We start from the raw sequence: 171,975 nt of genomic DNA on the forward strand, positions 1-171,975 counted from the left end.
ATACCGACACGCCACGCGGCGCGTCCAACGCCGTAAAGCTGCTTTATTCGCTGGCGCACAACGCCAAGCCGATCATCGCCGCCGTCGACGGCGTCGCGATCGGCATCGGCACTACCATGCTGTTCCATTGCGACTATGTGCTGGCCAGCACGACCGCGACTTTTTCTACGCCGTTCATCAATCTCGGACTGGTGCCCGAGGGCGCCTCCAGCCTGTTGATGCCGCGCACCATGGGCCACCAGCGCGCCTTCGCCATGCTGGTAATGGGCCGCAAGTTTTCCGCCGACGAGGCGCGCGATGCGGGCTTCGTCAATGTGGTGGTTGCGCCCGGACATACCGAAGCGGAGGCGCGCAAGGTCGCGCGCGAGATTTGCGCGTTGCCGGCGGAAGCCGTCGCGATCACGCGCAAACTGCTCAAACTGCCGCCGGAGGACATGACGCGCCGGATCGACCAGGAAGGCCATCTGTTCGGCGAGCGGTTACGCTCCAAGGAGGCGGTGACGGCTTTCAAGGCGTTCTTCGAGCGGAAGAAGGGGTAAGGCCCGCCGTCATTGCGAGCGAAGCGAAGTAATCCACCGCGCCGCATCAAGAAAGAATGGATTGCTTCGTCGCTGCGCTCCTCGCAATGACGTGGAAACATCAAAGCCATGAAATTTCTTTTCCGCCCTATCCTCGCTTCTGCAATCACGTTGACGCTTGCCGCGCCCTCTCTCGCCCAAACCCCGGCGCCGGTCGACCTGCGCATTCTCGCGATCAACGATTTTCACGGCTATCTCCGCCCGCCGCCGGGCGGGATCACGATTGCCGATCCCGAGGACAGGGCGAAGAAAGTCGCCGTCGCGGCCGGCGGTGCCGAGCATATGGCGACGCTGGTCGGTCAGCTTCGCGAACGACAGAAGAACTCGATCTTCGTCGCGGCCGGCGATCTGATCGGCGCCAGCCCGTTTTTGTCTGCGATGTTCCATGACGAGCCGACGATCGAAGCGCTGTCGATGATGGGGCTGGCGCTTTCCTCCGTCGGCAATCACGAATTCGATGAGGGCAAGGACGAACTCTTGCGCATGCAGAATGGCGGCTGCCATCCGGTCGACAAATGCCAGGGACCGCACCCGTTTGCGGGCGCGAAATTTCGCTATCTCGCCGCCAGCACCATCGAGAAGAGCAGCGGCAAAACAGTGTTTCCTGCTTACGAAATTCGTGCGTTCGACGGCATTCCGGTCGCCTTCATCGGCCTGACGTTGAAGGGCACCTCGGGCCTCGTTTCACCTGTTGGCATTGCCGACCTCGAATTCCGCGACGAGGCCGATACCGTGAACGCGCTGATCCCCGAACTGAAGGGGCGCGGCGTCGAGGCCATCGTCGTGCTGGTCCATGAAGGCGGGTTGCCGACCGGGGACTACAACGAATGCCCTGGCATTTCCGGGCCGATTGTCGACATCGTCAAGAAATTCGACAAGGCGGTGGATGTCGTGGTTACCGGCCACACCCATCGAGCCTATGTCTGCGAGATCGACGGGCGGCTCGTCACTTCCGGCGACAAATATGGCACGCTCGTCACCACGATCGACCTGAAGCTTGATCCGACAACCCGCGACATCGTCAGCGCCAAAGCAAACAACAACATCGTCCGCACCGCTGCTCTTGCAAAAGACCCGCAACAGACCGCGCTGCTGGACGCCTATGACCGGCTTGCCGCACCAATCGCCAACCGCCCGGCCGGCGCGGTTACAGCAACGCTCTCGCGCACGCCGAACGCCGCCGGCGAAAGCCCGCTCGGCGACATCATCGCCGATGCGCAGCTCGCAGCGACCAGCAGCGAGGCGAAAGGTGGCGCAGTCATCGCCTTTACCAACCCCGGCGGCGTGCGCGCCGATGTTACGCGCCGGGAAGATGGCGCGGTGACCTATGCCGACCTGTTCGCCAGCCAGCCGTTCCGCAACCAACTGGTGACGCTGACGCTGACCGGCAAGCAGATCAAGGACATGCTGGAGCAGCAATGGCTCGATCCGAAGCGGCCGCGGATTCTGCAGGTCTCCAAGGGTTTTTCCTATGCATGGGACAACAACCGGCCTGACGGCGAGCGCATATTGCCCGAGCGGATATTGCTGAACGGACAGCCGGTCGATCCCGCCACGAGCTATCGCGTCACCGTCAACAATTTCCTGTCGGTCGGCGGCGACGGTTTCACCGTGCTCACCAAGGGAACCGCACCGCTGGTCGGCGTCTACGACATCGACGCGCTGCATGAGTACTTCCAAACCAACAGCCCGGTTGGTCCGACCGCAGTGGATCGCATTGCCAGGATCAACTGAGCTGAATGCCGCGGGCCTTTCCGAGCGGCCCCTAACCGCCTAGATTAGCCGCTCCTTGCCGGCGCGCTCCTTTACGCCAGGATTTCGCATGACGCTGCTTCTGACCCATACCGCCTGTCTCGACCATGTCACGCCACCGGGGCATCCGGAACGCCCCGACCGGCTGCGCGCGGTCGCCGAGGTGCTGGCGGACCAACGCTTCAAGCCGCTGACGCGCAGTGAGGCTCCGGAAGGCAGTCTCGATTCCGTCACGCTGTGCCATGGCGAGCATTATGTCGGCGAGCTCCGCCACATCGCCCCGCAGAGCGGCATGATCTATATCGACGGCGACACCTCGATGTCGCCGGGCACCTGGGAAGCGGTGATGCGCGGCGTCGGTGGCGCGGTGGCGGCAACCGATGCTGTCATGTCCGGCTCCCATCAGAACGCTTTCGTCGCGGTGCGTCCGCCCGGCCATCACGCCGAGGTCTCGAAGCCGATGGGCTTCTGCTTCTTCGATAATGTCGCGATCGCCGCGCGCCACGCCCAGCGCAAATACGGCATCGGCCGCGCCGCGATCGTCGATTTCGACGTCCACCACGGCAATGGCACGCAGGATATTTTCTGGCACGATCCGACCGTGATGTATTGCTCGACGCACCAGATGCCGCTGTTTCCGGGCACCGGCGCCAGCGGCGAGCGCGGCGAGCACGACACCATCGTCAATGCGCCGCTGGCCTCCGAGGACGGCAGCGCCAAATTCCGCGCCGCCTTCGAAAACCTGATCCTGCCGCAATTGCAGAAGTTCTCGCCGGAACTGGTCATCATCTCCGCCGGCTTTGACGCGCACTACCGCGATCCGCTGGCTTCGCTCAACCTCAAGGCGGATGATTTCGGCTGGGTCACGCGCAAGCTGATGGATGTGGCTGATGCGAGCGCCGGCGGCCGGGTTGTCTCGGTGCTGGAAGGCGGCTACGACCTGCAGGGGCTGAAAGAGTCGGTTGCGGCGCACGTCACGGCGTTGATGGGCACGTAAATCGCCACCACAATAGGCCCGCAAAAGCCTTTGTTTTGACGCGTTTTCTTGGCGCGGACCGGTATCCATGCCGCCTGAAAACGTTATAGTTTGATTCTGCGCTCTTATGATGCGCATTCGGGAACTCGATATGGCCGAAAATGCTCAAGTAAACGCCCAGATGGACGTCAAGAAACTCTCCTTCGAGCGCGCGATGGAGGAGCTCGAATCGATCGTGAAGCGGCTCGAGGACGGCAAGGTGCCGCTTGAGGAATCGGTCGCGATCTACGAACGCGGCGAAGCCTTGAAGCGCCGCTGCGAAGAGCTGCTACGGCAGGCGGAAGCCCGCGTTGACAAGATCACCACCGATGCCAGCGGCCAGGCCGCCGGCATCGAGCCGCTCGACGTGCAGTAAGCCATCGACTGGTTCTTCGAGATTCGGCGCAAGAATTGGGAATATTGGGCGAATTTCCGCCCTCCTCACATGGCAGGTGAACCAGCCGAATTAGTTCCTCCGGCTCGGCGCAGGCTGATATAGTCCGCCGACATTTGGGGACAGTACGTGCGCGTCCAGCACCGCCATATCATCTATATTCAGGGCTACGATCCGCGCGGGCTGGCACAATATTACCGCATGTTCCGGACCGAGCTGCGCAAGTTCGGCCGGCTTTATCAGCTCCAGGCCACCATCAGCCGGCCCAAGGTCGCCGCCGATGACGAGATCGCGTCCTGGACCATCGATACCAAGGCCGAGGACTGGCAGACCCGCACAAGCTACGATTTCCTCCGGTTCGAGGATTTCATTCAGCAGGACCTAGCGTCGCCGATCTGGCGCACCGTGTTCAACGCGGTCTGGATCTACTGGCGCCTGGTTTTCGCCGGCACCATCGCCCGTTTCGGCAAGGCGAACTGGCGTTTCGCGACCTTCATCACCTATCCCCATCTGATGCTACTGCTCGAGGCCGCGTGTGTCGCGGGCATCGCCTTCGTGTTCGAGAAAGGCCTAAACGCGATCGGCATTCCCGACGCCTTCAGCATCGCGATCGCGGTCGCCATCTTCGTGGCACTGCTCGGGGCCGTGCTGAAATACACGGAAAACGCCACTTACGTGCTCTATCTGCTATGCGACACGATCTGGACCTGGGCGTTCTCGCATCGCGAGCGGCCGGAATGGGATCAGCGGATCGACCGCTTCGCACAGCATCTCGTCAATGTCGCCAAGAGCACCGATGCCGACGAAATCGTCATCGTGGGCCACAGCTCCGGATCGTTCCTGAGCACGGAAATGCTGGCGCGCGCGCTGAAGCTCGATCCGGCGCTCGGCCGTTACGGCCCGCGGATCGTGCTTCTGACCATCGGCGGCAATTTCCCGATCGTCGGCTATCACGCCGTGTCGAAGCAGTTCCGCGATCATCTGCGGATGCTGGCGGTCGAGCCGTCGATCGACTGGATCGACTGTCAGGCCCGCAAGGATGTGATGAATTTCTACCAGTTCGATCCGATCGCAAGCCACGGCATCGACGTCGGCGCCGCAAGGCGCAACCCGACGATCGTGCCGGTCCGCTTCCGCGACATCATCCGGCCTGAGCACTACGAGAAGTTTCGCTGGCAATTCTTCCGTGTGCATTTCCAGTTTGTGATGGCCAATGAGCGGCCCAATTTCTACGACTTCTTCATGATCGTCTGCGGTCCGGTCTCCCTCAGCGCCCGGATGGCCGTCCCCGATGCCGCGCTTGAGATCGCGACCGGCGATTCCGCCGCTCGCGATCGGGCCTGGAAAAGGCTCGAGGCGGGCACAATGGGGGCCGCAAGTGCCGCCGATTTCAGCAAACTGGAACCATCCACTCGCCGCAGCGGTTGAAAAGCCGGGATTTTTTGCCCCGGGGCGGTCCGGAACCGATTCGGCTGTCCGGGTTGGCTTTGGCGACGGCTTTAGTGTAAAGCTTGCGGTTCTATGGGCTGGGGAGAGCAGCTTGCGGCTGACTTCGGACGGCTGCAAACACTTCAAATAGCTGAAGAAATGAACCGGGAAGGGTTAGAAGCTACTAACGTGATGCATATCACAGGGGTCTAACTGGAGTGCATCTAAGCTTTCAAATCAGCTACCGGCCTGCCGGGTGGCAGGCGGGCGCGGATTTTCACGGCGCGGTTAACGCGCTTCCCGTCTCGCGTCGGGACTTCATCCCGACATGCAAAATTGGAATATCGCTGTGACCACATTTAGTAAAACGCCGCTTCTCGACACCATTCGCACGCCCGACGACCTTCGCAAGCTCAAGATTGAGCAGGTGCGGCAGGTCGCGGACGAGCTCCGCCAGGAAACCATCGACGCGGTGTCGGTGACCGGCGGCCACTTCGGCGCCGGCCTCGGCGTCGTGGAACTGACCACCGCGATCCACTACATTTTCGATACGCCGCGCGACCGCCTGATCTGGGACGTCGGCCACCAGGCCTACCCGCACAAGATCCTGACCGGCCGCCGCGACCGCATCCGCACGCTGCGCACCGGCGGCGGCCTCTCCGGCTTCACCAAGCGCACCGAGAGCGACTACGATCCGTTCGGCGCGGCGCACTCCTCGACCTCAATTTCGGCCGGCCTCGGCATGGCGGTGGCACGCGATCTCTCCGGCGGCAAGAACAACGTGATCGCCGTGATCGGCGACGGCGCGATGTCGGCCGGCATGGCCTATGAAGCCATGAACAATGCGGGTGCGATGAATTCCCGGCTGATCGTCATCCTCAACGACAATGACATGTCGATTGCGCCGCCGGTCGGCGCGATGAGCGCCTATCTCTCTCGCCTCTATTCCGGCAAGACCTACCGCACGCTGCGCGATGCCGCCAAGCAGATCAATAAGCGCCTGCCGAAGATCATCGCCAATCGCGCCAACCGCGTCGAGGAATATTCCCGCGGCTTCATGATGGACGGCGGCACGCTGTTCGAGGAACTCGGCTTCTATTATGTCGGCCCGATCGACGGCCATAACCTCGACCATCTGCTGCCGGTGCTCAAGAACGTCCGTGACATGGAAACCGGCCCGACCCTGGTTCATGTCGTGACGCAAAAGGGCAAGGGCTACGCGCCTGCGGAAGCCTCCGCCGACAAGTACCACGCCGTCGTCAAGTTCGACGTCGCGACCGGCGCCCAGGCGAAAGCCAAGCCGAACGCGCCGGCCTACCAGAATGTGTTCGGCCAGAGCCTGGTCAAGGAAGCCGAGAAGGACGACAAGATCGTCGCCATCACCGCCGCGATGCCGTCCGGCACCGGCGTCGACATCTTCAACAAGTCCTTCCCCCAGCGCACCTTCGACGTCGGCATCGCCGAGCAGCACGCGGTGACGTTTGCCGCTGGCCTTGCCACCGAAGGCTACAAGCCGTTCTGCGCGATCTACTCGACCTTCCTGCAGCGCGGCTATGATCAGGTGGTCCATGACGTCGCGATCCAGAGCCTCCCGGTCCGCTTCGCAATCGACCGCGCCGGCCTGGTCGGCGCCGACGGCGCGACCCACGCCGGCTCCTTCGACAACGCCTATCTCGGCTGCCTGCCGAACTTCGTCATCATGGCCGCTTCCGACGAGGCCGAGCTGGTGCACATGGTCGCGACCCAGGTCGCGATCAACGACCGGCCGAGTGCGGTGCGCTATCCGCGCGGCGAAGGCCGCGGCGTCGAAATGCCCGAAGTCGGCATTCCCCTCGAAATCGGCAAGGGTCGCATCGTCCGCCAGGGCAACAAGATCGCCCTGCTCTCGTTCGGCACGCGCCTGGCCGAGTGCGAAAAGGCGGCCGAGGAACTCGCCGCCCATGGCCTCTCCACCACGATCGCCGACGCGCGCTTCATGAAGCCGCTCGACGTCGATCTGGTACTGAAGCTGGCGCGCGACCATGAAGTGCTGCTCACCATCGAGGAAGGCTCGATCGGTGGCTTCGGCTCGCATGTCATGCAGACGCTGTCCGACTACGGCATGCTCGACGGCGGCCTGCGGATGCGCGCGATGATTCTCCCTGACGAGTTCCTCGACCACGATACGCCGAACGCGATGTATGCCCGCGCCGGGCTCGACGCCAAGGGCATCGTCGCTAAGGTGTTCGATGCGCTCGGCAAGGATTACAAGACCGAGAGCGTGAAGCTCGCCTAAGCTTGAGGCTATCCGCGGACACGCTTGACCTCTCCCGCTTGCGGGGGAGGTCGGAGGGAACGCAGTCCCGCCGTGGATCCTAATCGTTTCTTAGCGCCGGTAATCCCATGAAGATCTATCTGGCAGGTCCCGATGTGTTCCTGCCGGATGCGATCGAGATCGGACGCCGCAAGACCGCGATCTGCGCCCGCTATGGCGTGACCGGCCTCTATCCGCTCGACAACGCCATTGACCTTGCCGCCGCCGACGCCTCGCTCGCCATTTTCAAGGGCAATGAGGCGATGATGGACGCGGCGGACGCGATCATTGCCAATTTGACGCCGTTTCGCGGCCCCAGTGCCGACGCCGGCACCATCTATGAACTCGGCTACATGGCCGGCCGCGGCAAGCTCTGTTTCGCCTACAGTAACGATCCCGCCATCTATGCCGAGCGGGTCGCGCGATCCTTTGCGGTCAGCAAAGCCGCCGGCGGCCATCTGGTCGACGATGACGGACTGACGGTCGAGGATTTCGGCCTGCCGGACAATCTCATGATGATTCACACGCTGGACCTGCATGGTGCTAGACTGGTGACGCCGCGAGAACGGCCTCAAGACATCTGGCACGATCTCACCTCGTTCGAGGCCTGCGTCGCGCTCGCGGCGGATGCGGATCGCGCCACCGGCAAATCGGACTGACATTGGCTGAGAGGAACGACAGCGAGACTTCCGCCCGCAAGCGCGTGGACGTGCTTCTGGTCGAGCGCGGCCTATTCGACAGCCGCGCCCGCGCCCGCGCGGCGATCGATGCCGGCGGCGTGACGGCCGACGGCCGGCCCGTATTGAAGGCGTCGGAGATGATTTCGGCCAACGCCGAATTGTCGGCGCAGCCCGCCCACCCCTACGTTTCGCGCGGCGGCATCAAGCTCGCCGGCGCGCTGGAGCAGTATCCGATCGAAATCGAGGGCCATGTCTGCCTCGACGTCGGCGCCTCCACCGGCGGCTTCACCGAGGTGCTGCTGGCGAACGGTGCGAACCTCGTTTTCGCGATCGATGTCGGCCACGGCCAGTTGCATCCCTCGCTGCGCATCCATCCCCGGGTCGTGTCGATGGAAGAAACCGATATTCGCAAGCTCGAGGGCACGCGGCTGCCGGTGCGGCCCGATATCGTCGTCATCGATGTCAGCTTCATTTCCTTGAAGGCGGTGCTGCCGGCGGCGCTGTCACTCGCCGCGGCACCGATGCACCTGCTCGCGCTGATCAAGCCGCAATTCGAGGCGGAGCGGAAGCACTCCAAGCACGGCATCATCCGCAATGCGATGGTGCATCAGGAAATCTGCGACGACATCTCGGCCTTTGCGGCCTCGCTCGGCTGCACCGGTATCGAGGTGTTTCCGTCCTCGATCAAGGGCGGCGACGGCAATATCGAATTCTTCATGGGCGCCCGCCGTGGCTGAGACCGAGCGCCTCGTCATCGACCATGTTGGCCATCACGGCGACGGGGTCGCGATATCAGGCGGCGGCAAGATTTACGTGCCGTATGCGCTCGGCGGCGAAACCATCGAAGCCGGTCCGGCTCCCGGCCACCATCCCGACCGCCGGCGATTGCTCAAGGTCGAGACCGCCAGCCCGGCGCGGATCGCGCCGTTCTGTCCGCATTTCGGCGTCTGCGGCGGTTGCGCGATCCAGCACTGGGACGCCGAGCCGTATCGCGCCTGGAAGCGCGAACTGGTGGTGACGGCGCTGGCGCAGGCCGGAATCGATTGCGACGTGGCGCCTCTGGTCGATGCCCATGGCGCGGGCCGCCGGCGTATCACCCTGCACGCGCGGGTGGGAACGCACGACGTGCTCAAGGTCGGCTACGCGGCGGCCGGCTCGCACAACATCATCCCGATCGACCGTTGCCCGATCCTTGATCCGCAATTGAACGGCGCGATCGAGGCGGCCTGGGCCGTCGCCGAGCCGCTGATCGCGATGGGCAAGCCGCTGGATATCCAGATCACCGCGACCGATAGCGGATTGGATATTGATGTGCGCGGCTCCGGCCCGTTGTCGACGGCCTTGATCACGCGGCTGTCGCGCATAGCAGGGCAGCACCGGCTGGCGCGGCTGACGCGCCATGGCGAACTGGTCTTGATGCGAACGCCGCCGGTTATCTCGATCGGCACCGCACAGGTCGTGCTGCCGCCCGGCTCGTTCCTGCAGGCCACGGTGGCGGGCGAGGAAACGCTGGCAGCGCTGGCATCTGAGCATTGCAAACGCGCCAAATCTATCGCTGACCTGTTCTGCGGCGTGGGCCCCTTCGCGCTGCGGCTAGCTGCGAAGTCGCGCGTCACCGCCTTCGACAGCGACGCCGGCGCGGTCGGGGCGTTGCAGAAGGCAGCGACCACTACCTCCGGACTGAAGCCGATCAAGGCGGAGGCGCGCGATCTGTTCCGCCGCCCACTGATGCCGCAGGAATTGCGCGACTACGACACCGTCGTATTCGATCCGCCACGCCAGGGCGCCCAGGCGCAGGCGACGCAGCTTGCCGCGAGCAAGGTGCCGACGGTGGTCGCAGTGTCCTGCAACGTCGCAACGTTCACGCGCGATGCAAAGATTCTGATCGACGGCGGCTACCGGATCGAAGGCATCACGCCGGTCGACCAGTTCCGCCACACGCCGCATGTGGAATTGGTGGCAAGGCTTAAGAGGTAAGTATCCTGTCTTCACCCTCCCCTGGAGGGTGAGAACAGCTACCTTCCCCACCTGTCCTGCCAGATCTTTTCTCCGATCATGCAATTGACGCGTGGCTCGCGGCCTGCGGCGGGCACCACGGGGCGTTCGGGCGTGCGGCCGGCGACCTCCAACAGCAGCTTGGTGCGGATCGCTTCCTTGAACTTGTCGCGGTCCTTGATCGTGACGACGAAGGATCCAGGACCGCCGATGACGCAGTCCTCGTAGTAGAAATCGAGATTGTCGATATCCATGGTGGAGTAAGACGGCTCCTTCACCATGATCGGCAGGCCGTTGATGATGATACCCTTTTCCACGGCGGCATCGCGCGCGACCGTCACGGGCATGCCGTTGTTGTTGGGACCGTCGCCGGAAATATCGATCACACGCCGCAGGCCGCGGTGCGGGCTTTCGTCGAACAGCGGCAAGGCGAAGTTGATCGCACCGGAGATCGAGGTGCGCGAGGCGCGGCGGATCGGGGTCTTGACGATCTCATTGGCGACGGCGTCCGCCGTCTCCGGCCCGTCGATCAGGCGCCACGGGATGATGATCTTCTGATCGGTGGAGGCCGCCCACTCGAAATAGGTGACCGCGATCCGGCCATTCGGGCCGCTCTTCAGCGCCTGCAAGAATTCCTTGGAGACGATCGCCTGTGCATAGCCTTCCCGCTGCAGCGCGAGTTCATCCATGTCCATTGAATAGGAGACATCGACGGCCAGGACGAGTTCGACGTCGACGGTCGGATTGGCGTCCTTGTCGGCAAGTGGACGGCCCTCCGTGTTCGCCTGCTGGCCCGGCCAGTTCGTTGGGTTCGGTGCAGCAACACCTGCCACGTCGCCGCCGGCGAGTACGCCGGCCACAAGCACGACCCCGATCGAGACATACCAGCGCATTGCGGCCCTCCCGTCGAACGTCAGTGATGGTGACATGCAAAACGGCCGGCGCAAAGCGCTGAAATCATTTGTCCTTCACATTCGGGTTAGGATCAGGTTCGTCCACAGCCGGCCCTGCCCGGCGGGTTCCACAGCGCAATTCACCCAGGGCCCTGCTCGCGGAATCCCGCCGTGCTAATTCCGGTGGCGCGATCGTTCGGAACTCTCGGCAAACCCCAGTTTCAGGACCGGGCCGGAGCCTGTAAACTGATCGAGACGGCCATCAGCCGCGGCGATCAGACCATGGCGCAGCGTCTGGCGGATTGCCGCGCCAACTGAGCGCGTGCCGTCTGACTCATTTGCTTCGGGACGCTGGAAATGGCCGATACCGCCGTCACGCCCAAAACCAAGGTCAAAACCAAGACGGAGCGGCCGCGGCTGCACAAGGTCATCCTGCTCAACGACGACTACACGCCGCGCGAATTCGTCGTCACGGTGCTGAAGGCCGAATTCCGCATGACCGAGGACCAGGCTCACAAGGTGATGATCACCGCGCACCGGCGCGGCGTTTGCGTGGTCGCCGTATTCACCAGGGACGTCGCCGAAACCAAGGCGACCCGCGCCACCGACGCCGGCCGCGCCAAGGGCTATCCGCTGCTGTTCACCACCGAGCCGGAAGAATGATTTTTCCAGTGCTCGGCTCTGGTTCAATCCGAACGCGGATCTACTAGCCTAGAGCATGATGAGATCAGGTCCGGCCTGATGCTTCGTTGAACGCCCAAACAAAATATCGAAAACAACCCCATGCAAAGTAGCCGGCGACGACCGACGTAGCTCGCCGATTTCCCGAAACCATTTGACGCGTCGGGCAAATCATCGGCACAGTGGCATCATGGCCGCGGCTGGGTTGGCCCGGGCGCGGACTCATTAACGCGCAGCCACAGCCTGATTGATGCAAGTTGAACGAACGCGAGGTAGCGGCTCGCGATGCGCCCGAAAGCGGACGCATTATGCTCACTTTGAGTTTTGTCGAGTTTGACCCTGGCCGGACCTCCCGCGATTTCCGCATTTCCGCCGCCCGTGAGAGCTCAGCAGACATCGCTCAGAAATTGCAGAACGGTCGCGATTTGTGAGTACGCGCCATCCGCTAATTCAGTTTTCCCTTTTGGGCATCGGACGATGGATGCGTGGCCTTCGCCGAATTGCGCGCCTCCACCCGGTCTGCCAGCATCCGAAGCTCATCCGCAAGCACGGTCCCTCTCGGAACCAGATAATCATGGGAAATGCGATCATTCATATAAACGCGGAAAACCACTTCTTCCGCAGTCTCAACGATCCGCACTCGTTCAATGCCGGGAAGGGCCATGCTGTCTGCGGCCGGACTTCCAATCGCCTCCTCTAACGAGGTCCTCAACGCACCGATAAGGTCCGCCGCCTCTACTGTGCTTATAGCGATTTCGTGTTTACCGTGCTGATCGGTGAATCCAATAATCACCCTTCCATCCCGTGAATCCGTATAGGTTAATTTCATAACCTTGTCTCTCGTTACGTACTTAGCAGCAGCGCGATCCGCCTAAGCTCTCATGAGTGTTCAAGCGCTCGAAATCAGTGGGATGACGGTGCGGCACTTTCCGGCGGAAGATGGAACTGGCGGTTCGGCGGCCAACTCAACAGACACGTGACCAAGCCCATGCTCATTCAACAGCTTGGTCAATTTGGAATGCACCGCTCGCCAAATCCGGTTTGGATCAGCGTCGGTTGCGGGATGTAGGCGAATGCGCAATTGTGTTGGCGCAGTCTGCACTATCTGAAACAACTCCACACCGGGTACATGATCGATCTCAAGCGCGAGCGGCGGCACTGCGACTTTCTCTCCGCATTCGGTTGGAAAGGTGAGGATGTCGGCAGCGCGGCCCCGCACGCTGATCGCCGGAAGCGGGTTGCCGCAAGGACAAGGATCAGGTCGTTGCAGGATGCGGCCGCCTAGATCGTAGCGGAGGATCGGCTGCACGCGATTGGCGAGGTTGCTTACGAGGACCGTATGCGATTCCTCGCCGGGCGGAACCGGCTGATAGCTCGCATCGACGGGTTCGAGAATCACCCAATCGCTGTTGACATGATACCAACCGTGATCACAGCCGATAGCCATGAACAGGCATTCCGTCGCGGCGTAAACGGTCCGGACGTTTGCGTGGAATGCCCTTGCGATCCGGTCGTATCCGTCCTGCGAAAGCCCTTCCGAAGTCGGAAGAACCAGCACCGGCTGAATATGCAGGCGACCGGCATCCTGCTCGGCGGCCAATAGTGCCATGACGCTGGCGTATCCGATGAGCAGAGCTGGGCGGTACCGATTGAGTTCGGCGACCAGATTGCGCAACGGTGCCTGCGCCGGAAGCGCCCGTAATCGTCGGGACCGTTTTGTGCGGATTGCAGAAAAGCTGGTTGCGCCGATGTAATGGCCGCCCATCGCCAGCACCGACGCCGTGCGGCCGCCGCGGACGAGGAGACGAAACATGTCGCTGGCGTCAAGCCAGCCCATTATCATACGCAGCGAAAAAGCGAGAGTGACCGTCCAATTATGTGTGTCCAACAGAAATATTCCAGGTGTCCCGGTGCTGCCCGACGTGGTTGCCACGGAATACTTGCCAAGGAGCCGTTGCCCGATCAGATCAGGGTCATCGACGAACGCTCGCATTGCCGCGAAATTAACTTCGCGATCGGTGACCCAGTCGTCAAAATGGCGCATTAGCTCTTGCTTATTAGCCACCGGCAGCACGGACGAACTCTCAATCCGCTCCGGTAAACCCTGATAGAGTTCGCGATAATAGGGCGAGTTGGCGCGAGCGAAGGCGACGGCCTCGCCAAGCCGAGCGCGTTGTCGCTGCGCGATGGCGTTGAGGCCTTGCCTTCTTGCCCGGTGCGCATCGAGCAATATCGATGAGATGCTTTCACTCATGACAAGTGAACCGACAGCAGGCGAGCGCACGGCGATGACTTCACGTCGCACCACCGCGCAAGAGGCTCGCGAAGGCTTACAGGATCATCAGAAGAACGACCTATAACTAACCAGCCGCGCCCAACTCGCGGCGCAAGCGCTTGCGCCGCGTGGGGCGCGGAGGTTGATGCCCGCTTTCTCTGGCCGCTAGGACGCTGGCACTATCGGCGCTGGCCCCGTCGGGCACTGGCACTGTCGACTCAGGTCCTATGGCGCTCGTGGCGCGAGAGACCGTCTCGATCAACCCGCCCTTGATGTAGACCCGCACAGGCAGCGGACCCAACTCACGACTAGGTGAAAGCCGAGATCCGGTTAGGGCCTGATCCGCCCGACCGGACCACGGGCGTCGCGCCCTATTGCATCCGGATGGACGAGACGCCACGCGGCTGCTCGAATGACGCCAACGTGCATTCCTTGATGCGCGTGCGGAGCGGGTCCGGCAGAATGTCCGGTTTGCGCCAACAAGCCGCCCTCCCCGTCGAGTCGCATTTTGACCCACAGCCGAAGTGATCAACGGGCGTGCATCCGCTTTGCACACCATTAGCGAATCGCGAAAGTCCAGATTGCGTTTCGACGCCCAACTTCAAACCATCGGGCGCGGAACGATGCGATCCGAACAACTCAAAATCGCCAAGTAGGATCAAAAGAGCCGTGCATCGCGAGCGCAAGCAGCGCACTCGAGCAAATTAGTTCGACCCTCTCGTTGCAAGCTCAAATGTCAGCGATGTTGACAGGAAACCGCAGTCCAACGCAGCAGGTCGCCGATCGGATGCTGTGCTAAGATGTAGGCACGCCTCGTCAGATCGGGGGACGATCCGTGCGATGTCCGAGCTGCAAGGCTGATATTCCCGGAGGCAGCAAATTCTGCCTGGAGTGCGGTGCGGCTCTTCTCGGACGCTGCCGGTCGTGCGGCAACACGAATCCGGCGAGCGCCAAATTTTGCTTGGAATGCGGTCAGAAACTGCCCGCAACTGGAGCCGAAGCAGCAGGCAGGCCGGCTACGGATACCGCCGCTCCGCAGCATTCGCCGACTGGATCGGCTGAACGCCGCCAGCTCACAGTCATGTTCTGCGACCTTGTGGGTTCGACCGCGCTTTCGGCTCGGCTCGACCCTGAGGACATGCGAGAGATCATGAGTGCCTATCATCATCGCTGCGCGGAGGTGATCGGCACGTCCGGCGGGTTTGTCGCCAAGTATATGGGTGATGGCGTGCTCGCCTACTTCGGCTATCCGCAAGCCCACGAGGACGACACTGAACGCGCGGTACGTTGCGGCCTCGCGTTGGTCGACGCGGCGTGCCGACTTCAAACGAGCGATAGCGCCGCTCTTCAGGTGCGCATCGGCATCGCGACCGGCGTAGTGGTGGTTGGCGACCTAATTGGAGAGGGTGCAGCGCAGGAGCAAGGCGTGGTGGGCGAGACCCCGAACCTGGCCGCCCGTCTACAGACGCTTGCGGAGCCCGGTCAAGTGGTGATCGCGCCGAGCACACGACGACTGACTGGCGGGCTCTTCGAATACCGCGATCTGGGAAAAGTGGTGCTCAAGGGCTTGGCCGATCCGATCCAGGCCTGGCAAGTACTTGCCGCGAGCGCGGTGCAAAGCCGGTTCGAGGCGCAGCACGAGACGAGCCTTGCTCCGCTGGTAGGCCGTGAAGAGGAACTTGAGCTGCTCTTGCGCCGCTGGAACCAAGCTTCGCAGGGTGAAGGCCGCGTGGTCCTGCTTACAGGCGAGCCCGGCGTCGGCAAGTCGCGATTGATAGCCGCACTGCAGGAGCGGCTCCAATCTCAGCCGCATGTACGAATACGCTATTTCTGCTCGCCACAATACAGCGACAGCGCCCTTTACCCGATCGTTAATCAGCTCGAGCGCGCCGCTCGGTTTGAACGTCGCGATGAACCCGCGCAGAAGCTCATCAAGCTCCAAGACCTGTTTGCGCCAGTAGTCCCTCAGCGAGACTCGGACGTAGCGCTTGTCGCTGACCTCCTCTCAATCCCAACAACTGGGCAGCGCGAATTCTTGATGGACCCTCAGAAGCGCAAGGAGAAGACCTTCGACGCGCTTTTCGCACAGCTTCGGTTTCTCCAGCAGAAGCCGGTGCTGATAATTTATGAGGATGTTCAATGGATTGACAAGACGACATTAGAGCTGCTCGCGCTTACAGTGGAACGAGCGCAGCATATGCGGGTGTTGCTAGTCATCAGTGCGAGGCCGGAGTTTACGCCGCCCTGGCCGAGTTACGCTCACGTGACAACGGTCTCTCTGACGCGATTGGGCCGACGCGAGGGGACAATGCTGATAACGGAGGTCGCCCAGGGAAGAGCCCTGCCCGACGAAGTGACAAACCAGATCCTTGTTCGCACCGACGGCGTGCCACTCTTTATCGAAGAGCTGACCAAGACCGTGCTCGAAAGCGGCCTGCTGCGGAAACGGGACCATGACTATGTGCTTGACGGTCCTTTGGCACCGGTAGCCATCCCCGCGACACTCCATGCCTCGCTCATGGCACGGCTCGACCGATTAACTTCGGTGCGACAGGTGGCTCAGGTCGGCGCCGCACTGGGCCGCCAATTCTCGCACGAGCTGCTGCGGGCTGCGGCTGAGATGCCAGAGCGTCAATTGAATGACGCGTTGGAGCAACTTGTTCGCGCTGAGTTGCTCTTTCGGCACGGTGCGCCACCAAATGCACAATATATCTTTAAACATGCGTTAGTGCAGGACGTTGCGTATGCCAGTCTGCTTCGCGCCAACCGCCAGCAACTACATGCTCGGATCGCAAGAGCGTACGAGACCCATTTTCCTGAAGTCGTACATGCCCAGCCCGAACTTATCGCGCACCACTTCACGGAGGCCGGGCTAACTGATGCCGCGATCGAGTATTGGCGACGGGCGGGGGATTTGGCGATGGCGCGTTCGGGCCACGCCGAGGCTATTCATCACTTTTCCGTCGCACTGGACCTCTTGGCCAAGCTTGATGAGAAACCTGATCGTGCAGCGAAAGAGCTGGAGTTATGTGTCAAGCTCGGGCCGGTTCTTATGATGGTGAAGGGCCCCGGGTCACGAGACGTTGAAGCGATCTATCGTCGCGCCGTGGCCCTCGAGGCGGGCGAAGACAGCTCAACGCGGTTTAAGGCGCTGTGGGGCCTCTACTATTATTCGATGACCTCCGGAAGCTTGCGTGCGGCGGCCGCTCATGCAGACGAGCTTCTCGGGCTCGCGCAGCGCTTGGGCACTGACGACCTCGTCCTTGAGGGGCATCACGCGAAGTGGGCGACGTCGTTTTGGTGCGGCAAATTGGCCGCTGCTGAGGCGCATTCTCAAGAAGGCATCTCACGATACGACTGCGCCCGGCATCATGCCCTTGCCTTCACCTTCAGCGGTCATGATCCCGGAGTGTGCGCTCGCGGCGTTAGGCCCATGAGCATGGCACTTTTGGGCTTCCCTCAACAAGCAATGAAACACGCTGGTGAGGCCGTCACGTTGGCTCGGAGCTTGTCCCATCCGTACAGCCTCGCCTTGGCAATGTGGCACCATGCGATCGTCCTCCAGGTCGGTCGCCAGAGGCAAAGATGTCGCGATGTTGCAATGGAACTACTCGAACTGTCGCAGGAGCACGACTTTCCGATGATGCGCGGGGCTGGAATGTTCTTCTCAGGGTGGGCGACCGCGGATGGCGGCGAACTCGAGCAGGGAATCGCTTTAATGGAAGAGGGGCTTGCGCTCTTTTCGGCTGTGCGCCAGGTCACCAGACCTTACATGCTCGCAGTTTTGGCAAGCGCCAAAGCGGAGCTCGGCAAGTCCGGGGAAGCCCTCGAATTGTTGAACGATGCGCTCGCCTCGGCAGAGGTGAGCGGTGAGCGTTGGTGGCTGGCCGAACTGCACCGCCTGAGGGGTTGGCTGCTTGCGGCCCGCGGGCAGCATGATGAGAGCGAAGCTTGTTTTCGATCGGCAATTGAGGTTAGCAGCGGGCAGAGCGCGAAGACGCTTGAGCTTCGTGCTGCCACAAGCCTCGCGCGGCTTTGGAGCGAGCGAGGCAGGAACGCCGAAGCCCATGATCTGCTCGCCCCGATCTACGGCTGGTTCACGGAGGGCTTCGGCACACTCGACTTGCAGGAGGCCAAAATCTTACTCAACGCGCTGGCTGCAACTCACGGTCGCGAGGATCGGTAAGGAAATGTCGGGTCTTGGCTCTTCAGAGACCTGCCAACAGCCCGTCCCAACGTCTGCTGCTCAGGGCAGACCGGAAGCGGCAGCTTGGCCGCCAAAACGGCGCTCATGACCCGGAACGGACCTCAGATGTGATGTGGTCACCCCTGCTTCGCCGTTCGCGTGAGCGGAGTATCGGGCGGCAACGAGACCCAGGGATGGCGTGACTCCTCCCACACCGAGACGGTCGGCGCCGGGAAACTCGGGTCGGCGAAGTTTCCGATGGCAACAATGACGCGTCCAGGAAAACTTTCGCTCTCCCAATAGACCGTGGAGCCGCATGTCGAACAGAAGTTAAAAGTCACCACGCTCGCGCTTTCGGCTGTCCGACTCCACGTCGTAGCCTTACCGGTGAAGGTGACCTGCTCGCGCCGGAAGCTCGCTTGGTTGCTAAATACTGCACCAGTACGGCGCTGGCACGCCAGACAGTGACACGTGGAGATACGCACCGATTCGCCTTCGATCGTGAGGTGAAGCTGCCCACAGCTGCAGGCCGCGTGTCGGGTGGTCATGGCTGAGCTCCTAGGCTGTTGATAGTAGCAGAGTGTAGGCTGGACTTGAGAACAACGCACCAGACGCAGTGGGGCCGCGCCCGTTCTCCTGGTGCTTCGGGTTACTCCGCGCAGCCGAAGAGGTGCTGCGACGACAGCATCGCGCGAAGTCCGAGTTCGAGGGCGAATCGGACCTCATTGTCACAAGCGCCGATTTCGGTTGATGACCCCATTTCGGACCATCCGCTGACGTGCCTACAGCAGCAATCCGCCGCTGTAGCGCAGCTCGTATAGCGTCTCGCCGCGCTGCGTGATTTCTTCTACACCATGAAAGCGTGCCAAGGTGCCATTGACGTTATTGCGATAACTCATGTCATCGACTTCGAATGAAGCGGGGCCGCGATATGGCATATCAATGCGCCCCGCGAGCAAGGCCCGACGAAGGAACTTGTAGATCACTAGAAGACTCTCTCGATCCACGATATCCGGATCGGCGCCACCACTGTAACACATTGACCAAACGACTTTGCCATCCTTCGATACTGTCTCCTGTCCAACGAAGAACCCCATACCGAAATAAATGTCTCGATATGCATACGGACTTGCTTGGTGCTCAAGCTGCTTAGAACCATCGAGCAATGCTGCTGTCACAGTCGCGTCATCGTCCAAACCGGCGTAGGTGCGCCGCTTGGCCTCCAACAGAAAAGCAGCAAGGTCGTTCAACTCGATCCTCATGGCTCCGCCCCCTGGGGTAGTGGCCTGTTTAACTGGGAGCGCCCAATTTCTCAATGTCCCTTACTGGCCCATCACCGAAGTGGCGAGACCTCACATGGAGGTCCGCTTAGTGGGACCTAGCGGACTAGATTTCGCTCACGCTGAGCTTTTCGCGCTTTGACCCATAGCCGAAGTGGCAGACCTCACCAATGGGCTTTTCTAGGCCAACTCAGCAAGCAGCGCGGCGGCTTCTTTGAGGTCGCAAGTATCGAATCCTTCAGTGAAGCCGCCGTAGATCGGCGCGAGCAGGTCGCGCGCGTCGGCGCCCTTGCCTCGATCGCGCCAGAGGCGGGCCATGCTGGTGGCGGCGCGCAATTCCCAAAACCTCGCGCCCTGTTTCTGCGCTGTTTCAAGTGCGCGGCGCAGCCAGCCTTCGGCATAGAGCCCATCCGACTTGGTGATCAGCGCCTCGGCCATGAGCCGACACAGCTCCGCCTCGTACCAGCGCTCGTCGGTGCGCTCGACCAGCGCCAGCGCGTCATTCACAGGCTGATCCCCTCGGCGATCCGGTTCGCTCGCCTGTGCGCCTCCGCCAGAAGACCAAGATAGTAAGGCACCTTGATCTCGGCACCCGTCGCCCGCTTCGTCGCCAGCCTCCACCGCATCCTGCTGATGGCCTCCTCGATGGATCCTCCCATCGCGAGCATGGCCCATCCTTGGAAACACGTACCCGATCCAACGAAATGAGGAAATTCTTGCTCGCTGGCGAGTGCCACCAGTTCCTCGGCTCGTTCCTTAAGGATTGCCCCATTGCCGCACAGTTGGTGAAAGACACAGCTGATGTGCAAGGCGAAGGCCAATGTATAAGGCTGCGACAGCCCGCGTGCCCAAGCCAGCGCGCTTCGGTTTTGCGCGAGTGCGTGATCCTGTTGTCCTAACAGCAGAAGTGTCCAGCCAACGAAGCTCTCGCAAGCAACGCGCTGATCGTGGGGGGTCAACTTCGGAGGTCGGTGCTCAGCCGGATCATAGAAGTTGAGTGCCTGCTGCAGATGCTGGAGCGCACGGCTGAATTCACCGAGAAACAAATGGCTGACGCCCAAGCACTTGTGCGTTATCAGCTTGGTGTCGCGGTCGTTTCGGCCGTGCGAAAGCGCGGCAAACTCTTCCGCGACCTGATGAGCGGCGCGGATCTCGGCGTGATTGTGCAAGACCGAGTGAGCGCCGTTCAGGGCAATCGCAGCCTGGGCGCCCGTCAGGGCCTCGCTGCACAGCTCGCGGGCGCGGGCATACGCTTCACGGGCCTCGGGCGATGCCCATCCCTTGGCCGCTGTCAGGGCCCCACCGAGGGCGAGCCGAAGCGAAAGTTCGTCGGACTGCCGCTCCGGACTTTTCGGCAGGCTGACGAGCAGCTTGATTGCCTTTCCAAAATGCGCAGCGGCTTCGGCCATCGTCGAACGTTGGACGGCCAGGCGCCCAGCCCGACCCCAGTACTCGATTGCCTTCTCAACGAGACCAGCCGCGGCACAATGCTGTGCGAGAAGTTCGGGCTGGGCCGCTGCAATCTCTGGAAACTGGCGTTCCAGCGTGGTGGCGATGCGGCCATGCAGTTGCTGCCGTTGCGGGCGTAGCAAGGTGCTGTAGGCGGCGTCCTGCACCAGCGCGTGCTTAAAGGTGTACGTAGCATCCGGCGGCGTCCCGCGTCGGAACACCAGCTCGGCCTGTATGAGCTGTTCCAAAGCGCTCTCTAGCCTCGGTTGCGACATCTTGGCTACGGCACTGATCAGCTCGTGGGAAAACTGACGACCTAGGATCGCCGCGATCTGCGCTACTTCTCGCGTTGGCGCCAATCGATCGAGCCGGGCTAGAAGTGAGGCCTGAAGCGTCGTGGGAATCGCTAAAGGAAGCACCGGCCCAGCAATAGAGTAATGGTCTCCGGCATTGGTCATCGATCCGCTCTCGACGACGGACTTGGTCAGTTCCTCGATGAATAGCGGCACGCCATCGGTGCGATCAATAATCTGATCGGCAATTTCCCTCGGCAATGTCTTGCCTCCGGTGACGTGCGCGATCATCTCGGCGCGGTGCCGAGGGGGCAAGCGGTTGAGGCTGAGCAATGTCACATGCGGACGGCCGACCCAGGGCGGCGTGAACTCCGGTCGAAAGGTGAGAATGACCAGGACCCGCAATGTCGCGGCCCGGTCGATCAATAGATCCAGCGATTCCAGCGTGGTGGGATCGCTCCAGTGGATGTCTTCCCATAGCATCAGCAGCGGCTGCTGCGCCGCAAGCCCCTCGACCTGCGCCACCTGCACCTGAAGTGTTTTCTCCTTGCGCTTCTGCGGCGTGAGATTAAGCGGCGGGTAGCGGTCGTCCGTTGGTATCGACAGCAAGTCCGCCAATAGAGGAACAGCTTCGCCCAGCTCCTGGTTGGCCAGAGCCAGCACCGCCACAAGCTTGTCCAAGCGGGTCGCGGCCGTATCCTCGCGTCGAAATCCGGCCGCCTGCTCGAGCTGGGTGATGCTGGGATAAAGCGCACTGTGCTGATGATGTGGCGAACAGAAATAACGCAACCGCGTGTGCCGCTCGTTAGCCACCTGTTCCAGTAGGGTTTGGGCGATGCGCGACTTGCCGATGCCCGGCTCACCGACGATCAAGACGACGGATCCGTCGCCGGCCTTGGCTCGCTCCCAGCGCCGCGTCAACAATGCGATCTCTTCCTCGCGACCGATCAGCGGCGTGCTGGCGGCGCGTAGGGCCTCGAATCGACTGCCGACCTGGCCCGCGCCCAGGACCCGCCAGACCTGCACTGGATGGTCCATACCCGCGATCGCCAATGGACCGAGATCGCGATAGTCGAACAGGCCGCCCAGCAGGCGGCGCGTGTCATCTGCGATGACAACCGTGTCGGGTTTGGCAAGTCCCTGAAGTCGTGACGCGAGGTTAGGGGTTCCACCAATGACCGCTTGTTCCTGGGCCGCGCCCTCACCGAGCAGATCGCCGACGACGACAAGGCCGGTGGCGATACCGACGCGCACCTGCAGCGAGGACGACCCACCAGCATTGAGCCTGGTCACGGCCTCGATCAGAGCAAGGCCGGCGCGAACAGCCCTTTCGGCATCCTCCTCGTGCGCCTTCGGGTAACCGAAATAGGCCATCACCCCGTCACCGAGATATTTTGCAACAAAGCCACCCGAGCTGGTGATCACCTCGGCGCACCGGCGGTGATAGGCGCCAATGATGTCGCGCAACTCCTCTGGGTCAAGCCGCCCGGACAAGGCGGTGGAGCCGACAAGGTCGACGAACATGACCGTGAGCTGGCGGCGTTCTGCGCCGTCCGAGGCTTTTGACGGCATTGAGGCAGCAGAGGGCTCGAATGCGGCCTGCGCCGCGGACGTGGGCTCGCGGATGGCTGCAAGAATTTTCCGCCGGTGCCCGAGCGGAATACCGATGTCCTTGAGGTCTTGGTCAGTCAGATGGGGGAGTACCGAGACATCGATTTCATTTTCGGCAAAACGCTGCGCGTATTGCTCGAAACCGAGTGCATGGAGCCAGTGCGCAATCGACTGCATTGCGGCCACCATTCGTTCGGTGTGGCCTTAAGCAACCAGCACTATATCCCGATATTTTCTCGATGGCACGTCATCTGCCCGGTCATTTGGTTGACCTTCCGGCCCTAATACCGCCGTGCGAGTTCGACCCAACCCGTGAAATACAGCGACGTTATGCCCCGCGGAGCGTTCACGGCGGCAATGTCGGGTCCTGTCCCCAAGCCGACCAACTGCGAAGGCGCGGCTTAGTCACCTCTTTGAGGAGGAGCGGACGAGAGTTCGCGCTGCCAGATACTTCCCAGTCGGACCCGAAGCTGTCCTGCTGATTCTTGTCTTACTCGTTTGTTGCCGGCGTGGTAACGTGTGGCATTGCTCGATCAACGCTATCAGTCTTCTCTTGAGAGAGGCCATGATTTTGCGAGTGATTCTTGCCGCATGCACAATCGCGGTTTTTGGATCGTCCATCATGACATTCGAAGCGCTCGGCCAGAAGCAATCGCTCAAGGACCAACTGGTGGGTACTTGGATGCTGCTCTCATGGCAGCAGCAAAAAAGCGATGGCAGCAGCGTCGAGCGCTATGGGGCCAGCCCGAAGGGTATCGCCTTCTTTGATGCAGGTGGGCGATACATCATCACAGTGATGCGATCAGACCGCTCCAAATACGCGAGCAATGCCCTTTGGCAGGGCACGCCTCAGGAAAACAAAGAAACAGCGGACGGCACGATAACCTATTTCGGAACATACTCAATAAACGAGGCAGATAGCAGCATCGCAATTCACGTTGAAGGCAGTTCCTTTCCAAACTGGAATGGCACAGATCAGAAGCGCTTTGTGACGATAGCAGGAGACCAATTGACGTTGACCGTTCGTCCGCCGACTGGAGATGTAGTCGATGTGATTTGGAAGCGAGCGAATTAGTTTGAGGCGGTCAACTCAGCTTCTGGCCCATCGCTTCACTTGGTGCGATGCAGCGGCATGTCCGGAGTTAAGGGTAGACCGGAAGTGACCGGCAGAGGGCCAAACCGACGCGAATGACCCAAAACAGAAATGACGCCGTTAAGCTTACGTTTACGCTGTGAGTTTGGGCTTCCTGATTAGCCCGGCCTTTGACGCGGCGCTTCCATCGATGTGTTAGTCTAGGCGCTAGTCCGCTTGCTGGGGACGAGAGGTCACCCGATATGCGGTTGCGGATTGGCTGGAGGCGTAGGTGATTTTCTTAGACTTCATTCTTGACGTTGTAGGGTACACGACAGCGCGATTATTGCTTCCAACCTTGACCTTTCAGAAAGTCAAAGTTGACGTTCTTTCTTCAGACGAAGTCGGCTTCAACTGGTTAGGCTTTAAACGCTTGCCCAACGGCGCATTGCTGTGCGATGCGGATTCGGCCGGATGGATAGGCGCACTTTCTTGGCTGATCGTCCTCGCCATAGCAATCACCGTCGCCGCGCGATAGATCGCCTCGTTTGGTTATCACGTCGGCTGTTGGCCAAAACCGACGAAAACCTGCATTCATGCAAATGTCGGCTATTAGGAGGCAGACCGGAATGTCCGACGTTTGGCCAACGACGTGGATGACCCAAAGCGAAGCGAGTAGCCTCAGGTTGAATCCTTCGCGACGTAGTTTTCCCAGAAGTGTTCAATGGCGCCGTCAATTTGAACCCAGTAATGTTTCGATTGCTCAAAAACCGATATGACTGGCGCAGGATATTTTGGATTGGCCATCGTGCCCACCGCAACGCCTATCAGCGCAGGCAAATTGGTTACTTTCCAATAGACTGTTGTGCCGCACTCTGGACAAAAATAGTTATGCATTTCCCCACCGCTTGCGGCGGCGTGCGTAAACTTCTTTGAGGTTCCCGAGATGGTGACAACCTCTTCGGGGTAGTATGCGCCGACACCGAACGGCGCGCCGGTTCGGCGTTGACAGTCGAGGCAGTGACAAGCAACGACTATCTTGGATGGCTCTTCCGGAAGCGAGAGCGTGACTGCACCGCAGCTGCATCGAGCGTCAGCCATCTAAAATCCTCCAAGTGATCCGAACGACGTACCAACATTAACTGGGGAATTACGCTGGGCATCAAAATACCCGAGAGGCCAAAGCGGCTCACGGTTACTTTGGTATCCAGGCCGAGGCCGTCGATACGATAGCCAAGTTCATCAACAGCAACAGCGAATGACCGGATTATTGCCTGTGAAAGCCCACTTCGGCTTTTGGCCCTCAGCCGAACTACTTATGGCGGCCCGCAAAGGCCGCTCTCGAGGGAGAACCAGACCGAACGACGTGAGCGGCCGGACCGCTGCTCGTGACCCCTTTGAGACATCAAGCCGGCTTGCTTTCCTCTGAAGTTTCGTCAATATCGGCCGCATGACTGTCGTCGTGATCACGCTCGCGAACTTGTGGTGGCGCTCCATTTAGGAGCGGCACGGTTTTGTCATTCACCCAACCGTCGCCGCCGTTCATCGGCTTGCGAGGTTGCTTGCATCAAAAGTCCCATTGAACGGCGGCTCCTAATCTGGAGAACCGCAATGCAAGATTCGTCAGCCACCCTCCCTGTTATCTTGACCGGCGACAGAACAACCGGACCGTTGCACCTAGGGCACTACGTCGGTTCGTTGAAGAACCGCGTCGCTCTACAGACAACGCACCGGCAGTACCTGCTGCTGGCGGACACCCAGGCACTCACTGACAACGCGCACAATCCCGGTCGGGTGCGTGACAATGTCATTGAGATCGCGACAGACTACCTGGCTGTCGGGATCGACCCGAACCAGAGCACGATCTGCCTTCAATCGCATCTTCCGGCACTGGCCGATTTGACCCTGCTGTACATGAACTTTGTCACGGTGGCGCGGCTTGAGCGCAACCCAACCATCAAGGACGAAATTCAGGCGCGAGGTTTCGGCAGAGATATTCCTGCAGGCTTTCTCTGCTATCCCGTCGCCCAGGCGGCAGACATAACCGGCTTCAAAGCAACGATTGTCCCGGTTGGAGAAGATCAAGCTCCATTGATTGAGCAAACCAATGAGGTTGTTCGCCGCATCAATCGCCAAGCTGGTGTTGACGTGTTGCCAGAAGCCCACGCGCTTATTCCTCGCGTCGGACGTCTTCCGGGCATCAACGGCAAAGCCAAAATGAGCAAGTCGCAGGGCAATACTATCCAGCTATCAGCAACGGCCGATGAAATACGTGAGGCTGTCCGGCGTATGTTCACTGATCCAAACCATCTAAAGGCGTCCGATCCGGGTTGCGTCGAAGGCAACGTGGTCTTTACGTACTTGGATGCGTTCGACGAAGATCACATCACGGTTGAGGATTTGAAGGCACGCTATATCCGCGGCGGTTTGGGCGACAGCATTGTCAAGAAACGTCTAGATGACGTGCTGCAGGCACTTCTCGCGCCAATCCGAGACCGTCGCTGCGCACTCGCTCGTGATCCCGGCTATGTGCTGCAAGTCGTTAAGCGTGGCACTGCGCGAGCGCGGGAGATAACTGATGCCACTTTGCGCGATGTTCGCGCCGCGCTTGGTCTATTCACACTGAATTAGTCGCATGGGGGCCAAGCCGAGCTTGTGTCTGGATTTGGCCCCAAGCCGACCAACTTCGTCGCCTGCGGCTGGTCTGGTATTGAGGGCAGTCCGTACTTCGCATCAGCGATCCTTCGACCGCCGCTTGTGACCCTTTTTGGAGCCCAGCGTGCAGGCTGACGATGTTCGTTTACGAGGGCACATCACACTCAGTTTTCGAGCGCGTCTAAGCCCGTTTGCTGGCCCTCAAGAAAGCCGTGCGGGCTCCCGCAAACAGACACAAGCTAAAGCACCTCAGCGCGAACCTGGGCCACACCACGGTCCGTCATCCTCAAAGTGCGCGCAGCGCCGAGCGAGAGGTCGAGGACGCGACCGCGAACCCAAGGGCCCCGGTCCGTGATACGAACTACTACAGACTTGTAGCTCGCAAGATCAGTTACACGAACTCTTGTGCCGAACGGCAGGCTGCGGTGGGCAGCGGTGAGTGAATCCCGATTGAACGAGGAACCACTCGCTGTTTTTCCTGTGGGATACGAATAGTAAGAGGCTTTTCCGGAGAATATCCGGTTTGAAGATCGAGAGGCTGAGCGCTCTTCCGAACGACGTGTCGGCTCTACTCTAGTCGGAGGTCGCTCTAGCGGGTTTTGCTTCGCCTCGTCGGGTGTCTCGGGAGCCGGTTCTGCGTGCGCCTTTGGGATGATAGACCATCTATCGTTGAAGGTCTGTGCTGCCGCAGAATTTCCGTGTACGCCCAACCAAGCCGGGACTGTCGCAATCGCGACTATTCCAAAAAGAAAACGCATCATCGGCCTCACAAACAAATGGAAGAACAATAAACAACGCAAATCCATGGAGCCATGTTCCTGCAAATGCAGAATTCTGCTGGCGCCAAGAGGTGAAGAAATACCGATGCTTCTCGACTATGACATAGCTTGATGCATATGCGCACCGCAGCAAAAAGCTATCTCGCGCTGGATATTGCTTAGTTGAGAGTTTGTTGTTTCTGATCCGACAAGACAGCCGTCTCGATGCAGCACATCGCACTCACAACGGAAGCGCAGATACACACCACGACAAGGCACAGCGCGACTAAATGGCGATCGCTATTCGTTGCGCCTGCCTTCACTGCACGCGCGATATCTGCTGTTGGCCCATCGCTTCATTTGGTGCGATGCAGCGGCATGTCCGGAGTTAAGGGTAGACCGGAAGTGACCGGCAGAGGGCCAAACCGACGCGAATGACCCAATCTGCGACATAGTGCTTTCTTGTCTCGCGTTGCTTTGTCCGCTTCAATCATACGATGCTGCGTATCGCCCACGCACACCATCAGCACTGCTCGCTATCGCCGGCGAGGTGATCGATGAAGCCGCGAGACTTCGTTGCTGGGCTAATGATTGCGTCTACGATGCGGCATGCTGTGGCGCAGCAGCCGGAAAAGACGAAACGCGTCACATTGGCAGCCTTCGTAATTAAGGTCAGCAATATGAGGGCTGATGAGGCTTGGTTTTACCGCGCTTTTTTGAGGAGTTGAACCGGCAATAAGCAGAACCGAAAGAGACTGGTTCACAACACCAGGAGAGTCATATGCAATCGCGAACGCTCGTCCTGAAATGCCTCGTCCTCGTATCGGTAGCAGCCACGTTTTTCGTCGCGAGTCCGCCACTCGCGCAGCAGAAAGGCGCATCCTCTTCTGAGATGCAAACAAGAGAGGTGCAAATTAACGGCCTTACATTGCATTACATTGAACTCGGGCAAGGAACTCCAGTGCTGTTGGTGCACGGCACACTGGAGGATTACCGCACGTGGGATGGACAGCTTGAGGCGTTGTCGAAGGGATATCGACTAATCTCGTACAGTCGTCGGTATCACTATCCAAATCAATGGCCCAAAGATTCAACAGATTTTTCTGTCACCATACATGCTCGAGACCTGGCTGCCTTCATCAAGGCACTTAATCTAACCTCGGTTCATCTCATTGGTCATTCGTATGGGGCGTTTATCGCGTTCCTGGTCGCACGAGATCACCCGGAGGTCATTCGCAGTCTGACGCTGGGCGAACCGCCCATAATGCCGTTACTAAAAACTACACCTGAAGGAGATGCTGTTCTTGCCGCCGCTATCACGAGATCAATCGCTACCAGCGAAGCATTCAAGCAGGGGAATGACGAAGAAGGAGTGCGTCGATTTGTGAACGGCGTGTTGGGCGAAGGTTCGTACGAGAAACTCCCAGCTCCCGTTCTGAAGCGCCTCATGGACAATACCCAAGAGCTAAAAGGCGAGGCCTCATCGCGAAACCTCCACCCACCCACCACATGCGAGGATGTGCAGAAAGTGAAAGCGCCAACATTGCTCATCGACGGGGAGCGCAGTCCTAAGATGTTCCGTCTCATCAACGACAGACTGGAGCACTGCTTACCGAGCGTAGAACGCGCAACGATTCCGGCGGCATCTCATCAGATGGAGGTTGAGAACCCCCAAGCCTTCAATGAAACGGTGCTTGCATTCATTGCAAAGCACTGAACTGCTGCGGTGCATGAGTCAGCCTCTGGCCCATCGCGACATATTGAACCGCCGCGCGATCTCGGTCGCTAATGGGGTGAAGCGGAAGTCGCGGGGTAGGTAGGACTGGCCCGACCGGTCGCGTTTGACCCACTTCAGACTAAAGCCGCCTCGCGATATGGTTCGAGAGAAGCCCCCCGTTCGGCGACAGCGGCATAGGAGGTGCGCGTGAAGGCAAAGAAAGCCTACAAATCTTTTCGCTATAAGGCCAACACCGCCTGGAGTTCCGCGCGACGGGGTACGCTTTCTGCGTCGGGAAAGCCAAACATCGCGGTTGGCAGCCCACCTGAGTTCAAAGGCGAGCCAGACATCTGGGCGCCTGAAGAGCTACTCGTGGGCTCACTCAATACATGCATGATGCTGACTTTTCTCACGCTCGCCCAAGCGAAAGGTCTGACGCCGGTGCGATATGAAAGTGAAGCCGAAGGCCTGCTCGAAAATGTCGGACGAAAGTACCGGATCACGGAAGTCATGGTTCGACCTCGAGTAAGCCTCAAAGACGGAGGGGAACTCGAACGTGCCCGCGAAATCATGGAAAGTGTCGAAGCACAGTGCTTCATCTCGAACTCCATAAAATCGAAGGTCACGCTCACTGCGGAGCTTGTCGTTGCGCCAAGGTGAATCGGCATTCTCCCGCATGCAGATGGCCGGTTAAGTCAGCTTGTGGCCCGCCGACGTGCTTTGGCCGCCGACGTCGGTTTTCGGGTGGAAAGCTGACTAGGCGACGCTGTGCGATATCGCCTTTCGAGCCACTGCAGCCGTCCACCATCTACTTGCGCGCAAGAAAAACATTGGAGGGTTCAACCTCGATCAGAAACGCATCATTGGCGAGACTCGGCACCCCGCGAATGACCCAACTCGGACTTGACAGGCTTCCTTACACATCTGCTCCGTCGATCTCAGATATTTGCATCCGCCCATGTGAGCCGGTTCACATCCGCCGCGCACGTTTGGTCCCACCGTCAGCTAGGCACTTTGAACGTGTGCCTCAGGGGAAAATTGCACACACTAGGAGGGAATGCCATGAGATCAAATTACAGAATCGCAGTGGCAGTGACCGCAGGTGTCGCGATTGGCGCTCTCGCGGTTCAAGGTCTTCACGCTCAGGCAAAGCCACCGGTCTATTTCGTGGCAGAAATCGACGTGACCAACCCGGATGCGTATGCAAAGGAGTACGCTCCGAAGGCTCAGGCCATCATCAAGGCAGCCGGCGGTCGCTTCCTGGCTATCGGCGGATCCGCCGCAACTACAGGAACGGTGACAGCATTTGATGGGGACGCGCCGAAGCGCGTGGTCGTTCAGGTCTGGGATAGTATGGAGAAAATTCGGGCCTGGCGGGCCAATCCAGAATATGTCGAGCTTCGCAAGGTTGGCGAAAAATACGCGAAGTTCCGCTCGTTTGCTGTTGATGGTCTGCGAGAGTAGATTGAATACCTGAGCCAGAGGCCGCCTTTTGCTGGCGGCCTCTTCACGATCTTTTTTTAACCGATCGCGCCTGCGCGGACGATCATCCCCATCGTTCACGGACATTGGAAAAGGGGCTCAGTTCGATCATCGAGGGGCCGCGGAGCAGGTGACGCTTGGTCTCGCACGCAGTGCATGAGTCCGAGTCTGGCCCTTTTGCGACCTCAGGAGATGTCTGCTTTTCCGCTGCTGTTGGAGGTGGAGCTGACATCAGACGGCCAGCCGCCAAGTACACGGCCCAGAACTTGACGCACAGAACTGGGTTACAGTCTCACTTAGCGCCGCGACCCTCACCCGGATTGCACTGGACGATGCTTCGTATCCCCCGGCGCAATCCTCCTCTCCGCGCCGGTAGGACTGTCGCATGTGACCTGCTGCGCAAACGTATCCACATCGTCATGGCCGGGCGTGTCCCGGCCATCCACGACCTTTCCAGCGGCACAAAGAACGTGGATGCCCGGGACAAGCCCGGGCATGACGAGTTTGTGGCAGCCAGGGGATGAAAGCAATCCGCATATGCGATTGTCCTATCCTCCGCGCCTGGGAGACTCCAGGCGATCGAGACTGAACCTAATCTCATCAGACTCTCTAAGCCGCCGACGTCTCATCGGCCAGCCCATAGACACGCGCGGCCTTGGCAAAACCGGCGACCGGAAACTCGCCGAGATCGCTCCACCCTTCCCGGCAGATGCCGGCGAAACCTTCCGACGCCACGACCGTGCGCTTGAGCTGACTGGCGATCTTTTCCAGCCGCGCCGCCAGATTCACGGCGGGGCCGATGCAGGTGAAGTCGAGCCGGTTGCCGCCGCCGATATTGCCGTAGAGAATTCGCCCGACATGCAGCGCGAGGCCGAAACGAAAACGTTCGACCGCGTCCCCGACCTGATAGTTCAGGTTTGCTACGCTGGCGCGGGATTCGTGGGCAGCCTCCAGCACATGCGAGCAAACCTTTTGCTCGTCGCCGACATATTCGTCGATCGGAAACACTGCGAGCAGCCCGTCGCCCATATACTTCAGCACGTCGCCGCCGTGCTTCTTGATCGCGGCGACCTGACAATCGAAATACTGGTTCAGAATGTCGACGACGGTCTCGGCCGGCAGCCGGTCCGACAGCGCCGTGAAGCCGCGCAGATCCGACAGCCAGATCGCGGCATTCATCGTCTCGGTGTGGCCGCGCCTGATCTGTCCACCCATGATCCGCTCGCCGGCGCTGTTGCCGACATAGGTGTCGAGCAGGCTCGCGGCCATGCGATTCAGACTGAGGATCTCGACCACCCGCGCCAGTGGCTTTGCGAGACTCCGCAGCGCCGCCAACTGTTCCTCTGTGAAGCCGCCCGGCTGCTTGGTGGTCCAGCTCGATGCGTTCACTGTGCCGCCGATGAAGGGCAGCGGCAGCGCGACATAATCGGTGACGGCTTCGGCGCAAAGGTCCTCGATGATTGGAAAACGCCTGCTCCGGGGATCATCCACGCGCGCTCGGACTTCAATCCCCTGCTGGAACACGATGATCAGCGGGCTGCTGTGAAAATCCGGTGACTGCAGGATGTTGTAGTCGACCGAGCCCATCTCGACCTCGGCGCCCGGCTTCCAGATGAAACTGCGTCCGTAGATTTCGGGATGCAGGGTGCGGACGAAGACGCCAACGCGCCAGAGCGGCAACCCGGCCGCCACCATCCGCTCGCAGCATTCGGCCATAAAGCGGGTGGGGCTGGTCGCGGTTCGCCCGCCGTCGATCAGCCAGTCGGTCAGCTTTTGCAGTTCTGAGACGTTCATGACACCAGCATTTGCCGCGCAAGTACAGCGCGCGTCAAGGCAACAGCAACGCTTGACGTTGCGATACGGACCGCTAGCCGACCTGCCCGCGGTGGCGCAGGAAATGATCGGCCAGCACGCAGGCCATCATGGCCTCGCCGACCGGCACGGCGCGGATGCCGACGCAGGGGTCGTGGCGGCCCTTGGTCATGATGTCGGTGTCGGCGCCTGCGCGGTCAACCGTCTTGCGCGGCGAGAGGATCGACGACGTCGGCTTCACCGCAAAGCGCACCACCACCGGCTGGCCAGTCGAGATGCCGCCGAGCACGCCGCCGGCATTATTCGACAGGAAGCGGGTACCCTCGTTGCCGGTGCGCATCTCGTCGGCGTTTTCCTCGCCCGACAATTCGGCCGCCGCGAAGCCGGCGCCGATCTCGACGCCCTTTACCGCATTGATGCTCATCATGGCCGCTGCCAGTTCGCCGTCGAGCTTGGCATAGATCGGCGCGCCCCACCCGGCCGGCACGCCTTCGGCCACCACCTCGATGACGGCACCGATCGAGGAGCCGGCCTTGCGGATGCCGTCGAGATATTTTTCGAAGAACGCCGCCTTGTCCTTGTCCGGGCAGAAGAATGGATTGCGCGCGACTTCGTCCCAGTCCCATTTGTCGCGGTCGATCCTGTGCGGGCCCATCTGCACCAGCGCGCCGCGCACTTTAACGTCGGGCAGGATTTTGCGCGCGATGGCGCCGGCGGCGACGCGGGTAGCGGTCTCGCGCGCCGACGAACGGCCGCCGCCGCGGTAGTCGCGCAGGCCGTATTTGGCTTCATAGGTGAAGTCGGCGTGACCGGGACGAAACTTGTCCTTGATCTCGGAATAGTCCTTGGAACGTTGATCGGTGTTCTCGATCAGCAGCGCGATCGGCGTTCCCGTCGTCACCTGCACGCCGGTCTCGGGATGCGCCATCACGCCCGACAGGATTTTTACCGCATCCGGCTCCTGGCGCTGGGTGGTGAAGCGCGACTGTCCGGGCCGGCGGCGGTCGAGATCGTGCTGGATGTCGTCGTTGGTCAGCGGGATCAGCGGCGGGCAGCCGTCGACCACGCAGCCGATCGCGACCCCATGGCTTTCGCCGAAGGTCGTGACGCGGAACAGATGGCCGAAGGTGTTGTGGGACATGGCGTGTCGTAACGCGGGGCTGCACGGCGGTCAAATCCGTACACCGTCATTCCGGGCGATGCGAAGCATCGAACTATGGGGCGCCCCTTGCGCCCCTGAAATCTCGAGATTCCGGGTTCGGTCCTGCGGACCGCCCCGGAATGACAGCGTTTCCAGCTGGCGTCTTAACTATACTTCCTAAGTCCCCCGTCGCGGAACACATAAACAGCGCCCTGCTCGATCAGGAGGTCGGAGGCGCTCTGCGGCGTCTCGATGCCGAGCGCCACCATCAGCGCCCGCGCGGTGCCGCCATGGGCCACCGCGACAGTGTCCGCGCGCAAGGAATCGTACCAGTCGCGCATCCGCGCCTGCACCTGGGCATAGGTCTCGCCGCCTTCCGGCGCCATCGTCCATTTCGCGGTCAGCCGCTTGGCATAGAGCACGGGATCGGCCGCCTGCATCTCGGCCAGCGTCGAGCCTTCCCAGACGCCATAGCCGATCTCGCGCAGGCGATCGTCGAGCGCATATCCTTCCGGCGGAAGCTTCAGGGCGCCGCGCACCAACTCCATGGTCACCCGCGCGCGCCCCAGCGGACTTGCAACGAACGGCAGCGAAGACTTGTCGCGGCTATCGCGCGCGAAGATATCGGCGAGGACATTGCCGGCATGGGCCGCCTGCCGGCGGCCGAGATCGTTGAGCGGAATATCCTGCGCGCCTTGCAGCCTGCCTTCCGCATTCCACGACGTCTCGCCATGGCGGATGTAGTAGATCACGGGCGCGGGCATCGGACTATCAGGCTATTCCTTCGCTACTGAATTGGAGAGCGAGCTTAGCTTGGAGGTACACCAGCACTCCGGCGCGGTCGAGCCCCAATCGGCTTTCCGATTAACGCTGTTTCGGATACGCCTCAATGGCCGGAATAGATGCGGCAATTGGGTGTTATGCTGGATGAGGCGTTCGCGCCTGATAACTTTTGCAAGCTGGTATCGATGAGCGCGTTTCGCCAAAGTGTCGAAGCCATGATTCCGGCGCTCCGCCGCTATGCACGCGCGCTCGCGCGCGACGCCGACATCGCCGACGATCTGGTGCAGGATACGCTGGTGCGTGCGTTGCGGTCGGAGCGGCTGTTTCTCGGCGGCGACGTCAGGAGCTGGCTCTATACGATCCTGACCAATTTGAACAAGAACCGGCGGCGCTCGCTGGCGCGCCGTCCGCAATTCATGCCGCTGCTCGACAACAACCCGGACGCCAGCGGCACCGAGGCGGAAGGCCGCGATATTGCGCGCGCGCTGTCAACGCTGGTGGAAGAGCAGCGCTCGGTGCTGCTGCTGGTGATGCTCGAAGGACTAAGCTACCGCGAGGTCGCCGACATCCAGGGCGTGCCGATCGGCACCGTAATGTCCCGGCTTGCCCGTGCACGCGCTCACGTCAAAGCTTCGCTCGAGGGCGAGCGCGCGCCGCTGCGGCGGGTGAAATGAAGGCGTACGAGAAAGCGGATGAACCCCGTTACGCATAGGCTGATCAGGAATAGGCAGAGACGATCACAATGACCGACCGCAACATTCCCGTCACCGAAGACGAGCTGCATGCTTACGTCGACGAGGAGCTGCCGGCGGAACGCCGCGGCGACGTCGAGGCGTGGCTCGCCGCGCATCCCGACGACGCGGCGCGGGTGCAGTCGTGGCGCACGATGGCGGAAGCGCTGCATGCCAGGTACGACGCGGTCATCGATGAAGCGGTGCCGAAGCGGCTCGAGATCGAGCGGCTGGTGCAACAGCCGCGCAAATGGGTGTACGGCGCGGTCGCGGCCACGCTGGCGGCCTTCATCGTCGGCGGCGGCGTCGGCTGGCTCGCGCATGGCGCGACGGCGGCGCCCTCGGGTCTCCAGACCTTCACGGTGCATGCGATCGAAGCGCACCGGCTTTACGTGGTGGAAGTGCGCCATCCCGTCGAGGTGCCGGGCAGCGAACGCAGCCATCTCCAGCAATGGCTGACCAAGCGCTGCGGCTGGGTCGTGCGCGCGCCCGAACTGACGGGAGCCGGATTGAAACTGGTTGGCGGGCGGCTGCTGCCGAGTTCCGCAGGCCCGGCATCCTTCATGATGTATGAGAGCGCCTCGGGCGAACGTTTCACGATCTACACGGCCAAGTCGGACGCCGGAGCGATGCAGATGCGATTCGCGGCAGAAGGCAGGGAAAGCACGCTGTTCTGGGCCGATGATGGCGTCGTTTATGCGGTGGTATCTACCAGCGCCGACCGGGGGCGGCTGACCCAGGTCGCCCAGGCGATCTACGATCAGATGGAGAAGAAGAGCTAGCCGCGGAACCAGAATGAAACCCGGGGCGGTGTGACCGTAGGGCGCGTTCCGGACTGCGCGGAGCCTTCATCGGGCCTGGATTTGTGCAACCCGTTGGCTCCATCCAAGCCGCGGCAAAAAAGCTACGCGGCAGCACAAAGTGCGGCGGATCGGCAACAACACGCCGCTTGTCCCAATTCTGACATCGAAAATCTGGAATGAAACCACCAGTGCGTCTCATTAATGCACCGGGTGATCACGCGAAAATGAGTAGCGCTCGATCCGCCGATCGGCGCAAGCGGCCTCGATCGGGGTTTGGTACCGCGCTGGTCCCCCTTTCGAGGCCGCCCTCTTTCCGGAAAACCCTTTGTTTTCCAAGAAAGAAGTGCGCTTTTTGGGAAACTCCTGCTCGGAACCCCGCTATCTCATTCCACACAAGATCTGCGCCGCGAACCCGGCCGAATCAGCCGAAATCGCTGCGCGGATTGTATGGGTGGCTTTCGCGCCACTTTTCCATCAATGCCTCCAGCTCGCTATCGTTCCCGTCCGGCAAAATAATTCGGGTGGTGATGAACAGGTCGCCGGTTCCGCCGGGCTTCGGCAGGCCCTTGCCCTTGAGACGGAAGATGCGACCGCTGGAGGTATTTTTCGGGATCGACAGTTCCACCGCACTGCCGAGGGTCGGCACGCGGACCTTGCCGCCCAGCACCGCCTCATACAGCGTTACCGGCAGGTCCAGCCGCAGATCGCTGCCGTCGACCTTGAAGAAAGGATGCGGCGCGATGCTGACGGTGATCAGGAGATCGCCCGGCGGATGACCCGGCGCGGTTTCGCCCTGCCCCTTCAAGCGGATCTGCTGCCCGGCGGTGACGCCCGCGGGAATCCTGACGTTGAGCTCCTTGCCGGTCGGCAGGCGGACGCGCTTCTCCCCACCCTTGACCGACTCTTCCAGCGACACCGTCATGGCGACGCTGAGATCGAGGTCGAGGCCGATTCCGCCGGTGTCGAATTCAAAGGTCCGGCCGCCGCCGGGACGCGCGCCCCGGGTCGCGCCACCGAACATGCTGTTGAGAATGTCCTCGAAGCCTGCGCCGCCCACGCCAGGGCCGCCGCCGGTTCGGAAGGTGTAGGATTCAAAGCCACCGGGCCCGCCGGCGCGGCCGCGCTGGTTGCCGCCGGGAAAGCCGCCACCAGGAAAGCCTTGGAAACGCGGCTTGCCCTCGGCGTCGATCTCGCCGCGGTCGAACTGCTTGCGCTTGTCCTCGTCGCCGATGATCTCGTTGGCCGAATTGATCTCGGCAAAGCGGGCAGCCGCCTTCGGATCATTCTTGTTGTTGTCTGGGTGATGCTTCTTGGCGAGCTTGCGATAGGCGCTCTTGATCGCCGCAGCGCTGGCGCCCCGCGGCACCCCCAAGACCTCATAGGGGTCGCGCATCCGTCACGTCTCCTTCACGGGAATTCGGTTAGTCGAAGCTTAGGGCAATTCGCCCGCTTTGGCTTCATCTGGTGAGTCAGTTGCATTTTTGCAACTACCGCTTCGCTGGAAAACGCCTTGAGGCGCTATCCCCGCGTCCACGGCTTGATCGTTTGAATTTCCCATCGGCCCTGGCTGGCCTTGCAGGCGGCACCCTGCAGCCAGCTTTCCGAGCGGCCATTGACGTAGCTCGCCAGAAAATCCCGACAGGTGCGGCCATCTTCTGAAGAATAGGCCTGGGACAGCGGCGTCACCGAGCCGCGGGCGCCCGTCTCCGGATTTTCCCAAGGCTGGCTGGAATCCTTGTCGCCCTTGGTCAGCACATCGGACGCCGCGGTGCGGGCAAAGGCGAGATCGCTCTCGGTCGGCACCGGCGGGGTAGCCGCCTGCCTGCCCAGCGCGCCGGTGAAGTCGGCAGCATTCATTTTGGCAAAGGCATCGGGGCGCGACAGGCTGCAGCCGCCCGAGCCGAGGCCGATCAAAATCAACGTCATCGCCGCGCGAGTCGACCCGATCGCCGATAGGCCAACGCGTCCCCATGCCCTATATAGGGCGTGCCCGTAGCCGGGCTGCAACGCGCTCTGGGACGCGAGGGTACGCAACTGGGACTCCTGCTATGACGGACACGACCTCCATCAAACACCCGACACCGTTAACATCGGGTGATTTTACCGCGGCTGAGGAACCGTTCGCGCTGTTCGCCGAGTGGTTTGCGGAAGCCGTGAAGTCCGAGCCGAACGATCCCAACGCGATGGCGCTGGCGACCGTCGATTCCGACGGGCTGCCGGATGTCCGGATGGTGCTGATGAAGGGCTATGACGCGGATGGTTTCGTGTTCTACAGCCACATCGCCAGCCAAAAGGGCCGCGAACTCGCCGCAAATCCTAAGGCGGCTTTACTATTTCACTGGAAGTCGCTGCGCCGACAGGTCCGCATCCGCGGCACTGTGACGCCGGTGACCGACGAGGAAGCTGACGCCTATTTCGCGACGCGACCGAAGCAGGCGCAGATCGGCGCCTGGGCCAGCAAGCAGTCGCAGCCGCTGGAGAGTCGCTTCGCTTTCGAGCAGGCGATCGCGCTGGTCGCCGCCAAATATGCGATCGGCACCGTGCCGCGGCCGCCCGGTTGGAGCGGCTGGCGCATCACGCCGCAGCGTTTCGAGTTCTGGCACGACCGCCCGTTCCGCCTGCACGATCGTATCGAATTCCGCCGCGATGCGCCTGGGCAAACCTGGAGCAAGGTGCGGCTCTATCCCTGAACTCAGAACGTCATGGCCGGGCCAAACCGCGAAGCGCGTCTTCGTGTAGGAAGTGTGTCTTCGTGTAGAATGCGCCGGCCATCGGCGTCGAGGTTCGCCGAATGAAGACGTGGATGCCCGGCACAAGGCCGGGCATGACGCCAACCGAAAGAATTGCGTATGCCTTCCTCATCCAACGCGCCGCGGCGCACGCTGCTTCTGACCGGCGCCAGCCGTGGCATCGGCCACGCCACCGCGATCCGGTTCTCCTCGGCCGGCTGGCGCGTCATCACCTGCTCGCGGCACGCCTTTCCGGAAGTCTGCCCGTGGGGCGCGGGGCCGGAAGACCACATCGAGGTCGACCTCGGCAGCCACGATGACACCGTGCGCGCGATTTCAGAAATCCGCCGGCGGCTCGAGAACGACGAGTTGCACGCGCTGGTCAACAACGCCGCGATCTCGCCGAAGGCGCCGGGCGGCGGGCGGCTCGGCACCATGGACACCGATGTCGAAACCTGGAACCAGGTCTTTCACGTCAACTTCTTCGCGCCGATCATGATCGCGCGCGGACTGATCGAGGAGTTGAAACACGCCAGGGGCGCGGTGGTGAACGTCACTTCGATCGCGGGCTCGCGCGTGCACCCGTTCGCGGGCGCGGCCTATGCGACGTCGAAGGCGGCGCTTGCCGCGCTGACGCGCGAGATGGCGTTCGATTTCGGCCGCGTCGGCGTCCGCGTCAACGCGATCGCACCGGGCGAGATCGACACCTCGATCCTGTCGCCGGGCACCGAGAAGATCGTCGAGCAGCAGATTCCAATGCACCGGCTCGGCACGCCGGACGAGGTCGCCAAGATCATCTACGTGCTGTGTACGGAAACGAGCTCGTATGTTAACGGCGCCGAGATCCATATCAACGGCGGCCAGCATGTGTAGGACGTGACGTGATCGCGTAGGCTGGGCTGAGCCAGCGAGCCCAGGGCGCGCTCCTCAGGATGAGGTCGTGATTGCGGAGGCAACACTCACTCGGCGTAAAACTTCCGCTGCGCCGTGCGCAGATTGGTCGCTGCGGCAACGTTGAACGTGCTCGAGCACTCGTCCTCGTTCTCGCCGTCCGCCAGCGCCGCGCCACAGTGCCGGCACAGCCGCGTCGAGAGCGCCGGCGCCTTGCCAACAAGGCGGCCCTGCTGATAGCGCGCCAGATCGATGACGTTGCGTGGCGACATTATGGGTTTCTCAACCATGGGATCCTCGCGGCCTGAGACGCACGTTATCGCAGACAAGTTTCGACCATTCGTTCAGCGCACCGCTCAAATTTTAGCGGTGAGGTTGAGTCGATCTTTCGTACGTCGGGAACTGCAGGGGAACCATTTTCCTACAGCCACTTTTTCCATTTGAAGAGAAAGTAGGGCAGCACGGCTGCCATGAGCATCATGATGAGCGCCATCGGATAGCCGTGCGGCCATTCGAGTTCCGGCATCGCCTTGAAATTCATGCCGTAGATCGAGGCGATCAAGGTCGGCGGCATCAGGACGACCGCCATCACCGAGAACAGCTTGATGATGTTGTTCTGCTCGAGATTGACGACGCCGAGCATCGCATCAAGCGTGAAGGTGATCTTGTTGGAGAGATAGGACGCGTGATCGGTCAGGGAACCGACGTCGCGCTGCATGGTCTTGAGCTGCTCGCGCATGTCCTTGGACCATTTGACGCCTTCCACCACCGCCGACAGAAAGGTGACGACGCGGCCGATCGAGACCAGGCTCTCGCGGATCTTCGAGACCAGGTCTCCCTTGCGTCCGATCGCAATCAAGATCTGCGAGTATCGCTTGGCCTGGCCATGGCGCGCGCTTTCCGGCTCGAAGATGTCGTGCGAGACCTGGTCGACCTCGGCGCCAGCGCGCTCCAAAATGTCGGCGCAGCGGTCGATCACCGCATCGAGCAATTCCATCAGCACCATCTCGCCCGAGATCCCCGGCAGGCATGAACGCGCGAGCTTGTGCTCGATCAAGGCAAACGGCTTCGGCTCGTCGTAGCGGACGGTGACCAGGCGGTGACCGGCCAGGATGAAGGTCACAGCCGTGGTCTTCGGCATGTCGGTGTCGGAATTGCACATCAGCGTCGCGGTCATGTAGCGGGCGCCATTCTCGATATAGAGGCGGCTGGAAATCTCGATCTCCTGCATGTCCTCCCGGGTCGGGATCGCGATCCCGGCGAGCCGCTCGACCGCGCGGTCCTCCTCCATCGTCGGGTTCAACAGGTCGATCCAGACCGCATTGTCCGGCAGCCCCGCCGGGTCTGTAGCGGGGAGCTTCTTGAGGGCGGCTCCGGCAGGAACAAACACCGAAAACATGGAAAACTCCGGAACTGGGCGGCCCGTTGTTCTGACGCGCGCTCTTGCGCGCGCCGGGACCCCACTTCATTTCAAAACGCTATTGCTACCAGCGGCACTAAACCCGATTCTGGCAAGCGCTTGATGACCGGCGCATTAACCGCCGATCCATATTTGCGGCGACGGGATGGCGCCGGAGCGGCTGCAATTCGGCCTGAACGCACCCTCTGCCTGGAAATCAACCGGAAGTCGCAAAATTTGCGGCATAAAAGCCACAGCTAGCCTTCCGCAGCGCCGAACAGGGCTGCAAATGCTGGCCTGTGACCCGGTTTTTACGGATAATGCGATTAATGGAATCGTCGCGTTTCGGGCGCAAGATTGGCGCTGCGAATGCCAGACTTTCGATTGGAAGTACGCCATGTCGTCGCTGAAAGTAATCCTGGGGCTGCTCGCCGCCGGCCTTGCGCTGTCCGGTTGTATGCCGGCAACCACCTATCAGGCCGCCCCTGAAGCCACCCTCAAGCCGAACGACAAGGCTCAGCTTGCGAAAGCGCGCTACGCCGCCGTTCCGCCGCCGGAGCCGTTCCGGCGCGCGATCGTCGATTATCACCGCAAGGAACTGCCTGGCACGATCGTCGTCGATTCCGACAACCACTATCTCTATCTGGTCCAGGACGGCGGCAAGGCGATCCGCTACGGCGTGACCGTGGGCGAGGAAGCGCTCGCCTTCTCCGGCATCGCGCGCGTCGGCAACATGGCCGAATGGCCGAAATGGACGCCCACCGCTGATATTCACAAACGTATCGAAGGCCTGCCCGCCTCGGTGCCCGGCGGCGTCGACAATCCGCTCGGCGCCCGTGCGCTCTATCTCTATCAAGGCAACCGCGACACGCTGTTCCGCATCCACGGCACCAACCAGCCGGAATATATCGGCGCCTCGATCTCGTCGGGCTGCATCCGCATGACCAACGAGGACGTCATCGACCTCTACAGCCGGGTCAAGCCGGGCACCGTCGTCGTCGTGCTCGATCCCAAGCAGGGCGACTCGCCCTACAATTCCAAGATGGCGCTGCAGGGCGGCGGCCAAAGCGGCTCGATGGCCCAGTAACCGACGCTGGTTACGCCGCAATCAGAGATCAAGAGCGCCGGTTTTGCCGGCGCTTTTTCTTTGCAGGCTTCTGCTCGCGCGGCGGCTCTGCCTCTTCTTTATCGGCATTCGATTTTTCGGCTTCGGGCTCGGCCTCATGGGCCTTGAAAGCTTCAGATTTGGCAGCTTCAGATTTGGCAGCATCCTGCTTGCGCTCCGCTTTGACATCTTCAGGTTTCGCGGCGACCTCACGCGGTGGCGCTTCCTCGGGCCGCTCGGCCGGCAACAGGGGGGCCTTCTGCGGCAGCGGGTCCCACACATCCCACTGGCAGATCCGGTAATTGCCGCGCCGCTCCATCAGGTCGAGATGGATATGGTCCTCATGGTACCAATCCGACCCCGGGCCGAGTACGGTCGAAAACCGCGCGCAGGCGGAACGCAGCACGGTCTCGCGCAACTCCCGCGGTACCGTGCGATCGGTCAGCGAGATCATTGGGGCGTCGGTGAGCTTGAAGCCGCGAACGTCGAGCGCATTGGCGCGGCCGTGCTCGGAGAGCTTGGCGCCGGCGATGCGGTTGCGGCCGCGGCACTCGAACGAATCGAAATTATCGAGATCGGAGATGGTGCTGCCGAGACGCTCCGCCAACGGGGCGATGTCGTTTCGAATCCAGTCGGCAACTGCCGACGCCATGGGACAGCGCAGGATCGCTGCCGGCTTCACCGAAACCCGCCGCTTGTCCGGCAGCACGATTGCCTCCAGCCGCACCAGGTCTTCGCCCCCGCAACCGTTGGCGCCGTGGATGTCGGGGATACTCGGCGCAATGGCGACTTCGTCCGTCAGCGCCAGCCGGCAGGCGGACGGTTGCGGCGTGGGCTGCGGTGCGGGCGCGGCCTGCTCGTCGGGCTTGCCATTCCGGGGAGCCGCCTGCTCCTTCTCGGCTGGCTTCTCAGGCTTGGCCGAAGGCGCCTCCGCCGGTCGCGGCTTCGGCAGCGGCACCGCAGCGCGGCGTACCTTCTCTCGCGCGCGCGGCTGGGATTGCCTGAACAAGTCGGCCCATGGCGAGGCACGCGACGCTTTCGCCGCAGCGGCCGGCTCGACTGGCATGCCAATCAGGATCGCCGCCGCGGCAACGGTAACCATTGCCGCTGCAATGCGGCCAAAGGCGCCACTAGGCCATTTTCGGATTGCTTTCTGCGCGGTAAAGTTCATTTCAATTCCATGAACTTAACCCCGATCCGCCAATAACGTTCGCGGGTCGTGCGGCAATAAACAAAACCATCGGAGGGAAGTGCGTATGCTCGGATTGATGCAAGACTGGCCTTTGCTTTGCCATCGGATTATCGAACACGCGGCGAAGTATCACGGCACGCAAGAGGTCGTCACGCGGTCGGTCGAAGGTCCCATTCATCGCACCAATTACGCCGAAATTCATGCACGCGCCCTGAAAGTATCGCAACGGCTCGACCGCGACGGCATCAAGCTCGGTGACCGTGTCGCCACCATCGCCTGGAACACCTGGCGCCATCTCGAGTGCTGGTACGGCATCATGGGAATCGGGGCGATCTGCCACACCGTCAATCCGCGGCTTTTCCCCGACCAGATCGCCTGGATCATCAACCATGCGCAGGACCGCGTGGTAATGACCGACATCACCTTCGTGCCGATCCTGGAAAAGCTCGCCGACAACCTGCCGAGCGTCGAGCGCTACATCGTGCTGACCGACAAGGCGCACATGCCGCAGACCACGCTGAAGAACGCGGTCGCCTATGAGGACTGGATCGGCGAAGCCGACGGCAAGTTCACGTGGAGGGATTTTGACGAAAACACCGCCGCCGCGATGTGCTACACCTCGGGCACGACAGGCGATCCCAAAGGCGTGCTGTATTCGCATCGCTCCAACGTGCTGCACGGCCTGATGGCCAACAATGTCGACGCCCTCGGCACCAGCGCCGCCGAAACAATGCTGCCGGTGGTGCCGTTGTTTCACGCCAATAGCTGGGGCATCGCGTTCTCCGCCCCTTCGATGGGCACCAAGCTCGTGATGCCGGGCCCCAAGCTCGACGGCGCTTCGGTCTATGAACTTCTCGACACTGAGAAGGTCACCCATACCGCCGGCGTGCCCACGGTGTGGCTGATGCTGCTCAACCACATGTCGGCCAACAATCTGAAGCTGCCGCACCTGAAGAGCGTGGTGTGCGGCGGCTCGGCGATGCCGCGCTCGATGATCAAGTCATTCGTCGACATGGGTGTTCGCGTGCGTCACGCCTGGGGCATGACCGAGATGAGCCCGATCGGCACGGTTGCGGCGCTGAAGCCGCCGTTTGCCGAACTCACCGGCGAAGAGCGGCTCGACATCCTGCAGACCCAAGGCTACCCGCCGTTCGGCGTCGAGATGAAGATCACCGACGATGCCGGCAAGGAGCTGCCGTGGGACGGCAAGACCTTCGGCCGCCTCAAGGTCGCCGGCCCCGCGGTCGCCAAGGCCTATTTCAAGCTCGACAGCAGTATCCTCGACGAGCAAGGCTTCTTCGACACCGGCGACGTCGCCACCATCGATCAGCACGGCTACATGCGGATCACCGACCGCTCCAAGGACGTCATCAAGTCCGGCGGCGAATGGATTTCGTCGATCGACCTTGAAAACCTCGCGGTCGGCCATCCGGCGGTCGCGGAAGCCGCTGTCATCGGCGTCTATCATCCCAAATGGGACGAGCGTCCGCTTCTGATCGTCCAGCTCAAGGCCGGCCAGAACGCGACGAGCGAGGACATCCTGAAATTCATGGAGGGCAAGATCGCCAAATGGTGGATGCCCGACGACGTCGCCTTCGTCGAGGCCATTCCCCACACCGCGACCGGCAAGATCCTGAAGACGGCGCTGCGCGAGCAGTTCAAGAGCTACCGCTTCCCGAACGCGGCGGCGTGAGGCGATCCTGTCGCTGCCGGCTCGGCAGGGACAGCCGACACAATCAGCCGGCGTGATTGAGATCTCGCGCCGGCTCTTTAGTAGAACGCTCGCAAGTTTCGTGCAGCGTCACGGCGGGTTTCCTCGTAGGCCCGCCGTTCATCTCCTGATACCAGCCCGTTGAAAAGATCAGCGCGAGAGCGCCAGCGCGTCGAGCCGCCGTTGCGCGTCGGGTTCGCCCCATTCCTTGGCCCGCTGATACCAGAGCCGGGCCTGCGCGACGTCCGCCAGCGGACCATCGGCGCCCATCTGCCGGAGCCGCGCCGGATCATAGGTCGTGCCGACAAGCAGCGCCGCGCGCGCGTCCTGCGCCTCGGCGCCGCGCAATAGCACCAGCCGCGCCGACTGGATGTCGCCGGCGGCAAGCAGGTCCTGTCCGCGCCTGAGCAGGGCAGCGATTTCCTTGGGATCGAGGCTGCGCACCACCTCCGCCTGCGGCGCAGCGGCCAGCGCGGGCACCGACGGTGTGGCCGTGGCTATGGCGACCGGCGTGGACACTGGTGTGGCGACCGGCGGGGCAACGACCGGCGCCGGGGCGATGACAGGCGCCGCAGCGACCGGCACGGGCGCCCAGGTCAGCCGCGTCGAGGTACCGGTAAGCGCCACGCCGGTGCCGTCACGCAGTTCTGCCGTCACCAGCATCTGGCCGGCGAAGCCATCGGGCGGGATGACCGAAACGCCGGAAATCTCCGTCGCCGACACGCGCCATTCGCTCGCGCCGACACGTTTGCCGGATGTGAGCCGCGCGCCGGCAGCAAGTCCACTGATGGATACGTAGGCGTCGGGCGGCGGAGAACCGACGTGGATCCCGAGCGGCACCGGATCGTTGGTGAACCCGCTCCCGTCCTGCACGGCCAGGGTCGCCGTACGCCGCGCTGGTTGCGGCTGCGGCGCCGGAAGCACCGACGATTTCACCGACTGCCAGGCGGCCGACAGCGATGCACTATCCTGGCCTGCGGGGCGTTGCGGAGACGGAATGGCCATCACGAGAAGCATCGCGATGCTGGCTGCAATCGCCACCGCGATCGAGAAGCGGACCACCTGCTGAAGCAGTGCGCGCCGTCCCGACAGGTCGCGAAGCACGGATGGCGCTTCAACAGGCACGTTATCCCTCGCCTCCTGCATGGCCTGGGCGACGGCTTTGCTGAACATCTCGGAATCCTGGCGGCGTGCAGGCTTGTTGAATGGCTGCAAGGGCGGTCCTTCCGTCGTCACGCGCGGACGCCAGCCGTCATCGTTCTGCATGAGCATCGGGTTCGGCTGCTCACCGCTCGTCCGTTCCCTCAGATCACGCGGCGCATAGTATGCCGGATCGTTCGGGCCGACATATCCTTCGCGCTTTGCATCACTCATATTGAACACTCGCCCCCATGGGGCCTTCCGACAGCCCCGCGGACGTATGCCGATTGCGCCCTATACGATCCTAGAACTCCGGAGGCGCGACCGCAATTTTTTTGCGACTCTGCCCGCAACAAGGACCAAGAGTTGAGATCATCCTGCAGCGCTTCCGGCTGACGCCCGCCATTTCCCCATTGGTTGGCGTTAGCCGGCGTCCCGTGCAGGACAGTCCCGTGTAGCGGCAAATACGACAACCCGGCGGCGAGAGGTAGACAAAAGTGCGACCGACTTCAATCTACAACTAATAATTAATTTACAAGGATAGTTAACCGGTGAAGTTGCCGCCGTGTGTCGATTCGCCGGACCGTGCCGTCTGCAAAACCTTGAAATTCGCGCCCCGCCGTGGTCTCAAACTGCGGGTTTGCAGCCCGGCCCGTCCGCCGGCCAGACAGACTCCAACACGGTAGATTTTCACCGATGGCCCGAAGGTTTTCCGCTCCCTATCAGTCGGAGCCCGTGTCCAGCCTCGCCACCTGGTCGCGCAACCTGGCCATCTTCGCCGTCGTTGCCGTGGTGGTCTCGATCATCATCGTCCGCTTCGGCTTTCTGGAGGTAAAACCCGCGCTGGCGACGTTCTTCGGCGCGCTCGGTTTGGCCGTGCTTTCCATTCTGGTCGGGCTCGCCGCCTTTGCCGCGATCTGGCAGAACGGATCGCGCGGCATGGGCCGGATCCTGCTGGCATTCCTGATCAATGCCCTCCTGCTCGCCTACCCCGCCTATCTCGCCCTGCAATACCGCAAGCTGCCGCCGATCCACGACATCACCACCGACCCGATCGATCCGCCGCGGTTCGAGGCCCTGGCGCGGCTGCGCAGCGGCGAAGGCGCCAACTCCGCGGTCTATGCCGGGCTCTATTCGGCCGAACAGCAGCGGATCGCCTATCCCGACATCGAGACCGTCGAGCTCGAAGTGCCGCCACAGCGCGCCTATGACGTCACGCTGGCGCTGGTCAACAGGCGCAAATGGCTCGTGATCGACGAACGGCCGCCGCAGCCGCCGCGTCGCATCGGCCGCATCGAGGCGGTGGCGCGGACGCCGATCATGGGCTTCCGCGAGGACGTCTCGATCCGCATCACGCCCGACGGCGACGATTCCCGCGTCGATATCCGCTCCTCCTCGCGCTATTTCGATAGCGACCTCGGCAGCAACGCCGCGCGCGTCTCCAAGCTGATCGAGGACATCAACACGGCGGTCGACAACGCCAAACCGGCAGCCCCGAAGAAGCCGCAAGCGCCGGCCAAGACGCAGGCGAAAACGGTGAAAAAGTGACGTCAGTCATTCCGGGATGGTGCGTTAGCACCAGACCCGGAATCTCGAGATTCTCAGGTGCGCAAGTGCGCACCGTAGTTTGGTTCGTGCTTCGCACGCCCCGGAATGACGACGAGATATCACGTCAACCGATATGTCCCGCCGATCACCGGATCGCCGTCGGTCGCCACGATGCCGCGGGCGACCAGGTCTTCGAGATGCGCCAGCACCGAATAGCCGGCGGCATTCGTCAGTCGCGGATCGATACCGATATAGATCGCGCGCACCATGGTCGGGATGTCGGCCTCGCCCTTGGCAAGGCGATGCAGGATCGAGGCTTCGCGGGCCTGCCGGTGCCGGGTCAGGAAGCGGACGTAACGCGGCCCTTCCGGAATTTCCGGTCCGTGCCCCGAGAAATAAAGATCCTCCTCACGGGCTTCCAGCCGCGCCAGCGAGGCCATATAGTCGATCATCGATCCGTCCGGCGGCGCCACGATCGAGGTCGACCAGCCCATCACGTGATCGCCGACGAAATTGATCTTTCGCTCCGGCCACGCGAACGCCAGGTGATTGGCGGTGTGGCCGGGAGTTGCCACCGCTTCCAGCGCCCAGCCCTGCCCTTCGATGACGTCGCCGTTCTTGACCTGGATATCGGGCCTGAAATCGCGGTCGGCGCCGGATTCCGGATTATGCTTCTCGCTCTCGAAGCGCGGGCGCGAGGCGCGGTGCGGCCCCTCGGCATAGACGGGCGCGCTGGTAGCGGCCTTGATCCGCGCGGTGTTCGGCGAGTGGTCGCGATGGGTATGGGTGACGAGAATATGCGTCACCGTCTCGCCGCGCACGGCATCGAGCAGCGCCTTCGCATGCGCCTCGTCGTCAGGACCGGGATCGATGATCGCGACATTGCCCTTGCCCACGATGTAGCTCACCGTGCCGGTGAAGGTGAACGGGCTCGGATTGTTGCAGAGGACACGCCGTACGCCAGGCCGCGGCTCATCGACAACGCCGGGCACAAGCGGAAAGTCGCGATTGAACGGGATGTCGTCGTTGTCGGCCATGTTTTTTCTTGGCGTCATTCCGGGGCATCGCGCAGCGATGAACCCGGAATCCCGAGATGGGGGAAAGGAATACGGCCCGAGATTCCGGGTTCGCGCTTTGCGCGCCCCGGAATGACGGTGCGAGGATTTACGAAAACGCCTGTATCCCCGTGATCGCCCGGCCCAGGATCAGGGCGTGGACGTCATGGGTGCCTTCATAGGTGTTCACGGTTTCCAAATTCGCGGTGTGGCGCATCACGTGGTACTCGATCTGGATGCCGTTGCCGCCGTGCATGTCGCGGGACACACGCGCAATGTCGAGCGCCTTGCCGCAATTGTTGCGCTTGACGATCGAGATCATTTCGGGGGCCATCTTGCCCTCGTCCATCAGGCGACCGACGCGGAGCGACGCCTGCAGGCCGAGCGCGATCTCGGTCTCCATGTCGGCGAGCTTCTTCTGCACGAGTTGCGTGGCCGCGAGCGGGCGGTTGAACTGCTTGCGGTCGAGCGTGTATTGCCGCGCGCGGTGCATGCAATCTTCGGCCGCACCCATCGCGCCCCAGGAGATGCCGTAGCGGGCGCGGTTGAGGCAGCCGAACGGCCCCTTCAGGCCCGACACGTTGGGCAGCAGCGCGCTCTCCGGCACCACCACGCCGTCCATCACGATCTCGCCGGTGATGGAAGCGCGCAACGACAGCTTGCCGCCGACCTTCGGCGCCGACAGGCCCTTCATGCCCTTTTCGAGGATGAAGCCGCGGATCTGGTTGTCATGCGCGGCCGACTTGGCCCAGACCACGAAGACGTCGGCGATCGGCGCGTTCGAGATCCACATCTTGCTGCCGGTCAGCCGGTAGCCGTCGGATACTTTCTCGGCGCGGGTCTTCATGCCGCCGGGGTCCGAACCGGCGTCCGGCTCGGTCAGGCCGAAGCAGCCGACCCACTCGCCGGTGGCGAGCTTCGGCAGGTATTTCTTGCGCTGGTTCTCGTCGCCATAGGCGTAGATCGGGTACATCACCAGCGACGACTGCACCGAGTTCATCGAGCGATAGCCGGAATCGACGCGCTCGATCTCGCGCGCCACCAGGCCATAGGCAACGTAGCTGGCATTGGCGCAGCCATACTCCTCCGGCAGCGTGACGCCGATCAGGCCGAGCTCGCCCATTTCGTTGAAGATCTCGCGGTCGGTCTTCTCCTCCAGATACGCGTTGATGACGCGCGGCAGAAGCTTGTCCTGCGCATAGGCGCGCGCAGTGTCGCGGATCATGCGCTCATCTTCGGTGAGCTGGTCGTCGAGCAGGAACGGATCGTCCCACTGGAAGGAAGCCGCCGCCGGCTTGTCCTTGGCTTGAGGGCGCACGCTCATGAAAATCCCTTTCGCATCACTGTCCTGTTGGAAATTGTCGACAAATTAATGCGCTATCGGCGGAAGCGCAAATGTTTCACCCTGTCATTCCGGGGCGCGCGATAGCGCGAAACCCGGAAGCTCGAGATTCCGGGTTCGATGCTGGGCATCGCCCCGGAAATGATGGTGGTCATCAGTCCAACTTTTCGTTCGCGACGATCTCGATGCCGAAACCCGATAGTCCCTTGTAGTCGTGTACCGAGGACGTGAGATTGATAATCGAAGTGATGCCGAGATCGCGCAGGATCTGGGCACCGACGCCGACCTCGCGCCATTGCCGATGGCGGTCGGCCTCCGCGGTTTTCTGTTCGCCGACCGGCTCGACGGGAACCCCGGCCGCGCCGTCGCGCAAATAGACCAGCACGCCGCGGCCGGCCTTCTTGAAATGGTCCAGCACGATCTGCATGCGCGCCTGACCGGTGAAGAGATCCTTGACGATGTTCGGCTTGTGCAGCCGCGTCAGCACGTTCTTGCCGTCGCCGATGCCGTTATAGACGAAGGCGGCATGGGCGATCTCATCGAAGGGCGAACGATAGGCATAGCCCTGCAACGGCCCGATCGGGCTGTCGGTAGTGAAGGTTGCGACCCGCTCGATCAGCTTCTCGCGCGCCTGGCGATAGGCGATCATGTCAGCGATCGTGACGTGCTTGAGCTTGTGGGTGGCGGCGAAGCGCGCGACCTGCTCGCCCTTCATCACGGTGCCGTCGTCGTTCATCAACTCCGAGATGACGCCGACCGGCGGCAGCCCGGAGAGCTTGCAGAGATCGACCGCCGCTTCGGTATGTCCGGAACGCAACAGCACGCCGCCGTCGCGGGCGATCAGCGGAAAGATGTGGCCGGGCCGGGCAAAGTCGTTGGCGCCGGCGTTGGGATTGGCGAGTGCGCGGCAGCAGGAGGCGCGCTCCTCCGCCGATATGCCGGTGCCGCCATCGGGCTTGTAGTCGATCGAGACGGTGAAGGCGGTGGTGTGGTTGGACTCGTTGTGCGCCACCATCGGATCGAGCCGCAGCCGGCGGGCGTCGTCGGTGGTGATCGGCGCGCAGACGATGCCGGAGGTATGGCGAATTATGAATGCCATCTTCTCCGCGGTGCAGAGCGAGGCCGCGACGATCAGATCGCCCTCGCCCTCGCGGTCGTCGTCGTCGGTCACGACGACGAGTTCGCCCTTGGCAAAAGCCTGCAGAACTTCCTGGATCGTGTCGGCCATCTTCCAAAAATCTCGCCAAATCTCGCTGGATGCTGCCAGTGCATTAGCCGGACTCCATCGCCAGCGCCAGCATCAATACGCCGGGCAGAACCGCTGCCGGCGGGCGCGAAACGGCCATGCTGCGACCGGTGCCAAACGGGAAACAGCATTGTCGTCCCGGCTAGCCCTAGATATGCACAGCTCCCGGCGAAGTCAGTAGCCTCTGTTACGGCAGCACCTCGCGGCGCTCGCTGAGCAGCGCGTCGGTCTCGGCGCGCTTGTCCTCCAAAAGCCCGGCCTGGGCGGCCTCGATGACCTTATAGAGCTCGTGGGCGTCGCTGAGCCTGGTTACCGTGACGTAATCGGCCCCGGCCTCGTAAAGATCGTTGACATTGGCCAGGATCTCCGCGGTCGCGACGATCTTGGCGGTCGGGTTGAGCGAGCGGACATGGCGGACCAGCTTTTCGTTGTCGGCCCCCTTCAAGAGCGAGTCCGGGATGCTGAGGATGATCAGCTCGGCATTGCCGACGCCGGCGTGCACCAGCGTATCGACGTTGCTGATATCGCCATAGACCACGTGCATGCCGCGCTCGGTCAGGGTGCGGAACACCAGCGGATTGAAATCGATCACGGTGATCTGCTCCAGCACCGCCGGATTGCCGCGCTCGATCTCGGCGAGCAGCGCGCTGGCAGCGCGGAAAAAACCGAGAATGACGATCCGCCGCGCCTCCCCGTGGCCGCCACCATGCCCGGCCTCGGCTTCATGCTTGTGATCGAGATCGCGCAGGCCGATCCGTTTCAACGGGCCGATCAGGCCGCGCGTGACCTGGTCGCTGCGGCCCATGACGAAGGTGCTCAGGACCGCCAGCACCACGAAGGCGAAGGATGCGGCGCTCGCCGTTTCCGGGCTGATATGACGTGCCAGCACGCCGGTCTGGATCACCACCAGCGAGAACTCCGAGATCTGCGCCAGGTTGATCGCCGGCAACAGGCTCGCGCGCAGGCCCTGCTTCATCAGATAGAGCGGCGTAAACGTCGTCACCAGACGGCTGATGACGGTGAAGGCCGCGATCGCGAGCGCCAGCCCGATCACCGACGCGCCGGGGATCGGGATGGTCATGCCAAGCGAGACGAAAAACAGCGTGATGAAGAAATCGCGCAGCGTCGTCACCTTGGCGGTGACGTCGAGCGCATAGGGGAAAGTCGACAGCGAAACACCGGCCACCAGCGAGCCCATCTCGCGCGACAAATGCAGCCTTTCCGCGATCTCGCCGATCAGGAAGCACCAGGCGAGGGCGCCGAGCAGGATCAGTTCCGGCCGCCGCGCGATCTGGTGGAATAGCCACGGCAGCACGTAACGGCTGAGCACGAGCGCTGTCGCCACCAGCGCGCCGACCCGAACGATCGAGAGCAAAATCACGCTCACTTGCAGATTGTCGAGGCTCGGCTGCACCGCCAGGAACAGGATCGCAAAAATGTCTTGCAGCACCAGCACGCCGAGCGTGATCCGCCCGGGCAGCGTGTCGAGTTCGCGCTTCTCGTACAGCACCTTGACGATGATCACCGTGCTCGATAACGCGCAGGCGACGCAGAGATAGAGCGCGTCGAAATGGCCGCTGCCCATCGACAGGCCGATCGCGATGAAGAACAATATCCCGAGCAGGCAGCCGCCGATCAACTGCCCGCCGGCGGCAAACAGGATGACCTTGCCGGCGCGCACGATCTTCTTCAGGTCGATTTCCAGCCCGATCATGAACAGCATGAAGATCAGGCCGAGTTCGGAGATGACGGTGATCGAATCCTGGGACTTGACCCAACCCACGCCGAATGGACCAATGAAGAACCCGGCGATAAGGTAGGCGAGGATCAGGGGCTGCCGGGAGAAATGCGCCAACAGGCCGAGCACCCAGGCGAACAGGATGCATAAGGTGATATCGCGAATAAGCTCGTGCATGGTTCCGGAATTCCCCCTGCCCCAACCTAGAGGTCCCAGCGCGGGGGTCAAACAAGCAATGTGTCACAGCCGTGGAAGGAGCCTTCTTTTCGCGATTCTGGCTGCGCTGTCGATCCTGAACTGCCCGGCAGCCTTCGCGCAGGCCGGCGCCATCGAGCAGAATTTCGCGCCTTCCCTTACCGCGCTGCCGGCGGAAAATCTCGCCATATCGGGCGCATTTTACGTGCCGGTCTATTCCAGCGTCTCGATGAGCCAGGGCAAGTTGCGAGCAGATTTTTCGGTCACGCTGAGCATTCACAATGCATCCGAAACCCGCCCGCTGGTCCTGAAGCGGATCGCCTATTTCGACACATCGGGCAAGCTGGTGGAGAGCTACCTCAAGTCTCCGGTTGCGCTAAAAGCGTTCGCAACCGTCGAAGTCTTCATCGCCGCGAATGACGTGCGCGGCGGCACGGGCGCGAATTTCGTGGTCGACTGGGCGGCCACGGGCGACATCGCCGAGCCCGCGGTCGAAGCCCTGATGGTCGGCGGCGTCGGCGCCGGACATTATGCCTTCATCAGTCAGGGTCGGCCGATCAGGATCATCAAGAACTAGCCTGCCGGAAGGCCGCAAGCCGCCTTCTCAATAAACAACAAAATGGGAGTGACCATCCATGTCTGCCGCAACCCCCTTCGATTTTTCAGCCCTGCTGCCCGCCGGATTGCCGGCCCCGGCGGCACGGTGGACGGGACTGGCCAAATACAGCTTCGTCGGCGGCAACAACGATCCCGAGCAGGTGCCGGTCGACGGCCTGATCGAAGCCGTCAATGTCGTGCTCCGGCGCGAGGGCAAGACGCTCGCCACCTATGGGCTTGCCCACGGCCCGCAGGGCTACCGTCCCTTGCGCGAATTCCTCACCGCAAAACTCAAGCGCGATGCCGGCATCGCCTGCACGGCCGACGACATCCTGATCGTTTCGGGTTCGCTGCAGGCGCTCGACCTTGTCAACCAAACCCTGTTGGCACGCGGCGACACCGTGCTGGTCGAGCGGGAAACCTATCAGGGCGCGCTGACCCGGTTGACGCGGCTCGGCGTCAAGGCGGTCGGCATCCCGCTCGATGATCAGGGCATGCGGATGGATGCGCTGGCGGCCGCGCTCGCCGAACACAAAAGCCGCGGCATTACGCCGAAATACATCTACACCATCCCGACCGTGCAGAATCCGACCGGCAGCATCCTGCCAGAGACGCGGCGCGCGGAGATGCTGAAGCTGTCGCGGCAATACGGCGTGCCGATTTTCGAGGATGATTGCTACGCCGATCTGATCTGGAAAGGCGAGCGGCCGCCGGCGATCTACGCGATGAGCCAGCATGGCGGCGTGATCCACATCGGCTCGTTCTCGAAGTCGATCGCCCCCGCCCTGCGCGTCGGCTTCATCGTCGCGCCCTGGGAAATGATGTCGCGGATGCTGGCGCTGAAAACCGACGCCGGCAGCGGCGCGCTGGAGCAGATGGTGCTCGCGGAATATTGCGCGCCGCATTTTGCAACCCATGTGCCGAAGCTGACGCGTGGCCTGCGCGCCAAGCTCGACACGCTGATGGAAGCACTCAACGAACAGTTCGGCACGTCGGCGGAATTCGAGGCGCCCGAGGGCGGCATCTTCCTGTGGGTGAAGCTGCCCGACAATGTCGATACGCTAAAGCTCTATCAGGCCGCGCTCGCCGCCGGCGTCGCCATCAATCCCGGACCGGAATGGTCGACCGATAAGGCCTTTGCCGGCAGCCGCCTGCGGCTGTGCTTTGCCAGCCCCTCGCACGAACAGATCCGCGAGGGCGTTGCCGTGCTCGCCGAAGTCTGCCGCAAGGAGTTCGGCGTACCCGCCCGAATCGCGAATGTGGAGAAGCGGGCGCGGAGCTGAGCCGACGCGAGGCTGGTCCATATTGATTGAGATCAAATGGCGCTGGGCCGCCACCCAATTTTATTTTGATCGACCGGACCAAGGCCCGACAGCTGACGTTCTATTCAGCCTTGATGCCGGCCTCGGAAATCAGCTTCCCCCACTTGGCGCTTTCGCTTTGGATGAACCTTGCGAAGGCATCGGGCGAGCTCGGCACCGGCTCGGCGCCGAGCGTGCGGATTTTCTCGACCGCGGCCGGATCGCTCAATGCTTTCACAAAGGCCGCATTCAGCTTGGTGACGATTTCGGACGGCGTGCCGGCGGGCGCGACGATGCCGAACCAGCCGACGGATTCGAATCCGGAGAGGCCCTGCTCCGCCAGCGTCGGAACATCGTTCAGGAAGACCACGCGCTTGGCAGCGGAGACGCCCAGCGCCTTCAACTTGCCGTCGCGGATCAATTGCTTCGATGCCGGGATATCCAGCACTGCCAGCGGGATGTGTCCGGCCAGAACGTCGGTGGCCGCCGGCGCGGTGCCGCGATAGGCGATCAGTTGAATGCCGACGCCGGCCTTTTGCGCAAACAGGGCCGAGGTCAGGTGCATCGCTGTGCCGTTGCCGCCATGGCCGATCGACAGGCCCTGCGGCTGAGCCCTGGCCTTGGCAATGAGATCGGCGACCGAGGCAACGGCCGATTGTTGCGACGACACCAGCACGAACGGGATTTCCGCCAGCATCGTCACCGGCGCGAGATCCTTGATCGGATCGAACGACATCGCGGCACGGTTGAGGTGTGGGTTGACGGTCAGCACGCCGGCGGCGGCGACACCGAGCGTATAGCCATCCGGCGCGGCCTGCGCCACGACCCCGATCCCGATATTGCCGCCCGCGCCTGCCCGGTTCTCGATCACGATCGGCTGGTTCAGAGATTCCGACAGCGCGGGCTGCAGCGCGCGGATCACGATATCGGCACTGCCGCCGGGCGGAAAGGTCACGATGATCTTGATGGGTTGATCAGGATAGGCGTTTGCTGCTTCAATCGCCGATAACGACAGCGACAGAACCACAAGAGCGCGCATCATGCCTTGCCGGATCGACGGAAACATTGAGATCCCCCCGATGATTTTTGTGGCCGACACTTATGCATGATCGTCCCCATGCAGCAAGCGGCAAGGCAGTGAGCGACGTGGTGAAGAGCCGCGTTCTGGTGGTCGGCGCCGGTCCGGTCGGACTGACGCTCGCGATGGACCTCGCGCTACGGGGGATATCGGTGACGACAGTGGAAACGCGCGCCGCCGGCGAGCCGCCAAGCGTGAAGTGCAACCATGTCTCGTCGCGCTCGATGGAGATTTTCCGTCGATTGGGACTGGCCGAGATGCTGCGCGACACCGGCCTGCCGGCCGATTACCCGAACGATTGCTCCTACCGCACCACGGCAACCGGCATCGAGCTCTCGCGCATTCTCATTCCCTGCCGGCGCGATCGCTACACCGCAACGAACGGGCCGGACACCGGCTGGCCGACCGCCGAGCCGCCGCATCGCATCAATCAAATTTACATGGAACCCGTGCTGTTCGCCCACGCCACCGGCATCGACGGGCTCCAGATCCTGAACCGCACCGCGTTCGAGGATTTCAGCGAAAGCAATGACGGCATCGTCGCCATCGTTCGCAATCTCGATACCGGATCCACCTCGCAGATCCATGCCGAGTTCATCGTGGGCTGCGACGGCGCGCGTTCGCTGGTTCGCAAGGCCATCGGCGCCAACCTGCAGGGAACGCCGATCATCCAGCGCGTACAATCGACCTACATTCACGCGCCCGCCCTGCTCGGCCTGATGGACCGACCCGCCTGGATGACGCTGTCGCTCAATCCGCGGCGCTGCGGCACGGTGGTTGCGATCGACGGCCGCGAGAAATGGCTGATCCACAACCATCTCAATCGCGAGGACGAGACCTTCGAATCCGTCGATCGCGACGCCTCGATCCGCGCCATTCTCGGCGTCGGACCCGATTTCGAATACGAGGTTCTGAGCAAGGAGGACTGGGTCGGCCGGCGCCTGGTCGCCGACCGGTTTCGCAAGGGCCGCGCCTTTATCTGCGGCGACGCGGCACATTTGTGGATGCCCTATGCCGGCTACGGCATGAATGCCGGCATCGCGGATGCAACCAACCTCGCATGGCTGCTCGCGGCCTATCTGCAGGGATGGGCCGACATCAATATCCTCGACGCCTATGAGGCCGAACGCCTTCCCATCACCGAGCAGGTGTCGCGCTTTGCGATGGAGATGGCCGGCAAGGTGTTGAGCCAGCGCCGCACCGTGCCTGAGGAAATCGAGCAGCCGGGGCCTGAGGGCGATGCCGTCCGCAAGCAGGTCGGGCAAGCAGCCTATGACCTGAACGTGCAGCAATATTGCTGCGCCGGCCTCAACTTCGGTTATTTCTACGATCGCTCTCCGATCATCGCCTATGACGGCGCCGAGCATCCGGGTTTTACGATGGCGGATTTCACGCCGTCCTCGACGCCGGGCTGCCGGCTTCCGTTCGCGAAACTGTCGGACGGAAGGCCGGTCTATGATGCGCTCGGGCCGGGCTACACGCTTTTGCGGTACGATCCAGGCGTTGCAATTGCGCCTTTGGCCGATGCGATGCGCGCCAATGGCGTCCCGTTTGAAATCGTCGATGTACCCGGCGACCAAGCGCCGCCGCCCGGCGGCCACAAACTCATCCTTGCGCGCACCGACCAGCATGTCGCCTGGCGGGGCAACGCGATTCCCGACGATCCCGCGCCGCTCGTCAGCAAGCTGATCGGCCGAAGCTCCAGCCTCAGCCCGGGTTGATTCCCGTATGGCTGAGATACGCTCCCAGCAACGCTTGGGCATCGCGCTCGTGGTCGCCGCGGCCATTGCCTGGAGCACGGCGCCGTTCTTCACGCGGCTGCTTCCCTACGACTCCTGGACCATCCTGTTCTGGCGCGGATTGTTCGGCGGCGGCCTGATCGTTCTCTTGATGGTGCTGTTGCAAGGCCGTGCGGGCCTGCGGGATCTGACCAGGATGGACAAAAACGGCTGGCTGGTCGCGTCGTTTTCGACATTGGCGATGATCGCCTTCATCCCTTCGCTGCAGCTCACGAATGTATCCAATGTAGCCATCATCATCGCGACCGGTCCCTTCCTCGCGGCTGCGCTGGCCTGGATATGGCTGCGGGAAATCCCCCAACTGCGAACCATGCTGGCGAGCATCGTGGCGCTCTGCGGCGTCATGATCATCGTCGGCAACGCTCGCATCGGTTCGGATATCCTTGGGATAGCCCTCGCCTGCTTCATGGCGCTGGCGATCGCTGCGATGACAGTCATGGTACGGCGGCACAAGAATACATCGATGATCGCCGCCGCAGCGATGTCGAACATTCTGGGCAGCGTTATCAGCATTCCCTTCGCCCACGGAATAGCAGGGATAACCGGCTTCGACCTGCTCATTCTCGCGATGTTTGGATGCTTTCAGGTCGCCATCGGCCTCACGCTATTCTTCCTCGGCTCGCGCCTGCTACCGTCAGGCCAGGCGGCCCTGATCTCTACGCTGGAGACGCCGCTGATGCCGTTCTGGGTATGGGTGGGATTTGGCGAGGTGCCCACACTACGGGTCCTCGCCGGTGGCGCCCTGGTGATGGGCGCCGTCATTGCCGACATCGTCGGCGATATCCGCGCGCAGCGGCGGTCAGGCTGACTAGGACACATACCCACAAATCCGGATTCGCAAGCGTGTCTCATGTCCGCTTCGGTCCGAAAGCGACGGAAGTGCTGCATCGCCGCGAAATGACGCGATGGGCACAACAGGCGACATTCCCGGCTTGGCCTGATATGAACTTGGCCTGATATGAAAGAGGCCGCCAACTGAGGCGGCCACGAGGAATTAAATGACAGACGCACCGTTCAATGTAGGCGACCGAGTAAAGAAGCGATCAGGTTACGAATATCCGGGTTTCATCGTTTCTGTTTTTACGAATCGGGCGGGCGCAGTCCGCTATGTCGTTGAAGCGGATCATCCTGCCTTCTCGGGCATGTTGCACATTTTCAATGGCGATCAGCTAGAGCCCCGCTGAGCTGAAGCAGGCCAGCACCCTACCGCCCATAGGAACAGATCAGGAAAGACGAACATTTCCAGACCTATCGTTACGGTATCGTCTCTGGTCAGATGTCCGTTCGGGGTCATCTTCGACCGATTCAACGGGTTTTGCTTATCGGTTCATGCCTGCGTCGCTCCGAAAGCGGACCTGATGCTGGAGTGACAAGCCCGCAGCCAACTACCCGGCCTTCATCCAGCTCGCATGAATACGGCTATGACTTCGCCTTAACGAGGCCACGCCCCTCCTCACCGCACCGCGAACGGCGCCTGGTAGGGCCGGCCGAACGGGACGCCGTTGATCACGGTCTGCACGGGTTTGAGCAGCAGCTTGCCGTCGCGCTTGTTGTTGCGGGTGTCGACGAACGAGGTCTGCCCCTCGACCAGCTCCATGATCGCGACGTCGCCGGGGGCGCCGATCTGCAGCGTGCCGATCTTGGGCGCGCGGTTGATGATCCTCGCCGGCGCCATGGTCGCCATCGCTACCACCTGCTCCACCGTATATCCCATCACGATGAACTTGCTCATGACGTTCGGCAGATAAGGCATGCCCGGCGTATTGCCCGAGAAGACGTGAATGTCGGAAGAGATCGTGTCCGGCCCGCAGCCGCTGGGAATCGCCACTTCGGCCACCGTGAAATCAAAACTGCCGCCGCCATGGCCGACATCGAACATCACGCCGCGCTGCTTGGCCGAGAGCGCCGCCGGCAACAGCTTGCCGTCCTGGACGATGTTGGTGAAGGCGCCCGCGATATTAGGCGCCCCGGAGTAGGCATGCGTCAGCACGTCACCCGGCCGCATCAGGTCGAGGATCTCCGACATCAGCTCCTTGGTCTCGACGCCGCCGATATGCACCATCATCTTGGCCGGCCAGCCGCACATTTCGCAGGCCTTGATCGAGCGCTTGAGCGGCTCCAGCCCGTGCTTGGCGATGACGTTCTCCGACATACGGACCTTCACGCCGAGCAGGAAATCCGGATTTTCGGCCAGCGCCATCGCGCAAGCCTCCACCTGCGCGTAGTCGATATTGTAGAGTTCGGCGATCGGGAATCCGGACAGGCCGTTATTGGCGATGTGGACGAATGCGTAAATCCGCGCCCGCGATTGCGCCACGATGTAGCGCCGCAGCGCCGCGAGATTGTTGACGCCGGCATCGCCCGCCGACACCACCGTGGTGGTGGCCTGCGCCTGCACCAATTCGTCGGCGGGAATGCCGATCGCCGAGCCGTAGGGGTAGACGTGGGAATGCAGGTCAATCAGGCCGGGCGTCACAAGTCTGCCCGAGGCGTCGATGGTCTTGGCGGCACGCGCGGCCGGGATTTCGTTCTCGACCGCCTCGATCACGCCCCAGCGAATACCGATATCGCGCTTGCCCCTGAGCGACTGGCTGGGATCGAGCACATCGCCGCCCTTGATCACGAGATCGAACTTGTCGTTCGGTCCCATCGCGGCGGCGGCAGGGCCGGACATGGCGGCGATGGCCGCCGTCCCCGTCAAGCCCAGAAAATCACGGCGTGAAAACCCCGTCATCGCAGCGCTCCCCCTGACATTGTTTTGTCCGCTGATGATGCGCCGTGCCCCGGGATTCCGCAAGCAGGGCCTGTATCGCCCACGCGCAGCTCACACGGTGGCGCGGGCGATCCCCTGAGTGGGCGGGCGTGCGCCGCACGCCGGGCTCACCTGGCACGCCCGCTGGACAGCGGGCCTCATCCAAAGTTCTACAGAGTAAAGTGCGCGGCCGCCCACCTGAACAAGCGTTCAGAATTCTCCTGAGATTCTGCGGGAACGTTCCTCGCCATGTGATGTTTTACGTCAGCTCAATTGGAGGAGACTTGGAATGAAGCGTTTTGCATACATCGTCGCTGCACTCGGTGCGCTCGCGATAGCGGCGCCGTCGATTGCAAGCGCTGAGACGGTCATCATCAAGAAGCGCGGCTACCATCATCACCACCACCCCCACTACGGCGCGCGTGCTGAATTCCGGCACGACCGCGGCTGGCATCGTGGATGGCGGCATGGTCATCGCGACAGGACCGTGGTGATCAAGAAGTATCGCTACTGAGGCCGACACCTGGAACGGAAAATGGCTCCTCGCGGAGCCATTTTCTTTGCTCGATGATAGACCCTCATGGTGAGGAGCGCCACCGGGTCCGCGCGTAGCACGGCCCGATGACAGGCTCCGCGCGTCTCCGGACGATGCTTCGCATCGCCGGGAGAACCATGAAGGCGCCGTCTGTGGCCCGCATCCTTCGAGGCGCCCGCTTCTCGCGGGCTCCTCAGGATGAAGTATAAGGAGCTATGACGTAGGGCCGTTCTTCTCAGCTGTAGATCTCAAACAAGCCCGCGCCGCCCTGGCCGCCGCCGATGCACATCGTGACGACGCCCCACTTGGCCTTGCGCCGGCGGCCTTCCTGCAGGATGTGGCCGGTGAGACGCGCACCGGTCATGCCGAAGGGGTGACCGATCGCGATCGAGCCGCCGTTGACGTTGTACTTCTCTGGGTCGATGCCGAGCTTATCGCGCGAATAGAGGCACTGGCTGGCGAAGGCTTCGTTTAGCTCCCAGAGATCGATGTCGTCGATCTTCAGGCCATGGCGCTTCAGCAGCTTCGGCACGGCGTAGATCGGGCCAATGCCCATCTCGTCCGGTTCGCAGCCTGCGGAGGCCCAGGCGACGAAGCGGCCCATCGGGTTGAGACCCCGCTTCTCGGCGTCCTTGGCTTCCATCAACACCACGGCCGCCGCTCCATCGGAGAGCTGGCTGGCATTGCCGGCAGTGACGTATTTGCCGGGACCCTTGACGGGCTCGAGCTTGGAAAGACCTTCCATGGTCGTGTCGGGCCGGTTACATTCGTCGCGGTCGACGACGTAATCGACGATGCTCTCCGCCTTGGTCTGCTTGTCCACCACCTTCATCTTGGTCTTCATCGGGACGATTTCGTCCTTGAACTTGTTTGCCTGCTGCGCCGCGGCCATGCGGCGCTGCGACTCCAGCGAATATTCGTCCTGATACTCGCGGCTGACATTGTAGCGCTCGGCAACGATATCGGCGGTGTCGATCATCGCCATGAAGATGTCAGGCGCGACCTTGAGCAGGTCCGGATCGATCGATTCCTTCGGCGAGCCGCCGCCAGGAATCGAGATGCTCTCGACGCCGCCGGCCACGATGCAGTCGGTGCCGTCGGAGCGGATCGAGTTGGCGGCCATCGCAATGGTCTGCAGGCCCGACGAGCAGAAGCGATTCACCGAGACGCCGGCGGTTGACTTCGGCAGGCCGGCGAGCAGCGCGGCCTGGCGGCCGATATTGGGCGCACCGTGCGCGCAATTGCCGAGATAGCAGTCCTCGACATATTCCTTCTCGACGCCGGCGCGGTCGACGGCATGCTTGATGGCATGGGCCGCCAGCGACATCGGCGGGGTGATGTTGAACCCGCCGCGGCCGGACTTCGCCAGTCCCGTACGTGCATAGGAAACGATGACAGCTTCACGCATTTGAAAGACCTCCCTTTGATGCGATCCAGTATGGACTGGTGCCGCGCCCGTGTGTAGCGAAAACCCGAATTCCGGCCGGCGGAACAGATTGAATCCGCAAACCGGGCTCAAGACCGGGATTTGCACAACGCCTGCGCCTCGGCAAGGCCGCATCTGATCTGCCGACCTCTGTACTTGGCGCACGACCAAAGGCGCATGGCCCGGCTATTTCACTTAGCGAAAGTGGCAGCTATTGAGATTGCCGACATGCGAACTGCGACACAATTAGAACCGAGACAGGGGTGTGATGGTAAGGGCGTTGCGACAATGGCTGGATAGTCACGAACTGCCCGCGATCATCGCCGCGGTGCTTGGAGTGATCATTGCCCTCTCCGTGCTGATCGTGGTCGGCGGCTATCTCGTGGTGACACCCTGAGGCCCCGTCTCAGATGTGCTGCGCCATAAGCCGGCCAGGGCGTGCATCCGGACGTGGTTCGATATTGACCGACCAGAGGCTGCTGTTGCCGACGTCCTTCAACGTCACCGTCATGATTTCGGTCTTGCCGTCGATGTCGACGCGGCCGAAGAACTGCAGGCCGAAGCACGGCGCGAGATTTTCGCCGCTGCACCCCTTCTGGAACACCGCCTTCGGGCCGAACGTGTTGTCGAGCGGGGCCGGCGCCCAGGTGCCCGCGTGCAAGGGGCCTGAGACGAACTCCCAGAACGGCTCGAAATCCTGGAACGCGGCGCGGTTCGGGTCGTAATGGTGCGCGGCGGTGTAATGCATGTCGGCGGTCAGCCACACCGTGTTACGTATGCCGGCACGCTTCATGAACGACAGCAAATCGGCGATCTCATGCTCGCGGCGCTCCGGCGGGCCGTCGCCGAGCGCAATCGCGTCCTCGCTGATCAACCCGATCGGCATGTCGGCGGCGATCACCTTCCAGGTGGCGTCGGACGCCACGAGTTCGCGCTTCAGCCAGGCCAGTTGCGCCGCGCCGAGGATGCAGGTGTCGCTACGGTCGTCGCGCTTGTTGAAGGTGGAATCGCGGTAGCTGCGCATGTCGATCATGAAGACGTCGAGCAGCGGACCGTAGGCGATCTTGCGATAGATGCGGCTGTCCTCCTGTGCTGCTACCGCGCGCATCGGCATGAATTCATGGAACGCGCGGCGCGCCCGCGCCACCAGGAGCGAAGAGCCGTCCTCGGCATAGCCGCTGGCGTCGGCCGTGCCGATCGGCGCCCAGTCATTGGTGACCTCGTGATCGTCCCATTGCGCGAACAGGGGGACCGCGGCATGGAAGGCGCGGAAGCTCGGGTCGAGCCAGTTGTACTTGTAGTTGCCGCGGAACTGCGCCAGCGTTTGGGCGACGACGGATTTTTCCTCGGTAACGAGGTTCCGCCAGAGCCCGCCGTCAGGCAGCTTCAATTCGCGCTCTATCGGGCAATCCGCATAGATGTGGTCACCGGAATGGATGAAGAAGTCCGGACGGTTGTCGAGCATCGTGCGGTAAGTCCGCATGCCGCCACGGCTTTCGTCGATACCCCAGCCCTGCCCCGTGGTATCGCCCGACCAGGCGAACGATACCGAACTGCGCGCCGTGGGCGCGGTGCGGAAGTGCCCGACTTGAGCTTCGCCGGCGATTCCCCGCTCATCGATACTTTCAAACCGGACGCGATAGAAAATGTCCTGTCCTGGCGGCAGGCCATCGAGCAGCACCTTCGAGGTGAAATCGCTACCCGGCAATGCATCGGCGGCAGCCGTGCCGATGATGGTCTTGAAATCTTCGCTGGCCGAACACTCGACCTGCATGCGGGCGGCACGGTCGGCGCGCGCCCAGATCACCGCGGAATCGGCCGACACATCGCCCGATTGAATGCCGCTGGTGATAAGCGGCCGATCCGCGGCGCGGCTGAGGTAAGGCCTGGCGAGGCTGCCGAGACCACCGACGGCCAATGTTGCGGCGGAGCGGACCAGCAATTGGCGCCGGTTCAGACTTTGCCCGGCGCATATCGCAATCGGCATCGAAGCACCCTCGTCGAATCACGACGAAGGTGTGCCCGAGCAATTTGAATGCTGGCCGAAGGTTTTACGACAGGTGGATGACGCGGAAGATCAGTAACGTACTAGTTCTGCCACTCGCAGATGCCGCCGGATTTGCACGGCCAGGTTTGGATCCGCGTGTCGCGGGCCTGGGCGTCGAGCGGGTTCGAGTCGCGGCGCGCCAGCTTGGTGCGGATAGCACTGCGCGGCTTCTCGACGCGCGGCTGCGCGACATGTGCCTTACGTTCCGGAGTTTGCGCCACATGCGCCTTGCGCTCCGGTGTTTTACGGACGACCACGCGTTCCGTCTTCACCGGCTTGCGATCGGATCTCGCTTCGATCCGGACCGGTGCGAATTGCGTCTCGGGGCCGAGCCGCTTCGGTGAGAGCAGAGCTTGGGAAGGATCAAGGCTGAACAGCTCGCCTGCGCGATACTCGTCGGCCAGCGCGGCACCGCCCGACATCAGAAGCCCCGTGCAAAGTGCTGCGGCCATAACGTTTTTCAGGACCATTGCAGGCCTCCTGAAATCAACCAAAAACTGAAGAACAGCGATCATGTAGGAGGCCGCCAGCACAATTCCAGCGGGTTCCACGCTCGGCGAATGGTGTGTGACTCCGGCCGTGAAAAGTTCACGCGCCGGCTGAACAGCGTTCTACTCTGCCGCCTGCACCATGGGCTGGCGGATCGCAGCTTGTAGCCGCGCGCACTCCGCGCGGTATTTTGCGACATTAGCTTCCTTTATGTGGCCATAGCCGCGAACGAGTTCCGCGGATTTCGCCAGCGCGACGAGATGCGGCCAATCATGCGGCTTCGCCTTGCCGAGATGGCCAAGGATCATCGCGGAATATTCGTCCGGCAATGCCCGCTCCATCCGCCGCTCGGCCGTATAGCCGAACGGATCGAACGCGGTGCCGCGCAGGAACCTGAACCGGGTGAGGATATCGAAGGCCCGGAAAATCCAGGGGCCGAACTCGCGCTTGCGCAAGTGGCCGGTGACCTTGTCGCGCCTGGCCAATAGCGGCGGCGCCAGGCTGACCTTGACGCCAGGCTGGCCGTCGAATTGTTCCTTCAACGCTTTTGCGAACTCGCCATCGGAATAGAGCCGGGCGACTTCATATTCGTCCTTGTAGGCCATCAGCTTGAACAGGCCCTTGGCGAAGGCTTCGGTCAACTCATGCGAGCCGGGCGCGGCCACGGCTTCCGCGGCGCGCACACGCTCGACTTCGTCGAGGTAGCGCTTCGAATAGGCCTCGTCCTGGTAACCGGCCAGGAATTTGGCGCGCAACGCGATGCTCTCCGCAAGCGTCCGCTTTACCGGCGCTGCGCCCGAACTCCTGAAGCGCGCCGCGCTGACGACGCGTTGCAGATCATGGGCGGCGAGCCGGCCCCATGAGAATGCCAGTCTGTTCATCTCGATCGCCGCGCCGTTGAGGTCGATCGCCTTCATGATCGCCTCCAGCGACAGCGGAATCGCGCCGCGCTGGAACGCAAAGCCGAGCATGAAGGCATTGGTGGCGATGCTGTCGCCCATCAGCGCGGTTGCCAGTCCCGTGGCATCGAGGATGTCCAGATCGGAGGCGCTCACGGCCTCGTTCAGCGAATCCCGCATCGCCCCGGCCTCGAAATCGATGTCGGGATTGATGACGAAGCTCGCGGTCGGCAACAGGTCGGCGTTGACGATCGCCCGCGTCACGCCGCGCTCAGCCCGGCTCAGCGCCGGGATGCTGGTGGCGACGACGATATCGCAGCCGAGGATGAGGTTGGCGCCGCCGGGCGCGATGCGGACGGTCGAGAGATCGTCTGCAACAGGCGCAATGCGGACATGGCTCATGACGGCGCCGTTCTTCTGCGACAGGCCGGTGAAATCCAGCGTCGAGCACGCCTTGCCGTCGACATGGGCGGCCATGCCGAGCAGCGCGCCGATGGTGATGACGCCGGTGCCGCCGATGCCGGTGACGAGGATGTTGTAGGCACCATCGAGCGCCAGTGGTGCCGGCGTCGGCAAATCGGCGAACAGCGCCGACGGATCGGCGGCCGCACGGTCGGCCTTGCGCAGCTTACCGCCATGCACGGTGACAAAGCTCGGGCAAAAACCCTCGATGCAGGAAAAGTCCTTGTTGCAATTCGACTGATCGATCCGCCGCTTGCGGCCAAACTCGGTCTCCAGCGGCTGCACCGAGACGCAGTTCGAGACCTGTGAACAGTCGCCGCAGCCTTCGCAGACGCGCTCGTTGATGAAGACGCGCTTCGGCGGATCCGGATAGAGTCCGCGCTTGCGGCGGCGGCGCTTTTCCGCAGCACAGGTTTGGTCATAGATCAGGACCGTGAGGCCCTTGACCTCGCGCAGCTCCCGCTGCACCGCATCGAGCTCGCGGCGATGATGAACCGTCGCGCCTGGGGGGAAGTAATTCGAGGGATATTTTTCCGGATCGTCGGAGACGATGGCAAGTCGCCTGGCGCCTTCCGCCGCAACCTGATGCGCGATCTGCGCGACTGTCAGACCGCCTTCGGCCGGCTGGCCGCCGGTCATCGCCACCGCGTCGTTATAGAGAATCTTGTAGGTGATATTGACGCCGGACGCCGCCGCGGCGCGGATCGCCAGCAGGCCGGAATGGGTATAGGTGCCGTCGCCGAGATTCTGGAACACGTGCTGTTCGCTGGTGAACGGCGCCTGCCCGATCCAGGCGACACCTTCCGCGCCCATATGCGAGATCGTCTGCGTTCGCCGGTTCGGCACCGACAGCGCCATGCCGTGACAGCCGATGCCGGCCATCGCGCGGCTGCCTTCGGGAATTTTTGTCGAGGTGTTGTGCGGGCAGCCCGAACAGAAATACGGCGTTCGCTGCAGCTTGGCCGCGCCGATACCTTCCGCCGGCCGGTCGAACGCTTCGAGCTTGGCCAGCCGCTGCTCCAGCGCCGGGCTGCGATGGCCGAGTCGGCGCAGCCGCGCGACCACCGCCGCCGCGACCATGGTCGGCGTCAACTCGCCCTCGCTCGGCAGCAGCATGGCGCCGGTCTCGTCGCGCTTGCCGACCACCGAGGGACGCTTCGAGGCGTCCATATTGTAGAGAATGCGGACGAGCTGGTCCTCGATGAAGCCGCGCTTTTCCTCCACCACCAGAACATCCTGCAGACCTTCGGCAAACGAGCGCGCGCCGGTTTCTTCAAGCGGCCAGGTCAGCGCGAGCTTGTAGATGCGTAGGCCGAGCGCCTGTGCCTCGGCATCGGTAATGCCGAGATCGGCCAGCGCCTGCCGCAGATCGAGATAGGCCTTGCCGGTCGCCATGATGCCGAGCCGCGCCGGCTTCGAATCCAGCACGATGCGGTCGAAGCGATTGACGCGCGTGAATGCCGCGACGGCCTGCATCTTCGGCCCGTGCAGCCGGCGTTCCTGCTCCAGCGGCGCATCCGGCCAGCGGATCGAAAGCCCGCCCGGCGGCATCTCGAAATCATCCGGCGTGATGATCCTAATGCGATCGGGATCGCTGACGATCGAGGCCGAGCTTTCGACAGTCTCGGAAATCGCCTTGAAGCCGACCCAGCAGCCGGAATAGCGCGACAGCGCAAAGCCCAAAATGCCGAGATCCAGATAGTCCTGTAGCGTCGCCGGGTTGACCACCGGCATCAGCGCCGCGGCGAACACCTGCTCGCTCTGATGGGCGAGCGTCGAGGATTGGCAACCATGATCGTCGCCCGCTAGCGCGATCACGCCGCCGTTTGGCGAGGTGCCGGCGGAGTTCGCGTGCTTGAGCGCATCGACGGAGCGGTCGACGCCGGGCCCCTTGCCGTACCAGATGCCGAACACGCCATCGACCTGGGCGCCGGGGAACATGCCGACCTGCTGGCTGCCCCACACGGCGGTTGCCGCCAGGTCCTCGTTGAGGCCGGGGGAGAATTCGATGTCATGCTGCTTGAGGAAGGATTTCGCGCGCCATAGCGCGTGATCGTACATGCCGAGCGGAGAGCCGCGGTAACCCGAGATGAAGCCGGCGGTATTGAGTCCTGCTGCGCGATCGCGTTCGCGCTGCAACATCGGCAACCGGACCAACGCCTGCGTGCCGGACAGAAAAATCCGTTTCGCGTCCAGACGGTACTTATCGTCCAGACCCACTTCCATCAACGCCATGTCGTCCGCTCCCCGTCGTGCGTTCCGCCGGTTATTTGAACCGGTCTAATTGCGAGCAGGATGCACCGATTTTGCTATGCGTGCCCAGCGTGAATTCATGGCCTTAAGGCATATCTCGCCTGCTTGTGGATCGTCCCGCCTCTTGCCGAAACCCGCCTTCTTTGAAACCCTCTTCTTTGAAACCCTTGGCGGCAAAAGGAGACACCAGGGATGACAGAGCCGGCGTTCAGGATCGAGATATTGGAGCAAGGCAATCTTCTCGTCGGGCCGTGGCGAAGCCCCAGGCAGATGCTCCACGCGCAGGTCTACGATTCCCACGCCTCGATCCATGATGAGGCGACCGCGCAGAAACTCGGGTTTCAGGGCGGCACCATCGAAGGCCCGACCCATTTCAGCCAGTTCGCCCCCTTGTGCGAACGGATCTGGGGCCAGGCCTGGTTCGAGACCGGCTGCCTCTCCGCGCACTACCGCAACCCCGCCTTCGAGGGCGAGGAGGTGCAGGCCAATATCGAAAAGCCCAATCCAGGCCAGACCATCTGTGCGATCGGCATGACCAAGCGCGACGGCACCGAGATCTTGCGCGGCACCGCATCCGTCGGCGATGTGGCGGAAACGGCGCTTTCCCGACGGCTCGGCGAATTGAAGCCGCTCGCCGATCCCGTCATCCTCGCCGACCTCAAGGTCGGCATGAAGGTCGCACGACAGACGGTCCGAATGGATTTCGACCAGCACATGGGCGATCTCTATCCGTTTTCGCTCGCCGAGAAGCTGAAGGTCATCACCGAACCGTCGGCGTATTATTCGCAAGAGCTCAATCCCTGGGGCCGCGCGATCATCCCCTTCGAGATGCTGAGCGTATTGTTTCAGTACCGCGCCCGCGAGGACAAGCTGCCGGTGCGCGGGCCGGCAGTCGGCCTGTTCGCGGATCAGGAAATCCGCCTGCTGCGCGGCCCGCTGTTCGTCGGCGAGACCTATTTCACCGAACGCGAGGTCGTCGCGCTGAGCGGCAGCCGGCGCACCGAAAGCGTTTGGGTGCGCACGACCGTGTTCGCAAAGGACGATACGCCGGTCGCCACCATGCTGTTGAATATGGCGAGCATCAAGGATTCATACGCGAACTACGAGCGGGAGCACGAAGCGCTCTATGGCTAGGTGAGGAGTGCAATGAGATGCGCCTGAAAGATCGTGTCGCCATCGTCGTCGGGGCCGGCCAGAGCCCCGGCGAAGGCATCGGCAACGGCCGCGCCACCGCGCTGACTTTTGCGCGTGAAGGCGCCAAGGTGTTGTGCGTCGATCACAATCTGGCTTCGGCGCAGGAGACGGTCGACATGATTGCCGAAAGCGGCGGCGCCGCGGCAGCGTTCAGGGCCGATGTCACCAAAAATGCCGAGCTCAAGGCGATGGTGATGGATGCGCAAGCACGGTGGGGCCGCATCGACGTGCTGCACAATAATGTCGGCGTCAGCCTCGCCGGCGACGATGCCGAACTGCTCGACATATCGGAGGAAGCGTTCGACCGCTGCGTCGCAATCAACCTGAAGAGCTGCGTGTGGGCCGCAAAGCACGTGATCCCGATCATGCGCCAGCAAAGAAGCGGCGCGATCATCAACATTTCTTCGATGGCTGCGATCACGACCTATCCTTACGTGGCATACAAGGCGACCAAGTCGGCGATGATCGCGTTTACCGAACAGCTCGCCTATCAGAACGCGCAATACGGTATCCGCGCCAACGTCATCCTGCCCGGCCTGATGAACACGCCGATGGCCGTCGACACCCGCGCGCGCGAATTCAACAAGAGCCGCGCCGAAGTCGAGGCCGAGCGCGATGCCAAGGTGCCGCTGCGCCAGAAGATGGGCACTGGGTGGGACGTCGCCAACGCCGCGCTGTTTCTGGCGTCGGATGAAGCGAGCTTTATCACCGGCGTGACCCTGCCGGTCGATGGTGGTGCGAGCGTGCGGCGGGGATAGAATCGTAGGGTGGGCAAGGGAGCGTCAGCGATGTGCGCACGATTCCCTCGGCGCAAAAGATAGTGGGCACGCTTCGCTTTGCCCACCTTGCATCCTCGCACGCCGCTATCAGACCTCATCCTGCCCGCATGTTTACCTTTGGTTAGTAACTTTCTCTTAACGGTTGCGGCGATTGGGCGGCCCTTTTTGACGCGCCCCCGTTCGCGCGACTTGGCACCGGCGTTGTTTGTTTTTGGGCCCGCGTGATTCGACAATATCGATCAATTCCAATGACACGATGATGTGACAGCGCATCGTCGCTTGTCGAAATCCAGACTCGTTGCGGTCGCACGAATTTCATGTGCGCTCGCTATGAGGCGCCACAAGAATTGTGGGAAGCCGAGGCACCATGAACGACGAATTCGACTACGACCTGACGCCGGCCCAGTGGGAAACGTTGAAGGCATTGCGAACGCCGGCGGCCAGGCTGCCGCGGATGAGCCGCACCACGATCGACGGCCTGATCGCGCTGGAACTTGCCGCGATGCACGGCGACACGCCACTTCTCACCGCGAAGGGACGCAAGGTCCTGATTCGCGGCTCGTCGCTGCTGCTGCAGGATCTGGCGGCGTGATTCGCCGCAGTGCGATCGGATCAGGTACAACTGCAGCCGCGAGGAGACTGCGCTCCCTCTCCCGCTTGCGGGGGAGGGCTGGCGTGGGGGTATCGCCGCGAGTCACACTGTTCGTGTGGAGAGGCCCCACCCGGATCACATCTGACGATGTGATCCGACCTCCCCCACAAAAGGGGAGAGGTGGCAATCCTCGAGTGGCTTATTCACCCACACGTCATCTGACAACCTCACACCGGCCTCTCCTCGTCCGTCACCGGCGAGGTGATCACCAGGAACACCAGATCAACCAGTCCGGAATTCGAAATCGCGTGCTCGACGCCGGGTGGCAGGAAGATGAAGTCGTGCTTGCGTACGACATGGTTCTTGCCGGCAATTTCCATCAGCCCTCGCCTTCGAGCACGTGGTAGATCTGCTCCTGCACGAGATGCTTGTGGCGCGCGACATGCGCCATCGGCTGGTACATCGAGATGCGGTAGTCGATGTGGCGGGAGCCTGCCGTCTCCGGCATCACCAGCGGTTTTGACAGCGCGCCGCCGAAATGATTGGGAAATTCGCGCCACGGCACTTCGGCGATATTGCGGATGAACGCGCCGTTATTTTCTGAAGCCATGATGGCCTCCATTGTCAGATCACCAGCGCCCCACCATCGATATAGACGATCGATCCCGTCGCAAAACCGTTCGCCAGAAAGCTGAGGATCTGCCGCGCAATGTCCTCACCCGCGCCGACCCGGCCGACCGGCAGCGCGGCCGCCGTCTTCGCCAGCATGTCGCGCCGCGCCTTTTCCGGCATCGCGGCGCGGATCGGCGTGTCGATGACGCCGGGCGAGACCGCGTTGACGCGCACCGGCGCCAGTTCCAGCGCCAGCGCCCGCGAAAGCGACTCCAGCGCGCCGTTGGCGGCGCTGACGATCGCCGAATTCGGCCGCGGCCGGACGCTCAGGAAACCCGAAACCAGCGTCAGCGATCCGTCGGCGCGGATGTCCGCGCGTTGCGCCACCCGCCACGCGCCCCAGAACTTACCTTCCATCGTCGCACGGACGTCCTCCATCGCGACCGTCTTGAACGGGCCGGTGCGAAGCTGTGCCGCGGTGACCACGACATGGTCGACCGGCCCGCACCGCCGGAACAGGCTTGCCACGCTCTCATCGTCGGTAACGTCGGCGGGAATCGCAATCGCATTCAGCTTCTCCGCCACCCTGTCGAGCCGGTCGACGTTGCGGGAGGCAACGATGACATCGGCGCCTTCGCGCTTCGCCATCTCCGCGGTCGCAAGACCGATGCCGGAAGAACCACCGACGACGACAACTTTCTTGCCTGCAAGCAGCATGAGAATTCCTTATCGCGTGAGATCAGACGGGCTGGTATCGCGTGCCGATGCCGGCCTTGCTTTGGCCGAGCCCGGGCAATTCCCAGACGCCCGCACCGGCCGGATTGATGTCGGCGGCGATATCGACGTCGATCAGATAGGGCTTGTTGGCGACGATGCCCTTGCGGATGGCCTCACCGATGTCGCCGGCACGATCGACCCGCACACCCTCGACGCCGCAGGCGCGCGCCATCGCGGCGAAGTCCGGATTGTAGCGCTCGCCGGTGTTGGGATCGTGGAAGTCGGTCGCGAGCTCGCGGCCACCGAGATAGCCGCGCTGCAGCCCGCGGATCGAGGCATAGGCGTAGTTGTTCCAGACCACCCAGACCACCGGCAGGTTATATTCCACCGCCGTGCCCAGCACATTGGCGTGCATAAAGAACGCGCCGTCGCCGCACACCGAGACGCAGGGGCGATCGGGCGCGGCAAATTTCGCGCCCATCACGCCGGCCACGCCAAAGCCCATCGGGCCGAAACCCATCGAGCCGATCAGCGAATCCGGCCGCCGCGGCTTGCAGAAGCCGAGCAGCCAGTTGTGGTGCACGCCGATGTCGCTGACGAGGATCGCATCCTCCGGCAGCGCCTTGTCGATTTCGAGCGCGGCGCGCTGCGGATTGATCGGCGTGGTGTCGTCGGAAAAGCCGGGGGCGACGAACTTGTCCCATTCCTTGCGATAGCCGTCGATCTGCAAGAGCCATTTCTTGCGCGCGTCCAGCTTCTTCGAGAGATCGCCGCGGCGATCGAGTTCGGCATGCACCTGCCGCAGGAAGGTACGCACGTCGGCCATCAAGCCGAGCGCTACAGGATAGTTGCGGCCGATCTCCTCGGGATCGATGTCGATATGAATCAGCCGCGTCGGCGGTATGGTGAAGGAGTAACCCGGGATCCACGAGCTCGAGGTGCGATCGTCGAACCGCATGCCCATGGCCAATAGCACGTCGGCCTGCCGGGTCGCATGATTGGCCTGATAGTGCCCGGCGCGCGCGACGAGGCCCAGCGCCAGCGGATGGTTGCAGTCGATCGCGCCGAGACCGCTGGCCGACGCCGCCACCGGAATCGGCAGCCGTTCGGCGAGCTTTAAAAGTTCCTCGGCCGCGCCGCCATAGCGCACGCCCTGACCGACGATGATCGCCGGCCGCTCGGCGGAAAGCAGCATATCGACGGCTTTCACCACGCCGTCCGGATCGGCGCCGCAGCGGCTCGAGATATTGGCATTCCATTCGATCGCGTTCGGCGCCTGCTCGGCCGCCGATTCCATGAACACGTCGAAGGGCACATCGAGCACGACAGGACCGGGCCGGCCGGTCGTCATGGTCTTCCAGGCCTGCCGCACCGCCAGCGGCACCATCTCGCCGCGCGTCGGCTGGAACACCTTCTTGCAGATCGTGCGCACGGTGGAAGGGAAATCGGCCTGATGATGCCGGTACATCTCCTGGAACGCGCCGCGGTTGAACTGGCTGGTCGGCACGTTGCCGGTCACCGCCATGAACGGTACGGAATCGAGAAAGGCATTCGCAAGCGAGATCGGCAGGTTCGCCGAGCCGGGGCCGCAAGAGGTGAACGTCGCCGTCGGCCGTCCCGACACGCGGTAATAAACGTCGGCCATGAAGCCGGCGACACTCTCGTGATGCACCGAGATGGTCTTGATGTCGTGGGAGCGCTCGTACAGCGCGTCGATGAACTGGATGTTGCCGTGGCCGCACAGGCCGAATACCTGCGGCACCTTCTCCTGGATCAGATAGTCGACAATGACCTGGGCGCCGTTGAGCATGTTACGCGACATCGATCACTCTCTCCCTGCAGCCCAATTCGCCCCCGCGTCTTCGCGCGCGGTGCGGCCAGCGAACCGGACCCTATTTCTCATATTACTGTACGTCAATTGCTATTGTGGTATGTTTCTAGTGCGTCCTCGCTCGCTGCCCAGCGCTGTTGCCGGGCGAGGCCCGCCTGCTAGAGTTCGTCTCGCCCATCTGGAGAACTGATTCCCGTGAAACCGCGCGCCAAGTCGAAGACGAGCGACAAGGAGGCAACCCCTCGCAAGATCTCGATCGCAAGGCTGATGCCGTCGAGCGAACCCAACATCGACGACGAAGCCGAGGAGCGCGCGCGCGGCGGCGTGCAGTCGCTCGGCCGCGCATTTTCCATCCTTGAAGAGGTCGCGCGTCACCGCGAGGGCATTGGCCTTGCCGATCTCAGCAAGCTGGTCGGCCTGCACAATTCCACCACCTTCCATCTCGCCAAGACGCTGGTCTCGCTCGGCTATCTCCGGCAGGAGCGCGATTCCAAACGCTACCGCGTCGGCCGGCCGTTGTTTGCGCTGGCGGCGAGCGCCCTCGACGAAATCGAGATGGTCAATTTGGCTACGCCGATCCTCGAAGACCTCTCCCGCGAGACTGGCGAAAGCGGGCATTTCGCCGTGCGCATGGGCGATGCGGTTGTTGTCATCGCCCGCACCAGCGGGGCCGGCGCGTTCCAACTCACCGACCGCGTCGGCGTGGTGCGCCCGGCGCACTGCACTGCGCTCGGCAAGATCATGCTGGCCTCGCTGCGCCCCGATCAGTTGAAGCGCTTTCTCGAACGGGTCGAGCTGAAGCCGTCGACGAAAAAGTCGATCACCGATCCCGCCGTGTTGTTGCGCGAGATCGCGGAAATCCGCCGCAGTGCGATCGCCTTCGACGACGGCGAATACAATGCGGAAGTGCGCTGCGTTGCCGTGCCGGTCTATCATTTCACCGGCGAGGTGATCGGCGCGCTCGGCATTTCCGGTCCGATCTGGCGCATGACCGACCAGGTGATGCAGAGCCGCGCCAAACTGGTGCAATCGGCTGCCAGCCGGCTGTCGATCGAATTCGGCGCCCGCGATCTCGCCAAATCCTCCTGATTTCCTCGTTCTGAATTGCCTCTGTGCGCGCTTCTGCGCGGCCACGACGCATTTGGCGTTGACAGGACGGACTGCGTCCGGAAATATCCTACAATAATAAAAGAACGTCTCTCACATTGTCGCATATGCGGGCGGAAGAGAGAACGTCGCGATGTGCTTTCGGGGAGGAGATCAGCAAATGACCCGCTACAGCCGACGTACTCTGTTGAAGAGCGGAGCCGCCTTCGCCGCCGCCTCGACACTCGGATTTCCATCCGTCGTCAGCGCGCAGGCCGCGCGGATAAAAATTGGACATCTGGTGCCGCTGACCGGCTTTCTCGGCGCGATCGGCAGCTACGCGCAGCTCGGCGTCAAGATGGCAGCGGAAGAAATCAACGCCTCCGGCGGCATCATGGGCAGGCAGATCGACCTGATGTCGGAAGACTCGGTCAATCCTGCCACCGCCTCCACCAAGGCCCAGCGCATGATCGAGCAGGACGGCGCGGCGCTCTTGCTCGGCGAAATCTCCTCCGCCTCGTCGCTGACCATCATGCAGGTCGCCGAACGCAACAAGAAAGTGTTCTTCTCGACCGGCGCGCGCTCGGACGCGCTGCGCGGCAAGGACTGCAACCGCTATTCCTTCCACTGCGACATCCCGAACACGGTGATGGTCAACGCGGTCGGCACCGCGCTTCTGCAGAAGGGCCTGGTGAAGGGCAAGAAGTTCGTGACGCTGACGGCCGACTACATTTTCGGCCACGACCTCTTGAAGGCCGCCAAAGCCTTCTTCAGCGCCAACGACGCCACGCTGATCGGCGACGAGCTGATCGCGACAGATGTCACCGACTTCAGCCCATATCTGCTGAAGGTGCGGCAGGCCAAGCCCGACGTCGTGTGCTGCAACCTCGCCGGCAACCAGGTCACCAACCTCGTCAAGCAATACGCCGAGTTCGGCTTCCCCTATCCGCTGGTCGGATTCAACCTCAACACCGGCGACGCCTGGGCGATGGGCGAAGGCAATCTTTCCGGCACCTGGCCAACGGTCTGGTATCACACGCTCGACAATCCGGCCTCAAAAGCCTTCGTCGAGGCCTTCAGCAAGAAATACGGCAAGCCGCCGGAGAACCATGCCTGGATCGAATACATCACGCTGAAAATGATCGCGCAGGCGATCAACGAGACCAAGTCGACCGAGAGCGACGCGCTGATCGGCCATTTCGAGAAGCAGACGCAGTTCGACATCATGAAGGCGCGCAAGGCCTATTTCCGCTCGTGGGACCATCAGCTCGTCCAGGAGGCCTATCCGTTCACAGTGAAGCCGAAGGGCGAGATGAAGGACAAGTGGGACATGCTGGTGCTCGGCGAGGCCGTTCCGGCCGCCGGCGCTGACCTTGAATCGATCTACCCGACGAAGACGCAAAATCCCTGCAACATGAAGGCGTAGAAGCTCGATTTGGGCGTCGGGCACACTGGCGTTGCGGCGCCGGCATGGATCGGCCGGCGCCGTCTCTTTTTCAAGGCACGTGTTGAGATCGCGGATCGCAGATGCAGTTCGGATTCCTGCTTGAACAGGTGGTGAATGGCCTGGTGCTCGGGGGCTATTACCTCCTGATCGCGCTCGGGCTATCGCTGATCTTCAGCGTCGGCGGCATCGTCAATCTCGCGCATGGCGCGTTCTATGCGCTCGGCGCCTATATCTCCGTCGAGATCACGAAATATCTCGGCTTCGGTTCGGCCGTGGTGCTGTCGCCGGTCGCCGTCGCGCTGCTCGGCATTCTCTTTGAGCGGTTCGTCCTGCGAAGGTTCTACAGCGCCGATCCGATCCTGAGCCTGCTCGTGACATTCGCCCTCGCGATGGTGACCGAGCAGGCGATCCGCATCATCTGGGGCGCGCCGCCGATCTCGGCCGCGATCCCGCAGGTCTTTCGCGGCTCGGTGTTTCTCGGCGACTTCCTGTTCTCGCGCTATCGCCTGCTGATCCTCGCTGTCGTCGCCGCCGTCCTGCTCGGCGTCTGGCTCTTGCTGCACAAGACCTCGTTCGGCCGCGTGGTGCGCGCCGGCATCCAGCGGCCGGACATGGTGGCAGCGCTCGGCATCCGCCTGCAGCCCTACATGACCGCGATCGTGATGCTCGGCGTCGGCATGGCAGCCCTCGGCGGCGCGTTCTTTGCGCCGATCACGATCGTGCATCCGGCGATGGGCGCGGAGATCATCACGGTTGCCTTTGTCGTCGTGGTGATCGGCGGTCTCGGCAGCTTCTGGGGCGTCGTGATATCAGCCCTGCTCGTCGGTGTCGTCAGAGGCATCACCATCCATTTCGCGCCGGCCGCCGGCGAAGCCTCGATCTACGTGCTGATGTTCCTGGTGCTAATGGTGCGGCCGCGCGGCCTGCTCGGCGAACGGATCGAGAAGTTCGAATGAAAACCACGTTCGCCAAATATCGCCCGCTGCTAACAGCCACCCTCGCCGTCATCGCGTTGCCGTTCGGCCTTTACCTGCTCGGTCTTTCGCTGAACACCGGCACCACGGTGGTGGCGCTCGCGATTGCCGCGATGGGGCTCAACCTCTGCATCGGCTATACCGGCCTGGTCTCGTTCGGCCACGGTGCCTGGTTTGGCATCGGCGCCTATGCGGCGGGTCTGATCCAGCGCAACTGGTTCGGTGGCGATATCTTTCTGCCGCTCGCGCTGGCGGCGATCGCGGTCGCGGTGATCGCGACCTTCGTCGGTTTCGTCATCCTGCGCCGGCGCGGCGTCTATTTCTCGCTGCTGACGCTGGCGCTGTCGGCGCTGACCTACACCATTGCCTTCCGCTGGACGGCAGTGACCGGCGGCGAGGACGGCCTCGGTGGCCTAAAGCGCGGCAGCATCGGTCCATTCAGCCTCGACCATGCGCTGAACTATTACATCGCCGTCTCGGTACTCTGTCTCGGCGTGCTCTATCTCCTGCTGCGGCTCGTGCGCTCGCCGTTCGGCCACGTGCTGATGGCGATCCGCGAAAACCAGTTGCGCGCCACATTCCAGGGCTATCCGGTCGAACGCTACAAGCTCGGCGTCTTCGTGATTTCGGCAGTCGTGACCGGCTTTGCCGGCGGGTTGATCGGCTTTCAGAACTATCTCGTATCGGCCGAAGCGGTTTCGGTGCCGTTCTCCGGCGAGCTGCTCGCGATCGTCGTGATCGGCGGCATGCGCAGCATGCTGGGGCCGGCGATCGGCGCGCTGTTCTTCATCCTGTTCCGCGAATTGTTCTCGATCTGGACGGCGAACTGGCTGCTCTGGTTCGGCCTCGTCTTCGTGGCCTTCGTGTTGTATTCGCCGGGCGGCCTCGTCGGCATCTGGGCGACACTGGTAAAGCGCTGGCGGCCGCCGCCGGAAGAGGCCGCCGCCATGAGCAGGCGAAAAATCTACCAAGGCCCGCCGTTGCCGGCTTTCCTGCAGCCGAAGGCACTCAAGGGCACCGTGCTCGACGTGCGCGGCGTTTCAAAAACATTCGGCGGCATTCGCGCCGTGACCGATGCAAGCGTGACCGTCGGCGCCGGTGAAATCCATGCGCTGATCGGGCCAAACGGCGCGGGAAAGACCACGCTGTTCAATCTGGTCTCCGGCCTCTACCCAACGGACAGCGGCACCATCAGGCTGAACGGCCGCGAGATCCAGGGCGTGCCGTCGGAGGCGATCTGCCATCGGGGGCTGGCGCGCTCGTTCCAGATCACCAATTTGTTCAAGGGTCTTTCGATCTACGAAAACCTGCGCCTGTCGCTGCAGGCGCAGAGCCAAGGCCGCTTCAACCTCTGGCGCGACATCGACCACTACAGGGATATCCACGCCGAGACCGCGGAGCTCATAAAGTTCCTCGGGCTGCAAGGTATCGAGACCATCGAAGGCGGCGAGCTCTCCTATGGCGGGCAGCGGCTGGTCGACCTCGGCATCGCGCTCGGCTCCAAGCCGCAGGTGTTGTTGCTCGATGAGCCGCTGGCCGGCCTTGCTGCCGCCGAGCGCGAGCGCGTCGCAAACCTCGTCAAGAACATCGCAATCAATATTCCGGTCCTGATCGTCGAGCACGACATCGACCGCGTGCTCGGCTTCTCCCGAACGGTCACCGTGATGAACCAGGGCGAAGTGCTGATGACCGATACGCCCGAGGCGGTGCGCGCCGACCGCAGGGTGCAAGAGATCTATACCGGCACCGGCGTCCCCGAGGTGGAGCACATCGCGGGCGAGCATGCCCGCGCGAGCGCCGTCCCAATCCTGCGCTTCGATCGCGTCAACACGTTCTACGGCAAGAGCCATATCCTGCACGACGCCACGCTCGATGTGCGCGAGGGCGAGATCGTCGCCCTGCTCGGCCGCAACGGCGCCGGCAAGTCAACACTATTGAAGACGCTCGCCGGCCTCGTGCCGCTGTCATCGGGCACCATCGAATATGCCGGCGCCGACATTTCCCGCCTGCCGGCGCCAGAGATTGCGCGCGCCGGCATCGGCTATGTGCCGCAGGGCCGCGGCCTGTTCGCCGGCATGACGGTCAAGGAAAATCTCGCGCTCGGGCGTCTCGCCCGCAAGACCGACGGCAGCAGCGGCGTGGTGTGGGACGAGGCGCAGGTCTTCGACTATTTCCCGCGGCTGAAGGAGCGCATGGAGGTTGCCGCCGACTATCTCTCCGGCGGCGAGCAGCAGATGGTGGCCGTGGCGCGCGCGATGTCGGGTAACGTCAAGCTCCTGCTGCTCGACGAGCCGTTCGAGGGGCTGGCGCCCGCCGTGATCCTAGAGCTGTTCAAGGTCTTCGATCGACTCCGGCAACACATCTCGATCGTGATCGTCGAGCACAATCTCGATCTGGTGCTGGCGCTCGCCGACCGCGTCTTCGCCCTGGAGCGCGGCGCGGTGTTCCATCAGGGGCCGGCGCAGCCGCTGCTGACCGATCTCGAATACCGCAAGAAGATTTTGTGGCTATAATCTCACCGCGTCATCGCTTGGGGGCGCGATATCACCCCCTCACGATATCTGCCCCCTCACGAAAGCAGCGAATCTTCCTCGGGTCTGGTCCGCCCGATAATCTCGGCGGCACCCTTCTCGAGCAGCTCAAGCCCGACCGCGCGGCCGAGTTCGCGGGGGCGATCTGCCGCGCCAGTCCGCGATGCCTCGATGAAGCTGTCGCCGGCTTCATCGAGCACGGCCGCCGTCAGCGTCATGTCGCGGCCCGAAAGCGTGGCGTGGCCGGCGATCGGCGAGTTGCAGTGGCCGTTCAACACCCACAGCACCTCGCGCTCGGCCTCGGCGCAGAGCCGCGACGAAGCGTCTTCGATCCTCGCGAGGCGGCCGCGCGTGGCCCAGTCCTTCTCGACGCATTCGACCGCGACGATACCCTGCCCCACCGCCGGCAGCATCTCGCGTGCCGAAAAATCATGGATGATACGTGAGGCCATGCCGATACGCTCGAGCCCCGACCTTGCCATGACTAGCGCGTCGGCCGGACCGACCTCTCCGCCATCGGGCAGCCGCTGCTTGTCGCCGCGATCGAGCTTGGCGACGCGGGTGTCGGCCGCACCGCGGAAATGAATCACGGTGGCCTCCGGAAACAGCCGGCGCAGATAGGCGCCGCGGCGCACCGCGTTGGTGCCGATCTTGAAGCCCTTGCCATGCGAAGCGCGAAATACATCGAGCGAAAGCCCCGGCCGCAGCACCAGCGCGTCATTGGCCGCGTCGCGCGGCAGCGTCGCGGCGATGACGAGGCCCGGCGTCTCCTCATTGCCGGGAACATCCTTCAGCGAATGCATCGCCGCCTGCAGCTCTCCGCGTCGCATCGCCTCGCGAATTTCGGCGACGAAGGCGCCGCCCTTGCCGCCATGGCGCAGCAGCTTGCTGGCCTGATCCTGGTCGCCGCGGGTTTCGAACTTGACGATCTCGACGCCGAGCGCGGGATCGGACGCGCGCAACAACCGCGCGATCGCTTCGGTCTGCGCCAGCGCCATCGCGCTCTTGCGCGTGCCGATCTTCAAGGTCTGTCCCGACACGAGGTCTCCGTTCGAAGGCGGTCACTGCCAATGTTTGGAGCCTAGGGGATAGAGCAAGCGGCCAGTCAGAACAACGGCTTTGGCCATCGGTCAGCGTGAACCGGCCACTGTCGAACAAAGCCGCTTCAAGGTCCCCGCAGACGGGCAGCCATTCCCAAAACGCGGATTGTGCAACGCACCAAAATCAATAGAGTGCCCGCCTGCAAGAGGGTTTTTCCAGTTTGTCCGACACCAGTGCCAATGTCGTGGCCGCTTCCGGCCACCGCCCGATGGGCTTTCCCGAATTCGTGATCGTGATCGCGTCGATCATGGCGCTGAATCCGATTGCGATGGACATGATGCTGCCGGCGCTGCCGGACATCGCGTCCGCCTTCCACATCACTTCAGTCAACCGGCCGCAGATGGTGCTGTCGATCTTTCTGGTCGGTTTCGGCGTCGGCCAATTTGTGATGGGCCCACTGTCCGACCGGTTCGGGCGACGGCCGGTCCTGCTCGGCGGCATGGCCGTCTATTGCGCCGCCAGCCTGCTCGCGATTGCGGCTCCCTCGTTCGAGACGCTGCTGCTGGCGCGCGCGTTGCAAGGCCTCAGCACCTCGGCCACGCGCGTCATCGCTACCTCGATCGTTCGCGATTGCTACGCCGGGCGGCGCATGGCGAGCGTGATGTCGCTGGCGATGATGGTGTTCATCGCCGTGCCGGTCGTAGCCCCGGCATTCGGCCAGGCCGTGCTGCTGCTGACGCAATGGCGCGGCATCTTCATCGTGCTGATGCTCTATGGCGTGGTGGCGCTGGTCTGGAGCGCGCTTCGCATGCCGGAGACGTTGCCGGTGGCCAGTCGCAGATCGCTCGCGGTCGGCGAGGTGCTTGATGCCTTCCGCCAGACCGTCACCAACCGGCAAACGCTGGGTTACGCGCTGGTTGCCGGCGGCACATTGGGTTCGCTGTTCGCCTTCGTGTTCATCTCGCAGCAGGTGTTCACCGGCATCTACCAGCTCGGGCATTACTTCCCTCTGGCGTTTGCCGGCGTTGCCGTCGGAACAGCCATCGCCGGCTTCGTCAATTCCCGCCTTGTCGGCCGCCTCGGCATGCGCGTGATCTCCCACGCAGCGCTGATCGGCTTCGTGGTGATCGCCGCGACCATGCTGGCGGCGGCGAAACTGCAGATGCTGCCCCTACCGCTGTTCATGGTGCTCTCGGTATCGATGATGTTTGCGTTCGGGCTGATGATCGCCAATTTCACCGCGCTCGCCATGGAGCCGCAGGGCCATATCGCCGGCACCGCCGCGTCGCTGTATGGCTCGATCACCACTCTGCTCGGCATCGGTGTCGGCGCCACCATCGGCCAGGACTACGACGGCACGCTGGTGCCGTTCGCAACCGGCTTCCTGCTCTGCACGCTGGCCGCGCTTGCGGTGGTGCTGGTGGTGGAGAAGGGCCGGCTGTTCAGGCCCCACGGCATCAAGATGTGATGGTCCGATTGCGTGTGCTGACATAACAGCGCCGCCTTCGTTCCGTCACGACCGCATGGCTGATCTCCGCTGACGGCTGGGCGTGGTCCGGCGAAGCTGATAACAATTCCGCAACTCACGTCGCGTTTGGGAAATCGGAAGATGGATAACCGCAGCAACATCTGGCGTGGCGTCGATACGATCAAGCCGCGATTCACCGCCTTGAGCGACCGGGTCTGGGCGATACCCGAGGTCTGCTACACCGAGGCGCGATCGTGCGCCGAACATCTCGCCGAGCTGCGCCATCAGGGTTTCCGCGTCACCGAAAGAGTCGCCGGCATTCCGACCGCGCTGATGGGGGAATGGGGCGATGGCGGGCCCGTGATCGCGTTCCTGGGCGAATATGACGCGCTGCCCGGTCTCAGCCAGGAAGCTGGCGTGGCCGAACCGCGCCCGTTGGAGGCTGGCGGCCACGGCCATGGCTGCGGCCACAACCTGCTCGGTTCGGCCGCCCTGCTTGCCGCCACCGCGGTGAAGGATTGGCTTGCCGAGCACAAAGTGCCGGGGCGCGTGCGCTATTACGGCTGTCCCGCCGAGGAAGGCGGCGCCGCGAAGACCTTCATGGTGCGCGATGGCGCCTTCGACGACGCCGATATCGCCATTACCTGGCACCCCCATAGTTTCTGGGAGGTGGTGGTCACCCCTTCGCTCGCCAACACGCGCGCCGATTTCATCTTCACCGGGCGCACCTCGCATGCGGCGGCCTCGCCGCATCTCGGCCGCAGCGCGCTCGATGCGGTCGAATTGATGAATGTCGGCGTGAATTACATGCGCGAACACATGCCGAGCGATGCCCGCGTTCATTACGCCCTGCTCGACGCCGGCGGCATCGCGCCCAACGTGGTGCAGGCCCATGCGCGCGTGCGCTATTCGATCCGCGCCCGCGACCTGCCTGGCATGAACGAGCTGGTCGAACGCGTGCACAAGATCGCGCAAGGCGCGGCGTTGATGACCGAGACGCGCGTGGAGATGCGGATCATTTCCGCCGTTTCCAACCTGTTGCCCAACACGCCGCTCGAACAGGCGCTCCATGCCATCATGGAAGAGCTCGGCCCGCCGCATTTCGACGACGCCGACAAGGATTTCGCGCAGAAAATCCGCTCGACGCTGACCGAGAAGGACATCGCCACCATCTATCATACGATCGGCATGGAGCCGACCGACCGGCCGCTGGCCGATTTCATCGTGCCGCTGGAGGCCAAGCGCAACCCGCTGATCGGATCGACCGATGTTGGCGACGTGAGCTGGGTGGTGCCGACCGTTCAGGTTCACGCCCCGACCATTGCCATCGGCACCCCCTTGCACACCTGGCAGGTGGTGGCGCAGGGCAAGAGCCCGCATGCCCACAAGGCCATGGTGCAGGCCGCCAAGGCGATGGCGGGGCTCGGCGTCAGGGCGCTGACGGAACCGGAGCTGATCGCCGCCGCCAAGGCTGACCTGAAGCGGCGCACGTCCCGCACCCCCTATGTCAGCCCGCTGCCGGACAGCGTTGCGCCGCCGCTGGACATGTCGCTGACCTGACCCTGATCTGATCCTGTCCTGACCCTGTCCTGACTTGGCCCGGCCGATCCGGCGAACAAATTTTTTGCAGTGCAAAGCGCAATTTTGCGCGCTTTGACGCGGCAGGACCGCCGGAATGCCAACGCGATGTGCGCCGCAACGCGGTTTCTGCCCAAGCAGAAATCATTGGCCACTTCCATGCTGCCAATTGTTGACAGGTGGACATTGACCTCCGGAGCATTTGGTGTGCCATCTTATCCCGGGACACCTGACGCTGCCGCCCGGCGGCGCGCCGCACAACGCCAAAACCAGACGGGGACAACGATGCTGGACACCGAACTGCGGACCATGATCAATGAGGTGAAGGACGGCCGCATGGATCGCCGCGCCTTCGTTCAGCGGATGCTTGCCTTCGGTCTCACCGCGCCGATGGCGACGCAGATCCTCGCGGTCGGCGGTGTGGCCATGGCGCAGAGCCCCGCGCCCTACAAGCCGACCAAGCGCGGCGGCGGCGGTCCGCTGAAGCTCTTGTGGTGGCAGGGAGCGACCTTGCTCAATCCGCATTTTGCCACCGGCACCAAGGACCAGGACGGTTCGCGCCTGTTCTACGAGCCGCTCGCGAGTTGGGACGCCGACGGCAACCTCTGCCCGATTCTCGCTGCGGAAATCCCGTCGATTCAAAACGGCGGTCTCGCTGCCGACGGCAAGTCGGTGACCTGGAAGCTCAAGCCCGGCGTCAAATGGCACGATGGCAAGCCTTTCACCGCCGACGACGTCGTGTTCAACTGGGAATACGCCCGCGACCCCGCCACCGCGGCGCTGACCATCGGCGTCTACCAGGACATCACCGTCGAAAAAATCGATGACCTCACCGTCCGCGTCCTGTTCAAGAATCCGACCCCGTTCTGGGCCGATGCCTTCGTCGCCGTGGTCGGCTGCATCCTGCCCAAGCATCTGTTTGCCGAATACAAGGGCGCCAAATCCCGCGAGGCGCCGAACAATCTGAAGCCGGTCGGCACCGGTCCCTACAAGTTCGTCGAGTTCAAGCCGGGCGACCTGGTGCGCGGCGAAATCAATCCCGACTACCACATGCCGAACCGTCCCTACTTCGATACGATCGAGATCAAGGGCGGCGGCGATGCCGTCTCGGCGGCGCGCGCGGTGATCCAGACCGGCGAGTATGACTATGCCTGGAACATGCAGGTGGAGGACGAGGTCCTGCTGCGCCTGGAGAAGGGCGGCAAGGGCAAGACCGTCTATTCGACCGGCGGCGACATCGAATTCATTGCGCTGAACTTCACCGATCCCAACACCGAGATCGACGGCGAACGTTCGTCGATCAAGACCAAGCATCCGCTGCTGTCCGATCCGGCCGTTCGCAAGGCGCTGGCGCTGCTCGTCGATCGCGATGGCATTCAAAAGCACATCTACGGTCGCGCCGGACGCACCACGGCCAACTTCCTCAACGGTCCCGAACAATTCGTCTCCAAGAACACGAAATGGGAGTTCAGCGTCGAGAAAGCGGTTCAGGTGCTGGAGGAAGCTGGATGGAAGGCTGGGGCTGACGGAATTCGTGAGAAGGACGGCAAGAAGCTGAAACTCCTGTACCAGACCTCGATCAACGGCCCGCGGCAGAAAACCCAGGCGATCGTCAAGCAGGCCTGCCGGAAGGCCGGCATCGACATCGAACTGAAATCGGTGGTGGCCTCGGTGTTCTTCTCCTCCGACGTCGCCAATCCCGACACCTATTCCAAGTTCTACGCCGACATCGAGATGTTCCAGATTCCGATGACGCAGCCCGACCCGGCGCAGCACATGCGGCGCTTTCATTCGCGCTTCGTGGCCACCAAGGAAAACAAGTGGCAGGGCCGGAATTTCCCGCGCTGGGTCAACCAGGAGTTCGACGCGGCGATCGATGCGGCCGAGGCTGAAACCGATCCGGTCAAGCGTGCGGCACTCTATATCAAGGCCAACGACATCATGTGGCAGGACACGGTGACGATCGCCGTGCAGCACCGCCTTAAGGTCGGCGCGGCAGTCAACTCGCTGCGCCCGGTGCTCAGCGGCTGGACCAACGACACCGACAATATCCAGGACTGGTATCGAGAGGCCTGAAAGCCGGCATAGGCGGGGTCGTCCCTCATGCGGCAGTATATCCTGCGTCGCCTGCTGATCGCAGTGCCGAGCCTGCTCGGCATTTCGCTCGTGCTGTTCACGGTGCTTGCGCTGGCGCCCGGCGATCCGTTCGCGGAGCTCGTGACCAATCCAAACGTGCCGCCCGAAGTGGCAGCGGCGCTTCGGACCAAGTTCGGCCTCGACGATCCGGTCTATGTCCGCTACCTGCGCTGGCTCGCGGCGATGGCGCAGGGCGACTGGGGCTTTTCCTTTGTCAGCCGGATGAACGTCGATACGCTGATCCTGCAGCGCCTGCCGACCACGCTTTACGTGATCGGCTCGGCGCAAATACTGGCGCTGCTGATCGCCATACCGGTCGGCGTCTTCGCCGCCACCCGGCCCTATTCGATCTTCGACCAGATCGCCAACACGCTCGCTTTCATCGGCTTTTCGTTGCCGACCTTCTTTACCGGCCTTTTGTTCATCCTGGTGTTTTCGATCACGCTGGACTGGCTGCCGTTCGTCTATACCACCGACATCAAGGCGACCGGCTTCCGTTGGGTAATCGAACAAGTGCGGCAGGCCATCATGCCGGTGATGGTGCTCGGCCTGTTCCAGGCGGCCTCCATGACACGCTTCGTGCGCTCCGCCATGCTGGATGTGATCCGTCTCGACTACGTCACCACCGCCCGCGCCAAAGGTCTCGGGCAAGCAAGGGTGATCGTCAAGCACGCGATGCGCAACGCGATGATCCCGGTCGTCACCCTGGTCGCGCTGCAGATGCCGGCCGTATTCGGCGGCGCCATCGTCACCGAGCAGATTTTTCGCATTCCCGGCATCGGCTCGCTGCTGATCTCATCGATTCTCTCCAACGACACGCCGGTCGTAATGGCCGTGACCTTCGTGTTCGCCTGTCTTGTGGTGCTGTTCAACCTGATCGCGGATGTCCTGTATGGCTGGCTTGACCCTCGCATCTCCTTCCGTTGAGCGGCGCACCTATTCGCCGTGGCGGGAGACTTGGCGGCGCTATCGCCGCCACCGGCTCGCCGTGGTCAGCGCATTCCTGCTGCTCGCCCTGATCGCGGCGGTGGTGTTCGGCCCCTTCGTCTGGCGCGTCAGCATCAACGACATCGACTTCACCTCCCGCCTCGAAGGCCCCTCGCTCGCCCATCCCTTCGGCACCGACGACCTCGGGCAGGACATTCTCGCCCGCATGATCTACGGCGGACGGATATCGCTCGCGGTCGGCCTTGCCGCCATGGCGGTCGCCGTCCTCGTCGGCACGCTGATCGGGGCGCTTGCCGGCATGTCGCGCGGCGCGCTGGGCCATGCGCTGATGTGGCTCACCGACCTGTTCCTTTCGCTGCCGCAACTGCCGCTGCTGCTGCTTCTCATCTATCTGTTCCGCGACGGGCTGAAGGCCGTGTTCGGCCCCGAGGGCGGTATTTTCATTCTCATCGTGCTCGTCATCGGCGGGCTACGCTGGATGCCGGTCGCCCGCCTGGTGCGCGCGCAATTCCTGTCGCTGCGCGAGAAGGAATTCGTCGAGGCCGCGCGCGCGCTCGGCGCCAGCCCGTTGCGGCAGGTCGTGCGGCACATCCTGCCCAACGCCGTCGGACCGGTGATCATCGCGGGCACCATCGACGTGGCGGCGGCGATCATCGCGGAATCGACCCTGTCGTTTCTCGGCCTTGGCTTCCCGCCTGATACCCCGACCTGGGGACGGCTATTGTTCGACGCCAAGGACTATCTCGACATCGCAGCGCACTGGGCGATGTTTCCGGGCGGCGCCATCTTCATCGCGGTCGTCGCGATCAATTTCATCGGCGACGGCCTGCGCGATGCGCTCGACGCGCGGCGGGTGATCTGATGGCCCCATTGCTCGAAATCAAGGGCCTCAAGACCCACTTCGCCACCGACGACGGCATGGTCCAGGCGGTCGACGGCGTCGACATCACGCTTCAAAAGGGCGAGACGCTGTGCGTAGTCGGCGAGTCCGGCTGCGGCAAGACTGTCACCGCGATGTCGATCCTGAAGCTCATCGCGATGCCGCCGGGCCGTATCGTCGCAGGCCAGATCATGTTCGAGGGCCGCGATCTCGTGCCACTGACCAGCCGCGAGCTCGACGATGTCAGGGCCAAGGACATCGGCTTTATCTTCCAGGAGCCGATGACCTCGCTCAACCCGGTGCTGACGGTCGGCGAGCAGATCGCCGAAAGCCTGCGCCGCCACGAAGGTCTCTCGCACAAGCACGCGCTGGCCCGCACCGTGGAAATGCTGAAGCTGGTGCAGATTCCCAACGCGGCAGCGCGCGTGCATGACTATCCGCACCAGTTCTCGGGCGGCATGCGCCAGCGCGTCATGATCGCGATGGCGCTGGCCTGCAAGCCCAAGCTTGTCATCGCCGACGAGCCGACCACCGCGCTCGACGTGACCATACAGGCCCAGATCCTCGACCTGCTGCAGGATATGAAGGACCGCTTCGGCATGGCCGTCATGCTGATCACCCACGCGATGGGCGTGGTAGCGGAAACCGCGCAGCGCGTCGTGGTGATGTATGCCGGCAAGGTGGTGGAAGAGGCCGATGTCGAAAGCCTGTTCGACAGCCCGCGCCATCCCTATACGCAGGGCCTGATCCGCTCGATCCCGCGCATCGACCTCGATGCCGCGCACAAGACCCGGCTGGAGGCGATCGGCGGCTCGGTGCCGATCCTGATCAATCCCGCCCCCGGCTGCCGCTTCGCGCCGCGCTGCCGCTTCGCCTTTGGTCGTTGCGCCGAACAGGAACCGGTTCTGCGCGAGGTCGCACCGGGCCATCGCATGGCCTGCCACCTTGGCGACACGCAAGGAGGGACACCGTGAGCGAACCCCTGCTGAGCGTCAGCGGCCTGAAAAAGCATTTTCCGGTCAAGGGTGGGTTATTGTCGCGCGAGGTCGCGCGCGTTCACGCGGTGGACGGCGTATCTTTCGTGGTCAATCGCGGCGAAACGCTCGGACTGGTCGGCGAGTCCGGTTGCGGCAAGTCCACCACCGCGCGCTGCGTGCTGCGCCTCGTCGAACCCAGCGAAGGCGAGATCGTCTTCGACGGACGCGATGTGCGCGGCCTTTCCGGCGGCGACCTGCGCGCCATGCGGCGCAACATGCAGATCGTCTTCCAGGACCCCTTTGCCTCGCTCAATCCGCGCATGACGGTCGGCGCGATCCTGGGCGAACCCTTCACCATCCATGACCTCGCCGGCTCGGCCAGCGAGCGCGAGGACCGCGTGGCGAGCCTGCTCGTCAAGGTCGGACTGAAGGCCGAGCACATGCGTCGCTACCCGCATGAATTTTCCGGTGGCCAGCGCCAGCGCATCGTGATCGCGCGGGCGCTTGCGGTAGAGCCCAAGTTCATCGTCTGCGACGAGCCGGTTTCCGCGCTCGACGTGTCCATCCAGGCGCAGGTGATCAACCTGTTGGAGGATCTGCAGGCCGAGCTCAACCTGACTTATCTGTTCGTCGCCCACGATCTCTCGGTGGTCGAGCATATTTCCGACCGCGTGGCGGTGATGTATCTCGGCCGCATCGTCGAGCTGGCGAGCGCGAGCGACCTCTACCGGCATCCCCGGCATCCCTATACCCAGGCGCTGCTCTCCGCGGTGCCGGTGCCGGATCCGAAGATCAAGCGCAAGCGGATCCGCCTTCAGGGCGACGTGCCAAGCCCGATGAACCCGCCGCGCGGCTGTCACTTTCATACCCGTTGTCCGATCGCCGAGCCGCGTTGCCGGGAGAGCGCCCCTGAACTGAAACAGGGCAGCGACGGACATTTCGTGGCATGCCACCTGGCCTGACGCAGCGCCTATTTGCGGCAGCGCCACCACAGGCCCGGCGCGTTAGCGCTCACGAACTCATGACAATGTGGAGATTCAAATACGGCCCCGCCCCGGCAGCGGTTGAACCGTTCTGCCGGGGCGGAGCCGAAAATCGGATCGTGGCGTTAGCGCGAAACGCCGTTTTTGCGGATCAGGTCCGAAAGCTGGGACAACAGCTCCCGAAGCCGGGCATTCTCCTCGATCAGCGCGTTGACTTCGTCGGCATGTTCGTCGCGGCGCAGGGCCGGCTCATCCCCGCTAAGAGCATTCTCGAGCAGTGAAAAGGCGTCGTCGGTCGGTTCTGCAACCCAAAATGAAGGTTCTGCGCGGCGATCTCGCTGATTAAGCTGCGGATGGTCTACTCGCATGATTGATACTCCAATTTAAAAAGCGGAACGGCCCCCAGTCGCTGTCGCGCGCGGAGAATGATGTGAGTCGGCCGGCAAATTTGCGACTAAAATTGGAATCGCGCGAAGACGACCCCGGCGCTAAAGCGGCGTGATTGCGGCAAGTCGTAAAGCCCGGCGCGGGACGAAACTGCAGCCTGCGCGTGCGATTTAAAGGAATGTAACCAATTGATAGAGCGCATAAAGGACTTCCAGGCCCATGAGAACGAGCGCTGCGATCATCAGATAATAACCAAAATGCATTGCGGGTCTTGCAACCAATACCTCTTGCGGCCCGTGCGGAATCGCGCCAGGCCGTAAACCAAACTCGAAACGCGCGCAGAAGGGACGAGCTTCCGGCGAAACCAGACGTCGGCAACTAGAAATGAAAAGGCCTCCGCCGCCGCGGAAGTGTGCTCTTGTCGCGAACCTCTCTTGACCGGAGGTCTCTAGTTCGACGCCAGCTCGCCTGTTCACACACCGTGGAAAATCTTGATTCCCCACAGCACGATGACGATGGCCAACACCAGCGTAGCCGCCGTCAATACACTCTCTAAGGAAGCGACTCTCATACTAACTCTCCGCTTCCCAGCCCCGCTCACGGTCTAGGCGATTCGTTGATTCCCCTGCAATCGCACGATCACAATGCCTTGAACGTTGCTTGGCGGTTGTGTTTTACAGGTCACACATCTGGCTACGGGGGCGCATTTTCCGGCCCGGCAACATCATGCTGCCGGCCGAAATGGAAATGCGCGCTCTTTCAGCGTTTTCGCTTCAAGCGGGGTTATTCGGGCTGGCTTGCCGGAACGTAGGAACCGGTTGCGACCGGCGTGCTTCGCCGCCCTTCGGCTAGCGCCGCCAGGCGATCGTACTCTTCCGCTACTTTGAGCAGACGCCCTTGATCCTTGGCGGCGGTTGCAGCTAGTGCCCTCGTCCGCTCCGCGCGCCGGCGCCAGTGATCCGCATTGGTCAGGAAATCCGTCATCAATCGCCCCTAAAATGTTGGCTCCCCAGCCCGCGCAGACGTTCAGAAAGGCCGGCCATACGTCAAAAATTTGGCCCAATCCGATCTGCCGTGTGACGTGAGCGAAGTGTGGCTTCTCCGCCAGCCACTTCGTCGTTGCCTTTCCGACGCAAATTTGCCCTCGACTCAATGGAATGCTCGTCATTGAGCCCACGACCGGGCCACCTTGTGATCAGGAACTTGTCATGGGTATCGAACATCCGCCGCATCACGGACAGGCCCGCGTCATCCCGTATCGAAACCTCGAACGGGCCAATAACGTCGTACCGCTGCATGAAGCCGGTCACCTGCGTCAGGCGGAAGACACGTCGGATCGGGATGAAAAGCTGCTTGCGGCCTTGTCGCCCCTGCTCGACGAGGTCGACGGACTTCGCGACAGTCAGGCGCAGGTTCAGGACGCCAGCAATATGCGGCGCCTGCTCGAAGAGAATGCCCGGCTTCGAAAGCTTGCCGTCAAGCTGTCGAATCTCCTTGGCGATCTTCCCAAGCAGGGCCGCTCCTCCGATCACGCGTAGGTCGCGCTGACGCTTCCGAACGGACCGAAATCCGCGACGTAGGTCTCCCCTCGCTTCGGCCGCAGCATGCCCGTCAGCGTCCCCGTGCTGATCGTCTGACCCGCCTTCATTCCGATGCCGGTGCGCGAGAGTTCATTGGCGAGCCAGGTCAGCGGCACCATCGGATGATCGAGCGCTTCGCCGGCCGTGCCCTTGCGGCGCAGCGTACCGTTGCAGGTCAACAAAACTTCCTGTGCGGCGATATCGCGCGTCTTCCAGTCGGGAATCGCGGCGCCACAGACGATCATGCCGCTTCCCGCGCCGTCGGCGAGGATCGCCGGCAGCGGCGGAAACGCGGCATCATGGACGAAGCGGCATTCGGCGAGTTCAATTCCCGGATGCAGCGAGACCACCGCCTCGGTGACCTCCGCCACCGTATAGGGCTTCTCGCGCGGCGGCAGATCGACCCCGAGCCGCGCCTGATACTCGACCTCGGGAATTGGGCTGCAGAGTTTGGCGTGCTGGACGCTGACAGGCGATTCCACAATCGGCGCGAACACGCGGCCATAGATCGGCGAGTCCGTGCGCAGCTGGCGCTGCAGCCCCTCTTTCATCGCGGCGATCTTCCAGCCGACGACTTCCCAGCCCAGTTCGTCCGCGACGATGGCGGCGACGCCATAGGCCGTCGCCTTGTCCGGCGGCACCAGCCGTTGATCGAGGCCGCTCTGCGGGCGCCCTTCCCGGCGCAGCGTCGCGAGCAGGCGGGCGAGTTCGCGTTGAAGCGCAATCTCCATGGCCTACCCCTGCACCAGCGCGGCCGCCCGCTGCAACGAAACCGGCGCATCGCCGAGCAAGAGATCGATCGCTTCATTCTCCCATTGCTGCGCCTCAAGATTGGTGGAGGAATGTTCGGCCAGGCGATGCTCGAGCACGAAGCGCGAGAGCAAGAGGCGGCGCGCATCGCCCGCTTCCCTGCCGATGCGCGTGCCTTCGGATGCCAATAGTGCGGCCGTGGTCGCGTGGTAGAGTTTTCCGGCAGCGATCCTGCAGAAGCGCTCATTCTCCGGATCGGCGGCAACCCGTTCGGCGAACCGCATCGCGTCCGCCAGCGCGCCGGAAAGCCGCGTGCGGAACTGACCCGGCATGTCAGCCACGTTCTCCAACTGGCGACCGAGATCGTCACGCAACGCTTCGTGGCCGCGCGCCTTCCCGACCGCGCGCTGGACCGCATCGAGCGCGTTGATGTTGCTGGTGCCTTCCCAGAGCAGCCCGAGATGGGCATCGCGAACGAGCCGTGCGTTTGGCCAGTCTTCGATGTAGCCGTTGCCGCCGCGCGCTTCCATCGCACCCGTGGCGACCGTGACATTGTCCCGGCACGCGCGATATTTTGCGATCGGCGTCAGTAGCCGCAGCACCTTGTCGGACGCCGTCGCCGAGTAGAGCAGCGCCGACAGCGCCTGCTCCGTGGGCACCATCAGCTTGAGCAACTGCCGGCGCATCAGCGGATGGTCGATCACGGCGCGCCCAAACGCGTTGCGATGCCGCGCGGCGACCAACGCCTCGTTGAGGCATCGCCGCATCATGCCGGCCGCGCGCGCCAGATGCGACACCCGGCTCGAATTCACCATCACCAGCATCTGCTTGAGACCCTGATCCAGCTCGCCAAGCTGGTAGGCCGCGGCGCCCTCGAACACGATCTCGCCGCTGGCCATGGTGCGGCTGCCGAGCTTATCCTTCAGGCGCAGGATCCGGTACGAATTCCGCCGTCCGTCGGGAAGAATTTTTGGCATCAGAAACAGGCCGAGGCCGCGCCCACCGGCCACCGCGCCCTCGGGCCGCGCGAGCAGCACCGCCAGTTCGGCGTCAACGTTGGAGCAGAACCACTTTTCGCCCCACAGCTTCCAGTCCTTTCCGTCACGCACCGCCACAAGCTCGCCGGCGCCGACATCGGAGCCGCCGGTCTTCTCCGTCATGAATTGCGCGCACTTCAGCAGCGTTAGGGGATCCTGGCTCCACATCCGCGCAAGATATCGCTCGCGCAGTTCATCCGTCCCGAAGCGGCGCACCAGCTCCGAAGAGCTGTCGGTGAGATTAACGGGGCAAAGCAGGCCGAACTCGGCTTGCGCAAACAGATAGTGAAAGACGTATTTTGCGATTGGCGGCATCGGCGAAGGCCAGCCCAGCACGCCGCCGCGGTTGCACATCGCGTGCATGCCGAACTTTCCAAACGCGATGCTTTCCATCTCCCGATAGGCGGGATGATATTCGACCCACTCCTCGTCGCGGCCATAGCCGTCGCGCGGATGCAGCACCGGCTGATGGCGCTCGGCCTGGTCCGAGAGGTCATGCAGCCGGCCTCCGGCGAGTTCGCCGAGTTCGGCCAGATGCGGCGCAAGATGCGCCAGCAGCGGCGCCTCCATGTAATGGGGCAAGAGATCGCGCAGGCTGCGGTCGGCCGAATAATAGTTCAGCCCGCGACAGGTGGGCGCCAACGCTCCGGAACGGCGGGCCGCCGCGTCGCGGCCGGTCAGATCGGTGTGAATGGTCATGGGCATCTCCATCGGCTCCGCCGGCCTGGTGGACCAGGCCCGGCGGCGATTACCGGCGTATGACCCGGAAAGCGCCCGCGCAAACGACTTCTTGGGTCGGCGGCTTGAGCCAGACTCAACGCCCCCGTTTGCCGCCCGATCCTTTTCCATTAAGCTTTGCGCCATGGCATCACGACGACTTCCTCCACTGCATGCGGTGCGGGCGTTCGAGGCCGCGGCACGGCACTTGTCGATCACCCGGGCAGCCGATGAGCTCAACGTGACGGTCGGCGCGGTGAGCCGGCACGTCCGCGCGCTGGAAGCACGCATGGGGACCGCCCTGTTCCTGCGCGGCTCGCGCGGCCTGGTTCTCACCTCCGCGGGGAAGACTTTTGCAGACTCCGCCCGCGAGGCCCTGGACCGGATTGCCGATGCCGCCGACGGATTGCGGTTGCGGCGTTTCCGGCGCCTCTCGGTCGGGGTCTATGGTTTCTTCGTCTCGCGCTTCCTGCTGCCGATCTGGCCCACGCTGAACGCGGCCTATCCCGAGCTCGAAATCGACCTGCACACCAGCTCCAATCCGCTCGACCTTCTGGCCAGCCGCTTCGACGCGGTGATCGCCGTCTCGGACGGACAGCCGCGCGCCGGGCTCGTCACCCACTCCTTGATGCCGATCGCGACCGTGCCGGTCTGCGCGCCGGCGTTCATGAAGAACGGCCCGGTGGATTTCGCGTCCGTTCCGCTTCTGCATGCGCGGCCGCGCCCAGACGATTGGCGGCGCTGGCTTGATCACGCGCAATTCGCCGATGTGCCCGTGCAGGGCGGCAGCAGCTTCGAAAGCCTCGGCCTGACTATCGAGGCCGCGGCCACCGGCATGGGCGTCGCCATCGCTATCGACGGCCTTCTCGCGCCCGATCTCGCCCGCGGCACTCTGGTCAAGGCCCATCCGGCGGTTCGTCCGACGCGCCGGCAATTCGTGCTCGAATACGAGCAGCGCATGGCGGATGATCCCGCGGTGACCGCTTTCGTCGCCTGGCTGAACGACGCACGCACCGGGCCGTCAAGTCATGCCTCCGCGACCCGGAGCGACGGCGCGCCGGCGTCTGGTGTCCGCCGGAAGTTGCTGACGTGACCGAAGCCCTCACCGGCACGGATCGAGCCGGAAAATCCGAGTTGCGTCCGTAGGTCACTACGCCACACCGCGCGCCAGGAGCCAAGGTGATCTGGTTCACAGATTTTACCGCCCATTAAGCAAGAATGGAGCATGGCAGGAACGAAGTGATTTGCCTCAAATTATCTGAGGCAATGAGGGTTGGGTCATGAGCAAGTTCGAACAACTGCTGCAGCAGGCTGCCCGCGCCGAACGGCTGTCGAAGCGCATTCTCGATACGCTGACGGTAAGCCGGCTTGAGGCCTTCGCGGCCGAATGCCGCGCGCAAGCCGAGGCGTTAACGATTGAGCCGTTAACGATTGAGCCGCAACCATCGCAACAAGTCAGGCCCGCCGCTTGATGGCCGGCGGCGAGGCCGCAACGTGCAATAACTCCGTAGTATATTACGGAGAGGTGATTCGCCTGACGTCTTGCTGAGGAGATTTCAGGAGCGACCATGCTCGAAACCGTTCTTCTGATGGCGACCATTACGATCATCGCTTGCGCCGCGGTGATCCTGGTTTCCGAATTGATCACCCGTGCGCGGCCCCCGGAAGCCGGTGCGCCGCCGCGACGCTGGATGTTCTGAACGGGCAGCGCGCGGCATCACGTCTCCCGCCTCAGAGGCTGCGGGCCTTTCGCCTCAAGGTCAGGGCGCGCACGGCGACCGGGTTGCAGCGGCCACTTGGCCCTGGTGCGCCGGCCACCACTGGGCGATCGCCGCCACAAGGTCATCCCAGATTGCAGAGGGAAGATCGGGCACCGCAATGCGCACGCTATAACGGTGCGTTGTGGGGTTATGGAACCACTCTGTCGCGGCAAAATCGAAGCCGAAGCTTCCCGCATGCTGGATCGGCAGGCCCGCCCGTGCCAGATCGCGGCTCATTTCCGCAGCCGCGCGTTTCGCTGTCGCCTCATCAAGCGGCTGCTGACTGCTGACCGTGACATAGAGGCCGTGAACGAAATGGAGTTCGGCCGTTAGCCCGGAGAGCGCCGTCGCGAAATAGCGACTGGCGCGGCGGCTGTTGCGCAAAATGGCCGCGATCCGCTTGTTCGTCAGCGCGCGATATAGCGGAGTGCCGATGTACGGAGGAAAGTGCGCCGGCACGGCGGCGCCGCCAAGTAGCCGAACGGCATTTCGCGTCTCAGCCGGAAGCTCTCTGATCTTTGATCCGCCGCGAACGTTCTTTGCCCAATCGACGAAAACCACGGAGCCAAGCCGACCGTATTCTGCCCCGAGCGAATCCAGCTTGGTATGGCTACGCACCATGACAACGGGAATAGCCAGCTTGCGAGCATGTCCCAGGACGCGTCGGATACGGCCCGAGCCGCTGGAGAAGCAGGTGGTATCGAAGATCAAGAGATCAGGCACCGCATCCAGCCGGCGCAGCCCCGCTTCAAACGCCGGCGCAGATGCGGACGAATCCAGCAGCAGTTGTGATGGAGCTGATCGCCGGCTGGCCGTCCCGTCTGTGGAGGGGTTCAGCGTGATCATGCGCAAGCGATCGGCATAGCCCTCGATGAACTCCTGTGTCTCACCATAGGAGCCGGGCAGCACCAGAATGTCCGCTGTTCCGATCACGCGGGCAGACGCCAACAGCAGCGCCGAGATCGCGGCCATGCCGGAAGCCGTATAGACCGTCTCGATTGCGCTGCGCTCGAGTTCGTAAAAGGAGGGGCCGCGCACATCGAGATCGGCGCGCTGGTAGTCGTATCTGAATTCGAATGGACCGATGCGCCGCTGGCTGGGGTGGGCCCACGCCGTTTCGGTGACGTTCCAATCATGCAGGGCCTGCTCAGCCTTGAGCGCGGCGGTGAGCTGAAACTTGTGCCTGATGACTTCGCTGACCGACCGCGGACAGGTCAATGGCAGGGGATGTCTCAGGCAGTCGTTAATCAACCTGAGCTCCGTGTGCTTCCGATCCAGGTACGCTTCAACGGTCTCCACGTAAATCTTCGCCGATTAGCCACCGGATCTAAACGCTTCAAGACAGCAACGGGTCCATCAGGAGAGAACCTCGATCGACCTCAACCGGACCTTCCGTCCGCCGGGCACTCCCCTGACACGGCAGATTTCATTTTTGCGACGAACGCACCGACCAGCTCGGAACGGGATCGAGCGGCGTGCGATAGATTTCAGTGCTGTTCTCGTCCACGACGCGGACGAAGCAATTCTTCGAACGAAGCTCTGGCTTGAGAGTGCGGAGCTCGCTCGCCAACGCGTCGGCTCGATCGGATGCGACCGCAAGATCCTCCAGGATCATGCCGCCCTGATTGTTCGGCTGGCCGTCAACCAGAAGGTCGAAGTAATAGAACGGCATCAGTGGTGGCCCGAACGGCTCGTCAGAGCAATAGGCGCCTGATAGAAGGCGTCTCCGCCTTCCTCTCGCACCGCAATTTGATTTCCAGGTTTCACGAAGTGAGGGTGCTCGTTTCCGATCCGGTGAGCGATAAAGCTGGCATGCTCTCTCGCCTCCATTTCCGATGAGCATTCGTGCCCCAGGAAGTCTCTGGCAGGGACCTCCCCGATCAGGTCGAAATAATATCTCGTCATGGCCTTCAAACGCCGGCCACGGGCGCGAGTTCCTAATCCCAATGATCGCGGTTCTGCCTCCTTTGGCTTAAGGAAAGATCCAGGCTGCGAGCTACCGTGGTCGTAGAATCGTCGGCAAGCTCGGGTCTTTCAACCAATCATGTCGCCTTGATGCCACATCGGCGCTGTTCCTAATCCGGAACAGCAATTATGACTCCACTATCCCCATTGCCTGGATCAGTATCCAAGCATCTGGCGGATCGAGCGTTTTCATTACTGAATATTTGCACCGGCAAGGTCGCAGTGCGAAAATGCCTGCGACCTTTTTCATTCGCTCGCAGACGAAAAACAGAAATCCGAAATGACCTTTTTCATTTTTGCCCGCGATGGCGCCAGCCGCATCGTTTTGAAGCGGGAAAGCCGGGAAGCGGCCGAAAAGAAAGCACGCGAGCTAACCGATCTGGGCTGGTTCGAAGTTCAGATTGAAGAAGACGTGCAGATTGATGAAGCGGTGCGCTCGGAGACGTAGCTTCGCGAACAACGCGCCATGACTACAACCAAAGATAGCCTACCTGTATGCTCGTGTGCATTTGCTTTCCGCATACCGGCACACGAGAGCGCGGGGTGCTAGCCGGCACACCCGGCATTCCCTGCTCTCTCCGATTTGGAGGGTGAAGCTGGCAAGGCCCGGACGCCATGCGCCGCGGGAACGTAGGGCTGCGTTCGGCTTTTGGAAGGGGAATCGGCGGTTGACTTGGGAACCGCCAGCAATCACAAAAAGCCCTGATAAATGAATGGCAAGCATAATGGTCGGAGTGGCAGGATTCGAACCTGCGACCCCTGCGTCCCGAACGCAGTGCTCTACCGGGCTGAGCCACACTCCGACTTGGAAGGCGGCTTATAGCCTTGGGTTTCGGCGACCGCAAGCAGCCCATTTAAGGAAATTAATCACAGTGGATGCTGGCCTGAACACCCAGATTTTGCCTGCCGGCGAGGCCGCCGTGGCGGCGGCCGCGCGTGCGCTTTCGAAAGGAGGGCTGGTCGCGTTCCCGACCGAGACCGTCTACGGCCTCGGCGCCGATGCCACCAACCCGGCCGCGATCGCCCGCCTCTACCAGGCCAAGGGCCGGCCGGCCTTCAACCCGCTGATCGCCCATGTCGGCGATATCGCCGCCGCACGCCGGATCGCCCGTTTTGACACCGCTGCAACCGCGCTTGCCGAAGCGTTCTGGCCCGGCCCGCTGACGCTGGTACTGCCGAAGACGCACGACTGCCCTGTCGCCGACCTCGCGACCGCGGGCCTCGACACGGTCGCGGTCCGCATTCCCGCGCACAGGATCGCGCGCGACATCCTGCGCGTGTTCGGCGGCCCGGTGGTGGCGCCATCGGCGAACATCTCTGGCCACGTCTCGCCCACCAAGGCCGCCCACGTGCAGAGCGACCTCGCAGGACGGATCGACCTGATCGTCGACGGCGGCGCGGTCGAGGTCGGCGTTGAATCAACGATTGTCGGCTGCTTTGACGCGCCGATGCTGCTGCGCCCCGGCGGCCTGCCGCGCGCCGATATTGAGCGCGTCCTGGGCCGCGCGCTCGCGCAACCGCCGGCGGATGCTGAAAGCGACAACGGGCAGCCGCTGGCGCCGGGCATGCTGGCCTCTCATTACGCGCCGCGCGCGCGCGTGCGGCTCAATGCCGTCGCGCTGGAGCCGGGCGAAGCATTGCTCGCCTTTGGCCTCGGAGCAATTTCGGGAATTGACGCCGCCTCCGCCGTGATGAATCTGTCGGAGCGTGGCGATCTCGACGAAGCCGCCGCCAATCTGTTCGGCCACCTTCGCGCGCTCGATGGCAAGAGCGTGCGCACCATCGCGGTGATGTCGATTCCGAACGAGGGATTGGGCGAAGCCATCAACGACCGGCTGCGCCGCGCAGCAGTTGGACGAGAATGAACGGGCGGGAATGAAAGAGAACAAGAAAATGAATGTCGTCCAAGGATCTGTGCAAGCTTCCGTGCCGCCGCTTCCCGCCGAGTTGATCGCAAAATTCCGCGCGATCGTCGGCGACAAATATGCGGTGACCGATGCCGCCGACATTGCGCCCTATGTAACGGAAGAGCGCGACCTGTTCCACGGCCGCTCACCGCTGGTGCTGCGGCCAGGCTCGACGGCGGAAGTGTCCGCAATCTGCAAGCTCGCCAGCGAGCACAGAATCGCGCTGGTGCCGCAGGGCGGCAACACCGGTCTCGTCGGCGGACAGACCCCGCACAATGGCGAAGTCGTCGTCTCGATGCGTCGGCTGGACAAAATTCGCGAGATCGATCCCGCCTCCAACACCATGACCTGCGAGGCCGGCGTGGTGCTGCAGGTCGCGCAGCAGCGCGCGGCCGAAGTCGATCGCCTGTTCCCGCTGTCGCTCGGCGCGGAAGGCAGTTGCACCATCGGCGGCAATCTCTCGACCAATGCCGGCGGCACCGCGGCGTTGGCGTATGGCGTGGCGCGCGAGATGGCGCTGGGACTCGAGGTCGTGCTCGCCGACGGGCGGATCCTGAATGGGCTATCGAAGCTGAAGAAGGACAACACCGGCTACGACCTGCGCAACCTCTTCATCGGCGCCGAGGGCACGCTCGGCATCATCACCGCAGCTACACTAAAGCTGTTTCCGAAGCCGCATGCGGTGGAGACCGCCTATGTCGGCCTCGCATCGCCGGCGCAGGCGCTAAAACTGCTCTCGATTGCGCAGAACGAGGCCGCCGGCAGTCTCACCAGCTTCGAATTGCTGGCCGACATCGCCGTCGACTTCAGCCTGCGCCATGGCATCGACATCCGCGATCCCTTGACGTCAAAGCATCCCTGGTACGTGCTGATGGAATTGTCGTCGCCACGTGACGACGCCCGTGCCGCGCTGGAATCCATTCTCGCCAAAGGCATGGAGGAAGGTATCGTCGACGACGCGGTGATCGCGGCAAATCTCTCGCAGCGCGCCGCGTTCTGGAAGCTCCGCGACGAAATGTCGGCCGCGCAGAAACCGGAAGGCGGCTCGATCAAGCACGATATCTCGGTGCCGGTCGCAGCCGTCCCCGCTTTCATCGAAGAGGCCAACGCGGCGGTGGAAAAGCTGATTCCGGGCTCGCGGCCGGTACCGTTCGGCCATCTCGGCGACGGCAACATCCACTACAATGTCAGCCAGCCGATCGGCGGCGACACCGCCGACTTCATGTCGCGCTGGCACGAGGTGAATGAAGTCGTGTTCGAAATCGTGCAGCGGATGGGTGGATCAATCTCCGCCGAGCACGGCATCGGCGTGCTCAAGCGCGACGAACTGCCCGACGTGAAGGACAAAGTCGCGATCGAACTGATGCGCGGCATCAAGGCGATGCTCGACCCGCTCGGCATCATGAATCCCGGCAAGGTGCTGTGACCATATCCGCCGAGAAGCCCGCCCCCGCGCTCGCCATCGCCGATATCGCGGATGCCGACGTCGCAACCGTGATCGCGCTGTGGCAGACCTGCGGCCTGACGCGACCGTGGAACGATCCGGCCAGCGATATTGCCCTCGCCCGGCGCGGCCCGAACTCGACCGTGCTGGTCGGCCGCGACCGCGGCGCGATCGTGGCGACCGCGATGGTCGGCCATGACGGCCATCGCGGCTGGGTCTATTACGTCGCCACCGATCCTGATCTTCGCGCCAAAGGCTACGGCCGCGCCATCATGAACGCGGCCGAGGATTGGCTGCGCGCGGCCGGCATTCCGAAACTGCAATTGCTGGTGCGGCCGGAAAATTCGGGCGTCGCCGCATTCTACCAGTCGATCGGCTTCGGCGAGCAGCAGATCCTGTTCTTCACCAAATGGCTCGACGGCCGCGAGCCGCCGCGGGTAGGCTGAAGGATTGCCATGACCGTCTCCGATCGTGTCCGCGTCAAGAACGTCAACGTGCTCTCCGACCGGCATTACCGGTTGAATGAAGTCGAGTTCGAGTATCGCCGCGGCAACGGCGAATGGCAGACGCAGAAGCGGGAAGTTTTCGACCGCGGTCATGCCGCGACGCTGCTGCCGTACAACCTTGCCAACGGCACCGTCGTGCTGACGCGCCAGTTCCGACTGCCGCCCTATCTTGCCGGCCATGACGATTTCATGATCGAGGCCGCCGCCGGCATGCTCGACGACGAAACGCCCGAGAACCGGATTCGCGCGGAAGCGGAAGAGGAAATCGGATACCGATTGCACGACGTGCGCAAGGTGTTCGAGGCCTTCATGAGCCCTGGCTCGGTCACCGAGAAGCTGCATTTTTTCGTCGCCGAATACGAAGCCGCGATGCGCATCAGTGACGGCGGCGGCATCGTCGAGGAAGGCGAGGATATCGAAGTGTTAGAGCTATCGATCGACCAGGCGCTCGCGATGATATCGGACGGGCGCATCGTCGATGCCAAGACCATCATGCTGCTGCAGCACGCGGCGCTGAATATTTTTCGGTGAACGACTCTATTTGTTCGTCGTCCCTGCGAACGCAGGGACCCATAACCCCTGATCTTACTGTTGAGAGTATCGCGCTCAAAACAACGAGCCCTGCCCGTCATCCTCAGGCACCGGTGCCGCCTTGCGCGGGGCTACGCGCTTGCCGGGCTTCGGCTCCTCCGCCGCGCGCTGTTCGTCGGTGATAGGCAGCAGCAATTGCGCATCGTCATTGACGACGCGATTGACGCGCGTGGAAATCTCGTGCCAGGCGAACTCGCCCTCAGCCGGTCCGCGCAGCAGCGGCATCACGTTGTCGGCATCGTGGCTGCGGCCATCCAGCCAGCGCGCGAATTCCTCCGGCGCGATCGTCACGGGCACGCGGTGATGCAGCACGGCAAGATCGCGGCTGGCTGGCGCGGTGACGATGGCGACGCCGTCGGTCTCCTCGCCGTTCGGCCCCATCCACGTCTCGGCGAGCGCGGCAAGGCCTATGGGCTGACCGTCGCGGCGATGGATGAAGAACGGCCGCTTGCGGCCGCCGGCATCCTGCCATTCGTAGTAGCCATCCGCCGGAATCAAACAGCGCCGCCGCTTGATGGCATTTTTGAACGCCGGCTTGTCGAGCACCGTCTCGGCGCGGGCGTTGATCAGGAGCGCAAATTTACGGGGGTCCTTCACCCACGACGGCACCAGGCCCCAACGCATCAATCGAAAATGGCGGCCGCCATTTTCCAGAATGACAACGGGAACAGGTTGAGTCGGCGCAATATTATACCGAGGCGGGAAATTGGGTTGCTCGATATAGCCGAAAATCTGCCGAAGCGCCTCCGGCGGCGAGGTAATAACGAAGCGTCCGCACATTATCTGACCAACATAAGCCTCTGTTTAATGCGTGTTAACCCAAGCTGCTAACAGTGGGGCAGATGACCTCCATGGCCGCCACAGATGTACGATCCGACCGCCCGATGCCGCCACCGACGGGCCCTATCGACGAGGCCCGCGCGGAGCAATTGCGCGCCGCCAACATCAATCCCCGCACCGGGCTCGCCACCGACTACCTGAATCATTTCAACGAAGCCATCATGCTGCTCGAAATGGTTCCGGACATGCCCGAATGCGCGGAGGATTTCCTCACCTGGACGCCATTGTCCTACGCCGAGCATTTCTGGGCCTCCAATTTCAAGGCCCGCGACCTCGCGATCGAGGCCTATGAATGCGCCGATCCCAAGGTCCGTGCCGACTTCGACAATCTCACCGCGACCATGACCTCGATCCTGACCGCGGTCGGCAAGGCGATGCGCGAAGCCCAGCAGGACAAGACGCGCGCCACGCTGGCCGAGCAGGCCACCGCCTGGGTCAAGCCGCTGGTGGCACTGGCCGGCGGCGTCATCAACGGCAACGCCGATTCCAATGTCGAAGCGGTAATGTCGAACTAGCCGCCTTCGCGCTTCGCCGCTATCGCGCATTAGACCTGCGCGAACCGATCGGGCATGATCAACTCCCACAGCGAGTTCCCTGCTTACCGGATCATCCCGTGGCTTCCCTCCTCCAGCCGACCCGCCCCCAGCTCGCCGTCAGTGGCGCGATTTTCCGTGACGGCAAGGTCCTCTTGGTCCGCCGCGCCCGCTCGCCGGGCAGGGGCTTTTACTCGCTCCCCGGCGGCCGGGTCGAATTCGGCGAATCCCTGCATACCGCCCTCCACCGCGAGGTGGATGAGGAAACGGGTTTAAGAATCGAGATTTTGGGCCTGGCCGGCTGGCGCGAGGTGCTGCCGGGAGCCTTCGGCGGCGGGCACTACGTGATCATGTCGTTCGCGGCCCGCTGGACGGCCCGGGAGCCGGTCCTGAACGACGAGCACGACGATTTCAAATGGCTGGCGCCGGATGGGCTCGGCGATCTCAAGGTCACTGGCGGCCTTCTGGAGGTCATTGAGGCTGCCCGGAAGCTGGTCTAGGGGGCGGCTCCGGCGCCTCACGCCTTGCCTCAGGCTCATTGAGGGGGCATATCGGCCCTCAAATGCTCAAGCACGCCCTCGCCGCCCTCATCCTCGTTTCGGCATGTCTCCTGGCCCCCGCGCGGGCCCAGGATGCTGCCGCGCCGTTTGACGGCGACCTGCAGCGGCTGGCCGAGATTCTCGGCACCCTGCATTACCTCCGGGGCATTTGCGGCGCCAATGAAGGGGCGAAATGGCGCAACGAGATGCAGGCGCTGATCGACGCCGAAACCCCGTCAGGCGAGCGCCGCGCCCGCATGATCGCCGGCTTCAACCGCGGCTATAACGGCTTTCAGCAGACCTACCGGACCTGCACGCCAGCGGCCTCCGTCGCAATCCGCAGATATATCGAGGAAGGCTCCAAGATCTCGCGCGATCTCACCGCGCGCTACGCGAATTGAAGGTTGTTGTTTGACGCATTTTCTCACCGCGAACCGGTCCCCATTCGCTCGAAAACACTATGATGGACGCAATCTATTTCGACCTCGACGGAACGCTGACCGACCCCAAGCCGGGCATCACCCGTTGCATCCAGTACGCGCTGCAACGGCTCGATCATCATACGATCCCGACCGCGGACGAACTGACCTGGTGCATCGGCCCGCCGTTGCGCTCGAGCTTTGTGATACTGCTCGGCGGCGATCACGCCGATCGTGCGGTGGCGCTCTATCGCGAGCGATTTTCCGATATTGGCCTCTACGAGAACGGCGTCTACGACGGGATCGACGAGGTCCTGACGGCACTCCGCGCCTCCGGTCATCGGCTGTTCGTTGCCACCAGCAAGGCGCATGTGTACGCCGAGCGCATCATCGACCATTTCGGACTTCGCCGTCACTTCGAGCGCGTGTTCGGCGCCGAACTCGACGGCACCCGCGCCGACAAGTCGCATTTGCTCGAATACGCGCTGAAACAAGTTGCGGTCGATCCGTCCAAAACCCTGATGATCGGCGACCGCAGCCACGACATGGTCGGTGCGAAGAACAACGGCATGAAAGGCATCGGCGTGCTGTAGGGCTACGGCAGCAGAGATGAGTTGCTCGGGGCCGGCGCGCACCATGTCTGCGCGACGCCGGGAGCGATCCTCGGCTGCATTCCCTGAAATTGATGGAGCTCGCGCCGGATCGCCCGAAATTTGGGCAGCGCCGTTAACCTTTCCTAAAGATGTGGCTAGGCGCTTCAGCGCCGCGTGCTACAGCTATCGCGTTAGGATGCGTTCCGCCCCGGTTCGCGCGCAGATTTCGTTGAGCTTCATGAGCCGCCCAGCCGCCTTCTCGATCGCCCACGACCCGCTTCCCGATCTCGAACAGAAGCAGACTGCCCTAAGCTACCTGAGCGAGGCCTGGGCCGAAGCGCGGCACGACGGTGTCGACGGCGACTGCCTGGCGCAGGCGAGCCTGTTCACCGCACTCGCCGAACTGGTCTCGACCTATGGCGAGGACGCGGTCGCGAAATTCGCCGAAGGCCTTTCGGCCCGCGTGCGCAACGGCGAGTTTTCGCTGACGCTGGCGAAGCAGTAGCGACAAACCCCGGGTGTCGTCACCCGCGAAGGCGAAGGCGGGTGCCCCAGTACGCCGCGGCTCCTCGATCAAATACGGACGTCTCTGGAATACTGGATCGCCCGGTCAAGTGTGGCGACGACAGTTGTGTTTCGGACGACCTCCAAGCTAAGCCCGCAGCGTCTCCAGAAACCGCACCGGTTCGCCAGTGGACGGCGTCGTTAACTCCCCCTGCCACATCACGCGCCTGCCGCGCACGAACGTGCCGACCGGCCAGCCGGTGACGCGGACGCCGTCGTAGGGCGTCCACCCCGCCCGTGAGGCCACCCATTTGTTGGTGATCGTCTCGCTTCGCTTGAGATCGACGATGGTGAAATCGGCGTCATAGCCTGCGGCAATGCGGCCCTTGCAGGCGATGTTGAACAGACGCGCCGGGCCGGCGCTCGTCAGATCGACGAAACGCGAAAGCGACAGCCGTCCGGCATTGACGTGATCTAGCATCAGGGGCACCAGCGTCTGCACCCCAGTCATGCCCGAGGGTGACGCCGGATAGGTCTTGGCCTTCTCCTCCAGCGTATGCGGCGCGTGGTCGGAGCCGAGCACATCGACGATACCCTGCTCGATACCATACCAGATCCCCTCGCGGTGATCGGCCGAGCGCACCGGCGGGTTCATCTGGGCAAGCGTGCCGAGCCGCTCGTAGCATTCGGGCGCGGCCATCGTGAGGTGATGCGGCGTCGCCTCGCAGGATGCGACATCCTTATGGTCGCGCAGATACTCGATTTCCTGCTTGGTCGAGATGTGCAGCACGTGGATGCGCTTGCCGGTCTCCCGCGCAAGATTGACCAGCCGCTGGGTCGCCATCAGCGCCGCGGTCTCGTCGCGCCATACCGGATGGGAGCGCGGGTCACCCTCGATGCGGACCGGCTTGCGGTCGTTGAGGCGATATTCGTCCTCCGCGTGAAAGGCGGCCCGGCGGCGGATCACCTGGAATATCCTGCGCAGGCTTTCGTCGTCCTCGACCAATAGCGCGCCGGTGGACGAGCCGATGAACACCTTGACGCCGGCACAGCCTTCCGCACGCTCCAGCTCAGGCAAATGATTCACGTTGTCGCGGGTGCCGCCGATGAAGAAAGCAAAATCGCAATGCATGCGATGGCGGCCGGCCTTGATCTTGGCGGTGAACGTCTCCTCGCTCACCGTGAGCGGATTGGTGTTCGGCATTTCGAACACCGCGGTGACGCCGCCCATCACGGCGCTGCGTGAACCGGTCTCCAGGTCTTCCTTGTGCGTCAGCCCCGGCTCGCGGAAATGCACCTGCGTGTCCATCACGCCGGGCAGGATGTGCAGGCCCTTGCAGTCGATCGTCTCGTCGGCGGAGGCACATCCGAGCCCCCCGATCGCGGCGATCCGGCCATTGGAAATACCGATATCGCGGACCCCCTCGCCATCCTGATTGACCACGGTGCCGGATTTTAGAATGGTATCAAATCGTTGATTCATCGGTCCTCGACGCCCGCTTCAAGCTTTCCCACAGGCCTTGTTGGCGGCACCTTAGCGCCTTAACTTCGTATCGGATATCCACCACCTGCGTTTCCCCAGGAACTTGAAGAAATACGTCAAAAGAGGTCCGATTCAGCTTATGAAAGCAGCGTTTCTTCCTGATAGGGGCGTGGTCAAGGTCAGCGGCGAGGATGCCCGCAACTTCCTCAACGGCCTCGTTACTACAGACATCACGCTGCTCGAACCTGGCCTCGGCCGGTTCGGCGCGCTGTTGACGCCGCAGGGCAAGATCACGGCCGACTTCCTGATCACCGAAGCCCCGGCTGGCCATGGCGGCGGCTTTCTGATCGATGCGCCGCGCGCGCTGGCGCAGAACCTCGCCGACAAGCTCGGCTTCTACAAGCTGCGCGCCAAGGTAACGGTAGAGAACATCTCGGACAGCATGGGCGTGCTGGCGGCCTGGGATGGCGAGCCCGTAATGAAACCCGATCTGGCCTTCGCCGATCCCCGGCATCAGGGGCTGGGCTGGCGCATCCTCGTATCAGAAGATCTCAAACAGAAGGTCGCCGATCTGATCGGGGCCGATCTCGTCGCCAGCGAGGACTACGAGGCCCATCGCATCGCTCTCGGCGTGCCGCGCGGTGGGCTTGATTTCATGTACAGCGACGCGTTCCCGCACGAGACCAACATGGATCGCCTGCACGGCGTCGATTTCGACAAGGGCTGCTATGTCGGCCAGGAGGTGGTGTCGCGGATGCAGCATCGCGGCACCGCGCGCACGCGGATCGTGCGGGTCACGCTCGAGGACTTTTCGCCGGAGACCGGCGTTGCCGTTCTCGGCGGCGACAAGCAGGTCGGCACCATGGGATCGACCGCCGATGGCCGCGGTCTCGCGCTGGTCCGGATCGACCGCGTGGCCGATGCGCTCGATGCCGGACTTTCGTTGACAGCTGGTGGCCTTGCGATCCGGCTGACCGACCCGAACGAGGTTCGCACCCCACCGAAGCAGACCGTCGCATGAGCAAATCTGCGCGCCTGCATCCCGACGGCAAGATGCGATGCCCGTGGCCGGGTGAAGACCCGTTCTACATGGCCTATCACGACACCGAATGGGGCGTGCCGGAGTATGATGACCGCGCCCTCTATGAGAAGCTGATCCTCGACGGCTTTCAGGCCGGGCTGTCGTGGATCACGATCCTGCGCAAGCGCGACAATTTCCGCAAAGCGTTCGATGATTTCCAACCGGAAAAGATCGCGCGCTACAACGCCAAGAAAATCCATGCGCTGATGAACGACGCCGGCATCGTGCGCAACCGCGCCAAGATCGAAGGAGCCGTCAACAGCGCCAAGGCCTATCTGAAGATCATGGAAGAAGGCCCGGGCTTCTCGAAGTTCCTGTGGGACTTCGTCGACGGCAAGCCAATCGTCAACCAGTTCAAGACCACAGCGAGCGTGCCGGCCTCGACGCCGGTCTCGGTCAAGATCTCGAAGGAGCTCGGCGCGCGGGGTTTCAAGTTCGTCGGCCCGACCATTGTCTATGCCTTCATGCAGGCCACGGGCATGGTCAACGACCACCTGGTCACCTGTTTCTGTCACGAGGCCTGTAGCGGCAAACTCCGCAAGCCCCGCCTCAAGGCCAGATGACGGCGCGAAGATCGTCCCATGTCGCTACCCGTGCCTGGCAGCGAATGCTGTCGGGACGGCGGCTCGATCTGCTTGACCCCTCCCCGCTCGATATCGAGATCGCCGATATCGCCCATGGGCTGGCGCGGGTCGCGCGCTGGAACGGGCAGACCAGCGGTGCGCACATTTTCTCGGTGGCACAGCACACGCTGCTGGTCGAAACCGTGATGCGCGAGCAGATGCCGCGCGTCGACGTCGGCTTCCGCCTCGCCGCAATGCTTCACGACGCGCCGGAATACGTCATTGGCGACATGATCTCGCCGTTCAAGGCGGTGCTTGGCGGCGACTACAAGGCGGTGGAGAAGCGCCTGCTGGCGGCGATTCACATGCGCTTCGGTTTGCCGCCGATTCTCGCCGATGACGTCACCAAAGTGATCAAGGCGGCCGATCGCGGCGCTGCCTATCTCGAAGCCACCCATCTCGCCGGTTTTTCGGAAGGTGAGGCGAAGCGTCTGTTCGGCAGGGATCCCGGCCTGCCCGAGGCCACGGTGCGCGATTATCTGACGCCATGGACCGCGGCCCGCGCCGAGAAGCAATTTTTGGCCCGATTCAAGCTGCTGCTTGGTTGAACGGCCCCCGGAAACCTGCTTTCACCGCCCCACCCGCGGGCCTATAATTGCGATAAAAGCCTGCCAGGAAACCGCCTCGAAGGATCACTATGCTTCACGTCTGTTCGCTTGCCGCGTTGCCGGAGACCGTGAAGGCCACCGGCGCCAGCCACATTCTCACTGTGATGGCCAATGTCGATCAGGTACAACGCCCGGCTTCGGTGCTGGAAGCCAACCATCTGAAAGTATCGATGGACGACATCATCGAGCAGATGGATGGCTTTGTCGCACCGTGCGACGAGCATATCGAAAAGGTCCTGAACTTCGTCCGGAGCTGGGACCGCAGCGCGCCGATGGTGGTGCATTGCTATGCCGGCATCAGTCGCTCGACGGCGAGCGCCTTCGCCGCCGCCTGCGCGCTCAATCCCCACCGAGACGAGATCGAAATCGCCCGGCAAATTCGCGCCCGCTCGCCGATCGCTTCCCCTAATCGGCTGATCGTCAGCCTGGCCGACAAGGCGCTGGGACGCGAGGGACGGATGTTGCGCGCGCTGGACGAAATGGGCCCGGGCAGCATGATCGTCGAAGGCCGGCCCTTCCAGCTCGATCTGGAATAACGCGGCGTCCCCGGATGCAGCGCAGCGTTTGCACGCTGCACCGCGTGCGGGACAGGGATGCGCCAAATCACGGCCGAACCGGTTTGAACTTTTAGCGGGCAAAACTGCACTCACCGATTGCAACCAGGCTGCCGACGTGGCCGGTTAACGCTCTGACGCGCCCGTCTGGAGGCCCGATGTTCGACGACCCCTTCGTTTTCTTCACGCTTGTGATTGCGATCGTCGCCCTGATCTTTGCGCGGAAGGCCATGAATCAGGTGGCCGAATTGCGCCAGCGCCTGGAAGCGATGCAGGCGACGCCGACGGCCGCTCCGGCTATGCCGCCGCCGCTCACGCCATTCGAGGCGTTCGAGCAGAGCCTGCCGCCGGCACCGGGCGCAACCCCACCGACGCCTCTGCCGATCGCTCCTGACACGGAATCCATCGCGCCCGCTGCCAGCCCGGAGGCGGCCGAACAAGCCGCCGGCGGGGCAGCGCCGCCACCTCCGCCACAGCCCGACCGCGGCTTCGAGGAAACCGTTGGCACGCGCTGGGTGGTGTGGATCGGAGGCCTGACGCTGGCGCTCGGTGGATTCTTCATGGTGCGCTATTCGATCGAGGCCGGTCTGCTCGGCCCCGGCGTGCGCACCATTCTCGGCGGCCTGTTCGCGCTCGCTTTGCTGCTGGCAGGCGAATGGACGCGGCGCAAGGAAAGCATTTCCACGATCGACGCGCTGCCGATCGCCAATATCCCGGCCATTCTCACCGCCGCCGGAACGGCAGTGGCGTTTGCCACTATCTATGCCGCCTACGCGCTGTATGAATTCCTGGTGCCTGCGACCGCCTTCATCCTGCTCGGGCTGGTGGCGCTCGGCACGCTGGCTGCGGCGCTTTTGCATGGGCCGGCGCTCGCCGGCCTCGGCATCGTCGGCGCCTTCGTGACGCCTGTGCTGGTCTCGTCCGGCAAGCCGGACTTCTGGGCGCTCTACATCTATCTTGCGATCGTTACCGCGGCGGCCTTTGGCCTGGCGCGCGTCAGGCTCTGGCGCTGGCTCGCGGTCACCACGACCGTGTTCGCGCTGCTATGGACGTTCCCCTGCCTGCAATGCGGCCCCTCGATGGTCGGCCCGCATGCGTTCCACGTCCTCGCCGGCTTCATCCTCGCCGCGCTGCTCGTGGTGTGCGGTTTCTTGTTCGGCCCGCCCGCCGACCAGGGCGAGCTCGAGCCGATTTCGTCGGGCTCGCTGGCGGCCTATCTGCTCGGCGCGACCCTGATCGTGCTGAACAGCTTTCATGCCGACACCGCGATGATCGTGTTTGGCCTGCTGGTCGCTGGCAGCATCGCGGTCGCCTGGCGCAGCGATGCCGCGGCCGGCGCGGTTGGGGCCGCCGCAGCACTGGTCTTCATCGTATTCGCCGAATGGGCGATTCGCGCCAACCCCGATATGCTGGTGCTGCCCGGCGGTCCGCTGCAAGGCATCGGGCCGAACGCCACGGACGAATCGGTGTCGCTGCACCTGATTTCGGCGGCGATCTTCGCGGCAGGCTTTGGTGTGGCGGGATTCCTCGCGCAAGGCCGCTCAACGGGCCCGGTGATACCGGTGATCTGGTCGGCCACCGCGGTCTTCACGCCGCTGGCGCTTCTGGTCGCGCTCTATGCGCGCATCGCGCATCTCGATCGCTCGATTCCGTTTGCGATTCTCGCGGTACTGCTCGCCGCAGCCTTTGCCGCCGCGACCGAGATCCTCTCCAAGCGCGAGGACCGTCCGGGATTGCAGGCCTCGATTGCGCTGTTTGCGACCGGCACCCTTGCAGCGCTGGCATTGGCGCTGACCTTTGCGCTGGAAAAAGGCTGGCTGACGATCGCGCTGGCGCTGATGTCGATGGGCACCGCCTGGATTTCGACGCAGCGGCCGATTCCGTTCCTGCGCACGCTCGCGGCCGTCCTCGCCGGCATCGTGGTGCTGCGCATCGGCTACGAGCCGCGCATTGTCGGCCAAGCCGTCGGCACCACGCCGATCTTTAACTGGCTGTTGTGGGGATACGGCATTCCGGCAGCATCGTTCTGGGTCGGCAGCATTTTGCTGCGCCGCGGCGGCGATGACGCGCCGCTGCGGACGGTGGAATCGGCAGCGATCCTGTTCACGGTGCTGCTGGCGTTCATGGAAATCCGCCACGCCGTGAACAATGGCGACGTCTTTCGCCAGAGCGCAGGCCTCACCGAGGTCGCGCTGCAGGTCTGTGTTGCTCTCGCGATGGCGATCGGGCTGGAGCGGCTGCGCGTTCGTACCGGCAGTGTCATTCACAATGCGGGTGCGATCCTGCTCACGGCGTTTGCCGGCGTCGCGACGCTGTTCGGGCTGCTATTGCTGGAGAACCCGATGCTGCGATGGATCGATGTCGGCGGCATCGTCATCAACCTGCTGCTGCTCGGCTACGCCCTGCCCGCGGTGCTCGCGCTGTTATTGTCCTATGCCGTCGCCGGGCGCCGCCCGGTCGCTTACGCCAACACGATTGCGGCGGCAGCGCTCATTCTCGCGCTTGCCTATGTGACGTTCGAGATCAGGAGAATCTATCACGGCCCGGCGATCGCGGTCGGCCCGACCACCGGCGCCGAACAGTACACCTATTCGATCGCGTATCTCGCGTTCGGCGTGGCGCTGCTCGGCATCGGCATTGTCTTCAACTCGCAGCGCGCACGGCTGGCTTCCGCTGTGGTCATTGGCCTCACGATCCTGAAAGCCTTCCTGATCGACATGTCGACGCTGACCGGCGTCTATCGCGCGCTGTCCTTTATGTGCCTCGGCCTGGTGCTGGTGGCGATCGGCTGGCTGTACCAGCGCATCCTGTTCCGCAGGCAAGCAGCCCCGCCGGTTGCGCCGGCGGGAAGCTGATCAGGCGGCGCGGACCGACTCGAGAAATTTGGCGACCTCGACCTTGAGCCGGTTGCTGTCGCCCGATAGCAACTGCGCCGCCGAGAGCACATGCGACGAGGCCGTCTCCGTTTCGGTCGCGCCGCGCTGCACGTCTGTGATGTTGGCGGATACCATCTGGGTGCCTTGCGCCGCCTGCTGCACGTTGCGGGAGATTTCCTGGGTGGCCGTGCCCTGCTCTTCCACCGCAGCGGCGATCGCCGCGGCGATTTCCGCAAGCTTTTCGATCGTGCCGGATATCTCCTTGATAGCGGAGACGGAGTCCTCGGTCGCCGCCTGGATGCCGGTGATCTGCTGACCGATCTCCCCGGTTGCCTTCGCAGTCTGTTCGGCCAGTGCTTTCACCTCCGAGGCAACGACTGCGAAGCCACGGCCGGCCTCACCGGCGCGCGCCGCCTCGATCGTCGCGTTGAGGGCAAGCAGGTTGGTCTGGCCGGCAATGGTGTTGATCAGCTCGATCACGTCGCCGATACGGGCGGCCGCTTTCGACAACTCGCCAACGCGATCGTTGGTCTTGCCGGCCTGAGCCACCGCATCGCTCGCCATCCGCGCGGATTCCTGCACCTGCCGGCTGATCTCGTTGACCGAGCATGCCATTTCCTCGGTGGCGGATGCAACCGACTGCACGTTGGTGGAAGCTTCTTCCGAAGCTGAAGCCACGGTGGTGGCCAGCTCCTGCGCGCGCTCGGCGGTCGAGGTCAGCGTATCAGCGGAAGCCTCGAGCTCGGTCGAGGCTGACGACACGGTTTCGACGATCTCGCCGATCATGGCTTCGAAGTCCCGCGTGATCTTGTCGACACGACGGCCGCGCTCGATCTTGGCCTCGGCATCGCGGGCTGCAGCCTCGTCGGCGGCCTTCTTGGCGATCAGCGCATCCTTGAACACCTGCAAGGCGTCCGCCATGGCGCCGATTTCGGTCTTCTCGCCGCGGCGTGTCACTTCGGCGGTCAGATCGCCACCGCCGAGCGCCTGCATCGGCTTCACGATGGAGGCAATTCCGCGCGAGAGGTCGCGGACGAGATAGATTCCCACGCCGACACCGCAGATGACGACGGCGGCGACAATGCCCAACACGACCCAGAGCGCAAAATTATAGCCGTCCGCGGCCTGCCGGGTCGCGGCATCCGCGCCCCTGTTGTTGAGATCGATAGACTTTTCCAGATATGAATCGGATTCGGCGGCGATGACCGCAACCTTCTTGGAAATTGCCTCGCTTGCCTCATGCGGAATGCGCCCGATGCTCTGGCGCGACAATTCGATCACTTCCTGCACGCCGGTCATGTATCTGTCCCAGGCACGCGTCCAGTTCTCGTAGATCGAGCGCTCTTCGGCAGTGGAGATCATCGGCTCGTAAGCCTTGCGATCTTTCGCGATCCGCTCGAGGATGCCTGCGAGCCGCTTGTCGTTGGCGGCCTTCGCCTCCAGTGTTTCCGCCATGACATGAGCACGGAGCGCTATCCGGAACAGGTTGATATCCGCGCGCAGTTCGCCAAGTACCCGGACGCTCGGCAGCCAGTTCGAGGCAATTTCCACCGTGTGGGCGTTGATCACCTGCATGCTGCGGACCGCCAGCAAGCCCATGCCGGACATCGCGATCAGCATGAATGCAATCACGGCGATGACCTTGGCGCGAATGGATAAAGCGGACATGGCGGGCCCCTTGGCTTGCTACGGGATAAGGATTGGCGCCGCTAAATCTGAGGAACTGCCGTCAATCTTCGATGCGCCGGGAATATTCGGCAACGGTACGCATCAGCTTCCAAACGATAGTTAATTTGCAGGTCCGTAAAATTACCCAGGCACGGGCATAGGCAGGTGAAGCGTTAACCTACTGACTCGGCGACAAGACGAATCCTGAAAACCGGCTTCTTGGCTTCGTCCAAGAGCTCCATCTGCCATTCGGTGTTCTGTTTCAGGCTGCGCGAAAGGCTGCCGAGGAGATTGCCGCAGACCTTTGTCATCTCGGCCCAGGCAGCCTCGCGGCTTTCAAATTCGGATCCCTGGTCGGACGCGCCCGCGTAGCGGCCGTGACTGATCCGGAAAAAATACAGCGGCATGATTGATCTCGTTTATCGGGCCGCCTCCCGGCCTTCCCTGCCGGTCCCCACTTGGAACGAGATTCGCTACCAGGACATGAATGCGCCAGCCCGTATGACTACGGGTTTGGCGTTCGCTGACAGGGGATGGCGGCTATGGCGCCGGCCGCGCTGTCGGACCGGCGGGGCGCCCAGTCTATGTCGGGTGGCAGCCTGCTTACCCGTTCAGACTTAGATGCCGTTTCCGCGATCAATCGGTCGAGCGGCGCAGCTCCGGGGCGCCCTCGGCCTTCGGTTCGGACTTGACCGGCTCAACCTTCGGCTCGGACTTCACCGGCTCGAGCTTGGCGCTTTCGACCGCAGGCGTCTCGACACGCGCCGTCACCTCGGCACGCGCATCAGCCGCCCCACGCGACTCTTCCTTGCGATGAAGCGATCGAGGCCGCGCCACGGAGCGCGCCATCAACATCTGCGAGGCACCCTGGTGACGGAAATCGCAATAGGCGAAGCCCATGCCCGACACCGAGCCGCGGAACGAGCGATCGTCGCGCTTGTCGAGATTGAAGCACGGCTCGAAGGGAAGACCCTTGATCGAGGCGCAAACGGCCTGGCCGCGAATTTGCAGCGTGTTGCCGGGCAGGCGCACATGGCGGATCGGGCCGGAGCCACTGAACTGGACAGAACCGGCTGCACCGAGATCATCGAGAATGCGGCCGGCGCCACGGGTGCCATCGAAACAGGTAAAGGCAAAAACCTTGCCGCTGACAAACCTGCGTGCCTCATCGGCGCTCATCATCCCGGCCATCGCAGGAACGATCGTTGCGACTGCCGTGACGGCCCCCAGAACCAAACGCGCAAGCATGCAGCTACTCCAACTTAACAAGAGCGCGGGCGCCCGCCTTGGCTTGAGCATGAGACCGGGACCCCAATGTACCGGACCATGCTGCAGGCCTTTACCCGCTGCTTACCATACCAACCGTGGCAACATTGGAGCAGGTTGGTTGGTAAAGTCTGAACGGCGTTAGACAATTTTTACCACGATTCGACCCCGCACCTGGCCAGCAAGGATCTTCGGGCCCGTTCCAACAACCTGATCGAGCGTGATTTCCTGAGTGATATCAGCAAGTTTCCGCCTGTCCAAGTCGCTGGCGAGCCGGCTCCAGGCAAGCTGGCGCCGGGGCAGCGGGCACATCACGGAATCGATGCCCAGAAGGCACACTCCGCGTAAAATGAACGGGGCGACCGAAGACGGCAGGTCCATGCCCGCGGCGAGGCCGCAGGCGGCGATGGCGCCGCCATACTTCGTCATCGACAGCAGATTGGCCAGCGTGGTCGATCCGACGCTGTCGACGCCGCCCGCCCAGCGCTCCTTCGCCAGCGGCTTGGCGGCGCCCGTGAGCTCGGCACGGTCGATGACCTCGGCGGCGCCGAGCCCCTTGAGATAATCGGCCTCCGACATCCGCCCGGTGGACGCGATGACCTGGTAGCCGAGTTTGGAAAGCACGGCGGTGGCGACCGAGCCGACGCCGCCGGCTGCGCCGGTCACCACGACGGGACCGCTCGCAGGCGTCAGGCCATGCTGCTCCAGCGCCAGCACCGACAGCATCGCAGTGTAGCCGGCGGTGCCGATCGCCATCGCTTCACGGGTCGACATTCCATCGGGCAAGCGCACCAGCCAGTCGCCCTTGACGCGCGCTTTTTCGGCATAGGCACCGAGATGCGTCTCACCCATGCCCCAGCCGTTGCAGACGACCTTATCGCCGACCTTCCAGTCCGGATGCGAGGATTGCGCGACGGTGCCAGCGAAATCGATGCCGGCAATCATCGGGAAGCGACGCACCACCGGGGCCTTGCCGGTGACGGCGAGACCATCCTTGTAGTTCAGCGTCGACCACTCGACCGCCACCGTAACGTCGCCCTCCATCAGCTCGGCTTCGTCGAACTGCGTCAGCGCGGCGGTGGTGCCCTTGTCCGCTTTGTCGATCCTGATGGCCTTGAACGTTCCCACGGCAAAACTCCCGGACTGTTCTATATCGGGGAGTGTTTACCGCATCAGGCGGGTTGTGCAACCGTCCGCGCGACCGGCCGTTCGACGATCGGCAGATTGATCAGCGCCGACAGCACGCCAAACAGGATCGAGAGCCACCAGATCGGCGTGTAGGAGCCGAACTGTTCGAACACGATACCGCCGAGCCAGACACCGAGGAAGCCGCCGACCTGATGGCTGACGAAGGCAAAGCCATAGAGCGTGGCGAACCATCGCGTGCCGAACATCAGCGCCACCAGCGCCGAGGTTGGCGGCACCGTCGAAAGCCAGGTCAGGCCGGTCGCGGCGCCGAATACGATCGCCGAGAAGGTGGTGATCGGAAACGAGATGAACGCCATGATCGATAGCGCGCGGGCGAAATAGATCAGCGACAGGATGTAGCGCTTCGGAAACTTGTTCTGCAGCCAACCGACGCCGAGCGAGCCGATGATGTTGAAGAGGCCGATGGCCGCAACCACCCAGCCGCCGGTCTGCGACGAGACGCCCCGATCGGCCAGATAGGCCGGCAGATGCACGGTGATAAAGGCAAGCTGGAAGCCGCAGGTGAAGAAGCCGAGCACCAGCAGGACATAGGAGCGATGCCCGAACGCTTCCGCAAGCGCGGTCTTGAATGATTGTTCGTCCGCGGCAGGGACGGCGGACGGTGTGGCCGACGGCGTCGCGATCGCAAGCGACAGCGGCACGATCAGAAGCATGAGAAGCGCAAACACTGTCAGCGCAGCCTGCCAGCCGAAATTGTCGATCATCGCAACGCCGAACGGCGCGAATAGGAACTGGCCGAACGAGCCGGCCGCGGTGCCGAAGCCGAGCGCAAGGCCGCGCCGCTCGGGCGGCAAGAGCTTGCTGAATGCGGACAGCACCAGGTTGAACGAACAGCCCGAAAGACCGAAGCCGATCAGGACGCCGGCGCCGAGATTGAGCGACAACGGCACCGTGGAATAACGCATCAAGAGCAGACCGCCGGCATAGAGCAGCGCACCGACGATCATTACCCGCAGGATGCCGAAGCGATCGGCGATGGCGCCGGCAATCGGCTGGCCCAGGCCCCACAGCAGGTTCTGCAGCGCCACCGCAAGGCCGAATACGTCGCGTCCCCAGGCGAACTCGCGGCTCATCGGCTGGACGAAAAAGCCGAGACTTGAGCGCGGTCCGAAACTCAACAAGGCGATCAGGCAGCCGCAGATCATGATCACCAGCGGGGTCCGCCAGGTGGCAAGTCCGGAGGCAAGTCCTGAAGATGGCCGAAGGTCGCCGTTCGCTACAACCATTTGTTTCCCTCGACAGTCCGCGCCCGGCAAGCCAGGCAAAAGGTTACGGTGAGTTAATGCAGTTGCATGAAATCCCCAAGGGGCGAACAAGAAAAATTTTCCGCTGCAGGGCAGATCTGCAAAATTGGCGAGGACAATGAGAGCAATCTCGGAGGCATGGCACCCTTGCGCGCAAGCCTCGGCGGAGGCAATCGAGCGCAACAAACTCCGCTGTCATCGGCCGGCTTGACCGGGCAACCCAGTACGCCGCGGCCTATCGGATGGATCTCAGCCTTCCGGGCGCACTGGATCCCCGCCTTCGCGGGGATGACGAGTTGTGGCGGGATGACGTGCGCACGCACTCTCCGCCGTCGTCCCTGCGAACGCAATGCGTTCGCGGGGACGACGGAGAGAGCTTACCGCTTCGCGCTCGCCTGCTCGGCCGAGCTTTGCGCGGCTTCCGCCAGCTTGGCGGAGATCGCCGCGGTCTCGGCGGCCGTGCCCCAGCTCGGCGCATCGCTGCCGTTGCCCCAGGCGCGCGGCCGGTAGAAGGTGTGTACGCCGGTCCTGTACGTCTTCTTCATTTCGTGGACCCAGGACGGGCGCACCCAATAGGCGTGGTAGTGCGTCGACTTGTCGACTTCCGGCAGCCAGAGCTGGCCCTCGAGCATCGCCTTGGCGATCTTCTTCGCCCGCTCCCACATGTCGGGCTCGCGGATCACATCCTTGTTGTTGTCGCAGGCGAAGGTGAACTGGCACGCCAGGTGGCGGTGCTTGTTCTGATAGACCACGCCGCACACCGTCTCAGGATATTTGCCGGAGAAGGCGCGGTTCAACACCACCTGTGCCACCGCGATCTGGCCCCGCACCGCCTCGCCACGGGCTTCGAAATAGACGGCTTCGGCGAGACATTTCTCCGATCTGGCGCGCGACTTCTCGTCAAACAGGCCGAGACGTTCGGCCGGCGTCTTGGCGCGCTGATTGTCGGCATTGACCTCGCCTTTCGGCGCGACGCTCTCGCCCATGTCACCGGCGCGCACCGGACCATCGGCATCGACCGGCAGCGAGGCCATCACCTTCATGTCGGGATCGGCAACTGCGCCAGGCATGACGATAACGGGCTCTTCGCCGGGCTGCCAGCGCTCGATGTTTTCGGGCGAGCCGAGCGACGAGCCGAAGAACAGGCTCGATGTCTTGAACGAGAAACCATCGCGCGATTGCGCGGACGTGGACGCATTCGGCGTGACCTTGACGTCATGCTTCGGTCTGCTTTCGAGCGACAGCGACATATCGAGCGGCGGCGCGCTCAGCGCGGCCTGCAGCTCGGGATCGAGCGGCGCCGTCTCGGCGGTCTTGGCGCCCCTCACCAATGCATTTGAATTCGCCGGATCCTCGACCGCTGGAGCGCGCTCCGCAGGGACGGTGGTTTCCGCCGGCACAGGCGGCTTCACGACCAGACGATCGCCCTTCAGCGTACGATCGACCTTGGGAAATTCGGCGGCATGATAACGCGGCGGCGGAGCTGCGAGCGGATTGCGCGTCACTGATCCTGTGACGTCGATGCCTTGATTGTCGAGGCGGGCGAGCCGGTAGGTTGCGGTTTGCGGCGAGGACGTACCGATCGGCCGGCCAAAGGAGAATGTCGCGACCTGGATGGCGGTGCCGGCGGACGAGAACACCCGCTTCTGCCAACGCTCGGCGACGCCGGGCTGGCGGGCCAGCAGCGAGGCGATATCCTGATATCCGATCTCGGTCGGCATCAATGCGAAGATGCAGAGACCGAAGCCGAAGAGCGCGAACCGCGCGCCCTTCGGCTGGTTACGCAACACAAACATTGTACGCTCACGCAACGCTTACACGATCGAACGTCAGTACATCCGTGCAATTCGATCTTTTTTGTTGGTATCGAATTTAGGTTGCCGGGGAGTTAATCGGCGTGGCGCGTGTGTTACACGCAACACATCGCGTGCTTTTCGTCGAATCCGTCAAAAGTGTTGGTAAACAGGCGCGCGACGAAAGTGGTAAACATCCCCTCAACGAGGATGGTGAAGAGAACATTACGCGTGCGAACATGGGAACTCATGTTCCCTCCGCGTCATTGCGAGCGAAGCGAAGCAATCCATCGTGCGGCATAACGGACAGATGGATTGCTTCGTCGCTTGCGCTCCTCGCAATGACGACTCTCACGTAGGCAGCAAACGAAAATGCCCGGGACAAAGCCCGGGCATCACGTCTAGTCGGTTATCGTATCGAAATTCTACGCCTGGCTCTCGATCTTCTTGCCGAGCGCGGCCTGCGCCGCGGCGAGGCGGGCAATCGGCACGCGATAGGGTGAGCAGGAGACGTAGTCGAGACCGATCTCGTGGCAGAACGCCACCGAAGCCGGATCGCCGCCATGCTCACCGCAAATGCCGACCTTGAGGCTGGGCCGCGTCTTGCGACCGCGGGCGACGCCGATCTTCACGAGCTCACCGACGCCATCGCGATCGACCGAGATAAACGGATCGATCTCCAGGATGCCCTTGCTGACATAGGTGCCGAGGAAGCTTGCGGCGTCGTCGCGGCTGATGCCGTAGGTGGTCTGGGTCAGGTCGTTGGTGCCGAAGGAGAAGAACTCCGCGGTCTGGGCGACGTCGCCGGCCATCAGGCACGCGCGCGGAAGCTCAATCATAGTACCAACTTGATAGGCCAGCTTCTTGCCGGTCTCCTTCATCACCGACTGAGCGGTGGCGTCGATCCGCGCCTTGACCAGATCGAATTCGGCCTTGGTCGCAATCAACGGCACCATCACCTCGAGACCGACGGCCCTGCCGGTGCGCTTCTCGGCTTCAACTGCCGCTTCGAAGATCGCGCGCGCCTGCATCTCGGCGATCTCCGGATAGGCAATCGCAAGACGGCAGCCGCGGAAGCCTAGCATCGGATTGAACTCGGCGAGATCACGGGCGCGATCGGCGAGCTTGCGCGGATCGGTGTTCATCGCACGCGCGACTTCCTCGATCTCGTGTTGGGTGTGCGGCAGGAACTCGTGCAGCGGCGGATCGAGCAGGCGGATCGTGACGGGCAGGCCCTTCATGATCTCGAACAGCTCGACAAAGTCGGCGCGCTGCATCGGCAACAGTTTTGACAATGCCGCGCGGCGCGACTGCTCGTCTTCGGAAAGAATCATCTCGCGCACGGTGCGGATGCGGGTCTCCTCAAAGAACATGTGCTCGGTGCGGCACAGGCCGATGCCCTCGGCGCCGAACTTGACCGCCGTGCGCGCATCATCGGGCGTGTCGCCGTTGACGCGGACGCCAAGCTTGCGGACGGCGTCGGCCCAGCCCATCAGGGTGCCGAATTCTCCTGACAGTTTCGGCTCGATCATCGGCATCTTGCCGGCCAGCACCTGCCCGAGTGAACCATCGATGGTGATGACGTCGCCGGTCTTGAAGGTACGGGAGCCGACACTCATGGTGCCGCGGCCGTAATCGACGCGAATGGCGCCGCAGCCGGAGACGCAGGGCTTGCCCATGCCGCGCGCGACCACCGCGGCATGCGAGGTCATGCCGCCGCGGGTGGTGAGAATGCCCTCTGCGGCGTGCATGCCGTGAATGTCTTCCGGACTGGTCTCGATGCGCACCAGAATGACGCTGCGGCCGTCGGCCTGAAGTTTGGCGGCTTCGTCGGACGAGAACACGATCTCGCCGGATGCCGCGCCGGGCGAGGCCGGCAGGCCAGTGGCAATCACGTCGCGCTTGGCAGCGGGATCGATGGTCGGGTGCAGCAACTGATCCAGCGAAGCCGGATCGATCCGCATCACTGCATCCTTCTTCGAGATCAGGCCTTCGTTGGCGAGCTCGACCGCGATACGCAGCGCCGCCTTTGCGGTGCGCTTGCCGCCGCGGGTCTGCAGCATCCACAACTTGCCCTGCTCGACCGTGAATTCCATGTCCTGCATGTCGCGGTAGTGCTTTTCGAGCATCGTGTAGATGCGCGTCAGCTCCTTGAACGCCTCCGGCATCGCCGTTTCCATTGACGGCTTGTCAGAGCCGGATTCCTGGCGCGCGGCTTCGGTGATGTCCTGCGGCGTGCGAATGCCCGCCACCACGTCCTCGCCCTGCGCGTTGATCAGGAATTCGCCGTAGAGCTTGCTCTCGCCGGTCGAAGGATTGCGCGTGAAGGCAACACCAGTGGCCGAGGTCTCGCCCATATTGCCGAACACCATGGCCTGCACGTTGACGGCAGTGCCCCAGGATTCCGGAATATCGTGCAGCCTGCGGTAGGTCACCGCGCGCGCGTTCATCCAGGATGAAAACACCGCGCCGATTGCGCCCCACAATTGCTCGTGCGGATCCTGCGGGAAATCCTTGCCGGTCTCGCGCGCCACCGCTTCCTTGTACTTGCCGACCAGGTCGACCCAGTCGTCGCCGGAGAGATCGGTGTCGAGCGTGTAGCCCTGGCTGTCCTTGAAGGTGTCGAGGATGTCCTCGAAGTGATGATGCTCGAAGCCGAGCACCACGTCCGAATACATCGTGATGAAGCGGCGATAGCTGTCATAGGCGAAGCGCCGGTCGCCGGAGAGTTCGGCAAGCGCCTCGACCGTTTTGTCGTTGAGGCCGAGATTGAGCACGGTGTCCATCATGCCCGGCATCGAGGCGCGGCCGCCGGAGCGGACCGACACCAGCAGCGGATTCTTGGAATCGCCGAACGCCTTGCCGGTCAGCTTGCCGACATACTCGAGCGCCTTCTCGACCTGCGGCTTCAGCGCCGGCGGATAGGATTTGTCGTGCGCATAGAAATAGGTGCAGACCGAGGTCGGAATGGTGAAGCCCGGAGGCACCGGCAGGCCGAGATTGGCCATTTCGGCGAGATTGGCACCCTTGCCGCCGAGCAGGTCGCGCAGCCCCGCTTTGCCCTCGGCCTTGCCGTCGCCAAAGGTATAGACCCACTTGCCGGATTTTACCGCCTCTGCGGCGGGCCTGGTAACCGCGGGCTTCTTGGCAGGCTTGGCCTTGTTGGCAGGCGCGGCCTTGGCAATCGGCTTGGCCGGCGCCTTCGTCAGCGCCTTGCGTGCGGAAGGAGCGGCAGCGGATTTTCGCGCCGATGGCTTTGATTTCGCTGCAGATTTCACTGCAGCCTTCTTGGACTTCGCGACGGCTTTGGCCATGGATTCCAGCTATCCGAAAAAGGGGAGAAAGATGCGCGCCTTACACCATTTTGAGGGGTTCCGCGCAAGCCGCGAAACCCCGCTTTCCTGCGCTAAAACCGGAACATCTTGAGCACGCCGAGACCGACCAGGCCTACGAAAATCAGGTAGATGGCTACGATATAATTCAGCAGCCGCGGCATGATCAAAATGAAGATACCCGCAACAAGAGCGACGATCGCAGGCACGTGCGCGGCGGTGATGGTCATTGAAGTCTCCGGCTGATGGGGGAATCGAATCGAGGGGAGCAACTTAACCGCTGGCGCGGTTTCCGGAATAGCAAGACGCTTACGGCTTCAATGGGTTCCAGCCTCCGCAACAATTCCCCAGAAATGCCTTGGATGAGGCCGCAGTTTTCCGGAACAATGCCGCACGCGATGAATTGGCCCGCATTGTGTGCGCCGGTGCAAAGCCGGCGCTGCTTCTCGCGAAGGAGTTGATCATGCGGAACAGACTGCTTGCCATTGCGGCGATTGCCGGCGCGGTGGCTGCCCCGATCGCGGCACAGGCGCAGACCACAATCACCACCGGTACAGTCGGCGGTAATACGGTTGTGATCGGTGAACATGAAGGGATCGCGGCCGACGTGCGTCCGGCCTTCCGCGAATATATCGTGCGCGAACGCGTGCCGAACTACACGATTCCCGAACGCGTGGTCGTCGGCGGGGTATTGCCGGAGACCGGTGTAACCTACTACGACGTGCCGCAAACGTTCGGCGTGACGCCGTATCGTTACACCGTCGTGAACGGCCAGACGATACTGGTTGAACCGCGTTCGCGTCGCATCGTTCAGGTGGTCGATTGACCTCAGTAGCCTGAACGATTAGTCCGGGCGCCGCGCAAGCGGATGTGCGCGAGATACGACCGGACTCAAACCCCGCCCGGCGTCCCCTCCGGGTGGGGTTTTGTTTTGCCGGTAAACAATCGTGTCCGGCACGCGGTGCCGTAGGATGGGCAAAGCGAAGCGTGCCCACCATTCAAAGCAACGTTTTGGAGAGATGGTGGGCACGGCGCAAGCGTGTCTTGGCCACCCTACTCGCGAATTTCCAATCCCGGCTTCTTCACCACGAGGCGATGAATCTTCTTGCCCGATGAGGCGCTGACGACCTCTTCGTCGAGCAACACGGCCGCGGATTTCAGCTCCGCCAGCACGACGGCCGGGTCGAACGCGGCATAAAGCCGTCCCTGCGCATCGCGCTGGTCGGCGCCCTCGGTGACGCGCCAACTCAGATAGAGAATGCCGCTGGGCTTGACAACGTCGAGCAGACGGCGAACCGACGCCGCAATCTCATCGTGGTCGAGATGCATGATCACGGTTTCACAGAGCACGTTGTCGAACGTACCGATGCCGTTCAGATCGGGCAACTCGGCACGCGCGAACTTGATCGAGGGATATCGCCGGCGCGCTTCGTTGAGCAGGCCTTCCGAGGCGTCGAAACCCACGGCCGAAAAGCCATGGGCATGAAGCCAGGCGGTCTCGCGGCCGCAGCCGCAACCGATATCGGCGGAATTGCCGCCACGCACGAAAAACCGCTCGACGATCTCCTGCAAGTCGACGGGAGCTGGCTGACCGAGCCAGTCCTGCGCGAACGCCGCCGCATGATCATCGTAAGCGGCGAGCGTCTGTCGATCCATGATTAGCCTTCGATCTTCGAAAAGTCCGCCACCGCGCGGGTCGCCGCGCGGATTTCATTCAGAAGTTTTAGTCGATTCTCGCGCACCTTGGGTTCATCGTCATTGACCTTGACCTTGTCAAAGAACGCGTCGACTGCCGGACGCAGCTTGGCCATCACACTCATCGCGGCGGCGAAGTCTTCCTTCTGCACCGCGGCGGAGGCCTCGCTCTTGACCTCGTCGATCGCCTTGGCGAGCGCTTTCTCCTCGGGCAGATTGTAGAGCCCCGCATCCGCCGCACCGTCGAACGTGCGCTTGTCCCGCTTCTCCTCGATCGAGAGGATGTTACTCGCACGCTTGGTCCCTGCAAGCAGGTTCTTGCCGTCGTCGCTGTCGAGGAACTTGCCGAGCGCCTCGACCCGGCGGACGACCAACAGGAGATCGTCCTGGCCGCCGAGCGAAAACACCGCGTCGACGAGATCGTGCCGCGCGCCCTGGTCGCGAAGCTGAACTTTTAAGCGGTCGGCGAAGAAGGAGAGGAGATCATCCGGAAGCTTTTGAGCGTCGCCTTTTTTCGGCAGACCAACCATGGCCGACTTCGCCGCATTCAAGATCGGCAGGCGGAGCGTGTTGTCAACGATCAGCCTGATGACACCGAGCGCTGCGCGACGCAGCGCGTACGGATCCTTGCTGCCCGTCGGCTTTTCATCGATCGCCCAAAATCCAGCCAGTGTATCAAGTTTGTCGGCCAGCGCGACCGCTACGCTCACCGGATCGGACGGCACGCGATCCGCCGGCCCTTGCGGCTTGTAGTGCTCTTCGCTTGCAGCGGCGACGACGTCGTCTTCACCCTGCGCCTGCGCGTAATACTTCCCCATCAGGCCCTGCAGCTCCGGGAATTCGCCGACGACTTCGGTCAACAGATCAGCCTTTGCCAGATGCGCGGCGCGCTTTGCCTTCTCCTCATCGGCGCCGACCAGCGGCGCGATCTCCGCCGCCAGCCGCTCGATACGCTTGATCCGCTCGGCCTGCGTGCCGAGCTTCTCGTGGAAAACAATCTGGTCGAACTTCGGCAGCCGGCTCTCGAGCTTGGTCTTCAGGTCCGTCTCGTAGAAGAATTTCGCATCGCTCAGCCGCGCGCGGATCACGCGCTCGTTGCCTGATACGATCACCTTGCCGCCGTCAGCGGCGTCGATGTTGGCGGTGAGGATGAACTTGTTGGCGAGCTTGCCCGTCTTGGGATCGCGCACCACAAAGCATTTCTGGTTATTGCGGATGGTGGCGCGGATCACTTCGTCCGGGATCGACAAGAATTCCGCATCGAACGATCCCATCAGCGCGACCGGCCATTCGACGAGGCCGGCGACCTCGTCCAGGAGCCCCTGGTCCTCGACCAGCTCAAAACCTTGCGCGAACGCCAGTTGCTGGGCGTCGCTGAGGATGGCGTCCTTGCGCGCCTGCGGATCGAGCACGACTTTGGCGGCCTTCAGCTTGGCCTCGTAGTCCTCGAAGCGGCGCACGGAGATCGCCGCGGGCGCCATGAAGCGGTGGCCAAACGTGGTTTGTCCGGCCTCGATGCCGTCGACCGTGAATTTCACCACGTCAGGCTCCTCGGTCTCCAGGCCGAAGGTCGCGATGATCGAATGCAGCGGGCGCACCCAGGAGAGCGAGCCCGATTTGGCCGATCGTGCGCCCCAGCGCATCGATTTCGGCCACGGGAAGGTTCTGATGATGACCGGCAGGATTTCAGCAAGCACGTCGATGGTGGCGCGGCCCGGCTTTTCGATCAGCGCGATGTAGAAATCGCCCTTCTTCGGATCGGTCTGGATCTTGGCGTCTTCGATCCGTGCAAGGCCGGTCGCTTTCAAAAACCCCTGGATCGCGGCATCAGGGCCGCCGACGCGCGGGCCGCGCCGCTCTTCCTTCAGGTCGGATTGCCGCGTGGGAATGCCGTGCACGGTAAGCGCCAGCCGGCGCGGCGTCGCGAAGGCTTTCGCACCTTCATAAACCAGGCCCTCGGCAACCAGCTTGTCAGTGACCATGCGGCGCAGGTCGTCCGCCGCCTTCGCCTGCATGCGGGCGGGGATCTCTTCGGAGAACAGTTCGAGGAGAAGATCAGGCATCAGGCCGCCCTGCCCGTTTCGGTGTGAATCCAGGCTTCGCCGCAGGCTTTCGCCAGCTCGCGCACGCGCATGATGTAGCTCTGCCGCTCCGTCACCGAGATCACGCCGCGGGCATCCAGCAGGTTGAAGACGTGGCTCGCCTTGATGCACTGGTCGTAGGCCGGCAGCGCCATCAGATGTTCCTTCTGGTTGCCACCCTCTCGCCAGCCGGCGGCGAGATATTTCCGGCAAGCCTCTTCCGCCATCCTGAACTGCTCGAACAGCATCGCGGTATCTGCGTGCTCGAAATTGTGCCGGGAATATTCCTGCTCAGCCTGCAGGAAGACGTCGCCATAGGTGACCTTCTCGGCTCCCTCGCGGCCGTTGAAGTTGAGATCGTAGACGCGGTCGACGCCCTGCACATACATTGCAAGGCGCTCGAGCCCGTAGGTGAGCTCGCCGGAGACGGGTGAGCATTCGACGCCCGCGACCTGCTGGAAATAGGTGAACTGGCTGACTTCCATGCCGTCGCACCAGCACTCCCAGCCAAGGCCCCACGCGCCGAGCGTCGGGCTTTCCCAATCGTCCTCGACGAAGCGGATGTCATGGACGCTGGAATCGATGCCGATCGCAGCGAGCGACTTCAGGTACAAATCCTGAAGGTTCGACGGTGATGGCTTCATGATCACCTGAAACTGATAGTAGTGCTGCAATCGGTTGGGGTTCTCGCCGTAACGGCCGTCCTTCGGCCGGCGCGAGGGCTGCACATAGGCGGCGTTCCAGCGCTTCGGCCCCAGCGCACGCAAGGTGGTGGCGGGATGAAAGGTGCCGGCCCCCATTTCCATGTCGTAAGGCTGCAGGATCACGCAGCCCTGCTCCGCCCAGAACCGCTGGAGAGCAAGGATGAAGCCCTGGAACGAACGTTCCGGGCGCATATGGGCAGGCAAAGCGTCCATCGGCAGAATCGGTCTCGCGAAGGGGGGTTTAAGCGCGCGGGACCGTATCGACGTAGGGACGGGGAATCAAGGCGATGGGCCCCTATGTTCCTCATGGTGAGGAGCGCGGCAGCGCCGCGCGTCTCCGGACGATGCTTCGCATCGCCGGGAGAACCATGAGCCCCCGATCATGCGGCCATCCTTCGAGACGCGGGCTTGCGCCCGCTCCTCAAGATGAGGGCCGGAGGCTAGCCCGGTCGGTAAGCCCCGGTGACCGGGTCGCGTCGCAATGTCGGAATATCGGCCGTCCGGGTGGACTCGGCGACGCGTGCCAGACGCGCCTCTTCCAGTTCCCGGTTGATGCGGACGGCGGTCTTGTAGGCCCATCGGACCACGGCAAGCCCACCCAGGGCACCCGCGAATGCGATCAGCGGCGGCATCGGTCGATCCTTGTCGTTCACGTGTCAGCCCCCAATGGCTGGCATTCTCGCCCAAGCCGGCCTGCGCCGCAATTGCGCTTTTGGGACTAAATGGCGCGGGCCATTCCGCTCTCAAAACCCGAATTTGGCCCAAATCGCCCTCGTCTCAAGGGCGGAAATCAGTTCATCCGGCCATGCCCCGATTCCGTCGAATGCGGCCAGCGAGCCCGCCCCCGGCGACCTCCGACCCAGGAGCCCGGACAGCAGCCCGGTTGACGGCGCGATGACCGGCGTCAGCACCTTCTCGCCAAAGCGCTCGCGCAGCGTCGAGCGAAGATCGCCGATCTTGTCGGCAAGGCCGAGCGACACCGACCGCTCGCCCGCCCAATATTCGCCCGTGAACAGGACGTCATCGGCACCCTTCAGCCGCGCGCCGCGGCTGCCCTTGACTAGCGCAATAAAGATGGCGTGGATCTCGCGCTGAAGCGCCTTGAGGCGCGCCACGTCATCGGGGTCCTCGGGCAGGAATGGATCGAGCATCGCCTTGTGGTCGCCCGCCGTATAGAGCCGCCGCTCGACGCCGATCCGCTTGATCAAGTCCTGAAAGCCGAAACTGCCGCCGATCACGCCGATCGAGCCCAGGATCGAGGACGGATCGCAAAATATCTCGTCGCCGGCGCAGGCGATCATGTAGCCGCCGGATGCCGCGACGTCCTCGACGAACACCAGCACCGGCAGCTTCTTTTCAGCGGCAAGCTGCCTGATCCGCAAATAGATCTGCCGCGATTGCACCGGCGAGCCGCCAGGCGAATTGATCACCAGCGCCACCGCCTTGGCATGCCGGGTGGCAAAGGCGCGTTCCAGTGTCCTGGCGGTGCCCGCCAGTGTCAGACCCGGCCGCAGCGGCGTCACCGCGCCGATGACTCCCGACAGGCGTACGACCGGGACGACAGGAATGTCGCGGCGGAATTTCGCCGGAATGAGTTGTTTCACCCAGTCAATGAGGCTCGGCAATCCCTTGCGATCACTTAATTGTTCACTCATGCCGTTACCTCGAATTAACCATTTTTTATCGCACCAGTGTCATTGCATAGGCCGAAACGCCCCTTTTGGGCCGGGAACGCCTTTTGCATTGCAGATCTTAAAGCTGCAATGGCGCAGCGGAGACTGACATGAAAATCTACCTGCTGATAATGCTCATCGGCAGCCTTCTGGCCGCGATTCACTTTACATCGGCGCCCAAACAACAGTCAGAGACGCTTCCGTAATAGCGTCCTGGTCCAGAATTTGGCGTTCGAGCCATTTTTACGGGTTCGCGAGCGGCAAGCTCCCCTTCCCTGACAGAACCTCCTGCATCCTTTCATTGGGAACGCCCTGCTCGTCATTGAGCATCAGGGCGGGATGGATTTGCGTCGGCGCGCGACCCCCCTTGGTGGCGCGAACCAGGATGCGATTGGCGGGTCCCCGGGCGTCGCCGTGAACCGGCAGCACCTGCAGGCTCCCGAAACCGTGATCTAGCGCGGAGAGCACCTCGGCAATTCCATCGGCGCGCCAGATCAGCGTCAGAACTCCCCTTGATTTGAGAATGCGGCGCGCCGCATGAATCCATTTCAGAAGGGTCGTTGCGGTGGCCATATGCGCGGTCCCGCGCGCCACATCCGGCGAGGCGCGATGCCGCGCCGGATCGTTGAAGGGCGGATTCATCAGCACCGCATCGACGCTGTCGGGCTTAAGTCCGGCGGCGGCAAAGGCTGTGGCATCCGCTTCGACGTCGAGCACAATCACTTCGGCTTGAATCGCATTCGCCTCCGCATTGACCCGCGCAAGGCCAGCCAGCGCTGCATCCATTTCAACCAGAACGAGATCAACACTGGTCACGCGCCTGGCAACCGCTAGCCCCGCAGCCCCGACGCCCGCGCCGAGATCGGCCACTCGGTCCCCGGCACGGGCCGCGGTCGCGGCCGCCAGCAGCACCGCATCGTGACCGGCGCGATGTCCTGATTTCAGTTGCTTCAGACGCAATTGCCCGCCGAGAAAGGCGTCCTCAGTGAGCTCGAGAACGGGGTCAGTCATCGGGGCGCAATTCATGAGCCAGGCCCGCCTCGGCCAGCAACTGGCGGGCCGCGCGGTTGTCGTCCTCATGCACCAGAATACGCCGCGGCAGGATGCCGAGCGATCCCTCGATGACGCTCATGTTCTGATCCAGCACCAGATGGTGGATATTGGCGCCGTCGAGCAGTGCGCCGATTGCGGACACCAGCACGATATCGTTGGTCCTGACCAATTCCCGCAACTGATGCTCTCCTTTTTGCCCCGTGCGACGTCGGCGCGGGGTCTGTCAACCGCTACGTGCCCTTGCCGCGATTGCCGGCACTTTCTATTGTAGAATAAGGATAGTGCGAATTGGCCAAAATTGGAGACCCGCGTGGCGGTTATTGTACCCTTCGAAAGCCCGTCGAACGCCTCGATAGATGCGCTGGTCGGGCTCGTTGCCGCCGATATGGAGCGGGTCAATGCCACGATCCTGTCGCGGACAGGGTCGGAAGTCACGATGATTCCGGAAGTGGCCAACCACCTGATCTCGTCCGGGGGAAAACGTCTGCGGCCGATGCTGACGCTGGCAATGGCCCAGCTCTCCAATTACTCCGGCGACGGCCATATCAAGCTCGCCGCCGCGGTCGAGTTTATGCACACCGCGACGCTGTTGCATGACGACGTAGTCGACGAGAGCGAATTGCGTCGCGGCAAGCTGTCGGCGCGGATGCTGTGGGGCAACGAGGCGAGCGTCCTGGTCGGCGACTTCCTGCTCGGCCAGGCCTTTCGCATGATGGTCGAGGTCGGCTCGCTGCGGGCGCTGGACATTCTCTCTTCCGCCGCGGCCACCATCGCCGAGGGCGAAGTGATGCAGCTTGCGGCCGCCAAGAACACCGCGACCACCGAGGACGAATACCTCGCGGTGATCAGAGGCAAGACCGCCGAACTGTTCGCCGCCGCCTGCGAGGTCGGACCCGTGATCGCCAACCGGCCTAAGGCCGAACAGACCGCCTGCCGATCGGTCGGCATGAATCTCGGCATCGCGTTCCAGCTCGTCGACGATGTGCTGGACTATGGCGGCAAGGCCGCGAAGCTCGGCAAGAACATCGGCGACGATTTCCGCGAGGGCAAGATCACGCTGCCGGTAGTGCTGGCCTTCCGCCGCGGCAATGACGGCGAGCGCAAGTTCTGGATCAAGGCGCTGGAGCGCGGCGAGATCGGCGACAGCGACCTCGACCATGCGATCGGCCTGATGACCAAGCACCGCGCGCTGGAAGACACAATCAGCCGCGCCCAGCATTACGGCGCAATGGCCGTCGACGCGCTGGCGCTGTTCCCGGCCTCGCCGATGAAGACCGCACTCGAACAGGTCGTGGCGTTCTGTCTGGCGAGGTCGCATTGAGCTCCGTAGGGTGCGCAAAGGCGCTCTTGCACCGTGCCCGCCAATTTCACCTATTTTGAAGAGATGCTTTGGTGGGCCCGCTCCGCTTTTGCCCACCCTGCGAGGCCGATTGAATGAACGGCACTAATTTCACATTGTTTCTCCTGGCCGCGCTTCTCGTCGCCGCCGTCCCCGGGCCTGGCATCTTTTACGTCGCCGCACGTACGCTGTCGGGCGGCAAGGGCGCCGGCATTGCGTCGACGTTCGGGACTGCGCTCGGCGGGCTCGTGCATGTGATCGCTGGCGGGCTCGGCGTCTCCGCCATCATTCTTGCCAGCGCCGAGCTCTTCACCGCACTCAAATTCGCGGGCGCGCTCTATTTGATCTGGCTCGGCATCAAGACATTTCGCGATGCGCGCGATCTGCTGCCGAAACAGGTCGTCGCGGTCAGCTCACGACGAGCGTTTCGGGAAGGCGTACTCGTCGAAGCGCTGAACCCGAAGACCGCGGCCTTCTTCCTGGCCTTCATCCCGCAATTCCTTGACCCGGCGGGCGGCTATCCGGCGCTCCAGTTCATGGCATTGGGCCTGATCTCGGTCGCGCTAAACACGCTTGTCGATATCATCGTGGTGATGATGGCCGCGACCGCGCGCGATAGTCTCACGCGCAGGCCGAACCTGCTTCAACAATTGCGGCAAGGCTCGGGAATGTTCATCGCAGGGCTTGGTATTTCGCTAGCGCTGGCGCGGCGGCCGGCAAGCTAACTCAGCGTGCCCGCATGCACCCACCATCCGGGGTGATCGCGCCGGATCTGCTCCGCCGCGCGGCCGGCTTCGGCGGTGTTCTCGTAGATCGCAAAGCAGGTGGCGCCCGATCCGGACATCCGCGCCAGCCACGCACCGTTGGTCGCGTTGAGCGCGGCGATGACTTCGCCGATCACCGGCTGGACGCGCATGGCGGGCGCTTCCAGGTCGTTGGAGCTGGCGGCCAGCGCTTCAACCCAATCTTCGAGCGATGCCCTCTCATCGGGCCAGCGGTCCTTCAGCAGCACGTCGGCGACGCCGACCAATAATTCGCCATTGCGCAAGCCGAGCGCGTTGAAAACGTCGCGGGTCGCAACGGCAACGCCGGGATTGACCATGACGCAGGGCATCTTGGGCAGATTAAGCGGCTGCAATGTTTCGCCGACGCCGGTCATAACGCAGCAGCGAGAGTTGACGCAGACCGGCACGTCCGCGCCGGTCAATTGCGCGACCTCGATGATGCGGGGATCGTCGAGTGCAAGCCGGTTCAACTGAGCAAGCAGCCGCAGCGCCGCCGCGGCATCGGCCGAGCCTCCGCCGATCCCGGCTGCCACCGGCAGGATCTTTTCGAGTGTAAAGCTGCCGGCCTTCATGCCGGGCAGACGCTCCGCCAGGAGGCGCGCGGCCTTGAGCACCAGATTGTCCGAGGTCTCGCCACAAGCCTGCGCCAGCGGTCCCAACATTTTCAAATCCAGATCCGACCCCGGCGTCAGGGTCAGCCGGTCGGCGCAATCGGCAAACGCCACCACGCTTTCGAGATCGTGATAGCCATCGGCACGACGGCCATTTACCTGCAAGGTCAGATTGACCTTGGCGCGTGCCTCGTCACTCAATGCCGGCATTGCCGAATAGCCCCAAGGTCCTTCCGTCAGCCACCTTTGCCGTCTTCTTTCTTCTTGTCAGCGGAAGCCGCGGAGGAAGTGTCATCGGGCAGACCGTTGGCAATCTTGGCTTCGATCTTCGGCAATTCTTCCGCCTCGGGCTTGAGGTCGCGGGCGTGGGCCCACTGGAATTTGGCTTCCAGCGTTCGCCCGACGCGCCAATAGGCATCGCCGAGATGGTCGTTGATGGTCGGATCCTCGGGCTTGAGATCGATCGCGCGCTCGAGATTCTTTACCGCGTCCTCAAAATTGCCGATCCGGTAAAACGCCCAGCCGAGCGAATCCACGATGTAGCCGTCGTCGGGGCGCTGGTCGACGGCGCGCCGGATCATCTTCATGCCTTCATCGAGATTGATGCCCTGATCGATCCAGGAATAGCCGAGATAGTTCAGGACGTGCGGCTGCTCGGGCTGCAGTTCCAGCGCCTTGCGCATGTCGGCCTCGGCCTTGCTCCACTGCTTGGAACGCTCCTCGCAAATGCCGCGATAATAATAGGTGACCCAGGTGTTCTTGTCCGTCACCCCGGGCATGGCGTCGATCGCGAGCGTATAGGTTGTGGCGCAATCGTTGAACTTCTTGCGGCCGCGCTCGATGTTGCCGAGCGCCATGATGGCTTCGATATCCTTCGGCGCTTCCGTGATGACGGCCTTGAGGATCTTGATCGCTTCTTCGCTGCGGTCCGCGGCGTCGAGATTGGTGGCGAGCTGGATCTGGGCGTTGCGCTTGAGCGGCGAACTGGCCGGCATACGCTCGTAGACCTTGATCGCCATCTGAGGCTTCTTCACGGACTCGTAGAGGTCGGCGAGCGACAACAGCGCCAGCGGATGATTGGGCTGCAGATAGAGCGCGAGCTGCAGATAGACCAGCGCCAGATCCTCACCGCCGCGGCGGGTCAACGTGGCGCCGATGCCGTAGAGCGCCTCCGCCGCGCCGGCTTGCGCCGAATCCACTAGCGGCGACATCTTCTTGCCGGCCTTCGTCTCGCGCAGGCCTTCCTGCACCAGCGGATGCCGCGGCACCTTCTTGTCGAACGTCTCGTAAATGGCGGCGGCCGCCGCCCCATCCTTGTTGCGCGACAGCCACCGCGCATAGGCGTCGGAAACGCGCAGCATCGAATCGTCGAGCTTGTAGGCGCGTTCGAACCGCGCGCCGGCATCCTTGTCCTTGCCCGAGATCTCCAGGATCATGCCGGTGTGGAGATCCTTGAAGATCGGATACCATTCCGGGCCGGTCAGCTTGTCGATATTGGCAACTGCCGCCTTGGCATCGCCCGCGCCGTAGCTCGCCCATCCCGACAGCAGCGTCGCCACGAGATCGGTGATCGGTCCGCGGATCGACTGGTTGATGTTGAGCTGGGCGGCCGCGTATTTCTTCTGCTTGAGATCGCGGACGCCGACCACCAGCCGCGCGACGCGGTTGGCCTTGTCCATGGTCAGGATGCGATCGGCGAGCTTGACCGCCTCATCGATATCGCCGTCGGCGAGCGAGGAGATGAAGGCACGGTCCAAAAGTTCGTTGTTCTTCGGATCGGTGCGCAGCGCGGAGCGATAGAATGCCGCAGCCGAGGCAGCGTCACGCTCAACGCTTGCATGCCGCGCGGCAAGATAGCTGCCCGCCGTCGTCAACGATTTCAGATCGGCCTTGGTGGGGAATTGCGCAGCGCTATCGGCTGGATGGTCCGGCGTCTGCGCCGAGACCGCAGCCGGTGCGGCCAGTGCAGCGAAGGTAATTGCAGCGAGGGTCCAACGATTCATACGAGTGAAAAGCATCACGGTTCGCCTAGCTCCAGGATGTACGGCGGGATCGTTACGATCGGTCTCTAATGCAAACCCAAGCGGCGGCATCTTGGGCAGCGACAATGCCGCTTTTGGCCCTCAACCGCAAGGATACGGGTTGGCGAATCGATTGGCAGATTAGGCCCTTAGGGCTCCGATTTAGCCAGCTCAACCCGGTAACGCTTTTACTGTGGCGGTATCGTGACCGGAGGCGGTATCACCCTCCTCCGGCTCACGCAATCGTGGTCTGTACCGCCTCGCTACATACCCTGGTAGTTCGGTCCGCCACCACCCTCCGGTGGAACCCAGGTGATATTGCCATTCGGGTCCTTCACGTCGCAGGTTTTGCAGTGGACGCAGTTCTGGGCGTTGATCTGGAAGCGCGGACCGGAGGCCTCCTCGACCCACTCATAAACGCCCGCCGGGCAGTAGCGGTTCGACGGACCGGCATAGACATCGTACTCCGATGTCTTCTGCAGGTTCATGTCGGCGACCTTGAGATGGACCGGCTGATCCTCTTCATGATTGGTATTCGAGAGGAACACCGAGGACAGCTTGTCGAAGGTGAGCTTGCCGTCCGGCTTGGGATAGACGATCGGGGTGTGCTGCTTCGCCGCATCCAGCGTCTTGCGGTCGGGCTTGCCGTGCGATTGGGTTCCGAACAGCGAGAAGCCGAGTGTGTTGCACCACATATCGAAGCCGCCGAGCGCCACGCCGATGATGGTGCCGAACTTCGACCATAGCGGCTTGACGTTGCGAACCTTGTGCAGGTCGCGGCCCACCGCGGAATGCCGCCACGCGTTTTCGTATTCGGCCAGTTCGTCATTGGCGCGGCCGGCGGCGAGCGCGGCGGCAACATGTTCGGCGGCGAGCATGCCGCTGCCCATCGCGTTGTGCACGCCCTTGATGCGCGGCACGTTGACGAAACCTGCCGCGCAGCCGATCAGCGCGCCGCCCGGGAAGCTCAGGCGCGGCACCGACTGATAGCCGCCCTCGGTAATCGCGCGCGCGCCATAGGAGATGCGCCTGCCGCCTTCGAACACGGTGCGGATGGCGGGATGCGTCTTGAAGCGCTGGAATTCGTCGAACGGCGACAGATACGGATCGTCGTAATTGAGATGCACGACGAAACCGACCGCCACCTTGTTGTCGTCATAGTGGTAGAGGAACGAGCCGCCGCCGGTCGAATTGTTGAGCGGCCAGCCGAACGAATGCTGGATCAGCCCTTTCTGATGCTTGGCAGGATCGATCTCCCAGACTTCCTTCAACCCGATGCCGAATTTCGACGGCTCGCTCTTGGCGTCGAGCGAGTATTTGGCGATCAACTGCTTGCTCAGGCTGCCGCGCGCGCCTTCGGCGAACAGCGTGTATTTGCCGAGCAGTTCCATGCCACGGGTGTAGGAGTCCTTGTGGCTGCCGTCCCGCGCAATGCCCATGTCGCCGGTCGCGATGCCGCGCACCGCGCCGTTGTCGTCGTACAGCACTTCGACTGCGGCAAAGCCGGGATAGATTTCGACGCCGAGCGCCTCGGCCTTCGGCGCCAGCCAGCGACACACGTTGCCGAGCGAGCCGATATAGCAGTGATGATTGTCCATCAGCGGCGGCATCATGAAGTTCGGCAGCCGGATCGCGCTGGTTGCAGTGGTCCAGTAGAAGCGGTCGTCCTTGACCTGCGTCTTCAGCGGGCAATCCGCGTCCTCGCGCCAGTCCGGAATCAGCCGATCGAGGGAAACCGGATCGATCACCGCGCCCGACAGGATGTGCGCGCCGACCTCGGACCCCTTCTCCACCACAACGATGCTGAGATCGGCATTGAGCTGCTTCAGCCGGATCGCCGCAGCGAGGCCAGACGGCCCGGCGCCGACGATCACGACGTCGAATTCCATGGATTCGCGAGGAGGAAGCTCTTCTGCACTCATGATCTGGTCTCAGCCCAATTGAGAACGGCTCTAAAGCGTCCTTGTTTACGATTTTTGCGGGGAGGACAACCACGGAAATGCAATGTAAGGCGTTTCGCATCCGCCCGATCCATCCTAGATTGGCATAATGGATTTCATCCCCGAACCTGCCCCTAATGTCCGGCAATTGCTGGCCTTTTATCTGGAGGCCGGGGTCGATTGCGCGTTGGCCGAGGAGCCGGTGGACCGCCTCGCCGAACCGGATGCGCCGCCCGCCGCGATCGTGGCGCGCGAGAGCGCACCACCTCGCCCAGCCCGGGACATGCCCGTGGCGGCACCTGCCGTTTCCCGCAGTGAAATCGCGCCCGCACCCGAAGTCGCGATCGCTTCCGCCCGCGAAGCGGCGCGAAGCGCGCCGACGCTGGAAGCGCTGCGCGCGCTCCTGGAAACTTTCGAGGGCTGTGCGCTGCGAAACACCGCGACGCGGCTGGTGTTTGCCGACGGCAATCCGCAGGCCCGCATCATGTTTGTCGGCGAAGCGCCCGGGCGCGACGAGGACATCGAGGGGCTGCCGTTCGTCGGCCGTTCCGGCAAGCTGCTCGACCGGATGATCGCGGCGATCGGGCTCGACCGCAGCAAGGCCTACATCGCCAACGTGATCCCCTGGCGGCCGCCCGGGAACCGGACCCCAACGCCGCAGGAGACGCAAATCTGCCTGCCGTTCATCCAGCGGCAGATCGAACTCGTGAACCCCGACGTGCTGGTGACGCTCGGCAACCCCTCCACGCAAACGCTGCTGTCGACCCGCGAAGGCATCATGAAGACGCGCGGCAGGTGGTTCGACTACGATACCGGCACCCGCACCATCCGCGCCATGGCGACGTTCCACCCGGCCTATTTGTTGCGCTCCCCGTCCTACAAGCGAATGTCCTGGCAAGACCTGCGCGCAATTGCGAAGGCGCTGGAGCAAGCGAATTAGTCTAAACTAGCTCGCGTCCGGGACACGGGATCCGACTACTGCGCCTTCGGCCGCACGATGGCCCAGCCGATGCGCAACAAGGGCTGCCGGCCGTTCACCATCCATTCGAAGACGCGCGGCACTTCCGGAACCAGGCCCGGAAAGCGTTGCGCGATGTCGGGCGGCGGCGCGCCTGATGTATCCGAGGCGCGCCAGACCACGACGCCGCCGGTCTCATTGAACTTCGCAACCGATAGCCAGGGGGTCCGTTCCGGCGTCGCATCAAGCAACAAATGCGGGCGCCCGCGGCTCATCGCGACGAAGCTCGCCAGTTGCGGATCGCCGGCCACCGCGCGCAGGCGCTGGTTGGTTCGGCGTTCGAAATTGTCGCCGAAGAACTGCGCGATGGCTTTCGCCGGCAGCGAGGTCGGCACTTCGTTCGCCCCGGTCCACGGCAGGAACAGGATCGTTGCAACCACTGCCACCGCAGGCGCGACAACCGCCCCCGCCCAGACCGTTCGCAACAGGCGCTGGCGCCGCAAATGGATCAAGTCGCCGCTCGCCACGATCACGGCGAGCCCCGACATCAGCAACGCAACACCCGCCCCGCCCGCGACATGATCGAGATTGAAGATGCCCGCAATCAGGCTTCCGAGCAGGGCCGGCGCCAGCGCGAAGAAGTAGACGAAGTCGCGCGCCAGCGGATCGACCGGCGGCCGATAGATGATCGGCGCGTCGTCAGCGTTGCGGGCGAACCAGCCCGAGTTGAGGATCGCCAGCAGCACGATGGCCGACATCGCCAGCACGAGGCCGACGAGCAGCCACCCCCACTGCAGGACGCGCGCGCCGAGATCGGAAATCGCGGGCCATGGCGGCATCGAAAGCGCGTCGGCGCGGAGCAGCCAGATCAGATAGGGCAACACCAGGACCACGATCACGAGCAGCGCATAGAGCGGATCGAGCGACATCAATACGCGCCGCCCGCGCGCGGTGGCAGCGGCAAATCCGACGAGCAGCAGCAACAATCCGGGCGCGGCCGGCGTCGTCAGCAGCAAAAGCCCGGCCTCGATCGACCAGGCGAACCATGCGTTGTGCCGGTTCTGGCCGATCAATTGCCAGGAATGCAGCAGAAGCAGCGCCCAAAGCGGGCGCGCCAGCACCAGCGGGCCGAACTCGACGCCGGGCGAAGAGAAGGCGACGACCGTCATCGAGAGCAGCACCGCGAGCACCGCCTGCTGCCCGCCGACGATGGCGCGAGCCAGTTGATAGTAGATCCAGAAGGTGCCGACGGCGCAGGCCTGCGCCAGGAGATAGACGCCGAACATGGTGTTGCCGGCGGCGCGGAAGGCGATGTCGGCGAGCCAGAACGCCAGCGGCGGCCCGAGCCAGGTTCCGACCTGGTATTCCCGGCCGAACGCCAGCGTGATCGCAAGATCGCCGGGTGGGCTGCGGTAGAGCAGCATCGGCAGGATCAGCCAAAGCGCGGCCTGGATCAGCACCACAAGCCAGACCACCAGCCGCGGCCGCGCGCGGATCAATTCGACAACGAGCGAGGTGAAGCGCATGAAACGTCCGAATGCCCGGGCCTGGCGGCCCTGTCCCCCAAGCTCTGTCCCCCGAGCCGTTTGATAGAGCGCAGGAAGCGCCGAAGCAACCGATCTCAGATCGTGGCCGGGATCTCGGATTCGATCTCTCCATCCACCGTGAAGAGGTCGGGCTCGACCTCGACTGTTTCAGGGAAATGTTTCTGCCGCGCGGCAATGACCGGTGCGAAAAACCGGCGGTGGTGGATGCTGGGACCGAGCCGGTCCAGCGCCTCGCGATGTTCCGGCACGGCGTAGCCCTTGTGGGTTTCGAAGCCGTAGCCCGGGCAATCCAGCGCCAGCGCGCTCATCAGGCGATCACGCGTCACCTTGGCGATGATCGAGGCGGCGGCGATCGACACCACAAGACCGTCACCACCGATCACCGCATCGCAATCGCACGGCGCATCGATCTTGTCGCGACCGTCGACGAACACATGTTTTGGCATTTCGGGCAACGCCCGCACGGCCCGCGCCAACGCCCAGAGCGAGGCGCGCAAGATATTGTCGCGGTCGATCCGCGCCGGTGATGCAAAGGCGACCGCAAAGGACGAGGTGGCGCAGATTTCCTCGAACAGTTCCTCGCGGCGCTCCGCGGTCAGCCGCTTGGAGTCGTCGATGCCTTTGGGGATTCGCTTGGGATCGAGGATGACAGCGGCGGCCACCACCGGCCCGGCCAAGGGACCGCGCCCGGCCTCGTCGCAGCCGGCCACCGGCCAGACGCCGCGCTTGATCAGCGCCCGCTCGCGGCGAAAGCTCGGTGGCGCGACCGCGATTACCCCCGTCGGCAGTTCGGCTTGCGCCTTGGCGGCCTTCTTGCCTGATTTCCCGTCAGATTTCTTGGCAGACTTGTCCCGAATCATGGCCGGGATTCGTGCGCCAGCGCGACGCCGCACGCAACCGGGAACTCGGCATAATTCCCGTTATTCAGTCTTGTCCTTGGGGGCTCAATTCAGTCTTGTCCTTGGGGCTCAACTCCCTGGGCTCAATCCGGCAAATGAACCCGCCGGTCGTCGCCGACCTCGATGCCGGGCGCGACCACGACTTCCCAAGCGTGATTGTCGGGATCACCGAAATAACCGGAGTAGCCGCCATAATCGGTCTTGTGCGCAGGCTTCAACAGCGACGCGCCGCAGGAGATTGCAAAATCCAGCACCGTGTCGACCTCCTCCACCGAGCTGCAATTCCAGGCGAGCGTCGAGCCCCGGAACGTCTTCGGTCGGGGCTGATCCGGCAGCGTGGCGTCACGCGCGAGTTGATCCCACGGGAAAAGCGCCAGCACCGTGCCGCCGGTATCGAAGAAGGCAACAGCCTCGCCGGTTGTGCGCATCTTCCTGACAAAGCCGAGCGCTTCATAAAACGCGATGCTGGCGCGCATATCGCCCACGCCGAGCGTGATGACCGTGAACCGGGGGACTGGCTTTGGCGATTTTTCGCTCATCTTACTCTCTCCCCGTCATGGCCATGACGACTACAACCATCGGTTCGCTTCAAAACAAACTCAGTTGCTGCCCGTTCCGCTTCGGCTTGATAAAATGATCCGTCGTCAGCTTCGACCTTCGCTTGTTGAGGCCCAGCTTCTCGCAGGCGATTTCGAAGCGGCGACCGATCATCCAGGCCATTGGGCCAGTGCCCTTCATCCGCGTTCCCCATTGCGAGTCGTAGTCGCGCCCCCCGCGCATGTCGCGGATCAGGGTGAAGACGTGCCGGTAGCGATCGGGATAGTTGGCCATCAGCCACTCGCGAAACAGGTCGCGCACTTCCAGCGGCAGGCGCAACAGCACATAGCTTGCCTCCTTGACGCCGGCATGCGCCGCGGCATCGAGAATGCGTTCGATCTCCGAATCATTCAGCGCGGGGATAATGGGCGCGACCATCACGGTCGCGGGAATGCCGGCCGCCGACAATTGCCTTAAGGCCTCCAGCCGCTTCGGTGGCGTCGAGGCACGCGGCTCCATTGTGCGCGCGAGCTTGGCATCCAGCGTCGTCACGGAAATGGCGACCTTGGCCAGGTTGCGCTTCGCCATCCGCTGCAGAATGTCGATGTCACGTGTCACCAGCGCCGACTTGGTGACGATGCCGACGGGATGGCCAGCCCGATCGAGCACTTCGAGAATGCCGCGCATGATTTTGTGCTCGCGCTCGATCGGCTGATAGGGATCGGTGTTGGTTCCGATCGCAATCATGCGCGGCTCGTAGCCGGGCGCTGCCAGCTCCTTCTCGAGCAATTCGGGCGCGTCCGGCTTGGCAAGCAGCTTGGATTCGAAATCAAGCCCGGGCGACAGCCCGAGAAAGGCGTGGGTCGGCCGCGCGAAGCAGTACACGCAGCCGTGCTCACAGCCGCGATAGGGATTGATCGAGCGGTCAAATCCGATGTCGGGCGAGTCGTTGCGGGTGATGACCTTGCGTGACGTATCCAGCGCTACCGTCGTCTTGAACGGCGGCAGGTCATCCAGGCTCTGCCAGCCGTCGTCGAAGGCGACCCGCGCTTCGGCCTCAAACCGGCCGCTTTGGTTGGATTGCGCGCCACGGCCGCGCCGCCGCTGGCGTTCGATTCCGACCGCGAGCTCAGGAAAGGGTGTCGCACCCGCCGGCTCGGAGGGCGCCGTGACCGGCGGGTGCTTGAGGGCATGAGAGGATGCTCGGCTCATGGGGCGAACATAGCACGCCGCTAGAACAAATCAAGAACATCATCGACGCCAATTCAAAAGAAGCGATGCACGCGCCAGCACCACGTGCCGCAAAAAACTGCACGCAAGCGGCTGTTTTGATTATGACAAGGTGATAACAGTGCAGCGGTTTTCGCTGCTTGAGCCATCGAAGTCTCTTTCATGTTGAGCGTGATCATTCCGACCAAAGGGGTAGAACAGCCCGCCGTCGCAACGCTGGCGGCGCTGGTGCCGGGAGCCGCAGCCGGGGTGATTGCCGAAGTGCTGCTGGTCGACAGGACCGGCAACGGCGTGATCGAACGGGTCGCCGACGTGGCTGGTTGCCGCTTTCTCAAGTTCGAGGGAACACGCGCCGCGGCGCTGGCCGCCGGCGCGCGGGCGGCGCGCTCACCCTGGCTGATGTTCCTGCATGCCGGCGCGGTCCTTGACAGCGGCTGGATCGATGAAACCACGCAGTTCATCCAGAACGTATCGCTCAGCGGCCGGCCGCGCGCCGGCGTCTTTCGCTATGCCCGCTCGCCCTACACCAACACGCGGATTCGCGATGCCTTCAAATTCGTGGGCCGGATGATCACAGGCCCGTCGGCGGAACAGGGCCTCCTGATCGCACGTGATCATTATGAGCGGCTTGGCGGCCACGGCGTGGACTCCCGGCGCCCCGAGACCCGGCTGTTGCGCCAGCTCGGCCGCGCCTCGCGGACCCAGCTGCGCAGCCGGATCATGGTGGTGGCCTAAAGCGGTCCACCGCAGGGCCCGGACACAAAATATCGAAAACAACCCCATGCAAAGTAGAAGCGGGCGCGAGCCGGCGCGCCTCGTCCTCGCGAATATACTTGTCAAAGTCAAATATATATTTGACAATGACAAATATCGAGGCACCCGAGGTCCCAGATGAATTCCGAACAAGAAGTCGCGGCCGTTCGCGCCTTCAACCGCTTCTACACCCGCAAGCTCGGCATCATCGAGCCGAAGCTGCTGCACAGCCCGTTCACGCTGCAGGAAGCGCGAATCATGTACGAGATCAGGCACCGCGCCGCCTGCACCGCCACCGATCTCACCCGCGAGCTTGGGCTCGATCCCGGATTCCTGAGCCGCACCTTGCAGGGACTACAGCGCCGCCAGATCGTGACGCGAAGGCCTTCAAAGGACGACGGCCGCGTCAACGAGCTCTCGCTCACTGCGAAGGGGCGCTCCGCCCAGGCCGAGCTCGAGCGCCGCGCGCGCGAGGAAGTTGGAAGCCTGCTCGCTGCGCTGGACGACGATCAGCGCGGCGCCGTCGTCCGAGCCATGACGACAATCGAGCAAACGCTGGAGCGCCCAATGGAGAAGCCCGCCGCTTTTCTCTTGCGCAGCCACCGGCCCGGCGACATCGGCTGGGTGATCTCAAGCCAGGCAAAAGCCTATGCTGAGGAGTATGGTTGGGACATCAGCTACGAGGCGCTGGTCGCCGAGATCTGCGCGCAGTTCATCAGAAACTATGACCCGTCGCGCGAGCATTGCTGGATCGCGGAAGCAGGCGGCGAGCCGCTCGGCTCGATCTTCCTGGTGAAGGGCAGCGATGAGGTCGCGAAGCTCCGGCTGCTCTTGGTGGAGAAAAAAGCGCGCGGGCTCGGCGTCGGCCGCGCGCTCGTCGAGCAATGCGTCCGCGCGGCGCGCGAGAAGGGCTACAAGAAAATGACGCTGTGGACCCAAAGCATCCTTGTCGCCGCGCGCGGCATCTATCAGGCTGCAGGCTTCCGTCGCGTCAAGGAAGAGCCGCACCGTAGCTTTGGCGTCGATCTCGTCGGCGAGACCTGGGAGATGGAGCTGTAGTTCTTCGTCATTCCGGAGCATCGCGCAGCGATGAACCCGGAATCTCACACCACATCTCGGGATGCGCTAACGCGCGCCGGAATGACGGAATGGAATGTTAAGCCGACGCGCCCTTGGCCTTCGGCCGGCGCAGGTGCTCGTCGAGCCGCGGCATGATCTCGACGAAATTGCAGGGCCGCGTTCGGTAATCGAGCTGGGCGCCGAGGATGCCGTCCCACGCATCGCGGCAGGCGCCCGGCGATCCCGGCAGGCAGAAGATGAAGGTCGCGCCCGCTACGCCAGCGGTAGCGCGGCTCTGCACCGTCGAGGCGCCAATCTTGGCGTGGCTCAGCATGTGGAAGGCGACGGAAAAACCATCCATCCGCTTTTCGAACAGCGGCTCGACCGCCTCCGGCGTGACGTCGCGGCCGGTGAATCCGGTGCCGCCGGTGGTGATGATCGCATCGACATCAGGATCGGCGATCCATCGCTTGACGATGATGCGGATCGCATCGATGTCGTCGACGATGATCTCGCGCGCGGCGAGATGATGCCCCGCCGCCGTCAGCCGGTCGGCCAGCGTGGCGCCGGATTTGTCATCGGCCAAAGTGCGCGTATCCGAGATCGTCAGCACCGCGATGTTGAGCGGCACGAATTGTTTGGTTTCGTCGATGGAGGACATTTGCGCTTTCCCCGTGTCCCGGACGCGGTGCAGCGCGTAGCGATGCGCCGCAGAGCTGGGACCTATTTGTGTCCGAGTAGCATGGCCCCGGATCAGCAGCGCATCACTTCGTGCTGCGCAGCATCCGGGGCACGAGACCGTCACAACGCTCCCGCCGCAAACGTGTTGCAGGCCTGCACCGTGCCCTGCTGATAGCCGGTCATGAACCATTGCTTGCGCTGCGCCGCGGAGCCGTGGGTGAAGCTGTCGGGCACCACCCTGCCCGTCGACTGCCGCTGCAGCGTGTCGTCGCCGATCGCGGTTGCCGTCTTCAGCGCCGCATCGATATCGCCGGGTTCGATGAAGCCCGGACGCTTCTTCTCTTCGCGGTTCACCCAGACGCCGGAAAGACAATCCGCCTGCAGCTCGACCTTGACCTGCAGCGCATTGGCTTCCGCCTTGCTGCCGGCCTGCTGCTGCAGCCGCGTCACGCGCGGCAGGATGCCGAGCAGGTTCTGGATGTGATGTCCCGCTTCGTGCGCGATGATGTAGGCAGCCGTGAACTTGCAAGCACTGCCCGAACAGCCACGAAAGCGGGTCTCGACCTCGCGGAAGAAGCCGGTGTCGAGGAAGATCTGCTTGTCCGGCGGGCAGTAGAACGGCCCCATTGCCGACTGCGCCATGCCACAGCGGCCGCCATTGGTGGCGTTGCGAAACAGCACGATGCGCGGGCCGGTGTAGTTCTGGCCGCTGGACTGAAAGATCTCGCTCCAGCGGTCGTCGATCTCACCCAGTATGCCCGCGATCATGCTGCCGACTTCGTCCTTCGGCGCGCCGGTCTTGCCCGATCCCGACCTGCGATCGGTCTGATACGTCGGTGCGTGGCCGCCGCCGGTGAGGATTTCGGCGCCGCCGATCAGGATGCGCGGGTCAATGCCGAAGGCATAGCCGACGAGGCCGAGCACGATGATGGTGCCGATGCCGAGCCCGCCGCCGCCCATCGGCAGGCCAAAACCGCCGCCGCCTCCCATTCCGCCGCCACCCTCGTCGCGACGGTCTTCAATGTCGTCGCTGCGGCGGAAATCATCGTAACGCATGGCGCTATTTCCTCATCCCCGGCTGTTTGCTCGAATGTCCAACGCGGCAATCACGTAAAATTTCCATTTCATTAATCAATAACCCGCCCGGCAAAAATTGCCTAGTGCGCAAGCCGTCGCAATCTCTGATGGCAATCTTGCCGGTGATAGCTCTTCGCATTCTCGTTCGATAATTTTCTTGGTTAAGTCGATTTTTACTTTGCCCGGTCAATGTATCGCCAGTCGGTTGTTTAGTCCCGCGTCGCCGACAGCGTCGCCTGAGTCAGAGTAATTGAGTCATGGTTGTGTCGCGTCGCGGGGCGTCTGCAAAGGCGCCCCGCACCAAATTTGAGTCTGACTCCAGCACTCGTATCGTCGTCGGCGATTGCGTCGCCGAGATGTCGAAGCTTCCGGCCGGTTCGGTCGATCTGGTGTTCGCAGACCCCCCGTATAATCTCCAGCTCAAGGGCGAACTCAAGCGCCCCGACGAATCCCATGTCGATGCCGTCAATGACGACTGGGACAAGTTTTCGTCGTTCGCCGCCTATGACGATTTCACCCGCGCCTGGCTGCTCGCCTGCCGCCGCGTGATGAAGCCGTCGGCGACGCTGTGGGTGATCGGTTCCTATCACAACATTTTCCGCGTCGGCGCGATCATGCAGGACCTCGGCTTCTGGGTCCTCAACGACATTGTCTGGCGCAAGACCAATCCGATGCCGAATTTCCGCGGCCGCCGCTTCACCAATGCCCATGAAACCATGATCTGGGCCGCGCGCGACGAGAAGGCCAAGGGCTATACGTTCAATTATGAAGCCTTGAAGGCCGCCAATGAGGATGTGCAGGCGCGATCCGACTGGCTGATCCCGCTCTGCACCGGCGAAGAGCGCCTCAAGGACGCCGGTGGCAAGAAAGTGCATCCGACCCAGAAGCCCGAGGGGCTCTTGGCGCGCGTGTTGCTGTCGTCGTCGAAGCCGGGCGATCTCGTGATCGATCCCTTCAACGGCACCGGAACCACCGGCGCCGTAGCAAAGCGCCTCGGCCGCCGCTACATCGGCTTCGAGCGCGACAAGACCTATGCGAAGGCGGCCGAAGCGCGCATCGCGGCGGTCGAACCGCTGCCGGAGGCGACACTGGCGCCGTTCATGACGGCGCGCGACGCTCCGCGCGTGGCATTTTCCGAGCTGATCGAGCGCGGCATGATTCCGCCCGGCACCAAACTCGTCGATTCCAAAAAGCGGCACGGCGCCCTGGTCCGTGCCGACGGCGCCATCATGCTCGGCGACAAGGTCGGCTCGATCCACCGGATCGGCGCCGTCGCGCAGGGCTCGCCTGCCTGCAACGGCTGGACCTTCTGGCACGTCGAGACCAAGAACGGCCTCAAGCTGATCGACGAGCTGCGCGCCGAAATCCGCTCGGAAATGGCGGCAGGCTAAGGCTCCGATTTCATCCCCAAGGGAATGTCCGGCGTAGCTCGACGGTCTGCCGCGCCAATGCGCCGCAGCGTGCATATGGTTTATGGCGCGTTATCGCGTGAAAGGTGGCTTACCCATACTTGGCGCAACCGGCCTGATCGGCTGGCATGGCAGCCGTGTGATGCATGCAGGTAGAAAAGTGCCCCTTTGCCGATATTTGGAGGCATACTGCTCGCATTCATTTTTCCACAAAGATTGCTCCCATGCGCACGCGAGGCTCCGAGTCCCTATTGTGCTGCCGTTGCTGCCGATCTTCCTGATCGGCTTGTTTCCCATGCTGCTGCTGAGCTTGCTCGGTCCTGCCGGGTTGGTCATCCTTGGCATCCTCGTCGCCTGTGCCGGTCTGACCGATATTCTGGACGCCAGCGGCACCTTCAGCGAGCAGATCATCGTCCATGGTTATGCGCGAGGATCGGAACGCGCAGGCCAACGCACCGCCCTGCATTCGGAAGTCCGCTTTGCGTCGACCATGATTGCTTGCGGCGGCGCCCTTGCGGTCGCCGGGATCGGCGGCCTGTTCATCTCGTAACGCGCGGCTGCTCACGAACTCGTCGCTTGCGTCTGCTGCAAAAATTTGAGCATGGACGTGGCGAACGGCGGCATTGCTGCCATATTCGAAATCCGCAACACGCGTTCCTGCAAGAAGCAATGGGGGAAAATTCCAGATGCTCAAATTCTATTTCAACGGCTCGCCCAACCCGACCAAGGTCGCGCTCTTCCTCGAGGAAGCCGGCATCGCCTATGAGCCCGTCCCGGTAGACACCCGCAAGGGCGATCAGTTCAAACCGGAATATCTCGCCATCAATCCGAATGCCAAGGTGCCGGCGATCGACGATGACGGCGTCAAGGTGTTCGACAGCAACGCCATCCTGCTCTATCTCGCCGAAAAGACCGGCAAGTTTCTGCCGCCGAACACGCCGTCCAACCGCGGCGAGTTGCTGTCATGGCTGATGTTCGCCGCCACCGGCGTCGGCCCCTTTTCCGGCCAGGCCGTGCACTTCAAGCATTTTGCGCCAGAGAAGATCGACTACGCCCACAACCGGTACCAGTACGAAGCGCAGCGGCATTACGGCATCCTCAACGACCATCTCGCCAAGCGCCGCTACATGGTCGGCGAGACCTATACCATCGTCGACATGGATGTCTGGGGCTGGGCCCGCATGATGGCCTTCGTCATAGGCGAAGACGCAGCCCCGAAATACCCCAACGTCAAGCGGCTGGTGGACGAGATCTCGGCCCGTCCCGCCGCGGCTAAGGCGATCGCGCTGAAGGATAAGTTCAAATTCAAGGCCGAGATGGACGACGAAGCCCGCAGCAACATGTTCAAGCACATGTCGGTGAAGGCCGCCTGATAAGGCTCACTCAAGCAAAACGGCGTCCTCGCGGGCGCCGCTTTCATTTGCGACCCAGCCGTCGCATGCGCGGCTTCAAACTACGGCGGCGAGCTTTCGCTCCGCCGGGAACGGCCCGAGCACGCGCTCGACCAGCGCCGAGTCACAATATTCCTTGATCTGCTTGATCTTGCCGTTTTCGATCCGCCAGACCATGCAGTACTGATTGTCGTAGCGCTCCCCCGCCTTGGTGACGTTGTCGCCGCGGGCTTCGACCACGACGTAATCACCTTCCGCGATGAAGTTGAACGCCAGCGTGCGCGGCCGTCCGGCGGCGAGCAGCGAGCGCAGATGACCCATCAGGCGGTTATTGATGGCATCACGGCCCTTGAACTCCCCCGACCAGGAATATTGGCCGGTGACAATCCAGGTGACATCCTCGGCGATGTTGTCGAGAAAGGTTGTTCCACTGCGGTTCGCTGAATCCGTGTAGATTTGGTGCACCAGTTTCTTGTTCGCTGCTGCGCTCATGGCGGCATCTCCTTATCCGATGTCGAAATCATCGCGCGCCGCGCAGCATTCTTCCAATCGATAGCGATTATGATATATATTCACACGATGAATTTGAATTCGCTTGACCTCAATCTCCTGGTCGCGCTCGACGCGCTGCTCCGCGAAGCCAATGTCAGCCGCGCCGCGATGCGGATCGGGCTGTCGCAGCCGGCGGCGAGCCACGCGCTGCAGCGGCTGCGCGATTTGATCGGCGATCCGCTGCTGGTGCGAACCGGCGCGCGGATGGAGTTGACACCACGGGCGCAGGCCTTGCGCGCGCCGCTGGCGCAAGCGCTTGACCAGGTGCGCGCGCTGTTCATCGCCGATGAGTTCGATGCCGCAAGAAGCGAACGCCAGTTTCGCCTGATGATGCCGGATCTGGCGGTCGAGCTTTTGATGCCGCCGCTGATGGAGAAGATCACCAAGGCCGCGCCAAACGTCCGGATCGACGTGGTACCATGGCGCGGGCCGGCGATCTTCACGGCGGAATTCGCCCGCACCATCGATCTCGTGATTTCGATCGGCAACGCCTTCTCCGGATTCCACCGGCAGCGGCTTTACACCGACAGCGACGCGCTCGCCATCCGGCGTGGCCACCCGGTCGGCGCGCGGCTGAAGCGGATCGAGACCTTTCTTGATGCGCGCCATGTCGCGGTCGTGATCCGTGGGCAGAGCGAGGACCTGATCGACATGTGGCTGCGCCCCAAGGGCATAGAGCGACGCATCGCACTGGTCGTATCAGGCTATCTCGAGGCGCTGCATGTGGCCGCGCGCACCGATCTCGTCGCCTTCGTGCCGCGTCGCCTGATCGGCGCACTGTCGAAGCAATTGTCGCTCGCGACCGTGACACCGCCGCTCGATCCCGGAATCGACGAGCAGTTCATGTTCTACCCGACCCGCGCCCAGATGGACCCCGGCTCGATCTGGCTGCGCAAGCTGATGCTGGAGACCGGCCGCGAGTTGGATACGCGCAAGACCCCGTCCAGGACAGCCGGATCCACGCGCTCGCAATCGTGGGCAGCAGCCAGCTAACGCGTCAGTAAAAAGCCCTGGATTTCTCCAGGGCTTTTAGGTGGCGATGGCCGCGATAGGTGCCGATTCTAGAAGCGATAGTTGATGCCACCCTTCGCGGTATGAAGATCGAAGTGCGATGTGTTGGCCGAATTGCCTGGGATCGCGAGCGTTGTACCGCCGCTACGCAGGCCAAGATAGAGATACTCTGCCTTGAGCGACCAATTGCGGTCAAATGCCCACTCAATGCCGCCGCCAGCTGAATAGCCGTAGTGAAAACCGGAACTGGATGCGCTGCTGTTCGACAGTGCGGCTTGTTGCGCCGGGGAATAGTTAGGAGCAAATGAAAATACGACGCTGTCCACGGCGAACCTGGTCTGCGCGTCAGCCCAGGCGAAGCCACCAGTTACGTACAGCAGCACCCTATCCGCGGCGTAGCCGACCCGGCCTCTAACCGTACCGAACGCATCGATGGTTTGCTGAAGCCGTGCAACGCCAGTGTAACGGCCATCGTCGCCGCCGATGCTTGCATTGACGAAGAACGGTTTGGCATCTTGGCCGCGCATGCGGCCGAAGCTAGCGTCGGCTTCGAGGCCGAAGACCCAGCTGCTGACTTGCCAGTTATAGCCAAGCTGGAAACCCCCGAAGCCGCCCTTCGGATCGGCCGACAGGCCGAACGGCGGCGTGGTGGGCGGGACGCCGCCGCCAAAGCCATTGATAATAGCGGCGGGGACAATTGCGGTGGTGTAGGCAGCGGGGCTGAATGTCGCCGTTGCAGGATCGTTAGCGTCAGCGTAACCGCCATGCGCGCCGATGTAGAAACCCGACCAATCGAAAGCAGGACTGACCGGAGGCGCTTTGGTGTAAGGCCTTGCAGCCAAGTCGGCGGCTGAGGCGGAAGCCGCTGACAAAATAATGAGGGCTGCGGCCAAGCAATGCTTTTTCATTTTGGTACCCTTAAATAAACGGCCTAAATCACCTTACCTTCTAAATTATCTTACCTTCGAATCGGGCCGCTGGCTGTCGCTTTCGTGCAACAGGGGAACCTTCAATTTGAACGTGAACCTGACCTGCAGGACGGGCTGGTCGTCGTCTCGGACCTGCTCGTCAGGATGAGGCTTGATATCGTAGATGGGGGTAACGGACCCGGTCCGCCTTCCGAGCAAGCCGCGCTTGCCAGCGGTCACGGCAACCGCACTCACAGGCCGGACATATGGATACAAGCGATTCGATCTCGGACCACGAGGCCGCGGTGCGGCCTTATCCATAGAGAGGTGCTTCGCAGTCGTTAGGGTGAGGTCTGACGTACAGTCTCAACCCTTCTCTTCCGCCAGCACCTTCTGCACGGCCGGGCGCTCCGACATCCGCTTGCGGTGAGCGGCCACCTTCGGCAGCGTCGCAACATCGACTCCGTCGCCTTCGAGCCAGAGCGCGATCGTAAACAGATAGGGGTCGCAGACCGTGTATTGATCGCCCATCACCCACGGTCCCTTCAACATGTCGCGCTCGATCAGCGCGAAGCCGGCGGCCATGGTTTCCGGCACCTTGCGCTTCATGTCGGCAAACGAGGATTCCTCGGTCGCCCAGCGATAACCGCGCATCTTGTGGGCGTGCGACACATGCACGGTGGAGCAGAGATAGCTGTTGAAGGATTGCGCCTGCGCGAACGCGAAGGGATCAGCGGGCGCCAGCTTCGCTTCTGGAAAGCTGCTCGCGATGTAGGCGAGGATCGCCGGCGTCTCGGTCAGCGTGCCGCGATCGGTCACCAGCGCGGGCACCCGCCCCTTCGGGTTGATCGCCAGATATTCTGCCGTGGTCTGCTGGCGGTTCTTGAAGTCGAGCCGTTCCGCCGTGTAGGCGGCGCCGGCCTCCTCCAAGGCGATATGCGAAGCGAGCGCGCAGGTACCAGGGGCGGTGTAAAGCTTGAACATGGCGGTCCTCATCGGGAAAGCCGGACGTTACCGGCAGGCCGCCGTGCCGTCCACCCCCGGCGGGTGGAGTTGCCCCTCGCGGTTCAACGCTGATGATCGTATCGTCGGCGGGATCATGAGCGCCATAGAGACCGAGGTTCAAGGACGGCATGCAATGGACACGCGCGCAATCACCAACACTGTGATGCAGTATATGGCAGCATGGAACGAGCCTGGTGATACCGCCAGGCGCGCCCTGCTCGCGCAATGCTGGAGCGAGGACGGCGTCTATGTCGATCCGACCGCTTCGCTCAATGCGCGCGACGCCCTCGCCGCCCACATCGCCGCGGTGCTGGCGAGCCGGCCCGGCGCACGGCTGGAATTCATGAGCGGTATCGATATCCATCACAACATGGTCCGCTTCCTCTGGCGCCTGGTGCGCGCGGATGGATCAACCGGCGATACCTCGATCGATTTCGGCGAGATCGGTCCCGACGGGCGGCTGGTGAAGATCGTCGGCTTCTTCGGCCCGGCCCCGCCGCTTCCGTAAATCGCCGGGTCCGCAAGTGACTCCACCGGCCCTTTGCAGTTGCCCCCTTCCCTCCCTCATGTCATGACGCCCCGGGAAGCAACAGGGGCGTATCATGACGGTTCTCATCGCGGGCGGCGGCATTGGCGGGCTGACGCTGGCGCTCAGCCTGCACCAGATCGGCGTTGCCGCAAAAGTCTTCGAGAGCGTGCCGGAATTGCGGCCGCTCGGCGTCGGCATCAACGTGCTGCCGCATGCGGTGCGCGAACTGATCGAGCTCGGCCTGCATGATGCGCTCGATGCGGCCGCCGTCCGCACCAAGGAGCTCGCCTATTTTTCCAAGCATGGCAAACCGATCTGGAGCGAGCCGCGCGGCATCGAGGCCGGTTACAAATGGCCGCAGTTTTCGATCCATCGCGGCACGCTGCAGCAGATTTTGCTCGAAACCGCGGTCGAGCGGCTGGGCAAAGAAAACATCCTGACCAGCCATCACCTCTCCGGCTGGACCGAAACCGCAAACGGCGTCCGCGCGGAATTCATCGACAAGGCAACCGGCCAATCAAAAGGCCATCACGACGGCGCGCTGCTGATCGCGGCCGACGGCATCCATTCGGCGGTTCGCGAAAAACTTTACCCCAAGGAAGGCCCGCCCATCTGGAACGGGCGCATCCTGTGGCGCGGCATCACCGACAGCGACGCCTTCCTGTCCGGCCGCACCATGATCATGGCCGGTCACGAAATCCTGAAATTCGTCTGCTACCCGATCTCGAAGCAGGCCGACAGCCGAGGCAAATTCCGGATCAACTGGGTGGCCGAGCGGCATATGCCGCCGACCTATCAGTGGCGGCGCGAGGACTATAACCGGACCGCAAAACTCGAAGAGTTTCTGCCCTGGTTCAAGGACTGGAAGTTCGACTGGCTCGACGTGCCCGGCCTGATCGCGGACTGCCCGCACGCCTATGAATACCCTCTCGTCGATCGCGATCCGATCCCGCAATGGACGTTCGGCCGCGTCACGCTGATGGGCGATGCGGCCCATCCGATGTACCCGATCGGCTCCAATGGCGCGTCGCAGGCGATCCTCGACGCGCGTGTCATTACCCGCGAAATTCTGGCGAAGGGGACGACCAACGCGGCGCTGGTCGCATATGAGGCCGAGCGGCGGCCCGCAACCACCGACCTCGTGATGCTCAACCGCCGCAACGGTCCCGAGCAGGTGATGCAGATGGTCGAAGAGCGCGCGCCCAATGGCTTTGGCGTCGTCACCGACGTGCTCTCGCAGCAGGAGTTGGAAGACATCGCTGCCAACTACAAGCGTGTCGCCGGCTTCCAGGTCGAGGGGCTCAACGCCAAGCCGCCGATCGTCCAGATCACGCGGGAAGCGCCGCGGGCAGCGAGCTAGCGGACGGCGCGATTGCCTTAGCCGTTTCGACCAGCCGCGCACTCGTTGAGGCGGTCGCAAGCACCGTGCCATCCTTGGCCATCAGCCGCCCCTCCACGAAGGCCACCGTCTTGCCGAGCTGGGTGACGTTGGCCTCGCCCGTGATCGGCCCTGGTCTGGCGGGGCTGAGAAAATTCACCGTCATGGTGATGGTCGCCGTGTAGAGTTTTCCCTCGGTCATCACAAACACCGCCGGCCCCATGGTGTCGTCGAGCATCGCCGAGAGAATGCCGCCCTGCACGAAGCCGGCCGGATTGCAGAAATCCCGCTTGCCGTCGAAGCCGATCCGGATCCAGCCGTCCTTCGGCCGCGCGTCGAGCAGGCGCCAGCCGAGCAGCTTTGAGGATGGCGGTGCGGTGAAATTATCGAAGACCGTGCTGACCATGGGAACCTCCGTCAGGCTCCCTCCTATCGCAGCCCTGCTGCCAGCATGGTGTCAGCAGCGAGCAGCCTCGCATCTTCAGATGTCCAGCCCGTGCGCGATCGCCTTGCGCATCACGTTGGGCAACGCCTCGTCGGCGAGCGTTGCGATCGGCACCCAGCGCATGCCGTCCGGCGGCCGCGTGCGCGCCGGCACTGTTGCGGCATAGACCACGAGCTCGAGCGGAAAATGCGTGAACACGTGGGTGACGACGCCTGTCTTGCGATGCCAGCGTGAGATGGCCGTAAGCGCAGGTGCCTGCTTCAGCGCCTCCTTGTCGTCCTGTCCCGCCAGCCATTCTGAACCCGGCACTTCCGTCATGCCGCCGAGCAAGCCTTTTTCCGGCCGCGTGCGCACCAGAAGCTCATCTCCGCGCGTGACGATGAAGGCGGCGCCGCGACGCAGGTCGCCCGACTTCTTCGGCGCTTTGCGCGGAAACGTCTCCTGGTCGCCCAGCAAGCGGGCGGCGCAATCCTCGTTCAGCGGACAGAGCGCGCAGGCCGGCTTCTTCGGCGTGCAGATCGAGGAGCCGATATCCATCAAGGCTTGCGCGCTGTCGCCGGCACGCGCGGGACCGAGCAACGTCGCCGCCAATTCCTGGATACGTGGCTTGGCCTGCGGCAATGGCTCCTCAACCGCGTAAAGCCGCGACACCACGCGCTCGATATTGCCGTCGACCGGCATGGTTCGGATGTCAAAGGCGATCGCTGCGATCGCCTTGGCCGTGTAAGGCCCGATCCCCGGCAATTGGCGCAGGCCTCCCTCGGTGTCGGGAAATATCCCGCCATGGTCGCGCAGCACGGCAACCGCGCAGGCATGCAGATTGCGCGCGCGCGAATAGTAGCCGAGCCCGGCCCACATCCGCAGCACGTCATCCACCGAGGCGCGGCCGAGCGCAGCGACATCCGGCCAACGCGCCACAAACTTCTCGAAATATGGCCCGACCGTTTTGACGCCGGTCTGCTGCAGCATGATCTCTGACAGCCAGACCCGGTACGGATCGGCCCGCTCGCCAGCCAGCGGCCGCCACGGCAACCGGCGGCGATGGCGGTCGTACCAGTCGAGCAGCAGCGCGGGGCGATCGGCGCTTTCAGCAGGTGCTGCCTGTCGTTTGATTTTGGCGGCCGCGGAAGCAGTCATCCGCCTACTTTAATGCCGGAACGCAAATCTCTCCACGTCATCCCCGGGGGCTTGTCCCGGGCATCCACGTCTTTCTTGCGCGTTGATTCGAGACGAAGCTGGCCGGTCAACCCGCTGACGACGAGCTTGCACTGGCGGTTTCTACTGTAATTGGCGCCGTGTTATAGAGCCCCATGTCCAAGCCCGGCCCGATCTCGGCAAAACCGCTTTCCGTTCTGCTCAGGGACGTATTCTCCGACGCCTACGCCAAGCAGGGGTTCGCCGCGCGCGAATTGGTGACGCGCTGGGCCGACATCGCGGGGCCGGAAATCGCCGCCTATTCCGAGCCGCTCAAGATGCAGTGGCCGCGGCCTGTGGAGGGCCAGCCGCAGGAACCGGCCACGCTGGTGTTGCGGGTGGAAGGTCCGATGGCGCTGGAGATCCAGCATTCGTCCGACGTCATCCTGCAGCGGGTCAACCGCTTCTTTGGCTGGAGCGCGGTCGGCCGGCTGGCGCTGCGGCAGGCGCCGCTATCGCGCCGGAAAGGCCCCGCGCGCCCCCGCGCCCCCGACCCGAAATCGGTGGCAAAGGTTGCCGAAACCCTCTCCGCGGTCGAGGACGAGGAACTGCGCGCCGCGCTGGCGCGCCTCGGCGCGGCGATCAAGCGAAATTGAGCCTTTTGCGCGGCTCGCCCCGCGCAAGGCGCCATTGCCACAACTGGCGTTTCAAGCTAGCGAAGGCTTCTTTTCGTAGGTTCTTTCGGGCGTGAACGCGCCAATCGGGAGCAGACTTTGATGATCACGCGCCGCGCCTTCACCGCAGCCCTCTCATTGACCGGGCTTGGCCTGCTTGCCGGCTTCTCGCCGCTGCGGCTGATCACGGATGCGATGGCGCAGGGTCCCGCCGATGTGGCCAAACCGGTGTCGCTGCCCGACATGGCGCTGGGCCCGGCGAATGCCACGGTCACCATCACCGAATTCGCCTCGATGACCTGCCCGCATTGCGCGGCGTTCACCGAAAAAGTGTTTCCGAAGATCAAGTCGGAATTCATCGACACCGGCAAGATCCGTTTCGTGTTCCGTGAATTCCCGCTCGACATCAAGGCCGCCGCCGGCTCGATGCTGGCGCGCTGCATCGCCAAGGACGATGCGCCGAAATATTTCGCCGTTGTCGATCTCCTGTTCAAACAGCAGAATGACTGGGTGGTGAAGAACACCACGGAGACGCTGACCCGGATCGGCAAGCAGGCCGGCCTCACCCAGACGCAGGTCGAGGATTGCCTGAAGGATCAGGCGCTGCTCGACAAGATCGCCGCCGACCAGAAATATGCCGCCGAGGTGCTCAAGGTGCAGTCGACGCCGACCTTCTTCATCAATGGCGAGATGCTCAAGGGCGAACAGAGCTTCGACGAGTTCGCAAAGCGTATCAATTCGATGCTGAAGAGCTGATTCGCGCGGGCCCCGATTCATCCGAGCCCACAAGTCCAGCAAAAGACGCCACACAAGCGCCTCAAATCCCTTGGGAAAAGCCCCGCGGGGCCGTTGCTCTCCGGTCTCCGCCTCGCCATTGTCGCGAGCCATAAGAGCCGCAGCCAGCGGTTCGTCCACACAACGACATTGCCTTCTATGGTATTGTCACGGCAGGGAGATTCGCGCCCGGCCAACAGAGAATCGTGTTCATGAAACTCACGCGCCTCCGCCTCCATGGTTTCAAGTCCTTCGTCGAACCCACTGACTTCGTGATCGAACCCGGCCTGACCGGCGTGGTCGGACCGAACGGCTGCGGCAAATCCAATCTGGTCGAGGCGCTGCGCTGGGCGATGGGCGAGACCTCGCATAAATCGCTGCGCGCCGCCGATATGGACGCGGTGATCTTCGCTGGTTCCGGCAACCGGCCCGCGCGCAACCACGCCGAAGTCACGATGACGATCGACAATGCCGACCGTACGGCGCCGGCCGCCGTCAACGACAGCCACATCCTGGAAATCTCCCGTCGCATCGAACGCGAGGCCGGTTCCGTCTATCGCATCAACGGCCGCGACGTCCGCGCCCGCGACGTTCAGATCCTGTTTGCCGACGCCGCCACCGGCGCGCGTTCGCCGGCGCTGGTTCACCAGGGCAAGATCGGCGAGATCATCCAGGCCAAGCCCGAACAGCGCCGCCGCGTGCTGGAGGACGCCGCCGGCGTCGCCGGCCTGCATGCGCGCCGCCACGAGGCCGAGCTGCGGCTGAAGGCCGCCGAAACCAACCTCACCCGCGTCGAGGACGTGATCGGGCAGCTCTCCGGCCAGATGGAGGGGCTGAAGAAGCAGGCTCGTCAGGCCATTCGTTTCCGCGAAGTCGCGGCCAAGGTGCGCAAGGCCGAGGCGACCTTGTTCCACCTGCGTTGGCTGGAAGCCAATGCCGACGTCGCCGAAGCCGCCCACACCCACGACATCAACGTGCGCGAAATGGCCGAGCGCACCCGCGAGCAGGCCGAAGCTGCGCGGATCCAGGCGATCCGCGCCTCCGAACTTCCTGCGTTGCGCGAGGGCGAAGCCCGCGCCGCGGCGGGGCTGCAGCGCCTCACCAATGCGCGTGAACAGCTCGATCGCGAGGAAGAGCGCGCCAAGGAACGCGTCGCCGAGCTCGACCGGCGGCTGAATCAGTTCACCGCCGACATCGCGCGCGAACAGCAGCAAACGTCGGACGCCGAGGTCGCGCTGCAGCGGCTCGACACCGAGGACGCCGAGTTAAAGGAAGAGATCAAGTCGCGTGTCGAAAAGCGCTCCGGCGTTGATGAACGCGTCTCGGAAGCGGAGGCGACGCTGGCCGCGGCCGAGCGCATGTTCGGCGAGCTGACCACCGCGCTGGCCGACCTCACCGCCAAGCGCAACCAGTTAGAGGCCGGCGTGCGGACTCATCGCGACCGGCTGGCCCGGCTCGATCAGGAAATCGCCACCGTCCAGGCCGACGAGCACAAGCTGAGCGAGGAGACTGGCAATCTCGGCGACATCGACGCGCTCGCCGCCGCCATGGAGACCGCGCAAGAAACGCTCGCCGCATCCGAAGCTGCAGCGCAAGCCAGCGAGACCGGTCATATCGCCGCGCGGCAGAAGCTCGAAGCCTCCCGCGCTCCGCTCACCGAGGCTGAAAAGCGTGTGCAGCGGCTGGAGACCGAAGCCCGCACGATTTCAAAACTCGTCAACGCCGAAACCAAGAACCTGTGGCCGCCAATCATCGATGGCGTCACCGTCGCCAAGGGTTATGAAAAGGCGCTGGGCGCTGTCCTCGGCGACGACCTCGACGCGCCGGTCGATCCCTCTGCACCGATGCGCTGGACCAACGCAGGCGCGAGCTTCGACGATCCGCCACTACCGGACGGCGTCGATTCCCTCGCCGCGCATGTCGAGGCGCCGTCCGAATTGAGGCGCCGGTTGGCCCAGATCGGCGTGGTGTCGAAGGAACGCGGCGCCGAGCTCGTCTCGCAATTGAAGACCGGCCAGCGGCTGGTGTCGCTGGAAGGCGACGTCTGGCGCTGGGACGGCTTTATCGCAGCCGCGCATGCACCGACCGGCGCCGCCCGGCGTCTTGCCGAACGCGCACGCCTCGTCGATATCGAGCACGAGCTGGAGCAGGCCCGTAGCGATGCCTCCGCCAAGCGGCGGGCGCTTGAAGACGCCGAGGCTGAGCTGAAGGCGGCGTCCGCCGCCGAGACCGCCGCCCGCGAGGCCTGGCGTGCCGCGCAGCGCGAGGCCGATGCGGCACGCGAACGCCATGCCACAACCGAACGCGAGATCAACCGCCATGCCGCGCGCAAATCGGCGCTGACCGAAGCCCACAGCCGCCTTGCCGCCGATCGCAGCGAGGCCGAGGCGGCGCATGAGAGCGCCAACGCTGCGCTGGCCGAATTGCCCCCGACGGACGAGACGGAAGCAAAACTTAGCGCCGTTCGCACCGAAATCGATGGGCACCGCCGCTTTGCCGCACAGGTGCGGGCCGAGGCGCAGGCGCTGGCGCGCGAAGCCGAACTGGCCGACAAGCGCGTGCAGGCAATCACAGCCGAACGCACCGAATGGCAGAACCGCAAGCAGAGTTCGGCATCCCAGGTTGCCACCGTCGAGGCGCGCATCACCGAAGTGACGGCTGAACGGGCCGAGTTGGAAAATGCCCCGGCTGTGTTTGCCGAAAAGCGCCGCGCGCTGATCAACGAGATCGAGTCCGCCGAAGGCGCCCGCCGCGTCGCTGCCGACGCGCTCGCCGCCGCCGAAAGCCTGATGGCGGAGACCGACCGCGCCGCCAAGGCTTCGCTCGAAGCCCTCTCCTCCTCCCGCGAGGCCAGCGCCCGCGCCGAGGAGCGCATGGAAGGGACCAAGCGCCGGCTCTCTGATATCGAGCGCGAGATCCACGACATGCTCGAAGTCGAGCCGCATGCGGTCGCCGGGCTCGCCGAGATCGAGCCGGGCGCGGAACTGCCGCCGCTCAACGAAATCGAGGAAAACCTCGAAAAGCTGCGCCGCGACCGCGAGCGCTTGGGGGCCGTCAACCTGCGCGCCGAGGAAGAGCTGCGCGAGGTCGAAACCCAGCACACTGCGCTCGCCACCGAGCGCGACGACCTCGTCGAGGCCATCAAGCGCCTGCGCCAGGGCATCCAGAGCCTCAACAAGGAGGCCCGCGAGCGGCTATTGACCTCGTTCGAGACCGTCAACGACCACTTCAAGCGGCTGTTCGTCGAGCTGTTCGGCGGCGGTGAAGCGGCGCTGCATCTGATCGAGAGCGACGATCCGCTGGAGGCCGGCCTCGAAATCATTGCAAAACCGCCCGGCAAGAAGCCGCAGACGCTGTCGCTGCTCTCGGGCGGCGAGCAGGCGCTGACGGCGCTGGCACTGATCTTCGCGGTGTTCCTCACCAATCCGTCGCCGATCTGCGTGCTGGACGAGGTCGATGCGCCGCTCGATGACCACAATGTGGAGCGCTTCTGCAACCTGCTGCACGAAATGACGTCGTCGACGGAGACCCGCTTCATCATCATCACCCACAATCCGATCACGATGGCGCGGATGAACCGGCTTTTCGGCGTCACCATGGCCGAGCGCGGCGTCTCGCAACTGGTCTCGGTCGGCCTGGATGATGCCGTGAAGATCCTCGATCAGAACGTGGCGTGAGGTTGTTAATCCCACCCTGTTGACGTCATCATCCGCGAAGGCGGATGATCCAGTACGCCGCGCTGTCTATGATCGTCAGAGCCGCCTCGGCGTATTGGATGCCCCACCCGGTGCGCAGTTGCGCACAAGGCGGGGCATGACGAGAATTATGACCTCACCCGATCTCCCCACTGAGCTGAAAGCCGCGCTCGACAGCAAGCTGCGCGGTTTTTCGCGCAGCGATGCCGCCGGCCGTGCCTCGGTGATTTCGCAAGCCTACCGGGGCGGCGGCGGCTCCGGCACCATCCGCACCGAGGCGGACGCGCTCGCTTATGCGCTGGCGCGAATGCCTGCGACCTATGCCGCGGTCACGGCCAGCCTGAACGCGCTCGCCGAGATCCGGCCGGACTTCGCTCCGAAACGCCTGCTCGATGTCGGTGCCGGACCGGGCACCGCCACATGGGCGGCAGCCGAAACATTCTCGTCACTAGCAAATTTCACCCTGCTGGATGCCAACGACGCGCTCCGCACACTGGCACAAAATCTGGTACGCGGCAGCATGCGCCTGCACGACATCGCCTACGAGCGCGGCGAAGCGCGCGCGGCGCTGGCGAAGACGGATGCCGCCGACCTCGTCATAGCGAGCTACATGATCGGCGAGATCGGTGATGCCGAACAACGCGCGATTGCCGAGCTGATGTGGGCAAAGACGGATGACACGCTGCTCGTCGTCGAACCGGGCACGCCCACCGGCTATGCGCGGATCATCGCACTGCGCGCGCACCTGATCGCGCTCGGCGCCCATGTCGCCGCGCCCTGCCCGCATGACGGCAAATGCCCGCTTCAGCCACCCGATTGGTGCCATTTCAGCCAGCGCCTGCAGCGCTCGCGTGCGCATATGCAGGTCAAGGGCGCGGAGGTGCCGTTCGAGGATGAGAGATTTTCCTATGTGGCGCTGACGCGCGTGCCGGTTGTTCAGCGCCCGTCCCGGCTGCTCGCGCAACCGATTGTCAACAAGGTCGAGATAACCGCCAAGCTCTGCACCCCGGAAGGTCTCGCTTTCACAAAGGTGCCTCGCCGCGCCAAAGCGGATTATGCCCGCGCACGTCGCTGGCGGTGGGGCGACCCGGTGATGGAAGAAAGCTGACCGGGACAGCCGTCTCGTACCCCGGACGCTGCGCAGTGCGCCGCACTTGCGGCGTGGTGCGCTGCAGATCCGGGGTCCATACCTCCCGGCAACGATGGGTCCCGGCTCTGCGGTGCATCGTCAAGGGACGCTGCACCGCGTCCGGGACACGAGCGAATGAACTTATCCGCCCCATTTCCGACTAACGCCATGCCCCAAGTCGCCTCCCACCTCGCGGGCGGGCTGCCGCGCGCTCGTTTTTCGTCTAGTTTCCCTCATCTTTCGTCCCTTCAGGAGTTGTCCGTCATGTCGACCGGCTGGATCGTTCTCGGCGTCATCGTAATCATCGTGCTGTTTGCCTTCGCCGCGTACAACCGGCTGGTCGCGCTCAGCCAGCGCGTCGGCCAGGCCTTTGCCGACATCGACGTCCAGCTCAAGCAGCGCCATGACCTGGTCCCGAACCTGGTCGAGACCGTGAAGGGCTACGCCGGCCACGAGCGCGGCACGCTCGACGACGTCATCAAGGCGCGCAATTCGGCGATATCGGCGCAGGGGCCGGCGCAGGTGTCGGCTGCCGAGAACCAGCTCTCCGGCGCGCTCGGCCGCCTGATCGCGCTGTCGGAGGCTTATCCGGACCTCAAGGCCAACGCCAATTTCCAGCAGCTCGCGAGCGAACTCTCCGACCTCGAAAACAAGATCGCGGCCAGCCGCCGCTTCTTCAACAACGCGGTCCAGGAATACAACACCGGCATCCAGCAGCTTCCCGCCGCGCTGTTTGCCGGCATGTTCGGCTTCACCCGCAAGGAATTCTTCGACCTCGGCGCCAGCCGCGGCGAAGTCGAGACGGTGCCGAGCGTGAAGTTCTAAGATTGTCCAATGCCTCGCTTTCGTCATTCCGGGGCGCGCCGGAGGCGCGAACCCGGAATCTCACTGCACCCAACCCTCTCGAGATTCCGGGTTCGTCGCTTTGCGACGCCCCGGAATGACCGTGGTTAGCGGAACGCAAATATGGCCGCATACGGTCTCTACACGCATATCGCATCGAACAAGTTTCGTTCGATGCTGCTGCTCGCCGGCCTGTTTCTACTGATCTATGTGCTGGTGTTTGCCGGCGCGCTGGTTGCGGAAGTGGTCCTCAATAGCGGTGCTTCCCTCAACTATTATCTGACGCATGCGTCGCGCGACCTGATCGCGGCCTTCCCCTACGCCACGATCGCTGCCGCGCTGTGGATCGTGATCGCCTATTTCTTTCACCAGAACATGATCGATGCTCTGACCGGCGGCGAGAACGTGACGCGGCAGCAACAGCCGCGGCTCTACAACCTGCTCGAAAACCTCTGCATCTCACGCGGCATCCCGATGCCGAAGCTGAAGGTGATGGACAGTCCGGCCCTAAACGCCTTCGCCACAGGCCTCAACCCGCGGCAATATTCCGTGACGGTGACGTCGGGCCTGCTGCGGGCGCTCAACGACCAGGAGATTGAGGCGGTGCTCGGCCACGAGCTGACGCATATCCGCAATGGCGATGTGCAGTTGATGGTGGTCGCCATGATCATTGCCGGCGTGGTGGGCTTTTTCGGTGAATTATTCTTTCGCATGTTCACTAACCTGTCGTGGAATTCGACCGGCAGCGACTGGTCTTCATCGTCCTCTTCGCCCTCGTCTTCGTCATCCGACCGCGACAGCAAGGGCGGTGGCGGCGCGATCATCGCGGTCATTATCGCGGTGGTGCTGATCCTGCTGGCCTGGCTGTTGTCGCAGGTCGTCAAGCTGGCGCTGTCGCGGTCGCGTGAACTATTGGCCGATGCCGGCTCGGTCGAACTGACCAAGAATCCCGACGCCATGATCACGGCGCTGCGCAAGATCGAGAATCGCGGCGAACTGCCCGGCGCGACGTCCGCGGTCATGGAGCTCTGTGTCGACAATCCGCGCGAAGGGTTTGCCGACCTGTTCGCCACCCATCCGTCGGTCGACGCCCGCGTCAAGGCGCTGGTGCAATTCGCCGGCGGTCACGATCCAGGCCCGCTGGCCTTGCCGCCGGGTACGGCGGACGAAACCGATGGGTCGGAGGAATCGGCGACCGAGCAACTCCCTCCACCCGCTTCCCGCGGCCCCTGGAGCGACGCCGGCGCCCCCGCCGGTATTCCGGGCGCGCGTCCCGGCCCCTTGGATGGTCCCTGGGGCCCGCACCGCTAAATTGCCGCCCGGCCGCCCCGGATTAACGAATTCCGTGCGAATAATGGCGATAGCCGTCTAAGGAATTGAATTCTCCCTTGTTTCTGCCATGTTCGCGCCCAAAGCAGGATTGGGGCATGCCGATCGCTCCCCGCGGTCGGAACTGCTATTCAAGGGAATTCCATGGCAAAGCCAGTCGTGATTGTGGTGGGCGCGGACAAGGGCGGAGTCGGCAAGACGACCGTGTCGCGGACGCTCCTGGATTACTTCAGTGCCAACAACGTGCCGACCCGGGCCTTCGACACCGAATCGCCGCGCGGCACGCTGAAGCGCTTCCACCCCGACATCACCGAGATCGTCGACATGACGACGACGTCGGATCAGATGAAGATCTTCGATACGCTGAGCGCCGGCCCCTCGGTCACCGTGATCGACGTCCGCGCCGGATTGCTGTCGCCGGCGCTGGCCTCCCTGCGGGATATCGGCTTTCTCGACGCGGCCAAGGCCGGCCAGATCACCTTTGCCGTGTTCCATATACTGGGCCCCTCGATCGCCTCACTGGACGAGATCGCCGAGACTGCGAATTTCATGCAGGGTGCCAAATATTTCCTGGTGAAGAACTTCATCAACGACACCCAGTTCTTCCAGTGGGATCAGTCGACCTACAACTCCTACTTCCACCGCATCAAGGACGCGACCGATCTCACGATCCCGAAGCTCAATGAAATGGCCTATGAGCAGGTCGAGGTTTCCTCCGTGCCGTTCCTCAAATTTGTCGCCAACAAGGGCAAGGACGACGAGGCCGCGAACTACTCGTTCGTGCTGCGCGGCTATGTCCGGCACTGGCTCGCCAACGTCTGGAGCGAATTCGATCGCATCAAGCTGACCGATCTGGTCGGCGCCAAGCCCGGCGTGCGCGGCGGCGAAAAATAGTCGCACAGCCGCCGCGACGGGGCTGGATTAGCCGAAAAATTCCTTTGATATAGCGGGTGATGAGCTCCACGCCTGTCTACATCATCTGCTCGCCCCGGCCGCTGGTCGGCAAGACGCTGCTCGCACGGCTCTTAAGCGAGTTCCTGCTGCTGAAAGACGGGGCGGTTGCCTCCTTCGATATTAACCTGAAGGAACCGTCGCTGCTCGAATATCTGCCGCGCCTCACCGAGACGGCCGACGTGATGGACACCTACGGCAAGATGCTGCTGATGGATCGCCTGATCGTCCACGACGGCATCGCCAAGGTGCTCGACCTCGGCTTTCATGCGTTCGACGAATTCTTCAAGATGACCAATGAAATCGGTTTCCTGAAAGAAGCCGTGCGGCGTCGCGTGGCGCCGGTCATCCTGTTCGTGGCCGACACCGATCGCATTTCCGCGCGCAGCTACCCGATGTTGCAGGAGCAGATTCCGCCGAAAGCGCTGATTACGGTCGACAACGAGTACGTCGTGCGCGGCGAACTGCCGCCGGCGATGGGTGTGGGACAGGTCCTGCGGATCCCGGCGCTGCCCTCGTTCCTGAAGACCTATATCGACCGCCTGAGCTTTTCCTTCACCGACTACCTGCGCAACGAGCGGGACTCCTCGACCGAGCTGCACCAGTGGATCCGCCGGAACTACACCAGCTTTCGCGAGCTCGAACTCAGCCTGCTCCCGCAGCGACCGTGACACCTCCGCAACGACAAATATTACCCCGGTAATATTGACTAGCCCCGGTGAGCGGAGCGGCACCCGGGACCTTCGCTCCTCGCATGTCGCGCAGCCTGCCATCGGGCGAGCATTCGCGCGACCCGTTGGCTCATGCGGGCTATAAATCATCACCGGACGCAATCCGCCGCGAGATCGCCGACCCACACTCAATTGTCATCGCCCGGCTTGACCGGGCGAGCCAGTATTCCAGAGACAGCAGTGATTGAATCGAGAAGCCGCAGCGTACTGGATCCCCGCATGCGCGGGGATGACAGTGGTGTGTGCGTCGTTATCTCCGCGTCATTGGGCGCGCAGCGACTTGTCCGTCGTAGCTCGAAGAACGAAAAACTCTAATGCCCCTCGAACGCCATCAGCGTACGCACCGGCACTTCCATCGCGCGCAGCTTGGCGGCGCCGCCGAGATCAGGCAGATCGATGATGAAACAGGCCGCGACCACGTTGGCGCCGATCTGGCGCAGCAATTTCACCGCGCCTTCCGCGGTACCGCCGGTGGCGATGAGATCATCGACCAGGATGACGCGCTCGCCGGGGTGGACCGCGTCGGCATGCATTTCCATCTCATCGAGGCCGTATTCCAGCGAATAGGCAATCCGCACCGTGGTGTGCGGCAGCTTGCCTTTTTTCCGGATCGGCACGAAGCCCGCGGAGACCTGATGCGCCACCGCGCCGCCGAGGATGAATCCCCTCGCCTCGATGCCGGCGACCTTGTCGATCTTCAACCCGGCCCAGGGCTGCACCAGTTCGTCGACCGCACGGCGGAACGCGCGCGCATCCGCCAATAGCGTCGTGATGTCGCGAAACAGGATGCCCTTCTTCGGGTAATCCGGAATGGTGCGAACGGTGGCCTTGATGTCGTGATCGAATGTCATCGGTGTCTCTTTCCAATGCGGGGCGATGCGCAGCATCGAACTATGGTGCGCAATTGCGCACCTGAGAATCTCGAGATTCCGAGTGTGGTGCTAACGCAACATCCCGGAATGACGTGCCGCAAATTTTGCATCAGTTCATACCGCCTTCAGCCGGAACGCATTCTCGACGATCCGCAATCCCACCTCGCCGCCAAGCGACATCAGCGATTCCGGATGAAACTGCACGCCGCCGACCGGCAGGGTCTTGTGTTCGATCGCCATCGCGACGCCGTCCTCCGTGGTCGCGGTGACTTCAAGTACATCGGGCACGCTGTCGCGCTCGACATAGAGCGAATGATAGCGGCCGATCACAATTTCATTGGGCAGGTTCTGCATCAGGCGCCCGCCGCGCACCTGGATCCGCGAGGGACGACCGTGCGCAGGCTGGCCGAGCTGGCCGAGCTGGCCGCCAAAATATTCGCCAATCGCCTGCACGCCGAGGCAGACGCCGAAGATCGGCAGCTTTTTGTCGAGCGCCCTGCCGATGGTTTTGGAAATCCCGAAGTCCTCGGGGCGCCCGGGACCTGGCGACAGCACCAGAAGATCCCAGCCCTTCTGCTTCAGCATCTCCTGCGCATGGATGTGACGGACCACCGTCACGCTGGCGCCGACCTGGCGGAAATAATCCGCCAGCATATGCACAAAGCTGTCGTCATGGTCGATCAGGAGCACCTTGCGGCCGGAACCGGTGGCGTCAGGTGCAAAGGCCGACAGCGGTTTTGGTGCGTCGCCCCGCAGCGCCTGGAATAGCGCGGCTGCCTTGACCTGGCATTCGCGGTCTTCGGCGGCGGGATCGGAATCGAACAGGCAGGTGGCGCCGACGCGCACTTCGGCCAAACCATCCTTCATGCGGATGGTGCGGATGGTGAGGCCAGTGTTGATGCTGCCGTCGAAATTCACCGCGCCGATCGCGCCGGCATACCAGCGCCGCGACGAGCGCTCATTGTCCTCGACGAACTGCATCGCCCACAATTTCGGTGCGCCCGTCACCGTGACCGCCCAGGCATGCGTCAGGAACGCATCGAGCGCATCGAAGCCCGGGCGCAGCATGCCTTCGACATGGTCGACGGTGTGGAACAGTTTCGAATAGGTCTCGATCTGCCGCCGCGCCAGCACCTTGATGGTGCCGGGAATGCAGACGCGCGCCTTGTCGTTGCGGTCGACATCGGTGCACATATTGAGCTCGAACTCGTCCTTTTCCGAATTCAGCAACTGCCGGATCTGCTCGGCATCGCCGATCGCATCGACACCGCGCGCGATCGTGCCCGAGATCGGGCAGGTCTCGACCCGCCGTCCGTCGGAGCGCACGAACATTTCCGGCGAAGCCGACACCAGGAATTCGCCGTCGCCGAGATTCATCAGCGCGCCATAGGGCGACGGGTTGATACGGCAGAGCCGCTGAAACACTTCGGCCGGCGAGCGCTCGCAGGGCTCGGCAAAGAGCTGCCCCGGCACTGCCTCGAACAGGTCGCCGCGCGCGAACGCCGCGCGCGCGACCTCGACGGTTGCCTGATATTCGCCGGGCGCGTGATCGGCAAAGCCCTGCCTCGGCATCTTGGCATAGACGCTCCCGGCCGTATCGCGCGGCAAGCCTTGCGTGGATTTGCCCTTCCACGCGAATTCATAGCTCAACGCCACGCCGCGGCCGGTGGCGCGATCGTAGGCCAGCAGGCGATCGGGCACATAGAGCACGATATCGCGCTGGTCGGCCTCGCGCGCGCGCTTCTGCACGAGATCTTCGATCTGGAACACGAGGTCGTAGGCGAAGGCGCCGTAGAGGCCGAGCAGCGGATCGTCATTGGCGGCAAGGGCGGCGATGAGATCGCGCACCAGCGACATCACGCTGGCGCGGCGGGTGCGCTGGTCTTCCTCGACCGGCGCGGCGCCGCGGATGATGTGGCCGGCCAGCCGCGTCGGGCTTTTTTCCGAAATGACCACGCAGGGCTCGCGCAGCACCTCGCCCAAAAACGCGATCAGTACCTCGCCGCGCGGGTTCAGCGCCGACAGCGAAAAGTTCGCGCCGACGGTTTCCAACACCAGCGGCGGATCGGCAAAGCCGAGGTCAAAGCTCTCGTAGCGGCCCGGCACCGTTGTGCCGGAGGACAGGACGACGCCGCGGCGGCGGTCGAGCAGTTCGATCAGATCGTCCAGGCGTTTGGCGTTGCCGGTGAACTGCTCGACGACGCGCGAAATCGCCAGGCCGCCGCTGCTGCGGTATTCGCTGTGCTCGGGCAGGGAGAAGACTGTCCTGTTCATGTGATCCTCTTACGAAACTTCGGAAGGACGCGCCACACAGGACAAACGAAGGGGACCGTCGCACTGCGATGGCGACCTTCGACGATTGAAAATGAAATCGCACCGGCCACCTCTTAGGAGGTGCGCCACCAGAGACGGCAGGGGGTAATAACGGTGCTCATGGCACCTAAACACCATCCGGCGCCAATGATGTCAAGGGAGAGGCCGGCCGGGATGCCCCTTCCCTGCCCTATGTTTGGGTGTCGGAAAACAGCAAACTTGCGTAGGATTTGAGCAAAGCAGCCGCGTTTCCGACGCGCAAAGACTGCGAATGACGGAGGCAAGGATGGCATTACTGGGTCTGGGTTATGCCGGGTTCGGATCGGCCGATCTCGAAGATTGGCGGCAGTTCGGGACGGGCCTCGTCGGCCTGCAGGCCGTGGAGCGTGGCAACTCCCTGCTGGCGTTCCGGATGGATGACCGTAAGCAGCGCATCGTGATCGATCGCGCCATGGGCGAAGGCGCGCGTTTCTTCGGCTGGGAGGTCGCCGACGGGGCTGCGCTGGACGCGCTGGCGGCGCGGCTGGAAAAAGCCGGCGTATCCGTTGTGGCCGAACCGCAAATGCTCGCTGATGCCCGGCGCGTCCGCAGCCTGATTTCGTTCCACGATCCCGCCGGCAACCGCCTGGAGGCGTTTTACGGCGCCGAGATCGACGAGACGCCGTTCTTGCCGGGACGATCGATCTCCGGTTTTCGCACCGGCCCGCTCGGCCTCGGGCATGCCGTACTGACGGTCGAGAACATCGAGCCGATGATGGAATTCTATGTCGACGTTCTTGGCTTCGGCCTCTCCGACTACATCACCAAGCCGTTCCGCGCCTATTTCTTCCACGTCAACGCCCGCCATCACAGCCTCGCGCTGATCGAGACCGGCAGGAACGGCATGCATCATCTGATGGTGGAGCTATTCTCGCTCGACGATGTCGGCCAGGCTTACGACGTCGCGCAGACGGAGGAAGGCCGTGTCAGCGTCACGCTCGGCCGCCACACCAATGATTTCATGACCTCGTTCTACGCGAAAACGCCGTCGTCCTTCATGATCGAATGCGGCTGGGGCGGCCGCGAGATCGATCCCGCGACGTGGCAACCGGTCGAGATGCACGACGGCCCGAGCCTGTGGGGTCATGAGCGCGTCTGGCTGCCGGCCGAAGACCGCGCGGTGGCGCGCGAACTGCGCCTGCGCGCCGCCGCGTCAGGACTGCGTGCGCCGGTTCAGGTGATGGAAGGCAATTACAAGCTGATGTCGGGGACGTGCGCGTGGTGGGACGGAGTGAAAGGCTAGCCGGCACCTCATCAAGACTGTCGTCCCGGCGAACGCCGGGACGACGGCGTGCTTGCTGCGCTATTCGCGGTAGCACCCCTGTTCGATCTCTTCCATCAGGCCGCGTGCCCGCGGCTGCCATCCGAGCTCTTGCCGCGCGCGCTTTGCCCGCACACGGCTGTTCGAAGCCATCGTGTCCTCGGCGGTGCCCTCGCCCCATTCGGCGACAGCTTCCTGCATCGGCATCGCCGTTGGCGGTCCGGCAAAGCCAAGCATGCGGTTGATCGCCTCGCAGGCCTCGCGCATCGAATTCTCGCCGTTCTCGGCGAAATAGAAGCTGCCTTCCGGCGCTTTCTCGATCGCAAGCGCGTAGAGCGGCACGAGATCGTCGATATGCACGTTCGACCAGATGTTCTCGCCCGGCCCGGCATGCGCCGCGTTGCCGCGCTTTTTGGCCAGCTTGATCAGCAGCGGCACCTGCACGCTGTCGCGACCTGCGCCATGGCCGACGCCATAGATCAGGCTCGGACAGATAATGACGGGACGACAGCCCTTCTCCTTGAAACCAAGGATGAACTCGTTCAGCGCGACCCGTGCCACGCGTGCAGGCGATGGCGTGATCGGCGTGTCTTCGTCGAAAATATTGTCGGAGCGCTCGCCGCGAGCGCGTGTGCCGACAATGCTCGAACCTGACGTATGGATGAAAGGTTTGCCGCTTCCCGCAAGCGC

158 protein-coding genes, 1 tRNA gene and 1 pseudogene (1 of these 160 only partly in view) are annotated in these 171,975 nt (G+C 63.1%); 85 read left to right on the forward strand and 75 right to left on the reverse strand.

The features are described 5' to 3' along the window. The 9 genes from HCN50_RS03780 to HCN50_RS03820 all read left to right on the forward strand — a co-directional run. Positions 1 to 539 carry the 3' portion of a crotonase/enoyl-CoA hydratase family protein gene (locus HCN50_RS03780; protein WP_171708246.1) on the forward strand. It extends 226 nt beyond the left edge of the window, so 539 of the gene's 765 nt are visible here — the last part of the coding sequence; the start codon falls outside the window, past its left edge; it ends in the stop codon at positions 537 to 539. Between the two features lie 108 nt (positions 540 to 647). After that, on the forward strand, positions 648 to 2,312 hold the full coding sequence (locus HCN50_RS03785) for a bifunctional metallophosphatase/5'-nucleotidase (RefSeq protein ID WP_171708247.1): 1,665 nt from the start codon (positions 648 to 650) through the stop codon (positions 2,310 to 2,312). Positions 2,313 to 2,400: 88 nt separating this feature from the next. Further along, on the forward strand, positions 2,401 to 3,327 hold the full coding sequence (locus tag HCN50_RS03790) for a histone deacetylase family protein (protein ID WP_171708248.1): 927 nt from the start codon (positions 2,401 to 2,403) through the stop codon (positions 3,325 to 3,327). A 130-nt stretch (positions 3,328 to 3,457) separates the two neighbouring features. Next, entirely contained in the window at positions 3,458 to 3,721 is a 264-nt protein-coding gene (locus tag HCN50_RS03795; RefSeq protein ID WP_171708249.1) for an exodeoxyribonuclease VII small subunit, read from the forward strand. A 147-nt stretch (positions 3,722 to 3,868) separates the two neighbouring features. Then, on the forward strand, positions 3,869 to 5,167 hold the full coding sequence (locus tag HCN50_RS03800) for a hypothetical protein (RefSeq protein ID WP_171708250.1): 1,299 nt from the start codon (positions 3,869 to 3,871) through the stop codon (positions 5,165 to 5,167). Between the two features lie 328 nt (positions 5,168 to 5,495). After that, on the forward strand, positions 5,496 to 7,442 hold the full coding sequence (gene dxs / locus HCN50_RS03805; protein WP_171708251.1) for a 1-deoxy-D-xylulose-5-phosphate synthase: 1,947 nt from the start codon (positions 5,496 to 5,498) through the stop codon (positions 7,440 to 7,442). Positions 7,443 to 7,549: 107 nt separating this feature from the next. Further along, positions 7,550 to 8,119, forward strand: a complete 570-nt coding sequence (locus HCN50_RS03810; RefSeq protein ID WP_171708252.1) for a nucleoside 2-deoxyribosyltransferase — start codon at positions 7,550 to 7,552, stop codon at positions 8,117 to 8,119. Positions 8,120 to 8,121: 2 nt separating this feature from the next. Continuing rightward, entirely contained in the window at positions 8,122 to 8,877 is a 756-nt protein-coding gene (locus tag HCN50_RS03815) for a TlyA family RNA methyltransferase (protein ID WP_171708253.1), read from the forward strand. Beyond that, positions 8,870 to 10,117 (forward strand): class I SAM-dependent RNA methyltransferase, encoded by a 1,248-nt coding sequence (locus tag HCN50_RS03820; protein ID WP_171708254.1) that lies wholly within the window; start codon positions 8,870 to 8,872, stop codon positions 10,115 to 10,117. The genes HCN50_RS03815 and HCN50_RS03820 overlap by 8 nt, the downstream gene beginning before the upstream one ends. Positions 10,118 to 10,155: 38 nt before the next feature. On the opposite strand, the gene HCN50_RS03825 is transcribed toward HCN50_RS03820, so the two are convergent. Further along, the gene (locus tag HCN50_RS03825) at positions 10,156 to 11,028 is read right to left on the reverse strand and encodes a DUF1194 domain-containing protein (RefSeq protein WP_171708255.1); all 873 of its coding nucleotides are present in this window, start codon (positions 11,026 to 11,028) and stop codon (positions 10,156 to 10,158) included. 357 nt (positions 11,029 to 11,385) lie between these two features. Here HCN50_RS03825 and clpS point away from each other — a divergent pair, with 357 nt between their 5' ends. After that, complete coding sequence (clpS, locus tag HCN50_RS03830; protein ID WP_171708256.1) at positions 11,386 to 11,691, forward strand: ATP-dependent Clp protease adapter ClpS; 306 nt, start codon at positions 11,386 to 11,388, stop codon at positions 11,689 to 11,691. 463 nt (positions 11,692 to 12,154) lie between these two features. On the opposite strand, the gene HCN50_RS03835 is transcribed toward clpS, so the two are convergent. Together HCN50_RS03835 and HCN50_RS03840 are read right to left on the reverse strand one after the other, a co-directional pair. Beyond that, complete coding sequence (locus HCN50_RS03835) at positions 12,155 to 12,538, reverse strand: hypothetical protein (protein ID WP_171708257.1); 384 nt, start codon at positions 12,536 to 12,538, stop codon at positions 12,155 to 12,157. Positions 12,539 to 12,598: 60 nt separating this feature from the next. Further along, on the reverse strand, positions 12,599 to 13,963 hold the full coding sequence (locus HCN50_RS03840) for a phenylacetate--CoA ligase family protein (protein WP_171708258.1): 1,365 nt from the start codon (positions 13,961 to 13,963) through the stop codon (positions 12,599 to 12,601). An 856-nt stretch (positions 13,964 to 14,819) separates the two neighbouring features. Here HCN50_RS03840 and HCN50_RS03845 point away from each other — a divergent pair. Continuing rightward, on the forward strand, positions 14,820 to 18,170 hold the full coding sequence (locus HCN50_RS03845) for an adenylate/guanylate cyclase domain-containing protein (RefSeq protein WP_171708259.1): 3,351 nt from the start codon (positions 14,820 to 14,822) through the stop codon (positions 18,168 to 18,170). 137 nt (positions 18,171 to 18,307) lie between these two features. On the opposite strand, the gene HCN50_RS03850 is transcribed toward HCN50_RS03845, so the two are convergent. The 4 genes from HCN50_RS03850 to HCN50_RS03865 form a co-directional block, all read right to left on the reverse strand. Beyond that, the gene (locus HCN50_RS03850) at positions 18,308 to 18,718 is read right to left on the reverse strand and encodes a GFA family protein (RefSeq protein WP_171708260.1); all 411 of its coding nucleotides are present in this window, start codon (positions 18,716 to 18,718) and stop codon (positions 18,308 to 18,310) included. A gap of 234 nt (positions 18,719 to 18,952) precedes the next feature. Further along, positions 18,953 to 19,432 (reverse strand): DUF5680 domain-containing protein, encoded by a 480-nt coding sequence (locus tag HCN50_RS03855; protein WP_171708261.1) that lies wholly within the window; start codon positions 19,430 to 19,432, stop codon positions 18,953 to 18,955. A 198-nt stretch (positions 19,433 to 19,630) separates the two neighbouring features. Continuing rightward, positions 19,631 to 19,957 (reverse strand): hypothetical protein, encoded by a 327-nt coding sequence (locus HCN50_RS03860; protein WP_171708262.1) that lies wholly within the window; start codon positions 19,955 to 19,957, stop codon positions 19,631 to 19,633. Beyond that, on the reverse strand, positions 19,954 to 22,980 hold the full coding sequence (locus HCN50_RS03865) for an adenylate/guanylate cyclase domain-containing protein (RefSeq protein WP_171708263.1): 3,027 nt from the start codon (positions 22,978 to 22,980) through the stop codon (positions 19,954 to 19,956). Before HCN50_RS03865 ends, HCN50_RS03860 begins: the two co-directional genes overlap by 4 nt. A gap of 388 nt (positions 22,981 to 23,368) precedes the next feature. Between HCN50_RS03865 and HCN50_RS03870 the strand changes: the two genes are divergently transcribed. Continuing rightward, positions 23,369 to 23,878, forward strand: a complete 510-nt coding sequence (locus tag HCN50_RS03870) for a lipocalin-like domain-containing protein (protein WP_210264752.1) — start codon at positions 23,369 to 23,371, stop codon at positions 23,876 to 23,878. A gap of 289 nt (positions 23,879 to 24,167) precedes the next feature. Next, entirely contained in the window at positions 24,168 to 24,413 is a 246-nt protein-coding gene (locus HCN50_RS03875) for a hypothetical protein (RefSeq protein WP_171708265.1), read from the forward strand. 143 nt (positions 24,414 to 24,556) lie between these two features. On the opposite strand, the gene HCN50_RS03880 is transcribed toward HCN50_RS03875, so the two are convergent. Then, the gene (locus HCN50_RS03880) at positions 24,557 to 24,976 is read right to left on the reverse strand and encodes a GFA family protein (protein ID WP_171708266.1); all 420 of its coding nucleotides are present in this window, start codon (positions 24,974 to 24,976) and stop codon (positions 24,557 to 24,559) included. 510 nt (positions 24,977 to 25,486) lie between these two features. On the opposite strand from HCN50_RS03880, the gene trpS reads away from it, so the two are divergent. Beyond that, positions 25,487 to 26,506 carry a tryptophan--tRNA ligase gene (gene trpS, locus HCN50_RS03885; RefSeq protein WP_171708267.1) on the forward strand — a complete coding sequence of 340 codons (1,020 nt, stop codon included), beginning with the start codon at positions 25,487 to 25,489 and terminating at the stop codon, positions 26,504 to 26,506. Between the two features lie 263 nt (positions 26,507 to 26,769). Here the strand turns inward: trpS and HCN50_RS34675 are convergent, their stop codons facing one another. Beyond that, positions 26,770 to 27,336, reverse strand: coding sequence for a septal ring lytic transglycosylase RlpA family protein (locus HCN50_RS34675; RefSeq protein ID WP_171708268.1), 567 nt, complete (start codon positions 27,334 to 27,336; stop codon positions 26,770 to 26,772). A gap of 733 nt (positions 27,337 to 28,069) precedes the next feature. Here HCN50_RS34675 and HCN50_RS03895 point away from each other — a divergent pair. The 3 genes from HCN50_RS03895 (at position 28,070) to HCN50_RS03905 (ending at position 30,469) form a co-directional block, all read left to right on the forward strand. Next, on the forward strand, positions 28,070 to 29,005 hold the full coding sequence (locus HCN50_RS03895) for an alpha/beta fold hydrolase (RefSeq protein ID WP_171708269.1): 936 nt from the start codon (positions 28,070 to 28,072) through the stop codon (positions 29,003 to 29,005). Positions 29,006 to 29,212: 207 nt separating this feature from the next. Then, complete coding sequence (locus HCN50_RS33390; RefSeq protein ID WP_171708270.1) at positions 29,213 to 29,665, forward strand: OsmC family protein; 453 nt, start codon at positions 29,213 to 29,215, stop codon at positions 29,663 to 29,665. A gap of 402 nt (positions 29,666 to 30,067) precedes the next feature. Continuing rightward, complete coding sequence (locus tag HCN50_RS03905) at positions 30,068 to 30,469, forward strand: DUF1330 domain-containing protein (RefSeq protein WP_171708271.1); 402 nt, start codon at positions 30,068 to 30,070, stop codon at positions 30,467 to 30,469. Between the two features lie 627 nt (positions 30,470 to 31,096). Here the strand turns inward: HCN50_RS03905 and HCN50_RS03910 are convergent. From HCN50_RS03910 to HCN50_RS03920, 3 genes are all read right to left on the reverse strand, one after another. Beyond that, complete coding sequence (locus tag HCN50_RS03910; protein ID WP_171708272.1) at positions 31,097 to 32,281, reverse strand: adenylate/guanylate cyclase domain-containing protein; 1,185 nt, start codon at positions 32,279 to 32,281, stop codon at positions 31,097 to 31,099. Positions 32,282 to 32,354: 73 nt separating this feature from the next. Next, a complete protein-coding gene (gene aroC, locus HCN50_RS03915) occupies positions 32,355 to 33,440 on the reverse strand; it encodes a chorismate synthase (RefSeq protein ID WP_171708273.1) in 1,086 nt (361 codons plus the stop codon). 164 nt (positions 33,441 to 33,604) lie between these two features. Continuing rightward, positions 33,605 to 34,204, reverse strand: coding sequence for a histidine phosphatase family protein (locus HCN50_RS03920; RefSeq protein WP_171708274.1), 600 nt, complete (start codon positions 34,202 to 34,204; stop codon positions 33,605 to 33,607). A gap of 204 nt (positions 34,205 to 34,408) precedes the next feature. On the opposite strand from HCN50_RS03920, the gene HCN50_RS03925 reads away from it, so the two are divergent. Together HCN50_RS03925 and HCN50_RS03930 are read left to right on the forward strand one after the other, a co-directional pair. Next, entirely contained in the window at positions 34,409 to 34,897 is a 489-nt protein-coding gene (locus HCN50_RS03925) for an RNA polymerase sigma factor (RefSeq protein ID WP_171708275.1), read from the forward strand. A gap of 68 nt (positions 34,898 to 34,965) precedes the next feature. Further along, positions 34,966 to 35,736, forward strand: a complete 771-nt coding sequence (locus HCN50_RS03930) for an anti-sigma factor family protein (RefSeq protein ID WP_171708276.1) — start codon at positions 34,966 to 34,968, stop codon at positions 35,734 to 35,736. 442 nt (positions 35,737 to 36,178) lie between these two features. Here HCN50_RS03930 and HCN50_RS03935 read toward each other — a convergent pair whose 3' ends face one another. Together HCN50_RS03935 and HCN50_RS03940 are read right to left on the reverse strand one after the other, a co-directional pair. Further along, positions 36,179 to 37,150: a DnaJ C-terminal domain-containing protein gene (locus HCN50_RS03935; protein WP_171708277.1), complete on the reverse strand. Its 972-nt coding sequence runs from the start codon at positions 37,148 to 37,150 to the stop codon at positions 36,179 to 36,181. Between the two features lie 125 nt (positions 37,151 to 37,275). Next, positions 37,276 to 37,683 carry an RT0821/Lpp0805 family surface protein gene (locus tag HCN50_RS03940; protein ID WP_171708278.1) on the reverse strand — a complete coding sequence of 136 codons (408 nt, stop codon included), beginning with the start codon at positions 37,681 to 37,683 and terminating at the stop codon, positions 37,276 to 37,278. A 122-nt stretch (positions 37,684 to 37,805) separates the two neighbouring features. Between HCN50_RS03940 and pdxH the strand changes: the two genes are divergently transcribed. Together pdxH and HCN50_RS03950 are read left to right on the forward strand one after the other, a co-directional pair. Next, the gene (gene pdxH / locus HCN50_RS03945) at positions 37,806 to 38,447 is read left to right on the forward strand and encodes a pyridoxamine 5'-phosphate oxidase (protein WP_171708279.1); all 642 of its coding nucleotides are present in this window, start codon (positions 37,806 to 37,808) and stop codon (positions 38,445 to 38,447) included. Between the two features lie 159 nt (positions 38,448 to 38,606). Then, on the forward strand, positions 38,607 to 39,359 hold the full coding sequence (locus tag HCN50_RS03950) for an SDR family NAD(P)-dependent oxidoreductase (RefSeq protein ID WP_171708280.1): 753 nt from the start codon (positions 38,607 to 38,609) through the stop codon (positions 39,357 to 39,359). An 86-nt stretch (positions 39,360 to 39,445) separates the two neighbouring features. On the opposite strand, the gene HCN50_RS03955 is transcribed toward HCN50_RS03950, so the two are convergent. Together HCN50_RS03955 and HCN50_RS03960 are read right to left on the reverse strand one after the other, a co-directional pair. Further along, positions 39,446 to 39,667, reverse strand: a complete 222-nt coding sequence (locus HCN50_RS03955) for a hypothetical protein (protein ID WP_171708281.1) — start codon at positions 39,665 to 39,667, stop codon at positions 39,446 to 39,448. A gap of 131 nt (positions 39,668 to 39,798) precedes the next feature. Beyond that, on the reverse strand, positions 39,799 to 40,776 hold the full coding sequence (locus HCN50_RS03960; protein ID WP_171708282.1) for a magnesium transporter CorA family protein: 978 nt from the start codon (positions 40,774 to 40,776) through the stop codon (positions 39,799 to 39,801). Positions 40,777 to 41,173: 397 nt separating this feature from the next. Between HCN50_RS03960 and HCN50_RS03965 the strand changes: the two genes are divergently transcribed. Continuing rightward, entirely contained in the window at positions 41,174 to 41,863 is a 690-nt protein-coding gene (locus tag HCN50_RS03965; RefSeq protein WP_171708283.1) for a L,D-transpeptidase, read from the forward strand. Positions 41,864 to 41,891: 28 nt separating this feature from the next. Here HCN50_RS03965 and HCN50_RS03970 read toward each other — a convergent pair whose 3' ends face one another. Continuing rightward, complete coding sequence (locus HCN50_RS03970) at positions 41,892 to 43,052, reverse strand: extensin family protein (protein ID WP_171708284.1); 1,161 nt, start codon at positions 43,050 to 43,052, stop codon at positions 41,892 to 41,894. An 85-nt stretch (positions 43,053 to 43,137) separates the two neighbouring features. On the opposite strand from HCN50_RS03970, the gene HCN50_RS03975 reads away from it, so the two are divergent. Further along, on the forward strand, positions 43,138 to 44,766 hold the full coding sequence (locus tag HCN50_RS03975) for a fatty-acid--CoA ligase (RefSeq protein ID WP_171708285.1): 1,629 nt from the start codon (positions 43,138 to 43,140) through the stop codon (positions 44,764 to 44,766). 168 nt (positions 44,767 to 44,934) lie between these two features. Here HCN50_RS03975 and HCN50_RS03980 read toward each other — a convergent pair whose 3' ends face one another. Beyond that, positions 44,935 to 46,158 (reverse strand): SEL1-like repeat protein, encoded by a 1,224-nt coding sequence (locus HCN50_RS03980; RefSeq protein ID WP_235976719.1) that lies wholly within the window; start codon positions 46,156 to 46,158, stop codon positions 44,935 to 44,937. A 462-nt stretch (positions 46,159 to 46,620) separates the two neighbouring features. Here HCN50_RS03980 and HCN50_RS03985 point away from each other — a divergent pair, with 462 nt between their 5' ends. After that, on the forward strand, positions 46,621 to 47,472 hold the full coding sequence (locus HCN50_RS03985; RefSeq protein WP_171708286.1) for a DUF1499 domain-containing protein: 852 nt from the start codon (positions 46,621 to 46,623) through the stop codon (positions 47,470 to 47,472). A 119-nt stretch (positions 47,473 to 47,591) separates the two neighbouring features. Here HCN50_RS03985 and HCN50_RS03990 read toward each other — a convergent pair whose 3' ends face one another. The 4 genes from HCN50_RS03990 to HCN50_RS04005 all read right to left on the reverse strand — a co-directional run bounded on the left by HCN50_RS03990 (position 47,592) and on the right by HCN50_RS04005 (position 53,030). After that, positions 47,592 to 48,509 carry an MBL fold metallo-hydrolase gene (locus HCN50_RS03990; protein ID WP_171708287.1) on the reverse strand — a complete coding sequence of 306 codons (918 nt, stop codon included), beginning with the start codon at positions 48,507 to 48,509 and terminating at the stop codon, positions 47,592 to 47,594. Between the two features lie 127 nt (positions 48,510 to 48,636). Continuing rightward, positions 48,637 to 49,851: an acyl-CoA dehydrogenase gene (locus tag HCN50_RS03995; RefSeq protein ID WP_057856930.1), complete on the reverse strand. Its 1,215-nt coding sequence runs from the start codon at positions 49,849 to 49,851 to the stop codon at positions 48,637 to 48,639. A gap of 172 nt (positions 49,852 to 50,023) precedes the next feature. Further along, positions 50,024 to 51,097, reverse strand: a complete 1,074-nt coding sequence (gene ribB, locus HCN50_RS04000) for a 3,4-dihydroxy-2-butanone-4-phosphate synthase (RefSeq protein WP_171708288.1) — start codon at positions 51,095 to 51,097, stop codon at positions 50,024 to 50,026. A 205-nt stretch (positions 51,098 to 51,302) separates the two neighbouring features. Continuing rightward, entirely contained in the window at positions 51,303 to 53,030 is a 1,728-nt protein-coding gene (locus HCN50_RS04005) for a cation:proton antiporter (protein ID WP_171708289.1), read from the reverse strand. A 58-nt stretch (positions 53,031 to 53,088) separates the two neighbouring features. Here HCN50_RS04005 and HCN50_RS04010 point away from each other — a divergent pair, with 58 nt between their 5' ends. Both HCN50_RS04010 and HCN50_RS04015 read left to right on the forward strand, forming a co-directional pair. Then, positions 53,089 to 53,625 carry a DUF3124 domain-containing protein gene (locus tag HCN50_RS04010; protein ID WP_171708290.1) on the forward strand — a complete coding sequence of 179 codons (537 nt, stop codon included), beginning with the start codon at positions 53,089 to 53,091 and terminating at the stop codon, positions 53,623 to 53,625. A 58-nt stretch (positions 53,626 to 53,683) separates the two neighbouring features. Next, positions 53,684 to 54,928 carry an aminotransferase-like domain-containing protein gene (locus tag HCN50_RS04015; protein ID WP_171708291.1) on the forward strand — a complete coding sequence of 415 codons (1,245 nt, stop codon included), beginning with the start codon at positions 53,684 to 53,686 and terminating at the stop codon, positions 54,926 to 54,928. Positions 54,929 to 55,028: 100 nt separating this feature from the next. Here HCN50_RS04015 and HCN50_RS04020 read toward each other — a convergent pair whose 3' ends face one another. Beyond that, the gene (locus tag HCN50_RS04020) at positions 55,029 to 56,012 is read right to left on the reverse strand and encodes a Bug family tripartite tricarboxylate transporter substrate binding protein (protein WP_171708292.1); all 984 of its coding nucleotides are present in this window, start codon (positions 56,010 to 56,012) and stop codon (positions 55,029 to 55,031) included. A gap of 35 nt (positions 56,013 to 56,047) precedes the next feature. On the opposite strand from HCN50_RS04020, the gene HCN50_RS04025 reads away from it, so the two are divergent. The 3 genes from HCN50_RS04025 to HCN50_RS04035 all read left to right on the forward strand — a co-directional run bounded on the left by HCN50_RS04025 (position 56,048) and on the right by HCN50_RS04035 (position 59,007). Then, positions 56,048 to 57,745, forward strand: coding sequence for an FAD-dependent oxidoreductase (locus tag HCN50_RS04025; RefSeq protein ID WP_171708293.1), 1,698 nt, complete (start codon positions 56,048 to 56,050; stop codon positions 57,743 to 57,745). A gap of 7 nt (positions 57,746 to 57,752) precedes the next feature. Beyond that, positions 57,753 to 58,631, forward strand: a complete 879-nt coding sequence (locus tag HCN50_RS04030) for a DMT family transporter (protein ID WP_171708294.1) — start codon at positions 57,753 to 57,755, stop codon at positions 58,629 to 58,631. A 190-nt stretch (positions 58,632 to 58,821) separates the two neighbouring features. After that, positions 58,822 to 59,007, forward strand: a complete 186-nt coding sequence (locus tag HCN50_RS04035; protein ID WP_171708295.1) for a hypothetical protein — start codon at positions 58,822 to 58,824, stop codon at positions 59,005 to 59,007. Between the two features lie 269 nt (positions 59,008 to 59,276). Here the strand turns inward: HCN50_RS04035 and HCN50_RS04040 are convergent, their stop codons facing one another. Further along, entirely contained in the window at positions 59,277 to 60,557 is a 1,281-nt protein-coding gene (locus tag HCN50_RS04040; RefSeq protein ID WP_171708296.1) for an amidohydrolase family protein, read from the reverse strand. Between the two features lie 307 nt (positions 60,558 to 60,864). Here HCN50_RS04040 and HCN50_RS04045 point away from each other — a divergent pair, with 307 nt between their 5' ends. After that, positions 60,865 to 61,089 (forward strand): hypothetical protein, encoded by a 225-nt coding sequence (locus HCN50_RS04045; RefSeq protein ID WP_171708297.1) that lies wholly within the window; start codon positions 60,865 to 60,867, stop codon positions 61,087 to 61,089. 256 nt (positions 61,090 to 61,345) lie between these two features. On the opposite strand, the gene HCN50_RS04050 is transcribed toward HCN50_RS04045, so the two are convergent. After that, complete coding sequence (locus tag HCN50_RS04050) at positions 61,346 to 62,518, reverse strand: thiolase family protein (RefSeq protein ID WP_171708298.1); 1,173 nt, start codon at positions 62,516 to 62,518, stop codon at positions 61,346 to 61,348. Positions 62,519 to 62,804: 286 nt separating this feature from the next. Here HCN50_RS04050 and HCN50_RS34185 point away from each other — a divergent pair, with 286 nt between their 5' ends. Then, entirely contained in the window at positions 62,805 to 62,933 is a 129-nt protein-coding gene (locus tag HCN50_RS34185) for a hypothetical protein (RefSeq protein WP_283812040.1), read from the forward strand. Positions 62,934 to 62,942: 9 nt separating this feature from the next. On the opposite strand, the gene HCN50_RS04055 is transcribed toward HCN50_RS34185, so the two are convergent. The 3 genes from HCN50_RS04055 to HCN50_RS04065 all read right to left on the reverse strand — a co-directional run bounded on the left by HCN50_RS04055 (position 62,943) and on the right by HCN50_RS04065 (position 68,668). Continuing rightward, complete coding sequence (locus HCN50_RS04055; protein WP_171708299.1) at positions 62,943 to 64,523, reverse strand: alkaline phosphatase D family protein; 1,581 nt, start codon at positions 64,521 to 64,523, stop codon at positions 62,943 to 62,945. Positions 64,524 to 64,624: 101 nt separating this feature from the next. After that, entirely contained in the window at positions 64,625 to 65,053 is a 429-nt protein-coding gene (locus tag HCN50_RS04060; protein WP_171708440.1) for a hypothetical protein, read from the reverse strand. Between the two features lie 141 nt (positions 65,054 to 65,194). Beyond that, entirely contained in the window at positions 65,195 to 68,668 is a 3,474-nt protein-coding gene (locus tag HCN50_RS04065; protein WP_171708300.1) for an indolepyruvate ferredoxin oxidoreductase family protein, read from the reverse strand. A 210-nt stretch (positions 68,669 to 68,878) separates the two neighbouring features. Here HCN50_RS04065 and HCN50_RS04070 point away from each other — a divergent pair, with 210 nt between their 5' ends. From HCN50_RS04070 to HCN50_RS04080, 3 genes are all read left to right on the forward strand, one after another. Continuing rightward, a complete protein-coding gene (locus HCN50_RS04070; RefSeq protein ID WP_171708301.1) occupies positions 68,879 to 69,820 on the forward strand; it encodes a hotdog family protein in 942 nt (313 codons plus the stop codon). A gap of 17 nt (positions 69,821 to 69,837) precedes the next feature. Further along, positions 69,838 to 70,638 (forward strand): SDR family NAD(P)-dependent oxidoreductase, encoded by an 801-nt coding sequence (locus HCN50_RS04075; protein WP_171708302.1) that lies wholly within the window; start codon positions 69,838 to 69,840, stop codon positions 70,636 to 70,638. Between the two features lie 388 nt (positions 70,639 to 71,026). Next, positions 71,027 to 71,251 (forward strand): hypothetical protein, encoded by a 225-nt coding sequence (locus tag HCN50_RS04080; RefSeq protein ID WP_171708303.1) that lies wholly within the window; start codon positions 71,027 to 71,029, stop codon positions 71,249 to 71,251. 227 nt (positions 71,252 to 71,478) lie between these two features. Here the strand turns inward: HCN50_RS04080 and HCN50_RS33395 are convergent, their stop codons facing one another. From HCN50_RS33395 to HCN50_RS04095, 4 genes are read right to left on the reverse strand one after another with little or no spacing between them, the layout of a single operon-like run. Further along, positions 71,479 to 71,631 (reverse strand): cupin domain-containing protein, encoded by a 153-nt coding sequence (locus tag HCN50_RS33395; RefSeq protein ID WP_235976720.1) that lies wholly within the window; start codon positions 71,629 to 71,631, stop codon positions 71,479 to 71,481. Then, on the reverse strand, positions 71,631 to 71,861 hold the full coding sequence (locus HCN50_RS33400; protein WP_235976721.1) for a hypothetical protein: 231 nt from the start codon (positions 71,859 to 71,861) through the stop codon (positions 71,631 to 71,633). Before HCN50_RS33400 ends, HCN50_RS33395 begins: the two co-directional genes overlap by 1 nt. A 14-nt stretch (positions 71,862 to 71,875) precedes the next feature. Then, complete coding sequence (locus tag HCN50_RS04090; protein ID WP_171708304.1) at positions 71,876 to 72,580, reverse strand: SDR family oxidoreductase; 705 nt, start codon at positions 72,578 to 72,580, stop codon at positions 71,876 to 71,878. Between the two features lie 22 nt (positions 72,581 to 72,602). After that, positions 72,603 to 74,402 carry a thiamine pyrophosphate-binding protein gene (locus HCN50_RS04095; RefSeq protein WP_171708305.1) on the reverse strand — a complete coding sequence of 600 codons (1,800 nt, stop codon included), beginning with the start codon at positions 74,400 to 74,402 and terminating at the stop codon, positions 72,603 to 72,605. A 204-nt stretch (positions 74,403 to 74,606) separates the two neighbouring features. Here HCN50_RS04095 and HCN50_RS04100 point away from each other — a divergent pair, with 204 nt between their 5' ends. The 4 genes from HCN50_RS04100 to HCN50_RS04115 all read left to right on the forward strand — a co-directional run bounded on the left by HCN50_RS04100 (position 74,607) and on the right by HCN50_RS04115 (position 80,431). Further along, positions 74,607 to 75,500 (forward strand): IclR family transcriptional regulator, encoded by an 894-nt coding sequence (locus HCN50_RS04100; protein WP_171708306.1) that lies wholly within the window; start codon positions 74,607 to 74,609, stop codon positions 75,498 to 75,500. Positions 75,501 to 75,678: 178 nt separating this feature from the next. Beyond that, positions 75,679 to 76,923, forward strand: coding sequence for an ABC transporter substrate-binding protein (locus HCN50_RS04105; RefSeq protein WP_171708307.1), 1,245 nt, complete (start codon positions 75,679 to 75,681; stop codon positions 76,921 to 76,923). Between the two features lie 101 nt (positions 76,924 to 77,024). Beyond that, positions 77,025 to 77,900: a branched-chain amino acid ABC transporter permease gene (locus HCN50_RS04110; protein WP_171708308.1), complete on the forward strand. Its 876-nt coding sequence runs from the start codon at positions 77,025 to 77,027 to the stop codon at positions 77,898 to 77,900. Beyond that, positions 77,897 to 80,431 (forward strand): branched-chain amino acid ABC transporter ATP-binding protein/permease, encoded by a 2,535-nt coding sequence (locus tag HCN50_RS04115; protein ID WP_171708309.1) that lies wholly within the window; start codon positions 77,897 to 77,899, stop codon positions 80,429 to 80,431. Before HCN50_RS04110 ends, HCN50_RS04115 begins: the two co-directional genes overlap by 4 nt. Positions 80,432 to 80,487: 56 nt before the next feature. Here the strand turns inward: HCN50_RS04115 and hemC are convergent, their stop codons facing one another. After that, positions 80,488 to 81,474 (reverse strand): hydroxymethylbilane synthase, encoded by a 987-nt coding sequence (hemC, locus tag HCN50_RS04120; RefSeq protein ID WP_171708441.1) that lies wholly within the window; start codon positions 81,472 to 81,474, stop codon positions 80,488 to 80,490. A gap of 284 nt (positions 81,475 to 81,758) precedes the next feature. Here hemC and HCN50_RS04125 point away from each other — a divergent pair, with 284 nt between their 5' ends. The 7 genes from HCN50_RS04125 to HCN50_RS04155 all read left to right on the forward strand — a co-directional run bounded on the left by HCN50_RS04125 (position 81,759) and on the right by HCN50_RS04155 (position 90,439). Continuing rightward, positions 81,759 to 82,958 carry a multidrug effflux MFS transporter gene (locus HCN50_RS04125; RefSeq protein WP_171708442.1) on the forward strand — a complete coding sequence of 400 codons (1,200 nt, stop codon included), beginning with the start codon at positions 81,759 to 81,761 and terminating at the stop codon, positions 82,956 to 82,958. Positions 82,959 to 83,099: 141 nt separating this feature from the next. Beyond that, on the forward strand, positions 83,100 to 84,518 hold the full coding sequence (locus tag HCN50_RS04130) for a M20 family metallopeptidase (protein ID WP_171708310.1): 1,419 nt from the start codon (positions 83,100 to 83,102) through the stop codon (positions 84,516 to 84,518). 303 nt (positions 84,519 to 84,821) lie between these two features. Then, on the forward strand, positions 84,822 to 86,612 hold the full coding sequence (locus HCN50_RS04135; RefSeq protein ID WP_171708311.1) for a peptide ABC transporter substrate-binding protein: 1,791 nt from the start codon (positions 84,822 to 84,824) through the stop codon (positions 86,610 to 86,612). A gap of 27 nt (positions 86,613 to 86,639) precedes the next feature. Then, a complete protein-coding gene (locus HCN50_RS04140; RefSeq protein WP_171708312.1) occupies positions 86,640 to 87,599 on the forward strand; it encodes an ABC transporter permease in 960 nt (319 codons plus the stop codon). Continuing rightward, complete coding sequence (locus HCN50_RS04145; RefSeq protein WP_171708313.1) at positions 87,565 to 88,482, forward strand: ABC transporter permease; 918 nt, start codon at positions 87,565 to 87,567, stop codon at positions 88,480 to 88,482. Before HCN50_RS04140 ends, HCN50_RS04145 begins: the two co-directional genes overlap by 35 nt. Then, positions 88,482 to 89,474 (forward strand): ABC transporter ATP-binding protein, encoded by a 993-nt coding sequence (locus HCN50_RS04150; protein ID WP_171708314.1) that lies wholly within the window; start codon positions 88,482 to 88,484, stop codon positions 89,472 to 89,474. The genes HCN50_RS04145 and HCN50_RS04150 overlap by 1 nt, the downstream gene beginning before the upstream one ends. Next, positions 89,471 to 90,439, forward strand: a complete 969-nt coding sequence (locus tag HCN50_RS04155; RefSeq protein WP_171708315.1) for an ABC transporter ATP-binding protein — start codon at positions 89,471 to 89,473, stop codon at positions 90,437 to 90,439. The genes HCN50_RS04150 and HCN50_RS04155 overlap by 4 nt, the downstream gene beginning before the upstream one ends. Before the next feature lie 146 nt (positions 90,440 to 90,585). Here HCN50_RS04155 and HCN50_RS04160 read toward each other — a convergent pair whose 3' ends face one another. Beyond that, entirely contained in the window at positions 90,586 to 90,828 is a 243-nt protein-coding gene (locus tag HCN50_RS04160; RefSeq protein ID WP_171708316.1) for a hypothetical protein, read from the reverse strand. A gap of 802 nt (positions 90,829 to 91,630) precedes the next feature. Beyond that, a complete protein-coding gene (locus HCN50_RS04165) occupies positions 91,631 to 91,831 on the reverse strand; it encodes a hypothetical protein (RefSeq protein WP_171708317.1) in 201 nt (66 codons plus the stop codon). Between the two features lie 224 nt (positions 91,832 to 92,055). Between HCN50_RS04165 and HCN50_RS04170 the strand changes: the two genes are divergently transcribed. Then, positions 92,056 to 92,385, forward strand: coding sequence for a hypothetical protein (locus HCN50_RS04170; RefSeq protein WP_171708318.1), 330 nt, complete (start codon positions 92,056 to 92,058; stop codon positions 92,383 to 92,385). Here HCN50_RS04170 and HCN50_RS04175 read toward each other — a convergent pair. Beyond that, positions 92,376 to 93,158, reverse strand: a complete 783-nt coding sequence (locus HCN50_RS04175; protein WP_171708319.1) for a 2-keto-4-pentenoate hydratase — start codon at positions 93,156 to 93,158, stop codon at positions 92,376 to 92,378. The two genes, HCN50_RS04170 and HCN50_RS04175, sit on opposite strands and share 10 nt — an antisense overlap. 3 nt (positions 93,159 to 93,161) lie before the next feature. Then, positions 93,162 to 94,913, reverse strand: a complete 1,752-nt coding sequence (locus HCN50_RS04180) for an acyl-CoA dehydrogenase family protein (protein ID WP_171708320.1) — start codon at positions 94,911 to 94,913, stop codon at positions 93,162 to 93,164. Here HCN50_RS04180 and HCN50_RS04185 point away from each other — a divergent pair. The 3 genes from HCN50_RS04185 to HCN50_RS34190 all read left to right on the forward strand — a co-directional run bounded on the left by HCN50_RS04185 (position 94,912) and on the right by HCN50_RS34190 (position 96,631). Continuing rightward, positions 94,912 to 96,024 (forward strand): LysR substrate-binding domain-containing protein, encoded by a 1,113-nt coding sequence (locus HCN50_RS04185; protein WP_171708321.1) that lies wholly within the window; start codon positions 94,912 to 94,914, stop codon positions 96,022 to 96,024. The genes HCN50_RS04180 and HCN50_RS04185 overlap by 2 nt on opposite strands. 187 nt (positions 96,025 to 96,211) lie before the next feature. After that, positions 96,212 to 96,403 carry a hypothetical protein gene (locus HCN50_RS04190; RefSeq protein ID WP_171708322.1) on the forward strand — a complete coding sequence of 64 codons (192 nt, stop codon included), beginning with the start codon at positions 96,212 to 96,214 and terminating at the stop codon, positions 96,401 to 96,403. A gap of 96 nt (positions 96,404 to 96,499) precedes the next feature. Further along, complete coding sequence (locus HCN50_RS34190; protein WP_283812041.1) at positions 96,500 to 96,631, forward strand: hypothetical protein; 132 nt, start codon at positions 96,500 to 96,502, stop codon at positions 96,629 to 96,631. Positions 96,632 to 96,691: 60 nt separating this feature from the next. On the opposite strand, the gene HCN50_RS04195 is transcribed toward HCN50_RS34190, so the two are convergent. The 3 genes from HCN50_RS04195 to HCN50_RS34680 all read right to left on the reverse strand — a co-directional run bounded on the left by HCN50_RS04195 (position 96,692) and on the right by HCN50_RS34680 (position 98,596). Beyond that, the gene (locus HCN50_RS04195; RefSeq protein WP_171708323.1) at positions 96,692 to 97,990 is read right to left on the reverse strand and encodes a hypothetical protein; all 1,299 of its coding nucleotides are present in this window, start codon (positions 97,988 to 97,990) and stop codon (positions 96,692 to 96,694) included. A gap of 127 nt (positions 97,991 to 98,117) precedes the next feature. Beyond that, complete coding sequence (locus HCN50_RS04200) at positions 98,118 to 98,363, reverse strand: DUF6894 family protein (protein WP_171708324.1); 246 nt, start codon at positions 98,361 to 98,363, stop codon at positions 98,118 to 98,120. Then, complete coding sequence (locus HCN50_RS34680; protein WP_376700244.1) at positions 98,363 to 98,596, reverse strand: DUF6894 family protein; 234 nt, start codon at positions 98,594 to 98,596, stop codon at positions 98,363 to 98,365. The genes HCN50_RS04200 and HCN50_RS34680 overlap by 1 nt, the downstream gene beginning before the upstream one ends. A gap of 340 nt (positions 98,597 to 98,936) precedes the next feature. Between HCN50_RS34680 and HCN50_RS04205 the strand changes: the two genes are divergently transcribed. Further along, positions 98,937 to 99,104, forward strand: a complete 168-nt coding sequence (locus tag HCN50_RS04205; RefSeq protein WP_171708325.1) for a hypothetical protein — start codon at positions 98,937 to 98,939, stop codon at positions 99,102 to 99,104. A 278-nt stretch (positions 99,105 to 99,382) separates the two neighbouring features. Here HCN50_RS04205 and HCN50_RS04210 read toward each other — a convergent pair. Further along, positions 99,383 to 99,459, reverse strand: a tRNA-Pro gene (locus HCN50_RS04210). A 69-nt stretch (positions 99,460 to 99,528) separates the two neighbouring features. On the opposite strand from HCN50_RS04210, the gene HCN50_RS04215 reads away from it, so the two are divergent. The 4 genes from HCN50_RS04215 to HCN50_RS04230 are packed head-to-tail and all read left to right on the forward strand — an operon-like array spanning position 99,529 to position 103,044. Continuing rightward, positions 99,529 to 100,521, forward strand: coding sequence for an L-threonylcarbamoyladenylate synthase (locus HCN50_RS04215; RefSeq protein ID WP_171708326.1), 993 nt, complete (start codon positions 99,529 to 99,531; stop codon positions 100,519 to 100,521). Between the two features lie 28 nt (positions 100,522 to 100,549). Continuing rightward, positions 100,550 to 101,989, forward strand: coding sequence for an FAD-binding oxidoreductase (locus HCN50_RS04220; protein ID WP_171708327.1), 1,440 nt, complete (start codon positions 100,550 to 100,552; stop codon positions 101,987 to 101,989). Beyond that, complete coding sequence (locus tag HCN50_RS04225; protein ID WP_311966973.1) at positions 101,986 to 102,453, forward strand: GNAT family acetyltransferase; 468 nt, start codon at positions 101,986 to 101,988, stop codon at positions 102,451 to 102,453. Before HCN50_RS04220 ends, HCN50_RS04225 begins: the two co-directional genes overlap by 4 nt. A gap of 9 nt (positions 102,454 to 102,462) precedes the next feature. After that, entirely contained in the window at positions 102,463 to 103,044 is a 582-nt protein-coding gene (locus HCN50_RS04230) for an NUDIX hydrolase (RefSeq protein ID WP_171708328.1), read from the forward strand. Positions 103,045 to 103,119: 75 nt separating this feature from the next. Here HCN50_RS04230 and HCN50_RS04235 read toward each other — a convergent pair whose 3' ends face one another. After that, positions 103,120 to 103,884 (reverse strand): SOS response-associated peptidase, encoded by a 765-nt coding sequence (locus tag HCN50_RS04235; protein ID WP_171708329.1) that lies wholly within the window; start codon positions 103,882 to 103,884, stop codon positions 103,120 to 103,122. Positions 103,885 to 103,946: 62 nt separating this feature from the next. Here HCN50_RS04235 and HCN50_RS04240 point away from each other — a divergent pair, with 62 nt between their 5' ends. From HCN50_RS04240 to HCN50_RS04260, 5 genes and pseudogenes are all read left to right on the forward strand, one after another. Then, entirely contained in the window at positions 103,947 to 104,459 is a 513-nt protein-coding gene (locus HCN50_RS04240) for a hypothetical protein (RefSeq protein WP_376700245.1), read from the forward strand. A 98-nt stretch (positions 104,460 to 104,557) separates the two neighbouring features. Continuing rightward, positions 104,558 to 104,977, forward strand: a complete 420-nt coding sequence (locus HCN50_RS04245) for an NUDIX hydrolase (protein WP_171708330.1) — start codon at positions 104,558 to 104,560, stop codon at positions 104,975 to 104,977. A gap of 62 nt (positions 104,978 to 105,039) precedes the next feature. After that, the gene (locus HCN50_RS04250) at positions 105,040 to 105,417 is read left to right on the forward strand and encodes a TIGR02301 family protein (RefSeq protein ID WP_171708331.1); all 378 of its coding nucleotides are present in this window, start codon (positions 105,040 to 105,042) and stop codon (positions 105,415 to 105,417) included. 62 nt (positions 105,418 to 105,479) lie between these two features. After that, positions 105,480 to 106,115, forward strand: a pseudogene (locus HCN50_RS04255) (HAD hydrolase-like protein). Positions 106,116 to 106,266: 151 nt separating this feature from the next. Continuing rightward, positions 106,267 to 106,533 carry a hypothetical protein gene (locus HCN50_RS04260; RefSeq protein WP_171708332.1) on the forward strand — a complete coding sequence of 89 codons (267 nt, stop codon included), beginning with the start codon at positions 106,267 to 106,269 and terminating at the stop codon, positions 106,531 to 106,533. A 147-nt stretch (positions 106,534 to 106,680) separates the two neighbouring features. On the opposite strand, the gene HCN50_RS04265 is transcribed toward HCN50_RS04260, so the two are convergent. Further along, on the reverse strand, positions 106,681 to 108,015 hold the full coding sequence (locus tag HCN50_RS04265) for a dihydroorotase (RefSeq protein ID WP_171708333.1): 1,335 nt from the start codon (positions 108,013 to 108,015) through the stop codon (positions 106,681 to 106,683). Positions 108,016 to 108,154: 139 nt separating this feature from the next. Here HCN50_RS04265 and ygfZ point away from each other — a divergent pair, with 139 nt between their 5' ends. The 5 genes from ygfZ to HCN50_RS04290 all read left to right on the forward strand — a co-directional run bounded on the left by ygfZ (position 108,155) and on the right by HCN50_RS04290 (position 113,736). Continuing rightward, a complete protein-coding gene (ygfZ, locus tag HCN50_RS04270; protein ID WP_171708334.1) occupies positions 108,155 to 109,036 on the forward strand; it encodes a CAF17-like 4Fe-4S cluster assembly/insertion protein YgfZ in 882 nt (293 codons plus the stop codon). After that, a complete protein-coding gene (locus tag HCN50_RS04275; RefSeq protein WP_171708335.1) occupies positions 109,033 to 109,659 on the forward strand; it encodes a DNA-3-methyladenine glycosylase I in 627 nt (208 codons plus the stop codon). The genes ygfZ and HCN50_RS04275 overlap by 4 nt, the downstream gene beginning before the upstream one ends. After that, positions 109,656 to 110,267: a YfbR-like 5'-deoxynucleotidase gene (locus HCN50_RS04280; protein ID WP_171708336.1), complete on the forward strand. Its 612-nt coding sequence runs from the start codon at positions 109,656 to 109,658 to the stop codon at positions 110,265 to 110,267. Before HCN50_RS04275 ends, HCN50_RS04280 begins: the two co-directional genes overlap by 4 nt. 89 nt (positions 110,268 to 110,356) lie before the next feature. Next, positions 110,357 to 110,863, forward strand: coding sequence for a tyrosine phosphatase family protein (locus HCN50_RS04285; RefSeq protein WP_171708337.1), 507 nt, complete (start codon positions 110,357 to 110,359; stop codon positions 110,861 to 110,863). 176 nt (positions 110,864 to 111,039) lie between these two features. Then, positions 111,040 to 113,736: a DUF2339 domain-containing protein gene (locus HCN50_RS04290; RefSeq protein WP_171708338.1), complete on the forward strand. Its 2,697-nt coding sequence runs from the start codon at positions 111,040 to 111,042 to the stop codon at positions 113,734 to 113,736. Here HCN50_RS04290 and HCN50_RS04295 read toward each other — a convergent pair whose 3' ends face one another. The 8 genes from HCN50_RS04295 to HCN50_RS04330 form a co-directional block, all read right to left on the reverse strand. Further along, positions 113,737 to 115,425 carry a methyl-accepting chemotaxis protein gene (locus tag HCN50_RS04295; RefSeq protein ID WP_171708339.1) on the reverse strand — a complete coding sequence of 563 codons (1,689 nt, stop codon included), beginning with the start codon at positions 115,423 to 115,425 and terminating at the stop codon, positions 113,737 to 113,739. A 173-nt stretch (positions 115,426 to 115,598) separates the two neighbouring features. Beyond that, complete coding sequence (locus HCN50_RS04300; protein WP_171708340.1) at positions 115,599 to 115,832, reverse strand: DUF6894 family protein; 234 nt, start codon at positions 115,830 to 115,832, stop codon at positions 115,599 to 115,601. A gap of 229 nt (positions 115,833 to 116,061) precedes the next feature. After that, positions 116,062 to 116,673: a hypothetical protein gene (locus HCN50_RS04305; RefSeq protein ID WP_171708341.1), complete on the reverse strand. Its 612-nt coding sequence runs from the start codon at positions 116,671 to 116,673 to the stop codon at positions 116,062 to 116,064. 159 nt (positions 116,674 to 116,832) lie between these two features. After that, entirely contained in the window at positions 116,833 to 117,819 is a 987-nt protein-coding gene (gene acuI / locus HCN50_RS04310; RefSeq protein WP_171708342.1) for an acrylyl-CoA reductase (NADPH), read from the reverse strand. 44 nt (positions 117,820 to 117,863) lie between these two features. Next, positions 117,864 to 119,126 (reverse strand): MFS transporter, encoded by a 1,263-nt coding sequence (locus HCN50_RS04315; protein WP_171708343.1) that lies wholly within the window; start codon positions 119,124 to 119,126, stop codon positions 117,864 to 117,866. 395 nt (positions 119,127 to 119,521) lie between these two features. Continuing rightward, entirely contained in the window at positions 119,522 to 120,940 is a 1,419-nt protein-coding gene (locus HCN50_RS04320; RefSeq protein ID WP_171708344.1) for a cell wall hydrolase, read from the reverse strand. A gap of 422 nt (positions 120,941 to 121,362) precedes the next feature. After that, positions 121,363 to 124,251 carry a pyruvate, phosphate dikinase gene (ppdK, locus tag HCN50_RS04325; RefSeq protein ID WP_171708345.1) on the reverse strand — a complete coding sequence of 963 codons (2,889 nt, stop codon included), beginning with the start codon at positions 124,249 to 124,251 and terminating at the stop codon, positions 121,363 to 121,365. 92 nt (positions 124,252 to 124,343) lie between these two features. Then, a complete protein-coding gene (locus tag HCN50_RS04330; protein WP_171708346.1) occupies positions 124,344 to 124,499 on the reverse strand; it encodes a DUF3096 domain-containing protein in 156 nt (51 codons plus the stop codon). A 233-nt stretch (positions 124,500 to 124,732) separates the two neighbouring features. On the opposite strand from HCN50_RS04330, the gene HCN50_RS04335 reads away from it, so the two are divergent. Beyond that, positions 124,733 to 125,095 carry a DUF1236 domain-containing protein gene (locus HCN50_RS04335; RefSeq protein WP_171708347.1) on the forward strand — a complete coding sequence of 121 codons (363 nt, stop codon included), beginning with the start codon at positions 124,733 to 124,735 and terminating at the stop codon, positions 125,093 to 125,095. Between the two features lie 227 nt (positions 125,096 to 125,322). On the opposite strand, the gene HCN50_RS04340 is transcribed toward HCN50_RS04335, so the two are convergent. The 7 genes from HCN50_RS04340 to HCN50_RS04370 form a co-directional block, all read right to left on the reverse strand. Then, positions 125,323 to 125,925, reverse strand: a complete 603-nt coding sequence (locus tag HCN50_RS04340) for a class I SAM-dependent methyltransferase (RefSeq protein WP_171708348.1) — start codon at positions 125,923 to 125,925, stop codon at positions 125,323 to 125,325. 2 nt (positions 125,926 to 125,927) lie between these two features. Next, positions 125,928 to 128,027 carry a glycine--tRNA ligase subunit beta gene (glyS, locus tag HCN50_RS04345; protein ID WP_171708349.1) on the reverse strand — a complete coding sequence of 700 codons (2,100 nt, stop codon included), beginning with the start codon at positions 128,025 to 128,027 and terminating at the stop codon, positions 125,928 to 125,930. Further along, a complete protein-coding gene (locus HCN50_RS04350; RefSeq protein WP_171708350.1) occupies positions 128,027 to 128,962 on the reverse strand; it encodes a glycine--tRNA ligase subunit alpha in 936 nt (311 codons plus the stop codon). Before HCN50_RS04350 ends, glyS begins: the two co-directional genes overlap by 1 nt. 227 nt (positions 128,963 to 129,189) lie before the next feature. Next, a complete protein-coding gene (locus HCN50_RS04355; protein ID WP_171708446.1) occupies positions 129,190 to 129,381 on the reverse strand; it encodes a hypothetical protein in 192 nt (63 codons plus the stop codon). Between the two features lie 111 nt (positions 129,382 to 129,492). Next, entirely contained in the window at positions 129,493 to 130,404 is a 912-nt protein-coding gene (locus HCN50_RS04360) for a S49 family peptidase (protein WP_171708351.1), read from the reverse strand. 261 nt (positions 130,405 to 130,665) lie between these two features. Then, complete coding sequence (locus tag HCN50_RS04365) at positions 130,666 to 131,433, reverse strand: tRNA1(Val) (adenine(37)-N6)-methyltransferase (protein WP_171708352.1); 768 nt, start codon at positions 131,431 to 131,433, stop codon at positions 130,666 to 130,668. Further along, positions 131,426 to 131,653, reverse strand: a complete 228-nt coding sequence (locus tag HCN50_RS04370; protein ID WP_065744676.1) for a putative signal transducing protein — start codon at positions 131,651 to 131,653, stop codon at positions 131,426 to 131,428. Before HCN50_RS04370 ends, HCN50_RS04365 begins: the two co-directional genes overlap by 8 nt. 132 nt (positions 131,654 to 131,785) lie before the next feature. On the opposite strand from HCN50_RS04370, the gene HCN50_RS04375 reads away from it, so the two are divergent. Beyond that, positions 131,786 to 132,796 carry a polyprenyl synthetase family protein gene (locus HCN50_RS04375; RefSeq protein ID WP_171708353.1) on the forward strand — a complete coding sequence of 337 codons (1,011 nt, stop codon included), beginning with the start codon at positions 131,786 to 131,788 and terminating at the stop codon, positions 132,794 to 132,796. A gap of 113 nt (positions 132,797 to 132,909) precedes the next feature. Beyond that, positions 132,910 to 133,539: a LysE family translocator gene (locus HCN50_RS04380; RefSeq protein WP_171708354.1), complete on the forward strand. Its 630-nt coding sequence runs from the start codon at positions 132,910 to 132,912 to the stop codon at positions 133,537 to 133,539. Here HCN50_RS04380 and HCN50_RS04385 read toward each other — a convergent pair. The 3 genes from HCN50_RS04385 to HCN50_RS04395 all read right to left on the reverse strand — a co-directional run bounded on the left by HCN50_RS04385 (position 133,536) and on the right by HCN50_RS04395 (position 138,153). Further along, a complete protein-coding gene (locus tag HCN50_RS04385) occupies positions 133,536 to 134,420 on the reverse strand; it encodes a 4-(cytidine 5'-diphospho)-2-C-methyl-D-erythritol kinase (protein ID WP_171708355.1) in 885 nt (294 codons plus the stop codon). The two genes, HCN50_RS04380 and HCN50_RS04385, sit on opposite strands and share 4 nt — an antisense overlap. A 26-nt stretch (positions 134,421 to 134,446) precedes the next feature. Beyond that, positions 134,447 to 136,228: a tetratricopeptide repeat protein gene (locus tag HCN50_RS04390; protein ID WP_171708356.1), complete on the reverse strand. Its 1,782-nt coding sequence runs from the start codon at positions 136,226 to 136,228 to the stop codon at positions 134,447 to 134,449. 266 nt (positions 136,229 to 136,494) lie between these two features. Continuing rightward, positions 136,495 to 138,153, reverse strand: coding sequence for an electron transfer flavoprotein-ubiquinone oxidoreductase (locus HCN50_RS04395; protein ID WP_171708357.1), 1,659 nt, complete (start codon positions 138,151 to 138,153; stop codon positions 136,495 to 136,497). Between the two features lie 127 nt (positions 138,154 to 138,280). Here HCN50_RS04395 and HCN50_RS04400 point away from each other — a divergent pair, with 127 nt between their 5' ends. Then, positions 138,281 to 139,111, forward strand: a complete 831-nt coding sequence (locus HCN50_RS04400) for a uracil-DNA glycosylase (protein WP_171708358.1) — start codon at positions 138,281 to 138,283, stop codon at positions 139,109 to 139,111. Positions 139,112 to 139,146: 35 nt separating this feature from the next. Here HCN50_RS04400 and HCN50_RS04405 read toward each other — a convergent pair whose 3' ends face one another. The 4 genes from HCN50_RS04405 to HCN50_RS04420 form a co-directional block, all read right to left on the reverse strand. Beyond that, positions 139,147 to 140,655: a glycosyltransferase family 39 protein gene (locus HCN50_RS04405; RefSeq protein WP_171708359.1), complete on the reverse strand. Its 1,509-nt coding sequence runs from the start codon at positions 140,653 to 140,655 to the stop codon at positions 139,147 to 139,149. A gap of 95 nt (positions 140,656 to 140,750) precedes the next feature. Then, the gene (rnhB, locus tag HCN50_RS04410; RefSeq protein ID WP_171708360.1) at positions 140,751 to 141,536 is read right to left on the reverse strand and encodes a ribonuclease HII; all 786 of its coding nucleotides are present in this window, start codon (positions 141,534 to 141,536) and stop codon (positions 140,751 to 140,753) included. Positions 141,537 to 141,658: 122 nt separating this feature from the next. Beyond that, positions 141,659 to 142,114 carry a VOC family protein gene (locus HCN50_RS04415; protein WP_171708361.1) on the reverse strand — a complete coding sequence of 152 codons (456 nt, stop codon included), beginning with the start codon at positions 142,112 to 142,114 and terminating at the stop codon, positions 141,659 to 141,661. 49 nt (positions 142,115 to 142,163) lie between these two features. Then, complete coding sequence (locus tag HCN50_RS04420) at positions 142,164 to 143,324, reverse strand: PA0069 family radical SAM protein (RefSeq protein ID WP_171708362.1); 1,161 nt, start codon at positions 143,322 to 143,324, stop codon at positions 142,164 to 142,166. Between the two features lie 180 nt (positions 143,325 to 143,504). Here HCN50_RS04420 and HCN50_RS04425 point away from each other — a divergent pair, with 180 nt between their 5' ends. Together HCN50_RS04425 and HCN50_RS04430 are read left to right on the forward strand one after the other, a co-directional pair. Next, the gene (locus tag HCN50_RS04425) at positions 143,505 to 144,077 is read left to right on the forward strand and encodes a glycosyltransferase family protein (RefSeq protein ID WP_171708363.1); all 573 of its coding nucleotides are present in this window, start codon (positions 143,505 to 143,507) and stop codon (positions 144,075 to 144,077) included. Between the two features lie 156 nt (positions 144,078 to 144,233). Continuing rightward, a complete protein-coding gene (locus HCN50_RS04430; protein ID WP_171708364.1) occupies positions 144,234 to 145,154 on the forward strand; it encodes a bifunctional helix-turn-helix transcriptional regulator/GNAT family N-acetyltransferase in 921 nt (306 codons plus the stop codon). A 97-nt stretch (positions 145,155 to 145,251) separates the two neighbouring features. Here HCN50_RS04430 and moaB read toward each other — a convergent pair whose 3' ends face one another. Both moaB and ypfJ read right to left on the reverse strand, forming a co-directional pair. Then, entirely contained in the window at positions 145,252 to 145,815 is a 564-nt protein-coding gene (gene moaB / locus HCN50_RS04435; protein ID WP_171708365.1) for a molybdenum cofactor biosynthesis protein B, read from the reverse strand. 140 nt (positions 145,816 to 145,955) lie between these two features. After that, positions 145,956 to 146,891 (reverse strand): KPN_02809 family neutral zinc metallopeptidase, encoded by a 936-nt coding sequence (gene ypfJ, locus HCN50_RS04440; protein ID WP_171708366.1) that lies wholly within the window; start codon positions 146,889 to 146,891, stop codon positions 145,956 to 145,958. 278 nt (positions 146,892 to 147,169) lie between these two features. On the opposite strand from ypfJ, the gene HCN50_RS04445 reads away from it, so the two are divergent. The 3 genes from HCN50_RS04445 to HCN50_RS04455 all read left to right on the forward strand — a co-directional run bounded on the left by HCN50_RS04445 (position 147,170) and on the right by HCN50_RS04455 (position 149,694). Then, a complete protein-coding gene (locus HCN50_RS04445) occupies positions 147,170 to 148,303 on the forward strand; it encodes a site-specific DNA-methyltransferase (protein ID WP_171708367.1) in 1,134 nt (377 codons plus the stop codon). A gap of 82 nt (positions 148,304 to 148,385) precedes the next feature. Next, a complete protein-coding gene (locus tag HCN50_RS33405) occupies positions 148,386 to 148,871 on the forward strand; it encodes a hypothetical protein (RefSeq protein WP_235976724.1) in 486 nt (161 codons plus the stop codon). 136 nt (positions 148,872 to 149,007) lie between these two features. After that, positions 149,008 to 149,694, forward strand: coding sequence for a glutathione S-transferase family protein (locus HCN50_RS04455; RefSeq protein ID WP_171708368.1), 687 nt, complete (start codon positions 149,008 to 149,010; stop codon positions 149,692 to 149,694). A gap of 75 nt (positions 149,695 to 149,769) precedes the next feature. Here the strand turns inward: HCN50_RS04455 and HCN50_RS04460 are convergent, their stop codons facing one another. Beyond that, positions 149,770 to 150,204: a nuclear transport factor 2 family protein gene (locus HCN50_RS04460; protein ID WP_171708369.1), complete on the reverse strand. Its 435-nt coding sequence runs from the start codon at positions 150,202 to 150,204 to the stop codon at positions 149,770 to 149,772. 87 nt (positions 150,205 to 150,291) lie between these two features. On the opposite strand from HCN50_RS04460, the gene HCN50_RS04465 reads away from it, so the two are divergent. Beyond that, positions 150,292 to 151,257 carry a LysR family transcriptional regulator gene (locus tag HCN50_RS04465; RefSeq protein WP_171708370.1) on the forward strand — a complete coding sequence of 322 codons (966 nt, stop codon included), beginning with the start codon at positions 150,292 to 150,294 and terminating at the stop codon, positions 151,255 to 151,257. Positions 151,258 to 151,325: 68 nt separating this feature from the next. On the opposite strand, the gene HCN50_RS04470 is transcribed toward HCN50_RS04465, so the two are convergent. Next, positions 151,326 to 152,183, reverse strand: a complete 858-nt coding sequence (locus tag HCN50_RS04470; RefSeq protein WP_171708371.1) for an outer membrane protein — start codon at positions 152,181 to 152,183, stop codon at positions 151,326 to 151,328. Between the two features lie 366 nt (positions 152,184 to 152,549). Continuing rightward, on the reverse strand, positions 152,550 to 153,167 hold the full coding sequence (locus HCN50_RS04475) for a glutathione S-transferase family protein (protein ID WP_171708372.1): 618 nt from the start codon (positions 153,165 to 153,167) through the stop codon (positions 152,550 to 152,552). Positions 153,168 to 153,321: 154 nt separating this feature from the next. Here HCN50_RS04475 and HCN50_RS04480 point away from each other — a divergent pair, with 154 nt between their 5' ends. Next, positions 153,322 to 153,696, forward strand: coding sequence for a nuclear transport factor 2 family protein (locus HCN50_RS04480; protein WP_171708373.1), 375 nt, complete (start codon positions 153,322 to 153,324; stop codon positions 153,694 to 153,696). A 94-nt stretch (positions 153,697 to 153,790) separates the two neighbouring features. Further along, positions 153,791 to 155,077 carry a flavin-dependent oxidoreductase gene (locus HCN50_RS04485; RefSeq protein ID WP_171708374.1) on the forward strand — a complete coding sequence of 429 codons (1,287 nt, stop codon included), beginning with the start codon at positions 153,791 to 153,793 and terminating at the stop codon, positions 155,075 to 155,077. On the opposite strand, the gene HCN50_RS04490 is transcribed toward HCN50_RS04485, so the two are convergent. Both HCN50_RS04490 and mutY read right to left on the reverse strand, forming a co-directional pair. After that, the gene (locus HCN50_RS04490; RefSeq protein WP_171708375.1) at positions 155,046 to 155,501 is read right to left on the reverse strand and encodes a PaaI family thioesterase; all 456 of its coding nucleotides are present in this window, start codon (positions 155,499 to 155,501) and stop codon (positions 155,046 to 155,048) included. The two genes, HCN50_RS04485 and HCN50_RS04490, sit on opposite strands and share 32 nt — an antisense overlap. Before the next feature lie 75 nt (positions 155,502 to 155,576). Continuing rightward, positions 155,577 to 156,677, reverse strand: coding sequence for an A/G-specific adenine glycosylase (mutY, locus tag HCN50_RS04495; RefSeq protein ID WP_171708376.1), 1,101 nt, complete (start codon positions 156,675 to 156,677; stop codon positions 155,577 to 155,579). Positions 156,678 to 156,850: 173 nt separating this feature from the next. On the opposite strand from mutY, the gene HCN50_RS04500 reads away from it, so the two are divergent. The 8 genes from HCN50_RS04500 (at position 156,851) to HCN50_RS04535 (ending at position 166,740) form a co-directional block, all read left to right on the forward strand. Next, positions 156,851 to 157,330 (forward strand): DUF721 domain-containing protein, encoded by a 480-nt coding sequence (locus tag HCN50_RS04500; RefSeq protein ID WP_171708377.1) that lies wholly within the window; start codon positions 156,851 to 156,853, stop codon positions 157,328 to 157,330. A gap of 117 nt (positions 157,331 to 157,447) precedes the next feature. Next, entirely contained in the window at positions 157,448 to 158,104 is a 657-nt protein-coding gene (locus HCN50_RS04505; protein WP_171708378.1) for a DsbA family protein, read from the forward strand. 230 nt (positions 158,105 to 158,334) lie between these two features. Then, positions 158,335 to 161,799, forward strand: a complete 3,465-nt coding sequence (locus HCN50_RS04510; RefSeq protein ID WP_171708379.1) for a chromosome segregation SMC family protein — start codon at positions 158,335 to 158,337, stop codon at positions 161,797 to 161,799. Positions 161,800 to 161,947: 148 nt separating this feature from the next. Continuing rightward, positions 161,948 to 162,925 carry a small ribosomal subunit Rsm22 family protein gene (locus HCN50_RS04515; protein ID WP_171708448.1) on the forward strand — a complete coding sequence of 326 codons (978 nt, stop codon included), beginning with the start codon at positions 161,948 to 161,950 and terminating at the stop codon, positions 162,923 to 162,925. 285 nt (positions 162,926 to 163,210) lie between these two features. After that, positions 163,211 to 163,771: a LemA family protein gene (locus tag HCN50_RS04520; RefSeq protein WP_171708380.1), complete on the forward strand. Its 561-nt coding sequence runs from the start codon at positions 163,211 to 163,213 to the stop codon at positions 163,769 to 163,771. A gap of 141 nt (positions 163,772 to 163,912) precedes the next feature. Next, a complete protein-coding gene (locus tag HCN50_RS04525) occupies positions 163,913 to 165,100 on the forward strand; it encodes a M48 family metallopeptidase (RefSeq protein ID WP_171708381.1) in 1,188 nt (395 codons plus the stop codon). A 162-nt stretch (positions 165,101 to 165,262) separates the two neighbouring features. Further along, the gene (locus tag HCN50_RS04530) at positions 165,263 to 166,012 is read left to right on the forward strand and encodes a P-loop NTPase family protein (RefSeq protein ID WP_028346968.1); all 750 of its coding nucleotides are present in this window, start codon (positions 165,263 to 165,265) and stop codon (positions 166,010 to 166,012) included. Positions 166,013 to 166,071: 59 nt separating this feature from the next. After that, positions 166,072 to 166,740 (forward strand): hypothetical protein, encoded by a 669-nt coding sequence (locus HCN50_RS04535; protein ID WP_171708382.1) that lies wholly within the window; start codon positions 166,072 to 166,074, stop codon positions 166,738 to 166,740. 371 nt (positions 166,741 to 167,111) lie between these two features. On the opposite strand, the gene HCN50_RS04540 is transcribed toward HCN50_RS04535, so the two are convergent. Then, complete coding sequence (locus HCN50_RS04540; protein ID WP_057841738.1) at positions 167,112 to 167,651, reverse strand: adenine phosphoribosyltransferase; 540 nt, start codon at positions 167,649 to 167,651, stop codon at positions 167,112 to 167,114. Positions 167,652 to 167,786: 135 nt separating this feature from the next. Then, on the reverse strand, positions 167,787 to 169,946 hold the full coding sequence (locus HCN50_RS04545; protein WP_171708383.1) for an anthranilate synthase component I: 2,160 nt from the start codon (positions 169,944 to 169,946) through the stop codon (positions 167,787 to 167,789). 325 nt (positions 169,947 to 170,271) lie between these two features. Between HCN50_RS04545 and HCN50_RS04550 the strand changes: the two genes are divergently transcribed. Continuing rightward, positions 170,272 to 171,267 carry a VOC family protein gene (locus HCN50_RS04550; protein WP_171708384.1) on the forward strand — a complete coding sequence of 332 codons (996 nt, stop codon included), beginning with the start codon at positions 170,272 to 170,274 and terminating at the stop codon, positions 171,265 to 171,267. A gap of 60 nt (positions 171,268 to 171,327) precedes the next feature. Here HCN50_RS04550 and HCN50_RS04555 read toward each other — a convergent pair. Next, a partial coding sequence (locus tag HCN50_RS04555) for an NAD-dependent epimerase/dehydratase family protein (protein WP_171708385.1) occupies positions 171,328 to 171,975 on the reverse strand: 648 nt, incomplete at its 5' end.

Source organism: Bradyrhizobium archetypum, from assembly GCF_013114835.1.
Taxonomy (GTDB): domain Bacteria; phylum Pseudomonadota; class Alphaproteobacteria; order Rhizobiales; family Xanthobacteraceae; genus Bradyrhizobium; species Bradyrhizobium archetypum.

Coding starts and splice junctions, on each gene's coding strand:
- HCN50_RS04300 (WP_171708340.1), bottom strand. CDS start 115,832: ATGCCGCTGTATTTTTTCCGGATCAGTCACGGCCGCTACGCGGGCGCG.
- HCN50_RS33395 (WP_235976720.1), bottom strand. CDS start 71,631: ATGGAAATTGCCGGCAAGAACCATGTCGTACGCAAGCACGACTTCATC.
- HCN50_RS04055 (WP_171708299.1), bottom strand. CDS start 64,523: ATGCCGATTGCGATATGCGCCGGGCAAAGTCTGAACCGGCGCCAATTG.
- HCN50_RS03955 (WP_171708281.1), bottom strand. CDS start 39,667: ATGGTTGAGAAACCCATAATGTCGCCACGCAACGTCATCGATCTGGCG.
- HCN50_RS03880 (WP_171708266.1), bottom strand. CDS start 24,976: ATGGCTGACGCTCGATGCAGCTGCGGTGCAGTCACGCTCTCGCTTCCG.
- HCN50_RS04295 (WP_171708339.1), bottom strand. CDS start 115,425: ATGTCCGCTTTATCCATTCGCGCCAAGGTCATCGCCGTGATTGCATTC.
- HCN50_RS04320 (WP_171708344.1), bottom strand. CDS start 120,940: ATGTTTGTGTTGCGTAACCAGCCGAAGGGCGCGCGGTTCGCGCTCTTC.
- HCN50_RS04235 (WP_171708329.1), bottom strand. CDS start 103,884: ATGTGCGGACGCTTCGTTATTACCTCGCCGCCGGAGGCGCTTCGGCAG.
- HCN50_RS04305 (WP_171708341.1), bottom strand. CDS start 116,673: ATGCTTGCGCGTTTGGTTCTGGGGGCCGTCACGGCAGTCGCAACGATC.
- HCN50_RS04035 (WP_171708295.1), top strand. CDS start 58,822: ATGACAGACGCACCGTTCAATGTAGGCGACCGAGTAAAGAAGCGATCA.
- HCN50_RS04365 (WP_171708352.1), bottom strand. CDS start 131,433: ATGACTGACCCCGTTCTCGAGCTCACTGAGGACGCCTTTCTCGGCGGG.
- HCN50_RS04530 (WP_028346968.1), top strand. CDS start 165,263: ATGGCAAAGCCAGTCGTGATTGTGGTGGGCGCGGACAAGGGCGGAGTC.
- HCN50_RS04520 (WP_171708380.1), top strand. CDS start 163,211: ATGTCGACCGGCTGGATCGTTCTCGGCGTCATCGTAATCATCGTGCTG.
- HCN50_RS04405 (WP_171708359.1), bottom strand. CDS start 140,655: ATGCGCTTCACCTCGCTCGTTGTCGAATTGATCCGCGCGCGGCCGCGG.
- aroC (WP_171708273.1), bottom strand. CDS start 33,440: ATGTCCCACAACACCTTCGGCCATCTGTTCCGCGTCACGACCTTCGGC.
- HCN50_RS04475 (WP_171708372.1), bottom strand. CDS start 153,167: ATGTTCAAGCTTTACACCGCCCCTGGTACCTGCGCGCTCGCTTCGCAT.
- HCN50_RS04140 (WP_171708312.1), top strand. CDS start 86,640: ATGCGGCAGTATATCCTGCGTCGCCTGCTGATCGCAGTGCCGAGCCTG.
- HCN50_RS04415 (WP_171708361.1), bottom strand. CDS start 142,114: ATGAGCGAAAAATCGCCAAAGCCAGTCCCCCGGTTCACGGTCATCACG.
- HCN50_RS03905 (WP_171708271.1), top strand. CDS start 30,068: ATGAGATCAAATTACAGAATCGCAGTGGCAGTGACCGCAGGTGTCGCG.
- HCN50_RS03920 (WP_171708274.1), bottom strand. CDS start 34,204: ATGCCCGCGCCCGTGATCTACTACATCCGCCATGGCGAGACGTCGTGG.
- HCN50_RS04485 (WP_171708374.1), top strand. CDS start 153,791: ATGACGGTTCTCATCGCGGGCGGCGGCATTGGCGGGCTGACGCTGGCG.
- HCN50_RS03840 (WP_171708258.1), bottom strand. CDS start 13,963: ATGAGTGAAAGCATCTCATCGATATTGCTCGATGCGCACCGGGCAAGA.
- HCN50_RS03865 (WP_171708263.1), bottom strand. CDS start 22,980: ATGCAGTCGATTGCGCACTGGCTCCATGCACTCGGTTTCGAGCAATAC.
- HCN50_RS03850 (WP_171708260.1), bottom strand. CDS start 18,718: ATGACCACCCGACACGCGGCCTGCAGCTGTGGGCAGCTTCACCTCACG.
- dxs (WP_171708251.1), top strand. CDS start 5,496: ATGCAAAATTGGAATATCGCTGTGACCACATTTAGTAAAACGCCGCTT.
- HCN50_RS04010 (WP_171708290.1), top strand. CDS start 53,089: ATGTGTCACAGCCGTGGAAGGAGCCTTCTTTTCGCGATTCTGGCTGCG.
- HCN50_RS03995 (WP_057856930.1), bottom strand. CDS start 49,851: ATGAGCGTGCGCCCTCAAGCCAAGGACAAGCCGGCGGCGGCTTCCTTC.
- HCN50_RS04265 (WP_171708333.1), bottom strand. CDS start 108,015: ATGAATCAACGATTTGATACCATTCTAAAATCCGGCACCGTGGTCAAT.
- trpS (WP_171708267.1), top strand. CDS start 25,487: ATGCAAGATTCGTCAGCCACCCTCCCTGTTATCTTGACCGGCGACAGA.
- mutY (WP_171708376.1), bottom strand. CDS start 156,677: ATGACTGCTTCCGCGGCCGCCAAAATCAAACGACAGGCAGCACCTGCT.
- HCN50_RS33400 (WP_235976721.1), bottom strand. CDS start 71,861: ATGGCTTCAGAAAATAACGGCGCGTTCATCCGCAATATCGCCGAAGTG.
- ygfZ (WP_171708334.1), top strand. CDS start 108,155: ATGAAAGCAGCGTTTCTTCCTGATAGGGGCGTGGTCAAGGTCAGCGGC.
- HCN50_RS04150 (WP_171708314.1), top strand. CDS start 88,482: ATGGCCCCATTGCTCGAAATCAAGGGCCTCAAGACCCACTTCGCCACC.
- HCN50_RS04430 (WP_171708364.1), top strand. CDS start 144,234: ATGAATTCCGAACAAGAAGTCGCGGCCGTTCGCGCCTTCAACCGCTTC.
- HCN50_RS04510 (WP_171708379.1), top strand. CDS start 158,335: ATGAAACTCACGCGCCTCCGCCTCCATGGTTTCAAGTCCTTCGTCGAA.
- HCN50_RS04285 (WP_171708337.1), top strand. CDS start 110,357: ATGCTTCACGTCTGTTCGCTTGCCGCGTTGCCGGAGACCGTGAAGGCC.
- HCN50_RS33405 (WP_235976724.1), top strand. CDS start 148,386: ATGGCGCGTTATCGCGTGAAAGGTGGCTTACCCATACTTGGCGCAACC.
- HCN50_RS03980 (WP_235976719.1), bottom strand. CDS start 46,158: ATGAGTGATGCAAAGCGCGAAGGATATGTCGGCCCGAACGATCCGGCA.
- HCN50_RS04230 (WP_171708328.1), top strand. CDS start 102,463: ATGACCGTCTCCGATCGTGTCCGCGTCAAGAACGTCAACGTGCTCTCC.
- HCN50_RS03855 (WP_171708261.1), bottom strand. CDS start 19,432: ATGAGGATCGAGTTGAACGACCTTGCTGCTTTTCTGTTGGAGGCCAAG.
- HCN50_RS04175 (WP_171708319.1), bottom strand. CDS start 93,158: ATGGAGATTGCGCTTCAACGCGAACTCGCCCGCCTGCTCGCGACGCTG.
- glyS (WP_171708349.1), bottom strand. CDS start 128,027: ATGCCTGATCTTCTCCTCGAACTGTTCTCCGAAGAGATCCCCGCCCGC.
- HCN50_RS04280 (WP_171708336.1), top strand. CDS start 109,656: ATGACGGCGCGAAGATCGTCCCATGTCGCTACCCGTGCCTGGCAGCGA.
- HCN50_RS04350 (WP_171708350.1), bottom strand. CDS start 128,962: ATGGACGCTTTGCCTGCCCATATGCGCCCGGAACGTTCGTTCCAGGGC.
- HCN50_RS04180 (WP_171708320.1), bottom strand. CDS start 94,913: ATGACCATTCACACCGATCTGACCGGCCGCGACGCGGCGGCCCGCCGT.
- HCN50_RS04360 (WP_171708351.1), bottom strand. CDS start 130,404: ATGAGTGAACAATTAAGTGATCGCAAGGGATTGCCGAGCCTCATTGAC.
- HCN50_RS04480 (WP_171708373.1), top strand. CDS start 153,322: ATGGACACGCGCGCAATCACCAACACTGTGATGCAGTATATGGCAGCA.
- HCN50_RS04515 (WP_171708448.1), top strand. CDS start 161,948: ATGACCTCACCCGATCTCCCCACTGAGCTGAAAGCCGCGCTCGACAGC.
- HCN50_RS03895 (WP_171708269.1), top strand. CDS start 28,070: ATGCAATCGCGAACGCTCGTCCTGAAATGCCTCGTCCTCGTATCGGTA.
- HCN50_RS04185 (WP_171708321.1), top strand. CDS start 94,912: ATGGGCATCTCCATCGGCTCCGCCGGCCTGGTGGACCAGGCCCGGCGG.
- HCN50_RS04425 (WP_171708363.1), top strand. CDS start 143,505: ATGTTGAGCGTGATCATTCCGACCAAAGGGGTAGAACAGCCCGCCGTC.
- HCN50_RS04390 (WP_171708356.1), bottom strand. CDS start 136,228: ATGCTTTTCACTCGTATGAATCGTTGGACCCTCGCTGCAATTACCTTC.
- HCN50_RS04040 (WP_171708296.1), bottom strand. CDS start 60,557: ATGACGGGGTTTTCACGCCGTGATTTTCTGGGCTTGACGGGGACGGCG.
- rnhB (WP_171708360.1), bottom strand. CDS start 141,536: ATGATTCGGGACAAGTCTGCCAAGAAATCTGACGGGAAATCAGGCAAG.
- HCN50_RS04545 (WP_171708383.1), bottom strand. CDS start 169,946: ATGAACAGGACAGTCTTCTCCCTGCCCGAGCACAGCGAATACCGCAGC.
- HCN50_RS03810 (WP_171708252.1), top strand. CDS start 7,550: ATGAAGATCTATCTGGCAGGTCCCGATGTGTTCCTGCCGGATGCGATC.
- HCN50_RS04070 (WP_171708301.1), top strand. CDS start 68,879: ATGACAGAGCCGGCGTTCAGGATCGAGATATTGGAGCAAGGCAATCTT.
- HCN50_RS04470 (WP_171708371.1), bottom strand. CDS start 152,183: ATGAAAAAGCATTGCTTGGCCGCAGCCCTCATTATTTTGTCAGCGGCT.
- HCN50_RS04355 (WP_171708446.1), bottom strand. CDS start 129,381: ATGCCGCCGCTGATCGCATTCGCGGGTGCCCTGGGTGGGCTTGCCGTG.
- HCN50_RS03925 (WP_171708275.1), top strand. CDS start 34,409: ATGAGCGCGTTTCGCCAAAGTGTCGAAGCCATGATTCCGGCGCTCCGC.
- HCN50_RS04330 (WP_171708346.1), bottom strand. CDS start 124,499: ATGACCATCACCGCCGCGCACGTGCCTGCGATCGTCGCTCTTGTTGCG.
- HCN50_RS04160 (WP_171708316.1), bottom strand. CDS start 90,828: ATGCGAGTAGACCATCCGCAGCTTAATCAGCGAGATCGCCGCGCAGAA.
- HCN50_RS34680 (WP_376700244.1), bottom strand. CDS start 98,596: ATGACGAGATATTATTTCGACCTGATCGGGGAGGTCCCTGCCAGAGAC.
- HCN50_RS03950 (WP_171708280.1), top strand. CDS start 38,607: ATGCCTTCCTCATCCAACGCGCCGCGGCGCACGCTGCTTCTGACCGGC.
- HCN50_RS04005 (WP_171708289.1), bottom strand. CDS start 53,030: ATGCACGAGCTTATTCGCGATATCACCTTATGCATCCTGTTCGCCTGG.
- HCN50_RS04335 (WP_171708347.1), top strand. CDS start 124,733: ATGCGGAACAGACTGCTTGCCATTGCGGCGATTGCCGGCGCGGTGGCT.
- HCN50_RS03910 (WP_171708272.1), bottom strand. CDS start 32,281: ATGAACGTCTCAGAACTGCAAAAGCTGACCGACTGGCTGATCGACGGC.
- HCN50_RS04535 (WP_171708382.1), top strand. CDS start 166,072: ATGAGCTCCACGCCTGTCTACATCATCTGCTCGCCCCGGCCGCTGGTC.
- HCN50_RS04075 (WP_171708302.1), top strand. CDS start 69,838: ATGCGCCTGAAAGATCGTGTCGCCATCGTCGTCGGGGCCGGCCAGAGC.
- HCN50_RS04015 (WP_171708291.1), top strand. CDS start 53,684: ATGTCTGCCGCAACCCCCTTCGATTTTTCAGCCCTGCTGCCCGCCGGA.
- moaB (WP_171708365.1), bottom strand. CDS start 145,815: ATGTCCTCCATCGACGAAACCAAACAATTCGTGCCGCTCAACATCGCG.
- HCN50_RS04500 (WP_171708377.1), top strand. CDS start 156,851: ATGTCCAAGCCCGGCCCGATCTCGGCAAAACCGCTTTCCGTTCTGCTC.
- HCN50_RS04190 (WP_171708322.1), top strand. CDS start 96,212: ATGAGCAAGTTCGAACAACTGCTGCAGCAGGCTGCCCGCGCCGAACGG.
- HCN50_RS04380 (WP_171708354.1), top strand. CDS start 132,910: ATGAACGGCACTAATTTCACATTGTTTCTCCTGGCCGCGCTTCTCGTC.
- HCN50_RS04445 (WP_171708367.1), top strand. CDS start 147,170: ATGGTTGTGTCGCGTCGCGGGGCGTCTGCAAAGGCGCCCCGCACCAAA.
- HCN50_RS04060 (WP_171708440.1), bottom strand. CDS start 65,053: ATGGTCCTGAAAAACGTTATGGCCGCAGCACTTTGCACGGGGCTTCTG.
- HCN50_RS04080 (WP_171708303.1), top strand. CDS start 71,027: ATGAACGACGAATTCGACTACGACCTGACGCCGGCCCAGTGGGAAACG.
- HCN50_RS04045 (WP_171708297.1), top strand. CDS start 60,865: ATGAAGCGTTTTGCATACATCGTCGCTGCACTCGGTGCGCTCGCGATA.
- HCN50_RS04135 (WP_171708311.1), top strand. CDS start 84,822: ATGCTGGACACCGAACTGCGGACCATGATCAATGAGGTGAAGGACGGC.
- HCN50_RS04400 (WP_171708358.1), top strand. CDS start 138,281: ATGGATTTCATCCCCGAACCTGCCCCTAATGTCCGGCAATTGCTGGCC.
- pdxH (WP_171708279.1), top strand. CDS start 37,806: ATGACGGACACGACCTCCATCAAACACCCGACACCGTTAACATCGGGT.
- HCN50_RS04290 (WP_171708338.1), top strand. CDS start 111,040: ATGTTCGACGACCCCTTCGTTTTCTTCACGCTTGTGATTGCGATCGTC.
- HCN50_RS04090 (WP_171708304.1), bottom strand. CDS start 72,580: ATGCTGCTTGCAGGCAAGAAAGTTGTCGTCGTCGGTGGTTCTTCCGGC.
- HCN50_RS03975 (WP_171708285.1), top strand. CDS start 43,138: ATGCTCGGATTGATGCAAGACTGGCCTTTGCTTTGCCATCGGATTATC.
- HCN50_RS04525 (WP_171708381.1), top strand. CDS start 163,913: ATGGCCGCATACGGTCTCTACACGCATATCGCATCGAACAAGTTTCGT.
- HCN50_RS03785 (WP_171708247.1), top strand. CDS start 648: ATGAAATTTCTTTTCCGCCCTATCCTCGCTTCTGCAATCACGTTGACG.
- HCN50_RS04165 (WP_171708317.1), bottom strand. CDS start 91,831: ATGACGGATTTCCTGACCAATGCGGATCACTGGCGCCGGCGCGCGGAG.
- HCN50_RS04065 (WP_171708300.1), bottom strand. CDS start 68,668: ATGGCGTTGATGGAAGTGGGTCTGGACGATAAGTACCGTCTGGACGCG.
- HCN50_RS04050 (WP_171708298.1), bottom strand. CDS start 62,518: ATGCGTGAAGCTGTCATCGTTTCCTATGCACGTACGGGACTGGCGAAG.
- HCN50_RS04385 (WP_171708355.1), bottom strand. CDS start 134,420: ATGCCGGCATTGAGTGACGAGGCACGCGCCAAGGTCAATCTGACCTTG.
- HCN50_RS34185 (WP_283812040.1), top strand. CDS start 62,805: ATGGTAAGGGCGTTGCGACAATGGCTGGATAGTCACGAACTGCCCGCG.
- HCN50_RS04550 (WP_171708384.1), top strand. CDS start 170,272: ATGGCATTACTGGGTCTGGGTTATGCCGGGTTCGGATCGGCCGATCTC.
- HCN50_RS04250 (WP_171708331.1), top strand. CDS start 105,040: ATGCTCAAGCACGCCCTCGCCGCCCTCATCCTCGTTTCGGCATGTCTC.
- clpS (WP_171708256.1), top strand. CDS start 11,386: ATGGCCGATACCGCCGTCACGCCCAAAACCAAGGTCAAAACCAAGACG.
- HCN50_RS04115 (WP_171708309.1), top strand. CDS start 77,897: ATGAAAACCACGTTCGCCAAATATCGCCCGCTGCTAACAGCCACCCTC.
- ribB (WP_171708288.1), bottom strand. CDS start 51,097: ATGGCCGACACGATCCAGGAAGTTCTGCAGGCTTTTGCCAAGGGCGAA.
- HCN50_RS04315 (WP_171708343.1), bottom strand. CDS start 119,126: ATGGTTGTAGCGAACGGCGACCTTCGGCCATCTTCAGGACTTGCCTCC.
- HCN50_RS04205 (WP_171708325.1), top strand. CDS start 98,937: ATGACCTTTTTCATTTTTGCCCGCGATGGCGCCAGCCGCATCGTTTTG.
- HCN50_RS04260 (WP_171708332.1), top strand. CDS start 106,267: ATGAGCCGCCCAGCCGCCTTCTCGATCGCCCACGACCCGCTTCCCGAT.
- HCN50_RS04240 (WP_376700245.1), top strand. CDS start 103,947: ATGACCTCCATGGCCGCCACAGATGTACGATCCGACCGCCCGATGCCG.
- HCN50_RS04455 (WP_171708368.1), top strand. CDS start 149,008: ATGCTCAAATTCTATTTCAACGGCTCGCCCAACCCGACCAAGGTCGCG.
- ypfJ (WP_171708366.1), bottom strand. CDS start 146,891: ATGCGTTACGATGATTTCCGCCGCAGCGACGACATTGAAGACCGTCGC.
- HCN50_RS04145 (WP_171708313.1), top strand. CDS start 87,565: ATGGCTGGCTTGACCCTCGCATCTCCTTCCGTTGAGCGGCGCACCTAT.
- HCN50_RS03790 (WP_171708248.1), top strand. CDS start 2,401: ATGACGCTGCTTCTGACCCATACCGCCTGTCTCGACCATGTCACGCCA.
- HCN50_RS04340 (WP_171708348.1), bottom strand. CDS start 125,925: ATGGATCGACAGACGCTCGCCGCTTACGATGATCATGCGGCGGCGTTC.
- HCN50_RS04170 (WP_171708318.1), top strand. CDS start 92,056: ATGGGTATCGAACATCCGCCGCATCACGGACAGGCCCGCGTCATCCCG.
- ppdK (WP_171708345.1), bottom strand. CDS start 124,251: ATGGCCAAAGCCGTCGCGAAGTCCAAGAAGGCTGCAGTGAAATCTGCA.
- HCN50_RS04025 (WP_171708293.1), top strand. CDS start 56,048: ATGCATGATCGTCCCCATGCAGCAAGCGGCAAGGCAGTGAGCGACGTG.
- HCN50_RS03835 (WP_171708257.1), bottom strand. CDS start 12,538: ATGAAATTAACCTATACGGATTCACGGGATGGAAGGGTGATTATTGGA.
- HCN50_RS04540 (WP_057841738.1), bottom strand. CDS start 167,651: ATGACATTCGATCACGACATCAAGGCCACCGTTCGCACCATTCCGGAT.
- HCN50_RS03930 (WP_171708276.1), top strand. CDS start 34,966: ATGACCGACCGCAACATTCCCGTCACCGAAGACGAGCTGCATGCTTAC.
- HCN50_RS03985 (WP_171708286.1), top strand. CDS start 46,621: ATGGCCCGAAGGTTTTCCGCTCCCTATCAGTCGGAGCCCGTGTCCAGC.
- HCN50_RS03825 (WP_171708255.1), bottom strand. CDS start 11,028: ATGCGCTGGTATGTCTCGATCGGGGTCGTGCTTGTGGCCGGCGTACTC.
- HCN50_RS03870 (WP_210264752.1), top strand. CDS start 23,369: ATGATTTTGCGAGTGATTCTTGCCGCATGCACAATCGCGGTTTTTGGA.
- HCN50_RS04030 (WP_171708294.1), top strand. CDS start 57,753: ATGGCTGAGATACGCTCCCAGCAACGCTTGGGCATCGCGCTCGTGGTC.
- HCN50_RS04220 (WP_171708327.1), top strand. CDS start 100,550: ATGAATGTCGTCCAAGGATCTGTGCAAGCTTCCGTGCCGCCGCTTCCC.
- HCN50_RS04130 (WP_171708310.1), top strand. CDS start 83,100: ATGGATAACCGCAGCAACATCTGGCGTGGCGTCGATACGATCAAGCCG.
- HCN50_RS04420 (WP_171708362.1), bottom strand. CDS start 143,324: ATGAGCCGAGCATCCTCTCATGCCCTCAAGCACCCGCCGGTCACGGCG.
- HCN50_RS03990 (WP_171708287.1), bottom strand. CDS start 48,509: ATGGCCGACAACGACGACATCCCGTTCAATCGCGACTTTCCGCTTGTG.
- HCN50_RS03795 (WP_171708249.1), top strand. CDS start 3,458: ATGGCCGAAAATGCTCAAGTAAACGCCCAGATGGACGTCAAGAAACTC.
- HCN50_RS03960 (WP_171708282.1), bottom strand. CDS start 40,776: ATGTTTTCGGTGTTTGTTCCTGCCGGAGCCGCCCTCAAGAAGCTCCCC.
- HCN50_RS03935 (WP_171708277.1), bottom strand. CDS start 37,150: ATGCGCGACCCCTATGAGGTCTTGGGGGTGCCGCGGGGCGCCAGCGCT.
- HCN50_RS04105 (WP_171708307.1), top strand. CDS start 75,679: ATGACCCGCTACAGCCGACGTACTCTGTTGAAGAGCGGAGCCGCCTTC.
- HCN50_RS04020 (WP_171708292.1), bottom strand. CDS start 56,012: ATGTTTCCGTCGATCCGGCAAGGCATGATGCGCGCTCTTGTGGTTCTG.
- HCN50_RS04110 (WP_171708308.1), top strand. CDS start 77,025: ATGCAGTTCGGATTCCTGCTTGAACAGGTGGTGAATGGCCTGGTGCTC.
- HCN50_RS04095 (WP_171708305.1), bottom strand. CDS start 74,402: ATGTCGCGTAACATGCTCAACGGCGCCCAGGTCATTGTCGACTATCTG.
- HCN50_RS04490 (WP_171708375.1), bottom strand. CDS start 155,501: ATGGTCAGCACGGTCTTCGATAATTTCACCGCACCGCCATCCTCAAAG.
- HCN50_RS04275 (WP_171708335.1), top strand. CDS start 109,033: ATGAGCAAATCTGCGCGCCTGCATCCCGACGGCAAGATGCGATGCCCG.
- HCN50_RS04460 (WP_171708369.1), bottom strand. CDS start 150,204: ATGAGCGCAGCAGCGAACAAGAAACTGGTGCACCAAATCTACACGGAT.
- HCN50_RS04200 (WP_171708324.1), bottom strand. CDS start 98,363: ATGCCGTTCTATTACTTCGACCTTCTGGTTGACGGCCAGCCGAACAAT.
- HCN50_RS34190 (WP_283812041.1), top strand. CDS start 96,500: ATGCTCGAAACCGTTCTTCTGATGGCGACCATTACGATCATCGCTTGC.
- HCN50_RS03965 (WP_171708283.1), top strand. CDS start 41,174: ATGTCGTCGCTGAAAGTAATCCTGGGGCTGCTCGCCGCCGGCCTTGCG.
- HCN50_RS04125 (WP_171708442.1), top strand. CDS start 81,759: ATGGGCTTTCCCGAATTCGTGATCGTGATCGCGTCGATCATGGCGCTG.
- HCN50_RS04395 (WP_171708357.1), bottom strand. CDS start 138,153: ATGAGTGCAGAAGAGCTTCCTCCTCGCGAATCCATGGAATTCGACGTC.
- HCN50_RS34675 (WP_171708268.1), bottom strand. CDS start 27,336: ATGGATTTGCGTTGTTTATTGTTCTTCCATTTGTTTGTGAGGCCGATG.
- HCN50_RS04465 (WP_171708370.1), top strand. CDS start 150,292: ATGAATTTGAATTCGCTTGACCTCAATCTCCTGGTCGCGCTCGACGCG.
- HCN50_RS03940 (WP_171708278.1), bottom strand. CDS start 37,683: ATGACGTTGATTTTGATCGGCCTCGGCTCGGGCGGCTGCAGCCTGTCG.
- HCN50_RS03970 (WP_171708284.1), bottom strand. CDS start 43,052: ATGAACTTTACCGCGCAGAAAGCAATCCGAAAATGGCCTAGTGGCGCC.